The 180,556-nt window shown below is 69.5% G+C and carries 192 protein-coding genes, 2 tRNA genes, 1 other RNA gene and 1 riboswitch (1 of these 196 only partly in view); of the genes, 115 read left to right on the forward strand and 80 right to left on the reverse strand.

All coding sequences use genetic code 11. The features are described from left to right. Positions 1 to 27, forward strand: the end of a protein-coding gene (locus tag AB0F44_RS05455; protein WP_357353424.1) for a DUF4406 domain-containing protein. It extends 357 nt beyond the left edge of the window; only the last 27 of its 384 coding nucleotides appear in the window; its start codon lies off the left edge, out of view; it ends in the stop codon at positions 25 to 27. After that, the gene (locus AB0F44_RS05460; protein WP_357353426.1) at positions 24 to 710 is read left to right on the forward strand and encodes an NUDIX domain-containing protein; all 687 of its coding nucleotides are present in this window, start codon (positions 24 to 26) and stop codon (positions 708 to 710) included. Before AB0F44_RS05455 ends, AB0F44_RS05460 begins: the two co-directional genes overlap by 4 nt. Here the strand turns inward: AB0F44_RS05460 and AB0F44_RS05465 are convergent. Together AB0F44_RS05465 and AB0F44_RS05470 are read right to left on the reverse strand one after the other, a co-directional pair. Next, complete coding sequence (locus tag AB0F44_RS05465) at positions 685 to 1,323, reverse strand: dihydrofolate reductase family protein (protein ID WP_350662524.1); 639 nt, start codon at positions 1,321 to 1,323, stop codon at positions 685 to 687. The genes AB0F44_RS05460 and AB0F44_RS05465 overlap by 26 nt on opposite strands. 65 nt (positions 1,324 to 1,388) lie before the next feature. Next, a complete protein-coding gene (locus tag AB0F44_RS05470; protein ID WP_357353429.1) occupies positions 1,389 to 1,949 on the reverse strand; it encodes a TetR/AcrR family transcriptional regulator in 561 nt (186 codons plus the stop codon). 85 nt (positions 1,950 to 2,034) lie between these two features. Between AB0F44_RS05470 and AB0F44_RS05475 the strand changes: the two genes are divergently transcribed. The 5 genes from AB0F44_RS05475 (at position 2,035) to AB0F44_RS05495 (ending at position 5,569) form a co-directional block, all read left to right on the forward strand. Beyond that, the gene (locus tag AB0F44_RS05475) at positions 2,035 to 2,799 is read left to right on the forward strand and encodes a glucose 1-dehydrogenase (RefSeq protein WP_357353430.1); all 765 of its coding nucleotides are present in this window, start codon (positions 2,035 to 2,037) and stop codon (positions 2,797 to 2,799) included. A gap of 81 nt (positions 2,800 to 2,880) precedes the next feature. Beyond that, on the forward strand, positions 2,881 to 3,297 hold the full coding sequence (locus AB0F44_RS05480; RefSeq protein ID WP_357353432.1) for a DUF1232 domain-containing protein: 417 nt from the start codon (positions 2,881 to 2,883) through the stop codon (positions 3,295 to 3,297). A 53-nt stretch (positions 3,298 to 3,350) separates the two neighbouring features. After that, the gene (locus tag AB0F44_RS05485; protein WP_357353434.1) at positions 3,351 to 3,986 is read left to right on the forward strand and encodes a hypothetical protein; all 636 of its coding nucleotides are present in this window, start codon (positions 3,351 to 3,353) and stop codon (positions 3,984 to 3,986) included. A gap of 19 nt (positions 3,987 to 4,005) precedes the next feature. Then, entirely contained in the window at positions 4,006 to 4,716 is a 711-nt protein-coding gene (locus tag AB0F44_RS05490; RefSeq protein WP_357353436.1) for a MerR family transcriptional regulator, read from the forward strand. A gap of 4 nt (positions 4,717 to 4,720) precedes the next feature. Next, on the forward strand, positions 4,721 to 5,569 hold the full coding sequence (locus AB0F44_RS05495) for a carbohydrate kinase family protein (protein ID WP_357353438.1): 849 nt from the start codon (positions 4,721 to 4,723) through the stop codon (positions 5,567 to 5,569). A 28-nt stretch (positions 5,570 to 5,597) separates the two neighbouring features. Here the strand turns inward: AB0F44_RS05495 and AB0F44_RS05500 are convergent, their stop codons facing one another. From AB0F44_RS05500 to AB0F44_RS05525, 6 genes are all read right to left on the reverse strand, one after another. Next, a complete protein-coding gene (locus tag AB0F44_RS05500; RefSeq protein WP_357353440.1) occupies positions 5,598 to 7,061 on the reverse strand; it encodes an aldehyde dehydrogenase family protein in 1,464 nt (487 codons plus the stop codon). A gap of 24 nt (positions 7,062 to 7,085) precedes the next feature. Continuing rightward, on the reverse strand, positions 7,086 to 8,303 hold the full coding sequence (locus AB0F44_RS05505) for an aromatic acid/H+ symport family MFS transporter (protein WP_357353442.1): 1,218 nt from the start codon (positions 8,301 to 8,303) through the stop codon (positions 7,086 to 7,088). Positions 8,304 to 8,394: 91 nt separating this feature from the next. After that, on the reverse strand, positions 8,395 to 9,138 hold the full coding sequence (locus AB0F44_RS05510) for an IclR family transcriptional regulator (protein ID WP_357353444.1): 744 nt from the start codon (positions 9,136 to 9,138) through the stop codon (positions 8,395 to 8,397). Positions 9,139 to 9,157: 19 nt separating this feature from the next. Continuing rightward, on the reverse strand, positions 9,158 to 10,135 hold the full coding sequence (locus AB0F44_RS05515; RefSeq protein ID WP_357353446.1) for a DUF5829 family protein: 978 nt from the start codon (positions 10,133 to 10,135) through the stop codon (positions 9,158 to 9,160). Between the two features lie 83 nt (positions 10,136 to 10,218). After that, positions 10,219 to 10,857, reverse strand: coding sequence for a LysE family translocator (locus AB0F44_RS05520; protein WP_357353448.1), 639 nt, complete (start codon positions 10,855 to 10,857; stop codon positions 10,219 to 10,221). Positions 10,858 to 10,931: 74 nt separating this feature from the next. Next, entirely contained in the window at positions 10,932 to 11,852 is a 921-nt protein-coding gene (locus tag AB0F44_RS05525; RefSeq protein ID WP_357353450.1) for a LysR family transcriptional regulator, read from the reverse strand. Positions 11,853 to 11,936: 84 nt separating this feature from the next. On the opposite strand from AB0F44_RS05525, the gene AB0F44_RS05530 reads away from it, so the two are divergent. From AB0F44_RS05530 to AB0F44_RS05545, 4 genes are read left to right on the forward strand one after another with little or no spacing between them, the layout of a single operon-like run. Next, a complete protein-coding gene (locus tag AB0F44_RS05530; RefSeq protein ID WP_357353452.1) occupies positions 11,937 to 13,049 on the forward strand; it encodes a hypothetical protein in 1,113 nt (370 codons plus the stop codon). Between the two features lie 49 nt (positions 13,050 to 13,098). Further along, on the forward strand, positions 13,099 to 13,989 hold the full coding sequence (locus tag AB0F44_RS05535) for an FAD/NAD(P)-binding oxidoreductase (protein ID WP_357353740.1): 891 nt from the start codon (positions 13,099 to 13,101) through the stop codon (positions 13,987 to 13,989). 40 nt (positions 13,990 to 14,029) lie between these two features. Beyond that, the gene (locus AB0F44_RS05540; protein ID WP_357353454.1) at positions 14,030 to 15,322 is read left to right on the forward strand and encodes an aromatic ring-hydroxylating dioxygenase subunit alpha; all 1,293 of its coding nucleotides are present in this window, start codon (positions 14,030 to 14,032) and stop codon (positions 15,320 to 15,322) included. Next, entirely contained in the window at positions 15,315 to 16,439 is a 1,125-nt protein-coding gene (locus AB0F44_RS05545; protein ID WP_357353456.1) for a 2Fe-2S iron-sulfur cluster-binding protein, read from the forward strand. Before AB0F44_RS05540 ends, AB0F44_RS05545 begins: the two co-directional genes overlap by 8 nt. 26 nt (positions 16,440 to 16,465) lie before the next feature. Here AB0F44_RS05545 and AB0F44_RS05550 read toward each other — a convergent pair whose 3' ends face one another. Beyond that, positions 16,466 to 16,936: a DinB family protein gene (locus tag AB0F44_RS05550; protein ID WP_357353458.1), complete on the reverse strand. Its 471-nt coding sequence runs from the start codon at positions 16,934 to 16,936 to the stop codon at positions 16,466 to 16,468. Between the two features lie 58 nt (positions 16,937 to 16,994). Between AB0F44_RS05550 and AB0F44_RS05555 the strand changes: the two genes are divergently transcribed. Continuing rightward, complete coding sequence (locus AB0F44_RS05555; RefSeq protein WP_357353460.1) at positions 16,995 to 17,189, forward strand: helix-hairpin-helix domain-containing protein; 195 nt, start codon at positions 16,995 to 16,997, stop codon at positions 17,187 to 17,189. Here the strand turns inward: AB0F44_RS05555 and AB0F44_RS05560 are convergent. Genes AB0F44_RS05560 through AB0F44_RS05570 form a run of 3 tightly spaced genes read right to left on the reverse strand, consistent with a single transcriptional unit; the run spans position 17,173 to position 22,142 of the window. Further along, entirely contained in the window at positions 17,173 to 17,754 is a 582-nt protein-coding gene (locus AB0F44_RS05560; RefSeq protein WP_357353462.1) for a histone deacetylase, read from the reverse strand. The genes AB0F44_RS05555 and AB0F44_RS05560 overlap by 17 nt on opposite strands. 44 nt (positions 17,755 to 17,798) lie before the next feature. Beyond that, on the reverse strand, positions 17,799 to 19,616 hold the full coding sequence (gene recQ, locus AB0F44_RS05565) for a DNA helicase RecQ (protein WP_357353464.1): 1,818 nt from the start codon (positions 19,614 to 19,616) through the stop codon (positions 17,799 to 17,801). 45 nt (positions 19,617 to 19,661) lie between these two features. Further along, a complete protein-coding gene (locus tag AB0F44_RS05570) occupies positions 19,662 to 22,142 on the reverse strand; it encodes an MMPL family transporter (protein ID WP_357353466.1) in 2,481 nt (826 codons plus the stop codon). Between the two features lie 137 nt (positions 22,143 to 22,279). Here AB0F44_RS05570 and AB0F44_RS05575 point away from each other — a divergent pair, with 137 nt between their 5' ends. The 5 genes from AB0F44_RS05575 to AB0F44_RS05595 all read left to right on the forward strand — a co-directional run bounded on the left by AB0F44_RS05575 (position 22,280) and on the right by AB0F44_RS05595 (position 26,257). Beyond that, positions 22,280 to 22,858: a TetR/AcrR family transcriptional regulator gene (locus tag AB0F44_RS05575; RefSeq protein ID WP_350662570.1), complete on the forward strand. Its 579-nt coding sequence runs from the start codon at positions 22,280 to 22,282 to the stop codon at positions 22,856 to 22,858. A gap of 61 nt (positions 22,859 to 22,919) precedes the next feature. Further along, entirely contained in the window at positions 22,920 to 23,378 is a 459-nt protein-coding gene (locus AB0F44_RS05580; RefSeq protein ID WP_357353468.1) for an isoprenylcysteine carboxylmethyltransferase family protein, read from the forward strand. Continuing rightward, positions 23,371 to 23,766, forward strand: a complete 396-nt coding sequence (locus AB0F44_RS05585) for a VOC family protein (protein WP_357353470.1) — start codon at positions 23,371 to 23,373, stop codon at positions 23,764 to 23,766. The genes AB0F44_RS05580 and AB0F44_RS05585 overlap by 8 nt, the downstream gene beginning before the upstream one ends. A gap of 371 nt (positions 23,767 to 24,137) precedes the next feature. Next, a complete protein-coding gene (locus tag AB0F44_RS05590; protein ID WP_357353472.1) occupies positions 24,138 to 25,412 on the forward strand; it encodes a DUF222 domain-containing protein in 1,275 nt (424 codons plus the stop codon). A gap of 548 nt (positions 25,413 to 25,960) precedes the next feature. Beyond that, complete coding sequence (locus AB0F44_RS05595; protein ID WP_350664339.1) at positions 25,961 to 26,257, forward strand: GNAT family N-acetyltransferase; 297 nt, start codon at positions 25,961 to 25,963, stop codon at positions 26,255 to 26,257. A gap of 23 nt (positions 26,258 to 26,280) precedes the next feature. Here the strand turns inward: AB0F44_RS05595 and AB0F44_RS05600 are convergent, their stop codons facing one another. After that, positions 26,281 to 27,192 (reverse strand): hypothetical protein, encoded by a 912-nt coding sequence (locus AB0F44_RS05600; protein WP_350664337.1) that lies wholly within the window; start codon positions 27,190 to 27,192, stop codon positions 26,281 to 26,283. A gap of 137 nt (positions 27,193 to 27,329) precedes the next feature. Between AB0F44_RS05600 and AB0F44_RS05605 the strand changes: the two genes are divergently transcribed. Then, positions 27,330 to 28,991, forward strand: coding sequence for an FAD-binding dehydrogenase (locus AB0F44_RS05605; RefSeq protein WP_357353475.1), 1,662 nt, complete (start codon positions 27,330 to 27,332; stop codon positions 28,989 to 28,991). 10 nt (positions 28,992 to 29,001) lie between these two features. Here AB0F44_RS05605 and AB0F44_RS05610 read toward each other — a convergent pair whose 3' ends face one another. Continuing rightward, complete coding sequence (locus tag AB0F44_RS05610) at positions 29,002 to 29,325, reverse strand: multidrug efflux SMR transporter (protein WP_160024812.1); 324 nt, start codon at positions 29,323 to 29,325, stop codon at positions 29,002 to 29,004. 84 nt (positions 29,326 to 29,409) lie between these two features. On the opposite strand from AB0F44_RS05610, the gene AB0F44_RS05615 reads away from it, so the two are divergent. The 7 genes from AB0F44_RS05615 to AB0F44_RS05645 all read left to right on the forward strand — a co-directional run bounded on the left by AB0F44_RS05615 (position 29,410) and on the right by AB0F44_RS05645 (position 35,244). Beyond that, on the forward strand, positions 29,410 to 29,961 hold the full coding sequence (locus AB0F44_RS05615; RefSeq protein WP_357353477.1) for a TetR family transcriptional regulator: 552 nt from the start codon (positions 29,410 to 29,412) through the stop codon (positions 29,959 to 29,961). A gap of 24 nt (positions 29,962 to 29,985) precedes the next feature. After that, entirely contained in the window at positions 29,986 to 30,693 is a 708-nt protein-coding gene (locus AB0F44_RS05620) for a YoaK family protein (protein ID WP_357353479.1), read from the forward strand. A 10-nt stretch (positions 30,694 to 30,703) separates the two neighbouring features. Beyond that, positions 30,704 to 31,390, forward strand: a complete 687-nt coding sequence (locus tag AB0F44_RS05625; RefSeq protein WP_357353481.1) for an NUDIX domain-containing protein — start codon at positions 30,704 to 30,706, stop codon at positions 31,388 to 31,390. Positions 31,391 to 31,713: 323 nt separating this feature from the next. After that, complete coding sequence (locus AB0F44_RS05630) at positions 31,714 to 32,790, forward strand: ABC transporter substrate-binding protein (RefSeq protein ID WP_357353483.1); 1,077 nt, start codon at positions 31,714 to 31,716, stop codon at positions 32,788 to 32,790. A 2-nt stretch (positions 32,791 to 32,792) separates the two neighbouring features. Beyond that, a complete protein-coding gene (locus AB0F44_RS05635; protein ID WP_357353485.1) occupies positions 32,793 to 33,626 on the forward strand; it encodes an ABC transporter ATP-binding protein in 834 nt (277 codons plus the stop codon). Beyond that, positions 33,623 to 34,438, forward strand: a complete 816-nt coding sequence (locus AB0F44_RS05640) for an ABC transporter permease subunit (RefSeq protein WP_357353487.1) — start codon at positions 33,623 to 33,625, stop codon at positions 34,436 to 34,438. The genes AB0F44_RS05635 and AB0F44_RS05640 overlap by 4 nt, the downstream gene beginning before the upstream one ends. After that, positions 34,435 to 35,244 carry an ABC transporter permease subunit gene (locus AB0F44_RS05645; protein ID WP_357353489.1) on the forward strand — a complete coding sequence of 270 codons (810 nt, stop codon included), beginning with the start codon at positions 34,435 to 34,437 and terminating at the stop codon, positions 35,242 to 35,244. Before AB0F44_RS05640 ends, AB0F44_RS05645 begins: the two co-directional genes overlap by 4 nt. A 15-nt stretch (positions 35,245 to 35,259) precedes the next feature. Here the strand turns inward: AB0F44_RS05645 and AB0F44_RS05650 are convergent, their stop codons facing one another. From AB0F44_RS05650 to AB0F44_RS05685, 8 genes are all read right to left on the reverse strand, one after another. Then, a complete protein-coding gene (locus AB0F44_RS05650; protein WP_357353491.1) occupies positions 35,260 to 35,739 on the reverse strand; it encodes a nucleoside deaminase in 480 nt (159 codons plus the stop codon). A 46-nt stretch (positions 35,740 to 35,785) separates the two neighbouring features. Continuing rightward, the gene (locus AB0F44_RS05655; RefSeq protein ID WP_357353493.1) at positions 35,786 to 36,613 is read right to left on the reverse strand and encodes a MurR/RpiR family transcriptional regulator; all 828 of its coding nucleotides are present in this window, start codon (positions 36,611 to 36,613) and stop codon (positions 35,786 to 35,788) included. Positions 36,614 to 36,618: 5 nt separating this feature from the next. Next, positions 36,619 to 37,494 carry a factor-independent urate hydroxylase gene (gene pucL, locus AB0F44_RS05660; protein WP_357353495.1) on the reverse strand — a complete coding sequence of 292 codons (876 nt, stop codon included), beginning with the start codon at positions 37,492 to 37,494 and terminating at the stop codon, positions 36,619 to 36,621. Further along, a complete protein-coding gene (uraH, locus tag AB0F44_RS05665) occupies positions 37,494 to 37,808 on the reverse strand; it encodes a hydroxyisourate hydrolase (protein WP_357353497.1) in 315 nt (104 codons plus the stop codon). Before uraH ends, pucL begins: the two co-directional genes overlap by 1 nt. 11 nt (positions 37,809 to 37,819) lie before the next feature. Beyond that, positions 37,820 to 38,314: a 2-oxo-4-hydroxy-4-carboxy-5-ureidoimidazoline decarboxylase gene (gene uraD, locus AB0F44_RS05670; RefSeq protein WP_357353741.1), complete on the reverse strand. Its 495-nt coding sequence runs from the start codon at positions 38,312 to 38,314 to the stop codon at positions 37,820 to 37,822. Between the two features lie 74 nt (positions 38,315 to 38,388). Beyond that, positions 38,389 to 40,011, reverse strand: a complete 1,623-nt coding sequence (locus AB0F44_RS05675) for an AtzH-like domain-containing protein (protein WP_357353499.1) — start codon at positions 40,009 to 40,011, stop codon at positions 38,389 to 38,391. Next, entirely contained in the window at positions 40,008 to 41,063 is a 1,056-nt protein-coding gene (locus AB0F44_RS05680) for an acetamidase/formamidase family protein (RefSeq protein ID WP_357353501.1), read from the reverse strand. Before AB0F44_RS05680 ends, AB0F44_RS05675 begins: the two co-directional genes overlap by 4 nt. Before the next feature lie 58 nt (positions 41,064 to 41,121). Further along, positions 41,122 to 41,499, reverse strand: a complete 378-nt coding sequence (locus tag AB0F44_RS05685; RefSeq protein ID WP_357353503.1) for a DUF202 domain-containing protein — start codon at positions 41,497 to 41,499, stop codon at positions 41,122 to 41,124. A gap of 45 nt (positions 41,500 to 41,544) precedes the next feature. Here AB0F44_RS05685 and AB0F44_RS05690 point away from each other — a divergent pair, with 45 nt between their 5' ends. Continuing rightward, positions 41,545 to 42,372, forward strand: a complete 828-nt coding sequence (locus AB0F44_RS05690) for a thioesterase family protein (protein WP_357353505.1) — start codon at positions 41,545 to 41,547, stop codon at positions 42,370 to 42,372. Between the two features lie 18 nt (positions 42,373 to 42,390). Here AB0F44_RS05690 and AB0F44_RS05695 read toward each other — a convergent pair whose 3' ends face one another. Next, the gene (locus AB0F44_RS05695; protein ID WP_357353507.1) at positions 42,391 to 44,016 is read right to left on the reverse strand and encodes a D-alanyl-D-alanine carboxypeptidase family protein; all 1,626 of its coding nucleotides are present in this window, start codon (positions 44,014 to 44,016) and stop codon (positions 42,391 to 42,393) included. A 112-nt stretch (positions 44,017 to 44,128) separates the two neighbouring features. Between AB0F44_RS05695 and AB0F44_RS05700 the strand changes: the two genes are divergently transcribed. From AB0F44_RS05700 to AB0F44_RS05725, 6 genes are all read left to right on the forward strand, one after another. Further along, entirely contained in the window at positions 44,129 to 44,842 is a 714-nt protein-coding gene (locus AB0F44_RS05700) for a (deoxy)nucleoside triphosphate pyrophosphohydrolase (protein WP_357353509.1), read from the forward strand. Beyond that, the gene (gene mshB, locus AB0F44_RS05705; protein ID WP_357353511.1) at positions 44,839 to 45,750 is read left to right on the forward strand and encodes an N-acetyl-1-D-myo-inositol-2-amino-2-deoxy-alpha-D-glucopyranoside deacetylase; all 912 of its coding nucleotides are present in this window, start codon (positions 44,839 to 44,841) and stop codon (positions 45,748 to 45,750) included. The genes AB0F44_RS05700 and mshB overlap by 4 nt, the downstream gene beginning before the upstream one ends. Then, a complete protein-coding gene (locus tag AB0F44_RS05710) occupies positions 45,747 to 46,103 on the forward strand; it encodes a hypothetical protein (protein ID WP_357353513.1) in 357 nt (118 codons plus the stop codon). Before mshB ends, AB0F44_RS05710 begins: the two co-directional genes overlap by 4 nt. Before the next feature lie 62 nt (positions 46,104 to 46,165). Beyond that, the gene (locus tag AB0F44_RS05715) at positions 46,166 to 48,508 is read left to right on the forward strand and encodes a VanW family protein (protein WP_357353515.1); all 2,343 of its coding nucleotides are present in this window, start codon (positions 46,166 to 46,168) and stop codon (positions 48,506 to 48,508) included. A gap of 109 nt (positions 48,509 to 48,617) precedes the next feature. Beyond that, positions 48,618 to 49,448, forward strand: coding sequence for an alpha/beta fold hydrolase (locus AB0F44_RS05720; protein WP_357353517.1), 831 nt, complete (start codon positions 48,618 to 48,620; stop codon positions 49,446 to 49,448). 20 nt (positions 49,449 to 49,468) lie between these two features. Then, entirely contained in the window at positions 49,469 to 49,858 is a 390-nt protein-coding gene (locus AB0F44_RS05725; RefSeq protein WP_357353519.1) for a VOC family protein, read from the forward strand. 246 nt (positions 49,859 to 50,104) lie between these two features. On the opposite strand, the gene AB0F44_RS05730 is transcribed toward AB0F44_RS05725, so the two are convergent. Further along, on the reverse strand, positions 50,105 to 50,995 hold the full coding sequence (locus tag AB0F44_RS05730) for a GNAT family N-acetyltransferase (RefSeq protein WP_357353521.1): 891 nt from the start codon (positions 50,993 to 50,995) through the stop codon (positions 50,105 to 50,107). Between the two features lie 79 nt (positions 50,996 to 51,074). Here AB0F44_RS05730 and fdxA point away from each other — a divergent pair, with 79 nt between their 5' ends. The 3 genes from fdxA to AB0F44_RS05745 are packed head-to-tail and all read left to right on the forward strand — an operon-like array spanning position 51,075 to position 53,573. Then, positions 51,075 to 51,398, forward strand: a complete 324-nt coding sequence (fdxA, locus tag AB0F44_RS05735) for a ferredoxin (RefSeq protein WP_008358813.1) — start codon at positions 51,075 to 51,077, stop codon at positions 51,396 to 51,398. Continuing rightward, entirely contained in the window at positions 51,398 to 52,504 is a 1,107-nt protein-coding gene (gene dapC, locus AB0F44_RS05740) for a succinyldiaminopimelate transaminase (protein WP_357353523.1), read from the forward strand. The genes fdxA and dapC overlap by 1 nt, the downstream gene beginning before the upstream one ends. A gap of 37 nt (positions 52,505 to 52,541) precedes the next feature. Beyond that, a complete protein-coding gene (locus tag AB0F44_RS05745; RefSeq protein WP_357353525.1) occupies positions 52,542 to 53,573 on the forward strand; it encodes a hypothetical protein in 1,032 nt (343 codons plus the stop codon). Between the two features lie 123 nt (positions 53,574 to 53,696). On the opposite strand, the gene AB0F44_RS05750 is transcribed toward AB0F44_RS05745, so the two are convergent. Together AB0F44_RS05750 and dapD are read right to left on the reverse strand one after the other, a co-directional pair. Next, on the reverse strand, positions 53,697 to 54,545 hold the full coding sequence (locus AB0F44_RS05750) for a hypothetical protein (protein WP_357353527.1): 849 nt from the start codon (positions 54,543 to 54,545) through the stop codon (positions 53,697 to 53,699). Between the two features lie 22 nt (positions 54,546 to 54,567). Then, complete coding sequence (gene dapD, locus AB0F44_RS05755) at positions 54,568 to 55,512, reverse strand: 2,3,4,5-tetrahydropyridine-2,6-dicarboxylate N-succinyltransferase (RefSeq protein WP_357353529.1); 945 nt, start codon at positions 55,510 to 55,512, stop codon at positions 54,568 to 54,570. A gap of 152 nt (positions 55,513 to 55,664) precedes the next feature. Here dapD and AB0F44_RS05760 point away from each other — a divergent pair, with 152 nt between their 5' ends. Further along, entirely contained in the window at positions 55,665 to 55,952 is a 288-nt protein-coding gene (locus tag AB0F44_RS05760; protein WP_357353530.1) for a hypothetical protein, read from the forward strand. Between the two features lie 4 nt (positions 55,953 to 55,956). On the opposite strand, the gene AB0F44_RS05765 is transcribed toward AB0F44_RS05760, so the two are convergent. The 4 genes from AB0F44_RS05765 to AB0F44_RS05780 all read right to left on the reverse strand — a co-directional run bounded on the left by AB0F44_RS05765 (position 55,957) and on the right by AB0F44_RS05780 (position 59,788). Continuing rightward, entirely contained in the window at positions 55,957 to 56,142 is a 186-nt protein-coding gene (locus AB0F44_RS05765) for a YbdD/YjiX family protein (protein WP_357341151.1), read from the reverse strand. Then, the gene (locus AB0F44_RS05770; RefSeq protein ID WP_357353532.1) at positions 56,139 to 58,262 is read right to left on the reverse strand and encodes a carbon starvation CstA family protein; all 2,124 of its coding nucleotides are present in this window, start codon (positions 58,260 to 58,262) and stop codon (positions 56,139 to 56,141) included. Before AB0F44_RS05770 ends, AB0F44_RS05765 begins: the two co-directional genes overlap by 4 nt. Positions 58,263 to 58,406: 144 nt before the next feature. Continuing rightward, a complete protein-coding gene (locus AB0F44_RS05775) occupies positions 58,407 to 58,976 on the reverse strand; it encodes a DinB family protein (protein ID WP_357353534.1) in 570 nt (189 codons plus the stop codon). Positions 58,977 to 59,017: 41 nt separating this feature from the next. Beyond that, positions 59,018 to 59,788, reverse strand: coding sequence for an enoyl-CoA hydratase-related protein (locus AB0F44_RS05780; RefSeq protein WP_357353536.1), 771 nt, complete (start codon positions 59,786 to 59,788; stop codon positions 59,018 to 59,020). 51 nt (positions 59,789 to 59,839) lie between these two features. Between AB0F44_RS05780 and AB0F44_RS05785 the strand changes: the two genes are divergently transcribed. The 4 genes from AB0F44_RS05785 to ileS all read left to right on the forward strand — a co-directional run bounded on the left by AB0F44_RS05785 (position 59,840) and on the right by ileS (position 65,021). After that, on the forward strand, positions 59,840 to 60,238 hold the full coding sequence (locus AB0F44_RS05785) for a GNAT family N-acetyltransferase (protein ID WP_357353538.1): 399 nt from the start codon (positions 59,840 to 59,842) through the stop codon (positions 60,236 to 60,238). A gap of 82 nt (positions 60,239 to 60,320) precedes the next feature. Continuing rightward, entirely contained in the window at positions 60,321 to 61,067 is a 747-nt protein-coding gene (locus AB0F44_RS05790) for a DUF559 domain-containing protein (RefSeq protein ID WP_357353540.1), read from the forward strand. An 8-nt stretch (positions 61,068 to 61,075) separates the two neighbouring features. Further along, complete coding sequence (locus AB0F44_RS05795) at positions 61,076 to 61,522, forward strand: GNAT family N-acetyltransferase (RefSeq protein WP_357353542.1); 447 nt, start codon at positions 61,076 to 61,078, stop codon at positions 61,520 to 61,522. Between the two features lie 268 nt (positions 61,523 to 61,790). Continuing rightward, positions 61,791 to 65,021: an isoleucine--tRNA ligase gene (gene ileS, locus AB0F44_RS05800; RefSeq protein ID WP_357353544.1), complete on the forward strand. Its 3,231-nt coding sequence runs from the start codon at positions 61,791 to 61,793 to the stop codon at positions 65,019 to 65,021. A gap of 89 nt (positions 65,022 to 65,110) precedes the next feature. Here ileS and AB0F44_RS05805 read toward each other — a convergent pair whose 3' ends face one another. Next, positions 65,111 to 65,596, reverse strand: a complete 486-nt coding sequence (locus AB0F44_RS05805) for a hypothetical protein (protein ID WP_357353546.1) — start codon at positions 65,594 to 65,596, stop codon at positions 65,111 to 65,113. 79 nt (positions 65,597 to 65,675) lie between these two features. Between AB0F44_RS05805 and AB0F44_RS05810 the strand changes: the two genes are divergently transcribed. Further along, positions 65,676 to 66,356 (forward strand): class I SAM-dependent methyltransferase, encoded by a 681-nt coding sequence (locus AB0F44_RS05810; protein WP_357353548.1) that lies wholly within the window; start codon positions 65,676 to 65,678, stop codon positions 66,354 to 66,356. 13 nt (positions 66,357 to 66,369) lie between these two features. On the opposite strand, the gene AB0F44_RS05815 is transcribed toward AB0F44_RS05810, so the two are convergent. Next, positions 66,370 to 66,840, reverse strand: coding sequence for a DUF6069 family protein (locus AB0F44_RS05815; RefSeq protein WP_357353550.1), 471 nt, complete (start codon positions 66,838 to 66,840; stop codon positions 66,370 to 66,372). 175 nt (positions 66,841 to 67,015) lie between these two features. Between AB0F44_RS05815 and AB0F44_RS05820 the strand changes: the two genes are divergently transcribed. Beyond that, positions 67,016 to 67,492: an aromatic ring-opening dioxygenase LigA gene (locus AB0F44_RS05820; RefSeq protein WP_357353552.1), complete on the forward strand. Its 477-nt coding sequence runs from the start codon at positions 67,016 to 67,018 to the stop codon at positions 67,490 to 67,492. A 66-nt stretch (positions 67,493 to 67,558) separates the two neighbouring features. On the opposite strand, the gene AB0F44_RS05825 is transcribed toward AB0F44_RS05820, so the two are convergent. Genes AB0F44_RS05825 through AB0F44_RS05835 form a run of 3 tightly spaced genes read right to left on the reverse strand, consistent with a single transcriptional unit; the run spans position 67,559 to position 69,770 of the window. Further along, complete coding sequence (locus AB0F44_RS05825) at positions 67,559 to 68,359, reverse strand: ABC transporter permease (protein ID WP_357353554.1); 801 nt, start codon at positions 68,357 to 68,359, stop codon at positions 67,559 to 67,561. Continuing rightward, positions 68,356 to 69,318, reverse strand: coding sequence for an ATP-binding cassette domain-containing protein (locus AB0F44_RS05830; protein ID WP_357353556.1), 963 nt, complete (start codon positions 69,316 to 69,318; stop codon positions 68,356 to 68,358). Before AB0F44_RS05830 ends, AB0F44_RS05825 begins: the two co-directional genes overlap by 4 nt. Further along, positions 69,315 to 69,770: a nitroreductase/quinone reductase family protein gene (locus AB0F44_RS05835; protein WP_357353557.1), complete on the reverse strand. Its 456-nt coding sequence runs from the start codon at positions 69,768 to 69,770 to the stop codon at positions 69,315 to 69,317. The genes AB0F44_RS05830 and AB0F44_RS05835 overlap by 4 nt, the downstream gene beginning before the upstream one ends. Positions 69,771 to 69,869: 99 nt before the next feature. Here AB0F44_RS05835 and AB0F44_RS05840 point away from each other — a divergent pair, with 99 nt between their 5' ends. From AB0F44_RS05840 to AB0F44_RS05870, 7 genes are all read left to right on the forward strand, one after another. Beyond that, complete coding sequence (locus tag AB0F44_RS05840; protein WP_357353559.1) at positions 69,870 to 70,670, forward strand: TetR/AcrR family transcriptional regulator; 801 nt, start codon at positions 69,870 to 69,872, stop codon at positions 70,668 to 70,670. 21 nt (positions 70,671 to 70,691) lie between these two features. Continuing rightward, positions 70,692 to 71,777: a succinyl-diaminopimelate desuccinylase gene (gene dapE, locus AB0F44_RS05845; protein ID WP_357353561.1), complete on the forward strand. Its 1,086-nt coding sequence runs from the start codon at positions 70,692 to 70,694 to the stop codon at positions 71,775 to 71,777. After that, the gene (locus tag AB0F44_RS05850) at positions 71,774 to 72,493 is read left to right on the forward strand and encodes a TIGR00730 family Rossman fold protein (protein ID WP_350664238.1); all 720 of its coding nucleotides are present in this window, start codon (positions 71,774 to 71,776) and stop codon (positions 72,491 to 72,493) included. The genes dapE and AB0F44_RS05850 overlap by 4 nt, the downstream gene beginning before the upstream one ends. A 3-nt stretch (positions 72,494 to 72,496) precedes the next feature. Continuing rightward, complete coding sequence (locus AB0F44_RS05855; RefSeq protein ID WP_357353563.1) at positions 72,497 to 72,835, forward strand: DivIVA domain-containing protein; 339 nt, start codon at positions 72,497 to 72,499, stop codon at positions 72,833 to 72,835. Between the two features lie 15 nt (positions 72,836 to 72,850). Then, a complete protein-coding gene (locus AB0F44_RS05860; protein ID WP_357353565.1) occupies positions 72,851 to 74,527 on the forward strand; it encodes a hypothetical protein in 1,677 nt (558 codons plus the stop codon). Positions 74,528 to 74,672: 145 nt separating this feature from the next. Continuing rightward, complete coding sequence (locus AB0F44_RS05865; protein WP_008358749.1) at positions 74,673 to 74,846, forward strand: DUF3117 domain-containing protein; 174 nt, start codon at positions 74,673 to 74,675, stop codon at positions 74,844 to 74,846. Further along, positions 74,847 to 76,355 carry a leucyl aminopeptidase gene (locus AB0F44_RS05870; protein WP_357353567.1) on the forward strand — a complete coding sequence of 503 codons (1,509 nt, stop codon included), beginning with the start codon at positions 74,847 to 74,849 and terminating at the stop codon, positions 76,353 to 76,355. It abuts the gene before it with no gap. 90 nt (positions 76,356 to 76,445) lie between these two features. Here AB0F44_RS05870 and AB0F44_RS05875 read toward each other — a convergent pair whose 3' ends face one another. Beyond that, positions 76,446 to 77,081 carry an O-methyltransferase gene (locus AB0F44_RS05875; protein ID WP_350664230.1) on the reverse strand — a complete coding sequence of 212 codons (636 nt, stop codon included), beginning with the start codon at positions 77,079 to 77,081 and terminating at the stop codon, positions 76,446 to 76,448. A gap of 142 nt (positions 77,082 to 77,223) precedes the next feature. Here AB0F44_RS05875 and sigE point away from each other — a divergent pair, with 142 nt between their 5' ends. The 3 genes from sigE (at position 77,224) to AB0F44_RS05890 (ending at position 79,792) form a co-directional block, all read left to right on the forward strand. Beyond that, positions 77,224 to 77,856 carry an RNA polymerase sigma factor SigE gene (sigE, locus tag AB0F44_RS05880; RefSeq protein WP_350664228.1) on the forward strand — a complete coding sequence of 211 codons (633 nt, stop codon included), beginning with the start codon at positions 77,224 to 77,226 and terminating at the stop codon, positions 77,854 to 77,856. Continuing rightward, entirely contained in the window at positions 77,853 to 78,323 is a 471-nt protein-coding gene (locus AB0F44_RS05885; protein ID WP_357353570.1) for a hypothetical protein, read from the forward strand. Before sigE ends, AB0F44_RS05885 begins: the two co-directional genes overlap by 4 nt. A 71-nt stretch (positions 78,324 to 78,394) precedes the next feature. Next, positions 78,395 to 79,792, forward strand: a complete 1,398-nt coding sequence (locus AB0F44_RS05890; RefSeq protein WP_357353572.1) for a trypsin-like peptidase domain-containing protein — start codon at positions 78,395 to 78,397, stop codon at positions 79,790 to 79,792. Here AB0F44_RS05890 and AB0F44_RS05895 read toward each other — a convergent pair. Together AB0F44_RS05895 and AB0F44_RS05900 are read right to left on the reverse strand one after the other, a co-directional pair. After that, positions 79,789 to 80,691 (reverse strand): LLM class flavin-dependent oxidoreductase, encoded by a 903-nt coding sequence (locus AB0F44_RS05895; protein ID WP_357353574.1) that lies wholly within the window; start codon positions 80,689 to 80,691, stop codon positions 79,789 to 79,791. The genes AB0F44_RS05890 and AB0F44_RS05895 overlap by 4 nt on opposite strands. After that, positions 80,688 to 82,565 (reverse strand): FAD-binding protein, encoded by a 1,878-nt coding sequence (locus AB0F44_RS05900; RefSeq protein ID WP_357353576.1) that lies wholly within the window; start codon positions 82,563 to 82,565, stop codon positions 80,688 to 80,690. The genes AB0F44_RS05895 and AB0F44_RS05900 overlap by 4 nt, the downstream gene beginning before the upstream one ends. A gap of 82 nt (positions 82,566 to 82,647) precedes the next feature. On the opposite strand from AB0F44_RS05900, the gene AB0F44_RS05905 reads away from it, so the two are divergent. After that, positions 82,648 to 83,136 (forward strand): MarR family winged helix-turn-helix transcriptional regulator, encoded by a 489-nt coding sequence (locus AB0F44_RS05905; protein ID WP_357353578.1) that lies wholly within the window; start codon positions 82,648 to 82,650, stop codon positions 83,134 to 83,136. A 92-nt stretch (positions 83,137 to 83,228) separates the two neighbouring features. Here AB0F44_RS05905 and AB0F44_RS05910 read toward each other — a convergent pair whose 3' ends face one another. The 3 genes from AB0F44_RS05910 to AB0F44_RS05920 form a co-directional block, all read right to left on the reverse strand. After that, positions 83,229 to 83,489, reverse strand: coding sequence for a helix-turn-helix domain-containing protein (locus AB0F44_RS05910; protein WP_355018617.1), 261 nt, complete (start codon positions 83,487 to 83,489; stop codon positions 83,229 to 83,231). A 123-nt stretch (positions 83,490 to 83,612) separates the two neighbouring features. Beyond that, a complete protein-coding gene (locus tag AB0F44_RS05915; protein WP_357353580.1) occupies positions 83,613 to 84,941 on the reverse strand; it encodes a hypothetical protein in 1,329 nt (442 codons plus the stop codon). Then, positions 84,938 to 85,312 carry a hypothetical protein gene (locus AB0F44_RS05920; RefSeq protein WP_357353582.1) on the reverse strand — a complete coding sequence of 125 codons (375 nt, stop codon included), beginning with the start codon at positions 85,310 to 85,312 and terminating at the stop codon, positions 84,938 to 84,940. The genes AB0F44_RS05915 and AB0F44_RS05920 overlap by 4 nt, the downstream gene beginning before the upstream one ends. 79 nt (positions 85,313 to 85,391) lie before the next feature. Here AB0F44_RS05920 and AB0F44_RS05925 point away from each other — a divergent pair, with 79 nt between their 5' ends. After that, entirely contained in the window at positions 85,392 to 86,846 is a 1,455-nt protein-coding gene (locus AB0F44_RS05925) for a wax ester/triacylglycerol synthase family O-acyltransferase (RefSeq protein ID WP_357353584.1), read from the forward strand. A 14-nt stretch (positions 86,847 to 86,860) separates the two neighbouring features. After that, a complete protein-coding gene (locus AB0F44_RS05930) occupies positions 86,861 to 87,205 on the forward strand; it encodes a hypothetical protein (protein WP_355018621.1) in 345 nt (114 codons plus the stop codon). A 28-nt stretch (positions 87,206 to 87,233) separates the two neighbouring features. On the opposite strand, the gene AB0F44_RS05935 is transcribed toward AB0F44_RS05930, so the two are convergent. From AB0F44_RS05935 to AB0F44_RS05945, 3 genes are all read right to left on the reverse strand, one after another. After that, positions 87,234 to 88,817, reverse strand: a complete 1,584-nt coding sequence (locus AB0F44_RS05935) for a lysyl oxidase family protein (protein WP_357353586.1) — start codon at positions 88,815 to 88,817, stop codon at positions 87,234 to 87,236. Between the two features lie 122 nt (positions 88,818 to 88,939). Next, on the reverse strand, positions 88,940 to 89,416 hold the full coding sequence (locus tag AB0F44_RS05940) for a DUF2505 domain-containing protein (protein WP_141803484.1): 477 nt from the start codon (positions 89,414 to 89,416) through the stop codon (positions 88,940 to 88,942). Positions 89,417 to 89,466: 50 nt separating this feature from the next. Beyond that, the gene (locus AB0F44_RS05945) at positions 89,467 to 89,940 is read right to left on the reverse strand and encodes a DUF2505 domain-containing protein (protein WP_357353588.1); all 474 of its coding nucleotides are present in this window, start codon (positions 89,938 to 89,940) and stop codon (positions 89,467 to 89,469) included. A 184-nt stretch (positions 89,941 to 90,124) separates the two neighbouring features. Between AB0F44_RS05945 and AB0F44_RS05950 the strand changes: the two genes are divergently transcribed. Then, positions 90,125 to 94,075, forward strand: a complete 3,951-nt coding sequence (locus tag AB0F44_RS05950) for an NAD-glutamate dehydrogenase (protein ID WP_357353591.1) — start codon at positions 90,125 to 90,127, stop codon at positions 94,073 to 94,075. On the opposite strand, the gene AB0F44_RS05955 is transcribed toward AB0F44_RS05950, so the two are convergent. Next, on the reverse strand, positions 94,035 to 96,110 hold the full coding sequence (locus tag AB0F44_RS05955) for a carboxypeptidase-like regulatory domain-containing protein (protein ID WP_357353593.1): 2,076 nt from the start codon (positions 96,108 to 96,110) through the stop codon (positions 94,035 to 94,037). The two genes, AB0F44_RS05950 and AB0F44_RS05955, sit on opposite strands and share 41 nt — an antisense overlap. A gap of 58 nt (positions 96,111 to 96,168) precedes the next feature. Continuing rightward, positions 96,169 to 97,470 carry an MFS transporter gene (locus AB0F44_RS05960; RefSeq protein WP_357353595.1) on the reverse strand — a complete coding sequence of 434 codons (1,302 nt, stop codon included), beginning with the start codon at positions 97,468 to 97,470 and terminating at the stop codon, positions 96,169 to 96,171. 67 nt (positions 97,471 to 97,537) lie between these two features. On the opposite strand from AB0F44_RS05960, the gene AB0F44_RS05965 reads away from it, so the two are divergent. From AB0F44_RS05965 to AB0F44_RS05975, 3 genes are all read left to right on the forward strand, one after another. Beyond that, the gene (locus AB0F44_RS05965) at positions 97,538 to 98,128 is read left to right on the forward strand and encodes a helix-turn-helix domain-containing protein (protein WP_357353597.1); all 591 of its coding nucleotides are present in this window, start codon (positions 97,538 to 97,540) and stop codon (positions 98,126 to 98,128) included. A 113-nt stretch (positions 98,129 to 98,241) separates the two neighbouring features. Further along, positions 98,242 to 99,150 (forward strand): CoA ester lyase, encoded by a 909-nt coding sequence (locus tag AB0F44_RS05970; protein WP_357353599.1) that lies wholly within the window; start codon positions 98,242 to 98,244, stop codon positions 99,148 to 99,150. 71 nt (positions 99,151 to 99,221) lie between these two features. Continuing rightward, positions 99,222 to 100,142, forward strand: coding sequence for a methylenetetrahydrofolate reductase (locus tag AB0F44_RS05975; RefSeq protein WP_350716160.1), 921 nt, complete (start codon positions 99,222 to 99,224; stop codon positions 100,140 to 100,142). 1 nt (position 100,143) lies between these two features. Here AB0F44_RS05975 and kynA read toward each other — a convergent pair whose 3' ends face one another. The 7 genes from kynA to AB0F44_RS06010 form a co-directional block, all read right to left on the reverse strand. Beyond that, the gene (gene kynA / locus AB0F44_RS05980) at positions 100,144 to 100,944 is read right to left on the reverse strand and encodes a tryptophan 2,3-dioxygenase (protein ID WP_357353602.1); all 801 of its coding nucleotides are present in this window, start codon (positions 100,942 to 100,944) and stop codon (positions 100,144 to 100,146) included. Next, positions 100,941 to 102,212 carry a kynureninase gene (gene kynU, locus AB0F44_RS05985; RefSeq protein WP_357353604.1) on the reverse strand — a complete coding sequence of 424 codons (1,272 nt, stop codon included), beginning with the start codon at positions 102,210 to 102,212 and terminating at the stop codon, positions 100,941 to 100,943. The genes kynA and kynU overlap by 4 nt, the downstream gene beginning before the upstream one ends. Further along, entirely contained in the window at positions 102,209 to 102,841 is a 633-nt protein-coding gene (gene kynB, locus AB0F44_RS05990; protein WP_350664188.1) for an arylformamidase, read from the reverse strand. The genes kynU and kynB overlap by 4 nt, the downstream gene beginning before the upstream one ends. 34 nt (positions 102,842 to 102,875) lie before the next feature. Further along, positions 102,876 to 103,694 (reverse strand): alpha/beta fold hydrolase, encoded by an 819-nt coding sequence (locus AB0F44_RS05995; RefSeq protein WP_357353606.1) that lies wholly within the window; start codon positions 103,692 to 103,694, stop codon positions 102,876 to 102,878. Between the two features lie 52 nt (positions 103,695 to 103,746). Further along, positions 103,747 to 105,021 carry a sigma-70 family RNA polymerase sigma factor gene (locus AB0F44_RS06000; RefSeq protein ID WP_357353608.1) on the reverse strand — a complete coding sequence of 425 codons (1,275 nt, stop codon included), beginning with the start codon at positions 105,019 to 105,021 and terminating at the stop codon, positions 103,747 to 103,749. Further along, positions 105,018 to 105,377: a YciI family protein gene (locus AB0F44_RS06005; RefSeq protein WP_350664182.1), complete on the reverse strand. Its 360-nt coding sequence runs from the start codon at positions 105,375 to 105,377 to the stop codon at positions 105,018 to 105,020. Before AB0F44_RS06005 ends, AB0F44_RS06000 begins: the two co-directional genes overlap by 4 nt. Positions 105,378 to 105,488: 111 nt before the next feature. Beyond that, positions 105,489 to 106,331 (reverse strand): Ku protein, encoded by an 843-nt coding sequence (locus AB0F44_RS06010; RefSeq protein WP_350664180.1) that lies wholly within the window; start codon positions 106,329 to 106,331, stop codon positions 105,489 to 105,491. A gap of 154 nt (positions 106,332 to 106,485) precedes the next feature. Between AB0F44_RS06010 and AB0F44_RS06015 the strand changes: the two genes are divergently transcribed. From AB0F44_RS06015 to AB0F44_RS06050, 8 genes are all read left to right on the forward strand, one after another. Beyond that, a complete protein-coding gene (locus AB0F44_RS06015; protein ID WP_357353611.1) occupies positions 106,486 to 107,454 on the forward strand; it encodes a DNA ligase in 969 nt (322 codons plus the stop codon). Beyond that, on the forward strand, positions 107,454 to 108,371 hold the full coding sequence (ligD, locus tag AB0F44_RS06020; RefSeq protein WP_357353613.1) for a non-homologous end-joining DNA ligase: 918 nt from the start codon (positions 107,454 to 107,456) through the stop codon (positions 108,369 to 108,371). The genes AB0F44_RS06015 and ligD overlap by 1 nt, the downstream gene beginning before the upstream one ends. Before the next feature lie 14 nt (positions 108,372 to 108,385). Then, complete coding sequence (locus AB0F44_RS06025) at positions 108,386 to 109,066, forward strand: response regulator transcription factor (RefSeq protein ID WP_176884042.1); 681 nt, start codon at positions 108,386 to 108,388, stop codon at positions 109,064 to 109,066. A 214-nt stretch (positions 109,067 to 109,280) separates the two neighbouring features. Further along, positions 109,281 to 109,452: riboswitch (cyclic di-AMP (ydaO/yuaA leader) on the forward strand. A 5-nt stretch (positions 109,453 to 109,457) separates the two neighbouring features. Next, positions 109,458 to 110,273, forward strand: a complete 816-nt coding sequence (locus tag AB0F44_RS06030) for a C40 family peptidase (RefSeq protein WP_357353615.1) — start codon at positions 109,458 to 109,460, stop codon at positions 110,271 to 110,273. A 122-nt stretch (positions 110,274 to 110,395) separates the two neighbouring features. Further along, on the forward strand, positions 110,396 to 111,514 hold the full coding sequence (gene prfB, locus AB0F44_RS06035) for a peptide chain release factor 2 (RefSeq protein WP_350664170.1): 1,119 nt from the start codon (positions 110,396 to 110,398) through the stop codon (positions 111,512 to 111,514). A gap of 4 nt (positions 111,515 to 111,518) precedes the next feature. Then, a complete protein-coding gene (locus AB0F44_RS06040) occupies positions 111,519 to 112,304 on the forward strand; it encodes an alpha/beta hydrolase (RefSeq protein WP_357353617.1) in 786 nt (261 codons plus the stop codon). A 300-nt stretch (positions 112,305 to 112,604) separates the two neighbouring features. Further along, the gene (locus AB0F44_RS06045; protein WP_357353619.1) at positions 112,605 to 113,444 is read left to right on the forward strand and encodes an NlpC/P60 family protein; all 840 of its coding nucleotides are present in this window, start codon (positions 112,605 to 112,607) and stop codon (positions 113,442 to 113,444) included. Between the two features lie 84 nt (positions 113,445 to 113,528). Then, positions 113,529 to 116,687, forward strand: a complete 3,159-nt coding sequence (locus AB0F44_RS06050; RefSeq protein ID WP_357353621.1) for a BTAD domain-containing putative transcriptional regulator — start codon at positions 113,529 to 113,531, stop codon at positions 116,685 to 116,687. A 19-nt stretch (positions 116,688 to 116,706) separates the two neighbouring features. Here AB0F44_RS06050 and AB0F44_RS06055 read toward each other — a convergent pair whose 3' ends face one another. After that, the gene (locus AB0F44_RS06055) at positions 116,707 to 117,324 is read right to left on the reverse strand and encodes a hypothetical protein (RefSeq protein ID WP_357353623.1); all 618 of its coding nucleotides are present in this window, start codon (positions 117,322 to 117,324) and stop codon (positions 116,707 to 116,709) included. Positions 117,325 to 117,398: 74 nt separating this feature from the next. On the opposite strand from AB0F44_RS06055, the gene ftsE reads away from it, so the two are divergent. The 13 genes from ftsE (at position 117,399) to AB0F44_RS06120 (ending at position 129,338) form a co-directional block, all read left to right on the forward strand. Beyond that, complete coding sequence (gene ftsE / locus AB0F44_RS06060; RefSeq protein ID WP_008358693.1) at positions 117,399 to 118,088, forward strand: cell division ATP-binding protein FtsE; 690 nt, start codon at positions 117,399 to 117,401, stop codon at positions 118,086 to 118,088. A gap of 58 nt (positions 118,089 to 118,146) precedes the next feature. Further along, a complete protein-coding gene (ftsX, locus tag AB0F44_RS06065) occupies positions 118,147 to 119,055 on the forward strand; it encodes a permease-like cell division protein FtsX (RefSeq protein WP_357353625.1) in 909 nt (302 codons plus the stop codon). 23 nt (positions 119,056 to 119,078) lie between these two features. Then, positions 119,079 to 120,356 carry a peptidoglycan DD-metalloendopeptidase family protein gene (locus AB0F44_RS06070; RefSeq protein WP_357353627.1) on the forward strand — a complete coding sequence of 426 codons (1,278 nt, stop codon included), beginning with the start codon at positions 119,079 to 119,081 and terminating at the stop codon, positions 120,354 to 120,356. Between the two features lie 75 nt (positions 120,357 to 120,431). Further along, positions 120,432 to 121,703 carry a peptidoglycan DD-metalloendopeptidase family protein gene (locus AB0F44_RS06075; RefSeq protein ID WP_357353629.1) on the forward strand — a complete coding sequence of 424 codons (1,272 nt, stop codon included), beginning with the start codon at positions 120,432 to 120,434 and terminating at the stop codon, positions 121,701 to 121,703. Positions 121,704 to 121,768: 65 nt separating this feature from the next. After that, complete coding sequence (gene smpB, locus AB0F44_RS06080; RefSeq protein ID WP_350664157.1) at positions 121,769 to 122,248, forward strand: SsrA-binding protein SmpB; 480 nt, start codon at positions 121,769 to 121,771, stop codon at positions 122,246 to 122,248. 93 nt (positions 122,249 to 122,341) lie between these two features. Continuing rightward, positions 122,342 to 122,713, forward strand: a transfer-messenger RNA (tmRNA) gene (gene ssrA / locus AB0F44_RS06085). A 221-nt stretch (positions 122,714 to 122,934) separates the two neighbouring features. Beyond that, positions 122,935 to 123,816, forward strand: a complete 882-nt coding sequence (locus tag AB0F44_RS06090; protein ID WP_357353631.1) for a phenylalanine 4-monooxygenase — start codon at positions 122,935 to 122,937, stop codon at positions 123,814 to 123,816. 37 nt (positions 123,817 to 123,853) lie between these two features. Next, complete coding sequence (locus AB0F44_RS06095; RefSeq protein WP_357353633.1) at positions 123,854 to 124,681, forward strand: hypothetical protein; 828 nt, start codon at positions 123,854 to 123,856, stop codon at positions 124,679 to 124,681. Continuing rightward, on the forward strand, positions 124,678 to 125,085 hold the full coding sequence (locus AB0F44_RS06100; RefSeq protein WP_357353634.1) for an HIT family protein: 408 nt from the start codon (positions 124,678 to 124,680) through the stop codon (positions 125,083 to 125,085). The genes AB0F44_RS06095 and AB0F44_RS06100 overlap by 4 nt, the downstream gene beginning before the upstream one ends. A 115-nt stretch (positions 125,086 to 125,200) precedes the next feature. Then, on the forward strand, positions 125,201 to 126,112 hold the full coding sequence (locus tag AB0F44_RS06105; RefSeq protein WP_357353635.1) for a glycerophosphodiester phosphodiesterase family protein: 912 nt from the start codon (positions 125,201 to 125,203) through the stop codon (positions 126,110 to 126,112). A gap of 76 nt (positions 126,113 to 126,188) precedes the next feature. Further along, the gene (locus tag AB0F44_RS06110) at positions 126,189 to 127,340 is read left to right on the forward strand and encodes a glycerophosphodiester phosphodiesterase (RefSeq protein ID WP_357353637.1); all 1,152 of its coding nucleotides are present in this window, start codon (positions 126,189 to 126,191) and stop codon (positions 127,338 to 127,340) included. A 90-nt stretch (positions 127,341 to 127,430) separates the two neighbouring features. After that, positions 127,431 to 128,198, forward strand: coding sequence for a 3-oxoacyl-ACP reductase FabG (gene fabG, locus AB0F44_RS06115; RefSeq protein WP_355226015.1), 768 nt, complete (start codon positions 127,431 to 127,433; stop codon positions 128,196 to 128,198). Positions 128,199 to 128,297: 99 nt separating this feature from the next. Next, positions 128,298 to 129,338, forward strand: a complete 1,041-nt coding sequence (locus AB0F44_RS06120) for a DUF3048 domain-containing protein (protein WP_357353640.1) — start codon at positions 128,298 to 128,300, stop codon at positions 129,336 to 129,338. Positions 129,339 to 129,360: 22 nt separating this feature from the next. Here the strand turns inward: AB0F44_RS06120 and AB0F44_RS06125 are convergent, their stop codons facing one another. Then, on the reverse strand, positions 129,361 to 130,050 hold the full coding sequence (locus AB0F44_RS06125) for a TetR/AcrR family transcriptional regulator (protein WP_350664140.1): 690 nt from the start codon (positions 130,048 to 130,050) through the stop codon (positions 129,361 to 129,363). 125 nt (positions 130,051 to 130,175) lie between these two features. Between AB0F44_RS06125 and AB0F44_RS06130 the strand changes: the two genes are divergently transcribed. The 5 genes from AB0F44_RS06130 to AB0F44_RS06150 all read left to right on the forward strand — a co-directional run bounded on the left by AB0F44_RS06130 (position 130,176) and on the right by AB0F44_RS06150 (position 134,399). Then, positions 130,176 to 130,706: a hypothetical protein gene (locus tag AB0F44_RS06130; protein ID WP_357353642.1), complete on the forward strand. Its 531-nt coding sequence runs from the start codon at positions 130,176 to 130,178 to the stop codon at positions 130,704 to 130,706. 176 nt (positions 130,707 to 130,882) lie between these two features. After that, a complete protein-coding gene (locus tag AB0F44_RS06135) occupies positions 130,883 to 131,449 on the forward strand; it encodes a YqgE/AlgH family protein (RefSeq protein WP_350664136.1) in 567 nt (188 codons plus the stop codon). Between the two features lie 21 nt (positions 131,450 to 131,470). Continuing rightward, positions 131,471 to 131,749, forward strand: a complete 279-nt coding sequence (locus AB0F44_RS06140; RefSeq protein WP_141803520.1) for a DUF3039 domain-containing protein — start codon at positions 131,471 to 131,473, stop codon at positions 131,747 to 131,749. Then, positions 131,746 to 133,527 (forward strand): DEAD/DEAH box helicase, encoded by a 1,782-nt coding sequence (locus AB0F44_RS06145; protein WP_357353644.1) that lies wholly within the window; start codon positions 131,746 to 131,748, stop codon positions 133,525 to 133,527. Before AB0F44_RS06140 ends, AB0F44_RS06145 begins: the two co-directional genes overlap by 4 nt. Before the next feature lie 143 nt (positions 133,528 to 133,670). After that, a complete protein-coding gene (locus tag AB0F44_RS06150) occupies positions 133,671 to 134,399 on the forward strand; it encodes a copper homeostasis protein CutC (RefSeq protein ID WP_357353646.1) in 729 nt (242 codons plus the stop codon). Here the strand turns inward: AB0F44_RS06150 and AB0F44_RS06155 are convergent. Further along, positions 134,396 to 134,902, reverse strand: a complete 507-nt coding sequence (locus AB0F44_RS06155; RefSeq protein ID WP_357353648.1) for a MarR family transcriptional regulator — start codon at positions 134,900 to 134,902, stop codon at positions 134,396 to 134,398. The genes AB0F44_RS06150 and AB0F44_RS06155 overlap by 4 nt on opposite strands. 58 nt (positions 134,903 to 134,960) lie before the next feature. On the opposite strand from AB0F44_RS06155, the gene AB0F44_RS06160 reads away from it, so the two are divergent. After that, positions 134,961 to 135,500 (forward strand): DUF1697 domain-containing protein, encoded by a 540-nt coding sequence (locus AB0F44_RS06160; protein WP_357353650.1) that lies wholly within the window; start codon positions 134,961 to 134,963, stop codon positions 135,498 to 135,500. Between the two features lie 3 nt (positions 135,501 to 135,503). Here the strand turns inward: AB0F44_RS06160 and AB0F44_RS06165 are convergent, their stop codons facing one another. Genes AB0F44_RS06165 through AB0F44_RS06175 form a run of 3 tightly spaced genes read right to left on the reverse strand, consistent with a single transcriptional unit; the run spans position 135,504 to position 138,771 of the window. Continuing rightward, the gene (locus tag AB0F44_RS06165) at positions 135,504 to 136,343 is read right to left on the reverse strand and encodes an SDR family oxidoreductase (RefSeq protein WP_357353652.1); all 840 of its coding nucleotides are present in this window, start codon (positions 136,341 to 136,343) and stop codon (positions 135,504 to 135,506) included. Further along, positions 136,340 to 137,821 carry an NAD(P)/FAD-dependent oxidoreductase gene (locus AB0F44_RS06170; RefSeq protein ID WP_357353654.1) on the reverse strand — a complete coding sequence of 494 codons (1,482 nt, stop codon included), beginning with the start codon at positions 137,819 to 137,821 and terminating at the stop codon, positions 136,340 to 136,342. Before AB0F44_RS06170 ends, AB0F44_RS06165 begins: the two co-directional genes overlap by 4 nt. Then, entirely contained in the window at positions 137,818 to 138,771 is a 954-nt protein-coding gene (locus tag AB0F44_RS06175; protein WP_357353656.1) for a patatin-like phospholipase family protein, read from the reverse strand. The genes AB0F44_RS06170 and AB0F44_RS06175 overlap by 4 nt, the downstream gene beginning before the upstream one ends. Before the next feature lie 59 nt (positions 138,772 to 138,830). Between AB0F44_RS06175 and AB0F44_RS06180 the strand changes: the two genes are divergently transcribed. Beyond that, entirely contained in the window at positions 138,831 to 139,433 is a 603-nt protein-coding gene (locus AB0F44_RS06180) for a TetR/AcrR family transcriptional regulator (protein WP_357353658.1), read from the forward strand. 10 nt (positions 139,434 to 139,443) lie between these two features. Here the strand turns inward: AB0F44_RS06180 and AB0F44_RS06185 are convergent, their stop codons facing one another. The 3 genes from AB0F44_RS06185 to AB0F44_RS06195 are packed head-to-tail and all read right to left on the reverse strand — an operon-like array spanning position 139,444 to position 142,643. Further along, on the reverse strand, positions 139,444 to 140,688 hold the full coding sequence (locus tag AB0F44_RS06185; RefSeq protein WP_357353659.1) for an MFS transporter: 1,245 nt from the start codon (positions 140,686 to 140,688) through the stop codon (positions 139,444 to 139,446). Between the two features lie 55 nt (positions 140,689 to 140,743). Continuing rightward, on the reverse strand, positions 140,744 to 141,319 hold the full coding sequence (locus AB0F44_RS06190) for an isochorismatase family protein (RefSeq protein WP_357353661.1): 576 nt from the start codon (positions 141,317 to 141,319) through the stop codon (positions 140,744 to 140,746). Between the two features lie 31 nt (positions 141,320 to 141,350). After that, a complete protein-coding gene (locus AB0F44_RS06195) occupies positions 141,351 to 142,643 on the reverse strand; it encodes a nicotinate phosphoribosyltransferase (protein ID WP_357353663.1) in 1,293 nt (430 codons plus the stop codon). A 26-nt stretch (positions 142,644 to 142,669) separates the two neighbouring features. On the opposite strand from AB0F44_RS06195, the gene clpS reads away from it, so the two are divergent. From clpS to AB0F44_RS06215, 4 genes are all read left to right on the forward strand, one after another. Beyond that, positions 142,670 to 142,963, forward strand: a complete 294-nt coding sequence (clpS, locus tag AB0F44_RS06200) for an ATP-dependent Clp protease adapter ClpS (RefSeq protein WP_040755277.1) — start codon at positions 142,670 to 142,672, stop codon at positions 142,961 to 142,963. Then, entirely contained in the window at positions 142,963 to 143,553 is a 591-nt protein-coding gene (locus tag AB0F44_RS06205; RefSeq protein WP_357353666.1) for a DUF2017 domain-containing protein, read from the forward strand. The genes clpS and AB0F44_RS06205 overlap by 1 nt, the downstream gene beginning before the upstream one ends. 85 nt (positions 143,554 to 143,638) lie before the next feature. Beyond that, positions 143,639 to 144,079: a M67 family metallopeptidase gene (locus AB0F44_RS06210; RefSeq protein ID WP_357353668.1), complete on the forward strand. Its 441-nt coding sequence runs from the start codon at positions 143,639 to 143,641 to the stop codon at positions 144,077 to 144,079. Positions 144,080 to 144,111: 32 nt separating this feature from the next. Next, the gene (locus AB0F44_RS06215) at positions 144,112 to 144,387 is read left to right on the forward strand and encodes a MoaD family protein (protein ID WP_008358635.1); all 276 of its coding nucleotides are present in this window, start codon (positions 144,112 to 144,114) and stop codon (positions 144,385 to 144,387) included. A 5-nt stretch (positions 144,388 to 144,392) separates the two neighbouring features. Here the strand turns inward: AB0F44_RS06215 and AB0F44_RS06220 are convergent, their stop codons facing one another. From AB0F44_RS06220 to AB0F44_RS06235, 4 genes are read right to left on the reverse strand one after another with little or no spacing between them, the layout of a single operon-like run. Continuing rightward, on the reverse strand, positions 144,393 to 145,019 hold the full coding sequence (locus tag AB0F44_RS06220) for a response regulator transcription factor (protein ID WP_357353670.1): 627 nt from the start codon (positions 145,017 to 145,019) through the stop codon (positions 144,393 to 144,395). After that, positions 145,016 to 146,230, reverse strand: a complete 1,215-nt coding sequence (locus AB0F44_RS06225; RefSeq protein ID WP_357353672.1) for a sensor histidine kinase — start codon at positions 146,228 to 146,230, stop codon at positions 145,016 to 145,018. The genes AB0F44_RS06220 and AB0F44_RS06225 overlap by 4 nt, the downstream gene beginning before the upstream one ends. A gap of 13 nt (positions 146,231 to 146,243) precedes the next feature. Continuing rightward, positions 146,244 to 146,987 (reverse strand): ABC transporter permease, encoded by a 744-nt coding sequence (locus AB0F44_RS06230; protein WP_357353674.1) that lies wholly within the window; start codon positions 146,985 to 146,987, stop codon positions 146,244 to 146,246. Then, a complete protein-coding gene (locus AB0F44_RS06235; RefSeq protein ID WP_357353676.1) occupies positions 146,984 to 147,928 on the reverse strand; it encodes an ABC transporter ATP-binding protein in 945 nt (314 codons plus the stop codon). The genes AB0F44_RS06230 and AB0F44_RS06235 overlap by 4 nt, the downstream gene beginning before the upstream one ends. A 90-nt stretch (positions 147,929 to 148,018) precedes the next feature. Here AB0F44_RS06235 and AB0F44_RS06240 point away from each other — a divergent pair, with 90 nt between their 5' ends. Continuing rightward, positions 148,019 to 148,966 carry a pyridoxal-phosphate dependent enzyme gene (locus tag AB0F44_RS06240; protein WP_350664100.1) on the forward strand — a complete coding sequence of 316 codons (948 nt, stop codon included), beginning with the start codon at positions 148,019 to 148,021 and terminating at the stop codon, positions 148,964 to 148,966. A 16-nt stretch (positions 148,967 to 148,982) separates the two neighbouring features. On the opposite strand, the gene AB0F44_RS06245 is transcribed toward AB0F44_RS06240, so the two are convergent. The 4 genes from AB0F44_RS06245 to AB0F44_RS06260 form a co-directional block, all read right to left on the reverse strand. Continuing rightward, on the reverse strand, positions 148,983 to 149,327 hold the full coding sequence (locus AB0F44_RS06245; protein ID WP_357353678.1) for a hypothetical protein: 345 nt from the start codon (positions 149,325 to 149,327) through the stop codon (positions 148,983 to 148,985). Positions 149,328 to 149,357: 30 nt separating this feature from the next. Then, complete coding sequence (locus AB0F44_RS06250; protein WP_357353680.1) at positions 149,358 to 150,581, reverse strand: FAD-dependent monooxygenase; 1,224 nt, start codon at positions 150,579 to 150,581, stop codon at positions 149,358 to 149,360. Positions 150,582 to 150,656: 75 nt separating this feature from the next. Then, positions 150,657 to 151,676, reverse strand: coding sequence for an alkaline phosphatase family protein (locus AB0F44_RS06255; RefSeq protein WP_357353682.1), 1,020 nt, complete (start codon positions 151,674 to 151,676; stop codon positions 150,657 to 150,659). A gap of 42 nt (positions 151,677 to 151,718) precedes the next feature. Further along, positions 151,719 to 152,717, reverse strand: a complete 999-nt coding sequence (locus AB0F44_RS06260) for an alkaline phosphatase family protein (RefSeq protein WP_357353684.1) — start codon at positions 152,715 to 152,717, stop codon at positions 151,719 to 151,721. 118 nt (positions 152,718 to 152,835) lie between these two features. Here AB0F44_RS06260 and murI point away from each other — a divergent pair, with 118 nt between their 5' ends. Both murI and AB0F44_RS06270 read left to right on the forward strand, forming a co-directional pair. Next, positions 152,836 to 153,693 carry a glutamate racemase gene (murI, locus tag AB0F44_RS06265; RefSeq protein ID WP_357353686.1) on the forward strand — a complete coding sequence of 286 codons (858 nt, stop codon included), beginning with the start codon at positions 152,836 to 152,838 and terminating at the stop codon, positions 153,691 to 153,693. Next, complete coding sequence (locus AB0F44_RS06270; protein WP_357353688.1) at positions 153,690 to 154,460, forward strand: MBL fold metallo-hydrolase; 771 nt, start codon at positions 153,690 to 153,692, stop codon at positions 154,458 to 154,460. The genes murI and AB0F44_RS06270 overlap by 4 nt, the downstream gene beginning before the upstream one ends. A 117-nt stretch (positions 154,461 to 154,577) precedes the next feature. Here AB0F44_RS06270 and AB0F44_RS06275 read toward each other — a convergent pair whose 3' ends face one another. Both AB0F44_RS06275 and AB0F44_RS06280 read right to left on the reverse strand, forming a co-directional pair. Next, a complete protein-coding gene (locus tag AB0F44_RS06275; RefSeq protein ID WP_357353690.1) occupies positions 154,578 to 155,264 on the reverse strand; it encodes a response regulator transcription factor in 687 nt (228 codons plus the stop codon). After that, a complete protein-coding gene (locus AB0F44_RS06280; protein ID WP_357353692.1) occupies positions 155,261 to 156,421 on the reverse strand; it encodes a histidine kinase in 1,161 nt (386 codons plus the stop codon). The genes AB0F44_RS06275 and AB0F44_RS06280 overlap by 4 nt, the downstream gene beginning before the upstream one ends. A 133-nt stretch (positions 156,422 to 156,554) precedes the next feature. Between AB0F44_RS06280 and AB0F44_RS06285 the strand changes: the two genes are divergently transcribed. The 6 genes from AB0F44_RS06285 to AB0F44_RS06310 all read left to right on the forward strand — a co-directional run bounded on the left by AB0F44_RS06285 (position 156,555) and on the right by AB0F44_RS06310 (position 161,262). After that, positions 156,555 to 157,484, forward strand: a complete 930-nt coding sequence (locus AB0F44_RS06285; protein ID WP_357353694.1) for an ATP-binding cassette domain-containing protein — start codon at positions 156,555 to 156,557, stop codon at positions 157,482 to 157,484. Then, positions 157,481 to 158,317, forward strand: coding sequence for a hypothetical protein (locus tag AB0F44_RS06290; protein ID WP_350664080.1), 837 nt, complete (start codon positions 157,481 to 157,483; stop codon positions 158,315 to 158,317). Before AB0F44_RS06285 ends, AB0F44_RS06290 begins: the two co-directional genes overlap by 4 nt. Before the next feature lie 73 nt (positions 158,318 to 158,390). After that, positions 158,391 to 159,167, forward strand: a complete 777-nt coding sequence (locus tag AB0F44_RS06295) for an SGNH/GDSL hydrolase family protein (RefSeq protein ID WP_357353696.1) — start codon at positions 158,391 to 158,393, stop codon at positions 159,165 to 159,167. Between the two features lie 9 nt (positions 159,168 to 159,176). After that, on the forward strand, positions 159,177 to 159,884 hold the full coding sequence (rph, locus tag AB0F44_RS06300) for a ribonuclease PH (RefSeq protein ID WP_008358602.1): 708 nt from the start codon (positions 159,177 to 159,179) through the stop codon (positions 159,882 to 159,884). Then, positions 159,874 to 160,488 carry an RdgB/HAM1 family non-canonical purine NTP pyrophosphatase gene (gene rdgB / locus AB0F44_RS06305; RefSeq protein ID WP_357353699.1) on the forward strand — a complete coding sequence of 205 codons (615 nt, stop codon included), beginning with the start codon at positions 159,874 to 159,876 and terminating at the stop codon, positions 160,486 to 160,488. Before rph ends, rdgB begins: the two co-directional genes overlap by 11 nt. An 18-nt stretch (positions 160,489 to 160,506) precedes the next feature. Then, complete coding sequence (locus AB0F44_RS06310) at positions 160,507 to 161,262, forward strand: 2-phosphosulfolactate phosphatase (protein WP_357353701.1); 756 nt, start codon at positions 160,507 to 160,509, stop codon at positions 161,260 to 161,262. On the opposite strand, the gene AB0F44_RS06315 is transcribed toward AB0F44_RS06310, so the two are convergent. From AB0F44_RS06315 to cls, 5 genes are all read right to left on the reverse strand, one after another. Further along, on the reverse strand, positions 161,256 to 161,972 hold the full coding sequence (locus AB0F44_RS06315; RefSeq protein ID WP_357353703.1) for a sulfite exporter TauE/SafE family protein: 717 nt from the start codon (positions 161,970 to 161,972) through the stop codon (positions 161,256 to 161,258). The two genes, AB0F44_RS06310 and AB0F44_RS06315, sit on opposite strands and share 7 nt — an antisense overlap. After that, positions 161,969 to 162,427 carry a thioredoxin domain-containing protein gene (locus tag AB0F44_RS06320; protein WP_357353705.1) on the reverse strand — a complete coding sequence of 153 codons (459 nt, stop codon included), beginning with the start codon at positions 162,425 to 162,427 and terminating at the stop codon, positions 161,969 to 161,971. The genes AB0F44_RS06315 and AB0F44_RS06320 overlap by 4 nt, the downstream gene beginning before the upstream one ends. Before the next feature lie 80 nt (positions 162,428 to 162,507). Then, a complete protein-coding gene (locus tag AB0F44_RS06325) occupies positions 162,508 to 163,482 on the reverse strand; it encodes a hypothetical protein (protein WP_357353706.1) in 975 nt (324 codons plus the stop codon). Continuing rightward, on the reverse strand, positions 163,479 to 163,760 hold the full coding sequence (locus tag AB0F44_RS06330) for a hypothetical protein (protein ID WP_357353708.1): 282 nt from the start codon (positions 163,758 to 163,760) through the stop codon (positions 163,479 to 163,481). The genes AB0F44_RS06325 and AB0F44_RS06330 overlap by 4 nt, the downstream gene beginning before the upstream one ends. A gap of 71 nt (positions 163,761 to 163,831) precedes the next feature. Then, the gene (gene cls, locus AB0F44_RS06335; protein ID WP_357353710.1) at positions 163,832 to 165,280 is read right to left on the reverse strand and encodes a cardiolipin synthase; all 1,449 of its coding nucleotides are present in this window, start codon (positions 165,278 to 165,280) and stop codon (positions 163,832 to 163,834) included. 45 nt (positions 165,281 to 165,325) lie between these two features. Between cls and AB0F44_RS06340 the strand changes: the two genes are divergently transcribed. Genes AB0F44_RS06340 through AB0F44_RS06350 form a run of 3 tightly spaced genes read left to right on the forward strand, consistent with a single transcriptional unit; the run spans position 165,326 to position 167,452 of the window. After that, positions 165,326 to 166,219, forward strand: a complete 894-nt coding sequence (locus AB0F44_RS06340; protein WP_357353712.1) for an alpha/beta hydrolase — start codon at positions 165,326 to 165,328, stop codon at positions 166,217 to 166,219. Continuing rightward, positions 166,216 to 166,860, forward strand: coding sequence for a class I SAM-dependent methyltransferase (locus AB0F44_RS06345; RefSeq protein WP_357353714.1), 645 nt, complete (start codon positions 166,216 to 166,218; stop codon positions 166,858 to 166,860). Before AB0F44_RS06340 ends, AB0F44_RS06345 begins: the two co-directional genes overlap by 4 nt. Before the next feature lie 19 nt (positions 166,861 to 166,879). Continuing rightward, positions 166,880 to 167,452 carry a hypothetical protein gene (locus tag AB0F44_RS06350; protein ID WP_357353716.1) on the forward strand — a complete coding sequence of 191 codons (573 nt, stop codon included), beginning with the start codon at positions 166,880 to 166,882 and terminating at the stop codon, positions 167,450 to 167,452. Positions 167,453 to 167,462: 10 nt separating this feature from the next. On the opposite strand, the gene AB0F44_RS06355 is transcribed toward AB0F44_RS06350, so the two are convergent. Next, positions 167,463 to 168,686 (reverse strand): inositol monophosphatase family protein, encoded by a 1,224-nt coding sequence (locus AB0F44_RS06355; RefSeq protein WP_357353718.1) that lies wholly within the window; start codon positions 168,684 to 168,686, stop codon positions 167,463 to 167,465. An 888-nt stretch (positions 168,687 to 169,574) separates the two neighbouring features. On the opposite strand from AB0F44_RS06355, the gene AB0F44_RS06360 reads away from it, so the two are divergent. The 7 genes from AB0F44_RS06360 to tig all read left to right on the forward strand — a co-directional run bounded on the left by AB0F44_RS06360 (position 169,575) and on the right by tig (position 174,507). Then, positions 169,575 to 169,895 (forward strand): HNH endonuclease signature motif containing protein, encoded by a 321-nt coding sequence (locus AB0F44_RS06360; RefSeq protein ID WP_357353720.1) that lies wholly within the window; start codon positions 169,575 to 169,577, stop codon positions 169,893 to 169,895. Positions 169,896 to 170,262: 367 nt separating this feature from the next. Then, the gene (locus AB0F44_RS06365; protein WP_141803557.1) at positions 170,263 to 170,781 is read left to right on the forward strand and encodes a ribose-5-phosphate isomerase; all 519 of its coding nucleotides are present in this window, start codon (positions 170,263 to 170,265) and stop codon (positions 170,779 to 170,781) included. 7 nt (positions 170,782 to 170,788) lie between these two features. After that, positions 170,789 to 171,631 (forward strand): DNA-formamidopyrimidine glycosylase family protein, encoded by an 843-nt coding sequence (locus tag AB0F44_RS06370; RefSeq protein WP_357353722.1) that lies wholly within the window; start codon positions 170,789 to 170,791, stop codon positions 171,629 to 171,631. Positions 171,632 to 171,697: 66 nt separating this feature from the next. Then, a complete protein-coding gene (locus AB0F44_RS06375; protein WP_357353724.1) occupies positions 171,698 to 172,774 on the forward strand; it encodes a PP2C family protein-serine/threonine phosphatase in 1,077 nt (358 codons plus the stop codon). 105 nt (positions 172,775 to 172,879) lie between these two features. Continuing rightward, positions 172,880 to 172,953 (forward strand) — tRNA-Gly (locus AB0F44_RS06380). A 35-nt stretch (positions 172,954 to 172,988) separates the two neighbouring features. Continuing rightward, positions 172,989 to 173,061 (forward strand) — tRNA-Pro (locus tag AB0F44_RS06385). Positions 173,062 to 173,118: 57 nt separating this feature from the next. Further along, positions 173,119 to 174,507 (forward strand): trigger factor, encoded by a 1,389-nt coding sequence (gene tig / locus AB0F44_RS06390; protein ID WP_357353726.1) that lies wholly within the window; start codon positions 173,119 to 173,121, stop codon positions 174,505 to 174,507. Positions 174,508 to 174,578: 71 nt separating this feature from the next. Here the strand turns inward: tig and AB0F44_RS06395 are convergent, their stop codons facing one another. Beyond that, a complete protein-coding gene (locus AB0F44_RS06395) occupies positions 174,579 to 175,334 on the reverse strand; it encodes a hypothetical protein (RefSeq protein WP_357353728.1) in 756 nt (251 codons plus the stop codon). Between the two features lie 209 nt (positions 175,335 to 175,543). Between AB0F44_RS06395 and AB0F44_RS06400 the strand changes: the two genes are divergently transcribed. From AB0F44_RS06400 to AB0F44_RS06420, 5 genes are all read left to right on the forward strand, one after another. Beyond that, positions 175,544 to 176,530, forward strand: a complete 987-nt coding sequence (locus AB0F44_RS06400) for a hypothetical protein (RefSeq protein WP_357353730.1) — start codon at positions 175,544 to 175,546, stop codon at positions 176,528 to 176,530. 196 nt (positions 176,531 to 176,726) lie between these two features. Then, positions 176,727 to 177,314 (forward strand): ATP-dependent Clp protease proteolytic subunit, encoded by a 588-nt coding sequence (locus tag AB0F44_RS06405; RefSeq protein ID WP_355020658.1) that lies wholly within the window; start codon positions 176,727 to 176,729, stop codon positions 177,312 to 177,314. 4 nt (positions 177,315 to 177,318) lie between these two features. Beyond that, positions 177,319 to 177,924 carry an ATP-dependent Clp protease proteolytic subunit gene (locus AB0F44_RS06410; protein ID WP_091049270.1) on the forward strand — a complete coding sequence of 202 codons (606 nt, stop codon included), beginning with the start codon at positions 177,319 to 177,321 and terminating at the stop codon, positions 177,922 to 177,924. A gap of 100 nt (positions 177,925 to 178,024) precedes the next feature. Next, positions 178,025 to 179,317 (forward strand): ATP-dependent Clp protease ATP-binding subunit ClpX, encoded by a 1,293-nt coding sequence (gene clpX / locus AB0F44_RS06415; RefSeq protein WP_141803564.1) that lies wholly within the window; start codon positions 178,025 to 178,027, stop codon positions 179,315 to 179,317. Between the two features lie 140 nt (positions 179,318 to 179,457). Continuing rightward, positions 179,458 to 180,363, forward strand: a complete 906-nt coding sequence (locus tag AB0F44_RS06420) for a hypothetical protein (protein ID WP_357353733.1) — start codon at positions 179,458 to 179,460, stop codon at positions 180,361 to 180,363. 3 nt (positions 180,364 to 180,366) lie between these two features. Here the strand turns inward: AB0F44_RS06420 and AB0F44_RS06425 are convergent. Continuing rightward, a partial coding sequence (locus AB0F44_RS06425) for a hypothetical protein (protein WP_357353734.1) occupies positions 180,367 to 180,556 on the reverse strand: 190 nt, incomplete at its 5' end.

Here is a 180,556-nt window from a genome sequence, read left to right on the forward strand (position 1 = left end):
CCGGCGATCGAGGCCCAGCGCGCATGAGCCGGCGTCCAGGGATCGAGGTCCCCGATCATCGGGGTCGCACCGGTCTCGACCGCGCCGGACGGGAGCTGACCGGCAACCCCGACGTCGTGGTCCGAGACGTCGAGCTGACCTCGCAGGGGTGGCACGTGCTCAGGCGCACCACGTTCGACTACCGCCGACGCGACGGGCGCTGGGAGACGCAGCAGCGCGAGACGTACGACCGCGGGAACGGCGCCGTGCTTCTTCCCTACGACGTCGAGCGCGGCACGGTCTTGCTGACACGGCAGTTCAGATATCCGGTCTACGTCAACGACCATCCCGACGGGCTCCTCATCGAGGCGGCCGCGGGGCTGCTGGATGCCGATGACCCGGTCACCGCGATCCGCCGGGAGAGCGCCGAGGAGCTCGGCATCAGCCTCGCCGACGTCGACCACGTCTTCGACGCCTACATGAGCCCCGGGTCGGTGACCGAACGGCTGCACTTCTTCGCGGCGGCGTACTCGCCGGCCAGCCGCACGGGAGACGGGGGAGGGGTCGCCGAGGAGGGCGAGGACATCGAGGTGCTCGAGCTCGACTTCACCGAGGCGCTCGCGATGATCCGCGGCGGCCGGATCATGGACGGCAAGACCGTCATGCTCCTGCAGTGGGCCGCCCTCGACGGCCCCTTCGCCAGGGCTAGGAGTCGGCAGGCTTACGCGTGAAGGTCAGGTGGGTGACGCCGCTGGGCGTCGAGACGGCCTCGATGTCGTAGTCGTTCTCGGTGCCCTCCAGCCCGTCCCAGACGCGTACGCCGCGACCGAGGACGATCGGGACCTGGACCAGGTGCATCAGATCGACGAGCCCGGCGGCGACGAAGTCCCGCACCACCGTCGCGCCGCCACCAAGACGTACGTCCTGACCATCGGCAGCCTCGAGCGCGGCTGCCAGCGCCTCGGCCGGGGGCGCATCCAGGAAGTAGAAGGTGGTGCCGCCCTCCATCTCCACCGGCGGACGCGGCCGATGGGTGAGGACGAAGGTCGGCGAGTGGAACGGCGGGTTGGCTCCCCACCAGCCCTTCCAGTCAGGGTCGTCCTGCCACCCCGGCGGCCCGAACTTGTTGGCGCCCATGATCTCGGCGCCGATGCCCTGGCTGTGTCGCTGCGCGAAGGCGTCGTCCGCGCCCGCGCCGCCGGACGAGTCCCAGTAGCGGGTGGCGAACATCCATTCGTGAAGGCGCTCGCCGGCGTGTCCGAACGGCGCCTCGGCCGACTGCGGCTCCCCGGTCGCGAAGCCGTCGAGCGAGATCGAAAGATTGTGGACTCTGGTGAGTGGCATGGGTTCCTCCGTGAACCATGACGTCGAGGTCAGCTCGGCGTCTGATCGAGCGTACTGCTCGGGGATTAGCCGCGGAGGTGATCGAAGAGGATCTCAATGGACGCCTCGAGGTGTGCCAGGTCGCCCGTCGAACGCAGCACCAGCACCCCGCCCTGGATCCCGGCGATCATCGCGGCCGCGCAGCGCACCGGGTCGATGGCGGCGCGGATCAAGCCGGAGGCCTGCATGGTGCGGATCCCGCGCTCGACCTCGGCCTGCCAGCGTCCGATGAGGGCCGAGATGACCTCAGGTGCGCCGGGCGTCTCCGCTAGCTGGCTCATCAGCGATCCCAGCGGACACTGCTGTCCCTGGGCCCGGTAGCGGGCGAGGACGGTCTCGCGCCATCGCTCCCAATCCGCCCAGGTGTCGAGAGCCGAGAGGTAGGGCTGCTGGTCCTCGATCACCAGGTCGGCCTCATAGCGGGCGACCTCGAGGAACAGCTCCTCCTTCCCGCCGGGGAAGTAGTGGAAGATCTGGCTGTTGCTCGTTCGGGTGACGGCTCTGATGTCCTCGAGGGTGATCCCGCCGGGGTCCTGGGTGCGCAGGTGAGCGGCCGTGCCTTCGATGATCTCTGCGCGTCTTCTCATGCCCTTCGGCGTCAGCCCCATGCCGCTCCCGCTCTCGAAAAAACTGGACTTGTGAGTCCATTTTAGGCTCTCTACCGTCGCAGACATGACACACAGATTCTCTGGGAAGACGGCTCTCGTCACCGGCTCGACCAGCAACATCGGACGCTCGATCGCTCAGCGTCTCGCCGCCGAGGGCGCGCACGTGATCGTGTCCGGTCGCAACGAGCAGCGTGGTGCCGAGGTCGTCGAGGCGATCCGTACGAACGGCGGCCGCGCCGACTTCGTCGCCGCGGATCTCGACGGCAGCCCCGAGGCGAGCCGGGCCCTCGCCGAGCAGGCCCTCGCTGCGCTTGGCGGGCGGCTCGACATCCTCGTCAACAACGCCGGGATCTTCCCGGCGGCCACCACCCTCACGGCCGACGCCGACATGTTCGACCAGGTGTACGGCGTGAACGTGAAGGCGCCGTTCTTCCTGACGCAGGTGCTCGCGCCGCAGATGCAGGCCGCCGGGGGAGGCGTCATCATCAACCTCGGCAGCTGGGTCGCGCGGCTGAGCCTCCCCCTCGGTGCCCTGTACGCCTCGACGAAGGCGGCCATGGAGACCCTCACCCGCGCCTGGTCCGCGGAGTTCGCCGACAGCGGGATCAGGGTCAACGCGGTCTCGCCCGGTGTCATCCGAGACCCCGCTCTGGATGGACCTTGGGCTGCCGACGGACTCATGGCCGGCACTCCGGCGGGTGGCTCGGGCGGTCCGGACGCGATCGCCGCGGCCGTTGCGTACCTCGCCTCCGATGAGGCCGAGTTCGTCCACGGCGCGGTGCTGGACGTCGACGGCGGACGTACGGGCGTGGCGGTTGTCGCGGCCTGACCATCCGACCCGGTGTGGCGCCGTGATGGAATTCAGGGGTGCGGCGCCACCACGGAGCGCGGCGTGGCTCGGAGGGTGAGGATGACCGGTTCGTTCTGGTGGGACCTGGCGATCGGCGTCGTCGCGGCCCTGTTGCTCACCTGGCTCTGCCTCATCGTCGCGCTGCTCGTGGTCCGTCCGCGTGGCGACATGCTGCGTGAGTCGTTGCGGATCCTGCCCGACGTGGTGCGGCTGCTGCGCCGGCTCGCTGCTGACAGGTCGATGCCTCGCGGCGTACGGATCAGGCTCGGGCTCCTGATGGTCTATCTCGCCCTGCCGATCGACCTGGTGCCCGACTTCATCCCGGTCCTGGGCTACGCCGACGACGCGATCATCGTGGCCGCCGTCCTGCGTGGTGTCGTACGTCGCGCCGGGATCGACGCGGTTCGCGCCCAGTGGCCGGGCACCGACGACGGCTTCGCCGCCCTGGTGCTGATCGCCGGACTCGATCGGAAGTAGCGCGCGGCCGGAGTCCTTGACTCCGTTCCAAGAACAGGGTTTGGGATGTCGGCATGGCTATCGAAACCGTCACCAAGACACTCAGCGGCCCGTTGGCGCTGTTCCGGCAGCACGCGCGGGCCTATGCGTACCTCAACCTCATGGCGTACGGCCTGGTCGTCGCCGGGATGGTGCTCGGCGTGCTCCGTCCCGAGCTCAACGCTATGCTCACCGGGTCGATGGACGAGTCCGGCGAGACCGGGCTCGTCGTCTCGCTGCTCGCCCGGCCGTGGCTGTTCGCCCTGGTGATTCTGGGCGTGAACCTCGGCAAGGTGGCCCTCGGGTTCATCACGCTCCCGTCGATGATCGTGCCGTTCGCCGGGATCCCCGTCTTCGCCTACTGGGTGCTCACCACCGGGATCGTTCTGGCTCCCGTCGACCACCTCACCGCGATGACGCTGATCCCGCACTCCGTGACGATGGTCATCGAGCTCCAGGCGTACGTGCTCCTGCTGCTCGGGGCGTACGTCCTCGGCCTGGCGTGGATCCGGCCAGCGAGCGTCGGCGTGACGGCTCGGCGGCGGGCCTGGGTCCGTGGGCTGCGACTCTTCGGGTGGATGTGGGTCCCGGCGCTGGTGCTGTTCGTCGTCGGGGCGGTCTATGAGGCGTACTCGCTGCGCTACTTCCTCCCGCTGCTGATCAACTCATGACGCTGGCATGATGCGGCGCATGGCGTGGAGCACTCGGGAGCTGGCGCGGATCGCGGGGACGACGGAGAACTCGGTGCGCTACTACCACCGGGTGGGGCTCCTGCCGCACCCCGAGCGCGCCGCGAACGGCTACAAGCGGTACGAGGTGGCACATCTCGTCCAGCTCCTGCGGATCAGGCGGCTGCGAGAGCTCGGCGTCCCGGTGAGGCGGATTGCCGGGCTGGGACCCGAGGACCCCGACGCGCAGGAGAGCATCCGAGCGCTCGATGCCGAGCTCGAGGCCCGCATCGAGCAACTCGTGCGGGTGCGGGAGGACCTCGCCCAGCTCACCTCCCACAGCGCGCCGCTCGAGACGCCGGCCGGGTTCGCCGCGTTCGCGGCACAGCTCTCGCCCACGCAGCAGTCGCTCCTGGCGATCTATGCGCAGGTCTTCGATGCCCGGACCCTCGCGGCTTTCCGGCAGGCACTGGTCCACCAGGAGGACACCGATGTCGAGTTCGACCGTCTCCCGGCGGACGCCGACGATGCGACGGTCGAGGATCTCGCGCGGCGGATGGTCGTGACCAACCGGCGGCAGCTGGAGCGCTTCCCCGAGCTGGCCGGAGCGCTGGAACGCTCGCCGCTCGGCCGGGCCACGGCCGGTCTCGTCCTCGCCCACGCTCTCGTCGATCTCTACAACGCCGCGCAGCTGAGGGTGCTGCGGCGCGTGGACACGCTGATGCTGGAATGAGGGCATGCCTGCTCCCCGTGTCGTCGTCTGTGGCCCCGCGTCCTGGAACCACCTGATCGAGCTCGACCGGCTGCCCGAGCCGGTGCCGCACATGCAGTTCGCCCGTCGGGCGTGGCACACGATCGGCGGCACCTCCGCGGGCAAGGCGCTGCATCTCGCCGGGCTCGGGATCGACGTACGTCTGTGGGCTCCTGTCGGTGACGACGAGGACGGGGCGCGGCTGCGGGAGCGGCTCGAGCAGGCGCGTGTCGTCGTGGAGGCGATCGCGAGCGACCAGACCGAGCGGCACGTCAACCTGATGGCCGACGGGGGAGGCCGGGTCTCGTTGTACGTCTCGACCCCCTCGACCCCGTCCACCGACGCGGTCTCGGCAGCGGTGAGCGCGGTCGCCGCCGCGGATCTCGCGGTGATCGACCTGAGCGAGCTCGGCCGGCTGGTGCTCGGGGCGATGCCCGCCCGACGGGCGCCGCTGTGGATGGACCTGCACGACTACGACGGGTCGTCGGCCTTCCATGAGCCCTTCCTGCGGGCAGCCGAGGGTGTGTTCATGAACGACGACGGCACCGAGGACCCCTGGAAGCTGATGGCCTCGTGCCTCGACCGCGGCCCCCGCCTCGCGGTGTGCACCCTCGGCGCCAAGGGCGCGATCGCGCTCGAGGCCGACGGGACCCGCCACGAGGTCGCCGCGGTGCCCGCCGCCGTCGTCGACACGAACGGCGCCGGCGACGCGTTCATGGCCGGCTTCCTGGCCGCGTGGCTGCGTACGGAACCGGTCGAGGTCGCGCTCCGCGCCGCCGCCGAGCAGGCCCGCGTCGCGATCGAGACGGAGCATCTCCACCCGGTGCTCGGCTGACCACGCCGAACGTGCCGGCACCCCTGGCTCAGAACGGGTAGCGCGACGGTTCACCCCGCATGGTGATCCACCGGGTCTCGGTGAATGCCTCGACGTTCGCCAGGGCGCCGCCGAAACGGGACCCGGTGCCGGACGCGCGGACGCCGCCGAACGGAGCGTTGGCCTCGTCGTTGACGGTCTGGTCGTTGATGTGGACGATGCCGGTCGGGATCTGCTCCGCGACCGCGAGGCCGCGCATGACGTCCTTGGTGACGATGCCCAGGGACAGGCCGTACTCACTGGCCCCCGCGAGCTCGATCGCGTCCTCGACGGACTCGACCTTGGCCACCGATGCGACGGGGCCGAAGACCTCTTCCGCGTAGGCCGGCGCGGTGAGCGGGACGTCCGCCAGGACGGTGGGCCGGTAGAAGAGATCCTCGTACGTGCCGCCCGCGGCGATGATGGCGCCGGCATCCGCCGACGCAGTGACCAGGCCATGGATCTTGTCGCGCTGGCCGGCGTCGATGACGGGGCCGAGAGCGACTTCCTCTGTGGCGGGATCGCCGACCGGTAGCTGGCTGGCCTTCTCCGCGAGGGCCTCGACGAAGTCGTCGTAGATGCTGGCAGCGACCAGGTGTCGGCCCGTCGTCATGCAGATCTGGCCTTGGTGGAAGAACGAGCCCCACGCTGCCAAGTTGACGGCGTCCTCGACGTCGGCGTCGTCGAGGACCAGCAGTGCGGAGTTGCCGCCGAGCTCGAGGTGGGCGCGCTTGAGGTGCCGGCCGGCGAGCTCACCGATGCGGCGGCCGACCGCGGTGGAGCCGGTGAACGAGATGACCCGGACGTGGGGATCCGTGACCAGCGCTTCGCCTACGTCCGCGCCGCCGGGCAGCATCTGGAGCACTCCCGGGGGCAGGCCCGCCTCCTCGAAGATGCGGGCCATCAGCGTGCCGCCGGTCACGGCGGTGCGCGGGTCCGGTTTGAGGATGACGGCGTTGCCGAGGGCGAGGGCAGGGGCGACCGAGCGGATGCCGAGGATGATCGGCACGTTGAAGGGAGCGATAACGGTGACCACCCCGGCGGGCATGCGGCGTGCCATCGACAGACGCGGCTGTTCGGACGGGATGACTTCGCCGATCGGACGGCTCGGGAGGCTGGCGGCCTCGTAGCACTCCTCGGCCGCGACGTGGAGTGCGAATCCGGCCATACCGGGCACGGCGCCGACCTCACGGACGTTCCACCCGGTGATCTCCTCGGCATGCCGCTGCCACAGGTCGCCGGCACGACGCAGGACGGCGGCGCGTTCCGGGTGCGGAAGCGCGGCCCACTTGAGCTGGGCGTCGGCGGCCGCTGTTGCGGCATCCGCCACGTCGGCCGCGGTGGCCAGACCCATCCTGCCCAGCTCGGCGCCGGTCGCGGGTTCGACGACCGCGTAGTCGCCGCCTCGCCCGGGTTGCCAGGCGCCGGCCTTGAGGATGTTTCCGGACCAGTCGACGGAGTCGAGAACGGACATGGTGTGCTCCTGGATGTCGGGTGGTTAGTTGTTGGGGTGCGCCGGCACGGTCAGCAGAGCCAGCATGGCGATCACGGCCGCGCCGGCGAAGGCGTAGAAGCCCCACGGATAGGCGATGCCGGCGGTGAGGAGCGCACCGCCGAGGAACGGCCCGACGATGGCGCCGACCCGGCCGATGCCTGCGGACATGCCGAGCGCCGTGCCGCGGATCCGGGCGGGGTAGAGGTGGCTGACGAACGCGTAGACCAGCACCTGCGCGCTGAAGACGAAGACGCCGGCGGCCAGCACTGCCGCGTACACCAGGAGGCTGCTCTCCATCTTGATCGACAGCAGGGCCAGCATCACCGCGGCGACGCCGAACCAGGTCACCACCGTCGGCTTGTTGCCCTTGGCGTCGGAGATCAGGCCCGCCAGGACGAGTCCGATCACGGCGCCGACGTTCAGGGTGAGGAGCAGGCCGAGGCCGGCGTCGAGGGAGTAGCCCGCCTCGCCCATGATCGTCGGCAGCCAGGTGTTGAGGCCGTAGACCAGCAGCAGTCCGCAGAACGACGCCGCCCACAGGCCCAGGCTGACCCACAGCAGACGGCCGCGAACGACCTCGGAGGGACGTACCTTCTCGGTCTCGACGGTCTCCAGGTAGGCCTGCGACTCCGGGAGCTTTGCCCACATCACCGGGACCGTCAGCAGGCCCGCGATGCCGCCGATCACGAACATCGCCTCCCAGCCCAGGTTCGGGATCACCCACAGAGCCAGCAGAGCGGTGAGTACGGCTCCTACGTGGTAGCCGGTCATCATCCGCGTCATGGCCGTGCCCGAGCGTCCCTTGCGGGCATGCTCGCTCATGAACGCCAGGGCCGTCGGCAGGCAGGCGCCCAGACCCAGGCCTGCCAGGAAGCGCAGCACGATGAACACCGTGGCGTTCGGAGCGAAGGCGACGGCCAGGGTGAGCAGCGAGAACAGCGCGATGCTGCTGATCAGTGTCTTGCGACGCCCGAACCGATCGGCGAGCGGACCGATGGCCACCGCACCGATGCCGACCCCGATCAGGCCGACGGTGGCGGCCGTGGTCAGTGACGCCTCGGTGAACCCGAGCGCGCCGGTCCCGGCCAAGGTGGGGATGACCGCTCCTAGGACGACGAGGTCATAGCCATCGAGGGCGACAGCGAGCCAGCAGAGGACGACCGGCCAAAGGCTCCGGGTATCGCCACTGACGGAGGACGATGTGGTTGCGGACACATTCATGGGACGAACCTAAGAGCGGTCACCCCTGTGAACATCGACACAGCTTCCATTCAGCGGAAGCTCGGCCGAAGTTTTTCCGAACCGGAGTTCTTCAGAGCCGCCGTCCGATCGACTGTGCCGCGACGCGGAGTGCGCCGTACAACTTCTGTTCGCTGCCCTTGAGGGTGGCGACCACCAGGCCCAGAGAGGCGACCACCTCGTCGCGCCGGTGGATCGGGACGGCGATCGAGCAGGCACCGAGGCTCATCTCCTCGCGGGTGGTGGCGTACCCCTTGTCGAGCACCTGCCGCAGCTGTCTGCGGAGGACGCCCGGTTGAGTGATCGTGTAGGGGGTGATCCGTGTCAGTGCGCCCAGCGCCGCGACCTGGATTTCGTCCGGAGCGTGAGCGAGGAGGACCTTGCCGACGCCGGTGGTGTGCAGCGGCAGGCGTCCGCCGACCTTGCTCACGACCGGGACGGACTGGTTGCCGCGCAGCCGGTCGAGGTAGACGACCTCGAGCCCCTCACGTACGGCGAGATGCACGGTGGCCAGGGTCGCGCCGTAGAGGTCGTGGAGGAACGGCTCGGCGACCTGGCGCAACCCGGTCTCGGCAGGGGCCAGGTGGCCGATGTCCCAGATCTTCCGGCCGATGACGTAGTCACCGGAAGGCAGACGCTCCAGAGCACCCCACCGGAAGAGCTCGCCCAGAAGCCGATGGGTCGTGGCGAGCGGAAGGTCCGCGCGGGCAGCGATGTCGCTGAGCGACATCGATCGGTGCTGCTCGTCGAACGCGTCCAGGATCGCAAGTGCCCGGCTGGTCACGCTCGTGCCAGTCTGTCGGGTGTTCCCTGCCATTGCTGCGGAGAGTACTACCTCAGCCGCCGAGCGCGGGGTGGAGCGGCTTGCCGGATCCGCCGGACCGGGTGGTCGCGCCGGCCTCGATCGGGTCGAAGGTCCACAGTGCGTACGCCCCCGGGCCGACGTGGAGCGTCGAGTTGCCGATCGTCTCGGTGTGCGGCTCCTCGGCCGCCTCGTTGAGGGCGAGGATGATGTGGCGTACGCCTGCCTCCTCGGCCGGGACCGGGAGCAGGCGGATCGTGGTCATGCCGTCGAAGGCGAGGACGCCGCCGTCCTTGAGGACCCGGATGGTGATGCCGGCGGCGCGCCACAGCGGCACCATCTTCTCGATGTCGGCGGCGGTCGTGGCGATCTGGATGCCGATGACGTCGCGCATCTGGTGGTCGAGATAGCGGTCGCGGTTGTAGCGGTCGCGGCTGACGTCGCCCTCGAAGGCGGCGGGCGGGAAGGAGAGCCGCGGGTCGTCGAGGAACTCGTCGCGATACTCCATCGCCCAGGAGAAGAAGGTGTCGTAGGTCGAGGTCGTGTAGGTGACGTCGAACCACGGGATCAGCTTGCCGTCGCCGAGGTCGGTCACCTGGGTGAACTCGACCGGGTCGGCGACGAGCTTGCGGAGGTTGGCGGTCGCCGTAGCCAGGTCGCCGTCGTTGTCCGCCGAGACGGCGAGCCCGGTATCACCCCCGACCGCGTCGGGCGCGTCGCCCGGCCCGAAGAACTCGAGATAGGTCTCCTTGCCGAGCAGGTAGCGACCGGTCCAGGTCGAGGTCCCGTCGTTGCCGGTGTTGATCCGGCGGTCGGCGAACTCGCCCAGAAACTCGGAGTGCTCGATCGCGTCAGCCGTCTCCCGGTCGACCATCGCCCAGGCGTGGTTGAAGGCCAGGAGCGGGTCCTTACGCTCCTCCTCTGCGGCGTGGGCGGGGGCCGCCGAGATCCCCGAGGTGATGACTAGTGAGGCGATCGCTGCCGCGATGAAACCCGAGAGTGGAGTCCGCATGGGTCCCAGTCTCGGTGACCGGGGCGCTCTTGTCTTGGAATTCGGCGGCAGGCGGCCGGTTGCCTGCGTTCGGGGCGGGCCGGTCAGGAGCCGTGGGAGGCCGTGGCCATGGTGGCGCCCAGGCCGATCATGATGACGCCGCCGCCGGCGCCGAGGCTGTCGAGGCGCTTGGGCTTGCGGGCGAACCAGGCCTTGGCCCGGCTGGCGGCGAGGACCCATCCGGAGTCGCAGGTGAACGCCATCGCCGAGAAGATCGCGCCGAGCAGGAGGATCTGGGGGACCGCCGGGGCGGAGGTGTTGATGAACTGGGGCAGGAAGGCCAGGTGGAAGACGATCGTCTTCGGATTGGTCGCCCCGACGATCATCCCGGTGCGGATCGCGCCCCAAGCGGTCGTCCGCGCCACGTCCTCCCCGTGGAGGGCTGCCCGGGCGTCGGCACGGTGGCGGATCGCCTGGATGCCGAGATAGATGACGTACCCCGCGCCGACCAGCTTCACGACGGTGAACGCCGTCGCGGAGGCTGCCACCAGTGCGCCGAGCCCGATGGCGACCGCCAGGACCTGGCCGAACTGGCCCAGGGCGTTGCCGCCGACGGCGAACACCGCCTCGCGGCGGCCCGCGGTCAGGGCCCGGCCGAGGGCGAAGAGCACGCTCGGGCCGGGGATCAGGATGAAGATGACGGACGCGAGCGCGAAGGCGGCGAACTGGCTCAGGGTGGGCACGTCAATCATTCTGCGGCAGGGTCGTGGTGGCGTACGAATGATTTCTGCTGGGCGAGACGCGGCGGGGATCTGGCCTAGCCGGCATCCATCTCGGCCAGGGAGGTGGCGACCTTCCTGAGCTCGGCGAGGGCACAGGCGATCTCGGGCTGGCGCGAGGTGCCGCTGCGTACGCTGGTCCGGACGTGCCGCACCGGACTCGCCTCGCCACGCAGCGGGATCCGGACCAGGCCGGCGGCGTTCGGGATCCGGGCGAGGCGAGGGACCAGGGCGACGCCGAAGCCGGCACTGACCAGAGCGGCGCCGGTGTCCCACTCGACGACCTCGTGGGCCTGCTCGGGGGTGAACCCGGCTGCGGCACAGGCGGCGGTCACCAGCTGGTGGTACGGGCGGCCGGGGTGCTCCATGATCCAGTGCTCCTCGGCGGCGTCGGCGAGCCTGACCCGGGATCGGGAGGCGAGCGGGCTGTCGGCGTTGACCAGCAGGTCGAGCGCGTCCTCCATCAGCCGCTCCTGCTCGAAACGCGGGTCGGCGGTCGGCGGCAGCTCCGACATGTTGACCACGACGGCGACGTCGACCTGGTCGGCCAGCAGCATGTCGAAGCAGACCTCGGGATCCGCCTCGATGATCTTGATCGTGGACTGCGGGAACTCCCGCGCGACCGCTACCGCGGCCGGCGGCAGGAGCGCCGAGGCGGCGGTGGAGAAGCCCGCCATCCGCAGGTAGCCACGGGAGGTGCCCGAGGCCTGCTGTACGTCGGCGCGAATCTCCTCCCATTGCGTGAACAGGTCGTGGCTGCGCTCGAGCAGCGTGAGCGCGGCCCCGGTGAGACGTACGCCGCGGCCCTCCGGCACGAGCAGCTCAGCGCCCACGTCGCGGGCGAGCGTGCGCAGCTGGTGGGAGATGGCCGAGGGGGTATAGCCGAGATCGGCGGCGGCGGCCGAGACGGTGCCGCGCTCGGCGAGCACGCGCAGCACATGGAGCCGCTGATCGATCATTCTTCGATTGTGCAATGGAATCGCACGGTAAATAGCGGAAACGTGCGCTTTTCTTGAACAGTGCCGACGCGCCACGCTGGTCCTGTGGCCCCCAGCACCGATCCCCTTCTGGCGAGCTTCCAGCTCCGGAGCCTCACCCTGCGCAACCGAGTGGTGAGCACCTCCCACGAGCCCGCCTACACCGAGGACGGGATGCCGAAGGACCGCTACCGCCTCTACCACCTGGAGAAGGCGCGGGGCGGGGTCGGGCTCACCATGATCGGCGGATCCGCGGTGGTCTCGCCCGACAGCCCGCCGGCCTTCGGCAACATGCTGCTCTACCGCGACGAGGTCGTGCCCTGGTTGCGCCGGCTCGCCGACGACGTCCACGAAGAAGGCGCCGCGGTGATGTGCCAGATCACCCACCTCGGTCGCCGCACCAGCAACTTCGCCGGTGACTGGCTGCCGCTCGTCTACCCCTCCCGGCTGCGCGAGCCGCAGCACCGGTCGTTCCCGAAGGTCGCCGAGGCGTGGGACGTCGACCGGATCGTGCGGCACTACGCCGAGGCGGCCGAGCGGTGCCAGGCGGCGGGCCTGGACGGGATCGAGATCGAGTCCTACGGCCATCTCTTCGACGCCTGGGTCTCGCCCGCCACCAACCTCCGCGACGACGAGTTCGGAGGCGACCCGGAGGCCCGGCTCGCCTTTCCGCTGCGGGTCCTCGGCGCGATCCGGGCCGCCGTCGGACCCGACTTCATCGTCGGGGTCAGGATGGCGATGGACGAGGACCTGCCTTCCGGCCTCGGCCTGGACGACACCGAGCAGGTGATGCGCCGCTACGTCGGCGCCGGCGTCGACTTCCTCTCCGTCATCAAGGGAGGTCTCGACACCGACGCCCGCCGCGGTGATCCCGTCGATGGGTACGCCCTCGGCCCCGTTCCTCGACTTCGTCGGAGAGGTACGCCGCCGGGTGGATGTCCCGGTCATGCACGCTGCTCGGATCAGCGACGTCGCCACCGCGCGCCATGCGCTCCGCGAAGGGCTGCTCGACCTCGTCGGGATGACCCGTCCCCAGCTCGCCGACCCGCACCTGGTCGCCAAGGTCGCCCGTGGCGAGGAGGACCGGATCCGGCCGTGCGTGGGGGCGAGCTACTGCCTGGACGCGATCTACGAGTCCGGGGACGCCAAGTGCATCCACAACCCGGCGACCGGGCGTGAGCAGTCGCTGCCCCACCTCACGCCGCCGGCCCCTCGAACCCGCCGGGCCGTGGTCGTCGGCGCCGGCCCCGCCGGTCTCGAGGCCGCTCGCGTCCTGGGCGAGCGCGGTCACGCCGTGACCGTTCTGGAGGCCGCCGACCGGCCCGGTGGGCAGCTCCTGCTGGCCTCCTCGACCAGCCACCGCCGCGACCTGATCGGCATCGTCGACTGGCGCGTCACCGAGGCGAAGCACAGCGGCGTCGACTTCCGGCTCGGCACCTACGCCGACGCCGACCTCGTCCGCGGTCTCGACCCGGATGTCGTGGTCGTCGCCACCGGCGGGGTGCCCGACCGCTCCTGCGTACCGGTGGGCGCGGAGCTGGTCAACGACACCTGGGACGTGCTCGACGGGACCCTGACCCCCGGCAACGGCACCGTCCTCGTCTACGACGACAACGGCGCCGAGCCCGCGCTCGACGCCGCCGAGCACCTGGCGACGCTGGGCGCTCAGGTCGAGCTGGTCACCCCGGAGCGTACGGTCGGCATCTCGGTGGGCTCGATGAACAGCCCGGCCTATCTCGGGGTCTTCGCTGCGCACGACGTGACCCTGACCGTGGCCCGGAGGCTGGCCGGGGTGCGTCGCGCCCCGGCGGGTTCCGAGCACCGGCTCATCGCCACGCTGACCAGCGAGTACGCAGCAGGTGCCGAGGTCGAGAGACACGTCGACCATGTCGTGGTCGAGCACGGGACCACCCCCAACGACGAGCTCTACCACGACCTCGTCCCCGGCTCGATCAACCTCGGTGAGGTCGACCAGGCGGCGCTGCTGTCCGGCGCGTCGCAGACGGTGTCCCGCAATGCGGCGGGCAGCTACCAGCTGTTCCGGATCGGCGACGCGGTCGCCAGCCGGAACGTCCATGCCGCGGTCTACGACGCGCTGCGGCTGTGCCTGACGATCTGACCCCCACTGAGCCTCTTCTGAATCTGCCTGGGAGCGATGGATGACAGACCAACTCGTCGGCGAGCCATTCGCCGGCCGACGTACCAGAATCCTCGACCACCTCGACCGCAGGACCCCTGGCCACTCGCTGCCGGGTGCTCTCTACACCGACCCCGACGTCTTCGCGAGCGAGGTCGACCTGCTCTGGCGACGCCGCTGGCTCTTCGTCGGCACCGTCGCCGAGGTGTCCGAGCCCGGTGACTACTTCTCCTTCGACGTCGCCGGCTCCTCGGTGCTGGTGATCCGAGACGACGACGAGCAGGTACGCGCCTTCCACAACGTCTGCCGACACCGCGGCTCGCGGCTGGTCGCACCGGGTCACGGCAGCGTCGGCAACCTGGTCTGCGGGTATCACAGCTGGACTTACGCCACCGACGGCTCGCTCCGCTACGCACCCCAGCTCTCGCCGGCCATCGACACCGCCTGCCTCGGGCTGCGCCCGGTCGCGCTGCGCGAGGTCGGCGGGCTGCTCTACTGCTCACTGGCCGCCGAGCCGGACGGTGACCTGGACGTGGTCGCCGAGCGGGTCCGTGACTACGTCACTCCGCACCGTCTCGACCGGGCCAAGGTCGCCGCTCAGGTCGACCTGGTTGAGGAGGGCAACTGGAAGCTGGTCATGGAGAACAACCGGGAGTGCTACCACTGCGAGGGCGGGCACCCAGAGCTGATCTGCACCTTCTTTCCGACCTGGGGTCTACGCGAGGACCAGATCCCCGACCGGCTCCGGGCGGACCATGACCGCTATCTCTTCGCCGAGGCCGATCTGGCACGGCGCTGCGACGCGCTCGGGATGCCGTTCGGACTGATCGAGGAGCTCGCCGAGCGCCCGTTCGGCTTCCGGATCCAGCGCGAGCCGCTCGACGGGGCGGGGGAGTCCTTCAGCATCGACGGGTCCCGGCTGGTGGGCCGGCTCCTGGGCGACCTCGACGATCCGCAGCTCGGCCGCTGCACCCTCCACACCCAGCCCAACGCCTGGATTCACCTGCTCGCCGACCACGTGGTGACCTTCTCTGTCACACCGCTCTCGCCCGACCGCACCTTGGTCCGATCCACCTGGCTCGTCCACGAGGACGCGGTGGAGGGGGTGGACTACGACGTAGAGGCCCTGACCGCGGTGTGGCGCGCGACCAACGTGCAGGACGCCGAGTTCGTGCGCAACACCCAGCTCGGGGTCTCCGACCCGGCCTACGTCCCAGGCCCCTACAACGAGGCGGAGCGGCAGGTCGACGACTTCGTGCGCTGGTACGACGCCCAGATCCGATCCGAAGTCCAGAGAGGTGGAGCCGATGACTGAGCCATGGCCTGTCGAGGTGGCGGCGCTGCCTGCGCCGGCGCCGCTGTACGCGGTCCCGTCCCCGCTGGGAGCCGGGATCCTGCCCGAGGAGCGGCCGTTCGAGGGTGAGCTGCGGTGCCGTCGGGTGCGCGATGTGACCCACGACGTGGTCGAGGTGACCCTCGAGCCAACCGGCGGCGAGGGCTTCGCCTTTGCGCCCGGGCAGTACCTGACCCTTCGTGCGTCGATCGACGGCGAACCGGTCGAGCGGTGCTACACGATCTCCTCGCCGCCTACCCGCCCTCATCTGCTCACCATCACCGTCAAGCGGGTGCCCGACGGGCCGATGTCCGGCTGGCTCCACGATCGGCTGACCGTTGGCGACCGGCTGTGGGCGAGCGGGCCGATGGGCGGGTTCTCCGTACGGGAGCACCCCGCGTCCTCCTACCTGCTCCTCTCCGGCGGCAGCGGGATCACCCCGACCCTCTCGACGCTGCGGACGCTCGCCGACCTCGCCGAGACGACCGACGTGGTCGTCGTCCACCACGCGCGTACGCCGGCCGACCTCGTCGAGCGGCCCGAGCTCGAGGCCCTGGCGGCCGCCCATGACGGGGTACGCATCGTGTGGGTCGTCGACCAGCCCGACGCCTCCTGGACCGGGCCGACCGGGCTGATGAGCGCCGGCCAGCTCGCCGAACTGGTCCCTGACCTGGGCGGACGCGAGGTCTTCTGCTGCGGACCGTCCGGCTACATGGGGGCGGCGCGGACGGCCTTCGAGGCGCTGGGTGGCGAGTCCGCGCGGTGGCACGAGGAGAGCTTCGTCCTCACCGACCCGCCGGATGTCGCGGCGCCGGCCGCGGAAGGGGCGGCTGGGGCTGCGTACCGGATCCGGCTGCAGCGCAGCGGCCGCGACCTCGAGTGCGCCCCGGGCGAGACCGTCCTGGACGCCGTGAAGGCCGCCGGCGTACGCCTGCCGTCATCGTGTACGCAGGGCATGTGCGGCACCTGCAAGACGACCCTCGTCTCCGGCGAGGTCGACATGAACCATGCCGGTGGGATCCGGCCGCGCGAGGTGGCCGCCGGAAAGTTCCTGCCATGCTGTTCGACACCGCTCGGCGACCTCGTCGTCGACATCTGAGGGACGCAGGCGCGGGCAGTGCTTGGTCAGCGCCCTGCCCGGATCTGCTCGACGAGGATGTCGCCGTGGCCGGCGTGGCGGGCGAGCTCCTGGATCATGTGCGCGTAGATGAACCGCAGCGTCACCGAGTTGCCGTGCCACTCGAACTGCTCGTCCAGCTCACGTCCGGCGGCGACCTCGCGGGAACGCTCGCACGCCGCGCGGTGGGCCGCCCGGACGGATTCGACCGTGTCCTCGGGGTCCGGCAGGAAGCTCTCGTCGACGGTGTCGGGCAGCCCGATCGCCTTGCGCGACACACCTGCGACCCGGGCGTGGAACCACACCTTCTCCACGAAGGTCGCATGCTTGACCAGCGCCAACGGGGTGGTCAGCGACGGGACCAGCCCCCGCCGCGCCTCCTCGTCGTCGAGGTCCTCGAGGATGGCGTTGATCTCGTCCCGCTGGATGTCGACCATTCCTTCAAGAAGCGCGCGCTCGTCCGCCTGTCCGATCTTCATGCGGGCAGGCTAGCCGGGCCTCCGCCGGTGCACGGCGCCTGGGCCGTAGCCTGTCCGCATGTCGACGACGAACGACGCGGGACCGGTCTTCGATGGCGTCAAGATCGGTCGCCCCGCGACAGGGGCGCTGCTCGCTGCGGGCTACCGGACGCTGTCGGACCTGCCCGATGACCTGGATGCTCTGCTGACGCTCCACGGCGTCGGGCCCAAGGCCGTGCGCCTGCTGCGCGAGGCGCTCAGCAGCGCTCCCTGACGTACGCCTCGGCCTGCCGTCGATCCCAGCCGCGTGACTCATCGAGCCCGCGAACCAGCATCGAGACGTACGCCGCCGACGGCCGGGTGTGCGGGACGGCGTCGAAGCCGTGCGGCGCGGTGAAGGTGAGCATCGGGAGGCCGTCGCGGCGACCGACCTCGATCAGGGTCTCGTAGTGCCCCGGGCCCGCCTCATGGCGGCCCGTCTCGAGCCCGTCGATGACGACCCTCTCGATCGGGTCACCGGGCGAGGGCAGCCGGTCCATCTCCTGGGCGGCGATGTCGGCGAACTGCTCGGCGGTCATCCGGAAGGCGCGGGCTGCCGTCCACGACCCGGCCGCGTCGTGGTCGTAGAACGCCACCCCACCGGTCCACGTCCTCGACTCACCCGCGAAGTAGAGCCGCCCGGGAAGGTCGACGGCGACGTCGTCGACCGGCATCTCCGGCGTACGTGCGCCGACGTAGGACCGAAGCGCACCCACCGGTTGGCCACCGAGGAGATAGGCGCCGAGACGGTCTCGGCACATGTTGGATCCATAGCTGACGTACCAGACCTCTGAATTCATCGCGGCGCAGCCTACCGAGGGTGCGGGACCGACAAGCGCGCGGCCTATAGAGCGGCGAGCACGCCGTCGGCGTACTTCTCCAGCTTCGCCTCGCCGATCCCGCTGATCGTCCCGAGCTCGTCGCGGCTGGCCGGCAGCCGGGTGGCGATCTCACGCAGCGTGGCGTCGTGGAAGACGACGTAGGCGGGCACGCCCTGCTCCTTGGCGACCTCGCCGCGCCACGCTCGCAGCCGCTCGAAGACCTCGGCGGCCTCCGGTGACAGGTCGGCGGCGGCCACCTTCGGCTTCCGCTCCCCGGAGCCGCTGCGACGCGCCTGCCGCGGCGGCTCCTTGCGGAGCATCAGCTGCTGCTCCGAGCGGAGCACCGGTCCGGCGGCCTCAGCCACCGAGAAGACCCCGTAGCGGGGGTCGACGGCGAGCATCTCGCGAGCCAGGAGCTGTCGGATGACGGAGTGCCAGTCGCTCTCGGCGATGTCGGTGCCGATCCCGAAGACCGAGAGCTCGTGGTGGCGGAACTGGCGGACCTTCTCAGTCTCCTTGCCCCGCAGGATGTCGACGATCTGGCCGGCCCCGAACCGCTGTCCGTTGCGCTCGCGGTCGAGCCGGATGACGGTGGAGAGCACCTTCTGGGCGGGGACGGTGCCGTCCCAGGACTCCGGCGTGGCCAGGCAGGTGTCGCAGTTGCCGCACGGCTCGGCGGTCTGGCCGAAGTAGCGCAGCAGCTGCACCCGCCGACAGTCGACGGTCTCGCACAGCGCCAGCATCGCGTTGAGATGCTGGCCGAGCCGGTGCTTGTGGGTCCGGTCGCCCTCGGAGGTCTCGATCATCTGCCGCTGCTGGACGACATCGGCCAGCCCGTAGGCCAGCCACGCGGTCGACGGCTGCCCGTCACGTCCGGCCCGGCCGGTCTCCTGGTAGTAGCCCTCGACCGACTTGGGCAGGTCGAGATGGGCCACGAAGCGTACGTCCGGCTTGTCGATCCCCATGCCGAAGGCGATCGTGGCGACCATGACGATGCCGTCCTCGCGCAGGAAGCGGGACTGGTTCTGCGCGCGGGTCCTGGCGTCGAGACCCGCGTGGTAGGGGAGCGCGGGGATCCCGGCGCCGACCAGGGTCGCGGCGGTGCGCTCGACCGAGTTGCGCGAGAGGCAGTAGACGATGCCGGCCTCGCCGGGGTGCTCGGTGCGGATCAGGTCGAGGAGCTGCTTGGCCGGCTTGTCCTTCGGGGCGATCCGGTACTGGATGTTGGGCCGATCGAAAGAGGCCACGAAGTGGCGGGCGTCCTCGAGGTTGAGCCGGGAGGCGATCTCGCGCCGGGTCTCCGCGGTGGCGGTCGCGGTGAGCGCGATCCGCGGCACCTCCGGCCAACGCTCGTGCAGGTGGGAGAGCTGCAGGTAATCGGGCCGGAAGTCGTGACCCCACTGGGAGACACAGTGGGCCTCGTCGATCGCGAACAGCGAGATCTTGGCCTGGTCGAGCAGCCGTCCGGTCTCGGGCACCCGCAGCCGCTCCGGGGCCAGATAGAGCATGTCGAGCTCGCCGGCGAGCAGCGCCTTCTCCACCTGCTGCCGCTCGTGAGGCATCTGGGTGGAGTTGAGGAAGCCGGCGCGCACGCCGAGCGCGGAGAGAGCGTCGACCTGGTCCTGCATCAGCGCGATCAGCGGCGAGATGACCACCCCGGTCCCAGGCCTCACCAGGGACGGGATCTGGTAGCACAGCGACTTCCCGCCACCGGTCGGCATCAGGACCAGCGCGTCACCGCCGCCGGCGACGTGCCCGATGATCTCCGCCTGCTCGCCGCGGAACTCGTCGTAGCCGAAGACGCGGCGCAGGACATCCAGCTCCGGGGTCAGCTCACTCACGCGAGCGAGCCTAGCGGCCGGCACCGACGGTTCCGGCCGCTGTCCTCAGACGCTGATCTTCTCCCGCTTGACCGTGGCCTCGCCGACGGCAACGGAGCCGTGGGCGCGCTCGAGCCCGGCACCCTCGACGTCCACGTTCGGCAGGATCCGGTCGAGCCACTTCGGCAGCCACCACGCGGAGCGGCCGAGCAGGTGCATCAGTGCCGGCATCAACAGCATCCGGACGATGAACGCGTCCAGCAGCACGCCGAGCGCGAGCCCGAAGCCCATCGAGCGGATCATCACCGACTCGGCGAAGATGAAGCCGCCGAAGACGGAGACCATGATCAGGCCGGCCGCGATCACGACCGAACGCCCGGCACGGAAGCCCTGGGCGACGGCGACGCGGGCCGGGGCGCCGTGGACGTACGCCTCCCGCATGCCGGAGGCGAGGAACAGCTGGTAGTCCATCGCCAGACCGAAGAGGATCCCGACCAGCAGGATCGGCAGGAAGCTCAGGATGGGGCCGGTGCTGTCGATGCCGATCCACTCGGCGCCGATGCCCTTCTGGAAGACCGCGACCACGAGGCCGTACGTCGCCAGCAGCGAGAGCACGAAGCCACCAGTCGCGATGAGCGGGACCAGGATCGAGCGGAAGACCAGGATCAGGATCAGCAGCGAGAGGCCGACGACGACGCCGAGGTAGGGGAGGAGTACGTCGTTGAGCCCCTGCGACACGTCGATCGCGACCGCGGTGGCGCCGGCGACGCCGAGCGTGATGTCGCCGTTGACCGCGGGCATGTCTCGGATCGCGTTGACCAGCTCGTTGGTCGAGACGCTGTTGGGACCCTCCTCGGGGACGACCTGGAAGGCCGCCGTGCGACCGTCCTCGGAGACCGCGGCCGGAGCCACGGCGCGTACGTCATCGAGGTCTGCCAGCGCCTTGGCGACCGTCAGCTGTGCCCGCTGGATGCCGGACTCGTTGAGGCCGTCGGGCAGCTCGGCGGCGACCAGCAGCGGGCCGTTGGCGCCGGCACCGAAGCTGTCCTCGGTGATCGTGTAGGCGGTCTTGGCCAGCGAGCCCTCGGGCTCCGAGCCACCGTCGGGCAGGCCCAGGCGCATGTCGAGGGCGGGGACCGCGAGGGCGAGCAGGGCGACCACGGAGGCGACGACCGTGACCAGCGCGCGCCAGGTGGGCATCGGCTTCGCGTGGGCCTCGGCGGCGTCCTGCTCGGAGACCTTCTTCCGGGCGCGCTTGGAGACGATGCGGCCACCGACCAGGCTGAGGATGGCCGGGGTCAGGGTGATCGCGACCAGGACGGCGATCGCGACGCAGGCGGCGCCGACCGAGCCCATCAGGCCGAGGAACGGGATCCCGGTCATGTTGAGCGCGACCAGCGCGACGATCACGGTGGAACCGGCGAAGACGACCGCCGTGCCGGCGGTGCCGTTGGCGAGCGCGATCGACTCCTTCACATCGGAGCCGTGGAGGAGTTGCTTGCGGTGCCGGTTGAGGATGAAGAGCGAGTAGTCGATGCCGACGGCCAGGCCGAGCATCAGGCCCAGGATCGGGGTCATCGAGGCCATCTGCACGACGCCGGAGAGGGAGAGCGCGCCGAGCGCACCGATGCCGACGCCGGTCAGCGCGGTGACCAGCGGGACCCCGGCGCCGATGATCGTGCCGAGCATGACCAAGAGGACGATGGCGGCGACGCCGACGCCGACGATCTCACCGGGACCCATCGGGTTGGGCGCCTCCTGGGAGATGTCGGAGGAGACGCCGATCTCGACGCCGTCGATCGGATTGTCGGTGAAGTGGTCGACCGTTGCCTTCTTGGTCTCCTCGGACATCTCCAGGCGCCCGACCGAGTAGGCGACGTTGACCAGGGCGGCCGAACCGTCCGCCGAGACCATCCGGATCTCCTCGGAGAGCTCGAGCAGCTCGGCACCGTTCTCGGCCTTGGCGGTGTTCGCTTCGAGGTCGGCGGCGCTGTCGTCGAGCTTGGCCTGCTGCTTGTCGAGAGCGGCCTGCTGGGCGTCGATCTGGGTGGTCGGCATCCCGCCGGCCTGCAGCTGGGCGCGGGCCTTGTCGAGGTCGGCCTGCGCCTTGTCGAGCTTGGCCTGGGCGCTGTCGAGCTGGGTGCGGCCGGCCTTGAGCCTGGCCTGGCCCTCGGTGACCTCCTCGGCCTGCGCCTTGCGCTGGGCCTCGGTCTGGAAGGGGTCGGTGATCGCGGCGACGTCGGGGAGGTCCTCGGCACTGGTGATCAGCGCCCGGATCTCCTGCTTCTGGGTTGCGCTGAGCGGGGTGCCGTCCTCGGTCTGGAAGGCGATCGTGCCGGAGCCGCCGGCGAGGTCGGGCAGCCCCTTCTGGAGCTCGTCGACGACCTCGGACGAGGGCAGCCCTGGGATGTCGAAGCTGGTGGTGAGCTCGCCGGACCAGGCGACGTACGCCCCGGCGGCGCCGGACAGCGCGAGCACCCAGGCAAGGATCACCAGCCAGGCGCGGCGCGCGGCCGTCTTCCCCAATCGATACAACAGCTCCGCCATGACGGCATCCCTCCGGTAATACGCAACGGTGCGTCCAGTTAATCACCTGTACGCCGACGGACAAGGGCTGCTGAGCGAGTGATGTGTCACACCTGTGCCGTGGCCATCAGATGCCACGGGCTCTTAGGATGCCGTTCATGCCAGCGTCAGCAGGAGTGCGCCGTCGAGGTGCCGTACGCAGTGAAGAGGCTCGCATGGCGGTCCTCGACGCGACCGGCCGGCTCTTCGCCACCCAGGGCTATGACCACCTCACCATTGAGGGCATCGCGGCCGAGGCCGGTGTCTCCAAGCAGACGATCTACCGCTGGTGGTCCTCGAAGAGTGCGGTCGTCGCCGATGCCCTGATCGAGGATCTGCTGCTGCCGGACCACCCGGTCGTACCCGACACCGGGGACATCCGTGTCGACCTGATCGCCTGGATGCAGAGTCTCATCGACCTCGTCGCCCAGCCCGGCAACGACGGTCTCGTCCGCTCGCTCGTCGCGGCCGCCTGCGAGAACCCCGACATCGGCACCCGTCTCAACGACGCGCTCGGCATCACCGCCACCGTCTCCACTCGGATCGAGGCCGCCGTCGCGGCCGGCCAGCTGCCCGCCGACCTCCCGGTCAAGGAGTTCGTACGCGCCCTGGTCGGCGGGTTCGTGCTCTACTCGCTCGAGCGCACCGAGCCTGCCCCGGACGTCGCCGAGCGCCTGGTCCGCGCGCTGCTGCACTGAGCGTCTCTTTACCCAAGAAAGAGGGGGTGCGGACCTTCGGGGCCGGGCTACGGTGGACGGCATGCCGAAGGTGCCGCCGCCCGTCTACGTCGCCGTGGGCCTCGCCGCCCAGCATCTGCTCGCTCGGGGCCGCCGACCGACCGTCGTACGGTCCGTCGCGGCAGGTCTCCTCGCGGCCGGCTCGGTCTACGTCGCTGGCGGTGCCGCCCGCGCGTTCAAGCACAAGGACACCACCTTCAACCCGCTCGAGCCCGAGGGCGCGACGGCCGTCGTCACCGACGGGCCGTTCCGCTACACCCGCAACCCGATGTACGTCGGCATGGCCGGTCTTCTCACCGCCCACGCCGTCCTCCGCGGTGGCTGGCTTTCCCTCGTCCCCGTCGCGGCCTTCGTCGCCGTCATCGACCGCACCCAGATCCCTGCCGAGGAGCACGCCCTGTCGTGGAGCTTCGGCGACGCGTACGACTCCTACCGGAGCACCACGCCCCGCTGGGTCGGCTGGGGTTCCTTGCGTGGCTGAGCTCCTCCACACCGTTCTCGACACCACCGACGTACGCCGCCTCGCCGAGTTCTACCGCCAGCTCCTCGGCCTCGTCTACCGGCCGGGTGACGAGGAACCTGGGGACGACGATTGGCTCGTCCTCACCTGGCCTGATGGGCGTCGCGCTCTCGCGTTCAACCGGGTCGAGGAGTCCGAGATGGCGCCGTCTGACTGGCCTGCTCCTGGGGCGGTGAAGCACATGCATCTCGATACCGTCGTCGGTTCTGTCTCGGAGCTCGATGCTGAGCATGTTCGTGTGCTCGGGTTGGGGGCTTCACTCCGGCTTGATCGGTCTGACGATCCTGATGAGCCGTTGCGTGCTTATGCGGATCCTGCGGGGCATATTTTCTGCATCTTTGTTGGGTGATCCTTCTTCGGGGTTGGGGTGGGCCGCCGACCCGTTCTTGGAGGGTCTTCTCGCCAGGCCCCGGAGTAAAGGACGGCCTTCGGCCGCCGGCTTCGCCGGCCGCTTCGCGGTCCTTGACACCGGGGACCGTCGAGAAAGATTTGGCTGGCTATCGGGGCGGCGGCCCGGGTGTGGCGCAGCGGATTCTTGCTTGGGAGAGGTGGGGTTGATGGGGCGGAAGGGTGGCCCTTCGGGCCACTTACCATCCACAGATTCGAGGTCGTTCGCTCAGCGCGAAAAGAGTGGTTGACCTGGGAAATAGATGGAAAATGGCATGGCCGATGGCGTAGAATCAGACCTATCACAACACCTCTTTGAAGGGGAGGATGGCGATGAGTCTCGGCCGCTCGATCGACCACTGGGGCACCAACCCCGGCGACGCGATCGACGCCGCCTTGAAGGCCATCGAGACCTCCCTTCAAGACCTCCTCGCCACCGACCCCACCTATTGGCGCACCGAGCAGAAGAAAGACCTGCTCGAGCGGTTGGAGAAGCTCCAGGCCCAGCAGTCTGCGTTGAAGCTGCTGGTGCTGGCGTCTGCCGGTGATATCGCCGAGGAGGCCGGCGCCAAGGACGCCTCCGCCTGGATGCGGGCCGAGCTCCTCGTCGACAAGGCCGTGGCCCGGTCGCAGATCAAACTCGCGGCCAGTGTCGCGAAGTACGACCTCGTCGCCGCCGGCCTCGCTGAAGGTGTCGTGTCTCAGGACAAGGCCCGGGTGATCGTGAAGGCGTTGGACAAGATCGTGGCCGACCCGGTCGCGAGTGCCGAGGACCTGGTCCTGGCGGAGAAGCTCTTGGTCGACTACGCCACCCGCATGACCGCGAACGAACTCCGCATCGTCGGCAAACGGATCCTGGCCGAGGTCGATCCGGTCCGGTTCGAAGACGCCGAAGCGAAAGCGCTGCTGGCTGAGGAAGAACGCGCTCATCAGAAGACTGCCCTGCGGGTCTGGGACAACCACGACGGCACCATCGGGTTCGACGGAGTCCTGCCGACCTCGATCGGAATGAGATTCAAGCGGCTGGTCGAGGCCTACGCCCAACCCCGCAAACAGCAGCTCGTCGCCAAGGGCGCGCCCCTGCCGCCGTGGGAACGGCTGATGGGCCAAGGCTTCACCCGGCTGCTGGAGACCATCGACCCGGCCGCGCTTCCCCGCCACGGAGGCGATGCGACCACCATCAATGTGGTGATCTCCCTCGAGGAGCTCCGCAAGGACCTCGGCATCGCCACGTTGGGCTATGACGAGACCAACGGCGCCACGATCAGTGCGGCCGAGGCGCGACGGATGGCGTGCAACGCCACCATCATCCCCTGGGTCCTCGGCGGCGACAGCGAGGTCCTCGACGCAGGCCGTGGCAGCAGGTTCTTCCAACCGATCCAACGCAAGGCGCTGCGGCTACAGCAGAAGTGCTGCCAGGCCGAGGGGTGCGACATGCCACCGGAATGGTGCGATGCCCATCATCTAGAGCCCTGGGCAGCTGGCGGAAGGACCAACCTCAAGGACGGCGCCCTGCTCTGCCCACACCATCACCGCCTCGCACACAACCCCGCCTGTATCCATGAGCGCCTGCCCGACGGCACCATCCGGTTCACCCGCCGCCCCTAACCGGCTGCGCCGACTCCACACTCGCCGGTTCCCCACTGAACGGGACACTTCCCCACTGCGGCGGAGGTTCCCCACGCTCCGGAGGATGGGGAAGCTCCGCGTACGTGGGGATCTCTTCCGATCGGTGGTGAACTCGTGACCTGCCGGGGCACCGAACCGGCCCGGCCAAGACGACGGTTCGCTTGTGAACGGTTCACAAGGTCCCGCCCACTGCCATAGGCGCCCGCGAGGCAGCTGGCGTCCGCACACGGCCAGCCACGGCCCCAAGCCTGCACCCAAACTGAAACCGCTGCGCCAAACCCCGCCGCCGACCCGATAGCCAGCCAAAATTCTCGACGGAGCCCGGTGTCCAGGATCGCCGCAGGCGACCGGCGAAGCCGGCGGCCGAAGGCCGTCATCTCGACAAGCTCGATACATCGCCTTTACTCCGGGGTTCGTCGAGAACACCCTCCCCGAAAGGGTCGGCGGCCAACAGCCCCAGGAAGCACGGCACGCGAGCGACCGTGGGACCCCGCGTACGCCTTCATCAGGTGGGTGAGAATAGGGGCGTGAGCGAGATCCAGTACCTAGACAACCCGGCCAGGCACCGCTACGAGATCCGCGACGGAGAGACCGTCGCGGGTCTGGCGGCTTACCGGCTGCCCGACGACGAGCACGTCGACTTCGTGCACACCGAGGTCAAGGAGGCCTACAACGGGCAGGGACTCGCCTCGAAGCTGGTGGCGTTCGCGCTGGCCGATGTGAAGGCGAAGGGGAAGCGGATCATCCCGCATTGCCCGTACGTCGCGGGGTGGCTGAAGCGGCACGGCGAGGAGTACGCCGACATCACCGACTGGCCCGCCTGATCACGAGGCCTGATCACGAGAGATCAGAGGGAGTCTGCCGACTTCCGCGGCTCCAGGCCTAGCTTGGCCAGGGGAGTGCGGGTCATGTGGGCCGAGGGCCAGGTCTGGCCTCGGGAGGAGCCGCGGGAGTAGGGCCTGGCGCCCGACTGGTACGTCACGAAGAACTCGTCTCCGACCTCGGCGATGCCCTCGGCCAGGTTGGGGAGCCACTGCATGGCTCGGGGCCGGATCGTGACCCGGTCCTGCACGATCAACTGGCTGCGCCGAGCGGGGCCGCGGTTGACGCTGAAGACGTACTCCTCCTCGCGGACCACGACGCCCTGGGTGCCGACGGGGGTGCGTACGCCGATGGGGGTCTTGATCTGCCAGGTGTCGTCCTTGCGGATGTACTTGTAGAGGCGGTTGTTCGCGTGCGACCCCACGTAGAGCAGGTCCTTGGCTGCGGCGAGGTAGGAGCCGGCGGCGACGGCGATGAGCGGGGAGACTGTCGTGACGGTCGACAGCGGCTCGGCGTGGACGATCTGGGTCAGTGAGTAGCGGTAGAGACGCGGAGGGTTGCCCTCGCGGCACACGTAGACCTCGTCGCCGATGACCGCGACGCCGCCGGCGTTGACCGGGCCGCTGACGCTGCCCTTCGGCCCGCCCAGGTAGACGGCGTTGATGAGCTCACCCGACGGCTTGTCGACCAGAGCGAGCGCGGAGCCGAGCTTGTCGCCGTAGTAGCCCTGCAGGAGCAGCTCGGCCTCTGGGGAGTACGCCAGGCCCTGGGGGATCCAGCCGTGGTCCTCGTCCCCGGTGAGCACTCCGGCGGTGGCGATGTGCGGAATCAGCGGACCGAGTCTGCTGCCGCTACGGCCCAGCCAGGTCTCGGTGCGGTCGATGCCGCGTTGGACCCACTTCTGCTGCCTCTTGGCCATCACCTTGGGGTCGATCACGATCAAAAAATCTATCCGCTCGGACACCGATCGGCGGCCGCTTCGGGGCGCGAGTCCGACATCTGTCCACCTGACGGAACGGTCGCGCGACAGGTTCCATGTACTCGCGGGTAGATATGGTGGCAGGATCTGCCGACATGACGAAGCACGCCGACGTGATCGTGGTGGGAGCCGGCCTTGCCGGCCTGGCAGCAGCGGCCGAGGTCGCGGACGCGGGAAAGAGCGTTCTCCTGGTCGACCAGGAGCCGGAGCAGTCGCTGGGCGGTCAGGCCTTCTGGAGCCTCGGCGGGCTCTTCCTCGTCGACAGCCCCGAGCAGCGCCGCATGGGCATCAACGACTCACCCGAGCTGGCGCTCCAGGACTGGATGGGATCCGCCCAGTTCGACCGTGACGAGGACCTGTGGCCGCGGCGATGGGCCGAGGCGTACCTCGACTTCGCGGCCGGGGAGAAGCGGTCCTGGCTGCGTCAGATGGGCCACCGGATCTTCCCGGTCGTCGGCTGGGCCGAGCGTGGCGACGGCCGCGCCGACGGCCACGGCAACTCGGTGCCGCGCTTCCACATCACCTGGGGGACCGGGCCCGGCGTGGTCGAGCCGTTCGAGCGGCGGGTGCGCGCCCACGCCGACACCGGCCGGATCACCTTCGCCTTCCGGCACCGCGTGGACCACCTCGTGGTCGAGGACGGCACCGTCGTCGGCGTACGCGGCAAGGTGCTCGAGCCCAGCGACATCGAGCGCGGCCACGCCTCCACGCGCACGGAGGTCGAGGACTTCGAGCTCAGCGGCCAGGCGGTGATCGTCACCTCCGGCGGCATCGGCGGCGACCACGACCTCGTCCGCAAGCACTGGCCCGCTCGTCTCGGCACCCCGCCGAAGTCGATGGTCTCCGGCGTCCCGGCCCACGTCGACGGCCGGATGCTCGCCATCACCGGAGCGACCGGCGCCAAGATCATCAACGACGACCGGATGTGGCACTACGTCGAGGGCATCCGCAACTGGGACTCGATCTGGGCCAACCACGGCATCCGGATCCTGCCCGGTCCCTCCTCGCTGTGGCTGGACGCGACCGGCAAGCGCCTCCCGGCGCCGTTCTTCCCCGGCTTCGACACCCTCGGCACGCTCAAGCACCTGCGCCAGACCGGCTACGACTACTCCTGGTTCGTGCTGACCGAGAAGATCATCAAGAAGGAGTTCGCGCTCTCCGGCTCGGAGCAGAACCCGGACCTGACCGGCAAGGACATCAAGCTGCTCGCCGAGCGGGCGCGCAAGGGTCCCGGCCCGGTGAAGAGCTTCATGGAGCACGGCGAGGACTTCGTGGTCGCCGAGAACCTCACCGCGCTGGTCCATGGCATGAACGGCCTCGCCGAGAAGGACCCGACCGGCCCGCAGATCAACGAGAGCGAGCTGCGCCGGATCATCGAGGCCCGCGACCGCGAGATCGCCAACAACTTCACCAAGGACGCCCAGATCACCGCGCTGTACGCCGCCCGCCACTACCGCGGCGACAAGCTGCAGCGCACCGCCAAGCCCCACCGGATCCTCGACCCCGAGGCCGGCCCGCTGATCGCGGTCAAGCTGCACATCCTGTCCCGCAAGACCCTCGGCGGGCTCGAGACGGATCTGTCCGGCCGCTGCCTGACCGCCGCCGGCACCCCGCTGCCCGGGCTCTACGCGGCCGGCGAGGTCGCCGGCTTCGGCGGCGGCGGGATGATGGGCTACAACGCGCTCGAGGGCACGTTCCTCGGTGGCTGCCTGTTCTCGGGACGTACGGCGGGCAGGGCCGCGGCCGCGGCGGTCTGACCCGAGCGGCTCAGTGGGCGCCGGAGAGGTTCAGCCCGACCACGCCGACGACGATCATCGCCAGGAATCCGGCCTTGGCGGCGGTGAGGTGCTCGCCGAGGAACATCACGCCGATGCCCGCGACCAGCGCGGTGCCGAGGCCTGACCAGATGGCGTACGCCACCGAGACCGGCATCCGCTCCACGACCACCGAAAGCAGCCAGATCGAGGCGCCGTAGCCGGCCAGGACGGCGACCGACCAGCCGAGGTTGCGGAAGCCCTCGGTGCGGGGGAGCAGCGCGGTGCTGACGACCTCGATCGCGATCGCGGCGACGAGCAGAATGGCGGCGTACATCTTCGGGTCCTCCTGAGGCGCATGTAGCGACTGCTACATCGCACCAAATGTAGCAGTCGCTACATGTTGGGCATAATGCTTTTCATGGACCGCAAGGAGGAGCTCCTCGGGCAGGTGGTCGAGCACGTGCTGCAGCACGGCCTGATCGGCCTGACCCTGCGTCCGCTGGCGGCCGCGATCGGCACCAGCGACCGGATGCTGATCTACCACTTCGGCGGCCGCGACGAGCTGGTCGCTGCGGTGGTGGCGCGCACCAACGAGCTCTCCGTGGCGGCGGTCGGGGCGCTGGAGCCTGCCGACGGCGTACGCGCCGGGGTCGAGGCGCTGTGGCGGGCCTACCGCACCGATCCGTTGCACAGCTGCCTGCAGATCTACCTGCAGGCAGCCGCGACCGGGCTGATCGGGATGGAGCCCTACCGCTCGGTCGTCCGCGAGACCAACGAGCTCTGGTACGCCGCGCTGCGTGCCTACATCACCGCTTGTGGTGCGCCGCCCGAACGTGCGGGCCGGATCGTCACGCTCGTCGACTCCTCCCTGTTCGGGTTCCACCTGGACCTGGCCACCGACCGGCCGGAGGAGCTCGCCGCCGGCGTGGCCGATCTCGCGGTGGCCGCGGGAGCGATCGCCGAGGGGTGATCGAGGGTCCGGCACAATGCGCGGGTGAACTCGCTGCTGAAGACCGTTCCCGCCGACCGCATGCATCTGTGGCTGATGCTCGTGCTCACCTTCACCACGGGCATCAACGACGCCGTCGGCTACCTCGGTCTGGACAAGGTGTTCACCGGCAACATGACCGGCAACGTGGTCATCCTCGGCATGGCGCTGGTCGGCGACACCGACCTGCCGGTCCTCGGGCCGGCGCTTGCGCTGGTCGGGTTCATGGCCGGAGCCGCGCTCGGTGGGCGGGTGCTGAAGGCCGACAAACGGGCCTGGGGTGGGCGTACGACCGCACTGTTCTCCCTGGTCGCAGCGGTGATGCTGGCGCTGGCCGGACTGCTCTTCGTCGCCGGGGACGAGCCCTCGAGCGCGGTGATGATCACGACCACCACCCTCGCCGCGCTCGCCATGGGGACCCAGGCTGCGGCCGCTCGCCACATCGCGGTCAAGGACGTCACCACCGTCGTCGTCACCAGCACGATCACCGGCCTCGCGGCCGACTCACCGATCGGGTCCGGCAAGGCGTCCTTCCGTGGAGGTGGCACCGCGCGGCGCGCGATCACCGTCCTGCTGATCCTGCTCGGTGCCTTCGCCGGCGCCGGGATGCTGCTGTGGCACATCGGCGGTGGGCTGCTGCTCGCTGGCATCCTGATCGGGCTCGCCACCGCCGTCGGCGCCTGGCACGCCCGGGTGCACCGCTCGATCATCTAGGGTCTGCCACGTGGAGTGCCCCAAGTTCGCCGTGAGCGTAGATCTCGTCGTGCTCACCGTTCGTGACGACGCGCTCTGCGCCCTGGTCGTACGCCGCGGCATCGAGCCGTTCGAGGGTGACTGGGCGCTGCCGGGAGGCTTCGTCCTCGACGACGAGGGCCTCGAGGAGGCAGCGGCGCGCGAGCTCGCCGAGGAGACCGGCATCCGGCCGGGGAGCGTGCATGTCGAGCAGTTGGCGACGTACGGCTCTCCGGGGCGGGACCCGCGGGCGCGGGTCGTGACGGTCGCCTATCTCGCGCTCGCTCCCGACCTGCCGGTGCCCGCGGCGGGATCGGACGCGGCGGACGCGCAGTGGTGCCCGGTCGACTCGCTCCTGGTCGGCGACGGCCTTGCCTTCGACCACGCGGCGATTTTGCGTGACGGCGTCGAGCGCGCCCGCTCCAAGCTGGAGTACTCACCGCTGGGCGCGGCGTTCTGTGCCGAGGAGTTCACCGTCGCCGAGCTGCGCCGGGTCTACGAGATCGTCTGGGGCGAGCGCCTCGATCCCCGCAACTTCCATCGCAAGGTCACCAAGACCGAGGCCTTCCTCGAGCCCACGGGCACCACGACGACCCGGGACGGTGGCCGACCGGCTCAGCTCTTCCGCCGGGGCTCTGCCGAGCACCTGCATCCGCCGCTGCTGCGCCGCACGACCTGACGGTTTGGTCACCGTAAGGTCTCGGGCTGATCACGAACCGATAACGGCGGATCCGGTGTGGCAGACGGCACATGCGACTCGGTCTACGCGCGTTGGGTAACTAGACAACAGCCACGGCATTGTTGTCCAGCGGACGCCGTGTCTCGGGATCGAACGCCACGTTCGACTGTTTCGTCTTGAAAAGGTCGTTACAACGCCGAAACGCCGGTGCCAGCACCTGAAACCTCCGCTCGCTACGGTCCCCGAGACCTGTGCGTGAAACTCCTCGAAGGGAACTCGTTTCGATGTCTACCCCCGCCTCTCGGACCTCGCGACGTAAGTCTGTGCAACTGAGGGCCGCCGCGGCCCTCCTGTCCCTGGCCGCCGCCACCACCCTGGCCGCCTGCGGCTCCGACTCCGAGGGAGGCAGCAGCGAGGAGGGCTTCGGCACCATCTCGATGCAGTACTCCTGGATCAAGAACGAGGAGTTCGCCGGCGAGTACTACGCCGAGGACAAGGGCTACTACGAGGAAGCCGGTTTCGACGCCGTCAACGGCATCTCCGGCCCCGACACCGGTGTCGCCAAGCTGCTCTCCGGCAAGGTCCAGGTCGCCATCAACGACGCCGCCTCGGTCGGCTCCGCGATCGCCGAGCAGGAGGCGCCGCTGAAGATCATCGGCGCCACCTTCCAGAAGAACCCGTTCACGATCCTCTCCCTCAAGGACGGCGGCAACATCGCGACGCCGGACGACCTCAAGGGCAAGAAGATCGGCGTCCAGGACTCCAACGTCAACGTCTTCAAGGCGATCCTGGCGGCCAACGGCCTGGAGGAGAAGAAGGACGACATCACCGTCGTCCCGGTCGAGTTCGACCCGACGCCGCTGATGAAGGGCCAGGTCGACGGCTTCATGGCCTACCTGACCAACGAGTCGATCACCGTCGAGCTCGCCGGCCACGAGGTCACCAACCTTCCCTACGCCGAGAACGGCGTGCCGTACGTCGCCGAGACCTACACCGTCACCGACCAGTACCTCGCCGAGAACCGCGACCTCCTCAAGGCGCTGCTGACCGCCGAGATCAAGGGCTGGACCGAGACCTTCAAGAACCCCTCCGACGAGGTCGTCAAGGTCGTCACCACCCACTACAACAAGGCGGCCAGCGACTCCGACGGCCTCGAGGCCAGCTTCGGCGAGCTCGACCCGGTCAAGACCAAGCGCGGTCTCGAGGAGTCGCAGAAGCTGATCTCGACGCCGGAGACCGAGAAGAACGGCCTCTTCACCATCTCCGACGAGCTCCAGCAGCAGACCGTCGACTCCCTCGCCGCCGCCGGCTGGGAGGTCTCGGTCGAGGATCTGTTCGACACCTCGATCATCGACGAGATCTACGAGGAGAACCCCGAGCTGAAGGCGTACCAGAAGTAGTCATGGCTCAGGACAAGCTCATGGATGCCGGTGCTCCCGCGGCGGAGACCGACGGCGGCACCGGCATCCACATCTCCGGAATCAGCAAGGTCTTCGGCTCCGGGTCGAAGGCCGTCACCGCGCTCAAGGACACCGAGCTCCACACCGATCAGGGCTCGTTCCTGGCCCTGCTGGGCCCCTCCGGCTGCGGCAAGTCGACGATCCTGCGGATCCTCGCGGGCCTGGAGACGCCGACGAGCGGAGAGGCGTACGTCGACGGCAAGGCTCCCGAAGACCTGCGGCGTGACTCCGAGCTGGGGATCGCGTTCCAGGACCACGCGCTGCTGCCGTGGCGCTCGGTGGTCGGCAACATCAAGCTCGTCTTCGAGGTCGCCGGGCGGCGTCCCGACATGTCCTACATCCACGAGCTGATCAAGCTCGTCGGGCTGGAGGGCTTCGAGAAGTCCCGCCCCGCGCAGCTCTCCGGCGGGATGCGGCAGCGGGTCTCGATCGCCCGGGCGCTGGCGCTGAAGCCGTCGGTCCTCCTGCTCGACGAGCCGTTCGGTGCGCTGGACGACATGACCCGGCAGAACCTCAACCTGGAGCTGCTCCGGATCTGGACCGAGAAGCCGGCGACCACCCTGCTGGTCACCCACGGCGTGAACGAGGCGATCTTCCTCTCCGACCGGGTCGCGGTGATGTCGCCGCGACCGGGCCGGATCAAGGAGATCATCGAAGTCGACCTTCCCCGGCCGCGGACGCCCGACATGATGCGTACGCCGGAGTTCCACGCGCTGGCCGACCGGGCCTCCGAGCTGCTCTTCGGCGACGATGGGCGCGCCGAGGCGGAATCTTGAACAAGCAGAGTCTGATGCGGGTGCCGGGCTGGCTCGCCGGTCTGATCGGCGTGGTCGCCCTTTTCGTGCTGTGGGCGGTCGTGGCCGTGGTCGGGTTCCCGCCCGACCCGGGGACCGGGTTCACGCCGGTGCCGCCGCCGTGGACGGTCCTCTCCGAGATGGCCGCGGCGGGCCCGTCGGCGTTCTGGGGCGGAGTGCTCCGCGAGACGCTGATGGAGGCGTCGATCGGGTTCCTGTGGGGCAACCTGATCGCCCTGCTGCTGGCCTCGCTGGTGCTGCTGGTGCCGTGGCTGGAGCCGGTGATCATGCAGATCGCGGTGACGACGTACTGCCTGCCCGTGGTCGCCGTGGGCGGCATCTCGATCGTGGTGCTCGGCGGTGCCGAGCAGCCCGGTGACCCGTCGAAGACGTCGATCTTCCTGGCCGCGCTGATGGTCTTCTTCACGACCGTTGTCGGGGCCGTGCTCGGGTTCAAATCGGCCGATCGCGCCTCGCTCGACGTGGTGCGGGTCTACGGCGGGTCGGTGTGGACGCAGCTGGTGAAGGTACGCCTCGTCGCGGCCGTGCCGGCGATCCTCAACGCGCTGCAGATCGCGGTGCCGACCGCGATCCTCGGTGCCGTTCTCGGCGAGTACCTCGGCTCCACCGACCGTGGCGTCGGGCGCACGCTGATCGTCCTGCAGGGCAAGCCCGACCCAGAGCGGCTCTGGGCCGTCTTCCTGGTCTGTGCCCTGGTCGCCCTGGCCGGCTATCTGCTGCTGGGACTGGTTTCGCGTCTGGTGACGCCGTGGGTTGCCGGGAGGTCCGGATGAGGTCGGGTGCCAAGGGTCTGTCGCGGGCGGTCCTGGGACCGGTGCTGCACACGGTCGCCGCGCTCGCGATCGTGGTCGTGCTCTGGCAGGCGTTCGTGTCGTTCTCCAGCGTCTCGGAGTTCGTCGCGAAGGGGCCGCTGGACGTGGTCGACCACCTCTTCACGGGGCCGGACGCAGCCGCCCATCGCGCGGAGCTGTTCCCGCTGACGTGGGTGACCCTGAGGGACGCCGCGCTCGGCTTCCTAGCCGGGATGGCGATCGCGGTGGTGGCAGCGGTGCTGTTCAACCTGTCGCGTACGGTCGAGGCCGGCGTGATGCCGCTGGCGCTGCTGCTGCGCTCGATCCCGCTGGTCGCGATCGCGCCGGTGGTCATGCTGATCACCGGCCGCGCTTCGACCGCCTCGGTTGTGGTGCTCGGGATCATCGTGGTGCTGTTCCCGGCGCTGGCCGCGGTCCTGTTCGGGCTCTCGCAGGCCTCGCCGCAGTCGCTGGACCTCGTCGCCGTCTACGGGGGCTCGCGGCTCACCGCGATCCGGAAGGTGTCGCTGCCCGGCGCTCTCCCGTCGATCTTCGCCGCCGCCCGGGTCTCGGTGCCCGGCGCCGTGACCGGCGCGCTGCTGGCCGAGTGGCTCTCGACCGGCAAGGGCATCGGCGGCAACATCCAGAAGTTCCCCGCCGCCGCCCGGTTCGACGACCTGTGGGCAGCCGTCGCGATCATCACCGTGGTCACGCTGGTGCTCTACAACCTCGTCCAGCTCCTGGAGTCGGTCGCGCTGGAGCGGATGGGGATGGACGCCTCGCAGTAGCCGGTCATTAGCCGGTCAGTAGTCCGTGCGGTCCCGCTTCGCGAGCCACGCGTCGAACGGGTCGTACGCCTGCGGGATCCGCAGCTCGTCGACCTTGGTCGGCCAGTCGTGGTGCTCGTTGGCGCGGCCGGTCCCGAACAGGTCGTAGAAGGCGCGGTCGTCGAACCCGCCCTTGGCCGCGTCGTCACGGTCGGCCGCGTAGACGACGCGGTCCAGGCGCGCCCACAGCCCGGTCGCCAGGCACATCGGGCAGGGCTCGCACGAGGTGTAGAGCGTGCAGCCGGCCAGCGAGAAGCTGTCGGCCTCCTTGCAGGCGGCACGGATCGCGACGACCTCGGCGTGCGCGCTCGGGTCCAGGTCGCGGGTGACCCGGTTCTGCCCGGTGCCGAGCAGGATGCCCTCGCGCAGGATGATGGCCCCGAACGGGCCACCACCGTTGTTGACGTTGCGCACAGCCAGCGCAATGGCCTGCTCCAGCCACATGGTGTCGCTCATAAGATCCCCCCGGATCGATGTCCTACTGCCATTCTGCTCCCCGGCATCACTCGACCTCGTGGAGTCGGTCGTAGGTGGCACTGATGGCCGAGACGCGGTCGCGTCCGGCCCGTCCCCGCTCGTGGAGTACGCCGTCGGCGAGCACGCTCGCCAGCGACATCGGCGCGGCCAGGGAGTCGAAGGCGAGAGCGCCCTGGACCGGGCACTCCAGCGCGATGTCGGCGCGGCCGAGGTGGACCGTTCCGGTCGGGTCGGCGATCACGATCACCGTGCTGCCGGAGGCAGCGGCGGCGTCGACGAACCCGCCGAAGCCGGGCGGCCGGCGGCGGAGCCCGACCGCGACCACCACCGATCCCGGGCCGAGCTCGGCCAGCTCCTCGCCGATGACCTGGCCGGGAGCCGGAGCGAGCGTGACCCGCTCGCGGGTCTGGGTGAGCTGCTGGCGCAGATGGAGCGCGACCGGGTAGGAGTTGCGCCAGCCCGCGACCATCACGTCGCTCGCCCTGGCGATGGCCTCGATCGCCGCGGCGATGCCGGCCTGCTCCACGACCCGTGCGATCGCGGCGGCTTCTCCCTCGGCGTGGGCGCTGAGGTCGGGCGCGCCCTCGACACGTCGCGGCTCGCCGGCCGTACGCAGCCCCCGCAGGTGGTCGCGTACCTCGTCGAAGCCGTCGAATCCCAGCGACCGGAAGAGCCGGCTCATCGTCGCTTTGGACACCTCCGCGAGCGAGGCCAGCTCGGCCGCGCGGTAGGTCGCCAGGTCGTCGAGATGCTCCAGCAGCGTGTCGGCCGCCTTGCGCTCCTGCGGCGAGAGCTCCTGGTAGTGCGTGGCTATCCGCCGGTCGATCCGCTGGTCCACCCGAGTTGTGCTCACGGTCATCACGCGAAGCCAGGGACCGATGCCCAGGCGTCCGGCTCGGTCGATCCGTCGCGCTGCAGGGTCGCCTCGATGAGCCCGTAGGGGCGGTCGGCGGCGAAGAAGACCTCGTTCGGATTGTCGAGGTCGAAGGGGGAGAGGTCGACGAGGAAGTGGTGCTTGTTGGGGCAGGAGATCTTGAACTCCGCGATCCCCTCGTAGGCCTCCATCACTGCCTTGCCCATCTCGTAGATGGTCTGCTGCAGCGCGAGCGAGTGCACCTCCGCGAAGGTATTGAGCATGATCGTGCGGATCCGGTCGTAGGCCGCGTTCCAGTCCTCCGGGTGGGTCTCCCACCGCCACCACGCGGTGACCTCGGTCGCCAGGATCCGGTCGGTTGTCTCGGTGAGGGTGGTGTAGCGGTCGCGCGGGAAGCCGTGGAACTCCGATCCGGTGGACTTGAGCACCACCAGGTCGGCCAGGCCCGACAGAACAAATTTTCGTTCGCCATGGCTGTTGACCACCGCCGTACGCGTCTCCTGACCGCGCCGGGCGAACGAAAATTCGTTCGCCGGGATTCGGTCCCAGACGTAGGACTCGGCCTTCATCACCGACCCGGTCACCCACGGCTGCTCCGCCCAGTAGGCGGTGAGGTCGAGCAGGAACGCTTCCGGCGAGGTGATGCCGAGCTCCTTGGCCTTCGCGTAGACCACGTTCTTCTGGGTGTCGGTGGCGTGCACGTGCACGTTGTCACCCTCGGTGAAGGCCGTCGCGAAGTCGCCTCTGAGCTGGGTGGACACGTTCAGGTCGTGGATGGTGTGTCGCGCGCCTTCCCTGTCGACCTTGACCAGGCGTACCTCCGCCTTGCCGTGCTGGTTGGGGCCAAGAGTGATCGACATCAGCTTCCTCGATAGGTCGTGTAGGAGAACGGGCTGAGCAGGAGGGCGACATGGTGGTGCTCGCCGGCGGTGACGGTGAACCCGATGGTCACCTCGGGGAAGAAGGTCTCGCGATCCTGCTCGGCGAACCAGGGCCCGGTCGCGAAGGTCAGCATGTGTGGCCCGGGCGGCACGTCGCCGTCGAACCGCACCCGCCCGTCGGCGTTGGTGGTCGCGGTGCGCGCGCTGTCGTCGGGGAGGGTGAGGTAGAGCGCGAGCCCGGCGGCGGGCCTGCCGAGGGCGGCGTCGAGTACGTGTGTGGAGACGGTGGTCATACGACGCAGTGTCACACGATCAAGGTTTGCAGTCGGAGCATCGCGATCTCGGCGAGCTGGCCCTTGGTCACCGTGATTTCGGTAGCCGGGTCGTTCTCCAGCCGCTCCTCGAGAAGCGCGAGCATCTGCTCGGCGCTGCGTCCCGCCGCCCGCACCAGATAGATCCGCCCGAATCGCTCCTCATAAGCGGCATTGCCCGCCTTGAGCCGGGCTTGCACCTCGACGTCGGCCGGGTCGACCCCGGCCTGCTCACGGGCGGAGAGCGCCGCGCTCGGCCCGTCCCCGGCGTGCCGTTCCCCGATCCGGGGGTGGTCGGCCAGGGCTCCTTCGACCTCCTCGTCCGTCCAAGCCGCGGCGAGCTGCCTCGCGGTGGCGAGCAGGTCGGGTACGTCCGTATAGGGACGCCCCGCGACCAGCCCGGCCGCCCACGAGGGGATCGCGACACAGGGTGCGACCAGCGTCTCTGCCGCCTCGGCAGGCAGGGCGTCGAACTCGGCGAGCGTCATCGTCACCAGGTCAGCCTATGAAACGAGCGTTTCGGCGTCCGAAACGCAGGTTGCCTTTGTGTAACGCCCGGCGGCTACCCCGCGAAGCTCTGCGCCAGGGCGAGGAGGTCGCGGTCGCGGCCGGGGGCGGCGACCAGGCAGAGTCCGGCCGGGAGATTGGTCGGCGTGCGGACCGGGATCGAGACGGCGGGGAGGCCGGCGATCCCGGCGATGCAGGTGAGGCGCATGGTGTCGCCGCGCACCCCGGCCGCGTCGGCAGCGGTGGGCGCCACGGAAGAGGCGCTGGGATAGGCGAGGACACGGTCGCCGACGACGTCGACGATCTCCGTACGCGCCTGCGCGAGCACGGCCCGCGCCTCGGCGGCCTGCTCCCTGGTCACCGAACGAGCCATCTCGAACCGGCCCCGCACCGCCTCGCCGAGCGTGTCCAGCCGGGTCTCGAGCCAGGCCCCGTGGGCCTGCCACGCCTGGAAGGCCTGCCCGGTGACGAAGGCCTGGCGCCACTCGTCCAGCTGCGCCGGTTCCCAGGCCAGCGGCTTGGCCTCGGGCAGCGCCTCGCTCACCGCGGTGGCCACATCCTCCGAGGCGAGCCCGACCAGCGACGGCACCAGGTGGATCTCGTCCAGGGAGGGCGACGACGCCGGCGGCGCGTCCGGCAGCAGTACGTCACCCACCGCCTGCAGCAGGAACGCCGAACGAGTCATCCAGCCGACGGTGTCGAAGGCCTTCGCGAGCGGAAGCAGCCCCTCGCGCGAGACGGCCCCGTGCGACGTACGGATCCCGTAGAGGCCCTGATAGGCGGAAGGGACCCGGATCGAGCCGCCGGTGTCGGTGCCGAGGCCGATCGAGGCCTGGCCGAGGGCGACCGCGGTCGCCGATCCCGATGACGAGCCGCCGGGGATCCGGCCGGGAGCCTTCGGGTTCGGCGGCGCCCCGTAGTGGGCGTTGAGGCCCGACAGCGAGTAGGCGAACTCCTCGGTGCGCGCGATCCCGCGGACCGACGCCCCGGCGTCGAGCAACGCGGCGACGGCGGCGGCGTGCGACGTTGCCACCGGCGCCTGCTCCAGCCATGAAGGGCTCCCGGCGCCGACCGCGAAACTTGCGACCGCGAAGAGGTCCTTGACCGCGACGGTCTCTCCGGAGAGGGCGCCGTCGGCGGTGTGCGAGGAGACCAGCGGGTCGCCGACGACCCGCCAGATCCGGGTGTCGAAGGCGGGCGCGGGCGCCGAGACATGGGCCGCGGTGACCTGCCAGCCGCCGTACTCGATCCGCACCGGGTCCCGCGCCCACAGCTGCGTCTGCAGCCCGCGTCCGCCGCGGTCGAGCTCCGCGCTTCGCGCGGTTGCTCCCTCGCTCGGCGCGAGCGGACGAGCAAGCTCGCCGCTCGGCCTCGCTACGGTCGCCTCGGTGACGGCCACGATCAGCGCGTGGTCCTCGTCGATCACCTGCACGTGGGTCTGCACGATGCGCCGCTTCGGTGCGCCGCCGCGCGACCCACGAAAGGCGGCGATCTGCTCGTGCCCGACGAGCAGTCCGGCGGCGTCGCCGCGCAGGGTGGTCGGTGAGTCGGCGAAGAGCGCGTCCAGAGCGGCGACGTCGTCGGACATCAGCGCGCTCTCGTACGCTCGGAAGGCCTGCAGCAGCCCGTGTGGGACCGGCTTGAGCTGGGCGCCGTCCCCAGCTTGTCGAGGGGTCATAGGGCGAAGTCTGCCTTGCGGATCGTGGCGTGTACGCCTTTGACGACGTCGACGACCTGAGAGATGCGGAAGTCGGTGGCCGCCGACAGGTAGGCGTACGCAGCCTCCGGCTCCATCCCGAAGCGCGCGCTGAGCAGGGCGATCGCGGCACGGACGCAGTTCTGCATGGCCACGTCGAGGGACTCGTCGAGCCCGGTGGGGATGAGAAATTCGGACGTCTCCGCCAGCGGACCGGCGAACTCGCCGAACCGCGTGGCGGCCTCCTCGCGGGCGACCAGGTCGAAGCGGAGCGTCGCCCGGAGCGAGGCTTCGAGCGCGGTCAGCGAGACCTCGCCGTCACCCTGCGCGAAGTGCGGGTCGCCGACGTACGCCAGCGCCCCGGCGACCTGGACGGGCAGGTAGAGGGTCGCTCCGGCCGTGAGTAGCCGGATGTCGATGTTGCCGCCGTGCGACCCGGGCGGCACGGAGTGCGGCCGAGAGGATCCCGGCACTGCGACCCCCATGATCCCGAGGAACGGGTCGAGGGCGAACGACGCCGGCCCGATCACCCCGCGCCCGTCGACGACGGGGGTGAAGACGCTGTGCACCGGCGAGTCTCCGCGCGGGAACTCGCCCGGCAGCGCGCCGCGCCCGTGGCGGTTCGACACGACGCCGTAGGGCACCCGCGGCAGCGCCTCCAGCACCGTGATCGCGAGCAGGTCACCGACCTCGGCACCCTCGACCTCGATCGGCCGCGAGACGACGTGCGGCCCGTCGACGCCGAAGGTCCGCTCATAGCCCGACGCCGCGAGCGCGACCGCGTCGGAGAGGACCTCCGATACGCCGTGGGCCGAGAAGAACCTCTCTGGGTTCCGCCCCTGATCCTCGAGGATGCCCTCGTGGGAGATCGTGTCCACGGTCACCGAGCTCCCCGGCGAGATGCTCAGCACGGGGGAGTCCGTCGCGCAGGGCAGCCGCCCCCACAGCACGTTGTCGACCTCGGCCGGGAGGTAGGTCGTGGAGCTGATCGGTCCGGTTCCCGGCTGCAGTGCCGTCACGGTCGGGGCAGTCATGGCCGAAACCGTATGGAACGCATGTTTCACGCTCGTGACGAGCGGATCAGCCGGTGGTTCAGAAGACGAGCGAGACGCCGAGCAGCACCGCGATGAGCAGCAGCGCCCCGGCGAGGATGAACCCGGTGGAGAACGCCGGCAGCGGGCGCCGCTCCCGCATCGCGCGCTCGACCCGTGCCCAACGGACCATCGCGAGGACGGTGCACACGATCGCGGTGAGCACCAGCAGAGCGATCACCCCGACACGTACGCCCTCCGTGGTGGGCACCTGGAACGAGTGCAGCGCGACCGCACCGGCGAGCAGGCCGAGCACGGTGCGCGCCCAGGCCAGGAAGGTGCGCTCGTTGGCCAACGTGAACCGCGGGTCCGGTTCGGAGCCGTGGTGGTAGACCCAGTGCGGGTGCCGGGGGTCATCCGTCGATGGCGTCTCGGTCATGCCCCCATCGTCCACCACATCGGGTCCCGATCTAGATTATTACCCATGGGTAATAGGGAACAGGCGGAGTTCGACCGTGACATCGCGGTCCGTAGGACCGACGAGAAGACGTACGCAGCCGATCTCGCCCCCGGCTGGGTGGTCGGCGGTGGAGTCAACGGCGGCTACCTGCTCGCGGTCATCGGCAACGCGCTGCGGGCCCACCTGCCGAACCACCCGGACCCGATCGTGCTGAGCGCGTTCTATGCCGGCGCGAGCACCCCGGGGCCGGCGGAGGTCCGCATCGAGACCAAGCGCGACAAGGGCTCGCTGGCCATCGCGACCGCCGAGCTGTGGCAGGGCGAGGAGCTGCGGATCACCACCACGGCGACGTACGCGGACCTCGACGGTCTCCACGCCAAGAGCAGCGGCTTCGAGCGGGTCACCGCGACCGAGCCGGAGCTGCCGCCGCTCGATGAGTGCCTCTCCTCGACCACGGCGCCCGAGGAGATGAAGAAGTTCGTGCCGATGCTGGACCGCTACGAGCTCTGCGTGCCGAAGGAGCAGTTCGTCTGGGGCGGCGCCGCGCCGACCGGCGAGGCGGTCTTCACCGGCTGGTTCCGTCATCACGACCGCGAGCCCGACCCGCTCTCGCTGCTGCAGGTGCTCGACGCGCTCCCGCCGGTCACCTTCGGGCTCGAGCTGCCGGGCTGGGCGCCGACGCTCGAGCTCACCTGCCACATCCGCCACAAGCCGGCGCCGGGCTGGCTCAAGGTCACCCACTTCTCCCGCAACCTCTCGGGCGGCATGTTCGAGGAGGACTGCGAGGTCTGGGACTCCGAGGGCAAGCTGGTCGCCCAGGCGCGTCAGTTGGCTCGGCTGCCGCGCGTCTGACGGGTCAGAGCGGGGCGGTCACATCGGGGCGCAGCGGTCCTTCCCGCCGTACGCGTCCCAGTGCCAGGCCTCGGCCGAGTACTGCTTCAGTCCGAAGTTCAGAGCGTTCTTGTTCAGGAACCGCCACACCGCGCTGGCCGGCTCCGAGGCCCGCGTCGCGCAGGTCTTGCCGCCGGTCGCGCTCGGCTGCTCGAAGTCGATGGCGATGCCGAGCTGGTGGGATGAGTGGCCGGGCTGCGCGGTGAGCGTGTAGTCGCCGGTCGGGCAGCCGCCGGTGACGTCCTCCTGGCACAGCGCCTTCTGCTTCTTCATCGTCCGGAACGAGCTGCCCGCGACCAGGTCGACGCCCTGCTTCGAGGCCCTCTTGACCAGCGCCGCCGCGGCCCCGGAGATGCGTGCGTTGACGACGGTCAGGCCGTCGGAGCCGTCGATGTAGTAGGGGTCGCCCTTGGTGCTCTCGGTGCCGGTGTTGGGCAGCCCCTCGACCGCGCAGAGCCGCACCGGGATCAGCCGGCCCTCGTCGTACCCCTCGCCCTCGCCGAGGTCCTTCGTCCCCGGCGAGCACACGAGCCCGGTCGAGTCGGCGCGTGGGTTGCCGACCGGCCTCGTCGGTGCCGCGACCTGGAGGAGCTTGCCCTCGGCTGCGCCGGCGGCGCGCTGCTCGGAGGCCTGCACCGCCAGTTCGGCGAGGTGGCCGGTGACCCCGCCCGCCTTCGTGTCAGAGTCGGTCTGGGCGGCGTCCGGTGCCGTCTTCGGGACGTCCTCGGGGCAGGTCGTGATCGACTCGCTCAGCGGCTTCTGAGTCCCGGTCGCGAGGGTGATGTTGGCGCACACGACCGTGGTGTGGTCGCGCTTGGCGTAGGTGTCCTGCCAGGTCCGGTAGCCCGCCACCTCGAAGCTGTTGCCTGCCTCGTCGGCCTGCAGCGTACGCAGCCTGAGGCCGTCGCCGTAGGCGCCCGGCTGCTCCAGCCAGGTGCCGATGTCGGCAGCGGTGACCTCCCAGCCGACGCTGCGCAGCGACGCCACGGCCACCGACAGGTCGCTGCCGACGCCGTTCAGGTCGTCGGTCGTGGTCTGCGCCCACTTCTGCGTCTGGTCGTAGAAGTCGTACGCCCCGTAGCCGCCGACACCGACCAGCGCGAGCACCAGCAGGATCACGAGAACCTTCGGCCACCGCCGCCGCTTCTTCGGCGGCTCGGACCCGAACCGGCCGGGACCGAAATCCTGCGGGTATCCCGGGGGAGGCTGCTGCCCGTAGGGCTGCTCGGGATAGGGCTGCTGAGGGTAAGGCTGCTCCGGATAAGGCTGCTGATCCGGGTAGGGCTGCTGGCCGTAAGGCTGCTGCTCAAGCGGATAGGGCTGCTGCTGTGCCGGCGGGTAGGGCTGCTGCTGAGGCGGGTACGGCCGCTGGTCCGGGTAGCGCTGCCCGCCGGGGTAGGGCTGGTGCTGCCCCGGATGAGGCCGCTGCTGGCCGGGGTGGGGCTGCTGCTGACCCGCCTGCCCCGGGTGCTGCGGCTGCTGCTGTCGTCCCGGCTGTGCCTGTGGTCGTTGGGGCTGCTGCCGCGGGCCCGGGTAGGGCTGCTGTCCCCGGTAGGGCGGGCGAGGCTCGCCGGGGCGCCGCGGGGGCCACTGCTGATCGCTCATGAATGGTCCCCGGACGGGGGCAGGCAGGCGATGAGCAGAAGACGGCGGGGCACGGCGTTGGAGCGTACCCAAGAGACACCACTTTCCGGGTGTCTAGGGAACAATCTCACACGTGAACAGCCCCAAGACCGTAGTGGCCGCGGCGATCCTCAGCGCCGACGGCAAGCAGGTGCTGGCCGCGAGGCGTACGTCCCCGCCCGAGGCCGCCGGACGCTGGGAGCTCCCCGGCGGCAAGGTCGAGGATGGGGAGACGCCCGAGGCGGCCCTCGTCCGCGAGATCGGCGAGGAGCTCGGCTGCCTGATCGAGGTGCTCGACTGGATGGAGGGCGAGTCGGTCATCGGCGGGGCCGCCGGCCGGCTGATCGCCGCGACCGCCCGGGTGGTCGCGGGCGAGCCGAGGCCGCGCGAGCACGACCAGGTCCTCTGGCTGGCGGCCGAGGACCTCGACTCGGTCGACTGGCTGGAGCCCGACCGTCCGTTCCTCGATGCGCTCCGCCACGTACTCGGCGTGCCCGACGGGCCCACCCTGCGCGGCATCTTCTTCGAGGAGGAGGCGGCCCGGACCGCCGCGTCGACGCTCGAGCGCGAGGGCTGGACGGCCCGGGTCACCCGGGAGCGCTACCAGGGCGAGGACGACGACGAGGACCACCCGTGGTCGGTGGAGACGGACGCCCCGGAGATGGTCCTGGAGCTGCTGGTGGACGAGTACGACGGCTGGCTCGACATCCCCGAGGACGCACCGGACGACTCGATCGCCCCCGAACCCGTCGAGCTCCCTGACAACCCGAAGCGGATAAAGCGCCCCGACCTAGGATCGAGTTCGTGAATTCTCAGAAGAGCCTGCTGCTCGTGCACGCCCACCCCGACGACGAGACGATCGCGACGGGGGCGACGATGGCGAGATATCTCGCCGAGGGCGCCCGCGTCACCCTGGTGACCTGCACGGCCGGTGAGATGGGCGAGATCCTGGTGCCCGGCCTCGCCCACCTCGCCGCAGACCAGGAGGACGGCCTGGGCGTGCACCGCCGGGGCGAGATCGAGGACGCGATGGCGGCCCTGAAGGCGCCCGACGGCAGCCAGGTCGACCACCGCTGGCTGGGCGGATTCGGCAACTACCGCGACTCCGGGATGACCTGGAGCGAGGACCGCACCCACGCGCTCCCCGACCCCGAGGCCCGCGAGAACGCCTTCTGGTACGCCGACCTCAACGAGGCCGCCGACCACCTCGTCACGATCATTCGCGAGGTGCGTCCGCAGGTGCTGGTCACCTACGACGAGTTCGGCAACTACGGCCACCCCGACCACATCCAGGCCCACCGGGTCGCGACGTACGCCGCCCATCTCGCCGCGGTGCCGACCTACAAGAAGGAGCTCGGCGAGGCCCACGAGATCGACCGGATCTTCTGGACCGCGATCGCGGAGAGCTGGATCCGCGAGGGGCTGCGGGCGGCCCGGGCGGCCGGTGACGAGGACGCGCTCGGCGGGATGGACCCCGAGGGTCCGCTGCCGATGGCGACGCCCGACGTCGACATCGCTGCCGCGATCGACGGCACCGCCTACGCCGACCAGAAGGTCGCCGCGATGCGCGCCTACCCCACCCAGATGGACATGGAGCAGGGGATCTTCGCGATGACCAACAGCCTCGGTACGACCGCCTGGTCTCACGAGCACTTCCGGATCGCCAAGGGAGACGTCGAAGGGACCACCCTGACCGACCTCTTCGCCGGGTTGTGAGGCTGCTCGGTAGCGGCCTGGCTCGTTGTGGGGCCGGTCTTCTCCTCGGCCTCGTCGTCGGGGTCGCGGCGGTCGCCGTCCACCCGTGGTGGTGGGGGCTGCTGCTCGCCGTGGCCGCGTCCTCGGCGATGCTGCTCGTGCTGCCGCGGGGAGCCTCGAGGATCGCGTACGCCGCGGCCTGGGCGATCGTGGTCGCGCTAGCCGCGACGCCGAGGCCTACTGGCGGGTATGCCGTCGCGGGCGATGTGGCTGGATACCTGATGATCTTCTGGGCCGTGCTGATGATCGTGGTGGCGGCGGCGACTGTGTCGAGGGTCACGGCACAGGTGGAGCAGGACCTCCCCGGGAAGTGACGAACGTCCCAAGATGGGCTACGGGTTCGGCCTAGGGGGGTATAGGTCCTAGGCTCTCCCGCATGTCCAATGAGCCCGAGGCCTCCAAGGCCCCCGAGCCCGCGAAGCAAACTGACGCGGCCGGGTCCAACGCCAGCCAAGCTGGCGCGGACGATGCTGCCATCGAGACGATCATGATCCCTCAGATCGAGATCGATGCTCGTGTTGCCGAGTCGACGGGTGCTGCGCCGGTCCCGAACGACGCCGATGAGGATCCCGCTGAGGAGACCCTGCTGCGCAGCACGATGCTGCGCTCGGAGCTGCCGAAGCGTGCGGAGCTGCCGGAGGACGACAACTTCCTCTTCGTCTCGAAGAACCGGAAGTTCGCCCCGGAGCCGGACGCGGTCGACGCCGCCCCCGACCTGGCCAGCGACGCGGCCACCGAGGTCGCGTTCAACAACCAGGTCCAGGACGCCCCCGACTTCGACGACGAGCCGCTCGAGGCGACCGTCATGGGCGTTGGGCCGTTCGTCGTGAACGAGCCGGGCCCCGCCGACCACTCCGGGTTCGACCAGTCCGGGTACGACCCGTCCGGGTTCGACCAATCCGCGTACGACCAGTCGGCCTTCGACCACTCCGCCTTCGAGCAGCCCGACTACGCCCAGCCGGTCGCGGCCGAGAGCAAGCCGGTCGGCACCGGCACCAAGGTCGCCGCCGCGCTCGTGGGCGGCGTCGCCATCCTGGCCTTCGCCGGCTGGGCTGCTGCGTACGCCGTCGCCGGGGAGAAGATCTCCGAGGGCACCACGGTCGCAGGCGTGGACATCGGCGGCATGACGGCCGCCGAGGCGACCCCGCTGCTGGACCAGAAGTTCGCCCCGGCCCACAGCCAGCCGATCAACGTGACCGCCGGCGAGAGCACGACCGAGGTCAACCCGGCCGACGCGGGTCTGAGCTTCGACGCCGAGGCGACGATCGAGAAGGCCAACGCCGTACGCAGCTGGAGCCCGGTCAAGCTGTGGAAGCACTTCACCGGCGGTGGCGAGATCGAGCCCGTCATCAAGGCCGACGACAAGCTGATCGCCAAGGTCGCCGCCAAGGTGAACAAGCGCGCCGGCACCCCCTTCAAGGACGGCGACGTCGTCATCAAGAAGGGCAAGATCAAGACCACGCAGCCGGTCGCGGGCGAGGGCGTCAGCGACGACGCGCTCCGGACCGCGCTCGCCGGTCAGCTGCTCGTCGAGGGCGACCGCAAGGCCGACGTGCCTCTCGCGGAGCTCACCCCCGACGTCGACGAGGCCGACGTCCAGGAGGCGGTCGACAAGGTCGCCACCCCGGCGGTCTCTGGGCCGATCACGCTGAAGTTCGAGAAGACCCCGGTGGAGCTGTCCCCGAAGGAGTTCGGCGACGCGATCCGGTTCGACCCGAAGGACGGCGAGCTGCAGGCCTCGGTCGCGCCCAGCAAGCTCAAGAAGGTGCTCAAGAAGGCTCTGGCCGACGACGCCGCCAAGCCGGTCGACGCGACCATCAAGATGGTCAACGGCGCTCCGAAGGTCATTCCCGCCAAGCCGGGTGTCACCTTCAACCAGAAGGACCTGGAGGCGGTCTTCCTCGACGTCGTCACGGCGCCCAAGGGCGAGCGCACCGTCGATGTGAAGTCGAAGGTCGCCAAGCCGAAGGTCACCACCGAAGAGGCCAAGGCCTGGGGCGTGAAGGAGAAGGTCTCCACCTTCACCACCAACTTCCCCTACGCCGAATACCGCAACGTCAACATCGGCCGCGCAGCCGAGCTGGTCAACGGCACCGTGCTCGCGCCGGGCGACACCTTCTCCCTCAACGGCATCGTCGGGGAGCGTACGGCCGCCAACGGCTTCACCAAGGGCTGGATGATCCAGAACGGGATCTTCCGCGAGGACTACGGCGGCGGTGTCTCGCAGATGGCGACGACCACGTTCAACGCGATGTTCTTCGCCGGTCTCCAGGACGTCGAGCACAAGGCGCACTCGCTCTACATCGACCGCTACCCGATCGGCCGTGAGGCGACCGTCGCCTGGCCCTCGCTGGACCTGAAGTTCAAGAACAACACCAAGTACGGCGTCCTGATCCGCTCCTGGGTCAACCCCGCCAGCGCCAGCGGCCAGGGTTCGGTCACCGTCGAGATGTGGTCCACCAAGATCTGGGACATCAAGACCCGCACCGGCGAGCGCTACGACTTCAAGCCGCCGGGCAAGCAGAAGATCACCGACGGCAACTGCGAGAACACCGTCGGCGCCCCGGGCTTCTCGATCAACGTCTGGCGCGACTTCTACAACGCGGGATCGGGCTCGAAGGTCGACACCGAGACCTTCAAGACCACCTACATCCCGCAGGACGAGGTCGAGTGCACCGACGAGTCGGAGAAGCCGCCGCCCCCCGCCGACCCCAACTGAGCCGAGTCGGCCGGTCCTGACAAAAACCATCGCTGAGTCGGCGCGTCATGACGCGCCGACTCGGCGATGTGCACCGTGACGCGGATCACAGCTGCTCGTTGAAGCGGTCATGCGCCCGTTTCTGCTGAGTCTTCTCGCTGCTGTCGCACTCGTCCTGGCCCCGGTCTCAGCTCCCGCCGCGGCGGGGCCGAGCCGGACCGGGATCCCGCTGCCGGGGTCGCCGTATGGCGACCCGGCCGGGTCCAACGACTGGTCGTGCGCGCCGTCGGCAGCGCGCCCGACGCCGGTGATCCTGGTGCACGGCACCTTCGGCGACCGCCGCTCGCTGCTGGACCTGATCTCGCTGGCCATGAAGCGGGCCGGGTTCTGCGTCTACTCGTTCGACTACGGCAACCGCGCGACCGGCGACATCCGGGACTCGGCCGCTCACCTGGGTGAGTTCATCGAGCGCGTACGTGAGGTCACCGACGCCGACAAGGTGTCCCTCGTCGGTCACTCCCAGGGCGGGATGATGCCGCGTTACTACATCAAGAATCTCGGTGGCGCTGCCCACGTCGAGGACCTCGTCGGCCTCGCCCCTTCCAACCACGGCACGACCATCGTCATGGACGGGACCGCGATCGGAGCCACTGGTCTGTGCCAGTCCTGTGCGCAGCAGGCCGCCGGCTCGCAGTTCCTCGCCGACCTGAACGCCGGCGACGAGACCCCGGGCGACATCTCCTACACCCAGATCGTCACCGCCACCGACGAGGTGGTCGTGCCGCACACCTCCGGCTTCCTCGCCGAGGGTCCGAACACCACGAACGTACGCATCCAGGACGCCTGTGCCCTCGACCTCTCCGACCACCTGCTCATCCCGATGAGCACCTCCGCCATCGCCCTCACCCTCGACGCTCTCACCCACGAAGGTCCCGCATCCCCGGACCTGAAGACCTGCTGACCGCGCCCTACCGTTCACCCATGCACCTGGACCTGGTCACGATCGTCGTTCCCGACTACGACGAGGCGGTGGAGTTCTTCCGCGACGTCCTCGGCTTCGAGGTCACCGAGGATGCCCCGTCGACCACGAACGACGGCCGCCCGAAGCGATGGGTGGTCGTACGTCCGCTGGGCGGCGGCACCGGATTCCTCCTCGCCCGGGCCGACGGCCCGGCACAGACCGAGAGGGTCGGTGATCAGACCGGCGGCCGGGTGACGTTCTTCCTGCGGGTAGACGACTTCACAGCGGCGCACGAGAAGCTGGTCGCCGCCGGCATCGAGCTCGTCGGGCCGGTGCGCGAGGAGTCCTACGGCACCCTTCAGGTCTTCCGGGACCCCTTCGGCAACCTGTGGGACCTGCTGTCCGACTAGCGGTCATCGCCGCCACCAAGATGCCGGCTGTCAGCTCGTCGTGTCTTCGTCGAGCGAGCCCTCCCAGAAAGCGATCTCACTCTCGGGAAGCGGGTCGAATGCGTCATCAGGAACGCTTACGCGCAGTCCGCCGAGAGTGCGCTGGTTAGGCTGTTCCTCGCTCGTGGCCTCGGCCCTTGCGCTCTCCACGCCGCCACTCTAGATCGGCTGGAGCTGTTGAGCGACCGAGTTGGTTCCCTAGGCGGATCAGGGGGTGGGCGAGGCGTAGTAGCGGCAGCGGTGGTGCTCGGTGAAGCCGAGGCCCTCGTAGAGGGCGAGGCCGGGGGCGTTGTTGGTCTCGACGTGCAGCCAGGCGGCGCGGGCGCCGCGTTCGGCGCCCCACTCGAGCAGGGTGGCGAGGGCCTTGGTGGCGAGGCCCTGGCGACGGTGTGGCTCGGCGACCTCGAGGTCGTGGATGGCCAGCCAGTCGCGTTCCATCGTGCCCATGATCCGGGCGGTGTCGCCGAAGGTGATCAGCACCTGGGCGTCGTTGGCCCCAGTGATCTCCACGCGGGCGTCCTCGACGGGCGGTGGAAGGAGGCGGCGGGTGGCGGCGAGCCCGGCGAGCTGGAAGCCGACGGTCACGTCCTCGACCCAGCCGCGGGCGACCACGGCCTCCTCGACCGCGGACCCGACCTCGATCTTCACCCGGGGGCGCTTGTGGCGGCTGCGGTAGTAGCTCTCGACCTTGTCGATCGCCGCATCCAGACCGATGCCGGGGTCGCCGATCGCCAGCGCGGAGTTGGGCCGCCGGCGGACCGAGACCTCGTGGTCGAAGAGCACCCACTCGCCCAACGGCTCCGAGGTGGTGCCGGGGAAGATCGCGGCGCTGAGCAGCTCGGCCTCGCGTACCCCGATCCGCAGCCGTACGTTGGGCCGTGGCGGCACCGGTTTGCCGGAGACGATCTCGGCGACGGGCACGCTCACCCGCTCCCCGGACTCACGCTCGATGACCGCGATGCCGTCGGCCCAGGACGTACAGACTCCGAGGATGTCGGTGAAGGCGGGACCGCCGGTAGGGCCGGTCTCGCCGGGGACAAGGCGACGGATGACGATCCGCTTGCCGACGACATGTGGTCCCAGGAGATGAGCAGGCACGTGGGGATACTAGGCTGTTCCCTGAAGGGCCAGTCGTGCCCCTCTGACTTTCGTGATACCCCGCTTGGAGGAGCCCCGAATGACGTACGTCATCGCCCAGCCCTGTGTTGACGTGAAGGACAAGGCTTGCGTCGACGAATGTCCGGTGGACTGCATCTACGAAGGCAAGCGGATGCTCTACATCCACCCCGACGAGTGTGTCGACTGCGGCGCCTGCGAGCCGGTGTGCCCGCCCGAGGCGATCTTCTACGAGGACGACACCCCGGAGGAGTGGAAGGAGTACTACGACGCCAACGTCAAGTTCTTCGACGACCTCGGTTCGCCCGGTGGCGCTGCTCGCATGGGTGAGATCGACAAGGACCACCCGTTCGTCGCCGCGCTGCCCCCGCAGAACCAGGACTGATGCCGGCCTCGATCCCAGTCTCGCAGCGGCTGCCTGACTTCCCCTGGGACAAGCTCGCTCCCTTCAAGGAGAAGGCGTCGGCGCACGCCGGTGGGCTGGTCGACCTCTCGATCGGCACGCCGGTCGACCCGACGCCCGCGGTGATCCAGAAGGCCCTCGCCGAGGCTGCCGACTCACCGGGCTACCCGACCACGATCGGCACTCCCGCGGTGCGTCAGGCCGCCATCGACTGGCTTGCGCGCAACCACGGGATCGACGGCCTCGGGCTGGACAACGTACTGCCGGTGATCGGCTCCAAGGAGCTGATCGGCTCGCTGCCGCTGCACCTGGGCGTCGGGCAGGGTGACCTGGTCGCCTACCCGGAGCTCGCCTACCCGACGTACGAGGTCTCCGCGGCTCTCGTCGGCGCCGACACCGTCGCCACCGACTCGCTGGTCGCTCTGGGCCCGAAGGCGCCGAAGATCCTGTGGATCAACTCGCCCTCCAACCCGAGCGGCCGGGTGCTCCCGGTCGAGCACCTGCGCAAGACGGTCGAGTGGGCGCGCGAGCGCGGCACGCTGCTGATCTCCGACGAGTGCTACATCGAGTGCGCCTGGGAGGCCTCTCCGGTCTCGGTGCTGCACCCGGACGTGTGCGGTGGCTCGTTCGACGGTCTTCTTGCCGTCCACTCGCTCTCGAAGCGCTCCAACCTCGCGGGCTACCGCGAGGCCTTCGTCGCTGGTGACGCCTCGGTCCTCGGCGAGCTCCTCGCGGTCCGCAAGAACCTCGGCCTGATGATGCCCGGCCCGCAGCAGGCCGCCATGGTGACGGCGCTCGCCGACGACCAGCACGCCAAGGAGCAGCACGCCCGCTACGCCGCCCGGCGCACCAAGCTCAAGACGGCGCTGGAGTCGGCCGGCTTCCGTATCGACCACTCCGAGGCATCCCTCTACCTGTGGTCGACCCGCGACGAGGACTGCTGGGACACCGTCGAATGGCTGGCCGAGCGCGGCATCCTCGCCGCTCCCGGCATCTTCTACGGCCGCGCCGGCAGCCAGCACGTACGCATCGCCTTCACCGCCACCGACGAGCGCGTCGACGCGGCGGTCTCCCGCCTCACGGCGTAGCCGGCCGGGGTTTGCCCCATACGTGAAGATTGGTGGAGTGAGCGCACAGCCGGGGACCCCGACGGGCCCGCCGACCATCCCGCCCCCGGGTCCGCGGCCTCCCGCATCTGGCCCTCCCGGTCCGAGGCTCCCGGAGCCGGCGCGCGAGGCGCTGCGTAAGTCGGCGCGGGAAGCCCGGAAGCAGCTGCGGCCGGTGCGCAAGCACCTCATCGTCCTCGGCGTCGTGATCGCCGTCGCCCTGGTCTTCGCCGGCCTGCGGCTCCTCGGCGTCGGGGTCAGCGGCATCCCGGTCCTCGCCCGCGAGGCCTGCACCGTCACCTCCGAGGGCGAGACCTTCGACCTCTCCTCCGAGGAGGCCGAACGTGCCTCGGCGATCGCCGCCCAAGCCGTACGCCGCGGGCTCCCCGCCCGCGCGGCCTCCGTCGTGCTGGCGGTCGAGATCGCCGACCACTCGCTCGAACGGGATCCGGCGAAGGCGGCCGGCCTCTACGACCGCCTCTCCGGCGTCGCCGACTACCGCCAGCAGTCCGTACCGGGCGTCGCCCAGCAGATCAGCGACGGCTCGCGAGACGGCTACCGCGACGCCGAGCCCGAGGCCCGGGCCCTGGCCTCGGCGCTGACCGGCAACACCCCGGAGGCGTTCTCGTGCGTCGTCAAGGGCGGTGCCGAGGAGGTCCCGGACAGGCTCAGCGGCGCTGGGCTCACCTCGCGTGCGGAGGCGCTGCGCGATGACGTACGCAATGTCTACGGGGGCATCCCCGACGGGGGTTTCCAGCCCGGCGGGGTGACCACCGGACACATGGTCGGGTCGGCCCACTACGAGGGCCGTGCGGTCGACTACTTCTTCCGGCCGATCAACGCCCCCAACAACATCAAGGGCTGGTCCCTGGCGCAGTATCTCGTCGCCAACGCCGACCGCCTCGACATCGAGACCGTCATCTACGACGACCGCATCTGGACCAAGTTCCGCTCCGGCGCCGGCTGGCGCGACTACGAGGTCCCACCCCGCGGCGGCGACCAGGCCATCCTCGAGCACCGCGACCACGTCCACGTCGACGTAGCCGACTGAGGCCGAAGCGTCAGGTACGTCGGCCGAGAGGTCGCTCGCGTCGGCCGAGTTGGCAGCCGCGTGCCATCTCGGCCGACCGGGGTGACGCTTCGGCCGACGCGGGTGACGCCTCGGCTGGTGGGGTCAGGCGAGGGTGACGACGATCTGGTCGCCGTTGACCTTGGGGGTGTCGGCCCACTCCTCGTCCTTGCCGGCGGACCAGGTGCGGCCGTCGTAGGCGATGGAGGTGGCGCCGAACTCGCTGGCCCGGGCGAGTACGTAGTGCGCGACGGCCCAGCCGTTGCGCTGGCCGGTCTCGCCGGCGTCGACGGGGATGACCACGGTGGTGCCGTCAACCCGGGCGCGGCCGACCATCTGGCCGAGCAGCTGGTTGACCTCGGTCTTGGTCGCCTGGGGCTTGCCGGAGCCGGCCTCGGGCTCGTCGATCCGGCAGGTCAGGGCGGCGGGGGAGTAGCCGCTGATCGCGGAGGCGATGGCGCGGCCCTCGCCCTCGTGGTCGGCGTACGCCTCGGGATAGGCCGAGCGCTGCACCTCCTGCGCCGCCTCGGTGACCACCATGTCCTCGTAGCCCTCGATCTTGACCAGCGCGTCGTAGAACTTGTTGGTGGCGTAGACGGGGTCTTGGACCTGCTCCTCGGTGCCCCAGCCCATCGACGGGCGCTGCTGGAAGAGCCCGAGCGAGTCCCGGTCACCGTGGCTGATGTTGTAGAGCTTCGACTCCTGGATCGCGGTCGCGATCGCGATCGTGGCGGCCCGCGCGGGCAGGCCGCGCTTGAGCCCGAGTGCGGTGATCACGGCGGCGTTGCCCATCTGCTCGGGGTCGAAGCGCGCCTCGTACTCACCCGCGACCGCCGTGCAATGCTGCAGGTCGGGGAGGATCGAGTCCAGCTTGTCCGTCGCGGCCTGGACGACCCAGTAGATGCCGCCGGCGATCACGCTGAGCACCACCAGGGCGGTGAGAAGCTTCTTCAACTCAGCACTCTTCGGTGAGACGTCAGTTGGCGTGGAGGGCGGCGTTGAGCTCGATGCCCTCGCCCTTCCACGGAACTGCCTCGATGGCGCCGCTGACCGAGTTGCGGCGGAAGAGGATGTTGGAGGCGCCGGAGAGCTCGCCGGCCTTCGTCACGGTGCCGTCGGGCAGGGTGACCTTGGTCCCGTACGTCACGTAGCACCCGGCCTCGACCACGGCGTCGTCACCCAGGGAGATGCCGATGCCGGAGTTGGCACCGAGCAGGCAGCGCTGGCCGATGGAGATGACGGCTTTGCCGCCGCCGGAGAGGGTGCCCATGATCGAGGCGCCACCACCGACGTCGGAGCCGTCGCCGACGACGACACCGCCGGAGATCCGGCCCTCGACCATCGAGGCGCCGAGGGTGCCGGCGTTGAAGTTGACGAAGCCCTCGTGCATCACGGTGGTGCCAGAGGCCAGGTGGGCGCCGAGGCGGACGCGGTCGGCGTCGCCGATCCGGATGCCGCTCGGGACGACGTAGTCGACCATCCGCGGGAACTTGTCCACGCCGTAGACGGTCACGTGCTGGCCCGCGGCGCGCAGTCGGGCGCGGGTGAGCTCGAAGCCCTCGACGGCGCACGGGCCGGCGCTGGTCCACACCACGTTGGTGAGCAGGCCGAAGATGCCGTCGAGGTTCTGTCCGTGCGGCTGTACGAGGCGGTGGGAGAGGAGGTGGAGGCGCAGCCAGACGTCCTCGGTGGTCTCGGGCGCGGTCTCGAGGTCCTTGACCTCGACCAGGGCGACCCGCTGGGTGACCTGACGCACCTCGTCGGCACCCTCGAGCGCGGTCAGCTCGGCCGGCGCGGTGGCGTCGGCGGGCTTCTCGCCCAGCTGCGGCGCGGGGAACCACACGTCGAGCACACTGCCCTTGTCGGATCCAGTGTCGGCGGCGTACGTCACGAGGCCGAAGCCCCAAGCTGCATTCGTCACGGGGCGCAGTCTAATGGCCGAGCCTGAGTGGTCCCTTATCGACGGTCTCGACGTGCGAACATGGGGAGCGTGAGCGAGCGCCAGCGAGTGAACCATCCAAACAACACGCGACCGCGTCCGTATTCTGGCGCGTGCGCTACGGAGGTGGTCGCGTGAAGAAGAGCGCGCTGCCGATGCCCCAGCTCCTCCAGGCCGAGGACGACACCTGGACCCTGGAGATCCCCGGCGTGGCGACCAGCAAGGGTCATCCGGCGCCGGAGTGGGCGATGGCGAAGGGCGTGGAGGTCGTACGCCGCGCCGCCTCCGACATCGTCCGCAGCTGGATCAACGGCAAGCCGGTGAGCGACGCCGAGAAGCAGGTGGTCCTGCTCGTCACCCGAGGTGACTCGCAGGTCTACGCCTGGCTCGACGCCGCCTTCGCCGACGACAGCCCCCGCTAGGCCGCTAGCAGCATCGGGCCTGCGGGTTGTGCTCCTTCTCGTCGGCCCGGTGACGTTCGAACGCGCGCCGGCTCATCGGCTCGACGCCCTCGCGCTCGCACCGAGCGACGTACTCGTCCCACTTCGCCTCCCCGGTCGCCTGGCGGAGCAGCCGCCAGGCGCCGGAGACACGCTCGGCGAGCAGACTCATGAGACCGGCGTCTTCTGGGAGGCTTCCCACTCGCGTACGGCTTCCTTCTCCTCCTTGGTGGCGAAGAAGTCGGAGGGCGCGACGATCTTCGACTCGACCTTCGGGACCTCGGTGGTCGGCAGCCCGCCGGCGCGGATCGCCTTGACCACAGTCACCGCGGCACCGGCGACGATCACGATCACCAGCAGCGCGAACGCTGCCTGCAGGATGCCGCTCTGGGTCGAGTTGTAGATGATCTGGTCGACGTCCGCGGGGGTCTTCGCAACCCCGTAGAGCTCACCGGCGTCGCGTGCCTCGCGCGCGGCAGAGGCCTGGGCGAAGTAGCCGATCGCGGGGTTGTCGCTGAACACCTTCTGCCAGCTCGCCGTCATGGTGACGATGAGGTCCCAGACCAGCGGGATGCCAGGCACCCAGGCGAACCTGGCCAGACCGTGCTTGAACATCAGCACCGTGGCCAGGGTCAGGGCGATCGCGGCGAGCAGCTGGTTGGCGATGCCGAAGAGCGGGAAGAGCTGGTTGATCCCGCCGAGCGGGTCACCGACGCCGATCCAGAGCATGTAGCCCCAGGCCAGTACGACCAGTGCGGAGGCCGACCAGGCCGCCGGCCGCCAGGAGGTGTCGGCGTAGCGCTTCCAGACGTTGCCGATCGTGTCCTGGAGCATGAACCGGCCCACGCGGGTGCCGGCGTCGACGGCGGTCAGGATGAAGAGCGCCTCGAACATGATCGCGAAGTGGTACCAGAAGGCGGCCAGGCCGCCACCGAACGCCTCGGTGAAGATCAGCGACATCCCGAACGCCAGGGTCGGGGCGCCACCGGTGCGGGAGATGATCGACTCCTCCACACTGGCCGCGGCTGCCTCGAGGTCGGCCGGGGTGATCGTGAAGCCGAGCCCGTTGACGAAGGCGGCCGCGGTCTCCGGGGTGCCGCCGGTCGCGCCGGCGGCGGCGTTCATCGAGAAGTAGATGCCCTGGTCGATGACCGAGGCGGCGATGAGGGCCGAGATCGCGACGAACGACTCCATCAGCATGCCGCCGTAGCCGATCATGCGGACCTGCGACTCCTTGGCGACCATCTTCGGCGTCGTCCCCGAGGCGATGAGCGCGTGGAAGCCGGAGAGGGCGCCGCAGGCGATGGTGATGAAGACGAACGGGAACAGCTTGCCGGCGAAGACCGGACCCTCGCCGTTGGTGGCGAAGTCGGTGACGGCCTCGTTCTGCAGCGCCGGGGCCGCGAGGACCAGGCCGACGGCCAGCAGCACGATGACGCCCACCTTCATGAAGGTGGAGAGGTAGTCACGCGGGGTGAGCAGCATCCACACCGGGAGGATCGAGGCGACGAAACCGTAGACGACCAGGCAGACCACCAGCGTCTCGTGGGAGAGGGTGAGGGCGTCGGCCAGGCCCATCTCCTCGACATACCCACCACCGATGATGGCCAGCAGCAGCAGCGCGACGCCGATGACGGTCACCTCGCTGACGCGGCCGGGGCGCAGGTAGCGCAGGTAGAAGCCCATGAAGAGCGCGATCGGGATGGTGAGACCGATCGAGAAGACACCCCACGGCGACTCTGCGAGCGCGTTGACGACGACCAGCGCGAGCACCGCCAGGATGATGATCATGATCGCGAAGACGGCGATCAGAGCGGCCACGCCGGCGACGGTGCCGATCTCCTCACGCACCATCTGACCGAGGCTCTTGCCGTTGCGGCGCATCGAGAAGAACATCACGACCATGTCCTGCACGGCACCGGCGAGGATGACGCCGACGATGATCCAGATCGTGCCCGGCAGGTAACCCATCTGCGCGGCCAGCACCGGGCCGACCAGCGGGCCGGCGCCGGCGATCGCGGCGAAGTGGTGCCCGAAGAGCACTCGCCGGTCGGTGACGTCGAAGTCTTGCCCGTTCTCCAGTCGCTCGGCCGGGGTGGCCCGGGTGTCGTCGACCTTCAGCACCTTGTCGGCGATGAACTTCGAGTAGAACCGGTAGGCGATCGCGTACGAGGCCAGTGCGGCAAACAGGATCCACAGTGCCGAGACATCCTCGCCTCGGGAAAGGGCGAGCATGGCCCAGCAGACGGCGCCGACGACAGCGACGGCGGTCCAGATGACGATTGACTTCATGTTGGGCCCGGATCGTGGGCCCGAGCTGGTGGGGTTGGCGGTCGACGTCGACATGGTCTCCCTCTGATTCAGCGCGCGGTAACGGTCGTTGTGACCGCTGTCTCAGCCTAGTCTCAGGAAACTGCCTGTTGGGCGGGGGAGGGGCTACTGCCCGGTACGCCCGTCGATGACCTCGCGCAGCAGGTCGGCGTGACCTGCGTGGCGGGCGTACTCCTCGATCATGTGGACCAGGATGTCGCGGATGCTGGCCGACTCGTCGCCGCGGCCGACGTCACGGGTCTCGCCGAGCATCGAGTCGTCGATCGAGTCGAGCCACTCGTCGGCCGCCGCGACCTGCTCGCGCCAGCTCGCGAACGCCTCGTCGACCGACTCCTGGGTCGGCTCCACCTTGTGGAAGCCGCCGGTGGGGTCGTCGGCGTCGAGCCGCGGCAGGTCGAGGTTCTCCTTCAGCACCCGCTGGAACCAGCTCTGCTCGACCCGCGCCATGTGACGGATGAGCCCGAGCAGACTGAGGTCGCTCGGCGGCACGCTCTGCTTGACCAGGTCCTCCGGACCGAGGTCCTCGCACTTGAGCTCGAGGGTGAGTCGGTAGTGGCGCAGGTAGTCCCGGTACGTCGCCAGCTCGCCGACGGCTGGCTGGTCCTGGTGGCGTGGGTCCTCGCCCTCGGGAAGCCAGATCCCGTTGAAGCCCACCTGTCGCTGATCGCTGCTCATGGGCTCACCCTCGCGGAACGAGCGCCTTTCGGCCAATGATTTCAGCCGGTGAAGCTGGGCGGCCGCTTCTCCAGGAACGCGTTGATGCCCTCGCGGCCTGAGGCCGAGCCACCGAGCGCGGAGATGGACTGCGCCTCGCGGCGGAGCGCCGACTCGGGGTTGGGGTCGGCGACGTCGCGGACCAGGTGCTTGGTGCTCGCCAGCGCCTCGGGGGAGCCGGCGAGGAGGGTCGCGACGACCTCGTCCACGGTGGCGACGAGGTCATCGGCCGGTACGACACGGGCGACCAGCCCGGCCTCGAGCGCCTCGGTCGCGGAGAGCATGTCGCCCAGCAGGGTCAGCCGAAGCACCCGATGTAGGCCGAGAGTGTGGACGAGGAGCGACCCGCCGCCGTCGACCGAGAGTCCGACCTTGGCGTAGGCGAGGCTGAACTTCGCCTTGTCGGCCGCGATCACGATGTCGGCGGCCGCGGCCAGCGGGAACCCGACGCCGGCGGCAGTGCCCTGCACCGCGCTGACCACGATGGCGTCGCAACGGACGAGCTCGGTGATGATCCGGTTGGCGCCCTCGGCGAGCTCGAGGATGAACGGCCCCAGGTCGTCAGCGGCCGCGAACCCGGCAAGGTCACCACCGACGGAGAAGTACTTCCCCTCCGCCGCCAGCACGATCACCCGCGCCGAGTCCGCCTTCGCCCGCAGGATCGCCGCCACCATCTCCGCGCCCGCCTCGGGCTTGAAGACGTTTCCCCGGTCCGGGTTGGTCATCGTGATGCGGGCGCAACCGTCGGCGTACTCGTAGCGAATCAGGCTCATGCGCGCATCCTGCCAGGTGCCGAGACGAGGTGTCCGAACTATGGTCACGAGGTGACATCTCCGATCGCCTTCACTGTCACTCGCGTGCAGGCCGCCGAGACCTATCCGCTTCGAGCGCTGGTCCTCCACGGCGGTGCGCCACCCGCGACGGCTAGAGTCGCCGGCGACGACCGGCCAGACGTGGCCACCTTCGCCGCCAAGGACGCCGATGGCGAAGTGGTCGGATGTGTCGGCCTGTTCCCGGCTCCGGAATCCAACTGGCGGGTCCGGCGTCTGGCGACGGCCGAGGCATGGCGCGGCCGTGGAGTCGGCACCGCCGTTCTTGCCGCAGCGCTGGCACATGCGGACCGTCTCGGTGGCGGGACCATCTGGTGCAATGCCACGCCCGCCGGTGCCGCGTGGAATGTACGGATGGTGCGGGAGCTTTGCACACGGTCGTTACGCATGTGACGAATGAGGCGCCACATGCGTCACACAGGTAACGACCGTGTGCATTCGGTTTAGAACGCTTGAGTTCGGGTATGAGTGTCGCGTGAACGATGAGGAGAGGGCCGCGGCGCAATCGGCCATCGAGGCGGCCGCGACGGTACGCGGAGTCGTATCCGGCTTGAGCGCTGCGCTGGTGTGGGGGTGGTCGGTCAAGCACGTCCCGCTGCGACCGGAGGTGACGATCCCGAGAAGTCGCCGGATCCGCCGCACGGTCGCTCGCGGGATCGCGGTCCGCCGGCTCGACATCCCGGCGTGCGACATGGACGGCGTCGTCACGACGCGTCTCCGTACGGTGATCGATTGCCTGCGGAAACTGCCGTTCGACGAGGCGTTGTGTGTCGCCGACTCCGCATTGCGCCTCGGTGTCGGCCAGGACGAACTGATCTCGACGGCCGATCGCACCTTCGGTCCGGGTGCCGGCAGCGTCCGCCGGGTCGCGCACCTGGCTCATGGGGGCGCCGACAATGCCTTCGAGAGCTGCCTGCGTGCGATCGCGATCCAGGTGGACGGGCTGGATGTCGAGCCTCAGGTCAGGATCGCCGAGCCCGACTTCCTCGGTCGCGTCGACCTCGCCGACCGTCGGCTTCGGATCATCATCGAGGCGGACTCGTTCGAGTTCCATGGAACGCGGCGGGCGCTGGTCGAGGACGCGGGTCGCTACAACCGGTTCGTGGCAGCGGGCTGGATCGTCCTGCGGTTCACCTGGGAGGACGTCATGCTGCACCCGGAAGTCGTCCGCGAGGCTCTTTCTGGAGCCGTCGCCGATCGGTTGCGGTCCATGTCTGCATGATTGACGGCGTGATCGACGTGCGCCGGGTGGCGGTTGAGGAGACGTATCCGTTGCGGGCGAAGGTGTTGCGCAACGGTGGGCCGCCGGAGGCGGCGAGGGTGCCTGGAGACGATGGTCCCGAGGTGGCGACGTACGCGGCGACGGATGCCGGCGGAAACATCGTCGGGTGCGTTGGGCTCTTCCCGGAGGCATGCCCTGACCTGGCCGAACACCCTGGCAAGGGGTGGCGGATCCGGGGGATGGCGACGGCGGACGGATGGCGCGGCAAGGGTGTCGGGGCCGAGGTGCTGCAGGCGGCGCTGGACCACGTCGCGGCCAGAGGCGGTGGGCTGGTCTGGTGCAACGCGCGTACGCCGGCGGCAGCCTTCTACGCGAGGGCCGGATTCGTCGAGATCGGTGAGCCGTGGGACGACCCGGAGATCGGTCCGCACGTGCGGATGTGGCGCGCGGTGTAATCGGGTTCGCGTGGCGGGCGCCGGGCGGCGTACTCTCTTCCTTACAGGCGTTCGAGCCGTCATCAGCGGCGAGCCCCGGGAAGAAAGCCTTCGGGCAAGTAGAACCCGGCGGGATTGGCCCGTCACAGCCGAGAATGAGTGGCCCTGGTTTCGACAAGCTCAACCACCGGTGGAGCGTGGCCGACCAGGACAAGCAGGGTGGTACCGCGGTCGAAAGATCGTCCCTGTGGTGAAGACAACCCACTACCACCCAGCAGGAGATGCGTCGATGGCCTATCCGAAGGTCAACTCAGCCACAGTCCCGGCCAGCCCACGCTTCCCGGAGATCGAGACGCAGATTCTCGACTACTGGAAGAAGGACGGGACCTTCCAGGCGAGCATCGACAACCGTGACGCCGGCGAGAACGGCGAGAACGAGTTCGTCTTCTACGACGGCCCGCCGTTCGCCAACGGCCTGCCGCACTACGGCCACCTGCTGACCGGCTACGTGAAGGACATCGTCCCGCGCTACCAGACGATGCGCGGCAAGCGCGTCGAGCGGCGCTTCGGGTGGGACACCCACGGCCTGCCCGCCGAGCTCGAGGCGATGCGCCAGCTCGGCCTGAAGACGACCGACGAGATCGTCGAGATGGGCATCGACAAGTTCAACGCGGCCAGCCGCGCCTCGGTGCTGAAATACACCGGCGAGTGGCGCGACTACGTCACCCGCCAGGCGCGTTGGGTGGACTTCGACCACGACTACAAGACCCTCAACCCCGACTACATGGAGTCGGTGATCTGGGCCTTCAAGACGCTCTACGACAAGGGCCTGGTCTACGAGGGCTTCCGCGTCCTGCCTTACTGCTGGCAGGACGAGACCCCGCTGTCCAACCACGAGCTGCGGATGGACGACGACGTCTACAAGGACCGCCAGGACCCGGCGGTCACCGTGGGCTACGCGCTCGACGCCACCGGTGAGGACGAGGTCCTCGACGGCGCCCACATCCTGATCTGGACCACCACGCCGTGGACCCTGCCGTCCAACCTCGCCGTCATGGTCGGCTCCGACATCGACTACGTCGTGGTCGAGGGTCCGGTCCCGGGCACCGACAAGACGGCCAAGTACGTCCTCGCGGAGGCTCGCCTCGCGGCGTACCAGAAGGAGCTCTTCCCGGAGGCGGACGAGGCGACGGTCCTGGGCCGCTACAAGGGCTCCGAGCTGCTCGGCCGCAGCTACACCCCGCCGTTCTCCTACTACGCCGGTCACCAGAACGCCTTCCGGGTCGTGGCCGCCGACGACGCCGTCACCACCACGGACGGCACCGGGGTCGTCCACACCGCCGGTGCGTTCGGTGAGGTCGACAAGGAGGTGACCGACCGCGAGAACATCGAGGCGGTCATGCCGGTCGGCAAGGACGGGCGCTTCACCGCGCCGGTGGTCGACTACGCCGGTGTCCAGGTCTTCGACGCCAACCTGCAGATCATCGACCACCTCAAGGCGGTCACCCGCGGCGAGGCCGGGGGATCGGTGACCGCGGGCACGATCCTGCTGCGCCGCGAGTCCTACAACCACTCCTACCCGCACTGCTGGCGCTGCCGTCAGCCGCTGATCTACAAGGGTGTCTCGAGCTGGTTCGTCGAGGTCACCAAGATCAAGGACCGGATGCTCGAGCTCAACCAGCAGATCCGCTGGGTGCCCGAGCACATCCAGGACGGCCAGTTCGGCAAGTGGCTGGAGAACGCCCGCGACTGGTCGATCACCCGCAACCGCTTCTGGGGCTCGCCGGTGCCGGTGTGGAAGTCCGACGACCCGGCCTACCCGCGCCTGGACGTCTACGGCTCGTTCGCCGAGCTGGAGCGCGACTTCGGCACCTTGCCGAAGGACGCCGAGGGCAACCCCGACCTGCACCGTCCGTACGTCGACGACCTGGTCCGTCCCAACCCGGACGACCCGACCGGCAAGTCGATGATGCGCCGGGTCTCCGACGTACTCGACGTCTGGTTCGACTCCGGCTCGATGTCGTTCGCCCAGAACCATGTCCCGTTCGAGAACGAGGAGTGGTTCCAGCACCACTTCCCGGGCGACTTCATCGTGGAGTACATCGGCCAGACCCGCGGCTGGTTCTACACCCTGCACATCCTGGCGACCGCGCTCTTCGACCGACCTGCCTTCTCGAGCTGCATCAGCCACGGCATCGTGCTGGGCTCCGACGGCCAGAAGATGTCCAAGAGCCTGCGCAACTACCCCGACGTCAACGAGGTCTTCGACCGCGACGGCGCCGACGCGATGCGCTGGTTCCTGATGTCCTCGCCCATCCTTCGCGGCGGCAACCTGGTCGTCACCGAGCAGGGCATCCGGGACTCCGTACGCCAGGTGATGATCCCGCTATGGAACAGCTGGTACTTCTTCCAGCTCTACGCCAACGCGGCCGACCTGGACACCACCGGCTCGACGGCGTCCGAGGACCCGCTGGACCGCTACGTCCTGGCCAAGCTGCGCGACTACGTTGCCGAGATGACCTCCGCGATGGACGACTACTACGTCGCCGAGGCCTGCGAGGCGACGCAGCGCTTCATCGACGTGCTCACCAACTGGTACATCCGGCGAAGCCGCGAGCGCTTCTGGAACGAGGACAAGGCCGCCTTCGACACCCTCTACACGGTGCTGGAGACCGTGACCCGCCTGGTCGCGCCGCTGCTGCCGCTGACCACCGAGGAGATCTGGCGCGGTCTGACCGGTGGCCGCTCGGTGCACCTGGCCGACTACCCGGTCGTCGAGGACCTGCCGGCCGACGCCGACCTGGTCGCCCGGATGGATGCCGTACGCACCGTCTGCTCTTCGACCTCCGCCCTGCGCAAGGCCCGCAAGCTCCGCAACCGCCTGCCGCTCGGTGGCCTGACCGTGGTCGGTGCCGACATCGCCGGCTTCGAGGAGATCGTCGCCGACGAGGTCAACGTCAAGTCCGTCCGGCTGCTCGCCGCCGACTCGGAGGAGGCCGGCACCTACGGCATCGAGCAGAAGCTCGCCGTCAACGCCCGCGCCGCCGGCCCGCGCCTGGGCAAGGACGTCCAGAAGGCCATCAAGGGCTCCAAGTCCGGTGACTGGTCGGTCGACGAGTCCGGTGTGGTCGTGGCCGGTGGCCTGACGCTGGAGGAGGGTGAATACACCCTGGAGACCGTCGCCGGTGCCGCCTCCGACGACATCGCCGTCTCGATGCTCGCTGGAGGCTTCATCGTCCTGGACACGGTCGTCACCCCCGAGCTGGCCGCCGAGGGCCTCGCCCGCGACCTGATCCGCGCCGTCCAGCAGGCCCGCAAGGACTCCGGCCTCAACGTCGAGGACCGCATCGCCCTCTCGGTGGCCGGCTCCGAGACCGTACGCCAGGCAGCCACCACCCACGCCGACCTCATCTCCCGCGAGACCCTCGCCACGACGTACGACGTGGTCGACTCGCTCGAGGGCAACCCGGTCGACCTGGGCGACGGCGAAAAGGCCCAAATCGCGGTCACCAAGGCCTGATCCTGTTGAACCTTAGGAGGGTGAGTCAAGCCTGGCGTGACTCACCCTCCTAAGGTTTCTACCTCCTGAGGTTCCAGTGAAGGCAAGGGTCACGCCATAGCGAGCCTGGCGTTGCGCCGGGCGGTCGACCTCGCCACTACGAGGGCGACCGCTGCGTAGGCGGTCCAGACGAGGAAGGCGTAGGTCGCATCCGCCAGGGTGGTGCGCGGCGGGATGGCGGAGAAGGTCAGGGCGCTGGCGATGAGGGTCACCCAACCGGCGCAGATCGACACGGTTGCACCACTCGCGTAGGCGGCCAGTTGGGTGCGGACCGAGGTGGGTGCGTCGGAGGAGAGCGTCGCGACCACGCGGCCGCCGATGGCGCCGCCGATGAGCGGGATGGCGATGGTGACTAGCGCGTACACCGCCCAACCGAGCGAGTCCGATCCTGCGCCCGGTGCTGTGGTGGTGAGAGCGGCAGGAATGTCCGCGTTGGCACGCCAGGTGAGCTCATAGGGCGCAAGGAGTACGGCGAAGGCGACGATGCCGACGATCCAGTAGGACCCGAGGGTGAGGGCTCGCCGAGTGGGGGTCATGTCATCAGTGTCCAGCAACGGGGCTGTGGCCCGCATGAGTTCGCACACTCGAGAGTCGACCGAGCGCTACGGTCTGGGTATGCGGGGACCGACGTTTCGTGAGCTGATGGTGCAGGCGCTGTCGTCGGTGGAGCAGGGCTACGACCTGCTGGCGCCGAAGTTCGACGCGACGCCGTTCCGGACGCCGGACTGGTTGCTGGCGGCGACGATCACCGCGCTGCGGGAGTACGGGCCGTTCGAGCGGGGGCTCGATGTGTGTACCGGCACCGGGGCGGGGCTGGAGCTACTCGCGGAGGCGACCGCGGAGCGGCCGACGGGGGTCGACTTCAGCGTCGGGATGCTCGAGCAGGCCAGGGCCGCTCACCCCGACGCCGACCTGGTGCGGGCGGATGCTCGGGCGCTGCCGTTCGAGGCTGCGTACGACCTGGTGGTGAGCTTCGGGGCGCTGGGGCACTTCCTGCCGGAGGAGCGGCCGGCGCTCTTCGACGGCATCCATCGGGCGCTGCGGCCGGGCGGGGTGTTCGCGCTGCCGGTCGGCCGGGCGCCGGGGCCGACCCATCCTGCGTACTGGCTGCTCTCCGGCTTCGATCTGGTGATGCGGGTGCGCAACGCGGTGTGGCGGCCGAAGTTCGTCATGTACTACCGCACTCATCCCAGGCTGGCGCTCTTCGCCGACCTGGCCAACGCCGGGTTCACGGTCGAGACGACGCCGATGCCCGGTGTCGGCGAGCTGATCATCGCTCGCCGACCACCGGGCTGACGTACGCAAGACCTCAGCCGCGGCGCGGGTTCCGCTCCGCCAGCCGGGCGGCGATGGCGGGGACGATCACGGCGGCGGCGACGAGGTGGGAGATCACCAGCATGATGTTGGTGGCGTAGGAGTCGGTGACGGCGATCAGGCTGGGCACGATCGAGAGTGCCGTCAGGGTCCAGGCGGTGCGGTTCCACGTCGAGCGCGGACGCCTGGCGAAGCGGTTCAGGCAGACGGCGATGATGATGCCGATCAGACCGAGCTCGGCGACGGCCCAGGCGAGCCCGGTCGCGGGGATCGCGGCGGGCTCCATGCCGGTGCCGGGCAGTGCTACGTTGAACGGCACCCCGACCGCGCGGGCGGCGAACTCGTAGACGCCGGTGACCAGGGCGCCGACGACGACGGCGGTGATGCTGACGAGCCAGACGGGCATCCGCGCTGCGAACTGACCGCGGGTGGAGGTCGTGGCCTGGGTGTAGGTGCTGGTGCTCATGATGGTGCCTCTCGTCCTGTGGTGGTGGTTTGTCGCGGTCCGTCTGGCCGCTTCTCACTCACTCCACGAACGGCTCGACACCGATCCGACAGTTTCCTCGAAAAAATTCTGCACGACGAAGATCACACCCTCCGGGGCTTTCATCCGAAGGTAAGTTAGGTGAGCCTTAGCCTGCATGACCCGCAAACCTCGGATCGCGAAGCTGCTGAGCCCCCTGATCGGGCTGTTCGGCCTCCTGTTCATCGCCAGTGGCGCCGCCAGCTACTACATGGCCCACACCCAGCTGAAGGCGCAGGAGATCACTGTCGCCGACGACGCCTCGTTCCTAGCCGGAGACAACGTCGACGGCCCGTTCTCGGCCTACTCCCAGGCAGCCACCGTCGAGAAGCACGCCCTGGGGATCACCAAGGGCAAGACGTACGCCGAGCTCGACCAGAAGGACCCGATCCGCGCGGTCGCGGCGGAGTCGTCGTTCGTACGCGCCTCCCTGCTCACCGCGGTCACCGCCTTCGGTCTCTCGGCGCTGGTCGCGGGCCTCGGTGTCGTGCTGCTCTTCGTCGCCTTCGCGATCGGGTCGCTGACCCGAGCCGTCGCGCCGGCGAAGGAGAAGGCCACGGACGAGACTGACGGTCTCGAACCGGCCACCGCCTGACCCCCACCCACCCATTCGCCAACGGGCCCGGGAAGGCAACGCCTTCCCGGGCCCGTTCTCTCGTTCTCAGCCCAGGCGCCGGAACGCGCGGACGGAGAGCGGGACGAAGATCGCCAGCAGGACCGCGGGCCAGGCCAGCGCCAGGAGCGTCGCGTGGTCGGCGAGCACGCCGGAGGTGATCCCGGTCGGGTTGCCGAAGAGGTCGCGGCAGGCGGTGGCCGTCGCCGAGACCGGGTTCCAGGCGGCCAGGAAGCCCAGCCAGCCGGGCATCGTCTCGGGCGAGACGAACAGGCTCGAGCAGAACCCCAGCGGCCACACCAGCACCTGCACCATCGTCAGCGCACCCTCCATACGCAGGGTCAGCCCGAGGAAGATGCCCAGCCACAGCATCGCCAGCCGCAGCCAGAGCAGGAGCCCGACCGCGGCCGCCGCCTCGAGGAACGAGCCCTCGATCCGCCACCCGATCAGCAGCCCGCCGAGCATCAGGACGCCCAGCTGGACCGCCGAGTTGCCCAGGTCGGCGATCGCCCGCCCCAGCGGCACCGCGAGACCGCTCATCGGCAGCGACCGGAACCGGTTGGTGACGCCGCGCTTGGTGTCCTCGGTGACCACGGACATGGTGCCATCGATGCCGAACATCATCGTCAGCGCGAGCACTCCAGGCAGCAGATAGGGCAGGTACGACCCGCCGCCCGGCATCTCGATCGCGCCGCCGAACAGGTAGCCGAAGATCAGCAGCATCATGATCGCGAACAGGATCCCGAAGACCGGCCCCCACGGCTCGCGCTGCCAGTGCTTGAGGTCGCGGAGCGTGATCACCCAGGTCTGTCGCACGGTGGAAGAGATACCTGAAGTCAGATCGGTCATCGGGCGGCTCCTTCAGGATCGAGTACGTGGTCGGGGGCGGTCAGGTGGAGGAAGACCTCGTCCAGGGTCGGTCTGCGCAGCAGCACGTCGTCGACGGTGACGCCGGCGGAGTCGAGGGTGCGTACGACCTCCACGACCGCGGCACCACCGCCGGCCGCGCCGGCCTCGACGGTGACCTCGAGCCGGTCGGGGTCGACGACGGCCGCGGAGCCGAGGACGCCGGCCATCCGGGCGAGGTCGTCCGGTCCGGTCGCGGTGACGATCACCCGGTCGCCGCCCAGATCGCTCTTGAGCGCCGACGGGGTGCCTTCGGCGATCACCCGGCCCGCGCCGAGCACGGTGACCATGCCGGCGAGCTGGTCGGCCTCGTCCAGGTACTGCGTGGTCAGCAGCACCGTCGTCCCGTCCGCGACCACCTGCCGCACCATCTCCCAGACCTCGTGGCGACCGCGCGGGTCCAGCCCGGTGGTCGGCTCGTCGAGGAAGAGGATCCGCGGACGGGTGACCAGACCGGCGGCGATGTCGAGGCGCCGCCGCATCCCGCCGGAGTATCCCGAGACCTTCCGGTCGCCGGCCTCGGTGAGGCCGAAGGCGTCGAGGAGCTCGCCGGCGCGGCGTACGGCATCGGGCTTCGAGAGACCGTGCAGGCGGCCGAACATCACCAGGTTCTCCCGGCCGTGAAGGGCCTCGTCGAGCGCGGCGCTCTGCCCGACCAGGCCGATCGTGGAGCGGACCCGAGCGGGGTGGCGTACGGCATCGTGGCCTCCGACGCGCACCTCGCCGGCATCGGGCCGGGTCAGGGTCGCGAAGACGTTCACCGCGGTCGACTTGCCGGCGCCGTTGGGTCCGAGCAGGGCGTGCACGGTGCCGGCGGCGACCTCGAGATCGAGACCGTCGAGCGCCTGGGTGTCGCGGTAGCGCTTGCGCACGCCGCGTGCGGAGAGAGGAGTCGAGGTCATCGGCCCACCTCGATCCGGAACACGCCGCAGCGGCCGGCGACGGCCTCGAACGCCTCCGGCGTCACCGCGGTGACCACGCCGGCGTCGAGCATGATCTTCGCGCCGTCCGTCATCCGCTCCGGCCACACCCGGAGCACGGTCAACGCCTCCTCGCCCTCCACCTCAACGAGACGCACCTCTTCGGTGTCTTTGCCGATCCGGAGAGTCGCGCGACCGGCGGCGGCACGTACGTTGCGGGCCCAGTCGGCTCCCGGAAAGCCCTCGAGCAGGTAGCGGCGTCCGTCCAGGTCCAGCACCGAGAGCGGGGTGCTGCGGGGCTTGCCGCTCGCGCGGCCAGGCACGGTGAGCACCGGCAGCTCCTTCATCCCGAGCCCGGTCTTCGACAGGGTCATGAAGACCTTGTTCATCGGCTTGAGCCAGCGCGGCGGGACCGGCTTCGCGTCGTTCGGCATACACGTTCCTCCAATTTCGTACGTTGTACGAAGATGTCAACGGACCGACTGTAGCATTTGTTCCGTACGGCGTACGAAATTATTTCGGAGGAGGTTACGATGAGCGACGTGCCGGACCAGCCAGACCAGTCGGACCCGTCCCTGCGCCTGCTGTGGCGCCACCGGACCGGGGTGCGCGAGGAGCCCAGGACCAGGCGTGGGCCCAAGCAGAAGGTGAGCGTCGACGAGATCGTCGACGCGGGGATCGACCTCGCCGACGCCGAGGGGCTCGCCGCGGTGACGATGCGCGCGATCGCCCAGCGCTTCGGTCTGGGCGCGATGACGCTCTACTCCTACGTGCCCAACCGGGACGCACTGCTGGTGCTCATGGCCGACCAGGTGACCGGCCGCGCCGAGCTACCTGAACTGCCCGAGGATCCACGCAAGCGCCTCGAGCTGGTCGCCAACCTCGCCCACGACGAGCTCCGCGCCCACCCGTGGCTACTCGAGGTGCAGGACGTACGCCCCTGGCTCGGCCCCAACATGAGCGACCGCTACGAGTGGCAGCTGCGGGCCGTCGACGGCATCGGGCTCTCCGACCTGGAGATGGACCAGACCGTCGCCGTGCTGATCGGGTTCGCGGGCAACATCGCCCGCAGCGAGCTCATGAAGCGTCGCGCCGAGCAGGTCACCGGGATGACCGAGTCGGAGTGGTGGGAGGCCAACTACGACACGCTGAACGAGGTCATGGCGGGCAGCCACTATCCGCTGGCCAACCGGGTCGGCACCGCCGCCGGCGAGGCCTATCAGGCGGCCAGCGACCCTGCGCGCGAGCTCGACTACGGGCTGGCCAGGATCATCGATGGGGTGCTCGCGCACGTCGAGCGCCGGTCAGCCGGTGCGGCCGACGAACTCTCATGAAGGGCTGGTTGACTAGCGCCTGTGACAACCAGTCCTGACACTCCCGAGATCGACCTGACGACCGACGTGGTGACGCTGACCCGGCAGCTGATGGACATCAACTCCGTGAGCCTCAACGAGCTGGAGCTGGCCGACGCCGTGGAGCGAGCGCTGGCTGCGTACGACCACCTCGTCGTCGAACGGCGCGGCAACTCGATCGTGGCGCGCACCGACCTCGGCCTCCCCGAGCGCGTGGTCATCGCCGGCCACCTCGACACGGTGCCGGTCAACGGCAACTTCCCGAGCCGCCTCGACGAGGCCACCGGCATCCTGCACGGCCTCGGCGCCTGCGACATGAAGTCCGGCGACGCGGTCATCCTCAAGCTCGCCGCCACCCTACGGACGCCCAACCGCGACGTGACGTACGTCTTCTACGACGCGGAGGAGATCGAGGCCGTCCACAACGGCCTCGGCAAGCTCGCGGCCAGCGAGCCAGACCTGCTCGCCGGAGACTTCGCGATCCTGATGGAGCCCTCGAACGCCGGCGTCGAGGCCGGCTGCCAGGGCACGCTGCGGGTCGAGGTGCGCACCACCGGCGAGCGCTCCCACAGCGCCCGCTCCTGGCGCGGCGTCAACGCCATCCACAAGGCCGGCGAGGTGCTGCGCCGCCTGGAGTCGTACGTCCCGCGCAAGCCGGTCATCGACGGGCTGGAGTTTCACGAGGGCCTCAACGCGGTCTTCGTCGCCGGGGGAGTGGCGGGCAACGTGATCCCCGACGAGTGCGTGGTGACGGTCAACTTCCGCTTCGCGCCCGACCGGAGCGAGGAGGAGGCGCTGGCGTTCGTGACCGAGTTCTTCGAGGGCTACGACGTCACTCTGACCGACTCGGCCCCGGGCGCGCTGCCCGGCCTGGACCGTCCCGCGGCGAAGGACTTCATCGAGGCGGTCGGCGGCGAGGTCGGGCCCAAGTTCGGCTGGACCGATGTGGCGCGGTTCACGGTTCTCGGCATACCAGCGGTCAACTATGGTCCAGGTGACCCGATGTTCGCCCACAAGGCCGACGAGCACGTGCGGATCTCCGAGATCACCACCTGCGAGCAGGCCCTTCGTGATTGGTTGACCGCATGACCCGACGCAGCGGCTCCGGCCCACGCCCCACCAAGGGGCGCCCCGCCGGCAGCACCACCGACCAGCGACTGCTGGACAGCTCCGGCCACGGCGACTGGGTTCACACCGACCCCTGGCGGGTCATGAAGATCCAGGCCGAGTTCGTCGAGGGGTTCAACGACCTCTCCGAGGTCGGCCCGGCGGTCTCGGTCTTCGGGTCGGCGCGCACGCCGAAGGACCACCCGACCTATGCGCAGGCCGAGGCCGTCGGCCGAGGTCTCGCGGAAGCGGGCTTCGTGGTGATCACCGGCGGCGGTCCGGGCACGATGGAGGCGGCCAACAAGGGCGCCCTCGAGGCCGGTGGCGAGTCGATCGGCCTCGGCATCGAGCTGCCCTTCGAGGCCAGGCTCAACGACTACGTCAGCTTCGGGCTCAACTTCCGCTACTTCTTCGTGCGGAAGATGATGTTCGTCAAGTACTCCCAGGGCTACGTCGTCATGCCCGGCGGTCTCGGCACCATGGACGAGCTCTTCGAGGCGATGACGCTCTCCCAGACTAAGAAGATCACCCAGTTCCCGGTCGTGCTGATGGGTGTCGAGCACTGGCAGGGGCTGCTCGACTGGATGCGCGAGACGATGCTGGCCGACGGCCGGATCAAGCAGAGCGACCTGGACATGATCACCCTCACCGACGACGTGGACGAGGCGGTCGAGCTGATGCTGAAGGCGCGTGACTGACCGATGGGTTGGATCTTCGCGGCACTCATCGTGCTGGCTCTCGGAGGAGTCGCCCTCGTAGCCGCCGGGACGGGCGCGCCGATGGGGGAGGAGTACGGCGACCAGCCGGACGCTCTGGTGCCCCGTGACCGCGTCCTGGAGGCCTCAGACCTGCGTCACGTACGTTTCTCGGTGGCCTTCCGCGGCTACCGGATGGACGAGGTGGACGCTCTGATCGCCCGCCTTGCCGAGGAGGCAGAATGGCGTGAGTCGACCGCGGCCGGGGATGCCGGTGCCGAGGTCGGAGTCGGGGGACTCACACCACATACGCCCGAGCCCGATTCGGGCTCGCCCGACGTCTAGGACAGAATCGCTGCCGTGAGCTTCGCTGCCGTACTCGTCTACGCCGTGACCGCCCTGGTCGCGGTGATCGTCGCGCTCACCTATCTGAAGCCACATCTCCTGCAGCCGCAGGAGGCGGGGCTGCCGCCCAAGATCCACCTGTACGCCGGCGCCGCCGGCCTGCTGATCTGGGTCCTCTTCCTCGCCTCGCCGTCGTCGTTCTTCCTCGGCGGAGACGTCCCGGGTGTGATCGGACTCTTCGGGATCTGGCTCGCCGCGATCGCGGGCCTCTACCTGCTCGCCCGTCGGATCAAGGAGCAGCGCGCCGCGGCCGCCGGCCACGACGACTACGGCTATGACGACGGCTACGACGAGGAGTACGCCGAGGACGGCTACGGCTACGACGAGCCCGGCTATGCCGAGGCCGGTTACGACGACTACGCCGAGCCCGACGACCGGGCGGGCTACGCCGACCCGCGCCGACCGGTTCAGCAGCCTGTTCCTCAGCCCGTCACGCAGCAGGGGCGCCCGGCCGAACGCCGGCCCGAGCCCCGGCGAGCAGCGGCAGGTGTCGACGAGACCGCCGTGATGCCCCCGGTCGAGCGCGACCCGTCGCCTGCTCCGCCGCCTGCCCCGGCTCCCGCGCCTGCCCCCGCGCCGGCGCCGATGCGGGACGGGCAGATCGGTCGCCGGGTGGCAGGACGCCAGGCCCCGCCCCCGCCCGCACCGCAGCCTCAGCCCCAGCCTCAGCCCTCGCCGCAGCGGCCGCCCCGGCGGGCAGCCGCACCCCAGCCGCCGGCGCCTCAGCAGCCTGTACGTCACCAGCCGGTGCCTCAGCCGCCCGCCCCGGAGCCTCCTGCTCGGCCGCGGCAGGACCGCCCGGCGCCCGCGCGACCCGCGCAGGAGCGGCGAGCCCCGGAGCAGCCGATGCGCGAGCGTCCGGCTCCCCAGCGCCCAGCGCCCCAGCGTCCGGCCCCTCAGCGCCCGGCGCCTGAGCAGCCTCAGCCGGGTCAGGGCGGCCAGGACCCGTGGGGTCGCCGTCAGGAGCCGCCGCAGCGCCGCTCACGTGGCTACGACGATCGCTATGACGACCGCCGCAACGAGAACCACGACGAGTTCGCCGACCGCCGATACCGGCGCGACAGCAGCTACTCGGACTACCCGGGCCAACAGCAGCCGAGCCCGCCGCGCGCACCGCGCCCGGCGCCCCGGCCCGCGCCCCAACCGGCACCCCAGCCGGCACCCGCACCCGCGCCGCCGCCCGCGCCGAGCCGACAGTCCGGCCGCCCCGCGGGGCAGCAGCCCGAGACGTACGATCCCTACTCCTTCGAGTCCTACGGTCCGCGGGACCGGCGCCGCGACCGGACCGAGCCCCCTGCCCCGGCCCCTGCTCCTGCCCCGCCCGCGCCCGACGCGCAGCCGCGCCGACGTCAGCGGGAGCAGGGCTACGACGAGCCGGCCTACGCGGGACACGAGCAGGGCTACGACCAGGGCTATGACCAGGCGTACGCGCAGGGCTACGACTACGACGAGGCCTACGACCGCGGCTACGACGAGCGCTACGACGACGCCTACGACCGGCCCGCCGGAGGCGACCGCCTGGACCGGGACGGAGCGTTCCACGAGTCCTCCGGAGCGGCCATCGTGGTGCACATCACGCTGGTGATCCTCGCGATCTGGCTGACCTGGGCCTACGGAACTTCGGTCATCTGACAGGTTCGAAGCAGGTCAACCCGCCGAAACTCCCACCTTGCCGTAAGGTCTGCTGACCTGATGAGGGATAATGGACGTGCAATGCGCGCTCCGAGGCCATCCGGCAGGTGAGCGCCGACACGCGAGACACGGAAGAAGGTGCCGCATGGCGGCGATGAAGCCGCGGACGGGAGACGGTCCGCTGGAGGTCACCAAGGAAGGTCGGGGCATCGTGATGCGCGTCCCGCTCGAGGGTGGTGGCCGGTTGGTCGTCGAACTGAACGCCGAAGAGGCCGCCGCGCTCGGCGAAGAGATCAAAGGTCTTGGGCTGAACGCGTAGATGACCACAACGCTGCCGTCACAGGTCACGCCGCCCATCTTCACGCTCAACCCGCTCGGTCCGGAGAGTCTCGATGCCGAGATCATCGCGCTGCCGGTCATCCCGGGCGAGGATGCGTTGGTCATCGGTCCTGGTGCCGCCGACCTCGGCGACCACCACGACCTCCTGGGTCACCTCGAGTTCGAAGGTGCCACCGGCAGTGCCGGTGAGGTGACGACGTACGCCGTCACCGGCTCCGGCACCCTGCGACAGATCCTCCTGATCGGTGTCGGTGCGCAACGTCGCGACGACTTCCGGCGGGCGGGGGCCGCGCTGGCTCGCGCCGTGCGGGATCGGTCCGATGTGGTCACGACCATTCCGGCGGCCGATCCGGAGGTCGGGCTGGAGCCGTTCGTGGCCGGCGCGACGCTGGGGTCCTTCCTTTTCCACTGGCGCTCCGAGGGTGCGCCGTGGAAACCGGTGGAGACGATCACTCTGGCCGACCTCGGCGATGACCAGGCGGCAGCGTTGGACCGGGCCCAAGCGATCGCGCGCGCCAGCTGGCGCGCGCGGTTCTTCTCCTCGGTCCCGAGCAACTTGAAGAACCCGGCCTGGCTCGCAGAGCAGGCCAACACCCTGGGGGCCGAGACCGGCCTGAAGGTCACCGTCTGGGACGAGGACCAGCTCGCGGCGGAGGGCTTCGGGGGCATCGTCGCGGTCGGCCAGGGGTCGGCGACCCCGCCCAGGCTGATCCGGCTCGACTACACGCCCCGCAAGGCGGGACGGAAGACTCCGACGGTGGTGCTGGTCGGCAAGGGCATCACCTTCGACACCGGCGGGCTCAACATCAAGCCCGGCGACGGCATGGTCAACATGAAGCGCGACATGACCGGCGGCGCGGTGGTGCTCGCGGTGATGTCGGCGCTGGCCGAGATCGGCTGCCCGGTCAAGGTGGTCGGCCTCATCGCCTCAGCGGAGAACGCCATCTCCGGCTCGGCGCTGCGCCCCGGCGACGTGATCACCCACTACGGCGGTCGCACCTCCGAGGTCACCAACACCGACGCGGAGGGCCGCCTAGTGCTGGCCGACGCGATGGCGTACGCGGTGGACAAGCTCAAACCGGCCGCCCTGGTCGACATCGCCACTCTGACCGGCGCGATGCGAGTGGCGCTCGGTCAGACGATGGCCGGCTACTTCGCCGACGACGACGCGCTGGCCACGCTGCTGGCCGAGGCATCCGATGTCTCCGGCGAGACGCTGTGGCGGATGCCGTTGGTCGCCGACTACGAGGACAAGCTCTCCTCGAAGGTCGCCGACGCCGACAACGCCCCCGGTGGGCCCGGAGCCATCACCGCCGCGCTCTTCGTGCACCACTTCACCGGTGGCATCCCGTGGGCCCACATCGACGTCGCCTGCGGCGACGCCTACGCCGACGTCCACGAACTCACTCCCGGCCCCACCGGTTTTGGTGCCCGGGTCCTCCTCAGCTGGCTGGCGAGCGCCGACCCGCTCTCCGGCGTCGGTTCCTGACGAGACGTCACCCGCGTCGGCCGAGAGGTCACGTACGTCGGTCGAGATGGCACTCGAGTGCCGCCTCGGCCGACGGGAGTGACGCTTCGGCTAGGACTTTCGGGCTAGCAGGAGGCCGTCGCCCACCGGGAGCAGCAGCGGGATCAGGCCGTCGTTGTCGGCGACCTGCTGGTTGAGCTCGCGGATGGTGGCGGTCTCCTCGTCGCGTACGGACGGGTCGGCCACGCGGTCGTGCCACAGCGCGTTGTCGAAGGCGACGACGCCGCCGGGACGGAGCAGACGCAGCGCTTCCTTGAGGTAGGCCGAGTATTCGGTCTTGTCGCCGTCGACGAACACCAGGTCGTAGTGGTTGTCGGTGAGCCGGGGGAGTACGTCGAGGGCGGCGCCGGCGATGCACCGCGCCTGCCGCTGGCCGAAACCGGCCTCGGTGAAGCTCTGGCGGGCCAGCCGCTGGTGCTCGGTCTCGATGTCGACGGTGGTCAGGACCCCCTCGGGGCGCATGCCGCGCAGCAGCCACAGCCCGGAGACACCGGTGCCGGTGCCGACCTCGACGACGTTCTTGGCGTCGAGGACCGAGGCGAGGAAGCGCAGCGCCGCTCCGCCACCAGGCCCGATCGGGGCGACACCGACCTCCTCGGCCCGGGATCGGGCGGCTGCGAGGAGGTCGTCCTCACCGACGAACTCGTCGGCGTAGGTCCAACTTGCGGTCGAGACAGGGCTGGTCACACCGCAAAACCTAACCTGTTTCGCGTAACGGTGCGGGAACGCCTGATCCAACTTGTGCGTTGGAAGAGCACAGGAAGAGGAAAAATAGGAGCCTCACAGGCAACTCTCAGCCCTTCCGGTACCAGGGGATCTACCGTAGGAGATGTCAGCGATCAGCGAGACAGACGACAGGAGCACCATGACCGCCGAACCCACGCAGGCCCCGACCGTAGAGCCGGGTGTTCCGACGTGGGACGAGATCGTGGAGAAGCACTCCGACCGGGTCTACCGGCTCGCTTACCGTCTCACCGGCAACCGCCACGACGCGGAGGACCTCACCCAAGAGGTCTTCGTGCGCGTATTCCGCTCTCTCGACACCTACAGCCCCGGCACCTTCGAGGGCTGGCTGCACCGGATCACCACCAACCTCTTCCTCGACCAGGCCCGTCGTAAGCAGCGGATCCGCTTCGATGCCCTCTCCGACGAGCGCGCCTCGCGCTTGACGAGCAGCGGCCCGACGCCGGACGTGGCCTACACCGACCAGCGCTTCGATGACGACATCGAGCGCGCGCTGGCTACGCTGCCGCCCGACTTCCGGGCTGCGGTCGTGCTCTGTGACGTGGAGGGGCTCTCCTACGAGGAGATCTCCGAGATCCTCGGTGCCAAGCTCGGCACCGTCCGCTCGCGTATCCACCGCGGCCGGGCGATGCTCCGTGACAATCTCGCCCACCGCGCCCCGCGCGGCGGACGACTGCGTCACTCCGGGCCCAAGGTGTTGTGGGGCGGGGCTTCATGAGTCTTCTGGGCAACCACCTCGGCGCGCGCATCAGCGCCCTTCTCGACGGACAGCTCCCCGCAGCAGACGAGGAGCGCGCCTGGGCGCACGTACACGAGTGCTGCGCCTGCCGCCGCGCCGTGGAGCGTGAGGGCTGGCTCAAGCGACGCCTGGCCGGCCTCAGCGTCGACCCCGGAGTCACCGCACCGGCCGACCTGAAGGGCTCGCTCCGCGGCGGCGCCCTGGCCGCCGCCTCGATGTGGCCTGCCGACGACCTCGATGAGGCCTACTCCGACCCCCGGTCGATGCGGCGTACGTTGGTGATGGTCGCCGCCGGTGGCGGCGCCGTCGGTGCCGCCGTCTTCGGCATGTTCACCTTCGCTGCCGCGCCCGCCGACGCGCCGGTCCCCAGGAACCTCCCGGTCACCGCGGTCACCCAGGTCCCGGGCGCCCCGGGCGCTCCCGTCGTCGCCCACGTACGCCGCTGATCGAAGCGCCCGGCGACACGACACGAGACCCGGGCTGCCGATAGTTGGGGCGAGTGGGAAGAATGGGTGTCGTGACGCAGGAACCACAAGACGACCAGTCGCGGCCGATCTCCCGTTGGGCGCCACCGTCCGACGTGCCTTCGGCCGGGCAGTCGTCCCCTGACGACCTTGTCGACGACGAGCGGGATACGGCCGAGGTGCCGTTGCCGGGCATGCCGAGACCCGCTGTCGCGCCGGTTCCGGCCGCCGACACCGCTCCGCTGCCGCCCATGGTGCCGCCTCCGCCGGGCGGCTCCCTGCCGGGGTTCGATGGCCCGCCTGCGCCACCACCCTCGTCACCGGCCCGGCCCGACTCCTCACAGCGCCGCCGCATTCCCGGCCCGATCTGGGCGCTCGCGGCAGCCGTCGCGTTCCTGCTCGGTGTGCTCGGAGGCTATGCGGGTGGCGTACTCGAGGACCAGGACGACATGTCCAGCCTGGCCGGCGGGGGCCTCGACCCGGGCTCGATCGAGACCGACGCGCCCTTGGAGGGCGACGACGCCAGCATCGTGAAGGTGGCCGCGACGCTGCTGCCCTCGACGGTCCAGATCTTCGCTGAGTACCAGGGCGTGGAGGATGCCGCGACCGGCTCCGGTTTCGTCTTCGACCGCAACGGCCACGTGGTGACCAACAACCACGTGGTCGCCGACGCGGCCAAGGCCAAGGGCAGCATCGAGGTGGTCGACCACAAGGGCCGCCGCTACAAGGCCGATGTGATCGGGCGCAGTGCCGTCTACGACCTCGCTGTCCTCGACGTGCCGGAGGTCAAGGAGCTCGAGCCGGCCTCGCTCGGCAGCACGTCACGGCTGCGGATCGGTGAGGGCGTCGTCGCCATCGGGTCGCCGCTGGGCCTCAGCTCCACGGTGACCTCGGGCATCGTCAGTGCGCTCCAGCGCCCGGTGAGCACCGGGCAGACCGAGGACGACACCTCCTACATCAACGCCGTCCAGACCGACGCGGCGATCAACCCCGGCAACTCCGGTGGTCCGCTGGTCAACCTCGTCGGCCAGGTCATCGGGGTCAACTCGGCCATCGCCACCGCAGGTGGAGGAGAGGGCGGCGAGGGCGGCAGCATCGGCGTCGGCTTCGCGATCCCGATCGACCAGGTCAAGGTGACCGCCGCCCAGATCCTGAAGACCGGCAAGGCGACCTACCCGATCGTCGGAGCCTCCGTCGACGTGCAGGCCGTCGACCACAACGGAGCGCTGATCTCGGTGGTCGAGGCCGGATCGCCGGCCGCCGCCGGTGGGCTCAAGGACGGCGACCGGGTCACCAAGGTCGGAGACGTCACCGTCACCGACGGGATCGGCATGATCGTCGCCATCCGTGCTCACCAGCCGGGGGAGACGGTCGAGTTCACGGTGATGCGCAACGGCGCCCGCCACGAGCTCAAGATCAAGCTCGACGCGCAGACCGAGAACCTCGCCTAGACGCCACGCTCCGCCGCGACCAGCTCCCGCACCGCCGGGGCGATCTCGGCGCCGAGGCGCTCGGTGAGGGCGGGGTCGTCGCCTCCGATCAGGTAGGCGGAGAAGCCGTGCTCCAAGGTGAGTCCGGCGAGATCCTCGACCCATTGGTCCGCCGGTCCGTCGAGCAGACCGCGGCTGGCCGGCTGGAGTGAGACGTTCATGATGTTGAGAAGGCGGCGTACGTCGTCGGGCGAGCGGCCCGCGGAAACGGCCGCCTCGTCGATGCGGCCGTTGAGGCCGGGAACCGCGTCCGGGCCACCCTCGAGGTACTCCAGCGTGGGCAGCCACCCATCGGCGTACGCACCGGTCAGGGCCAGCATCCTGGGCTTGTAGGAGCCCACCCAGATCGGGATGTCGTGGGCGGGGGCCGGGCCGCGCTTGACCCCGTCGGCGACGTAGTGGTCCCCGCGGAAGTGGACGCCGCCGGGGCTGTCGGTGTCCCACACCTCCCGGATGATGCCGATCGCCTCGCGTAGCGCGTCGACCCCCGCACCGGCGCCGAGCCGGCGACCACCCATCGCGGCGATCCCATCCCAGAACGCTCCGGCGCCGAGTCCGAGCTCGATACGGCCACCGCTCAGCCGGTCGAGGGATGCGACCGCACGGGCGAGCGTCGCGGGCGGACGCAGCGGCAGGGACAGGACGTTGCCCGCCAGGTGGATGCGCTCGGTGCGCGCAGCGGCGTACGAGATCAGGGTCCAGGCGTCGAGGAGCGCCGGTTGGTAGGGGTGGTCCTGGAAGGTGACCAGGTCCAGGCCAGCTCGGTCGGCGGTGACGGCGAGGTCAACGACGCGTTGCGGCGTCCGCGAGCTGGGGGTGACGAAGGTGCCGAAGAGTAGGTCGTGTCCGTAGTCGCTCATGCGTCCTCCGCCGGGTCGTTGTCCGAGTTGTTCGAGTTGATGTGTGGTGCGATGTTGAAGTTGTCGCGGAACAGGTTCTGGGGGTCGTGGCGTCGCTTGATCTCACGCAGCCGCTCCAGAGCCGAAGAGCCGAAGGCGTCGGCCAGCCGGTCCGGATCCGTGTCGGTCTCGAAGCTGAGATAGAGCCCGTCGAGATGGTTGCGCACGCCGTCCCAGGCAGCGTCGAGCGCACGCGGGTTCCCGCCGAGCGCGGTCACCTGGAAGGCCGCATCGCGATGCGGGAACGCGGTCGAGCCGGGGTCCACCTCGGCGATCGCCCCGCCCATGGTGCGCAGCTGGAAGAACTGCACACCGCCCGTACGCAGCATGGCGGCCGCGTCGCGCGCGAACTCCGGAGTGAGGGCGCCGATCAGGCCCGAGTGCGAGTGCGGTTCACCGTGGCCGTGGTGCCCGTCGCTGCCGACGTCCGGCGCCTGGTTCATGACGTCGGTGTAGCGGGCCAGCACCACCTGCTGCTGAACGAGCCTGCCGAGGCCGGCGAACGGGTTGAGCCGTTCGACGATGGTCTCGGGGTCGGGGGAGTCGACCAGCCCGTAGAGCTGGAGGACCGACCCTTCCGGCCGCGGCGGGCCCGTCACCAGGAACACCGTTGTGTCGCGAGGCGCGGAGGTAGCGAGCTCGCCGAAGCGGAGCAGCGCCGCCTCGAGGTCGGGAACGAGCAGCATCAGCTGGGCCGAACCGACCTCGGCGACCTCGTGGGCCTCGAGCTCGAAGGCGGTGACCACGCCGAAGTTGGCCCCGGCACCGCGTACGCCCCAGAACAGGTCGGCGTTCTCGGTCGCGCTCGCGCGGACCATCGACCCGTCGGCGAGCACCATCTCGACCGCGACCAGATGGTCGATGGTCAGCCCGTGCTCGCGCGAGAGGAATCCGATGCCGCCGGCGGTCGCCAGACCACCGACGCCGACCCCGCCGTAGTCGCCGGAGCCGATCGCCCAGCCGTACGCGTCCAGGGCAGCGGCCACCTGCTTCCAGGTGGCGCCGGGACCGATGCGGACCCGGCGCCGAGCCGGATCGATCACCTCGATCCGGCTCATGGCGCTCAGGTCGATGACGATCCCGCCGTCATTCGTCGAGCGCCCACTCACCCCGTGTCCGCCACTGCGGATCCCGAGGGGCAGATGCGTGTGCCGGCGGGCGAAGCCGAGCGCGTCGGAGACCTCCGCCGGCGTACGCGGCCGCAGCACCAGCCCCGGGCTGCCGCCGCGCAGGTAGGTCGAGCGTACGCCGCGATAGCCCGGGTCGCCCGGCTCGACCGCGCCGGCCGCCAGGGTCTCCGGGACCTCGTCGTAGGCGATCCCCGGCCGGCGCAGTGCGCGCACCGCCGCGGGCCGACGGGGCCGGCCCGAAGCCGGGCCGCCGAGCTCGGCGAGCAGGCCGGCGACCCGGTCGACCTCGGCCTCGGTCGTGGCTGGGACGACCACCGCACGGCCGCCGCCATTCAGCTCATCGGTCGAGGTCAGCAAGGTCAGCGACTCGGCGGTCGTCCTCGCGGGAGCGACGATCCAGGTCGAAGCGTCGGTGGGCAAGCGGGTGCCAGCGATCTGGTCGAGGCTCTGTCGCGCCTTCTCCGCAACCTGTGGGAACCACCCGTCAGTTGCAGAGGGGTCCGCCACGTCCGCCGCCTGGATGCCGACCCCGACCTGGATCGCCTTGGTGCTCCCGAGCAGCCAGGTGGCAACGGTCCATGGGTCGTCGGCGCCGGGTTCGACCACGACCAGGTCCAGGCCGCCCTCCTCGGCCCGCCGGGCCAGCGCGACCAGCCGGTCCGGGGCGAGGGCGACATCGAGACCGACGCCCAGTTCGATCGTCATTCACATCCTCCAATACGCGGCGAAGAAGATCGTATGTTAAACAGACGATTGGTTCAACCGCAGGAATTGATAGGATGTTCCCGTGACCACGAACGCATGCGAGCAGACCGATACCGACCTCGGCTGGAGCCTCGGCACCCTGCTGCGCGGCTACCGGGAGCACGTCAACGCCGCGATCGGTGAGTTCCCGCACGGGCAGCGCGGCTACGAGACGATGTGCTCGGTCGTCCGGGGTGACCAGCCCAGCCAGCTCGCACTGGCCACCCACCTGGGCATCGACCGCACGGTGATGACCTACCTCGTCGACGACCTGGTCGAGGCCGGACTGGTCGAGCGCCGCCCCAACCCCGCCGACCGTCGCCAGCGCCAGGTGGTCGCGACCGAGGCCGGCGCGGAGGCCGTCGCCGCGCTGTGTCGCCAGGTCGCCGCAGCCGAGGCAGGTGTGCTCGCTGGTCTGGAGCCCGAGGAGCGCAGCACGCTGCGGCACCTGCTCCGGAAAGCGACCGGCGCCGCCCCCGCGCACACTCCGGAGGCCTGCGCGGTGGTCACCGGCGAGGACCGCAAGGCGTGAAAAGACGCGAAGAGCTGCTCGGCAGCATGCCTGGCAGCTCTTCGCGTTGTTGTGGGGAAGGTTTTAGTTGTGGGGGTTGAGGGTGCTTTGACTCAAGAAGCGTCCGGCGTGGCGGCGGGCGCAGCAGGCTCGGCCTCGACGAACGGGTGGTCGGCCACAAAGGCCTTGGTCTGCGAGTACATGTCATCGATGAACTTCTCGAGGACGCTGGACTCAACGCGCCACTGGCCGCGCCCGCCGATCTTGATGGCGGGGAGCTCACCACGGCGGACAAGGGCATAGACCTGTGCGCTCGAGGTGTTGAGCACCTCGGCGACGTCGGCAAGAGTCAGGAAGCGGGGGGTACCAGACATAAGGATCAGTCTCCCAGACTCTGCAAGCGGCCGTAAACCATCGCGCCAACCTGTTAGTCCGCATTAGGTACTGTTGCGCTGCTTTGTGGATGCGTGGTGGGTGAACCGTGAAGCAGAGACGCGCTATGCGGCGAACAGCAGATACAACCCACCAACAGTGAAGCCGACCATCGTGAGCAGAAGCGGGATCTGCCCGGTCACGAGGTGCTGCGGCGGAAGCACCTGGAGCGCCCGGATGTGGGCCGACCAGACTCCCAGCACGTGTCCGGTGATCACCGCGGCCACCTTGATGACGGCCAGCAGCGTGGCGTGGAAGGCGAAGAAGTAGGAGACCGGCAGGTCCGCGGTTCCGAACCAGTCGCTTCCGTTTCCGAGCGGATCCGAGGCGTTGCGCAGCGTTGCCAGCCCACTCTCCCAGAAGTAGCTGAGGTAGTGGGCCACGACGTAGCCGACGATGATCGGCACGAGCGAGGGCGCCAGCTCGGCGGGAAGCGCCCGACGAGGCACGTCACCGACGCCGGTCAGCATCGTCCCGGCGCAGTAGAACCCGGCCACGAGCAGCGGGAACGCGATCAGCGCGACGTTGCTGATCAGGTAGGCGGTGGCACCCGACATCTCCGGGTTCTGCACGAACTGCAGCCATGGTGGCGACTCCCGGTAGGAGTCGTAGACGATGGTGCCGAAGAGCACCGAGACGACCGCGACCAGGCCCGGAGTCGGGCGCAGGGTGTCCAGGTTGCCGAGCGGGGTCCGCAGGACCAGGTTGCCGGCCTGCGTACGTCCCCACACCGACAGCCGCGCGGTCAGCGACGAGTAGACCTCGAACGGGTCGCAGCGTTCCAGGAACTCCTCGCCGAAGAGCACGCCGCCGAGGATCATCACGGCCAGGTAGACGGCCAGCCAGAGGCGTACGGGGCCGAGGTAGTTGTTCTCCGGGTAGACCAGCTCGAGCCAGGCGAAGGCGAGCAGCGTGAACGCCGCCGGCCAGTAGCCGAGACGCTCGGGCAGTCGCAGCGGCGGATCGCCGGCACCGCGAAGCCAGGTCAGCCCGGCCACGATCGTGCGGGCCGGGCTGATCGCCCTCCAGACCCGTCCGAAGAGGAGCGAGAACGGGACGAGGCCGACCCACAGCCAGACGTACGTCATCCCGAAGATGGGGTTGTTGGCGTTGTCGGAGCCGGCGAAGGCGACCAGCACGAAGTAGGCGAAGATCAGCAGCCCGACGACGCGCCACAGTGCGGTCCAGGCGGCGGAGTCGACGACACGCCCGAGACGGGGCACCGGCCAGCCGCGTGGGTTCCGTACGCCCACCACCTGGCCCTCGGCGGCGCGCTTGGTGGTCAGCACCAGCAGCCCGAAGGAGACAAGGAGGGCGAGGACCGCGCCCGCGATGACGTACTCGAGCGGCAGTGGGAGGTCCTGACGACCGCCCACGCCGTGGGTGAGGATCACTTGACCTCGAGGGTGACGATGGTCTTGCCGAGGGTGTGTGACTCCACCTCGTACTGACCGGGGATCTCGAACGCGCCCAGGCTGATCCGCGTGGTGCCCACGCCGTAGGCGGCGGACTGCTCCGGGTCGGAGTGCACGTGGATCTCGCCGGCGGCGTCGGCGGTCACGTCGAGCTCGACTCCGTGGCCGACGGGGACGTCGATCTGGGTTCCGTGGGGGTCGACCGAGTCACCGGAGAAGTTGATCTCGACGACCACCGGGTCGCTGTCGTTGCTGGGCTCGGTGGCGACGTCGTTTCCGCAGGCTGTCGCGATGCACGCGATCCCGCAGATTGCTGCCACGACCGCGATGATCCGGGCCGTGAGGCGCATTGCTTCCCCGTTTCGTGGACTAAGTTCAAGCTGGCGCCTGCCACAATCGCACATGAACCAAAGAGGGGGCTGAGAGGGCATGAGTGATCGGCTGAAGGCACGGGACGTGGCCTTTCTGGACGGGGAGACGCTGTCCGTTCCGCACCAGGTGGCGAGCATCGAACTGATCGAGCCGAAGGCTGAGGGCTTCGACTACGGCGCCTTCCTCGAGCACGTCGAGGACCGGCTCTCCTTCGTGCCCCGCTACCGCCAACGGGTCCGTGTCGTTCCCGGTCGCATCGCCTACCCTGTCTGGGCGGACGACGACCGGTTCGACCTCACCTACCACGTACGCCGCTCCGCGCTGCCCCGTCCGGGCTCGATGGATCAGCTCCTCGATCTCGCCGGACGGATCGTCTCCCGGCCCCTTGACCGCTCCCGGCCGCTGTGGGAGCTGTACGTCATCGAGGGGCTGGCTGGTGACCGGGTCGCGCTGATCACCAAGACGCACCAGGCGCTGGTGGACGGCGCCGAGACCGTCGACCTGGTCCAGCTGCTGCTCGACGACAAGCCCGAGGTCGGGCCGGTCGTGCCCGACCTGTGGGAGCCGCCGGAGCCGCAGTCGAGCGCGCGCCTGGTAGCGGGCGCGGTCTTCGAGGCGGTCACCTCGGTCAGCGGCCTGACCGACACGGCGCGCAGCCTCGGCGGCTTCGCCCTGGGGCGGGTCACCGGTGTCGCCAAGGATGTCCAGAACGCGGGCACCGGCATCGCCCGGGCGCTCACCCGCCGGGCTCCGGAGCGGCCGACGCCGCTCAACGGGCCCCTCTCCCAGCAGCGGCTCGTCGTCACTCTGCAGGCCGATCTCGCCGACTTCCGCCGCATCCGGGACACCCACGGCGGCACCGTCAACGACGTCATCCTCGCCGCCGTCACCGGCGGCCTGCGCGACTGGCTGATGACCCGGCAGCAGTCCCTGGCCGGCGTACGCCAGGTGCCGGCGCTGGTGCCGGTCTCGGTGATCGACGAGGAGCTCGACCCGACCCAGCTCGGCTCCGCGGTGGCGCCCCACTTCGTGGTGCTCCCGGTCGCGGAGCCGTCGCCGGTGGTCCGTCTGCACCAGGTGTCCTACTCGTTCGAGCAGCACAACGCCCACGCTCGCACGGTCAGCGCGCAGCGGCTGGCCGGGATCAGCGGCTTCGCCCCGGCGACCTTCCACGTGGTCGGCTCCCGGGTGGCCGCCGAGAGCGAGCACGACTACCTGCTCTCGGTGTGCAACGTGCCCGGTCCGCAGGAGCCGCGCTATGCGGCCGGCTCCCGGCTGGTGGCCTCCTATCCGATCCATCCGCTGGCCGAGGGGCACACCCTCGCGATCGGGGTGACCTCCTACGACGGCCAGGTCTTCTTCGCGATCACCGCCGACCGCGACCTGGTGCCCGACGCGTCGCTGGTCGGACAGTGCATCAGCGAGGCCCTCGACGAGCTGCTCGACACCGCCTCCGGACGCCGCTTCCGCGCGCCCCGGGGTCTGCGCGTGGTCAAGAACTCGGGCGAGTGAGGCAGAATCCCACCGTGACCCGCATCTACGTACCCGCCACGCTCGAGCTCCTCGCTGACTGGTACGCCAAGGGGGAGCTGCCCGGCACCGCCGACGGCTACGCGGCCCCCGACGACAGCGAAGAGGCCGAGTACGCCGCCCTGATGAGCGCCGCCGACGACTCGGCGGCGCTCCTGGCAGGCCCGGGACGCAGGGTCGTGGTCGTCGTCGACGCTCCGGCCGCGCTGGGTGACCAGGTGGTGCCGCTCAAGCTCGTCGCTGCCGTCCACGCCGACCTGGCCGACCGGCCTGCCGACGCCGACCCCGACGAGGACCTGGGCTGGTTCGCGACCCAGGAGATCCCGCAGCTCATCGGGTGATCGACGCCGGCCCCGGCTCAGGCCGGGCTCACCTCTCGTTCCACCAGGTCTCGGTGTCGACGCCCTGGTAGGGCGGGACGGTGACGGTGCGGGCGCCGGCCTTGCCGCCGATGATCACGGTGCGGTGGCTGACGTTGTTGGACCGGGTGGTCTCGTAGAGATTGCCGTCCGGGTTGACGGTGACCTTGATCCGGTAGGTGCCGTTCTTGACCTTGGAGAGGTCGAAGGCCTGGGTCTGCGACTGGTCGTAGGTGTCGCCCCAGCCGGACGGCAGGCTCTCCCGCAGCCAGAGCGCGGACTTGGAGCCGCACGCCGACTCCAGGCCGGTCTGCCCCGGCCGCAGCGTCGCTCCGGGCACGGTCAGGTCCACCGGGTCGGTGGGCACCAGGCACCAGGACTGCTTGCCGCTGGTCGAGACGACCTTGTCCTTGGCGTCGACCAGCTCGTACTTCGCGAAGTCGAGGAAGTGCCAGTGGTTGTGCTCCGGCGCCTCGTGGAACTCCATGGTGCCGGTGCGCTTCATCCCGACCTGCTTACCGTCGCGGTAGAACATCTGATAGGCGTCCATCACCGGAGAAGTGCCGCGACGGAAGCCCTCGACGATCATCGGAGCCGGTCCGGCGTTCCACTCGTTGGCGGCGAAGTTGAGGCGATCGGTGCCGCCCTCGTCGACCGCGGTCGAGATCTGCCAGGCGGGCACGGAGACGAGGTCGGGCAGGCTGCTCTTCTTCGGCTTGCCGTGCGACGTACCTCCTGCGCCGCCGCCTAGCGGGAGTCGTCCGCGGCCGTCCTCGGCGCCGTCCATCGACTCTCGCGGCACCACGGTGCGTGCGCCCTGGTCCTCATCGACTCCATGGGCCGAGTGCGTGCTCATCTCGCCCTCGCCGTCGCCCTCACAGCCGCCCTCGGGGCACCCGTCGACGATGACCAGGTTCTGCTTGGCACTGCGGCTGGCCTTCGGCAGACCGAGGAAGTCGGCGACGGGCTTGCTGACGCTCATCGTCATGGTGAGTGCGGTCTCGCCCTTGGTCTCGAACTCGAGGTCGGAGACGGTCGGGACCGCCATGCCCCGCTCGATCCCGTACAGGACGCCCTTGGTGAACCAGTTGCCGCCGCAGAACTCCGGGTAGACCGGTCCGGTGGCGCCGTCGGTCTGCACCCGCTGCCGGTCGTAGCCGCCGGGGCACAGCGGTCGGCTCTCGTCGAGGATCACCTTGCCGGCCTTGTTCTTGAGGGTGACCCGAAGGCCGTCCTTGAAGCCCTTCATCCCGTCGACGATCGAGGCGGGTGCGGTCGTGGTCGTGCGCTTCTTGCCCCGGATGATGGTCTTGGTCAGCTTGACCGGCTTGTCGTAGGCCGTGTGGCTGGCGCGGAACTCGAAGGCCGCGTCATAGGCGGCCAGCCAGACCGACGGCTCCACGTACGCCACCCCGTCGTAGGACGCCACCTCGACGGTGTCGGCGGCGGCGACGAGCTTCAACGTTCCCTTGCCGGTGGTGCCGCTCGCGGCACCGTAGTTCGCCGTCACCGTCGTGGTGACGACGAGTGCAGCTGCGACCAGCCCGATGCCGGCTGAGACCAGCTGCCGGACGCGAGTGCGAGGTTTGACCATCGAGATCCCCTTATAACGGCCTTGGATCCTCCCGATCCGAGGCGCCGAGTGGCCGGCAATCTAGTGCCCGCCGCATATGGGGACGGTTGGTTTCCTGGTCTGGTTGCACCAGATCGGTGAGATCAGCGAGAAAGGTACGCCGCGCCGACCGCCTGCTCGAGGTCGAAGGCCTTGAGCATCAGCTCCTCGACGTACTCCTCGAGCTTGGCCCCGACCAGCGGCACGGGCACCTTGATGTTCAGTCGCACGCTCTCGGTGGTGCGTCCGTCGGACTCGGTCAGCGAGATGTTGCCGCGCAGGGTGGCCAGGCCGCCGGGGACGGTGATGTCGACGACGGCGACGGTGTCGGAGGACCAGACCTCGTTCTGATGAACGGTGAGGTCGCCGGAGACGATGCGCTTCGCGAAGGAGGGTACGCCGACTGTCGACTGCACCCGGTCGATCCGGACCTCCCGCGGCGCACCGCCGATGGTCACCCGGCGACGGAGCGCTCCCTGGGCGTCGGCGACCCGCTCGCGGAAGCCCGGATCAGCCAGCATCGCGGACACCTCGCCCATGCGGGCGTCGTAGACGAGCTCGTGCTGAAGGGTCGTCGTCATTGCCGAATCCTTTGGGCTCTTCTGCGGGTTGGGATGGGGGATGAGGAGGCTCAGGCGGCGAGCCAGCGGGTGCCTACCTCATGCTCCTTCTCGAGCGCCTTCTTGAAGATCGAGAGGATGAGATCCTCCAGCTTTCCGCTGACCAGGGGCACATTCACCGTAGCGGTCAGGGTGACCGTCTCGATGGTCTTCGTGCCGTTCTCGGCCACGCGTGCGACGCCGGAGAGCGAGCCCGGCTTGCCCGGAAGGGTGACCTTGAGGTCGCCGGAGGTGAAGTCGGCCGACCAGATTTCGTCCTGGTGCACCTCGATGGTGTCGCCGACGAACTTCTTCGCGAACCCGGGCACGCCGCTCACCTTCTGCTCGTAGCGGATGCTCACCGTCGAACCGGTGATCGCCACGCTCCTGGACAGCGCGTGCTGGGCGTCGCAGACCTGCTCGCGGAACGCCGCGTCGGCGAGCATCCCGGAGACGGCTGCGATCGGGGCGTCGTAGGCCAGATCGACCGACAGCTTTTTGCTCATAACCACACATCATGACGCCTAGTGCGGCCAGAGTCATCAGCGGAGCCGCCGAGAGAACGGACACATTCTGGGAGTATGCTCTTTACCCCCAGGCCTGCGGCAGGTCGTGAGCCTATGACTCACATCGGCGATTCCTTCGGATCCAGCCGCCTACTCGGAGCCCTCCCGGGATACCGTGACAGGTGTGTCAACGGAGACGCATATCAAACCTGTCCAAGCTCAGCAGAACGTCCTGCAGAACCGCCTGCCGAGCACCACCTACTTCCGCCACGTGGCTCCCGAGGAGCTCACCGGCCGCAGCGAGGCTGATCTCGCCGGCGCGGTGGGATCCCATCTGGCGCTGGCAGCGAGCCGCCCGCAGGGCACCGCCGCCGTGCGCATCCTCACCCCGACCACCGCCGCAGACGGTTGGTCCGCCGGAGGCCGCAGCGTCGTCGAGATCGTCGTCGACGACATGCCCTACCTCGTGGACTCGGTCAAGACCGAGCTCTACCGTCGTGGCCTCGACGTACATCTCGTCGTCCACCCCGTCATCGACGTCGCCCGTGACGTGACCGGTGCGCTCGAGGGGGTGAACGAAGGCGACATCAGCGAGTCCTGGATGCACATCGAGATCGACCGTCTCGCCCCCGACGCCGCCAAGGAGATCGTCTCGGGGCTAGAGGGAGTCCTCGAGGACGTACGCGAGGTCGTCGAGGACGAGCCGAGGCTGCACCGCCGGCTGGCAGAGATCGCGGCCGGCCTGCGCTACACCCCGCCCAACAGCGTGCCGCGCGAGGAGGCCTCCGAGGCCGCCGAGCTGCTGGCCTGGCTGGCCGAGGACCACTTCCTGCTGACCGGTTACCGCGAGTACCGCCTCGACGGCGACTACCTGCGCGGTCGCTCCGGCACCGGGCTGGGCATCCTGCGCGCCGACCCGCCGCAGGCCCCCGACCACGGCAAGATGCCGCCCAAGGTTGCTGCCCACGCCCGCGACAAGGTCATGCTCGTCCTGGCCAAGGCCAACTCACGCTCGACCGTCGGGGAGCCCGCCTACCTCGACCACGTCGGCATCAAGATCTTCAACGGCGCCGGTGAGGTGACGGGGGAGCACCGCTTCCTCGGCCTGTTCACCACGAAGGCGGCTCGCCAGTCGGTGACCCGGATCCCGGTCGTACGCGGCAAGGTCGCCGCGGTCCTCGACCACACCGGCTACGACGCCCGCAGCCACACCGGCAAGGCGATGCTCGACGCGATGGAGACCTACCCGCGCGAAGAGCTCTTCCACGCCTCCACCGAGGAGCTGATGGACCTCGCCGAGGCCGCGCTGGGAGCGATCGAGCGTCGCATCCTGCGGGTGGCCGTCCGCCCCGACACGTACGGCCGCTACGTCTCGGTGCTCGTCTCGCTCCCGCGTGACCGTTACAACACGACGGTCCGCGAGCGGTTCTCGAAGGTGCTCCTCGATGCCCTCGGCGGCACGGACCTGGAGTTCACCGTACGCATCAGCGAGTCGACCACCGCCCGGGTGCACTTCGTGGTCCACGGCACCACTGAGTCGCTGGGCAAGGCCCTGGATACCCCAGGGCTGGTCGACAGCCTCGAGTCGCGGCTGCGCAAGGCCGCGCGGAGCTGGCGCGACGACCTGGTCAGCGCAGTCATCGCCCATGCGGGCGAGGACGGCGCGGCCCGGCTCTCGCACGTGCTCGACGCGTTCCCGGAGGCCTACAAGGAGGACTTCGACGCCGACACCGGCGCCGCCGACCTGACCCGGCTCGAGATGCTCTCGCACCAGGGTGAGGCGGTCGACTTCTCCTTCTACAAGGACCCGGAGAGCGCCGGCGGCTTCCGGATCAAGATCTACCGCACCGGTGGCCCGCTCTCGCTGTCCCTGATGCTCCCGATCCTGTCCTCGTTCGGCTTCGAGGTCACCGACGAGCGGCCCTACGACCTCGAGGGCGTCGGCACGTCCGGGTCGGAGGAGTGGTTCATCTACGACTTCGGCCTCGCCTACGCCGGCACCCCGGTCGGCACGCCGACCCAGCTGGTCGCCGCGCTGCACCAGGCCTGGTCCGGCCGCAGCGAGGTCGACGGGCTGAACGCGCTCGTCCTGGCCGGTCTCGACCACGGTCAGGTGACGCTGTTGCGTGCCTACGGTCGCTACCTGCGTCAGGCCGGCACGCCCAACTCGTTCCAGACGATCGCGGGCGCGCTGTGCACCAACCCGGGCATCGCCCGGCAGATCGTGGAGCTGTTCGAGACCCGTTTCGACCCCTCGCTCACCACGCGTGACGAGACGAAGCGGGCCGAGGCGATCATCGAGGCTCTCGATGACGTCGCGAGCCTGGACCAGGACCGGATCCTGCGCAGCTACGTCACCACGATCCTGGCGACGACGCGGACGAACTACTACCGCGGGCGGAACTACCTCGCGCTCAAGTTCGACCCGCAACAGCTCCCCGACCTGCCGCTGCCGCGGCCGGCGTACGAGATCTTCGTCTACTCGCCCGATGTCGAGGGCGTGCACCTGCGCTTCGACGCCGTGGCCCGTGGCGGGCTGCGGTGGAGCGACCGGCGCGACGACTTCCGCACCGAGGTGCTCGGGCTGGCGAAGGCGCAGCAGGTCAAGAACACCGTGATCGTGCCGGGTGGCGCGAAGGGTGGCTTCGTCCCCAAGGGCGTGGCCGGTCCGGATGCGTACGTCACGTTCCTGCGTGGCCTGCTCGACGTCACCGACAATCGGGTGGACGGCGAGATCGTGCCGCCGGCCGACGTGGTGCGCCACGACCGCGACGACTCCTACCTGGTCGTCGCCGCCGACAAGGGCACTGCGACGTTCTCCGACCTGGCCAACTCGGTCGCGGCGGAGTACGACTTCTGGCTCGGCGACGCGTTCGCCTCCGGCGGCTCGGCGGGCTATGACCACAAGGCCATGGGCATCACCTCGCGTGGCGCCTGGGTCTCGGTGCAGCACCACTTCAAGCGGCTCGGCATCGACCCGCAGACCGACGAGATCACCGCGGTCGGCGTCGGGGACATGTCCGGTGATGTCTTCGGCAACGGCATGCTGCGCTCGGATCGCATCCGGCTCGTGGCCGCCTTCGACCACCGGCACATCTTCATCGACCCCACGCCCGACGCGGCGGTGGGTTTCCAGGAGCGGAAGCGTCTCTTCGAGATGCCTCGGTCCACCTGGGAGTCCTACGACACCTCACTGATCTCGGCAGGCGGCGGCGTGTGGTCGCGGCAGCTGAAGTGGGTGCCGATCAGCCCCGAGGTGCGACAGGCGCTCGGTCTGGCGACCGACGTCAAGCGGCTCACCCCGCAGGAGCTGATCAGCGCGATCCTGCGCGCGCCGGTCGACCTGCTGTGGAACGGCGGAATCGGGACGTACGTCAAGGCGTCCAGCGAGACCGACGCCGACGCCGGTGACCACGCCAACGACGGCGTCCGGGTGGACGCCGCCGAGCTGCGGGCACGGGTCGTCGGTGAGGGCGGAAACCTGGGCATCACCCAGGCCGGCCGCGTCGAGTTCGCCCGCAAGGGTGGGCTGATCAACACCGACGCGATCGACAACTCCGCCGGTGTCGACACCTCAGACCACGAGGTCAACCTCAAGATCCTGCTGGAGCGAGAGGTACGCGCGGGCTCGCTGACGCTGGCCGCGCGTGACGAGCTCCTCGAGGAGATGACCGACGAGGTCGCCGCGCTGGTGCTGGCCGACAACGAGGCTCACAACGTGACCCTGACCCGCGCGGTGGCCTCGGCCCCGCAGCTCCTGGAGGCTCACGAGCGCCAGATCGCGGAGTGGGTCACGGCCGGCCTGCTCGACCGCGACGTGGAGGGCCTACCCTCCGCGGCCGAGGTCGCGCGCCGTCTGGAGGCGGGGGAGGGCCTGACCGCCCCCGAGCTGGCTGTCGTGCTCGCCTGGACCAAGATCGAGCGCCGGCGCGAGCTGGTCGCCGAGGGCGTACCCGACCCCGCCGCGGACCCGGAGATGACGAAGCGCCTGGTGGCGTACTTCCCGACCGCGATCCGCGAGCGGTTCCCCGAGGCCATCCTGGATCACCCGCTGCGGTGGGAGATCTGGGCGACCTCGGCGGTCAACGAGGAGGTCAACCTCGCGTTCGGGAGGCTCGACGCGCCGTCACGGTGAGCACTGTGCCGGCGAGCAGGAGCGAGATGCCGAGCGCGGCGAACACCCACGACGGGCCGCCGGTATCGGGCAGCGAGCTCTGAGGTGAGGTTTCCGTCGGCGGTCCCGGGTTCGGGGCCGTCGGCGGATTCTCATTTCCGCCCGGGATCGGCATGTCGGTCGGGTCCGGTGTCGGTGTCGGATCCGGAGTCGGGTCCGGGGTCGGCGTCGGGTCCGGTGTCGGGGTGGGGTCCGGCGTAGGAGTCGGGTCCGGTGTCGGGCTCGGCGAGGGGACCTCGTCGACCCTGAAGTCCTGTCCGCCCCGGATCTCGCCGGCCGAGGTGATCGTGACCGTACGCGAGGCCTCACCCACGACGCGCATCCCATCGGGTGCGGTGACGGTGATGGTGTAGTCGCCGGGCGGAAGGTCCTCGACGAGGTAGGCGCCCGCGTCGTCGGTGGTGGCGGTCACCGGCCCGTCGGGCCCGTCGACGGTGATGGTGACCCCGGCGACCGGGTCTCCGGTGGAGGCGTCGGTGACCCGCCCGGCGATCGTGCCGGGGCGGGTGAGGTCGAAGTCGACCCCGGTCACGTCGGTCGTCGCCACGGTGACCGGCCGCGTGGTGGCGCCCGTGTAGCCCTCGGGCGCGTCGATCTCGGCGGTGTAGTCGCCGGGCGGCACCCCGTCCAGCGAGTAGTTGCCGTCGCCGTCGGTGACGGTGGTGATCGGGTCGCCGCCGCCGGCGGGGACCAGGCGCACCTGCACGCCGCCGAGCCCGCTGCCGCCGCCGGTCACGGTGCCCGAGACGCTGGCCAGCTGGTTGACCACGAAGTCCTGGTCGGTGACCGGGGTGTCGTCGATGGTGATGTCGGAGCGGGTCGTCCCGTCGGGGCCCGCGGTGTAGCCGTCGGGCACCGTCAGGGTCACCGAGTAGCCCGTGCCGACCGCGTTGTCGTCGAAGAGATAGCTGCCGTCGGTGCCGGTGGTCGTGGTCGCGGTGGTCCCGTCGGGCCGGTTGAGCGTCACGGTCGCGCCCGGGACCGGAGCACCGGCGTCGTCGCGTACGGTCCCGCTGATGGCCTGCGGGATCACCTGCCGCACCTCGAAGTCGGCCCGCGAGGCGGGGTCGCCGTCCTCGCCGCGGTTGCTCACGGTCGCCTCGGTCTGCCCGACCGTCGCACACCCGTCGGGCTGAGTCAGCCGGACGGTGTAGCCGTCCTGGGTGGCGAACTCGCCGAAGGAGTAGGTGCCGTCGGCGGCGGGGCTGGTGGTGGCCAGCGTCTCCCCGTAGGGCGAGACGAGGGTGAGCACCGAGCTCTCGACCGGGCAGGACCCGGAGGTGGACACGTCGGAGACCATGCCGCCGATCGGCCGCGCCCTGCTCACGAACCAGGTCTGGTAGACCGGGAACCCCGCCCGACGGGTGAAGACGAAGGTCAGGCTGGTGAGCCGGATGTCGGGCTCGTACCAGCCGCTGGCGCCGTTGGTGTCAGTGGCGGTCGGGTTGCCGGTCAACGTCGAGGTGGCCGGGTTCCAGGTCGGCTGGTCGGCGCCGCCGGCGTAGTTGAACGAACCCTGGAACCACGAGGAGATCTCCGCGGCCGGGACGGCCTCGCCGTTCTCGTCGGTCGCCTGGACCTGGACCTGGTCGGAGTCGACGTCACCGAGCACGAACGCCCAGCCGGTGTCGGGCGTGGGGTTCTCGAAGGCGTACGTCGTGGTCGAGGCGCCGGTCGGGGTGTCGGCCTTCGGGCGCAGGTTGATGTAGGCCGACCCGCGGCTCGAGCCGTACTTCGCTCCCGGAGGCGTGCTGGCGTCGAGGAACGTGCTCGCGCCGCTGGGAAGGGCGACGTTGGCCCGGGAGTCGCTGGCCATCTGGGCCACGGGGAAGCCCGTCGACCGCTGGGTCATCGTCGTGGAGTAGTCGTTGGACGTCCCCGAGATGGGCGCCCACTCGGCCCACAAGTCGGTCACGGCATGAGCCGGTCCCGGAGACAGCACCGTGACGAACACTCCGGCCAGAAGTGCCAACGCCAGACAGGCCCGGTTGAACATGGGAGGGGATCCTTTGCTTCCGAGGAGCAAAACGTTGCCTTGGGGGACTTTGAGAAGGTTAGCCCTGCGAAACCGGATTTTTACGCTCTGAAGCGCGTGTGTGGCCGAGGTTGTCGTCGTTCGAGCCCAGCCGCTGCCAGTCCGCAGGGCGCGGGATCGACCGCACCGAGCGGGCGAGCGTGGGGATGAGAGCGGCGAGAGCGACTAGCGCGGTGACCGCGAGGACGGCGGTGGTGCCGTCGGTGACGGCGAGCAGCGCCCCGGCCAGCGCGGGCGCGAGCGGGATCGAGAGCATCGAGACGAACTGGGCTGCCGACTGGACGCGCCCGACCAGCTCCGGAGGGGTGATCGCCATCCGGTACGCCGCGACGCCGGCGTTGCCTGCGGGGTTGAGGAAGAGCCCGACGGAGACGGCCAGGGCCATCACGGCGGGGTGTGTCCAGAACGCGAGAGGGATGGAGAGCGGCACGAAGCTCCACGCGACCAGGGCGGTGAGGCGGCCTGTCGGGATCCTGTCGATGAGCCAGGGAGCCACCAGCGCGCCGAGGATCCCGCATGCTCCGATCGCGGCCTCTGCCAACCCGATCTGCCAGGCCGGGAACCCGGCTTCGATCAGCCGCAGCAGGGCCATGAAGAAGAGCGCGTTGACGGCGAGGTTGGCGGCGGGCCCGAAGAAGAGCAGCGTACGCAGGAACGGCTGCCGCCAGCTGTAGCGCAGCCCTGCGACCAGGTCGGCCGATGCCTTCTCGCGAGGCGCGCGAGCGAGGACCGGCGGTGCCGAGAGGTCTGCCCGAACGCGCCCGAGGAGCAGCCAGCCGGCGGCGTACGCGATGGCGTTTCCGGCGAACGGCGCCCAGCGGGTGAAGCCGAGCAGCACGCCGCCGAGCGGCCCGCCGAGCAGGCCGGCGATGTGCTGGCGCGCCTGCTGCTGGGAGAGGGCGGTCGGGAGGTCGTCTGCCGCGACGACCGATCTGATCGCCGAGTTCTCGGCGGGGAGGAAGAGCCCGTTGAGCGCTCCGGTGAGGAGGGCGACGAGGAGCAGGTGAGGGAGGGTGAGCGAGCCGAGGATCCCGGCGATGGCCAGCGAGGCGTACAGGACGGTGCCCGAGCCGTGGGCGAACCGCATGATCCGCAGCCGGTGGCGGCGGTCGGCGATCACCCCGGCGGGCAGCAGCATCCCCACCATCCCGATGAGGTGGATCGCCTCGGCGGCGGCTGCCCAGAAGGCGGATCCGGTCATCGCGTAGGCGACCAGGGGCATCGCGAAGAGGCTCACCCGGGTCCCGAGCTCGGCGACGGTGGCACCGATCCACAGGGCGGTGAAGTCGTGGTTGCGGGCGAGCTCGCGGTAGGAGGGCATACCCGCACCATAGGGTGCGCAAGTTATGTTGCGCAATATGTCTTGCGGAATTCTGTAGACTGCGGCCATGGCTACGTACGACGACCCGCGGATCCTGCGGGCGATCGCCCACCCGACTCGCAACCGGGTGCTGCACGAGCTGTCGGCAGCGGGATCACTCCGCGCCGCGGATGTCGCGCAGCGCACCGGCATCCCGGCCAACCAGGCCAGCTTCCACCTCCGGCAGCTGGCGAAGTACGGCCTGGTGGAGGTCGACCCCGACGCCGGCCGGGACAAACGCGACCGTGTCTGGCGGCTCACCGACGACGACATCACCATCAGCCCCAGAGACATGGTCCAGCAGCCGGGAGGTGAGGCGGCGTACACGGTGTTCCAGCGCAGCTCTGTCGCCTGGGGCCACCATCTGGTCGACGAGGCCTTCAAGGTCCCTCCGGAGACCGAGGACGACCCCGCCAAGCGGTACGTGTCGGAGTCGTCCCTGCGGCTGACCAGCGACGAGGCCGTCCAGCTGCAGCAGGAGCTGACCCAGGTCGTCGCGCGCTACCGCGAGACCGGCCGCCAGCCATCCGGCGAGGAGCGGGACCTCTACTCGGTCTACCAGATCGTCCAGCCGATGCCGGACCTTGCCGGTGAGGTCGATCCGGAGGCAGCGACGTGAGTCATGTCTCAACGGCCGCCTCAGGCCTCCTCCTACTCGCGAGTCACCGAGAAGTTGGTTTAGCGTCCGAAGTCGCGCCCACCCCAGGACGCCAGTAGGGAGATAGACGAACGATGAGCACGAGCCAGATCGCCGAGAAGCGCGAGGTCCGCGAAGCCAACCGAGTCGAGGGCCACAACGCCCGGTCCTGGCTCCTGGTCTCCGCGATGCGTACGGAGATTTTCGATGACGCCCAGCTGAGCCGAGCCGACCAGATCATCCTCGACATGGAGGACGCGATCGACACCTCGCTCAAGTCGCAGGCGCGCGAGAACGTGACCAGCTGGCTCAAGGGTGGCGGCCGTGCCTGGGTACGCATCAACGACTGGACCACCGAGGACTGGAGCGAGGACATCGCGGCGCTGGCCGGGATCGAGACGCTCGCCGGTGTGATGCTCGCGAAGACCGAGTCGCCGGACCAGGTGACCGACACGTTCCAGCGGCTGGGTGGCAAGACCCCGGTGATCCCGCTGCTCGAGTCGGCGTTGGGGATCGAGGACGCCGCGACGATCGCGCGCGCCCGCGGCGCCTACCGGCTCGCCTTCGGCTCCGGCGACTACCGCCGCGACACGGGCGCGGAGAACGACCCGCTCGCGATGGCCTACCCGCGGACCAAGCTCGTCCTGGCCTCGCGGATCGGCGACCTGCCCGGCCCGATCGACGGCCCGACGGTGGGCAGCAGCCACCCGCTGCTGCGTGAGCAGTCGGCCGACGGCGTGGCGATGGGTATGACCGGCAAGCTCTGCCTCGACATCGAGCAGCCGTCGGTGATCAACGAGTCGTTCAGCCCGTCCCCGTCCGACGTGACCTGGGCCCACGAGTTCCTCCAGAAGTTCGAGGAGGGCGGCCGCGTGATCCGCGACGGCAGCGACAAGCCGCGTCTGGCTCGCGCCGAGACGATCAAGCGCCGCGCCGAGCTGTTCAAGATCAAGCCGGACACTGCGGCCTACGACGCCCCTGCCTCGGGGCCGAGCGTCTACTGATCGACGCCGACTCGGCGCTCTGGGGTGGGACAGACGCGCCGGGTCGGCACGGCTCGGCTAGCGTTGACGTCGTGGATCTGCAGCAGCGCATCAATGACCGGGCCGGTGAGATTCTTCTGTTCGCCGTCACCCCGCCGAGGGTGACGACGGCGCCCGAGAGGGTGCAGCAGATCGCGGAGGTCACGCTCGAGCGGATCCGGCCCCTCGATGTCGACGGGCTGATCCTCTACGACATCGACGACGAGTCCGACCGCAACCCCGAGGAGCGGCCGTTCCCATTCGTACGCACCCTCGACCCCGCCGAGTTCCTCGAGCGCAACCTCGCCGGTCTCGATGTGCCGGCCGTCGTCTACCGGGCCACCGGGAAGTACGACGAGCCGACGCTGCGCGACTGGGTCAAGACCCAGGACCCGGCCAAGGCGCTGTCGGTCTTCGTCGGCGCCTCCTCGGGTGAGAAGCGGGTCGCCACCAGCCTGCGCCGCGCCCAGCAGATCCGGAACGAGGCCAACCCCGACCTGCTCCTCGGCGCCGTCGCGATCCCCGAGCGACACACGGCCAAGGGCGACGAGCACCTTCGGCTGATCGCCAAGCAGGAGGCGGGCTGCTCCTACTTCGTCACCCAGGTCGTCTACGACGTCAACGCCGCCAAGAACCTCGTCTCCGACTACCGCTACGAGTGCGAGACCCGTGGCCTCCAGCCGGTGCCGATCGTGTTCACCTTCTCCGTCTGCGGCTCGATGAAGACCCTCGAGTTCCTCCGCTGGCTCGGCGTCGACGTACCGCGCTGGATCGAGAACGAGCTGCGCCACGCCACCGACACCCTCGACGCCTCGCTCGAGCAGGCCGAGGCGACGGCGATCGAGCTGATGTCCTTCTGCCGTCAGCTCGGCGTGCCGTTCGGCATCAACATCGAGTCCGTCTCGATCCGCAAGGTCGAGATCGAGGCCTCCGTACGTCTCGCCGAGCGGCTCCGCGGCAAGCTCGCCCGCTGACTCACAGCCCCGTGCGCATCGCCCACAGCTCGGGGAACAGGATGATGTCGAGCTGCTTGCGCAGGTAGGAGACCCCGCTGGTCCCGCCGGTGCCGACCTTGAAGCCGATGATCCGTTCGACGGTGGTCACGTGCCGGAACCGCCAGACCCGGAAGGCGGTCTCGAGGTCGGTGAGCTCCTCGCCGAGCTCGTAGAGGTCCCAGTGCTTCTCCGGGTCCTGGTAGACCTCGCGCCAGGCGGCCTCGACGGCGTCGGAGGCGGCGTACTCCTGCTTCCAGTCCCGGTCGAGGTGGTCGGGCGGGATGTCGAAGCCGCGCCGGGCCAGCAGCCGCAGCGACTCGTCGTAGAGAGACGGACGTCCGTACGCCGCCAGCACATCCTGCTCGTGCGGCCGGCCCTCGTGCACGCGAAGCGTGTAGGCGGCCTTGTTGCCGAGCGCGAACTCGATGCAGCGGTACTGCCACGACTGGAAGCCGGAGCCGGTGGCCAGGTAGGGGCGGAACTTGTCGTACTCGGTCGGGGTCAGCGTCGAGAGGACGTCCCAGGCGTGCACGAGCTGCTCCATGATCCGGGAGACCCGGGCCAGCCCCTTGAACGCCGGACGCACCGCATCCTCGGCGAGGAGTCGCTGCGCCTCGGTCAGCTCGTGCAGCGCGAGCTTCATCCACAGCTCCATCGCCTGGTGCTGCACGATGAAGAGCATCTCGTTGTGGTCGCCCGAGAGTGGGTTCTGCGCGCCGAGCACCTCCGGCAGGTGGAGGTAGTCGGAGTAGTCCATCGGAAGGTCCTGCGTGCTGCTCATGTGACTGCTCCTCGGGTCCAGAAGCGCTCGTCGCGCCATTCGTCGTTGTCCATCACCGAGACCAAGTGGTCGACGGCGTCCCACACGTCGACGTAGCGGGTGTAGAGCGGGGTGACGCCGAAGCGCAGGATGTCTGGCTGGGTTGAATTTCTGGGCCCTGCGCGGAAGTCGCCGATCACGCCACGCTCGATGAGCGCCTGCACGATCGCGTACGCCCCGTCGCCGGCGACGCTCAGGGACAGCTGGCTGCCCCGCTGCGAGTCGTCCAGCGGGGACTCGATCGTGAACCCGGGAACCCGGGACGCGACGAGGTGGGCGAAGAGCCGGGTCAGCGCGAGCGACTTCTCCCGGAGCGCCTCGAGACCGCCGTACGTCTCGGCCGCCAGCAGCGTGTCGACACCGCACTCCAGGGCGGAGATGCCGATGACGGCGGGGGTGCCGGACAGGTAGCGCGAGACGCCCTCCGCCGGCCGGTAGCCCGGCGACATCTCGAACGGCGCCGCGTGACCCATCCAGCCCGACAGCGGCTGCTCGAACCGGTCGACGTGGCGCGGGTTGACCCACAGGAACGCCGGCGAGCCGGGGCCGCCGTTGAGGAACTTGTAGCCGCAGCCGATCGCGAAGTCGGCGTCAGCGCCTCGAAGGTCGACCGGCACCGCCCCGGCCGAGTGGCACAGGTCCCAGACGGCGAGGACGCCGTGCTCGTGCGCGAGCGCGGTCACCGAGGCCATCGAGTGCAGGTAGCCGGTGCGGTAGTTGACCTCGGTCAGCATCAGCACCGCGGTCCGGTCGAGCAGCCCCTCGATCTCGTCGGGCGAGTCGACCAGCACCAGCTCGTAGCCACGCTCGCGGCACAGCGAGGAGGCGATGTAGAGGTCGGTCGGGAAGTTGCTGCGCTCGCTGACCACGACCCGGCGATCAGGTGAGTCGGCCGAGGCGATCGAGAGCGCCGAGGCGAGGACCTTGTAGACGTTGAGCGAGGTCGAGTCGGCGACCACGACCTCGCCCTGACCTGCGCCGACGAGCCGGGCGACCTTGTCGCCGACGCGCTGGGGGAGGGTGATCCAGGAGGCGGTGTTCCAGGACTCGATCAGTCCCTGCCCCCACTCCTGGGTGACCACCTCGGCCACCCGGCCGGCGGTGGCGCGGGGGAGCGCCCCCAGCGAGTTGCCGTCGAGGTAGATCGTCTTCTCGGGCAGGTCGAAGAGGTCCCGCAGCGGGGCCAGCGGGTCGGCCTGGTCGAGAGCGACCGCATCGTCGCGGTTCATTCGTTGATCTCCTTGATCGGCCTGAGCACGGCCCGCACGGGCGCGGCGTCGGCGGTGGTGAGCTTGAGAGGGAGCGCGATCAGCTCGTAGTCGCCCGCGGGCACCTCGTCGAGCAGCAGGTTCTCCAGGATGCGTACGTCATGACGGTGCGTCGCGAAGTGGGCAGGGAGATCCTTCGAGGAGGACGGGTCCAGGCTGGCCGCGTCGGTCCCGACCAGCCGCACCCCGTGGGCGGCCAGGAGGTCGATCAATGCGGGGTCGAGGGCGCAGAAGTCCTCGTCCCAGGTCGCCGGCTGGGTGGCGTACGTCCGGAACAGCACGCGCGGCGGCAGGTCGGTGACGTCGATGTCGTCGACGGTGACCAGCGGACGTACCCCCGACACGTCGACCACGCGGCACGGACCGAGGAACGGCTCCAGCGGCATCTCGCCGGCGGGCGTGCCGCCGTCGGTGAAGTGCAGCGGAGCGTCCGCGTGCGCGCCGACGTGGGCCGACAGGGTCAGCTCGGCGACGTTGACCGGGCAGCCGGGGCCGATCCGGAACGTCCAGCCGACCTCGGTGGCATGGTCGCCGGGGAAGACCGGCGAGGATGCGTGGACCGGTGGAGAGATGTCCCAGAGCTGCGCCATGGCGCCAGGATAGGCCGCCCTCCGGCGGGGTCGGTCAGGCGGTGAAGAACTCGGTGGCGACCGGAGCCAAGGCGTCGGCCTTGACCATGTGGTTCTGCCCATCCAGAACGACGTAGCGGCCGTCGGGAACGGCCTTGGAGATGGCCTGCTGGGCGTTGGTCATGTAGGTCGGGCTCTTGCTCCCTGCCACGTTCAGCACCGGAACCTTCACGCGCTCGTAGTAGTTCCGCGGAAGCGGCAGACCCTGCTCGAACGGCAGCACGATCGAGAAGTCGTACGGCAGAGTGTGCGCGACAGCCGACAGCTTCTTGAACGCCGGTGTCAGCCGCATGACCTTGACCGCAACCCATGGCATCCCGACGGTCCGCAGGAACAGCTCGACGGCCGCGGCCCGGCGGCCGCTCTCGACCAGCTTCTCGACCCTGTCCCCCAGATCGGCGTCATTGGGCTCATGGGTGTCATCGAGGATGAACGGGGCCTCGTAGGCGAGGATCGCGTCGATCGAAAGCTCCGCACGCGCCGCCTCCAGCGCCAGCGCGGCGCCCGAGCTCTGACCGAGCAGGTAGGCATGACCGCCTGCGGCCTCGATCACGGCCCCGAGGTCGGCGACCTCCTGCTCGACGGCCTCCGCCGTTCCTGGCGTGGCCGGTTCGGCGATGGTGCTCTCGCCGCGCCCTCGGCGGTCGTAGCGGTAGACGGTGAACTTGTCCGACAGCGCCGCCGCAAGGTCCTTCGACGGACCCATGTCGCGGTAGCAGAGCGCTCCGTCGACAAGCACGAGCGCCGGTCCCGAGCCGGTGACCTCGTAGGCGATGGTCGAGCCGTCGGCGGAGGTGGTGGTCTTGGTGGTCATGGCATTGCTCCTGATCCAGCGGTGGTCGAGCCCCTTGAGACCCGGTTGATACTTACGCGTCGGACGGGACCTCGTCGCTTCGACACGCGGCCGCACGTTTCTCCAGAAGCTCCTGTTCCCCGGCGTTGGTGGTCAACGACGCCGCCTCCTCGAACGCCGCCGCTGCCTCGAGGTGCCGCCCGGCGCGGTGCAGCAGGTCACCACGTACGCCGGCGGGCAGATGCGACCCCGGAAGCGCGCCGTCGGGGAGGGCCGCCAGAATGGCCAGCCCGGCATCGGGACCGAAAGCACGCCCGTGCGCCACCGCGCGGTTGACCTCGATGATGGCGCCCGGGACGCCGGTCGCGAGCATGTCGTAGAGGCGCGCGATCTCGGCCCAGTCGGTGTCCTCGGCCCGCCGGGCGCGGCCGTGGCACGCGGCGATCATCGCCTGCACCAGGTAGCTCCCGCCGGGGGTGCCGGAGGAGGCGAGCGCCGTCGCCCGGTCGACCGCGGCCAGGCCACGCCGCAACAGCAGCTGGTCCCAGCGGGTCCGGTCCTGGTCCTCGAGCAGCATCGGGTGTCCCTCGGCGTCGGCCCGGGCCGCGAGCCGTGACCCCTGGATCTCCAGCAGCCCCTGCAGCGCCTGCGCGTCGGGATCGGCCGGGGCGTGCGCGGCCAGCATCCGGGCCAGCCGCATCCCCTCCAGGCACAGCTCGGGCCGGGTCCACGACGGCCCCGATGTCGCCGCGTAGCCCTCGTTGAAGACCAGGTAGATCGTCTGCATCACGTCGCGCAGTCGTGCCGTCCGCTCCTCGCCGGTGGGCAGCTCGAACGACGCCCCGACCTCGGCGAGGGTGCGCTTCGCCCGCGAGATCCGCTGCCCGACGGCCGACTCCTTGGCGAAGTAGGCCCGCGCGATCTCGGCGGTCGTCAGCCCGCCGACCAGCCGCAGCGTCAGCACCGTACGGGAGTCGGGGGCCAGCACCGGATGGCAGGAGAGGAACATCAGCCGCAGCACATCGTCCTCGATGTGGTCCACCGCGGCAGCCAGGTCAGGCATCTCACCCTCCTCCAGTTCGTGGCCCAGCAGGGCGACCTTGCGGCGCAGCACCTCGTCACGGCGGAACCCGTCGATCGCGCGCCGCTTCGCGATCGACATCAGCCACGCCCCGGGGTTGCGAGGGATGCCCTCGTGCGGCCACTGCTCCAGCGCCGCGACGAGGGCATCCTGGGCGAGGTCCTCGGCCAGGTCGAGGTCGTGCGTCATCCGCGCCAGACCGGCGAGGAGACGTACGGCCTCGTTGCGCCAGACCGCGACGATCGCGTCTTCGGTGGGCGAGCTCATTCAGCCGGGGTCGGCGGACCGAACAGCGGCCGCATCTCCACGGCCACGTCCTGCCCGGGCCACAGCTCCTCGTGGAGCTGGATCATCCGGCGACCGAGCTCGATGGCCTCGTCGGGCGAGCGGACCTCGAAGAGCGAGAACCCACCGGCGACCTCCTTGGCCTCGGCGAAGGGCCCGTCGATGTGGGTCACCTCCCCGGCGGTCAGCCGGATCTCCACCGCGGGACCGAGCCCGTCGGCGTCGAGCAGGATGCCGTCGGCGTACTGCTGCTTGATCTCGGCCTCCACCGCCTCGATCAGCGCGGCCGGGGGCGGCCCGGCCTCGGGGTCCATCTTCACGAACATCATGTAGCGCATCGGCTTCTCCTTGCGTGTCGGCGTCGCGTCCGTTGCGCGTCGTCGCCTACGCGTCGAGAAGAGCCTGCCGCTTTCGACACGCCAGCACCAGAGATTTGGGTACGTGTTGCCCTAGGACGCCTTCGGCTTCTTCTTCTTGTTCTCCTCGGCCTCATCGGGGACCTCCTCGCCACGCGACTTCTTCGCGTCGGCGACGGAGCGCTGCAGTGCGGCGAGCAGGTCGACGACCTCGCCGGAGGTCTTGGTGGAGGTGGGGGTCCGCTCGACCTCGCCGCCCTCGATCTTGGCCTTCACCATCTCCTCGACGGCGCCGGCGTAGTCGTCGGAGAACTCCTCGGGGTGGAAGTCGCCCGCGAGCGTCTCGACGAGCATGTTGGCCATCTTGATCTCGGAGTCCTTGATCTCGCCGGCCTCGACCTTGAAGTCGGGCACCCGGATCTCGTCGGGCCACATCATCGTCTGCAGCACGATCACGTCGCCGTTGTCGGTCGGCCGCACCCTCAGCGCCGCGACCGTGGTGCGCTGCCTCAGCGCGACGGTCACCAGCGCGACCCGGTCGGCCTCGAGCAGGGCCTGGCGCAGCAGCGCGTAGGGCTTGACCCCGGTGTTCTCCGGCTCCAGGTAGTAGCTCTTCTCGAAGAGCATCGGGTCGATCTGGTCGCTCGGTACGAACTTCTCCACCGCGATCTCGCGCGAGGAGGTCGTCGGCAGGTTGGCGAAGTCGTCGTCGGTGAGCACGACCATCTCGCCGTCCTCGGTCTCATAGCCCTTCGCGATCTCGGAGTAGGGCACCTCCTCGCCGTCGATCGAACAGATCCGCTGATAGCGGATCCGGCCACCGTCGGCCTGGTGCACCTGACGGAAGGAGACGTCGTGGGACTCCGTCGCCGAATAGAGCTTCACGGGCACGCTGACCAGCCCGAACGAGACCGCGCCCTTCCAGATCGCACGCATGGTGGCTTCCCTCCGCAACGGCAACAACTTGCCCAGTATCTGCCGGATTCCGCTTTCTCGGTACCCCTTAACCCCACGAGTCACACGGCGAGCGAGAGGAATGCACGGGCCAGATCTGCCCGGCGCATCGACTTGGTGGAGGCAAGATGGACGCATGCGTCCCATGCTCGCCACCCCTGGCGCCCACGTTCCGCCGGGGGAGGAGTGGGTCCATGAGGTCAAGTGGGACGGGATCCGGCTCCTCGGCGACAGCCCGGAAGGACGTACGCAGACCCGGCTGACCACACGCAACGACAACGACGCGACTCCCGCCTGGCCCGAGATCGCGACCGGCCCGGCGCGTGACGTGCTCGTCGACGGCGAGGTGATCGCGCTCAACGAGGCCGGGCTGCCCGACTTCCGGGTGCTGATGGACCGGATGCACCTCCGCGATGCCCGCAAGGCGGCGCGGTTCGCGGAGCGGATCCCCGCGACGTACATGGTCTTCGATCTTCTCCGTCTCGACGGGCGGCTGCTCATCGAGGAGACCTGGGCGGAGCGCCGCAAGATCCTCGAGGCCGTCCATGCCGACGGCGACCTGGGGTCGTGGCAGGTGCCGGCGACGTACGAGGACGGCCGGATGATCCACGAGGTGACGCGGGCGCAGGGCCTGGAGGGGATCGTGTCCAAGCGGCGCCGCAGCCGCTACCGGCCGGGGGAGCGGAGCAAGGACTGGATCAAGCTGGCCCACCGCTACCGGGCCTCGCTCGTGGTCGGCGGCTGGCGACCCGAGGTGGGCACCGAGGGCGGCACCGAGCGTCTCGGCGCCCTGCTCGTCGGGCAGCCGACGACCGACGGACTGGTCTACCGCGGGCGGGTCGGCAGCGGGATCACCGGCAAGCGAGCCCAGCGGCTCGGGGAGCTGCTCCGCGAGACCGGCCGGAACCCCTTCGCCGGGCCCGACGTGGATCCCGACGGGGGAGTGCCGTCGCTGGACGTTCGCGGCACCCACTGGGTCGAGCCTCTCCTCGTGGTCGAGGTGGAGACCCACGGCACCGCCGTCGCGGCGGCGAGCTACAAGGGCCGGCTGCGGCAGCCGAGCTTCATCGGCATCAGGGACGACGTCTCACCGGAGGATCTGTGATGGTCGAACGAGAAGAGGTACGCGTCGAGGTCGACGGCAGGGTCCTGACCCTGACCAGTCTCAGCAAGGTGCTCTATCCGCGTACGGGCATGACGAAGGGCGAGGTGCTCAACTACTACGCCCAGGTCGCGCCGGCGCTCCTGCCCCAGCTCCAGGACAGGGCTGTGACGAGGATCCGCTGGCCCCACGGCATCGGCGACATGTCGTTCTTCGAGAAGAACGCACCGGCCGGCACCCCCAGCTGGGTCCGCACCGTCATCGTCCCGACAACGGGATCCCGAACCGCCGACCACAGGGAGGGAACACTCACCTTTCCGATCCTCGACAGCCTCGCCGCGCTCACCTGGGCCGCGAACCTCTCCGCGCTGGAGCTGCACGTCCATCAGTGGACGGTCGGCGCCGACGGCACCCCGGCCGGCGCGAACCGGATCGTGATCGACCTCGACCCCGGCGAGCCGGCCGGTCTGCAGGAGTGCTGTGAGGTTGCGCTGCTCGTACGAGAGGCGCTCGGCGCCCGTGACCTCGCCGCGACCCCGGTGCTCAGCGGGAGCAAGGGCGTGCACCTGTACGCGGCCCTGCCGGAGCCCGTCGAGCCGGACGTCGCCACGGCGCTGGCCAAGGAGATCGCCGAGGAGCTTCAGAAGGCCCACCCGCGCAAGGTCACCGCGACGATGACCAAAAGCCGCAGGTCAGGCAAGGTTTTCCTGGACTGGTCGCAGAACTCGGGATCGAAGACGACGATCTGTCCCTACTCGCTGCGAGGCAAAGCGACGCCGACGGTCGCCGCCCCGGTCACCTGGGACGAGGTCTCCGAAGGGGCCGAGGATCCGCTCGGTATCGACCAGCTGGGACCTAACGATGTGATCACGCGCTTATCTGAAAGGGGGGATCTCTTCACAAGCCCTACGGGGCTGTAACTATTGTTCTCTTCATGTCGAACTCCGTGCTTGTCGTAGAAGACCAAGAGGACATCGCTGCTCCCCTGGTGCGCACGCTCCAGCGTGAGGGCTATGACGTCACCTGGGTCGACTCCGGCAAGAAGGCGCTGGAGCTCCTGGCACCTCCGTACGACGCCGAGCTGGTGCTGCTCGACCTGGGCCTTCCGGACATGGACGGGCTCGAGGTCTGCAAGGCCGCACGCGACAACGGCTACGAGGGCGGGATCATGATCCTCACCGCCCGTGACGCCGAGATCGACCTGGTCGTCGGGCTCGACGCCGGTGCCGACGACTACCTGGCCAAGCCGTTCGCGCTGGCCGTCCTCCAGGCGCGGGTCCGCGCCCTCCTGCGCCGCTCGGGTCCGGTCGAGCCCGGCGCCGACGACGACGCCCTGCGCATCGACGTCGCTGCCCACCGGGTCTACGCCGGCGAGCGTGAGGTGACCCTGACCGGCAAGGAGTTCGCGCTCCTGGCCGTCCTGGCCGCCTCCCGCGACAAGGTCGTCTCCCGCGACCGGCTGATGGCCGAGGTCTGGGACGAGAACTGGTACGGCTCGACCAAGACGCTCGACGTCACCGTCGGACGCCTTCGCCAGAAGCTCGAGGCAGCCGGTGTCCAGGAGAAGGTCGTCGCGGTCCGCGGAGTCGGTTTCCGACTCGAAGCAGCGGAGTAAACGCAAGTTCGACACGGCGTCAGACACGTGTTCACTCGGTGAGATGACTCACAAACGACGGCAAAGTCACGCGTGAACACGCCGTTTGTGCTCCGGATTCGGGCATTCGGGATTGGATCCGTTCCAAATCGCATGTCACCTTGGATGAGCCGTGCAGAACGCACGACCGGCCCCGGGTACACGCCGAATCCTGTCCCTCCGGAAGCCGGCCCCTACTACTGAACCCCCTTACCCTCACACTCAGCAGTACGTATGGGACAGGAGCGGGGGACCCAAGTTCCACGCGACTAACTCGGACGGTCGCTTGGGGTGAAGCCATCGTTTGATGGCCGGGCAACCTTCTAGCCCGAACCCGACAGCTCACCTCGCAGGCGTGGGAAGGAACTCACGCATGTCCAAGTCCGTATCCAACCCTGCCCATCGAGGCGCGCCGCGCCCGTTCAGGTCGCCGAACGTCTCGATCGCCCGGTCGATCGCAGGATCTCTCAGCGGCCACGGCAAGCTCATCGGCCGCATCACCCTCGCCAGCGGCATCGCCGCCGGTGCCCTGGTGGCGGTGCCCGCCGCCAACGCCGCCCCGGTCTCCCACGAGACCACCACCCTCGAGTCGACCGCTGAGTCGGCCAAGGTGGTGGAGGCTCCGACCCTGGAGGCCTCGGCCACCCCCACCGCGATGCTCACCGACATCAAGCAGCTCGAGAGGGCTGTCGAGGTGCAGGAGCGCAAGGCCGAGGCAGCCCGCAAGGCAGCCGAGGCTAAGCGCAAGGCAGCGATCGCCGCCAAGAAGGCCGCAGAGGCCAAGAAGAAGGCCGAGGCAGAGGCGAAGGCCTTCGCCGCGAGCCAGGAGGGCAAGATCGAGCGGGCGATCAGCGTCGCCTCGGAGCAGATCGGCGACCCGTACGTCTGGGGTGCCACCGGCCCGAGCTCGTTCGACTGCTCCGGTCTGACGCAGTACGCCTTCAGCGCCGCCGGCATCGAGCTTCCCCGGGTCTCGCGGGACCAGGCCGCTGCGCTGCCGACGGTCCCGAACGACCAGATCCAGCGCGGCGACCTGATGTTCTGGGGCAGCCCGGTCTACCACGTGGGCATCTTCCTGCGCTGGGAGAATGGTCAGGCGATCATGCTGCACGCCCCCAAGCCGGGCTCGGCCGTTCGTGAAGAGGCTGCCTGGGACGGCTGGTTCGCCGGCTCGACCCACCAGGCCTGAGGCTTCTCGGGACCCATATATCCCCCTGGCGCTCGCCCTCCGGTTCCCCTACCGGAGGGCGAGCGCATATTTGAGGGTCCGCGAATCGGGTACGGCACCACGCGTCAAGTAACCTGTAAGACGTGGCAGGCCCCGAATTCGACACCGAGATCAAGCAGCTCCAGGCAACGATGCAGACCATCGGCCAGGTGCTGGACCTGGACGCGATGCGCAAGGAGATCGCCGACCTCGGCGAGCAGGTCGCCGCGCCCGACCTCTGGGACGATCAGGACAACGCCACCCGCGTCACCGGCCGCCTCTCGCTGCTGCAGGGCGAGCTCAACAAGTTCACCGAGCTGCACACCCGCATCGAGGACCTCGGCCTGATGGTCGAGATGGCCCAGGAGGAGGGCGACGCCGACTCGCTCGCCGAGTCCGAGGCCGAGCTTCGCCGGGTGAAGAAGCTGGTCGAGAGCCTGGAGATCCGCACCCTGCTCTCGGGGGAGTACGACTCCCGCGAGGCCGTGGTCACGATCCGCTCCGGCGCCGGTGGCGTCGACGCCGCCGACTTCGCCGAGATGCTGATGCGGATGTACGTCCGCTGGGCCGAGCGCAACAAGTACCCGGTGGAGGTCTTCGACACCTCCTACGCCGAGGAGGCCGGGCTCAAGTCCGCCACCTTCGCGATCCACGCCCCCTACGCCTACGGCACCCTCTCGGTCGAGGCCGGCACGCACCGCCTGGTGCGGATCAGCCCGTTCGACAACCAGGGCCGCCGCCAGACCTCCTTCGCGGCGGTCGAGGTCGTACCCGTGCTGGAGCAGACCGACGAGATCGACCTCGACGAGAACGACATCAAGGTCGACGTCTACCGCTCCTCGGGCCCCGGCGGCCAGTCGGTCAACACCACCGACTCGGCGGTCCGGTTGACCCACATCCCCACCGGCACCGTGGTCTCCTGCCAGAACGAGAAGTCGCAGCTGCAGAACAAGGCCGCCGCGATGATCGTCCTCAAGGCCAAGCTGCTCGCGCTGAAGAAGGCCGAGGAGGAGGCGCAGCTCAAGGAGCTCAAGGGCGACGTCGCCGCGTCCTGGGGCGACCAGATGCGCAACTACGTCCTCAACCCCTACCAGATCGTCAAGGACCTGCGTACGACCTACGAGGTCGGCAACCCGCAGGCGGTCTTCGACGGGGACATCGACGGGTTCCTCGAGGCCGGCATCCGGTGGCGCCGCGGCGCCGAGAAGGCCGAACAGAACTGACCTGATGGATGCGCTGACGCGCACCAGGCTTCCACTCCCGGGCCGCGGGGCGGCGTACGTCTATGACGCCTACGGCCCAGAGGACGGGGTGCCGATGGTGCTGTTGCACGAGCTCGGAGGCAGTGCGAAGCGGTGGCAGGGGGTCATGCCGCAGTTCGCCGCTGACCACCGGGTGCATGCCTTCGACATGCGTGGGCACGGGGACTCGGACTGGGCCTCGGAGTACTCTCACCGGCTCATCGCCGACGACGTGATCGTGGCGATGGACGCGCTCGGGATCTCGGGCGCCGTGGTCGTCGGCCACTCGACCGGCGGCAACGTCGCGCTCTTGGTCGCGATGCACCGGCCCGACCTGGTCTCCCGGCTGATCATCGAGGACGTGGTGCCTCCCGCGCCGCGCGAGCGCAGGCGGCCCGGTCGCCCGGCCAGGCCGATGCCTCACGACTGGGAGTGCATCGCGTCCCTGCTGGTCGAGGCGACGATGTACGACGCGTGGATGTGGGAGCAGCTCGAGCTGCTGCCGATGCCGACCCTGCTCGTGGCCGGAGGCGGCAACAGCCATATCCCGCAGGAAGATCTCGAGAAGGTCGCCCGGCGGATCCCGCAGGCCGATCTCGTCCACTTCGACGTCGGACACTTCGTGCATCGCAACCAGCCCGCCGAGTTCGCCGACACCGTCCTGGCATGGCTCGCGTCGCGGGTGGGATCCCCATCCCTAAGGACCCCACCCGCTCTCGCCGACCGGCTCTGCTCTGACTCAGTGCCCGCGGCGGCGCGCGCCGCCCGGTGAGGTGCCTACCCAACCCGAGCGACTAAGTCGATTAAAGCACTCGACTTTGGTTGGCGCAAATGACTCGCCGCGTACGGCCTACGAGGTCGGCAACCCGCGGGCCGTCTTCGACGGCGACATTGACGGGTTCCTCGAGGCCAGCATCCGCTAGCGCCGGGGTGCTGAGAAGGCCGACCAGAACTGACGTACGGGCAGAGTGCGGGCGCTCCTGACGTACGGGCAGCGCGCTGAAATCCGTGAGTTCTACGGTCGTCTCACCAGCTGCCGAACAGCGGCAGCAGAGCACGAAGGACGACTCCCATGATCTCAGGACCCAGCGGAATTGCCAGCCGCGCCAGAAGTCTCCTCGTCGCCGGGGTGGTCGCGGTGCTCGCGTCGTCGGCGCTCGTGTTCGGCACGGGGGCGCCGGCATCGGCGGCCTCGAGCATCTCGATCGGGACCACCCTGGATGCTGGCGAGAGGCTCTACTCGCCCAATGGTGACTACTCGCTGACCATGCACACCGAGGGCAACCTCATCCTTCGCCAGGTCTCCGACGGCGAGATCGTGTGGCATCCGCGGGCAGGCGGCCTCGGTGGCACCAAGGTCGGTATCAGCGAGTACGGCAACGTGGTGATCTGGACGGCGTCGGGCAAGGCTGTCTGGGCCAGCGGAACCAGCCGCTGGAAGGGCGGCACCCGACTCAAGGTGACCGACTACGGGCATGTCGTGCTGCTCAACGACGCCGGCGACGTGCTCTGGCAGGTCGGTAGGGGCGAGGACATCCACGGTGTCGAGCGCATGATCGAGTACGCTGCGGAGCAGCTCGGCGCACCCTACGCCCTCGGTTTTCACGGGCCTGACTACTTCGACTGCTCGGGGCTGACCTACAAGGCGATGCAGGCAGGCGGATTCGATATCGGGAGTCACAAGTCCGCAGACACGCAGTACGCCAACTACGCGGACATCGCGTGGGATGACCGGCGTCGCGGCGACCTGCTCTTCTTCAACAACGACGATGACGCTGCGGTGGACCACGTCGCGATCTATCTCGGCGAGGGGAAGATGATCCATGCGGTGCAGCCTGGGACGCCGCTGTCGATCACGTCTGTGTCGTACGTCTCTGGTCCCAAATCCTTGGTCGCGCGCCCGTTCGCCTGATCAACCCACACGCACGCCCGAGGGGTGACTGCGGCACGGTCACCTCTCGGGGCATTTCCCGTTGCCGCCGATAGTCTCTCGATCGTGGCATCCGACCCCCCGCACGCAGCCCACAACGACCCCACGAAGTCATTCGGAATGCTGGTGCGTATCCAGCGGAAACGGCGGGGCTTGACCCAGCGTGACCTGGCGGATCGGGCGGGAATCAGTCTGGCCGCGGTCCGAGACCTCGAGCAGGGTCGGAGCCGACGACCCCGAGAGGAGTCGCTGCTGGCGCTCGTGCGTGCTCTGGGACTCTCTGAGGCGGAGGTTGCCGACCTGCGGAGCCAGCGGTCCGCGCGGCAAGCCCGGACTGTCGATGCGAAGGCCGATCCCAGTGCGCTGCGGATCGACGTCCTGGGCCCGCTCGTGCTTCGCGTCGGAGGCGAGACGGTGCCGCTGGCCTCAGCGAAGCAGCGCGTGCTGCTCACCAGGTTGGCTCTCGCGGCGGGCGAGGTGGTCTCACGGGACGCCCTCCTGGAGGCGCTGTGGGGCGAGGACCCTCCGGCAACCGGACCGGCGGCGCTCAGCACCCAGCTCACCCGGTTGCGCCGCCTGCTGGACCGTGGCGCGAATGACCGCCTGGTGGCCACCACGGCGGGGATCCGGCTCGAGCTGGAGCCGCAGCACCTGGACCTGCTGGAGTTTCGGTCGGGCGTCGCCAGGGGAACGGCCGCGACAGAACCAGAGGTCGCAGTCCGCCATCTTGCCGAGGCCACCGATCTGTGGCGTGGCGGAGTCGAGTCGGATCCGATGCGGTTCGGGCAGGTGCCGGAGGCGATCGAGACGGAGTACGTCGCAGCGCTGATCGCCCTCGCGGCGGCCGCGCGGGAGGCTGGGGTTCCCGAGAAGTCGTTGGTCCCGCTGCGAGCAATGTGTGGGCGGCGCCCGCTTGACGAGGCGTTGCACGCCCAGCTCATCCGTAGCCTTGCGGCTGCTGGCCACCAGGCCGAGGCGCTGGGTCGCTACGAAGAGATACGCCGAGCACTCGCCGACGAGCTCGGGATGGATCCCGGGCAGCAGCTTCGTTCGGCCCATCTCGACGTCATCCAGCAGCGGTGGCGCGGCCGGCGGCCGCGCAAGTCGCCGGCGCCGCAGCAGCTGCCGGCGCCGCCTCCGAACATTGTCGGCCGGGAAGCGGTGATCGCCGAGATCGAGCGCGCTCTCGGCAGCGATGAAGCTCAGTCCACTGGACGGGTCGTCTTGGTAAGTGGCCCGGCAGGTGTCGGCAAGACCTCGGTGGTGCTTGTTGCTGCGCATCGGCTGCGCACCGGCTATCCCGACGGTCAGCTGTTCGTGGACCTGCGTGCCGGTGTGGGTCGGTCGATCGCCGCCGTCGACGTGGTCGGCCGGTTCTTGAGGGCCCAGGGCGTCGAGGACGTTCCTCCGGACGTCGATGAGGCCGCCGCGTTGCTGCGTAGCCGATTGGCCGAGCGCCGGGTCCTGCTGGTGCTCGACAATGTTCAGGAGGCGAGGCAGATCTGGCCCCTACTGCCTGGAGCGGGGCGCAGCGATGTCCTGATCACCAGCCGCAGCGTGCTACCCGACGTGGATGGCACTGTCTCCATCAGTCTTGACGTGCTCGATCCGAGCGACTCGGTGCGGCTGATCCAAGAGGTTTCCCGACGCTCGGGCGAGGACGCTGAGGCGATGGCTGCCTTGGCTCGATCCTGCGGGGACCTTCCGCTGGCGCTACGGATTGCGGCCCGCCAGCTGGCTCATCGGCCTCGATCCTCCGCGGCCGACCTTGCTCGAAGACTTGATGGTGCCACCGACATGCTCGGCGAGCTGGTCGTCGGTGAGGTGAGTGTGCTCGGCAGTTTCCGCCTGAGCTACGCCACCTTGTCTGTGCAGGCGCGGCGTACGTTCCGGATGTGTTCTCTGCTCCCGGCTGATGACTTCGGTGTCGACTCGGTCGCTGTGCTCCTGGACGAAGACGAAGCTGCCAGCAGGCACTCGCTGGAGGAGCTGCTCGACGCGAACATGCTCTATCAGCATTCGGCCGAGCGTTATCGCTTTCATGACCTGCTGCGACTCTATGCCGAACATGAGTTCGCCGGTGGCAGCGGCAGGGAGGATGGTGCTGAGCCGGCTCGTCATCGACTGGCCAGGTGGTATCTCGATCGAGCGACGGCCGCCGTCGATCGGGTCGTCCCGCAGCTCGGGGCGGCGGTTCACGCCGACAGGGCGTCAGCATTCTTCGACGAAGATGCGGCGATGGCCTGGCTGGACCAGGAGTATCCGGCAATGCTCGAGCTGGTCGAGTCCTCGGTGGAGGAGGGCATTCTGCTCGACTTCTCCTGGCGCATCGTGGACCAGCTGCGGGGCTATCTGTTCCTGCGCCGTCGCGAGGGCTGGCTCCGCCTGGCCGAGGCCGGGCTGATCGCCGCCGAGAAGGTCGACGACGATCGGGCGCGAACCGCCATGTACATCTGTCGGAGCTATGCCCGTGGCGCGCTTGGTATGGACGACGGATCACTCGAGGACACCCTGCGGGCCAGCGCACTGGCCGAGGCCTGCGGGTGGACCCAGGCGGCCGCCTGGGTCGCGCATGACGTCGGCTGGCAGCGTTATGAGTCCGGGGCGCTCCTTGATGCTCGGGAGTGGTTCGAGCGGAGCATGGCGCTGGCCGATGGCGAGGAGAGCCACGCATTCGCCTTGGGGCTGAACGGATTCGGGATGGCGCTGCTGGAGAGCGGCGAGTTCGAGCAGGCCGCCGAAGCCTTCAAGCGCGCTCAGGACCTGAACCACGCGGCGGGGCGGGAGACCGCCGTCCTGGCCAACCAGGGCAACCGGGCCAGTGCCCTGCGGCAGCTCGGTCGCACCGTGGAGGCTCAGGCACTGCTTGACGTGGTGCTACGTGGCTATCGGCGACGAGGGTATCCGCGTGGTGTGCTCTCGACCCTCGACGAGATGAGTCGGCTGTATGTCCAGGTCGGCCGCAGCAGCGAGGCACGTACGGCGGGCCAGGAGGCGTACGAGATCGCTCGGGATCTGGGAGAGCCGCGCGGGATCGCGCTGGCTGCTGACGGGTTCGGCTGGAGCCTGGTCGCAGATGGTGACCCGGGAGCGGCGATTGCGGTGATTCATGAGTCCGTCGCGATCGCAGAGGCCCAGGGTTACGGTGTATGGGCGGCCCGTGCGCGGGCGCACCTCGCCGAGGCGCGTCGCTCGTACGGAGAGCCAGATAGCGCCCGGGGCTAAGCGGTGCCTACCCGCAACCTCAGGCGGCGGCCGCGGTGGCGGTCACCAGGCACCAGCGGGAGGCGCGCTTCTGGACCGTCGCAGGTGCCTCGCCGGCCTTGCCGGTGAGCTCGCAGGAGAGCCAGGCGTCGCCGAAGAGGCCGCGGTAGACCACCTTCGGCTGCTTCTTCGCGTCGGTGCAGGTGAGGGCGACCGACGGCTTCCCGTACGCAGGAGTCGACGCGGCCTTGCAGCCCTTGGGCACGCTCTTGGTCATCTGGGTGGCCCAGTCCAGGGTGACCGGCGGGGCGAAGACCCAGGCTCGGGCCGAGGTGGCCGAGTTCTCCGGCCCGGTCCAGATGCAGCCGTACTCCTGCGAGACGTCGTTGACCTCGCCCGAGATGGCGGTCTGGTCGCCGTCGCCGTAGGCCTTCTTCTCGGCGGCGGCACCGCCGAGGGCCTCGGTCGCGTCCTTCGTCGGCACGCGGTCGCAGAACGCGCCGCGGCGTACGTGCATCTTGGTGGTGTCCGTGGTGCTCAGGTCGCCCTTCACCTCGGCGACCTCTGGCTCGTCGTCTTTCAGGGTGAGTACGCCGACCCCGACCGCGATCGCGGTGAGGACTACGGCACCGATGAGGATCCGGACTGCAGAGCGCACGCCGTCAGAGTACAGGGGCAGGTATCTCAGAGCCGAAGTGCTGAGCCCACCACCATTGCACTACCCTCGGTGCGGTGATCCGCTTCGAGAAGGTCAGCAAGGCCTACCCAGGGCAGGCGCGCCCCGCCCTCAACAGCCTTTCGATCGACATCCAGAAGGGGGAGTTCGTCTTCCTCGTGGGCCAATCCGGCTCAGGGAAGTCGACGGCGCTCAAGCTGATGCTGCGCGAGCAGCGCCCGACCACCGGCCGGGTCTACGTCGCCGGCAAGGAGATCAACCGGCTCGCCGGCTGGAAGGTGCCGCGGCTGCGCCGCCAGGTCGGCACGATCTTCCAGGACTTCCGCCTTCTGGCCAACAAGAACGTCGCCGAGAACGTCGCCTTCGCGATGCAGGTGACCGGCCACTCCAACCGCGAGATCCGGGAGCGCGTCCCGGAGACGCTCGAGCTGGTCGGTCTCGACGGCAAGGGCGACCGGATGCCCGACGAGCTCTCCGGTGGTGAGCAGCAGCGCGTGGCCGTCGCCCGCGCCTTCATCAACCGGCCGATGATCCTGATCGCCGACGAGCCGACCGGAAACCTCGACCCTGGCAATACCGTCGGCATCATGCGCCTGCTCGACCGCATCAACCGGTCCGGCACCACGATCGTGATGGCGACCCACGACGTCCAGATGGTCGACCAGATGCGCAAGCGCGTCATCGAGCTCGAGCACGGCCACCTCGTACGCGACCAGGTCCAGGGCGGCTACGGCGCTCAGTTCTGAGCCGGCCCTCTCACCTTTCGACCAGGTTCCACAACCAGAAAAGGTTCCTCGACCCGCCATGCAGCTGCGCTATGTATTCACCGAGCTCCGCCAGGGGCTACGCCGCAACCTGTCGATGCACGTCGCGGTGGCCCTGACGCTGCTCGTCTCGCTCACCCTCGCCGGCGTCGGCCTGCTGCTGCGTGAGCAGGCCCAGCTGACCGAGGAGGTCTGGGGCGACGAGCTGCAGATCACCTTCTACATGTGCAACGGCGCCAACGACCGCAACCCGCAGTGCGCCGGCGCCGTCGACGACAGCCAGAAGCAGGTCATCACCGACGCGCTCAAGGACAACAGGTACGTCGACAAGATCGAGGAGGAGAGCCAGGAGCAGGCCTACGAGCGGCTGCAGGCTCTCGACGTCGAAGGCGTCAGCGGTCCCGACCCGGTGGTCAAGTCCAGCGACATGTGGGAGTCCTACTGGGTCACGATGACCGACCCGCACCACTCCGCCGAGATCATCGAGGCGGTCGCCGGTCTGGACGGCATCGACCACGTGGGCGACGTCCACGAGGTCACCGGGCCCATCCTCGCCGCCGTCGACGGATTGCAGAGCGCGGCGCTGGTCGGCGCGATCGTGCTGGTCATCGCGGCCCTGCTGCTGGTCGCCAACACCATCCGGCTGGCAGCCTTCGCCCGACGTCGTGAGATCGGGATCATGCGACTGGTCGGTGCCTCGACCCTCTACATCGCGCTGCCGTTCCTCCTGGAGTCGCTCGTGGTGGCCCTGGTCGGGATCGGGCTGTCCGGGATCGCCCTGGCCGCGGTGATGTACTTCGGTGTCGAGCAGCGGCTCTCGTCCACCGCGGTGACCCAGTGGGTCGGCTGGGAGGAGTTCTTCAGCTCCTTCGCGATCGTCGCGATCCTCGGCATCCTGCTCACGCTCGTCCCGACACTCCTGCTCACCCGCAAATACATCAAGGTCTGACCCGGATCCCCTACCGTCGGGCCGTGCACTGCCCCCGTGTCCGCAGCCCCCGTGCCGGTTCGCTCGCCGCTGTGCTCAGTTGCGCCGTGGTGGCTGCCGTGCTGCTCTCGCCCACCCTTCCCTCCTCCGCCGACGAGAAGGACCGCCTCGAGCAGGAGCAGCGCGAGGTCCAGCAGGACCAGAAGGCCGCCGCCGAGGATCTCGAGCACTCCAGCGCCGGCCTCCGCAAGGCATCGGCGACGTACGCCGCGGCACGGAAGAAGCTCGATCAGGCCCAGACCCGTCTCGATGAGCTCAACGCCAAGCTCGTCGAGGTGCAGGCCGCTCACACCAAGCTCGAGGCCGAGCTCGCCGAGCAGAAGCTGCTGCTCGCCGAGGCGAAGCGGGAGCTCGCCGAGGGCCAGGCCGAGGTGAAGGCGCAGCGCGAGGAGATGCGCGACGCGATCCTGACCCGGTTCACCGGGGGAGACCCGCGGCTCGCCCAGGCGGCGGCGCTGCTCTCCGGAGGCTCCCTCGAGGACCTGATGCGCCAGCAGACGTACGTCGACGCGGCTTCGGCTGGTCAGGATGCCACCCTCCAGCGGATGGAGGCGACCGAGACGATGCTCGTCGTCCGCGAGGGCGAGGTGCAGGAGGCGACCGACGCGATCGCGGCCAAGGAGAAGAAGGCCCGGGAGCTGGTCGCCGAGGTCGACTCGCTCCGCGACCAGGCCGCCGCGGCCCACGCCGAGATGTCCACGCTCGCCGACCAGGCGGCCACCGCGAAGCAGTCGGCCGAGGCGGCCCGCGCGGCGGACGCCGCCGAGCTGCGCAAGCTCGAGTCCGAGGAGTCGGCGCTGCGTACGAAGATCCGGTCGCTCGCCTCGGCGGGCTCCGGCTCCGACCGCAACGTCGGGTCGGTCGGCGGGCTCTTCGGACCGCCGGTGACCGACACCTACGTCACCTCGCCCTACGGGATCCGCAAGCACCCGATCTACGGCTATGTCTCGCTGCACAACGGCACCGACTTCTCCGCGCCCTGCGGCCGCCCCCTGCTCGCGGTCGACTCGGGGCAGATCATCTCGACCTCGTACTCCAGCGTGTGGGGCAACCGCCTGCACCTGTATCTCGGCAAGGTCAACGGGCACTCCTACACCGCCGTCTACAACCACATCTCGAGCTACGCGAAGAGCTCAGGGACCGTCGGGCGCGGTGAGACCGTGGCGTACGCAGGCACCACCGGCTGGTCCACGGGCTGCCACCTGCACTTCACGATCCTGCGCGACGGCACTCCGGTCGACCCGGCACCACTGCTGGGCTGAATTCGGCGGCTGAGCCCTGGGGGGTATCGTCTCCTGCTCGTCCGGTCACCCCCCACTGCCACCGGAGGCAATGCTTTGCACCCCGCGCGACTCGGCGCCATCCGTCTGAGCCGTCCCCTGCTCGCGCTGCTCATCGGCTGCGTGCTCGCCGGGACGCTGATCACCCCGCTCGCCCGAGCCGACGACTCGCTCGATGACCAGCAGGAGCAGATCGAGAAGGAGAAGGAGGCGGCCCAGCACGCCGTCGAGCACTCCAGCGACGCCCTGCAGCGAGCCACCACGGCCCTGGCCACCGCCCAGAAGAGGCTGGCCGGCGCTCGGTCCCGGCTGAAGAAGACTGACCTACGCCTGCGGACGTCCGCCCGCGCACATCGACGCGCCGAGGCGTCCCTGGAGCGGCAGCGAGCCGTGCTCGAGGCCGCGCGTACGGACCTGCGCACCGCGCGGAAGCGGGCGAGCGATTCCCAGGAGGACCTGCGCGACACGATCCTGGAGGAGTTCACCGCCGTCGGCGACCCGCGGCTCCAGGAGTTCTCGGCGCTGCTCGAGGGGGCGACGCTGGAGGAGCTCATGCGGCGGCGCAACTACACCGACGCGGTGACCTCCTCGAAGGCCAGCACGCTGGACCGGCTGCGAGCAGGGGAGCGGCTGGTCGCCCGCCGCGAACGTGGCCAGCGACGGGCCACCGCGGCCGTGGCAGCCACCGAGAGGACCGCCGCCCACAAGGTCGCCGAGGTCAAGCGGCTCCGAGCCCGCGCGGCCGAGGCCCGCGACGAGATCGCCGCCCTCGTGACACGGACCGCGGCCGCCCGGACGAAGGCCGCCGAGCTGGCCGAGGAGGACCGCAAGGTCCTCGCCGAGCTCGAGAAGCAGGATGCCGCACTCAAGAAGAAGATCGCCGCCCTCGCCGAGGGCGCGCAGAACCGGACCGTCGACACGCTCGCGGGCATGTTGGCGATGCCGGTCGCGGACTCGTACGTCACCTCGCCCTACGGGATGCGCACCCACCCGACCACAGGGGAGTACAAGCTGCACGACGGGGTCGACCTGCACGCCCCCTGCGGCACGCCGCTGCGTGCCGCCGAGTCGGGCACGGTCATCGCGCAGGAGTGGAACGACGCGTACGGAAACCGCCTGCACCTCTTCCTCGGCAAGATCAACGGACACTCCTACACGGCCGTCTACAACCACCTCGAGGCGTACCGCAGCGCCGTCGACGACCCGGTCGCGCGCGGCGATGTCATCGGGCTCGCCGGGACGACCGGCTGGTCCACCGGGTGCCATCTGCACTTCATGATCCTGCGGGACGGCGAGATCATCGACCCGATGCCGCTGCTGGGTGTGTAGCCGGTTGTGCAACTGGGGGCCTAAACGTTTCGCGGTCATGACCCTGCGCCTGAGAGAATGGAGGAATGGCGAAGGAGCAGGGGCGCAAGATGATCGCGCAGAACAAGAAGGCGCGACACGACTATCACATCGAGGACACCTACGAGGCCGGCATGGTCTTGCAGGGCACCGAGGTGAAGTCGCTGCGTGAGGGTCGCGCCTCCCTGGTCGACGGCTTCATCGACATCGACCGTGGCGAGGCCTGGATCCACGGGATCCACATCCCGGAGTACCTGAACGGCACCTGGACCAACCACGCCGCCCGCCGCAAGCGCAAGCTGCTCCTGCACCGGGCCGAGATCGACAAGATCGAGCGCAAGGTCTCCGAGAAGGGACTCACCGTCGTCCCCCTCGCCCTCTACTTCCTCAACGGCCGCGCCAAGGTCGAGATCGGCGTCGCCAAGGGCAAGAAGTCGTGGGACAAGCGCAACACCATCGCCGAGCGTACGGCCAAGCGGGAGGCCGAGGTCGAGGTCGGCCGCAAGCTCAAGGGCATGACGGGTTGAGGGCTTCCCGGCCGGAATTAACCGAGTGGGGAATGTCGGCGGGGGCCTGTAGTGTTATGTCGTTGCCTGGTTGCAGGCGTTGAAAACTCAAAAGGGGCTGATCGGTTTCGACTTGGGACGTTGCTCCCAGGGGAAGCGGGTCGAGGAGCCAGCGTCATCTCGTAAACGATCGCTGGAAACCAATAACTGCCGACTCTAAGCGCAGTTCCTTCGCTCTCGCCGCCTGACGCGGTGATCGAAGCGTCTGACCGAGTATCCGTCTCCGGCTCGGATCCAGGCGTCATCTAGGAGACTCCACCTCATGCACGTGCCGACGGGGCATGAGGGACATCTAGTCGGCTGAGCCTGTCGGGGACGTGTCTGCGTCGAGCCCCGGGGATGAGAGAACGCCACCCACAGACTGCACCCGGAGAAGACCTGGCACGGCGCTCGAGGACCGGGGTTCGATTCCCCGCAGCTCCACGAACCTTTGGCCGACGTGTGCCCGCGCTTCGCGCGGGCCACGTCGGTTCGTCATTTTCAGGCGACGCTTCGCGTCGCGGCGGGGGCTTCGCCACCCGCACCCCCTGGTTCCGCTGGCTGGTGTTTCGCCGAGCGGAAGACTTCCGGTTGTTCATCTCCCTGGCGGGATGACTTCTCTTGCGTGCGCGATAGGGTTGTGAGGCGTACGTCACATGGAGGTAAGGATGTTCGAGGAAGGACAGCTCTACTCACCCGTCACCGTGGGCGAGGATGGGCAGGTCGAGGTGCATCTGGGGGACAACCACCCCGGGTTCGCAGACCAGGACTACCGGGCACGGCGGAGCGAGATCGCTGCCGCGGCGCTGGGTTGGAAGCCGGGGGACGCGGTTCCCCGGATCGACTACACCGAGACGGAGAACGAGATCTGGCGGACGGTGTGCCGGGAGATCGCACCGCTGCACGCGAAGTACGCCTGCCGCAACTACATCGCGGCCGTGGAGGCCCTCAACCTCCCGCAGGACCGGGTGCCACAGCTCGACGAGGTGAGCGCCGGCCTGAAGCCGCTGACGGGCTTCGAGTACGTCCCGGCCGCGGGGATCGTCCCGCTGGAGGAGTTCTACGGGAGCCTGGCCGACGGGCAGTTCCACTCGACGCAGTACCTGCGTCACCACGCCGTGCCGCTCTACACCCCGGAGCCCGACATCATCCACGAGGTGATCGGCCACGGGAACCTTCTCGCCGACCCTCAGGTCGCCGAGGTCAAGCGTCTCGCAGGTGCCGCCGCGCGTCGCGTCGAGACCAGGGAGGCGCTCCAGGTCGTGGCCGACGTCTTCTGGTTCACCATCGAGTTCGGCGTGCTCCGCGAGGACGGCGACCTGAAGGCCTACGGGGCCGGGCTGCTCTCGTCCTACGGCGAGATCGAGGAGATGCATGAGGTGGAGGTGCGTCCGATCGACTTCGCCCAGATGGCGACGGTCGACTACGACATCACCCACTACCAGCCGGTGCTCTTCGCGGCGGAGTCGTTCAGCCACATGGTCGATGAGGTCGGCAACTTCTTCGCGACCTGCGACGACGACACGCCACAGCGTCTCGGCGCCGTCTAGGCCGATTCGACCGGTTCCGAGGCGTTAGCCTCGGATGATGATCGACAGCTACCGAAACCGCGCGCTGGAGGCGGCGCTCGCCGCCGCCGACGCCGACGCGGTCGGTGCTGCGCTGCGTACGGGGCAGGTTGTCGTTCCCCAGCTCGACGAGGCCCGGATCAGGGTCTTTCCAGGGGATCGCGGCAACCGGCCACCGTATGAGGCGATGCTCTTCTCCTCCCAGGAGGCGCTGGAGAAGTTCCTCGCCGAGGACACCCGCCGGCGCGCGCAGCTGCGTAACGCCGACGGGCTGCGCGAGTTCCTCACCGCCAACATCGAGGAGATCGCGTACGTCACCTTTGACCCGGCCGGGCCGAACCAGTTCCGGGCGGGCATCAAGGACGTACTCAAGGCGATCGGCCCCAAGCCGCACGTCGACCTGCGGCTGCCGAAGGCGCAGGAGTGGTACGTGGTGGACATGTCCGACGAGGACGTACGCGACTACCAGCTCGCCGACCTGGCCGCCAAGGTCCTCCCGAAGGTGCAGCGGTCCAGGGTCGATCAGCCCGACTGGGCGCAGTGGATGACTGCCGCCAAGAACGCGGCCGCCGAGCAGGGCGCGGCGTTCCTGGCCTTCTGGCTGCAGCGGGTCGGGCGGCGCCCGGCCGGGCTGGCGGTCGCGCTGAGCCGGCCGGCTCCGTTCGGCATGGTGCGGCACCCGCTGCAGGCCGAGACCACGACGGTGGGGGAGCGGTGGGTGGCCTCGCCCGACCGGCTCTACGAGTCGCGGCTGATCTACTCCTTCCCGCACCCCGACCTCGCCGACGTGGCCCTGCCGACCGTCGACCTCGTGGTCGCAACGCTGTCGTGGGGAGACGAGTCGTGAGCTGCGTCTTCTGCGACGTCGTCGCCGGTGACCTGGCGGCCGAGGTGGTCTTCGAGGACGAGAGCTTTCTCGCCTTCCTCGACCATCGGCCGGTCCAGAAGGGCCACATCCTGATGGTGCCCAGACAGCATCTCGCCACACTCCTCGATCTCCCTCCTGACCTGCACGAACGCTTCGTTGGCAACGCCCAGCGCCTGGCCGCCGCAGTCGTGGACGGGCTCGGCGCCCAAGGCAGCTTCGTCGCGGTCAACAACGTGGTCAGCCAGTCCGTCCCACACCTTCACCTCCACGTCGTCCCGCGAACCCGCGGCGACGGCCTCAAGGGCTTCTTCTGGCCCCGCCACAAATACAAGGACGGCGAACAGAAGGAGTACGCCGACCGGCTCCGCGCCGTGCTCGGCTGAGTCGGGGCCGAGTTCACCGAGGCGTACGGCTTCGGCCATCAAGAGGTCGGGGCGAGGTCGGCGGCGACCGATTCACTCGAGATCAGTTGTTGTCCACTGATCCCGGGAGTGCGCAATGTCGCTGTCGTCCGTCGCGTCCAAAACCTTCACCTCCGCACTGGCCGGCGTCGCGCTGGCAGCAGGCACGATGATCGTTCCGGTGGCGGTCAACGCCGTCGAGGCCAACCGGGCCGACGACATCACCGTCACCGCTCACCGCGGGGCGAGCGCGTACGCGCCGGAGAACACCCTCGCCGCCTTCGCCGTCGGCATCGAGCAGCGCGCCGACTGGATCGAGTCGGACGTGCAGGCCACCAAGGACGGCGAGCTCGTGCTGATGCACGACACCACCTTGTCGCGCACCACCGATGTCGAGCAGCGCTTCCCCGGCCGCTCGCCGTGGAACGTCAAGGACTTCACCCTCGCCGAGATCAAGACGCTGGACGCCGGCTCCTGGTTCAGCGAGAAGTTCGCCGGCGAGCCGGTGCCGACGCTGAAGGAGATGGTCGAGCAGGTACGGCCGACGCGGTCCGGGATCCTGATGGAGCTCAAGTCGCCGGCGCTCTACCCCGGCATCGAGAAGAAGGTCGCGGCCGAGTTCGACTCCTTCCCCGGCTACGTCCCCGCAGCGGTGGCCGCCGGCCGCCTCGCCGTGCAGAGCTTCGACTTCGACTCGATGAAGACCTACAAGAGCGTCCAGCCCGAGGTGCCGGTCGGCCTGCTAGGCACCCCGGCCTACGCCGACCTGGACAGCTACACCTGGGCCGACCAGATCAACCCGCACTTCGGCTCCTTCGACGCGGGCTACGTCGCTCGGGTGCACGCGCTCGGCATGCACATCCACTCCTGGACGGTCAACGACGCCGCCACGATGAGCTCCGTCCTGGACCGCGGTGTCGACGGGATCATCACCAACAACCCGGATGTGCTCCGCGAAGTGATCGCAGGGCGGCGTACGCCGTCCCTGGACTTGGGCGACGCCGCCTGAGTCGTTTCGGCAGATCGTCACGCGACGTTCACCGCACACCGGCCCCTGAGACTCCCGGGGCCGGTGTGATCGGGGCATGACCACGCTGAACCCCACTCGCATGCGTACTCTCGCGCTTGCCGCCGCCGCGGCGCTCGCCGCCGGGACCGTTCTGGTCTCGCACCCCGCCTCCGCGACGGCCACCACCACGACCGCCGTCCAGGCGGCCAAGCACAAGCAGGCCGAGCCGATCGTCTTCGGTCACCGCGGTGCCTCCGGCTACCGGCCCGAGCACACCCTGGCGGCGTACGACCTGGCCATCCAGCAGGGTGCCGACTTCATCGAGCCCGACGTGGTCTCGACCAAGGACGGCGTGCTCGTCGCCCGCCACGAGAACGAGATCTCCGGTACGACAGACGTCGCCGACCACTCTGAGTTCGCGGGTCGGAAGACCACCAAGACCATCGACGGCAACGCGCTGACCGGCTGGTTCACCGAGGACTTCACCCTCGCCGAGCTGAAGACACTGCGCGCCAAGGAGCGCATCCCGGGCGACCGCCCGGCCAACACCGCGTACAACGGCCTCTACGAGGTGCCGACCCTCGACGAGGTGCTCGACCTGGTCGATGCCAAGGAGGCCGAGACCGGCCGCACCATCGGCGTCGCCCCGGAGACCAAGCACCCGACGTACTTCGACTCCATCGGTCTCTCGCTGGAGGAGCCGCTCGCGAAGAGCCTCAAGAGCCACGGCCTCGGCGGCAAGCGCGCCGCGGCGGTGATCCAGTCCTTCGAGGTCAGCAACCTCAAGGACCTCAACCGCATGGTCGACACCCCGCTGGTGCAGCTGATCGACTTCGGCGGTGCGCCGTACGACCAGGTGGTGGCCGGGACCGGCGTGACCAACGACTACCTGGTCACCAACAAGGGGCTGCGAGGCATCAAGCGGTACGCCGACCAGGTGGCGCCGTACAAGTTCTACTTCATCCCGCGCAACGCCGACAGCACCCTGGGCGAGCCCACCGACCTCGCCGACCGCGCCCAGCGCGTCGGGCTGCCGACCGTCATCTGGACCATGCGCGCCGAGAACAAGTACCTCCCGACCGAGTGCCGCGTCGGCACCGACCCGATCGCGATCGGCGATCTCGGCTGCGAGGTCGGTCCCTACCTCGACGCCGGTGTCGACGCGTTCTTCACCGACCACCCCGACCTGGGCGTGGCTGCGCGCGACGCCTGGGTTACCAAGCAGTAGACCCCTGAAGACAAGACGTACGGCCCTCGCTATTGTCGGCGGGGGCCGCACGTGTTCGTGGGCCTCGTCACAACCAAAGGAGTTTGAGTCATGGGTCGTTTCGACGGACGCGTCGCAGTCATCACCGGTGCAGCGCGCGGGATCGGTTTCGGAGTCGCCACGCGTTTCGCCGAGGAGGGTGCCTCGGTCGCGATCATCGACCTCGACGAGGCCGCCGCTGCTGAAGCTGCCGCCAAGCTTCCGCTGGCCGAGGGTGCCAAGTCGGTCGGCATCGGCGCCAACGTCGCCAAGGCCGAGGACACCGAGGCCGCGGTCGCGCGCATCGTCGAGGAGCTCGGCGGCCTGCACATCCTGATGAACAACGCCGGCATCACCCGCGACAACCTGCTCTTCAAGATGACCGAGGACGACTGGGACCTGGTCATGAACGTCCACCTCAAGGGCCACTTCCTGATGTCGAAGGCCGCGCAGGCGGTCTTCGTGAAGCAGAAGTACGGCAAGATCATCAACGTCTCCTCCACCTCGGCCCTGGGCAACCGCGGCCAGGCGAACTACTCGGCCGCCAAGATGGGCGTGCAGGGCTTCACCCGCACCCTCGCGCTCGAGCTCGGCCCGTTCGGCGTCAACGTGAACGCCATCGCGCCGGGGTTCATCGCCACCGAGATGACCGACCAGACCGCGGCCCGCCTCGGGCTCGACGTGGACGACTTCCGCAAGCTCTCGGCCGACGCCAACCCGGTCAAGCGCGTCGGCGAGCCCGCCGACATCGCCGCCGCCGCGGCCTTCCTGGCCAGCGACGAGGCCTCCTACATCACCGGCCAGACGCTGTACGTCGACGGCGGCGCCACCGTCGCCTGAGCCTTCGACGAAGAGAACCCCGGGCGCGGGCCCGTTGAGCGCAACGATTACCGTCTGTCACTCGTCTTGGTACTGAGCCGATGCAGATGGAGATTGATGATGCGTACGTCCCGCCCGGGGTTCTTCCTGCGAGCAGCGGCGACGCTGGCCGCCGCGGGTCTGGTCTTGACCGGCTGTGGCTCCTCGGAGGAGCCGTCGGATGCGAAGCCGTCGCCGTCCGCGCCCGCTGAGCCCGACCACGAGCCGCTGACGGGCGTCGAGCTCCCCGAGGGGCAGACCGCCGCGCGCAAGCACCCCGCCTACATCGTCAAGATCGACAACACCGCGGCCAGCGACCCGCAGTACGGTCTCGCCAAGGCCGACATGGTCGTCCAGGAGCTGGTCGAGGGCGGCGTGACCCGGTTGGCCGTCGCGTACTACTCCCAGCTTCCCAAGGAGGCCGGTCCGGTCCGCTCGATGCGGGCGACCGACGCCGGGATCGCCGCGCCGATCGATGCCAAGATCCTGACCAGCGGCGCGGCCCCGTACACCTTCGCGCAGCTGAAGAAGCACGACATCTCGTGGATCGACATGTCCACCCCCTACGTCGTACGCGACACCAGCAAGCCCCACGACTTCCTGCACAGCGTGGTCGGCAAGGTCGCGAAGGTCGGCAACGCGGCCGCGAAGGACGGCAAGGCGAAGCGGCCCGGCGACTTCATGCCCTGGGGCGACGCGACCACCAAGCTGACCGGTGGCAAGCCCGCCAAGGCCGTCGACGTGAAGTTCTCCCAGGCGCGCACCGACAACTGGGTCTTCAAGGGTGGCAAGTACCGCCTGCAGAACAACTACATGTCCAAGAGCGGCCAGTTCCTCGCCGACACCGTCGTGGTCGCGCAGACCAAGACCACCATCGCCCCCTACAAGGACCCGGGCGGCGCGATCGTGCCGGTCTCGCACTTCACCGGCAGGGGCAAGGCGTGGATCCTGCGCGCCGGCCAGATCGTCGAGGCGACCTGGGTGAAGAAGGGCGAGAAGGGCGCGGTGACGTTCACCGACGCCAGCGGCGCCGCGATCGAGATCCCGCCGGGCAAGGTCTGGCTGGACCTGATCCCGAAGGGCAACGGCCAGGTCGAGCCCGGTGGCGTGATCGTCAAGTAGTGCGCAGAGATCGGGCGATCTCTTAGCGCATGTCCTCTACCTTGACGCCCTGCTTGGCCAGGGTCTGGACCCCGGTCAGCAGGTAGGTCACGGCCAGCTCGATGCGCTCGGCCGCGTCCTCTGGGTCGCTGGCTTCGGTGACGGACTCGCCGGCCGCCGACATCGCTCCGAAGAAGAGCCGGGCGAAGGTCGCGACCATCTCGTCGTCGACGGTCCGGTCACCGGCCCGCAGGACGGCGGCGACGATGTCCTCGACGACGGTGAACGTGGAGCGCTCCTCCTGCTCGCGGTAGCGCTGGTAGCCGAGAACCGCGGGCCCCTCCTGCACGACGATGCGGCGGTAGGTGGGCTGCTGGACGGCCTCCAGGAACGTACGCAGCCCGGCTCGTGCCTGCTCCCAGGGGTCCTTCGTCTCGCGCATGGCGGCGTCGATGCTCTGCGCGGTGGCGGCCTCAACCTTCTCGAAGACGACCTCGTAGAGCGCCTGCTTGCCGCTGAAGTGGTGGTAGAGCGCGCCCTTCGTGACCTCGGCCCCGGCCACGATGGCGTCCAGCGAGGTGCTCGCGTAGCCGTGCTCCGTGAAAAGCCGCTCGGCGACCTCGACGAGCGTCTTCTTGGTCGAGGCGGAGAACTGCTGCCTCCGTGACATCCCCGGCACCGACGGAAGCGGAGGAACCTTGGGGACGAGCTTGCTCACGGACGACTTTGCCACTCGTCCACTCTAACGGCCGTGTTCGGAATCACCGTCCCAGGTGTTGGCCATACCGTCGGTATGTCCAATACTATAGGTACGTACTCACAGTATGTGAGTGCTCACCTTCCGCAAGGAGCCGACAAATGAGCTGGACCAGCCATCACAAGCGCGGGGAGATCCTCCGCGGCGTGGTCGCCGTCATCGACGAGCGTCGAGACGGCCTGCTGCCCATGGATCTTCCTGGCGTCACCGAAACCTTCGCCGACGAGCTCGACCTGCTCGCCGCCCTGCAGCTGCGCTGGCACACCCGCCTGTCGGGCCGCATCGAGACCGAGCTCGCCAACCAGCCGATGGACCTCGAGGATGCCGTCGTCCGGGCCTGGCACGGCGCTGCCGACGACCTGCCCGGCATCCGCACGGTCCTCGACCGCTACCACGCCCTTCCTGTCGACGAGGCGATGGCCATCGCGCTGGCCAAGTCGCAGGCCAAGGAGCATCTGACCCTCGCGGTCATGGCCGGCCGTGGCGCGTTCGCCGACGGCGAGTGCGTACGTCTCGGCTCGATGATCGAGGCGCGTGCCCGTGCCGAGTACGTGCCGGCCGTCGAGGTCGTCGAGCGCGGGCCCTTCGCCGGCCTCGTCGACATGTTCCGAGCGGTCCGCTCTGCAGCCTGACCTGCTGACGGCCGTCTGAACCAAGGCCCCGGGCGCCGGTGCGCTCCCTCCCGCGGACTCCCTCCGCACCTCCCTAAGTGCCGGCCCCGGGGCCTTTTCCTGTCTCGTTCCGATCGGCGGGCTTTGTTGGTTTCTTGTTGCGGCTGACGTGACCCAGGTGATGCGATCATGGCGTCATGACGGAGCAGAAGGACGTACGCGCCGGGCGGCTGCTGGTAGCCACCCCGGAGCTTCGCGACCCCAACTTCGTCGACACCGTTGTGCTCCTGATCGAGGTCAACGATGACGGAGCGCTGGGCGTGGTGCTGAACCGTCCCTCGCCCGTGCCGGTCGCCGAGGTGCTGCATCCGTGGGCGACCTCCGTCGCCGATCCCGACGTCCTCTTCCAGGGCGGCCCGGTGAGCAAGGACGCCGCGATCGCGGTCGCGCTCCTGGTCGACGCAGAGGACCCGCCATTGGGTTTCCGGCCCGTGGTCGGGCGCCTCGGGCTGCTCGACCTCGACACGCCTGTCGAGCTCGTCGACGGCACCTTGTCGCGGCTGCGGATCTTCGCCGGATACGCCGGCTGGGGCGCTGCCCAGCTCCAGGGCGAGGTGGACGAAGGGTCCTGGTACGTCGTCGACAGCGAGCCGTACGACTCCTTCCTCGACGACGTGAGCTCGATGTGGGCCGCGGTGCTCCGTCGGCAGCCCGGTGAGCTGGCCTTCCACGCCACGCGACCGCCCGATCCGGAACTCAACTAGAAGACCAGTAGACTGGGCGGCATGGGCATCCTGGGATTCGGCACGAAAGAAGCCCTCAAGGAACGGGAGGACATCCGCGAGCAGGACGTCCCCACCGAGGAGGGTGACCACGACCGCTACTCCCATTACGTGGAGAAGGACAAGCTGACCGAGGCGATGGTCATGGGCACGCCCGTGGTCGCGCTGTGCGGCAAGGTGTGGGTGCCGAGCCGCGACGGGTCCAAGTTCCCGGTCTGCCCCGACTGCAAAGAGATCTTCGAGGGGATGCCGCCGAGCGGCGGCGAGGGCGACGACGAGTGAGTCGCGCCGACCTTCCCGGCGCACTCACACCCGCGTGGCCCAACAAGGCCGCTTGGGGAACTGCGACCAAGCTGCGTGCTTGGCAGCAGGAGGCGCTGTCCAAATACCTGACCGAACAGCCCCGTGACTACCTCGCCGTCGCGACGCCCGGCGCCGGGAAGACGACCTTCGCGCTGACCGTCGCCGCCGAGCTCCTCGGCCGCAGGCTGATCGACCGGGTCACCATCGTCGCGCCCACCGAGCACCTCAAGGTCCAGTGGGCCGAGGCGGCCGCGCGGGCCGGGATCGCGATCGACCCGACCTACTCGGCCGGACAGGGCAAGACCTCGGCCGACTACGTCGGGATCGCGGTGACGTACGCCGGGGTGGCGGTCAACCCGCTCGCGATGCGGATCCGCACCGAGAGGTTCAAGACTCTGGTGATCCTCGACGAGGTGCACCACGCCGGTGACGCGCTCTCGTGGGGCGAGGGAGTTCGGGAGGCCTTCGAGCCGGCCGCACGGCGACTGGCGCTGACCGGTACGCCGTTCCGCTCCGACACCAACCCGATCCCGTTCGTCACCTACGCACCGGGCGACGACGGGATCCCGCGCTCGGCGGCCGACTACACCTACGGCTACGCCGAGGCGCTGCGCGACCACGTCGTCCGGCCGGTGCTGTTCATGGCCTACTCCGGACAGATGCAGTGGCGCACCCGCGCCGGCGACGAGATCGCGGCCCACCTCGGCGAACCCCTGACCAAGGACCTGACCTCGCAGGCGCTGCGGACCGCGCTGGACCCCGCCGGGTCGTGGATCCCGTCGGTGCTCGCGGCCGCCGACAAGCGCCTGACCGAGGTACGCCGCCACGTCCCGGACGCGGGCGGGCTCGTCATCGCCACCGACCAGGACTCGGCTCGCTCCTACGCCAAGACGCTGAAGACCATCACCGGGCAGAGCGCGACCGTGGTGCTCTCAGACGAGAAGGCCGGCTCGAAGAAGATCGCCAAGTTCTCCGAGTCCGACGACCGCTGGATGGTCGCGGTCCGGATGGTCTCCGAGGGCGTCGACGTGCCCCGGCTCGCGGTCGGGGTCTACGCGACCACCACCTCCACGCCGCTCTTCTTCGCGCAGGCGGTGGGGCGCTTCGTACGTGCTCGCACTCGGGGTGAGACCGCCTCCGTCTTCCTGCCGTCGGTCCCGAACCTGCTCGGCTTCGCCTCCGAGCTGGAGCTGCAGCGCGACCACGTGCTCGGCAAGAAGGTCACCAGCGAGGACGACATCTTCGCCGCCGAGGATGCGCTGATGGCCGCGGCCAACGCCGAGGAGGGCGCCTCCGAGGAGGAGCTCGGAGCCTGGGAGGCCATGGGCTCCGAGGCGCGCTTCGACCGGGTGCTCTTCGACGGTGGCGAGTTCGGCCACTCCGGTGAGGTGCACGTCGGCTCCGAGGAAGAGATGGACTTCCTCGGCATCCCAGGCCTGCTCGACACCGACCAGATGAAAACCCTGCTCCAGCAGCGGCAGAGCGACCGGGCGCGCAAACAGAAGTCCGCCTCGGCACCAGTCGCGGCCGACGAGCCCGTCGCCGCTGTCGCCGCCCACGAGCAGCTCGCCGTGCTCCGTCGTGAGCTCAACGGCCTGGTCGCCGCCTGGCACCACCGCACCAAGACGCCCCACGGCGTCACCCACAACCGGCTCCGCAAGGAGTGCGGTGGCCCGCCCGCCGCGGTCGCCAACGCCGACCAGCTCAAGGCCCGCATCGACACCCTGCGTGACTGGGCCGCGCGAGGCTCTGCCTGAATCGCCGAGTCGGCTCATCCTGACCGAAATTCCTGCCGAGTCGGCTCGTCAAGACGAGCCGACTCGGCGTCGGAACTGGTCAGGATGAGCCGACTCGGCGTGAGGGGTGAGGAGTCGGGCACACTGTCTGCCGTGAGGACGCGATGACAGCGCTCGAGATCGCCGTGACGTCGGTGGCCGGCGCGCTTGCCGCGCGGGCGGCTGGGGCGACCCGGGTCGAGCTCTGCTCTGCGCTCGAGGTCGGCGGGGTCACCCCGTCGCAGGGGCTGGTCGAGGGAGTCCTCGACGAGGTCGGCGGCGTCGACGCCGATGACGGCTGGCAGGGCGTACACGTGCTCGTCCGGCCTCGGCCAGGCGGGTTCGGCTACTCGCTCGAGGAGCGCCAGCTCATGCGGCGCGAGGTCGAGACGGTCCTGGAGGCCGGAGCCGACGGGATCGTGATCGGCGCGCTCACCCCGGAGGGGGAGCCCGACGTGGAGCTGGTCCGGCAGCTGGCGGATATGGCCGCTGCGTACGAGGCGACGGTGACGTTCCACCGGGCGATCGACCTCAGTGCGGACCCGGTCGCGGCGGTCCGGGCACTGGACGGCGTGGTCGACCGGGTGCTGACCTCAGGAGGCGCGCCGGCTGCCGCAGGGGCCGCGACTCTCGCCGAGATGGTTGCGGTCGGCGGGCCGGACGTACTGGCCGGAGGGGGCGTGACCGTGGACGCGATCAGGGCGCTCGCGGCGCTCGGCGTCGAGGGCGTGCATCTCTCGGCCAAGCGACGGGTTGTCACGACCGGCCGGGTGGCGCTGGGCGTCGCCGACGACGGCGGTCACTGGATGACAGATCCCGATGTGGTCGCAGCCGCCGCTGCCGCGCTCGTCTAGGCGTTCGGGGAGTCGCCCTCGACCAGGTCCCGCAGCACGGCGACGGCGCCCTCGAGATCGGCCTGGGTGCGGTGACGCGACTCCAGCCGCTCGGCGATGAGGTGGGAGATGCGCTCACGTACGTCAGCGAGATCGGCGCGGCCGGCGTCGGTCAGGGTCACCAGGCTCGCCCGCGCATCGGCGGGGTTGGGCTCCTTGCTGACCAGGCCGGTCTCGACCAGCTGGGCGATCTGGGCCGACATGGTCGGCTGCGAGCAGCCGTCGGCGCGGGCCAGGTCGGTGATGCCGAGCGGTCCGATGGCGTCGAGGATCGTGAGGACCCGGACGCTGGCCGGAAGGTCGAGCGCTCGGCGGACCAAGCGCATGAGGCGCGCCGCGTAGACGACGAGGTCGCTGGAGAGGTCCAGGGTTTTCGCCGAAGCGGAGCCCGAGGCATTCGAGGTCGCCGAAGCGGAGCCCGAGGCGGTCGGGGCTTCCGAGGGAAGCAGCTGCTGTGAAGGCATCGATCGGAATCCAGAGTTGGGGGTTGCGGCGCAGTGAACGGGTGGAGACTATCTGAGAATGACTACGGAACGGCACACCTGGATCGCGTTCCTGCGCGCCATCAACCTCGGCGCGACCCGGAAATTCCCGAAGCAGGCGATCTCCGCCGCCGTGGTGAGGGCGGGCGGAACCGACGTCGAGACCTACATCAACACGGGCAACGTACGCTTCGACCACCCGGTCGGCGACCGGGCCGAGATGGAGGCGATCCTGGAGGAGGCCTTCGCCGCCGACCGCTTCTTCGAGGTGCCGACGATCTGCGTGACGCCCGCCGAGCTGAAGGTGATCGCCAACGACGCCGCGGCGGTCGGGATGGGGCACGAGGGCAAGCAGTTCGTCTTCCTGTGCAAGGAGCTCACCGACTCCGGCTCCCGGGACGCGCTGGTAGCTCGGGCCGGGGAGGGTGAGCGGGTCTATGTCATCGGCCGCGCCGTGCACCTGCTCACCGAGAGCTTCCAGCAGACGAAGATCACCAACGCCGTCGTCGAGCGCCACATCGCCATCAGCACCAACCGCAACATCAACGTGATCCGTACCCTCGCCGACAAGTGGGCCTGAGGCCTACTGCGCCTCGATGCGGTCGAGGTAGGCCCGGCGTACGTCTGAGTCGACCCGGGTGATGGCGGCGTCGTCGTGGACGGCTCGGCGGAGCAGCCGCATCACCGGCTCGGGGACGAGCGGGGCGCTGTTGGCGGCGAGGCCGACGTAGGACGGGACGGCGATCTCGGCCGCCCGGCTGCGTACCGATCTCACCACCGCGGCCGCGATGTCTTCGGGGTCGACGGCCGGGAGGACGCCGAGGTCGATACCGGAGGAGAGCTCGGTGCGTACGGCACTCGGCAGCACCGTGGTGAGCGAGACCCCGGTGCCCTCGAGCTCGAGCCGGGTGGCGGCGCTGAGGCCGACGACGGCGTACTTGCTGGCGTTGTAGACGGCCAGGCCCTTGAGTGGGAACTTGCCCGCCAGCGAGGCGACGTTGACGACATGGCCGTGGCCGCGCGCGATCATTCCGGGCAGCACGAGACGCATGCCGTGGATGACGCCGTAGACGTTGACCTCCATGGTCAGCCGGTCGATCCGGTCCTCCTGGTCGAGGAACGAGCCGTTCGGCATCACCCCTGCGTTGTTGACCAGGACGTCGACCGGCCGGCCGTGCGCCTCCTCCGCGGCGGCGAGGAAATCGGCGTAGGACTGCTTGTCGGTGACGTCGAGCCGATGGCCGCTGGCGCTCTCGCCGAGGCTGGCCGCCGCCTCCCGCACCAGTGCGTCGTCGAGGTCGCCGAGGGCGACCCGCGCGCCGGCTGCGACGAACTCCTTCGCCGTGGCGAGGCCGATGCCGCGCGCGGCTCCGGTGATGGCGACCAATGCGCCGTAGAGGTCGATCCTGGGGTAGCGGGTCATGCGGGAACCTCCTCCGTCTCGTGGACCGTCACTTCGAAGTCGGCCGGGTCGAACCGGCTGATCCGGCGGACCAGCTCGCCGGTGGACCACGGCCAGGAGAAGCTGTTGCGGCCGTTGGCATCGATGAAGTAGCTGTGGCAGGACGCGCCGCTGTAGGCGGTGCCGGCGAGCGCGGCCTGGACCTCCTCGACGTACGCGGCCTGGGCCTGCGGGCTGACGTCGAGCGTCGCCCAGCCCTGTGTGTGGGCGGTCGTGATGGCCTCGGTGATCATCGCGACCTGCGACTCGGCGACGGCGAAGGCCGAGCCGTGACCGGTGCCGAGGCTCGGCCCGAGCACCACGAACGCGTTCGGGAAGCCGGTGACCGAGGTGCCCTGGTACGCCTCGGGGGAGCCGGCCCAGTGCTCGGCGAGCGTGCGGCCGTCGGCGCCGCGGATCAGGTCGGCGACCGGCATGTCGAGGATGTGGAAGCCGGTGCCGAGGATGATCGCGTCGACCTCCGCCGTGCTGCCGTCGGTGCCGATCACGGTCGCGCCCTCGACCCGCTCGACGCCGGTCGCGTGGACCTCGACGTTCGGCTTCGTCAGCGACTGGAGGTAGTTGTTGGAGAAGAGGATGCGCTTGCAGCCGATCAGGTAGTCGGGCGTCAGCTTCGCCCGTAGGTCCTTGTCCCGGACGGCGGCGCGCAGGTAGGCCCGGCCGACCTGCTGCAGGCCCTGCATGAGCGGCTGCGGGCGACGGAAGGCGATGCCGACGGCCTCCATGGCGGCGTACTCGACCGCGCCGAGCGCCTTCTCGAAGAAGGGCACGTTGTGTTTGACCCATTTCTCGGCGTCCGGCACGGGATGGTCGACCTTGGGCAGCACCCAGTGGGCGGTGCGCTGGAAGAGGTGCAGGTCGGCGACCTGCTTCTGGACCTCCGGCACGAACTGGACCGCCGACGCGCCGGTGCCGATCACGGCCACTCGCTTGCCGTCGAGGTCGACATCGTGGTTCCACCGGGCTGAGTGCCAGACCTCGCCGGGGAAGTCGGCCAGACCGGGCAGGTCGGGGATCTTCGGCTCGTTCCACGGGCCGGCGGCGGCGACCAGGAAGCGAGTGGTGATCTCGCCCTCGCTGGTGTCCAGGTGCCACCCTGCGGCCTCGGCGTTCCAGGTCGCGCCGCGGACCTCGACCCCGAAGCGAGTGATGTCCTCGAGGCCGCGATCCCGGGCCACGTCGTCGATGTAGGCGAGGATCTCCGGCTGGTTGCCGTAGACCCGTGACCAGTCGCTGTTGGGCGCGAACGAGAAGGAGTAGAGGTTGGACGGTACGTCGCATGCGCACCCCGGATAGGTGTTGGCCCGCCAGGTGCCACCGTAGGTGTCGGCCTTCTCGAGGATGACGACATCCTCGACGCCCGCCTCGCGCAGCTTGATCGCGGCCGCGATGCCGGAGATGCCGGCGCCGATGACGACGACCTCGTGGTGGGTGCTCATGCGGTTGCTCCTTCGCTGGTCGAGCCTGTCGAGATCGCCGCCGCGACGCGGCCGGGGACGTGTCGGCGGGCCGCGGCGAGGGTGGCCTCGCGGCGGCCGAGATCCATGAAGTTGGGGCCCATCGCGGCCAGCTCCTGGGCACCGGGCTCGACCCGGACGACGCGTACGCCGGCCTTCCGAAGCAGCGCGACCTCGCGGTCGAGCACGGTGGTCATCTGGGAGCGCAGCAGGCGTTCGATCCGGTCCAGGCCACGGGCGGGTACGCCACCCTCGGTGGTCATCGGGGCGACCACGACCACCTCGTCGACCGCTTGGCCCAGGAGGAGGTCGGCCGAGACCGAGGAGACGGCACCTCCGTCCACGTAGCGACGGCCCGCGATCTCGACCGGCGGGAACCAGCCGGGGATCGCCCAGGATGCGGCGACGGCCGCGCCCAGGGTGGCCGCGGGAGCGTCCGCGGAGCCGAGTGCGACCCTCTCGCCGGTGGCAGCGTCCGCCGCGACCAGCCAGGTCGCGGGGTGATCGACCCAGGCCTCAGAGCCGGCCAGCGCGTCGCCGTACGCCCTCAGCCAGGTGGCGTCGCCGCGGCCGCGGGGGAGCAGGCCGGCGAGCGCGCTGTAGGGCGAGCGGCGGGAGAGGCCGGGGCGGACCAGGCCGAGCGCGGGCAGCGCGGGAGCCGGCACCGGTGGCACGGTGCCGGGATGGGCGGCCACGTGGGCCGCCAGGACGGAGTCGGCGCTAGGCACCCCGTCGAGCGCGTCGAGCAGGTCCTGCGGCGTACGGCCGGACCCGAGGGCGGCGACGATCTCCGAGCCCGCGGAGGTGCCGACGAGGACGTCGGCGGTGCGTACGTCCCAGTCCAGGGCGTCCTCGAGGACGCGGAGGGCGACGGCCGTCCAGGCGAAACCGAGGGTGCCGCCGCAGCCGATGGCGAGTGCGCGTCGAGTCATATTCGGATACTAACGGTATTTGAATACCGACGGTAGCCCGAACTGGTAAGATCTGGCCCGTGGGCCGGATCACGCGCAAGGAGTCGCACGCGCAGACGCGTGAGCGACTCATCGAGACCGCGCACGGGCTGTTCCTCTCGGACGGCTACAACGCGACCTCGCTCGACAAGGTCGCCACCGCGGCCGGCTTCTCGAAGGGCGCGGTCTACTCGAACTTCTCCACCAAGCACGAGCTCGGCCTCGCCGTGCTCGATGTGATCCATCGGGAGCGGGCCCTGTCGCTGGCGGACGCCGTCAGCGGCGTCGACACCGTCGAGGGCCGGATCGACGCCTTCGCGACGTGGGCCGAGGCCAACATCGGCGACGTCGGCTGGACCGCGCTCGAGGTCGAGTTCGCGACCAGCACCCGCCGGGTCCAAGGGGTGAGCCAGCAGCTCGCTGCCCGGCGCCGCGAGCTCACCGCGGCCGTCGCCGGCCTCATCGAGCAGCAGGCCGCCGACCTCGGCCTCACGCTGCCCGCACCGGCCGAGGAGGCCGCTGTCCAGCTGCTCTCCCTCGGCATCGGGCTCGGCGTACAGCGCGCGTTCGACCCCGACCTCTCGGTCACCAGCCTGGTCGACCTGCTGCGCTCGCTGCTGGAGAGCGCGAAACCTGCTTCCTAGTGCGCCGGGCCTAGTGCGCCGGGGCGCCGTTGCGCTCGGGGGAGGGGAAGGAGACCCGGTTCAGGCGGCGTACGGCAGGGCTCAACAGGGTCGCCAGCGAGATCACCACGTAGGCGATGCCGGCGATCGCGAGCATGTTCTCGATCCCGTACGCAGCGGCCAGCGGCCCCATCGCCAGCTGTCCGACGGGGATGGCGATATAGGTGCCGAGCTGGTCGTAGGAGGACGCCCGGGAGAGCAGCTCGCTGGGGACGTTCTCCTGCATCGAGAGCTGCCAGCCGAGGCTGAAGACCTGGATGCCGGCGCCGGAGAGGGCGGCCGCGGGCAACAGCACCGCGAGGTCGGTGGAGAAGCCGAGAGCGGCGATCGGCAGCCCGAACAGGGCCATGCCGATCATGCCGTAGAAGAGCGGCCGCTCGAGCCGGACCTTCATCAGCACGAGCGTCGCGGCGAGCACGCCGATCCCCTGGAAGGTCAGGATCAGCCCCCAGCCGCCCGCGCCAAGCCCTGAGCCCTCGGCCCGCTGCGGGCCGAGCGTGAGGAGTCCACCCTCGTAGAGCGCGTTGAGCATGGTCGCGGCGCCGACGCAGAGCCACAGCCAGCTCGTCGAGCGGAAGTAGTCCCAGCCCAGGCGCAGATCGCCGATGACCGAGGCCTTGCCGACCACGCCGCTGATCTTGACCGGCAGCAGCAGCAGTGCCGCGATGATCCAGGTGGCGGCGTCGAGCGCGAGCGCCCAGCCCGCGCCGACGCTGAGGACGAGCAGGCCGGCGGTGCCGGGACCGGCGACCGCGACGATCGCGCGGGTCAGCGACATCAGCACGTTGGCCTCCTGCAGCATGGTGCGAGGCACCACGAGCGGGATGATCCCCTGCTGGGCAGGCAGGCCGGCGGCGGAGACGATGCCGTTGAGCGCGGAGAGCGCGATCAGGTGCCACAGCTCGGCGACACCGGCGATGACGAGGACGGCGACGACCGCCTGGCTCAGCCCCGAGACCAGGTTGGAGGCGAACAGGATCCGGGCTCGGCCCATCCGGTCGGCGAGCACGCCGCCGATGAGCATGAAGACGATCATCGGGATGGTGCGAGCCGCGAGGACGGCGCCGATCGCGATCGGCGCGTCACTCACCTCCAGGACCGCGAAGGCCAGGGCGACGGGCGCCATGAAGTTGCCCACCAGGTTGATGGAGCGGGATGCGAAGAACCAGCGGAAGTGGGGTTCGCGAAGTGGGGCTGTCGCCGAGATCCGAGCCATTCGAGAGAGAATAGACCTTTGGGTGATTTCTATCTGCCCCAAATTCCCGATTCTGTCACGAGACCGTTATCCCGGCCGAGCGCATCTCCTCGATGGCGGCCGAGGTGCTCGCCGCCGCCACGCCCGCGGCCAGATCGGAGAGCAGCGTGGTGTGGAAACCGGCGGCTCGGGCGTCGAGCGCGGTGGCACGCACGCAGTAGTCGGTCGCCAGCCCGCACACGTCGACCTCCTCGACCCCGCGGGCCCGGAGCCAGTCGATCAGGGTGGCCCCGCCGGTGGCCGCGCCCTCGAAGCCGGAGTAGGCCGCGGCGTACTCACCCTTGCGGAAGATCTCGTCGAAGGTGACCGGATCGAGGTTGGGGTGGAAGGCCTCGCCGTCGGTGCCGACTACGCAGTGCGCCGGCCAGGAGTCGACGTAGTCCGGCGGGTTACCGAAGTGGTCGCCCGGGTCGATGTGGTGGTCCTTCGTCGCCACCACCAGCCCGTACGTCTGGTCCGGCTCCTTGCTCGCCGCCCGCTCGCGCAGCAGCTGACCGATGTCGTAGGCCACCCGGGCCCCGCCGTCGACCGGCATGGACCCGCCCTCGCAGAAGTCGTTCTGTACGTCGACCACGATCAGTGCACGCGTCATGCCCGTCAGCCTAGACCGGCCTCACGAGACATCACTGGAAGAGCGTCGGGATCGCCGGATCGCCCTTCAGGAGCGAGTGGGCGATGACGGGGAGCTCGGCGACCGAGGCCCGGTGACGCTCGCGCGCGGCGTCGAGGGGCTCGCGGCCGACGACCTCGCCGTTCTTGACCAGCTGGGTGAGAAGCGGCCGGTCGTTGCTGTCACCGTTCGGCGGGGTGCCGATGCCGATCACCTCGGCGTCGGCGACGTCCTTGGGATTGCGGCGCCGCAGGGCGTACTTCCGGCCGCCGATCGAGGCCTTGGACGCACTCTTCTTGGCGACCGGCTCCAGGTCGCCGGAGGCGCCCTCGCGCGCGACCAGCTTGTAGACGAAGCCGGCGGTCGGGTGACCGGAGCCGGTGACCAGCTGGGTGCCGACGCCGTAGCCGTCGACCGGGGCGGCCGCGAGGCCGGCGATGGCGTACTCGTCCAGGTCGCTGGTGACGATGATCTTCGTGTCGGTGGCGCCGAGGTCGTCGAGCTGGCGGCGTACGTCATGGGCGAGGAGCCCCAGGTCGCCGGAGTCGATCCGCACCGCACCGAGCTCGGGACCGGCGATCTCGACCGCCTTCGCCACCGCCTCCGCGATGTCGTAGGTGTCCACGAGCAGCGTGGTGCCCTTGCCGAGGGAGGCGACCTGGGCCTGGAAGGCCTGCTCCTCGGTGTCGTGCAGGAGGGTGAACGCGTGTGCGGAGGTGCCGGTCGTGGGCACGCCGAAGCGGGCGCGGGCGGCGAGGTTGGAGGTGGCGGTGAAGCCGGCGACGTAGGCCGCGCGGGCGGCGGCGATCGCGGCCGCCTCGTGGGTGCGGCGTGAGCCCATCTCGATGCACGGGCGCTCGCCGGCCGCCATCGTCATCCGGGAGGCCGCGGTCGCGATGGCCGAGTCGTGGTTGTAGATCGAGAGGAACACCGTCTCCAGGACGACCGCCTCGGCGAAGCTGGCCTCGACCACGAGCAGCGGCGAGTGCGGGAAGAAGGTCTCGCCCTCGGCGTACCCCCAGATGTCGCCGGTGAAGCGGTAGCCGGCCAGCCACTCGAGGGTCGGGCCGTCGACGACGCCCTCCAGGATCGCCAACTGCTCTGAGCCGAAGCGGAACGCCTCGAGGGCGTCGAGCGCCCGCCCGACCCCGGCCACCACGCCGTAGCGCCGCCCGCCGGCCAGGCGCCGGGGGAACAGCTCGAAGACGGCACGACGCTCCGCGGTGCCCGCCTTCAGGGCGGCCTGGAGCATCGTCAGCTCGTAGTGATCTGTCAGGAGCGCGGTCGAGTCCGCTGTCGAGTCCACGGGCACATCGTGGCACGATGGACTGCATGAGCGCGCCAAGCCCCGTGGAGCTCGACGAGCCCGAGGTCGACGACCTCGTAGCGCCCGCGACCCCGTGGGTCACCATCGTCTGGAACGACCCGGTCAACCTGATGTCGTACGTCACCTTCGTCTTCCAGAAGTACTTCGGCTACTCCAAGAAGAAGTCGGAGAAGCTGATGATGGAGGTGCACAACGACGGCAAGTCGGCCGTCTCCTCCGGGTCGCGCGAGGAGATGGAGCGCGACGTCCAGGCGATGCACGAATACGGGCTGTGGGCGACACTGGAGAAGCAGGATTGATGGGCGGGTTCAGCTACCACCGCCGCGGCAAGCAGATCATCGCGACGTTCTCCGGGTTCGAGGCCGACCTGCTCCGTTCGCTGGCCTCGCAACTCGTCGAGCTGTTGCGCAACGAGGTCGCCGCGCCGGCCGAGAGCGATGACCCGCTCGAGGCGCTGCTCGACTTCTCGGGGCCTACCACCGAGCCCGAGGACCCGGTGCTGAAGCGGCTCTTCCCCTCGGCCTACGGGAACGACGAAGAGGCCGCCGGGGAGTTTCGGCGGTTCACCGAGGGCGGGCTGCGCGACGGCAAGGCGCGCGCTGCGTCCACGATCATCGACTCGCTCGAGGAGGCCGGGCTCCCGCCCGAGCTCGATGAGGACGGGCTGGTCATCGACGTCGAGCTCCCGATCCCGGACGCCGAGGCGTGGATGCGCTCCTTCACCGACATCCGGCTGGCGCTCGCGACCCGGCTCGGGGTCGAGGAGGGCGACGAGGACTTCTGGGACTCGCTGCCCGAAGACGACCCCGCCGGCCAGGTCTACGGGATCTACCAGTGGGTCGGGATCCTGCAGGAGACCATGGTCGAGGCGCTGTGGGCGGCGTCCTGACTACACCATGTCGGGGTGCGGTCGTGACCGTGTCCGGCACCCGGTCACGTACGTCTTCGCTGCTCGGCCCGCCTAGGCTGATCCCGTGCTGACCATCGACCAGGCGACGTACGACGCGATCGTCGCCCACGCGAAGCGCGACCATCCCGACGAGGCGTGCGGGATCGTCGCGGGCCCTGAGGGGTCCGACCGGCCGGAGCGGTTCATCGAGATGATCAACGCCGCCGGCTCGCCGACCTTCTACGAGTTCGACTCGACCGATCTGCTCCAGCTCTACAAGGAGATGGACGCGAACGACGAGGAGCCGGTGATCGTCTACCACTCCCACACCGCGACCGAGGCCTACCCGTCCCGGACCGACATCGGCCTGGCGATGGAGCCGAACGCGCACTACGTGCTGGTCAGCACCCGCGACTGTTTCACCGATGGGGGCAACGACGATGGCCCCATCGAGTTTCGATCATTCCGCATCGTCGACGGCAACGTCACCGAGGAAGAAATCAGCATCGTCGCGACGTTGTCGTGACGCGCCCAAGAAACATCCAGCTAGGAGAACCCATGGCCATCGAGGTCAAGATCCCGACCATCCTCCGCACCTACACCGCCGGTGAGAAGGCAGTCAGCGCCGAGGGCAAGACCCTGAGCGCGCTCATCGACGACCTCGAGGCGAACCACTCCGGCATCAAGGAGCGCCTCATCGACAACGGTGACCTGCGCCGCTTCGTCAACGTCTACATCAACGACGAGGACGTACGTTTCATCGGCGGTCTCGACGCCGAGCTCAAGGACGGCGACCAGGTCGTTGTCCTCCCCGCCGTCGCCGGCGGCTGCTGAACCCTTCAGCCCAGAATGCCGCGGTCGTACGCTCGTGCGACCGCGGCTGCTCTGTCTGTGACCCCCAGCTTGTCGAAGATGTGACCCAGGTGGGTCTTGACCGTCGCCTCGCTGACGAAGAGCTTCGCGGCGATGGCGCGGTTGGTCGTTCCGCGAGCGACGAGCGTGAGCACCTCGCGCTCGCGGGGGCTCAGCTGGGCCGTCGGACCGGGTGAGCGGAGCCGGGAGGCGAGCCGGGTCGCGACCGCGGGGGAGAGGACGGTCTCGCCGGCCGCCGTCGCGCGGACGGCCTCGACCAGGTCCGGCGTCGGGGCGTCCTTGAGCAGGTAGCCGGTCGCACCCGCCTCGATCGCGGCGACCACGTCGGAGTCGGTGTCGAAGGTCGTCAGGACGAGTACGCCGGTACGCGACTCCAGCGCCCGGAGCCGCTCGATCACCTCCACCCCGCCGGTGCCGGGCATCCGCAGGTCGAGGACGAGTACGTCCGGCTCGAGCTCCTCGACGAGGGCCAGGGCCTGCGCCCCGTCGCCCGCCTGGCCGACGACCTCGAAGCCTTGCGCGCGGAGCACGCCGACCACCCCGTCGCGTACGACTGGGTGGTCGTCGGCGACCACGATCCTGATCTGAGTCATGCGGGTCCTCGGGGGAGTGCGGGGATGCTGGCGGAGATTGCGGTGCCGGCGCCGGGGGCGGACTCGAGGGTGAAGGTGCCGGCCAGGCGCTGGGCGCGCTCGCGCATCACGCCCAGCCCGAACGAGGACGAGCGGCGGGGAGCGGTGGGGTCGAAGCCGGAGCCGTCGTCGCGTACGTCGAGGATGACGTCGGCCTCGTCGAAGGTGAGCGTGACGCCGACCCGGGACGCGGAGGCGTGCTTGGCGACGTTGGCGAGAGCCTCCTGGGCGATCCGCAGCAGCGTCGCCTCGACCTCGGAGTGCAGCGCCGTGGCCTCTCCGACGGCGACGAAGGAGGCCTCGACGCCATGGTCGTCGCGCCAGCTCGCGACCAGCCGCGACAGGGCATCGGCCAGGCCGGTGTCGGCCAGCTCGGCGGGGGTGAGGTCCTGCACGGACCGCCGGGCCTCGACCAGCGCGGTGCGGGCCAGCTCGGTGGCCCGGGCCACCCGGCGGCGTACGTCCTGGGCGTCCCCGGAGCCCTCGGCGGCCTGGAGCTGGGCCACGACGCCGGCCAGGGACTGGGCGATGGTGTCGTGGATCTCGCGGGCGAGGCGCTCGCGCTCGTCGCGTACGCCGGTCTGGCGTGACTGCGCGACGAGCTGCTCCTGGAGGCGCGCGTTCTCGGCGAGGGCGTTCTCCAGCCTGACGATCGTGTCGGCGCGCTCCTGGCTGACGGCGTCGAGGTGCATGCTGTAGCGGCCCATCAGGGTGGCGAGCCCGAAGTTGACGACGAAGAGCACGGGCAGCGCCGCGCTCTGCCACGGGCTGTCGTACGGCGGCGGCCCGCCGGTCTGGCCGGTGGCCATGATCAGAGAGGTGGCAGCCATAGCCACCCATCTCCAACGGCCGCGGAAGGACTCGAAGGCGTCCAGGAACCCGACCCAGGCGAAGATACAGAAGAGCGGATGGACGACGGTGAGTGCGGCGGCCAGCAGGGTGCGCCCGACGTAGCCGACCGGATGTGGGCGGCCGTAGACATACATCCACCGCCAGATCCACACCGCGGTCGCCGCCACCAGCACACCGAGCGTCACCTGCCCACCGACCGCGTGCGGCCCCATCTCCGGGATGGTCGCCACGCAGATGACCGTGGCGAGCGTGAGCAGCACGAACGGCAGCGCCTTGAGGTTTCGCTCCCAGAGCTGCTCGTGCTCGAGGGCCGAGGTCATGTGGAGGACCTTCTCATTCCCAGCGGAAGGCGCGCACGGCAATCAGGTAGAGCACCACCGCCCAGCCGCACATCACCGCCAGATCCACCAGTTGCGGGAAGGCGCCGCCCGCGGCGTCGTTGAGCGCGTTCGAGGCCGCGCCGTAGGGCGTGAACGAGATGATGTCGCGCGCCGTGCCGCTGAAGTATTCGATCGGGACGTAGACACCTGCGGTGAACATCGATGGGAAGAAGACCACCATCCCCACGACCTGCCCGGTCTTCGCGTTGGGCGAGACGGCGGTGATCGCAGCGCCGATCCCGAGCGAGACGGCCAGCGCCAGGGCGTAGGCGACCACGTAGCCCACCGGAGACTCCGGAAGTGGGGCGCCGAAGACCACCCGGCCGAGGACGATCACGATCACCGAGGAGGCCGCGACCGCGACGGCGTGCACCAGCACCTGGCCGAGCAGGATCGAGGCGGGGCGGGCCGGCGTGGTCCCGAGTCGCCGCAGGACCCCGCTCTCGCGGTAGCCGGTCAGGGTCGGCGGCATCGTCATGATCGAGGCCATGATCATCGAGAGCAGCACGGCAACAGGCACATAGACGTCGATCATCGTCCGGCCGCCGTAGTCGGGATCGGGCTCGCGGAAGGCCGGGATGGCCCCGAGCACCATGAGCAGCAGGCTCGGGAACAGGAGGATCCAGAAGAGTGCGAGCCGATCGCGGGCGAAGAGCCGGGACTCCGTACGGATCACGGCGACGGTCGGGCTGGTCATGAGATCGCCTCCATGGCGTCGGTGTCGAGCGAGGTGTCGGTGAGGTCGACGTAGGCGGCGTCGAGGCTGCCCGCGGCGATACGGAGCCGCTGCGGGGCCACGCCCTGCGTACGCAGCAGCTCGACGACCGCGAGCGCGACGCCTTCGGCGCCCTCGACGGTGACGGTGCCGTTCTCACTGCGCGCGGCGGTGACGCCGTCGAGGTCACGCAGGGAGGCCAGATCGATCGCGACCGAGGTCTCGAAGGTGGTGATCGTGGCGGCGGAGGCGGAGTCGATGAGCCCCGCCGGGGTGTCCAGCGCCCGGATCCGGCCGGCGTCGACGATGGCGATCCGGTCGCAGAGGGTCTGCGCCTCCTCCATCGAGTGGGTGACCAGCAGGACGGTCACGTCCCGGTCGCGTACGTCCCGAACCAGGTCCCACACCTCACGACGGGCCCGCGGGTCCAGCCCGGTGGTCAGCTCGTCGAGCACGACGACCCGAGGCCGGCCGATCAGCGCCTGCGCGATCGAGAGCCGCTGCTGCTGGCCGCCGGAGAGGTTCTCGAACCGCTGTCGCAGGTGCGGCCCGAGGCCGAGTCGCTCGGCCAGCGGCGCCCACGGCTCCGGGTCGGGGTAGAAGGCGCTCCACAGCTCCAGCGCCTCCTGGACGGTGATCTTCGGCTGCAGCTTCGCCTCCTGGAGCTGTACGCCGAGCACCTCCGTCACGGCGGCGCGGTCCGTCCACGGGTCGATGCCGTGGACCCGGATCCGGCCGCGGTCGCCGACCCGCAGGCCGGCGATCGACTCGACGGTCGTGCTCTTGCCGGCACCGTTGGGGCCGAGGATGCCGAAGATCTCGCCTTCATGGACGCTCAGGCTGATCTCGTCGACCGCCACCTTGTCGCCATAGGTCTTGCGCAGGCCGTCCACGACGACCGCTGGTTCTCGCTCCTGATGCATATCGTCAGCCTGGTCGGTGACGCGGTCTCACGGATCGGGCGATCGGCGCGAGTGGGCATCAGTCGATCGGTTGATGCGACGATGGACCCCATGCGCTACGACAACCTGCTGGCGTCGGTCGGGGGCACCCCGTTGGTGGGGCTGCCCCGCCTCTCGCCCTCTCCCGACGTACGTCTGTGGGCCAAGCTCGAGGACCGGAACCCCACCGGCTCGATCAAGGACCGCCCGGCTCTTCGCATGGTCGAAGAGGCCGAGAAGGACGGCAGGCTCCGCCCGGGCTGCACGATCCTGGAGCCGACCTCCGGCAACACCGGGATCTCGCTGGCGATGGCGGCCAAGCTCAAGGGCTACCGAATCGTGTGCGTGATGCCCGAGAACACCTCCGAGGAGCGGCGCCAGCTGCTGCGGATGTGGGGCGCCGAGATCGTCTCCTCGCCCGCCGCCGGTGGCTCCAACGAGGCCGTCCGGGTCGCCAAGCGCCTCGCCGCCGAGCACCCCGACTGGGAGATGCTCTACCAGTACGGCAACGCCGCCAACGCGCGCGCCCACGAGGAGGGCACCGGCCCCGAGCTCCTCGCCGACCTCCCCTCGATCACCCACTTCGTCGCCGGACTGGGCACGACCGGCACGCTGATGGGCGTCGGCCGCTTCTTCCGCGCCGCCAAGCCGGAGGTACGCATCGTGGCCGCCGAGCCGCGCTACGGCGAGCTCGTCTACGGGCTCAGGAATCTCGACGAGGGCTTCGTCCCCGAGCTCTACGACGCGTCCCTGATCGATGCCCGTTTCTCGGTCGGCCCCCGTGACGCCGTACGCCGCGTCCGCGAGCTCCTCGAGCTGGAGGGCATCTTCGCCGGCATCTCCACCGGCGCCATCCTCCACGCCGCCCTCGCCCAGGCCGCCAAGTCCCTCAAGGCCGGCGAGAAGGCCGACATCGCCTTCGTCGTCGCCGACGGCGGCTGGAAGTACCTCTCCACCGGGGCGTACGAAGGCACCATCGACGACGCCGAGGAAGGCCTCGAGGGCCAGCTCTGGGCCTGACCGCCGGTGGCCGGCGTCAGCGGCAGAAGGCGTAGACGACGAGGCCGTGGTCCTCGCCGGAGAAGACCTGGTCGAGGGCCTTGCCGGTGAGGTGGGCGTCGACGTAGCGCGGGGCGGGGCCGGTGGCGACGATGGCGTGGCCGGGGAGCCTGCCGGTCATGTCGCGTGGGGCCTCGGCGCTCCAGCAGTCGTGCTTCTCGATGAGGGCGGCGGGGCTTCCGGGGGCCATCGGACGCCCCGACCAGACGCTGCCTGCCTCGGGCTCGGCGCCGAGCTGCACCAGCGCTACGGCGACGGCCGATGCGTACATCGCCCAGATGCCGAGCGCCAGGATCCCCTTGCGTCCGAGGAAGGCTCTCACTCCTGGGCAACGCGGCAGCGGGCCCCGGAGTTACGGGCGGTGGCCGGGGGCGGCCACGTCGTGGTCGTGGATCCAGGCGAGATGGCGGTCGTACGCATCGCCTGACCCGAGCCGCTTGTTGCGGGCCTGGGCGCGGGGACCGTCGGGGAGGTGGAGGACGTCGGCGGCGGCCACCGAGGCGATCTGGATCCGGCGGGTGCGGTCGCGGCGGCGTACCTCGTAAGTCGTGCGGGCGCGGTCCCAGTCGTCGCCGGCGAGGCAGTCGGCTAGGACGATCGCGTCCTCGATCGCCTGAGCGGCACCCTGGCCATGGTGGGGAACCATCAGGTGAGCGGCGTCGCCGAGCAGCGTGACGCGGCCGCGCGACCAGGTGGCCAGGGGCGGACGGTGGAAGAGTCCCCAGTGCTCCGAGCACGGTGCCGCGGAGATCATCTGGACCACGGCCGGATGCCAGCCGGCGTACGCATGCACGTGCTCGTCCGGGTCGGCCGGCCAGGACCACGAGTCCGGTGCCCAGGGGCCGAGCTGCCGCTTGACCAGCAGGAACGCGTGGTCGCCGTTGCCGACCGGATGATGCATCAGGTGACCGTCGGTCCCCGTCCACACCTGCACCCGGCCGGGATCGGGGAGCAGGGTGAGTTGCGAGCGCGGGACGATCCCACGCCAGGCGATGCAGCCGGAGAACTGGGCGTCGTCGTAGCCGACGACGTGCTCGCGCAGCATCGATCCGGCGCCATCGGCGCCGATGACCAGGTCGGCCTCGACCGACTCGCCGTCGGCGAACTCCAGCAGAGCCGGCCCGTCCCCGTCATCGGTGATGTCGACCAGGCGGTGGCCGAGGCGGAGCCCGTCGGTGCCGAACGCCTGGCTCAGGAGCGCGTGCAGGTCGGCGTGACCGATGCCATAGCAGGGCGCCCCGGCGCGGTCCGCATACTCCGCGGCGGAGAGCACCCGGCCGATCGCGGCGCCGGTGTGGCCGTCGCGCCAGACCCAGCCGTCGACGGTCGTCGCCACCTCACCGAGTTCGGGCTCGAGCCCCATTCGCTCCAGGAGCCTGGTCGCGTTGGCCGGGAGCAGCACGGCGTCGCCGGTCGGTCGCGGATCGGTCGCGGCCTCGTACACCTCGACCTCGATGCCCCGGCGGCGCAGCTCGATGGCGAGAGTCAGGCCGCCGATGCCGGCGCCGATGATCGTGACCCGCCGGGCACGACGATCCCTACGTAAAGCTGCCCGAGCCATCCGGGTGACTGACATCGCACGCTCCTTGGGGAGGTTACGTTCGAAACGTACCTCAGGGACGTGTGTGCTCGTGGACGGTTACGGCAAACGTCATTTGACGTCGAGCGTCTGCTTCTCGCCGATGTCGCTGGTCCCGATGGGGCCGAGGCCGAGCAGGTCCAGGGCCAGGTTGCCGAGGTCGGCGTTGCGTACGGGCTGGGGGCCTTCGTAGTCGGGGCGGTCCTTGCCGGGGTCGCGGTAGTCGTCGGCGTTGAGCTCGTAGAGGTCCGTGCCGGCGCCGGCGTCAGGTCCCCACACGATGAACGGGATCCGGTAGTTCTCGTAGACCTTCTCGGAGTGGTTGGTGATGCCCGGCTTGAAGCCGTGGTCGGCGGTGAGGATGACGTCGAGCTCCTTGGTCAGCCCGGGATCGGCGTCGATGACGTCGAGAAGCTCACCGACCTGGGCGTCGGACTCCTCGACGGCCTCCAGATACTCCGGCGACATCCCGCCCGAGGCGTGCCCGGCGGCGTCGGGAAGGGACAGATGTACGAAGGTGAGGTCCCGCTGCTCGTCGGCGAGGTCCTCGGCGGCCTCCGGGACCAGCTCGTCGTGGTCGTCGATCGGCACGTAGAGGTCGATGTCGTCCTCCCATGCCCGCTGCCACAGCTCGAACTTCTGCTTCGTCACGAAGACCCCGGTGCTGAGCCCGGCCTCGTGGGCGACGGTGAACACCGACTCCTCGTCCTTGGAGATCGACTTCGACGGGTCGCCCACGTTCCAGGTGACCCCGTGGCCGCCGTCGTCGGCGTTGATCGGGTCGCCGGTGACCATGCTGGTGTGGTTGGGCAGGGTGATGTTCTTCTCGTAGGCCGTGCGGGCGTTGAGCGTCGACGCGCCCTCGTCGATCAGCCGGTGGATGTTGGGCGTCTTCGCCGGTCCCAGCTTCGCCAGCGCATCCGGGTTGAGCCCGTCGATCGAGATCGCGAGCACCTTGCGGTCCACCTGGGTGGGCTCGCGCTCCGCGCGTTCACCGCCGCCGCCGTCCCGGTCGGGCAGCGCGGTGAACGCGACGACGAGCACCACGACGACGAAGATGCCGAGGGAGACGAGAGGGAAGAGGCGACGCACCGGCACACCCTAAGTGAACCCGATGGCACCCCGGGCGAACGCTCAGCGAATGTCTAGTGACTGAGTTGAGTTCAGCGTGCTGCCGGGGATCGGGCCCAGGCCGAGCAGGTCCAGAGCCAGGTTGCCGAGGTCGCCGTTGCGGATCGGCTGCCTGCCCGCGTACGTCGGCCGGGTCGTCCCCGGCGCGCGGTAGTCGGGGTTGAGCCGGTAGAGCGAGGCGCCGCGGGCGACCCCGGGACCCCACACGACGAACGGGATCCGGTAGTTGGAGTAGAGGTGGGCACCGTGGTCCCTGGCGTCGGCCTTGAACCCGTGGTCGGCGGTGAGGATGACGTACGTCGACCGCTTGAGCGTCGTCGAGGAGTCGATCGCCTTCAGCAGCCTGCCGATGCGAGCGTCGGTGCGGATCACCGAGGCGCGGTAGGCCGCGCTCATCCCACCGTCGCGGTGGCCGTAGTGGTCGGGGGAGCCGAGGTGGACGAAGGTGAAGGCACGCTTGTTGGTCGCCAGGTCTCCCGCCGCCCGGCTGACCAGGTCGGCGTCGCTGTCGACCACGAACCGGTCGATCGAGGGCCAGGAGCGGTCGAAGAGGCCGAACTTCGACTTGGAGGCGAACAGGGCGCTGCTGCGGTTGGCGCGCTTGACCTGGCTGAAGACAGAGGAGACCGGGTGGCCGGCGGCTTCCTGCACCGTCATCCACGACCGGTCGTCGTTCCAGGTGACCCCGTGGCCGTGCGCGGACCGGGTGATCCGGCGGCCGGTGACCATCGAGGTGTGGTTGGGCAGGGTGACGTTCTGCTCGTACTGGCTGCGCGCCTCGCGGGTCGAGGCGCCGCCACGCATCAGTCGGTAGAGGTTGGGCAGGTTGCCCGGGCCGAGCTTCTCGATCGCGGTCACGCTGAGACCGTCGACGGAGATCGCCAGCACTCGCGTCGTGGTTGCTGCCTGCGCCGACCGCCCGGGCAGCTCGACGACCGCGAAGGTGACGCCCAACAGGGTGATCAGGACCATCAGCACCAGCGAGCGCCGAGAAATCGTCATAACCGGACGTTAACAACACCGATCCGCCCTGCTCATGAACGTGAGATGGATCTCGGGTATGTCTCGAGTGACCCCCAGCACTGCGAAGATGCGCTGTTTGGGCCTAGCCTTGACGATCGTGCAGTCCGTCTCGTCCCTGGGTTCGCCCTCGCCCCTGGGTTCAGCCCAGCCCGACCGCGACGCCCCGATCGGGATCTTCGACTCGGGCTTCGGCGGTCTCACCGTGGCGCGGTCGGTGATCGACCAGCTCGCTCACGAGTCGATCCTGTACGTCGGCGACACCGCTCGCGCGCCCTACGGGCCCAAGCCGATCGCCGAGGTGCGCGAGTACGCCCTGGAGTGCCTCGACCATCTCGTCGCGCAGGGCGTGAAGGCGCTGGTCATCGCGTGCAACTCGGCCTCGGCCGCGATGCTGCGCGATGCCCGGGAGCGCTACAAGCCGCTGCCCGTCGTCGAGGTCATCCTGCCGGCGACCCGCCGCGCCGTCGCGGCGTCCCGCACCGGTCGTATCGGGGTCATCTGCACCCACGCGACGGCTGAGTCGATGGCATACGACGACGCCTTCGCCGCGGCACCCCACGTCTCGCTGCACACCCGGGCGTGCCCCGAGTTCGTCCCGTTCGTCGAGGCCGGTATCACCGGCGGCGACGAGCTCCTGGCCGCCGCGCACGAATATCTGGACCCGCTGACCAGCGCCGGGGTCGACACGCTGATCCTGGGGTGCACCCACTATCCGCTCCTGACTGGTGTGATCTCTTATGTGATGGGCGACAACGTGACGCTGGTCAGTAGCGCCGAGGAGTCGGCGAAGGACGTCTACCGCGTCCTCGCCGAGCACGACCTGATGCGCGAGCGCGGCGAGCCGACCTACACGTTCCTGACCACCGGCAACCCGGCCGAGTTCAAGGCGATCGGCGCCCGGTTCCTCGGCCCGGAGCTCGCGGCCGCCCAGCAGTTCGCCGGGGGGATGGGATGACCTCCGGGATGCGGCTGACCGTCATCGGATGCTCGGGCTCCTATCCCGGGCCCGACAGCCCCGCCTCCTGCTACCTCGTCGAGGCCGACGACGAGGCCGGACGTACGTGGCGGATCGTGCTCGACATGGGCAACGGCGCGCTCGGGGTCCTGCAGCGCTACATCGACCCGCTGCTGATCGACGCGGTCCTGCTCTCGCACCTGCACGCCGACCACTGCGTCGACATGACCTCCTACTACGTGCTCCGCAAGTGGCACCCGACCGGCCCGCAGCCTCCGATCCCGGTCTACGGCCCCAAGGGCACCGGCCGGCGCCTGGCGAAGGCCTACGACCTGCCCAAGCGCCCCGGGATGCGCGAGGAGTTCGCGTTCTCGACCTACACCGGGCCGATCCACCTCGGTCCGTTTGTGATCACCCCGACTGCGGTGGAGCATCCCGTCGATGCGTACGGACTCCGGATCGAGGCGCACGGCAAGGTCATCGCCTACAGCGGCGACACCGCCGAGACCGAGGCACTGCTCGACATCGCCACCGACGCCGACCTGTTCGTCTGCGAGGCCGCCTTCCGCGACGGCGTCGACAACCCGCCCGGGGTGCACATCACCGGCGTCCACGCGGGCGAGTACGCCACCAAGGCTCATGTGAAGAAGCTGGTCGTCACCCACGTTCCGCCCTGGCACGACCCCGCCGACGCCCTCCGTGAGGCGCGCTCGGCGTACGACGGGCCGACCGAGCTGGCGGCGACGGGGGCTGTGTACGAGGTTTGATGCCGGGTAGGGATACCCGGTTAACCGGGTATCCCTGCACTTCTCAGGCGTTGCAACACCAGAGAAGTGCAGGAAAACCCCGAGCGGTGTGACGCATGTGGCCAGTGAGACGAGCGCTCAGACCAGGCCGGCGTCGTGCACGGTGATCGCGATCTGGACCCGGTTGGTGGCGCCGAGCTTGTCGAAGAGGCGCGAGACGTGCGCCTTGACGGTCGGGATCGAGAGGTAGAGCTCCTTGGCGATCTCGGCGTTGCTCAGCCCGCGCCCGACGGCGAGGGCGACCTCGTGCTCGCGCTCGGTGAGCGCCTCGAGCCGGCGGCTGGCGGCAGCGGCGCGCTCGCCGGTCGGCTCGGCGCGGAGCCGGGTGATCAGGGTGCGGGTGGCCTTGGGGGAGAGGATCGGCTCACCCGAGGCGACCGCGCGGATCGCCGCGACGATCTCAGGTGGGGGCGTGTCCTTGAGCAGGAACCCGTCGGCGCCGGCGGCGAGGGCGTCGACGACGTACTCGTCGGCACCGAAGGTGGTCAGCACGATGACCCTCGGCGACCGAGACTCGGTGAGCACCCGGCGGGTCGCTTCGAGCCCGTTGATCCGGGGCATCCGGATGTCCATCAGCACGACGTCAGGGGCAGACGTACGCACCAGAGCGAGCGCCTCCTGGCCGTCGGTCGCCTCGCCGACGACCTCGATGTCGGCCTGACCGCCGAGCATCAGCCCGAGAGCCGAGCGCACGAGCGGGTCGTCGTCGACGATCCCCACCTTGATCTTGACCGGACTCTCTGAACTGGTCCCTGGGCTGCTCACTGGCCCCACGGTAGCCATGCTTCGAGAATGAAGACATCCTTTTCCGTACGGTGCGCGAGGCGTCCTCCTGCGAGGTCGACGCGCTCGGTGAGCCCGACCAGGCCCAGCCCGGCGCCGGGCGTGTTGGAGTCGAAGCCGAGCCGGTTGCGCAGCAGCACCTCGATCCCGTGCTCCTCCGAGCCCTGCAGGGACACCTTCAGGGCCGCCCCGGGCGCATGTTTGCGGGCGTTGGTGATGCCCTCCTGCACGATCCGGTAGATCGACCGTCCGACCGCCTCAGGCGGCGACCCCTCGACGTCGTCCTGGAAGGTGATGTTCATGCCGCCCGCGTGGGCTTCCTCGATGAGGCGGCCGAGGTCGGCGTACGTCGGCTGGGGCGCGGTCTCGAGATCCTCGCCGTTGCCGCGCAGCACGCCGAGGACGGTCCGGAGGTCGTCGAGCGCGCGGTGGGCACCGTCGCGGATGGTGCCGACCTCGGCCCGCACCTGTTCGGCGGAGAGGTCCTCGCGGTAGGCGAGCGCGCCGGCCTGCATGGAGATGTGGGAGATGCGGTGGGCGAGCACGTCGTGCATCTCGCGGGCGATCCGCCGGCGCTCGGTCTCGCGGGCCTGGGAGACCCGCAGCGCCTGCTCGGCCTCGGCGGTCTCGGCGCGGAGCCGGAGCGTGGCGATGAGCTCACGGCGGGAGCCGATGTACATACCCCAGGCGACCATCGCGGCGACGATCACCACGTTGACGCCGAGGTTGAAGCCCCACAACGGGATTCCTGGGATCTCCTCGGTGGTGGTGGTCTCCATCACCGCGAACCAGAACATGCCTGCGGCGCAGCTGAGCAGAGAGATCGGGATGATCTCGCGCCAGCGGCGCCTGGTCGCCAGCGAGACCAGCGCGAGGGTGGATGCCCCGGCGGAGAGGATCGAGACCGCGCCGGCGATCGTGACGAAGGTGGTGATCGCCACCGGCCAGCGGCGGCGCCAGAAGACCAGGACCAAGGAGACGACGCCGAGACTGAGATCGAGCAGAAAGCGCCACTCAGGCCATCCGTCGGTGCTGGAGATCAGGCCGATGCCGCTGATCCCGAGCGCGAGGAGATACCGCCACACGTGCCCCCACAGGCTCAGGCGTGGCTGATAGGCCTCGGGTGACGGTTGCTGCACGGCGTACACGCTAGTCAACCGGGGTCGGGGACACAGGATCCCGCGGTCGTGCCCAGCCCCATACTTTCGTCGGGTCGGGGGTCATCCGTATGTCCGATGCAGTCTGCGCCGGACGCACGGCAGGATGTACGTCATGATCAAAGTCGAAGGACTGACGAGGGTCTATGGGACCTTCACCGCGGTCGACGACGTGTCGTTCACCGCCGAGGCCGGCAAAGTCACCGGCTTCCTCGGCCCGAACGGCGCGGGCAAGTCGACCTCCATGCGCATCATGGTCGGACTGACCAACCCCACCGGGGGTCGGGCAACGATCAACGGCAGCCTCTATGCCGACCTCCCCAACCCGGGCCGCCACGTCGGCGTGCTGCTCGACGCCAGCGCCCAGCACGACGGCCGCACCGGCCGCGAGGTGCTCACGCTCGCCGCGATGACGATGGGCCTGCCCAAGTCGCGCGTCGACGAGATGCTCGAGCTGGTCTCGCTGACGCCGTCGGAGGCGAAGCGCCGGATCAAGAACTACTCGCTGGGCATGAAGCAGCGCCTCGGTATCGCGCACGCGCTGATCGGTGACCCCAAGGTGCTGATCCTGGACGAGCCGGCCAACGGCCTGGACCCGGCGGGTATCCGCTGGATGCGTGGCCTGCTGAAGGAGTACGCCGACCGCGGCGGCACCGTCCTGCTCTCCTCGCACCTGCTGCACGAGGTCGAGCAGATCGCCGACGAGTTGATCCTCATCGGCAACGGCCGGATCGTGGCCGAGGGCACCAAGGACACCATCCTCGCCGGCCAGGGCACCGCCGGCCAGGCGCTGGTCACCTCCCTGGACAACGAGGCACTCACCGTCGCGCTCAAGGCCAAGGGCTACAGCGTCGAGCCGGTTGGCACCGGCATGCGCGTCTCCGCCGCGCCGGCAGAGGTCGGCAAGGCCGCCCTGGAGGCCAACGTCGTGCTCACCGACCTGCGTGACGGCGGCGCCGGGCTCGAGGACATCTTCCTGCAGCTCACCGCCGAGACCCAGCGCGAGAGCACCACCCAGATCCACGCCGAAGGAGTCTCCGCATGAGCGCCGTATCCGTAGCGCCGTCGACCCCGTTGCCGACGGCCACCAAGGTGCCGTTCGGCCGCCTGGTGCTGGTCGAGTGGCGCAAGATGACCGACACGCGTGCCGGCCGGGTCATGCTGATGATCACCGGTGGGCTGATCGCCCTGGTGGCGGGAATCATCCTGCTCGTCACGGCACTGTCCGACATGGCAGCGCTGCCCGCATCGACCTGGATGAGCGCCCTCTCCTTCCCCGTGTCGCTCCTGGTGCCGGTGCTGGCGATCATGATCGTGACTCAGGAGTGGGGCCAGCGCACTCACATGGTCACCTTCACCCTCGAGCCCAGCCGGCTCAAGGTCGTCTTCGCCAAGCTCGTCGCGGTCTTCGTCCTCGGCATCCTGACCATGGCCATCGCGGTCGGCATCGGTGCGATCGGGACCGTGGCGGGAGCGGCGATCGCCGGTTCCGAGGCGAACTGGAACGTGAGTGGTGAGGCGCTCGCGTGGACCCTGGCGACGCAGATCCTCTACCTGCTCATGGGTTTCGGGTTCGCGATGCTGCTGCTCAACACCCCGGCCGCGCTGGTCATCTATTACGGCTACACGCTGATCCTGGAGGCGTCCGTCTTCAGCGCTCTCTACTTCATCTTCGACTGGGCCCAGAACCTCTTCCCCTGGATCTCCATGCAGGTGGCGATGATGCCTTACATCGCGGAGAACGAGATGAGGGCAGCCGGAATGGCCGTCGAGGACGGAGCGCTCGGGTTCGCCCGGCTGGCCACCTCGATCACCCTGTGGGTCGGGCTGCCGCTGGTGCTCGGCACGATGCGGGTTCTCAAGTCCGAGCTGAAGTAGTTCACCGGACTGTTCGCGACACGACACGCGGGGGTGGGTGCTTCGGCACCCGCCCCCGTCACCGTTGTCAGACGTGGGCACCTACCTGCGTTACGCGGCGCTGGGCGACAGCGCCACCGTTGGCCTCGGCGACCCTGTCCGTGAGGGTTGGCGAGGATGGGCCCGGCTTCTCGCCGAGGCTCTGGGACAGACGTACGACATCTCCTTCTGCAACACCGCGGTCATCGGCGCGACCTCGACCGTGGTGGTCGAGCAGCAGCTCGCCGATGCGGTGGCGCACCGGCCCGACGTGGCCTCGCTGATCGTCGGGGTCAACGACGTGATGCGGTCCGGCTGGGACACCGAGCGCCTCCGGAACGACCTGATGACCTGCGCCGACGCGCTCGCGGGCCAGGGCGCGCTGCTGATGACGGCGCGCTTCCACGACCACTCGGTGATGTGGCCGATGCCGGGCTGGATGAAGCGGTCGATCCAGCGGCGTACGGCCGATCTCAACGCCATCTGGGACGAGGTCCATGCCACCTACGGCGGCCTGCGGCTGGACCTGGGTGCGGTTCCCGACCTGCACGAGCGGAGGTTCTGGGCCGCCGATCGGCTGCACCCCTCCGAGCTCGGCCACCGGCGGATGGCCCGTACGTTCGGCGAGCAGCTGGTGACGTACGGCTTCACCTTCGAGCCGCCGAGCCTGGAGCCGGCCGGCGGACTGCCGACCACGTGGCGGCAGGACCTGGCCTGGATGGCCGGTGAGGGAGTGCCGTGGATGGGGCGGCGGGCGCGGGATCTGGGTCCGTGGGTCGTGCGCCGGGCGTGGGTTCGACCGGCTCGACCGGAGAAGGAGAGCGTTGCATAGGGTGGTCTCGTGACCACACGAGCTGACGGGCGCGCCGACGACGAGCTGCGCCCCATCAAGATCACCCGCAACTGGCTCGACCACGCGGCCGGGTCCGTCCTCATCGAGTTCGGCAAGACCCGCGTCCTGTGCGCCGCCTCGGCCTCCGAGGGCGTGCCGCGCTGGCGCAAGGGCTCCGGGCTGGGCTGGGTGACGGCGGAGTACGCCATGCTGCCGGCCTCGACCCACGAGCGTTCCTCGCGTGAGTCGGTGAAGGGCAAGATCGGCGGACGTACCCACGAGATCTCCCGGCTGGTCGGGCGCTCGCTACGCGCCGTCATCGACTACAAGGCGCTCGGCGAGAACACCATCAACATCGACTGCGACGTGCTGCAGGCCGACGGTGGGACGCGCACGGCCGCCATCACCGGCGCCTACGTCGCGCTCGCCGACGCGGTCGCCTCTCTGGGTGTCTCGAAGGCGCTCACCGGCTCCGTCGCGGCGATTTCGGTCGGGATCATCGACGGCGTACCGCGCCTCGACCTCCCCTACGAGGAGGACGTCCGCGCCGAGACCGACATGAACATCGTGATGACCGGCGAGGGCAAGTTCGTCGAGGTGCAGGGCACCGCCGAGGGAGTCGCCTTCGACCGCGCCGAGCTCGACGCCCTGCTGGCGCTGGGCGAGAAGGGCTGCGCCGACCTGACCAAGCTGCAGGAGGCTGCACTTGCCGGCTGAGCCCAAGATCCACGTCGCCTCACGCAACGCCAAGAAGCTGGAGGAGATGTTCCGGATCCTCGCGCCGCTGGTGCCCGGGGTCTCGGTCGTCGGCCTCGATGACGTCACCCACTACGACGAGCCGGTCGAGGACGCGCCGACGTTCGAGGGCAACGCGCTGATCAAGGCGCGGGCCGGTTACGCCGCCACCGGGCTGCCGACCGTCGCGGACGACTCGGGTCTCTGCGTCGACGCGCTCAACGGGATGCCCGGAGTGCTCTCGGCGCGCTGGGGCGGCCCGCCCAAGTCCGACGAGCGCAACAACCAGCTGCTCCTGGCTCAGCTCTCCGACGTCCCCGACGAGCGCCGCGGCGCCCACTTCGCCTGCGCGATCGCCTTCGTCTGGGACGGTGGCGAGATCGTCGTCGAGGGCCGTATGGACGGCCGGATCATCCGCGAGGTCCGCGGGGACGGCGGCTTCGGCTACGACGTCCTGTTCGTCGCGGTCGACACCGAGGACGGACGTACGTCTGCGGAGCTGTCGATCGAGGAGAAGGACGCCATCTCCCACCGTGGCCGCGCCCTGCGCGAGATCTCTCCGCAGATCGCCTCCGCTCTCGGCTAGGGCCTGGAGCCTCGGCGCGTGACCAGCTTCGACGCGCAGCACCGTCAGCACGCCTACCGGTTCCGTCTCGAGTGGGGACCGGTGGGCGCCGCGGCGATCGGACCGGCGGACATCGCCGTCGTGGTGGACGTGCTCTCGTTCACCACGACGCTGACGGTCGCCGTCGAGCGCGGGATCGAGGTGTTCCCGTTCCTGTGGCGGGACGACCGGGCGGAGGCGTATGCACGTGAGCACGACGCCGTTCTCGCGGTCCAGCGTCAGGACGCGGTGCCGGGGCGGCCCTCGCTCTCTCCCGCGTCGCTGCGTCAGGCCGAGGGTGTCCGGCGGCTCGTGCTGCCCTCGCCCAACGGTTCGACGATCAGCAGCCTGCTCACCGACGGCGGTGCCACGGTCGTCGGTGCCTCGCTCCGCAACCGCACCGCGGTCGCCGAGTGGCTCGCTCCTCGCTGCGCCGACGGCGCGAGCGTGGCCTTCATCGCGTCGGGGGAGCGGTGGCCGGACGGCACGCTCCGCCCCGCCGTCGAAGACCTCTGGGGTGCCGGGGCGGTCCTGGATGCTCTCGACCCGGACGACCTCTCGCCCGAGGCCGCGATGGCGCGCGACGCGTTTCGGGCCGCAGACCTCCCGGACGCGCTCCATGCCTGCGCCGGCGGCCGGGAACTGACCGCGAAGGGGTACGCCGCCGACGTGGCCGTGGCCTCCGAGCTGGACGACTCGTCGGTGGTGCCGCTCCTACGCGGGCGGTCGTTCTCGGCGGCCCCGGGCGCTCACTGATCAGTGCTGAGCCGGCCCTCCAGGCCGATCTGCCAGTCGAAGAGCCCCTGCTCCACGAGCAGGGTGAGCAGGGCCTTGTCCAGCCCGGTCGCGATCGCGACGCCGATGAGCACGAGGACGACGCCGAGCACCTTGTGGAAGGCGCCCTCGGAGTCGATCGCCCACCTGAGCCGGCCGATCAGAGCCCGTCCACCGACCATGACCGCGGCCAGCAGGAGCGTCAGGCCGGCGACGTAGGCGAGCAGGTAGCCGAACCCGCGCAGCGGCTCGGCCGGAAGGATGGCGGCCACGATCAAGGCGTACGTCGGGCTGCAGGCGCTGAAGACCGGCCCCATGCTCGCGCCCAGGAGAATGTCGCCGCCGACCCCGCCACGGGTGCTCGCGCGCGACAGACGCTCCTGGGCACGCGAGCCGAGCCCGAGCCGGAAGGCGACCGCGTCCCACAGCCGTGGCCAGATCATCACGACACCGAAGAGCGCCACGATCACCCCGGAGACGACGCTCCAGAACCCTGGCGGGACGTCGATCAGCAGCGTCGTCGACTTGAGCACGACGCTGAACACGATGACGGAGACGCCGAGCGCGGCCACCGCCACCCAGGGTCGGCGCTCGCCGGTCCCACGGGAGAATATGGCCGGCACGAACGCCACCACGCACGGGGCGAGCACCGAGAGCGCCCCGGCGAGGAACGACGCGAGCAGCAGGGTCACTTGGTGTTCTCGAGGATGGCGTCGACCGACTTGTCCTTGCCGTAGCCCGACCAGAGCTTGACCCGCTCGCCGGCGGGGTCGACGCGTACGAAGGTCGACTGGATCGTCACCTCGTGCTGCTTGCGCAGGTCGGTCGCGGAGTCGTAGTCGACCTTCAGGATCTGCGCCCCGTCAGGCACCTCGCCGCTCTTGATCGCCTCCTCGAACCCGCGGCACTCCGGGCACCACGGCGCGTGGAAGAAGAGGATCGTGTCGGTGTAGCACTCGTCGGCGACGGCTGCGGCGGAGTAGTCGGTGTAGCGGCCCGGTGCCTCGCAGGCGGGGTCGTCGGCGGGCGCCTCGCCCGGGGTGGGCTCGGCGGTCGGTGGCGTCGCGGAGGCGGCCGGGGTCGTCGGCTCGCCGGCCTGGTCGGCGTTGGCACCGCAGCCGGCGGAGAGGAGGAGAAGAGCGATCACAGCCACGAGGCGAGATTTCATGTGACTGGGTTCGGAGTCGATACCCACGTGGATGGGCGTTTTCGGGCGCATGATGTCAGTCAATCCGAGGGCAGCCGCTCGAACCAGGCCCAAGTGCCGTCGACCAGCTGCTTCTGGGTGATGCCGTACGACTCTTGCAGGGCCTTGCTGGTCCCGTCGTGAAAGTCGTCGGTACCGCTCGGCAGATGGAGGTAGAAGTCGTTGCAGAACCCGAGGAACTTCTCCAGCCCGCCGTTCTCGTCGATCAGCCACGAGACCGCCGCATGGGAGATGGCGTAGTCGAGCGACCCGTCCTCGCCCCACTCCTCGTCGTCCGGGATCGCTCGCTCGTGCGCGAGCAGCTTGTCGCGCTGCTCGTTCTCGCCGCAGATGTTGGACTCGCAGCCGGAGAGGTATTCGGCGAGACCTTCGTTGACCCAGGTCGGTACCAATGCCGGACCGTAGACATGGCTCAGCTCGTGGCGCAGCGTGTGAACGTTCGTGGCCAGCCGGTTGGTCGCGACCGGGTTGTCCTTGACGACGGCTCCGGCGAAGCCCGACATGAACCCGGATGCGTCGACCCAGTAGGTCACCGCGGCGGCGCCGTCGTCGCCCTCGAAGGTGTCTCCGGGCGGCTGGCCGTTGTACGTCGCGTCGATGAGCAGCGGCGGCTCGCCCTCCTCGCCGCGCCACACGGACCCGAGGGCTTCCTTGATCTCGGCGCGTGCCGTCGAGACGCGGTCCAGGAGCTCGGCGGCACCGGTGGGACCGTCGCGCTCGGTGACGACGACGACCGAACGCCCGGTCGCCACTGAGACCGGACCGCCGAACCACGGCCGGCTGTACCTGTCCTCGGGCGCGGCACGGTCCCGCCCGATCACCCAGCCGCCGTCGTGGCGCACGAAAGTCATGTCCGTCGCGTTGGAGACCGGGGCTCGGTGGGCCTCCTCGAGCTGCGCCACCTCGGCGATCTGCGGAGCGAAGAGGACACCGTCGTTGCGGACCTCGTCAGGGGCGCTGTCGAGGTTCTTCACCTCGTAGGCGAACGACTTCATCGGAAGCTGCTGGAGGTTGGTGAAGATCGTCTGCTGCTGGTCGACGAGCTTCCGGTCGCGGGGTCGACGGTGGCGAGGAAGGCCGCCTCATCGCCCTCCAGGGCCGCTTCCGCGCGTTGGGCGAGCAGGTCCTCGACCGCCTCGAAGTCGGCCGGAGTGGGGTCGTACGGAGGGTGCGAGGCTGCCGGGGAGGGTCCGGCGCCCCTGGGGAGGTCCGCGCAGCCGGCGGCAAGGAAGGCCAGGACCGCGAGCATGGCGGCGCGTGCTCGAAGGTCCACGGCGGGAGTCTAGGGAGCCCCGGCCGAACCCGCCCCCGAATTCTTTGCCGCGAGCCGCAGTGCTCGCCGGATCACTGGAGAGCGGCGGTGAGGCGCAGCACGTTGTCGACGTACGCCGCGACCTTCGGCCGCGCGAGCCACTCCTCGAGCAGCAGCTCGCGCGAGATGGCCCGGTAGCTGTCCTCGACCTTGCGCAGCTGTGCCACCGGTTCGCCGTCGAAGAGCATCAGCGAGATCTCGTAGTTGAGCGCGAAGGAGCGCATGTCCATGTTGCTCGAGCCGAGCACAGCGACCTCGTCGTCGATGCTGAAATGCTTGGAGTGCAGGACGGCGGGCTTGGGGTAGAGGTAGATGCGGACCCCGGCCTCCAGCAGCGCCTCGTAGTAGGAGCGCTGGGCGTGGTAGACCATGAACTGGTCCTTGCCCTCGCTGACGAACAGCTCCACCGCGACGCCTCGCCGGGCGGCGGTGGTGACGGCGTAGAGGAGCGACTCGTCGGGCACGAAGTAGGGGCTGGTGATCGAGATCCGCTTCTTGGCGGCGTACATGAGATGGGTGAACGCGCGCAGGTTGTTCTCGGCGTCGACACCCGGCCCGCTGGGCACGATCTGGCCGGTCACGTTGCCGGCGTGCGGCGCAGTGGCGGCGAGTTCGGACCGCAGCAGCTCCCCGGTCTCGGTGTCCCAGTCGCTGGCGAAGACGACGTTCAGCGCAGTCACCAACGGCCCCTCGATCCGGGCGTTCAGCTCGACCCACTCGCGACCGGCCCGGTGGTTCTTGGGCTTGTTGTAGCCGGGCTCGATGAGGTTCTGCGAGCCCGTGAACGCGACCCGGCCGTCGACCACCAGGAGCTTGCGGTGGTTGCGCAGGTCGGGGCGGCGGATCTGGCCGCGGAGAGGGTCGATCGGCAGCAGCGGGTGCCAGTCGATGTCGGAGGCGTCGAGCCGCTTGACGAGCTGTCGCCAGACCGGGATGCCGCGCGAGCCCAGGTGGTCGAGGAGCAGCCGGACGATCACGCCACGCGCCGCGGCCCGGTCGAGGGCGTCGAAGAACGGCTCGGTCATGTGGTCGCAGGCGGTGATGTAGAACTGCGCGTGCACGTACGTCTCTGCCTGGTCCACGGCGGCTGTCATCGCCTCGACGGAGGCCGCGTAGTCGTCGATCAGATCGATCCGGTTCCCCGGCCTGGCAGGCAGTGAACCGAGCCGTTCGTTCAGCTCGATCGTGGCCGCGTCGACCTCGGAGATCGTCTTCGGGTGCGGCGTCCTCGGTAGACCGCGTACGTAGCTCAGCACCTCCTCGTTGAGCGCCCGCTGCCGCTCGTGACGCCGCCGGTCGAGCCGCGTCTGCCCGAGCAGCAGGTAGCCGATCAGGCCAACTCCCGGGATCAGGAAGATCGCCAGCAGCCACGCCATCGCGGTGCCCGGACGCCGGTTCTTCGGCACGACTCCGAGCGCGATGACCTTGACCAGCAGGTCGATGATGTAGATCGAGGTCCCCATGACCCCCGCCACTGTCATGCGCATCAGCATGCACCACCGCCACTCGTGTGGGAATCTTCTGACATGGTTCGACTCTTCCCTGCCGCCCGCCGTGCCATCGCCGCCGAGGAGGCCTCGCCGCCGGTCTGGGAGGTCGATGTCGCTGCCCAGCGCGACCAGGCCCGCAAGATGGCCGCGGCCGAGGTGAAGGAGGAGGTCGCGGAGGTCACCGGGATCGATGCCGACGGGGTTCCGTGCCGGCTCTACACGCCCGAGGACGTACGCGAGGGGGTGATCGTCCACCTCCACGGCGGTGGCTTCGTCTTCAACGACGTCGAGGTCCACGACGCCGCGTGCCGGCGGCTGGCCAACCGGAGCGGGCTGCGGGTGCTGTCGGTCGACTACCGCAGGCCTCCCGAGCATCCCTATCCCGCGGCTCCCGACGACGCCGACACGGTCGTCAAGTGGCTGGCCAACGACCCGCTGCTGAGCACCTTGCCGGCGTACGTCCACGGCGACAGCGCCGGCGGCAACCTCGCCCTCGTGGCGGCGCTGCGCAACCCGGGCGTCTTCGGCGCGATGGTGCTCGTCTACCCGTTCCTCGACCCGTCGATGAGCACCCCGGGCTACGCGATGGAGGACGGCTGGAACGAGGAGGCGGCGTGGTACTGGAGGCAGTACGCCTCGACCGCTGCCGATCTCCGCAACCCCGACCTCGGCCCCTATCTCGCCTCTGACGAGGAGCTTCGCGGCCTGCCGCCGACGCTGATCGTCAGCGCCGAGGGCGACATCCTCACCGACGAGAACGAGGACTTCGCGCTCCGCCTGGCCGATCTCGGCGTCGAGGTGGTCGCCTTCCGCGCCGTCGGCCAGATCCACGGCTTCTGGCGCCACGGCCAGACCTTCCCTGCAGCGGACTCCGTCATGGCGATGACTGCCGGCTTCTTGAACCAGCACAGTGTACGAGGTCGTCCGTGACGGAGCCTTACGACGTCACGGAGACCCGGGCCGCCTACGACACCGTCTCCAAGGCGTACGCCGAGATCGTCGACCCGACGATCACCGAGACCTCGTTCGACGCCGGCGTCCTCGACACGTTCGTCAGCTACGTACGCAAGGACGGTGGCGGGCTCGTCGGCGACATCGGCTGCGGGCCCGGCCGGGTGACGGCCTATTTGGCCGAGCGCGGGCTCGACGTCTTCGGGGTCGACCTGTCGACCGGCATGATCGCGCAGGCCATCGAGCGGCATCCGACGCTCCGGTTCGAGGTCGGCGACATGGCCCGTCTCCCGCTCCGTGACGGTGAGCTCGCCGGGGTGCTGGCCTGGTACTCCCTCATCCACACCCCGCCCGCGCGCCGGCCCGAGGTCCTCGCCGAGCTCGCCCGGGTTACCCGTCGTGGCGGCCGGTTCGTGACCGCGTTCCAGGTCGGGGACGAGCACGTACGCCACATCGGCGCGTATGGCCACGACGTCACCTTCGACGGCTACCGGCTCCCGGTCGAGGCGACCAGCGCGCTGCTCGAGGAGGCGGGTTTCGAGGTCACCGGGACCGTGGTGCGCTCCGCCGAGGACTGGGAGCGGACACCGCAGGCGTATCTCGTCGCGCGCCGTCGCTGACGACCGATAGGTTGCGCCCATGACGCAGCAGCCGTACCACGTCCCCCGCTTCTACCTTCGCCAGAAGGTGACGCCTTTCGCCAACAAGTACGTTGCCCAGGCCGCCAACGCCGACGGCTCGGAGGGGCAGGTGCTCGCCTTCGCTCAGCAGAAGCGGCTGGCGTTCAAGGAGCAGGTGACGTTCTACGCCGACGAGTCGAAGTCGCAGGCCGTCTTCGCCTTCAAGGCGCGTGCGGTGATGGACCTCAACGCCGGCTACGACGTCACCGACCCGAGCGGGGCGGCGCTGGGTTTCTTTCGCAAGGACTTCGGCAAGAGCCTGCTGCGCTCGACCTTCCAGGTGGAGGGTCCGGGCTACTCCGGCACGGGTCAGGAGCGCAACCAGGTCATCGCCATCCTGCGCCGCTTCACCGAGCTCGACTTCCTCCCGATCCACTTCGACTACGTGTCCGCCGAGGGCCAGCCGCTGATCTCGATCGAGCGTCGCTTCGCCTTCCGCGACAAGTACACGGTCACCGTCCACGACCCGCGCGTCGACTTCCGGGTCGCCGCTGCCCTCGCCGTCGCGATGGACGCGCTGATGCAGCGCTGAGCCTCGCGGCTCAGGGGCCGTCCGCCGCCTCCAGGTGCGGGCGGACCAGGTCCAGCAGCATCTGGTGGGTGGCTGCGTCGGCCGCGGCGATCATCCCGCGGCCGGTGTGGATCGGGTCGCCGTTGAGGTCGGTGACGACGCACCCGGCGGCCTGGCACAGCGCGATGCCGGCGGTGAAGTGGACGCTTCCCTCGAGGTGGCCATCGGTGACGTACGCCGCCCGTCGGCCGGCCGCGACCCAGGCGACCGCGAGGGTGGAGGACATCACGCGCGGGCCGAAGTGGGCTCGCAGGCGCGGGTCGGCGACGAGCTGCCCGCCGACGAACGGCCGCTCGAGCGGGCCGTCGCACTGGATGTCGACGAGCCGGGTGCGTGGGCTCGGGGTGAGGACGGTGTCGCCGCCGCCCTTGCGCAGCCAGGCGGAGGTGCCGTCGGTCCAGAAGATCTCTTCGCTGATCGGATCGGCCGAAACCGCCGTCTCGACGCCCATTGGTGTCACGAGCGCGACGTTCACCGCGGCGAGCGGGGTCTGGGCGGCGTAGTTGAGGGTCCCGCAGAGCGGGTCGACCAACCATCTCCGCTCGCTGTCGCCGCTGCGGCCGGTCTCCTCACCCTCGAAGGCGTCGTCGGGCCGGTACGTCGCGATCGTCTCCCGGATCGCCTTCTCCGAGGCGATGTCCGCCTCGGTCGCGAAGTCGGTCGGGGACTTGTCGAAGTGGCTCGGGTCCGTGCCGTACATCTCCCTCACGACCGCCGCCCCTGCCGTCGCCGCCGCGATCGCGACGGCCTGGTCTGGAAACGCTGCCCGGAAGGCGTCGATCGCTGGGTCAGGGGACTCCTCCGGCTCGTCGCCGATGAACACCGCCACGACCTCGGCCTCGGGATCCTCGATCAGCGTCGGCAGAATCCTGTCACGCCAGCTCCGTACGTTGGGGTGGTCATAGTCGACGTACGCCTCCGCGGGCGAGATCAGCTCGATCGCTCGCTCGAGCTCCTGTCGGGTCAGTCTGTACGCCGCCGTCCCGCGCTTGTGTCCGACGACTGTTGCGATGACCACCGCTGGGAGGCGGTGGCCGTAGGCGTTGACCAGGGGGAAATGTTCTGGCTCGTGGTTGGCTGCTGTGGATGGGCGGAGGCCTACGCCGTGGGCGTTCGGCGGCGTCCAGCCGTCTATCGCTGACTCGAACCTTGATCTTGCCGCGAGGATCTCGTCCATCGTCGTCCAGTGCTCCACGCTGGGGAAATCTATCGGTGCGTTTGTCGTTTGCGGACCGCTTTTCGGGGTTGGGGTGGGCCGCCGACCCTTTCTTTGAGGGTCTTCTCGACGATCCCCGGAGTAAAGGACGGCCTTCGGCCGCCGGCTTCGCCGGCCGCTTCGCGGTCCTTGACACCGGGGCCCGTCGAGAAAAGATTTGGCTGGCTATCGGGGCGGCGGCCCGGGTGTGGCGCAGCGGATTCTTGTTTGGGACGGGTGGTGTTGATGGGGGCGGAGGGTGGCCCTTCGGGCCACTTACCATCCACAGAGGCGAGATCGTTCGCTCACCGCTAAAACTGTATTTGACCTGGGAAAATAGATGGCCGGATGGTGGCGGGAGGCGTAGAATCAGACCCATCACGACACACCTCTGAGGGGAGGGACGGCGATGAGTCTCGGCCGCGACATCGACCACTGGGGCACCAACCCCGGTGACGCGATCGACGCTGCCTTGAAGGCCATCGAGTCCGCCCTTCAAGAGCTCCTCGCGACCGACCCTGCCTATTGGCGCACGGGACAGAAGAAGGATCTGCTGGAGCGGTTGGAGAAGCTCCAGGCGCAGCAAGCGGCATTGAAACTTCGAGTGCTCGCCACGGCTGGTGATCTCGCCGAAGAGACCGGCGCCAAAGACGCCTCCGGGTGGATGCGGACCGAACTGCTCGTCGACAAGGCCGTGGCCCGTTCCCAGATCAAGCTTGCCGCGGGGGTAGCGAAGTATGACCTCGTGGCGGCTGGTCTGGCTGAGGGTGTGGTGTCGCAGGACAAGGCACGGGTGATCACCCAAGCCCTCGACCAGGTCGAGGCCGACCCGGCACCGCAGCCCTCGGCTTCGATGGCGAGCAGATCACCGCCGCCGAAGCCCGCCGGATGGCCTGCAACGCCGACCTCGTCCCCGTCGTCCTCGGCACCGACTCCGAGATCCTCAACTTCGGCCGCACCGCCCGATTGGCGTATCCGGTCCAACACCGCGCCCTGCGGCTACGAGACAAGTGCTGCCAAGCCGAAGACTGTGACGCCCCAGCAGCCTGGACCGAGGCCCATCACCTCAAACCCTGGTCCGAAGGCGGCCTCACCAACCTCGCGAACATGGTTTTGTTGTGTCCGAGTGACCATCGTCGAATCCACGATCCGAACTACGGGTATGAGCGGCTCCCGAGTGGGCGGATCCGGTTCACCCGGCGTACCTGAGCGAGCTGCTCTGGTGCGACCGCTCGCCCGTGACACCTTGTGAAGCATTCACAAGGTGTCATCGTCTTGTGAAAGCACGAGGATGCCGTCTGTCTCCAAGAGCCGCCGGCCTCGGATCCCCAAGCCCGTGCCCAACTGAATCCGCTGCGCCAAACCCCGCCGCCGACCCGATAGCGAGCCAAAATTCTCGGCGGGTCCCGGTGTCAAGGATCGCCGAAGGCGACCGGCGAAGCCGGCGGCCGAAGGCCGTCCTTGACTCCGGGACCCGGCGAGAACACCATCCGTAACGGGTCGGCGGCCCAGGCCCAAGAAGAAACACCAACCACCAAATCCGAAGATCCAGCAGCGGTAAGAGAGGATGGGAGGCATGCGCGTCCACATCGGCTGTGACCATGCCGGTCTCGAACTGAAGTCCCACCTGATCAACCGTCTGACGGAGCTCGGCTACGAGCCTGTCGACCATGGCCCGTTCGTCTATGACGCACTCGACGACTACCCGGTCTTCTGCATCCGGGCGGCCGAGGGAGTGGTCCGGGACCGGGAGCAGGGGCTGGACAGCCTCGGGGTCGTGATCGGCGGGTCGGGCAACGGTGAGCAGATGGCGGCCAACAAGGTGACCGGCATCCGCTGCGCGCTCGCGTGGAGCGAGGAGACCGCCAAGCTCGCCCGTGACCACAACAATGCCCAGGTGGTCGCGGTGGGTGGCCGGATGCACAGCCTCGAGGACATGACGAAGTTCGTCGAGATCTTCCTGGCCGAGCCGTTCAGCGAGGACGAGCGGCACGTACGCCGCATCGACCAGCTCCACGCCTACGACGCCGACGGCGTACGGCCGCCGCTTCCCGACTCGGCCAAGGGCCTCGGGCCCGCCGAGGACCAGGACTGATCCGGGGATGCCCGAGGGGCACACCCTCCACCGCCTCGCGCTCGATCTGAGCGACGCCTTCGCCGGTCAGCAGGTCCGGGTCAGCAGCCCGCAGGGCCGGTTCGCCGACTCCGCCGCGCTCCTCGACGGCCAGGTCGTCGCCGGCGCCGAGGCGTGGGGCAAGCAGCTGTTCGTGGAGTTCCCGGGGGAGCAGTACGTCCACATCCACCTCGGCCTCTACGGCAAGCTCGACCTGAAGCCGCACGCAGGCGAGCCGCCGCTCCCGATCGGCCAGGTCCGACTGCGCCTGACCGGCAGCGAGACGTACGCAGACCTGCGCGGTGCCACCACATGCAATCTGGTCACCGCGGCCCAGCGTGACGCGGTGGTTGCGAAGCTCGGCCCGGACCCGCTGCGCGACGACGCCGACCCAGACCGGGGGTGGCTGCGGATCAGCCGGAGCCGTACGACCATCGGCGCGCTGCTGATGGACCAGTCCGTCCTGGCCGGGGTGGGCAACGTCTACCGGGCCGAGGTGCTCTTCCGGCACCGGATCGACCCGATGCGGCCCGGCAACACCCTGCGCAGGCAGCAGTGGGACGCCATCTGGGACGACCTGGTCGAGCTGATGAAGCTCGGCGTCCAGAGGAACCGCATCGACACCGTCCGCGACGAGCACACGCCCGAGGCGATGGGCCGTCCGCCGCGCAAGGACGACCACGGCGGCGAGGTCTACGTCTACCGCCGCCACGGCCAGCCGTGCCTGGTGTGCGGCACGAAGGTACGCACCACCGAGCTGCAGCAGCGCAACCTGTTCTGGTGCCCGAAGTGCCAGCGCACGTACCGGCCCCGGACGAGCGTAAAGAAGTAGCCCGCACTACTCTCCGGCCTGCGAGAACGACCACGCAGCCCCCACCACGAGACCTAGAGTGAGGCCATGTCGAGCCATGCCTTCGCAGACCGCCTGCGGAGCAACGCGATCCGCCGCAGGTTCCGTGACCCGGAGCTGCGAGCGGTGCTGTGGCTCGGGCTGCTCACCATCGTCCTGACGGTCCTCGCCGCGGCTCAGACCGGCTGGCTGCAGGTGGTCCCGGTGGCGGTCCTCACCGTGCCGTTGCTGCTTGGAGCGGTGCTGCTCGGGCCGCGTACGCTCAGCTGGTTCGTCGTCTTCGTGATGGTGATGATCGTGCTCGCCGCCAGCCAGGTGACGCTCTCCGACCGGGACGCCGCCGCCATCGGTGTGCACTTCCTGCTCGGCGCGATCGTGTTGTTCGTCGCGATGCGCCGCACCTACCTCGGGGTGGGCGGATTGAACGACGAGCTGATGCTGCTCGACCTGACCCACAAGCTCGACCAGGGTGCGATCCCCCCGATGCCTCCGGGATGGCTCGCGGACTCGGCCGTCCTACCGGCGGGCGGCACCCGGTTCGCCGGTGACTTCGTGGTGGCCGCGCGGGAGGCCGACCGGCTGGAGATCGTGGTCGTCGACGTCTCCGGTAAGGGGGAGCGTGCGGGCACCAGAGCACTTCAGCTGTCCGGTGCGTTCGGTGGCCTCCTCGGCGCGGTACCGCCAGGCGAGTTCCTGCCGGCCGCCAACCGCTACCTGCTGCGCCAGGACTGGCAGGAGGGCTTCGCGACCGCGGTCTACCTCTCGATCGACCTCGGCAACGGTGCGTACGAGATCCGTACGGCCGGCCACCCGCCCGCGCTCCTACGCCGTGCCGCCACCGGCCGCTGGGAGGAGGCCGAGAGCAACGGCCCCGTGTTGGGGCTCATCGACGACGTCGAGTTCGACGCCTGCGAGGGAGTGCTCGGGGTGGGCGACATGGTGATGCTCTACACCGACGGCGTCGTGGAGGCGCGAGGCGTCGATCTCGAGCGCGGCATCAGCAACCTGGTCGCCACGGCAGACCATCTCGCGGTCACCGGCCGAGGCGGGGGAGCGCGCCGTCTGCTCGAGGGACTGAGCGCCAGCTCCGACGATCGCGCGCTCGTCGCGGTCGGGCGCAGGTGACCGAACCGAGCGTGCGAACCGGCCGGTAGGGGAGCCGGTTACAGGTGTGAGCCAGATCTATGGCAGGATTTCGCAGGTCGCACGAGGGCGCTGGCTCTCGCGTGCGCGGATGTAGCTCAATGGTAGAGCCTCAGTCTTCCAAACTGATTACGCGGGTTCGATTCCCGTCATCCGCTCCAAGTGCCATTCCCGCTGATTGGGGAGGGGCCCTTGACGGGGCGTAGCGTAGTGGCTAGCGCGCCTGCTTTGGGAGCAGGAGACCGCAGGTTCGAGTCCTGTCGCCCCGACATTTCATCCCCCTGCACGCGACATCATTCTCAGAAACAAACGACAGGAGACACCCTGTGAAGAGCGCCGTCGAGACGTTGAGCCCGACCCGGGCCAAGCTGACCGTCGAGGTGCCCTTCGAGGAGCTCAAGCCGAGCCTCGACGCGGCGTACAAGCAGATCGCCAAGCAGATCAACGTCCCCGGCTTCCGCCGGGGCAAGGTCCCGCCCCAGGTGATCGACAAGCAGGTCGGCCGCGGTGCGGTGCTCTCCGAGGCGGTCAACAACGTCCTCCCGCAGATGTACTTCGACGCCCTCCAGGAGAACTCGCTCGAGCCGCTCGCGCAGCCCGAGATCGAGGTCACCAAGCTCGAGGACAACGAGACGCTGGAGTTCACCGCCGAGGTCGACGTCAAGCCCGAGATCACGCTGCCCGACTACGAGGGCATCGAGGCCAAGGTCGAGGACATCGAGCTCACCGACGCTGACGTCGAGGAGCAGATCCAGGCGATGCGCGAGCGCTTCGGCACCCTCAAGGACGTCGAGCGCGCCGCCGCTGACGGCGACTTCGTGGTCATCGACCTGAAGGCGACCAAGGACGGCGAGGACGTCGAGGGCGCCGAGGCCGTCGGGATGAGCTACCAGGTCGGCAAGGGCGGCATGCTCGACGGCCTGGACGAGGCCATCGTCGGTCTCTCCGCCGGCGAGTCCAAGGACTTCAAGAGCACCCTCGTGGGCGGTGAGCTGATCGGCCAGGAGGTCGACGTCAACGTCACCGTCAACCAGGTGCAGGAGCAGGAGCTCCCGGCGTACGACGACGACTTCGCCCAGCTCGCCAGCGAGTTCGACACCGTCAAGGAGCTCGAGGAGGACGTCCGCGGCCGCCTCGGCAACGGCAAGCGCCTCGAGCAGGCCGCCGCCGCCCGTGACGCCGTCCTCGAGGCGCTCCTGGAGCAGCTCGAGATCCCGCTGCCGGAGAGCATCGTCACCGACGAGCTCAACGCGCGCCGCGAGGGCATCGAGCAGCAGCTCGGCTTCGCCGGCCTCACCTTCGAGAAGTACCTCGAGGACGAGGAGCAGACGATCGAGGAGTTCGAGGCTGACCTCGAGCGCCGCGTTCGTGACGCTGTCGCCGCCCAGCTGATCCTCGACCAGATCGCCAAGGAGAAGGAGATCGGGGTCGAGCAGCAGGAGCTGACCGAGCACATGATGCGCCGTGCGCAGCAGTCCGGCCAGGACCCGCAGGAGTTCGTCAACCACATGCTCGAGCACAACCACGTGCCCGAGCTGGTCCAGGAGATCCTGCGCGGCAAGGCGCTCGCCCAGCTCGTCGAGGCCGCCAAGGTCACCGACGAGTCCGGCAACCACGTCGAGCTGAAGAACCTCCGCCCCGATGGCACCATCGGTGAGGACGAGCCCGAGGCTGAGGCCGAGGCTCCCGAGGAGACCGAGAAGGCCGACGCCTGATCACCCTCAGACGTACGTCACAGCGCCCCTGCCTCGCGGCGGGGGCGCTGTCGTTTTCGTGCGAGTCGGGGCTATTGGGCGTCGAAGTTGTCCGTCGGGTCGCCCGAGACCTCCAGGTGCTTGGCCGCACAGTCGGTCTTCGACAGGCCCTGCTCGACACACCACTCCAGCGCGGGCGTGGAGGTGTCGCTGGGACGGGGGACCACGACGGCGTACATCCCCGATTTCACGTACGAGCTCGGCCACTCGCCGGTGTCGAGGAGCAGCGCGTCGGGGTGGTGGGTCTTGATCTTCTGGTAGCGGCTCAGCGCCTGGTGCCAGTCGGCGTCGCCGCCGTCGCCGGCACCGACCGCCGCGAGCTGCGGGTTCCAGGTGCCGATGAGCTTGGTGGCCGCCTCGGTGTCGAGGCGGGAGATGCGGAGCAGCTGGTCCTCCGGCGGGGCGTTCGGGTCCACGGAGGGCACGCTCGACGGCTCGCTCGTGGTGGGGCTGGTCGAAGGCTCCGGCTCCGCCTCGGACTGCACGGGTCCGTTCCCGTCCTTGCCGAAGATGAACCCGAGCACGCCGGCGACGAGCACCAGCACCACGATCATCACCAGGATCGGGGCGGTGCGGCCCTTCCGTCGCTCCGGGGGCGGAGGAGCGTCGTCGAAGAAGTATCCCCGCGTGCTGCGACCTGCCGTCTCGTCGCCGAGCTCGTCCACGAAGAGCGGACGGTGCTGCTCCGGGGGAGCCAGGAGCGGGGTGCCGCAGCCGATGCAGTAGATGGCCCCGGGCAGCAGGGCATCGCCGCACGACTGGCAGTGTGATTCCTTCTCGTCGCTCACGCCCGGACACCCCCTTCCCTATCCGACGGTAACCCGGGAAGACCGCCATCGTCACGCAACACCAGTAACAACAGCATCACAGACATCAGACGCGCGAGTGAACGCAAACGTACTGAATGCGGTCCCGGCCGTGTGATCTGAGACACAGACATGCCAGCCAGTGGGCACAGGTGATCCTGTCGGCGCAGCGTAGGCCCTACGCTGCCAGCGTGACCTCCAGCCCTGAGACCGTCCGCGCCGTTGTCCTCAACGTCGAGGACGCCCCGGTGGACCCCGACACCGAGGAGCAGCTCGACCGCGGTCAGGGCAAGGTGGCCGGCCTCGTCGGTCTGGCGAAGCTGGCCTGGCGCATCACGGCCTTCGCGCGCCGCCCGTTCGCGGCCCCCTTCGCGCTCGCGACGCCGATCATCCGCGGTGTCGTCAACGCCGACTCCGGGCCCGCCGTCGCGATCCGGCACCAGGGCCGCATGGTCAGCCCGAAGGAATGGGCCGCCGCCCAGCAGCAGGTCGGGACGAGCCCTCGGATCCTGGTCCTGATCCCACCGGTGGGCAAGGACGAGACCGTCTGGGACGAGGGCTCCCAGGCGACCGGCGCGACGTACGCAGACCGGCTCGCCGAGCTGCTCGGCTGGATGCCGCTGCACGTGCACGTGTCCGCCGGCAGCAAGTCGGTGCCCGCCGCAGTGGCGCTCAGCAGCCGGATCCAGGAGTGCGTCGACGCCCTTCCCGGCTCGCCGCGCATCGTCCTGGTCGGCTACGCCGGTGGTGGTCTGATCGCCCGCAACGCGCTCGGGGTGGCCACTGCCGGGGCGCGGCCGTGGACGACGTACGTCTCCGAGCTGATCGCCCTCGGCACGACTCCCTATGCAGTCACCTCCGCCCCGATCTCGGGTGGGGTCGGCAAGCAGCTCGACGAGCACCTCGCCGGGATCGCGGTCGTCGGGGCCGACGAGGCGATGCTCCCGCCGCGCCCGGACGTGGACTATCTCCTGGTCACGGACAAGGCGACCTCGCGCCCCAACCGGGTCGGACGACTCTTCGGGGAGATGCTGTGGTGGCGCCACAAGACGCCGCTGCGGTCGCGCCGGGTGCGCGACCTGTTCCCGACGGCGGAGCGCTTCACGCTCTCGACCGCCGAGACGCCGTTGTCGAACCATCCGGCGGTTCACGACGCCCTGCTGCGCTGGCTGGCGTAGCCGTGGGAATCGCGGCGCCGCTCGGATTGCGACGCGATCGCCAATAGTTCTGCCGTCGGCGAACAATGGCACACCAGCCGTGGAACAACTGGATGTGGCGGCTAGTGTCGATCCTGTGAACATCGACTCCAGCGCGGCTGACGCTCATGCCGGTGCCCCAGGGCTCTCCCCGAGCCTAGGCGGCAACGGCGGCGGTCTGAGCCTTCTCGACGACAACATCTACAACCGACTGCTGCGGGAGCGCATCGTCTTCCTCGGCTCCGAGGTCCGCGACCAGAACGCCAACGCGATCTGCGCGCAGCTCCTGCTGCTCTCCGCGGAGGACCCCGAGGCCGACATCTTCCTTCACATCAACTCGCCCGGTGGTTCGGTGGATGCCGGTATGGCCATCTACGACACGATGCACTACATCCCCAACGACGTCGCCACCGTCGGCATGGGTCTGGCCGCCTCGATGGGCCAGTTCCTGCTGTGCGCCGGCGCGAAGGGCAAGCGCTACGCGCTGCCGCACGCGCGGATCATGATGCACCAGCCCTCCTCGGGCATGGGTGGCTCGGCCTCCGACATCAAGATCCAGGCCCAGCAGTCGCTGCACATCAAGAAGGTGCTGCTCGAGCTGATCAGCGAGCACACCGGCCAGAGCGTCGAGCAGGTCACCACGGACGCTGACCGCGACCGCTGGTTCACCGCCGCCGAAGCTCTCGACTACGGCCTGGTCGACCAGGTCATCCGGAGCGCCAAGGAAGCCTCCGACGAGGGCCGACCCGCTCACAAGAAGGACTGAGGACATGAACTACTACATCCCGCAGTGGGAGGAGCGTACGTCGTACGGCGTCCGCCGGATCGACCCCTACGCCAAGCTCTTCGAGGACCGGATCATCTACCTGGGCACCCCGATCAGCGACGATGTCGCCAACGCGGTCATCGCCCAGCTGCTCTGCCTGCAGTCGATGAACCCGGACCAGGACATCTCGATCTACATCAACAGCCCCGGTGGCTCGTTCACGGCCTGCACCGCGATCTACGACACGATGCAGTTCATCAAGCCGGACGTGCAGACCGTCTGCATCGGCCAGGCCGCCTCGGCCGCCGCGATCCTGCTCGGCGCTGGTGCGCACGGCAAGCGGATGGCGCTGCCCAACAGCCGCATCCTGATCCACCAGCCCTACACCGAGGGCACCTTCGGCCAGACCTCGGACATCGAGATCCAGGCCAACGAGATCCTGCGGATGCGTGAGCTGCTCGAGAAGATGATCGCCGACCACAGCGGCAAGTCGATGGACGAGGTCAGCCACGACATCGAGCGAGACAAGATCCTCACCGCCGCTCAGGCGGTCGAGTACGGCCTGATCGACTCGGTGCTCGAGTCGCTCAAGACGCCCGCTCTCGTTTGACCATCGGGCCCCGCGCCGCTCCCACACTGAAGGCGCGGCGCGGGGTACCGTCAGTAACTATTCGGACCTAGCAGCACAAGTCGGGGAAGGAAGGCCACTCGTGGCACGCATCGGCGACGGAGGTGACCTGCTGAAGTGCTCCTTCTGCGGGAAGAGCCAGAAGCAGGTCAAGAAGCTCATCGCGGGTCCGGGCGTCTACATCTGCGACGAGTGCATCGACCTCTGCAACGAGATCATCGAGGAGGAGCTCAACGAGGGCTCCGAGGTGGAGATCGCCGACCTCCCCAAGCCGAAGGAGATCTTCGACTTCCTCAACTCCTACGTCATCGGCCAGGAGCAGGCGAAGAAGTCGCTCGCGGTGGCGGTCTACAACCACTACAAGCGCGTCCAGGCCGGCCTGCAGCCCGGCGGCCCGCAGGGCCCCGGCAAGCACGCCAAGGAGGAGCAGGTCGAGGTCGCCAAGTCCAACATCTTGGTGATCGGTCCGACCGGCTGCGGCAAGACCTACCTGGCGCAGACGCTGGCCCGGATGCTCAACGTGCCGTTCGCGATCGCGGACGCCACCGCGCTGACCGAGGCGGGCTACGTCGGTGAGGACGTCGAGAACATCCTCCTCAAGCTGATCCAGGCCGCCGACTACGACGTCAAGAAGGCCGAGACGGGCATCATCTACATCGACGAGATCGACAAGGTGGCCCGCAAGGCGGAGAACCCCTCGATCACGCGCGACGTCTCCGGTGAGGGCGTGCAGCAGGCGCTGCTGAAGATCATCGAGGGCACCACCGCCTCGGTGCCGCCGCAGGGCGGCCGCAAGCACCCGCACCAGGAGTTCATCCAGATCGACACCACCAACATCCTCTTCGTGGTGGGTGGCGCGTTCGCCGGTCTGGAGCACATCATCGAGCAGCGGGTCGGCAAGAAGACCCTCGGCTTCACCGCCGAGGTGCGTGGCAAGGCCGAGAAGGAGTCCGAGGACCTGCTGAAGCTGGTGCGTCCCGAGGACCTCACCAAGTTCGGGCTGATCCCGGAGTTCATCGGCCGGCTGCCGCTGATCGCGAGCGTCGAGAAGCTCGACCAGGCCGCGCTGGTCCAGATCCTCACCGAGCCGCGCAACGCGCTGGTGAAGCAGTACCAGAAGCTCTTCGACCTCGACGGTGTCGACCTCGAGTTCACCGAGGATGCCATCACCGCCATCGCCGACAAGGCCCTCGAGCGTGGCACCGGTGCCCGTGGCCTGCGGGCGATCATCGAAGAAGTCCTCCTCTACGTGATGTACGACGTGCCCTCCCGCGGCGACGTCGGCAAGGTCATCGTCACCCGCGAGGTGGTCGACGACGGCGAGATGCCGACCCTGGTTCCTCGCGAGAAGGAAACCAAGAAGAAGTCCGCGTAGCCCGTTTGGGTCATTTTCGCCGCCCGGGTCTGTATTGGCCCGGGCGGTCGGACACAATACGCACTGATGATCATCTGTACCTTTCCAGCTCCGTCACTCGGTAGGGAAGTGGGCACGTGAGGTTCCAGAGGGGCCCGGTTATGGCCTACGCCGCCGTAGTGCTCATCGGCCTGCTCGTGGTCATCCAGACCCTCAGCCCGGACGTCTCCGCATTGCACCGGGTGCCGCGTACGCTCTCGGGCCAGGCCGACTTCACCGTGATCCCGCCGGCGCCGTCTCCCGGCGTCTCCGGGGTATCGACGATCCCCAGCACCACGCCCGATGCGGACCGGGAGAACGACCGGGAGGACTCCGCCCAGCCGGAGCGCCGGGACGACGAGAAGCCCGACAGGGCGCCGTCCGCGCCCGCCGAGCAGCCTGACGCATCGCCCTCCGAGGAGCCGACGACGCCCGCCGACCCCGGTGAGGACGAGGGCAATGGCAAGCCCCCCAAGCTGGTCCCGTCCGTGGGACCGATCCCGGGGATCATGGCGCCGCTGCTGTGGCCGTTCGTGGCCGAGGAGGACGCCCGCCCCGTCGACGAGGCGGTGCCGATGTTCCTGCGGCAGCTGATCGCTGCCGACGCCGGCGTCCCGGTCGAGGATCTTCCGCTGGAAGAGCCCAAGGAAGACCGGGAGACCGATGAGGAGACGGCGGAGTCGAAGGAGCCCGACGCGGAGTCGACCAAGCAGGAGTCCGAGGCCGAACGGGTCATCGAGGACGCCTGCGAGCTCACCGCCGCGATCACCGAGGACGTGAAGACGTTGCCGGGAGCGAACGACGCTTCCGAACCGGGGGCCACGCCGGAGTGCGATGAGGCGTGCGCTGAGCCGAAGACACCGGTAGGGTCGTCGCCCGCAGCCGATCCCGAGGCCGCCACCGAATCCGCTGAGCCGTCCGACACTGAGCAGTCCGATGTTGAGACGACGGATGCACCGGAGCCGGAGCAGGAGCCGAAGGAAGGCAGCAAGGACGACCAGACTTGTGCCGAGAAGTCGGTGCAGTAGGGATCACTCCGATGGCGACTGCACCACGCCAGAGTGACCGGCCGAGCGAGTCCCCCCGGGCGCTTGGCTGGAGTGAGGGACGAAGCAGGCCCCGGACCGCGATGCGGTCCGGCCGTTGCGCTCCAGGACGGGGAAGAAGATGACGGCCTTGCCGATGTCGATCGCCGTGGTCGCGATCATCAGGAACGCGCCG

Origin of the sequence: Nocardioides sp. NPDC023903, assembly GCF_040639295.1 — a bacterium.
Lineage (GTDB): Bacteria > Actinomycetota > Actinomycetes > Propionibacteriales > Nocardioidaceae > Nocardioides.

Coding starts and splice junctions, on each gene's coding strand:
- AB0F44_RS05850 (WP_350664238.1), top strand. CDS start 71,774: ATGACCCGACGCAGCGGCTCCGGCCCACGCCCCACCAAGGGGCGCCCC.
- AB0F44_RS05495 (WP_357353438.1), top strand. CDS start 4,721: ATGCCTGCTCCCCGTGTCGTCGTCTGTGGCCCCGCGTCCTGGAACCAC.
- AB0F44_RS06120 (WP_357353640.1), top strand. CDS start 128,298: ATGCGTACGTCCCGCCCGGGGTTCTTCCTGCGAGCAGCGGCGACGCTG.
- AB0F44_RS06095 (WP_357353633.1), top strand. CDS start 123,854: ATGATCGACAGCTACCGAAACCGCGCGCTGGAGGCGGCGCTCGCCGCC.
- AB0F44_RS06215 (WP_008358635.1), top strand. CDS start 144,112: ATGGCCATCGAGGTCAAGATCCCGACCATCCTCCGCACCTACACCGCC.
- cls (WP_357353710.1), bottom strand. CDS start 165,280: ATGACAGTGGCGGGGGTCATGGGGACCTCGATCTACATCATCGACCTG.
- AB0F44_RS06220 (WP_357353670.1), bottom strand. CDS start 145,019: ATGACTCAGATCAGGATCGTGGTCGCCGACGACCACCCAGTCGTACGC.
- AB0F44_RS06170 (WP_357353654.1), bottom strand. CDS start 137,821: ATGAGCACCCACCACGAGGTCGTCGTCATCGGCGCCGGCATCTCCGGC.
- AB0F44_RS06160 (WP_357353650.1), top strand. CDS start 134,961: ATGACTACGGAACGGCACACCTGGATCGCGTTCCTGCGCGCCATCAAC.
- AB0F44_RS05550 (WP_357353458.1), bottom strand. CDS start 16,936: ATGAAGATCGGACAGGCGGACGAGCGCGCGCTTCTTGAAGGAATGGTC.
- AB0F44_RS05645 (WP_357353489.1), top strand. CDS start 34,435: ATGAGGTCGGGTGCCAAGGGTCTGTCGCGGGCGGTCCTGGGACCGGTG.
- AB0F44_RS06205 (WP_357353666.1), top strand. CDS start 142,963: ATGGGCGGGTTCAGCTACCACCGCCGCGGCAAGCAGATCATCGCGACG.
- AB0F44_RS06375 (WP_357353724.1), top strand. CDS start 171,698: ATGTCGAGCCATGCCTTCGCAGACCGCCTGCGGAGCAACGCGATCCGC.
- AB0F44_RS05965 (WP_357353597.1), top strand. CDS start 97,538: ATGGCTACGTACGACGACCCGCGGATCCTGCGGGCGATCGCCCACCCG.
- AB0F44_RS06045 (WP_357353619.1), top strand. CDS start 112,605: ATGATCTCAGGACCCAGCGGAATTGCCAGCCGCGCCAGAAGTCTCCTC.
- AB0F44_RS06000 (WP_357353608.1), bottom strand. CDS start 105,021: ATGAGCTCGCCCACCGAAGACGCGATCGTCGCGGTCTGGCGCAACGAG.
- AB0F44_RS06010 (WP_350664180.1), bottom strand. CDS start 106,331: ATGCGTGCGATCTGGAAGGGCGCGGTCTCGTTCGGGCTGGTCAGCGTG.
- AB0F44_RS05695 (WP_357353507.1), bottom strand. CDS start 44,016: ATGAGCGATCAGCAGTGGCCCCCGCGGCGCCCCGGCGAGCCTCGCCCG.
- AB0F44_RS05635 (WP_357353485.1), top strand. CDS start 32,793: ATGGCTCAGGACAAGCTCATGGATGCCGGTGCTCCCGCGGCGGAGACC.
- clpS (WP_040755277.1), top strand. CDS start 142,670: ATGAGCGCGCCAAGCCCCGTGGAGCTCGACGAGCCCGAGGTCGACGAC.
- AB0F44_RS06165 (WP_357353652.1), bottom strand. CDS start 136,343: ATGACCCGCTACCCCAGGATCGACCTCTACGGCGCATTGGTCGCCATC.
- AB0F44_RS05945 (WP_357353588.1), bottom strand. CDS start 89,940: ATGAGCAAAAAGCTGTCGGTCGATCTGGCCTACGACGCCCCGATCGCA.
- AB0F44_RS06235 (WP_357353676.1), bottom strand. CDS start 147,928: ATGCATCAGGAGCGAGAACCAGCGGTCGTCGTGGACGGCCTGCGCAAG.
- kynA (WP_357353602.1), bottom strand. CDS start 100,944: ATGAGCAGCACGCAGGACCTTCCGATGGACTACTCCGACTACCTCCAC.
- AB0F44_RS06130 (WP_357353642.1), top strand. CDS start 130,176: ATGAGCTGGACCAGCCATCACAAGCGCGGGGAGATCCTCCGCGGCGTG.
- AB0F44_RS06365 (WP_141803557.1), top strand. CDS start 170,263: ATGCGCGTCCACATCGGCTGTGACCATGCCGGTCTCGAACTGAAGTCC.
- AB0F44_RS05540 (WP_357353454.1), top strand. CDS start 14,030: ATGACAGACCAACTCGTCGGCGAGCCATTCGCCGGCCGACGTACCAGA.
- AB0F44_RS05515 (WP_357353446.1), bottom strand. CDS start 10,135: ATGCGGACTCCACTCTCGGGTTTCATCGCGGCAGCGATCGCCTCACTA.
- AB0F44_RS05715 (WP_357353515.1), top strand. CDS start 46,166: ATGTCCAATGAGCCCGAGGCCTCCAAGGCCCCCGAGCCCGCGAAGCAA.
- AB0F44_RS05885 (WP_357353570.1), top strand. CDS start 77,853: ATGAGTCTTCTGGGCAACCACCTCGGCGCGCGCATCAGCGCCCTTCTC.
- AB0F44_RS05835 (WP_357353557.1), bottom strand. CDS start 69,770: ATGCCGAACGACGCGAAGCCGGTCCCGCCGCGCTGGCTCAAGCCGATG.
- AB0F44_RS06155 (WP_357353648.1), bottom strand. CDS start 134,902: ATGCCTTCACAGCAGCTGCTTCCCTCGGAAGCCCCGACCGCCTCGGGC.
- AB0F44_RS05465 (WP_350662524.1), bottom strand. CDS start 1,323: ATGCCACTCACCAGAGTCCACAATCTTTCGATCTCGCTCGACGGCTTC.
- AB0F44_RS05925 (WP_357353584.1), top strand. CDS start 85,392: ATGAGTGATCGGCTGAAGGCACGGGACGTGGCCTTTCTGGACGGGGAG.
- AB0F44_RS05780 (WP_357353536.1), bottom strand. CDS start 59,788: ATGAGCCTGATTCGCTACGAGTACGCCGACGGTTGCGCCCGCATCACG.
- AB0F44_RS05775 (WP_357353534.1), bottom strand. CDS start 58,976: ATGAGCAGCGATCAGCGACAGGTGGGCTTCAACGGGATCTGGCTTCCC.
- AB0F44_RS05480 (WP_357353432.1), top strand. CDS start 2,881: ATGACCGGTTCGTTCTGGTGGGACCTGGCGATCGGCGTCGTCGCGGCC.
- AB0F44_RS05475 (WP_357353430.1), top strand. CDS start 2,035: ATGACACACAGATTCTCTGGGAAGACGGCTCTCGTCACCGGCTCGACC.
- AB0F44_RS05675 (WP_357353499.1), bottom strand. CDS start 40,011: ATGACCCCTCGACAAGCTGGGGACGGCGCCCAGCTCAAGCCGGTCCCA.
- sigE (WP_350664228.1), top strand. CDS start 77,224: ATGTCAGCGATCAGCGAGACAGACGACAGGAGCACCATGACCGCCGAA.
- AB0F44_RS05960 (WP_357353595.1), bottom strand. CDS start 97,470: ATGCCCTCCTACCGCGAGCTCGCCCGCAACCACGACTTCACCGCCCTG.
- AB0F44_RS06350 (WP_357353716.1), top strand. CDS start 166,880: ATGACGCAGCAGCCGTACCACGTCCCCCGCTTCTACCTTCGCCAGAAG.
- AB0F44_RS05935 (WP_357353586.1), bottom strand. CDS start 88,817: ATGGTCAAACCTCGCACTCGCGTCCGGCAGCTGGTCTCAGCCGGCATC.
- AB0F44_RS05690 (WP_357353505.1), top strand. CDS start 41,545: ATGGGTAATAGGGAACAGGCGGAGTTCGACCGTGACATCGCGGTCCGT.
- uraH (WP_357353497.1), bottom strand. CDS start 37,808: ATGACCACCGTCTCCACACACGTACTCGACGCCGCCCTCGGCAGGCCC.
- AB0F44_RS06185 (WP_357353659.1), bottom strand. CDS start 140,688: ATGGCTCGGATCTCGGCGACAGCCCCACTTCGCGAACCCCACTTCCGC.
- AB0F44_RS06325 (WP_357353706.1), bottom strand. CDS start 163,482: ATGAAGTCGTTCGCCTACGAGGTGAAGAACCTCGACAGCGCCCCTGAC.
- AB0F44_RS05995 (WP_357353606.1), bottom strand. CDS start 103,694: ATGACCACCAAGACCACCACCTCCGCCGACGGCTCGACCATCGCCTAC.
- AB0F44_RS06260 (WP_357353684.1), bottom strand. CDS start 152,717: ATGACGATTTCTCGGCGCTCGCTGGTGCTGATGGTCCTGATCACCCTG.
- AB0F44_RS06410 (WP_091049270.1), top strand. CDS start 177,319: ATGAACTACTACATCCCGCAGTGGGAGGAGCGTACGTCGTACGGCGTC.
- dapC (WP_357353523.1), top strand. CDS start 51,398: ATGCCGGCCTCGATCCCAGTCTCGCAGCGGCTGCCTGACTTCCCCTGG.
- AB0F44_RS06285 (WP_357353694.1), top strand. CDS start 156,555: ATGATCAAAGTCGAAGGACTGACGAGGGTCTATGGGACCTTCACCGCG.
- AB0F44_RS05575 (WP_350662570.1), top strand. CDS start 22,280: ATGCCAGCGTCAGCAGGAGTGCGCCGTCGAGGTGCCGTACGCAGTGAA.
- AB0F44_RS05685 (WP_357353503.1), bottom strand. CDS start 41,499: ATGACCGAGACGCCATCGACGGATGACCCCCGGCACCCGCACTGGGTC.
- AB0F44_RS06370 (WP_357353722.1), top strand. CDS start 170,789: ATGCCCGAGGGGCACACCCTCCACCGCCTCGCGCTCGATCTGAGCGAC.
- AB0F44_RS05725 (WP_357353519.1), top strand. CDS start 49,469: ATGCACCTGGACCTGGTCACGATCGTCGTTCCCGACTACGACGAGGCG.
- fdxA (WP_008358813.1), top strand. CDS start 51,075: ATGACGTACGTCATCGCCCAGCCCTGTGTTGACGTGAAGGACAAGGCT.
- AB0F44_RS05870 (WP_357353567.1), top strand. CDS start 74,847: ATGACCACAACGCTGCCGTCACAGGTCACGCCGCCCATCTTCACGCTC.
- AB0F44_RS06040 (WP_357353617.1), top strand. CDS start 111,519: ATGGATGCGCTGACGCGCACCAGGCTTCCACTCCCGGGCCGCGGGGCG.
- AB0F44_RS06340 (WP_357353712.1), top strand. CDS start 165,326: ATGGTTCGACTCTTCCCTGCCGCCCGCCGTGCCATCGCCGCCGAGGAG.
- kynU (WP_357353604.1), bottom strand. CDS start 102,212: ATGAACCGCGACGATGCGGTCGCTCTCGACCAGGCCGACCCGCTGGCC.
- fabG (WP_355226015.1), top strand. CDS start 127,431: ATGGGTCGTTTCGACGGACGCGTCGCAGTCATCACCGGTGCAGCGCGC.
- AB0F44_RS05840 (WP_357353559.1), top strand. CDS start 69,870: ATGAGCGACGTGCCGGACCAGCCAGACCAGTCGGACCCGTCCCTGCGC.
- AB0F44_RS05590 (WP_357353472.1), top strand. CDS start 24,138: ATGAGTCTCGGCCGCTCGATCGACCACTGGGGCACCAACCCCGGCGAC.
- ftsX (WP_357353625.1), top strand. CDS start 118,147: ATGCAGCTGCGCTATGTATTCACCGAGCTCCGCCAGGGGCTACGCCGC.
- AB0F44_RS06025 (WP_176884042.1), top strand. CDS start 108,386: ATGTCGAACTCCGTGCTTGTCGTAGAAGACCAAGAGGACATCGCTGCT.
- AB0F44_RS05460 (WP_357353426.1), top strand. CDS start 24: ATGAGCCGGCGTCCAGGGATCGAGGTCCCCGATCATCGGGGTCGCACC.
- AB0F44_RS06110 (WP_357353637.1), top strand. CDS start 126,189: ATGACCACGCTGAACCCCACTCGCATGCGTACTCTCGCGCTTGCCGCC.
- AB0F44_RS06150 (WP_357353646.1), top strand. CDS start 133,671: ATGACAGCGCTCGAGATCGCCGTGACGTCGGTGGCCGGCGCGCTTGCC.
- AB0F44_RS05855 (WP_357353563.1), top strand. CDS start 72,497: ATGGGTTGGATCTTCGCGGCACTCATCGTGCTGGCTCTCGGAGGAGTC.
- AB0F44_RS05580 (WP_357353468.1), top strand. CDS start 22,920: ATGCCGAAGGTGCCGCCGCCCGTCTACGTCGCCGTGGGCCTCGCCGCC.
- AB0F44_RS05510 (WP_357353444.1), bottom strand. CDS start 9,138: ATGGCAGGGAACACCCGACAGACTGGCACGAGCGTGACCAGCCGGGCA.
- kynB (WP_350664188.1), bottom strand. CDS start 102,841: ATGGCGCAGCTCTGGGACATCTCTCCACCGGTCCACGCATCCTCGCCG.
- AB0F44_RS06090 (WP_357353631.1), top strand. CDS start 122,935: ATGTTCGAGGAAGGACAGCTCTACTCACCCGTCACCGTGGGCGAGGAT.
- AB0F44_RS06250 (WP_357353680.1), bottom strand. CDS start 150,581: ATGTCAGTCACCCGGATGGCTCGGGCAGCTTTACGTAGGGATCGTCGT.
- AB0F44_RS05560 (WP_357353462.1), bottom strand. CDS start 17,754: ATGAATTCAGAGGTCTGGTACGTCAGCTATGGATCCAACATGTGCCGA.
- ileS (WP_357353544.1), top strand. CDS start 61,791: ATGGCCTATCCGAAGGTCAACTCAGCCACAGTCCCGGCCAGCCCACGC.
- AB0F44_RS05605 (WP_357353475.1), top strand. CDS start 27,330: ATGACGAAGCACGCCGACGTGATCGTGGTGGGAGCCGGCCTTGCCGGC.
- AB0F44_RS06225 (WP_357353672.1), bottom strand. CDS start 146,230: ATGACCTCGGCCCTCGAGCACGAGCAGCTCTGGGAGCGAAACCTCAAG.
- AB0F44_RS06015 (WP_357353611.1), top strand. CDS start 106,486: ATGCGTCCCATGCTCGCCACCCCTGGCGCCCACGTTCCGCCGGGGGAG.
- AB0F44_RS05570 (WP_357353466.1), bottom strand. CDS start 22,142: ATGGCGGAGCTGTTGTATCGATTGGGGAAGACGGCCGCGCGCCGCGCC.
- smpB (WP_350664157.1), top strand. CDS start 121,769: ATGGCGAAGGAGCAGGGGCGCAAGATGATCGCGCAGAACAAGAAGGCG.
- AB0F44_RS06135 (WP_350664136.1), top strand. CDS start 130,883: ATGACGGAGCAGAAGGACGTACGCGCCGGGCGGCTGCTGGTAGCCACC.
- AB0F44_RS05525 (WP_357353450.1), bottom strand. CDS start 11,852: ATGATCGATCAGCGGCTCCATGTGCTGCGCGTGCTCGCCGAGCGCGGC.
- AB0F44_RS05955 (WP_357353593.1), bottom strand. CDS start 96,110: ATGTTCAACCGGGCCTGTCTGGCGTTGGCACTTCTGGCCGGAGTGTTC.
- AB0F44_RS05765 (WP_357341151.1), bottom strand. CDS start 56,142: ATGAGTCTGCTCGCCGAGCGTGTCTCCGGCGCCTGGCGGCTGCTCCGC.
- AB0F44_RS05820 (WP_357353552.1), top strand. CDS start 67,016: ATGACCCGCAAACCTCGGATCGCGAAGCTGCTGAGCCCCCTGATCGGG.
- AB0F44_RS05470 (WP_357353429.1), bottom strand. CDS start 1,949: ATGAGAAGACGCGCAGAGATCATCGAAGGCACGGCCGCTCACCTGCGC.
- AB0F44_RS05825 (WP_357353554.1), bottom strand. CDS start 68,359: ATGACCGATCTGACTTCAGGTATCTCTTCCACCGTGCGACAGACCTGG.
- AB0F44_RS05615 (WP_357353477.1), top strand. CDS start 29,410: ATGGACCGCAAGGAGGAGCTCCTCGGGCAGGTGGTCGAGCACGTGCTG.
- AB0F44_RS05830 (WP_357353556.1), bottom strand. CDS start 69,318: ATGACCTCGACTCCTCTCTCCGCACGCGGCGTGCGCAAGCGCTACCGC.
- AB0F44_RS05910 (WP_355018617.1), bottom strand. CDS start 83,489: ATGTCTGGTACCCCCCGCTTCCTGACTCTTGCCGACGTCGCCGAGGTG.
- AB0F44_RS05815 (WP_357353550.1), bottom strand. CDS start 66,840: ATGAGCACCAGCACCTACACCCAGGCCACGACCTCCACCCGCGGTCAG.
- AB0F44_RS06005 (WP_350664182.1), bottom strand. CDS start 105,377: ATGCGCTACATGATGTTCGTGAAGATGGACCCCGAGGCCGGGCCGCCC.
- AB0F44_RS06140 (WP_141803520.1), top strand. CDS start 131,471: ATGGGCATCCTGGGATTCGGCACGAAAGAAGCCCTCAAGGAACGGGAG.
- AB0F44_RS05970 (WP_357353599.1), top strand. CDS start 98,242: ATGAGCACGAGCCAGATCGCCGAGAAGCGCGAGGTCCGCGAAGCCAAC.
- AB0F44_RS06420 (WP_357353733.1), top strand. CDS start 179,458: ATGGCCTACGCCGCCGTAGTGCTCATCGGCCTGCTCGTGGTCATCCAG.
- AB0F44_RS06175 (WP_357353656.1), bottom strand. CDS start 138,771: ATGACTCGACGCGCACTCGCCATCGGCTGCGGCGGCACCCTCGGTTTC.
- AB0F44_RS05500 (WP_357353440.1), bottom strand. CDS start 7,061: ATGTCCGTTCTCGACTCCGTCGACTGGTCCGGAAACATCCTCAAGGCC.
- AB0F44_RS05895 (WP_357353574.1), bottom strand. CDS start 80,691: ATGAGCGACTACGGACACGACCTACTCTTCGGCACCTTCGTCACCCCC.
- AB0F44_RS05810 (WP_357353548.1), top strand. CDS start 65,676: ATGCGGGGACCGACGTTTCGTGAGCTGATGGTGCAGGCGCTGTCGTCG.
- AB0F44_RS05555 (WP_357353460.1), top strand. CDS start 16,995: ATGTCGACGACGAACGACGCGGGACCGGTCTTCGATGGCGTCAAGATC.
- AB0F44_RS06030 (WP_357353615.1), top strand. CDS start 109,458: ATGTCCAAGTCCGTATCCAACCCTGCCCATCGAGGCGCGCCGCGCCCG.
- AB0F44_RS05610 (WP_160024812.1), bottom strand. CDS start 29,325: ATGTACGCCGCCATTCTGCTCGTCGCCGCGATCGCGATCGAGGTCGTC.
- AB0F44_RS05770 (WP_357353532.1), bottom strand. CDS start 58,262: ATGAAGTCAATCGTCATCTGGACCGCCGTCGCTGTCGTCGGCGCCGTC.
- pucL (WP_357353495.1), bottom strand. CDS start 37,494: ATGTCGATCACTCTTGGCCCCAACCAGCACGGCAAGGCGGAGGTACGC.
- AB0F44_RS05865 (WP_008358749.1), top strand. CDS start 74,673: ATGGCGGCGATGAAGCCGCGGACGGGAGACGGTCCGCTGGAGGTCACC.
- AB0F44_RS05505 (WP_357353442.1), bottom strand. CDS start 8,303: ATGAATGTGTCCGCAACCACATCGTCCTCCGTCAGTGGCGATACCCGG.
- AB0F44_RS05545 (WP_357353456.1), top strand. CDS start 15,315: ATGACTGAGCCATGGCCTGTCGAGGTGGCGGCGCTGCCTGCGCCGGCG.
- AB0F44_RS05485 (WP_357353434.1), top strand. CDS start 3,351: ATGGCTATCGAAACCGTCACCAAGACACTCAGCGGCCCGTTGGCGCTG.
- AB0F44_RS06190 (WP_357353661.1), bottom strand. CDS start 141,319: ATGACGCGTGCACTGATCGTGGTCGACGTACAGAACGACTTCTGCGAG.
- uraD (WP_357353741.1), bottom strand. CDS start 38,314: ATGACGCTCGCCGAGTTCGACGCCCTGCCTGCCGAGGCGGCAGAGACG.
- AB0F44_RS06230 (WP_357353674.1), bottom strand. CDS start 146,987: ATGACCAGCCCGACCGTCGCCGTGATCCGTACGGAGTCCCGGCTCTTC.
- ligD (WP_357353613.1), top strand. CDS start 107,454: ATGGTCGAACGAGAAGAGGTACGCGTCGAGGTCGACGGCAGGGTCCTG.
- AB0F44_RS06240 (WP_350664100.1), top strand. CDS start 148,019: ATGCGCTACGACAACCTGCTGGCGTCGGTCGGGGGCACCCCGTTGGTG.
- AB0F44_RS06270 (WP_357353688.1), top strand. CDS start 153,690: ATGACCTCCGGGATGCGGCTGACCGTCATCGGATGCTCGGGCTCCTAT.
- AB0F44_RS05490 (WP_357353436.1), top strand. CDS start 4,006: ATGGCGTGGAGCACTCGGGAGCTGGCGCGGATCGCGGGGACGACGGAG.
- AB0F44_RS06290 (WP_350664080.1), top strand. CDS start 157,481: ATGAGCGCCGTATCCGTAGCGCCGTCGACCCCGTTGCCGACGGCCACC.
- AB0F44_RS06360 (WP_357353720.1), top strand. CDS start 169,575: ATGGCCTGCAACGCCGACCTCGTCCCCGTCGTCCTCGGCACCGACTCC.
- AB0F44_RS06105 (WP_357353635.1), top strand. CDS start 125,201: ATGTCGCTGTCGTCCGTCGCGTCCAAAACCTTCACCTCCGCACTGGCC.
- AB0F44_RS05805 (WP_357353546.1), bottom strand. CDS start 65,596: ATGACCCCCACTCGGCGAGCCCTCACCCTCGGGTCCTACTGGATCGTC.
- AB0F44_RS05920 (WP_357353582.1), bottom strand. CDS start 85,312: ATGCGCCTCACGGCCCGGATCATCGCGGTCGTGGCAGCAATCTGCGGG.
- AB0F44_RS05720 (WP_357353517.1), top strand. CDS start 48,618: ATGCGCCCGTTTCTGCTGAGTCTTCTCGCTGCTGTCGCACTCGTCCTG.
- AB0F44_RS05900 (WP_357353576.1), bottom strand. CDS start 82,565: ATGACGATCGAACTGGGCGTCGGTCTCGATGTCGCCCTCGCCCCGGAC.
- AB0F44_RS05680 (WP_357353501.1), bottom strand. CDS start 41,063: ATGACTGCCCCGACCGTGACGGCACTGCAGCCGGGAACCGGACCGATC.
- AB0F44_RS05940 (WP_141803484.1), bottom strand. CDS start 89,416: ATGACGACGACCCTTCAGCACGAGCTCGTCTACGACGCCCGCATGGGC.
- AB0F44_RS05650 (WP_357353491.1), bottom strand. CDS start 35,739: ATGAGCGACACCATGTGGCTGGAGCAGGCCATTGCGCTGGCTGTGCGC.